Annotated in this window: 196 protein-coding genes, 1 tRNA gene, 1 pseudogene and 2 riboswitches (1 of these 200 cut by a window edge); of the genes and pseudogenes, 90 read left to right on the top strand and 108 right to left on the bottom strand. The window is 67.3% G+C overall.

All coding sequences use genetic code 11. From position 1 onward, the window contains the following. The 5 genes from ACXU4B_RS17415 to ACXU4B_RS17395 form a co-directional block, all read right to left on the bottom strand. On the bottom strand, window positions 1-279 hold the 5' portion of the coding sequence (locus ACXU4B_RS17415) for an alkaline phosphatase family protein (RefSeq protein ID WP_131413129.1). Its footprint begins 1,698 nt before the window's first position; the window shows 279 of its 1,977 coding nt (coding positions 1-279); its start codon is at window positions 277-279; its stop codon lies off the left edge, out of view. Between the two features lie 104 nt (window positions 280-383). Next, window positions 384-1,544 (bottom strand): N-acetylglucosamine-6-phosphate deacetylase, encoded by a 1,161-nt coding sequence (gene nagA / locus ACXU4B_RS17410; RefSeq protein ID WP_131413131.1) that lies wholly within the window; start codon window positions 1,542-1,544, stop codon window positions 384-386. After that, a complete protein-coding gene (locus ACXU4B_RS17405) occupies window positions 1,544-2,578 on the bottom strand; it encodes an SIS domain-containing protein (protein ID WP_131413133.1) in 1,035 nt (344 codons plus the stop codon). The genes nagA and ACXU4B_RS17405 overlap by 1 nt, the downstream gene beginning before the upstream one ends. A gap of 62 nt (window positions 2,579-2,640) precedes the next feature. Next, window positions 2,641-3,693, bottom strand: coding sequence for a LacI family DNA-binding transcriptional regulator (locus ACXU4B_RS17400; protein ID WP_131413135.1), 1,053 nt, complete (start codon window positions 3,691-3,693; stop codon window positions 2,641-2,643). Window positions 3,694-3,786: 93 nt separating this feature from the next. Next, on the bottom strand, window positions 3,787-5,073 hold the full coding sequence (locus ACXU4B_RS17395) for a sugar MFS transporter (RefSeq protein WP_131413137.1): 1,287 nt from the start codon (window positions 5,071-5,073) through the stop codon (window positions 3,787-3,789). 417 nt (window positions 5,074-5,490) lie between these two features. On the opposite strand from ACXU4B_RS17395, the gene glk reads away from it, so the two are divergent. The 9 genes from glk to ACXU4B_RS17350 all read left to right on the top strand — a co-directional run bounded on the left by glk (window position 5,491) and on the right by ACXU4B_RS17350 (window position 16,485). Next, window positions 5,491-6,546, top strand: a complete 1,056-nt coding sequence (gene glk / locus ACXU4B_RS17390) for a glucokinase (protein WP_425481446.1) — start codon at window positions 5,491-5,493, stop codon at window positions 6,544-6,546. 117 nt (window positions 6,547-6,663) lie between these two features. Continuing rightward, the gene (locus ACXU4B_RS17385) at window positions 6,664-9,435 is read left to right on the top strand and encodes a TonB-dependent receptor (RefSeq protein WP_131413141.1); all 2,772 of its coding nucleotides are present in this window, start codon (window positions 6,664-6,666) and stop codon (window positions 9,433-9,435) included. 103 nt (window positions 9,436-9,538) lie between these two features. Then, complete coding sequence (locus ACXU4B_RS17380) at window positions 9,539-10,036, top strand: hypothetical protein (RefSeq protein ID WP_131413143.1); 498 nt, start codon at window positions 9,539-9,541, stop codon at window positions 10,034-10,036. Window positions 10,037-10,066: 30 nt separating this feature from the next. Further along, window positions 10,067-12,370, top strand: a complete 2,304-nt coding sequence (locus ACXU4B_RS17375; protein WP_338069403.1) for a family 20 glycosylhydrolase — start codon at window positions 10,067-10,069, stop codon at window positions 12,368-12,370. Further along, on the top strand, window positions 12,367-13,440 hold the full coding sequence (locus ACXU4B_RS17370) for an acyltransferase family protein (protein WP_205746624.1): 1,074 nt from the start codon (window positions 12,367-12,369) through the stop codon (window positions 13,438-13,440). Before ACXU4B_RS17375 ends, ACXU4B_RS17370 begins: the two co-directional genes overlap by 4 nt. 246 nt (window positions 13,441-13,686) lie before the next feature. Then, complete coding sequence (locus ACXU4B_RS17365) at window positions 13,687-14,619, top strand: DUF6662 family protein (RefSeq protein WP_131413147.1); 933 nt, start codon at window positions 13,687-13,689, stop codon at window positions 14,617-14,619. Window positions 14,620-14,628: 9 nt separating this feature from the next. Continuing rightward, window positions 14,629-15,159, top strand: a complete 531-nt coding sequence (locus ACXU4B_RS17360) for an FMN-binding protein (RefSeq protein ID WP_131413149.1) — start codon at window positions 14,629-14,631, stop codon at window positions 15,157-15,159. Then, window positions 15,134-16,006, top strand: coding sequence for an FAD:protein FMN transferase (locus tag ACXU4B_RS17355; RefSeq protein ID WP_165583261.1), 873 nt, complete (start codon window positions 15,134-15,136; stop codon window positions 16,004-16,006). Before ACXU4B_RS17360 ends, ACXU4B_RS17355 begins: the two co-directional genes overlap by 26 nt. Then, entirely contained in the window at window positions 16,003-16,485 is a 483-nt protein-coding gene (locus ACXU4B_RS17350) for a hypothetical protein (RefSeq protein WP_131413153.1), read from the top strand. The genes ACXU4B_RS17355 and ACXU4B_RS17350 overlap by 4 nt, the downstream gene beginning before the upstream one ends. 49 nt (window positions 16,486-16,534) lie before the next feature. On the opposite strand, the gene ACXU4B_RS17345 is transcribed toward ACXU4B_RS17350, so the two are convergent. After that, window positions 16,535-17,863: an alpha/beta hydrolase family protein gene (locus tag ACXU4B_RS17345; protein ID WP_131413155.1), complete on the bottom strand. Its 1,329-nt coding sequence runs from the start codon at window positions 17,861-17,863 to the stop codon at window positions 16,535-16,537. Window positions 17,864-18,145: 282 nt separating this feature from the next. Between ACXU4B_RS17345 and ACXU4B_RS17340 the strand changes: the two genes are divergently transcribed. The 4 genes from ACXU4B_RS17340 (at window position 18,146) to ACXU4B_RS17325 (ending at window position 22,800) form a co-directional block, all read left to right on the top strand. Then, a complete protein-coding gene (locus ACXU4B_RS17340) occupies window positions 18,146-19,195 on the top strand; it encodes a glycerophosphodiester phosphodiesterase (protein WP_131413157.1) in 1,050 nt (349 codons plus the stop codon). A 92-nt stretch (window positions 19,196-19,287) separates the two neighbouring features. Beyond that, window positions 19,288-20,007 carry a lysoplasmalogenase gene (locus ACXU4B_RS17335; RefSeq protein ID WP_131413159.1) on the top strand — a complete coding sequence of 240 codons (720 nt, stop codon included), beginning with the start codon at window positions 19,288-19,290 and terminating at the stop codon, window positions 20,005-20,007. After that, window positions 20,004-21,272 carry a sterol desaturase family protein gene (locus tag ACXU4B_RS17330; RefSeq protein ID WP_131413161.1) on the top strand — a complete coding sequence of 423 codons (1,269 nt, stop codon included), beginning with the start codon at window positions 20,004-20,006 and terminating at the stop codon, window positions 21,270-21,272. The genes ACXU4B_RS17335 and ACXU4B_RS17330 overlap by 4 nt, the downstream gene beginning before the upstream one ends. Window positions 21,273-21,357: 85 nt before the next feature. Then, on the top strand, window positions 21,358-22,800 hold the full coding sequence (locus ACXU4B_RS17325) for an amino acid permease (RefSeq protein ID WP_131413163.1): 1,443 nt from the start codon (window positions 21,358-21,360) through the stop codon (window positions 22,798-22,800). A gap of 68 nt (window positions 22,801-22,868) precedes the next feature. Here ACXU4B_RS17325 and ACXU4B_RS17320 read toward each other — a convergent pair whose 3' ends face one another. Continuing rightward, on the bottom strand, window positions 22,869-23,453 hold the full coding sequence (locus ACXU4B_RS17320; RefSeq protein WP_165583262.1) for an outer membrane protein: 585 nt from the start codon (window positions 23,451-23,453) through the stop codon (window positions 22,869-22,871). Between the two features lie 258 nt (window positions 23,454-23,711). Between ACXU4B_RS17320 and ACXU4B_RS17315 the strand changes: the two genes are divergently transcribed. The 6 genes from ACXU4B_RS17315 (at window position 23,712) to ACXU4B_RS17290 (ending at window position 28,070) form a co-directional block, all read left to right on the top strand. Continuing rightward, window positions 23,712-25,610: a M61 family metallopeptidase gene (locus ACXU4B_RS17315; protein WP_131413168.1), complete on the top strand. Its 1,899-nt coding sequence runs from the start codon at window positions 23,712-23,714 to the stop codon at window positions 25,608-25,610. A gap of 116 nt (window positions 25,611-25,726) precedes the next feature. Next, window positions 25,727-25,803, top strand: a tRNA-Arg gene (locus ACXU4B_RS17310). A gap of 153 nt (window positions 25,804-25,956) precedes the next feature. Next, a complete protein-coding gene (locus tag ACXU4B_RS17305; protein ID WP_131413170.1) occupies window positions 25,957-26,388 on the top strand; it encodes a YeeE/YedE family protein in 432 nt (143 codons plus the stop codon). Then, entirely contained in the window at window positions 26,385-26,807 is a 423-nt protein-coding gene (locus ACXU4B_RS17300) for a DUF6691 family protein (protein ID WP_131413172.1), read from the top strand. The genes ACXU4B_RS17305 and ACXU4B_RS17300 overlap by 4 nt, the downstream gene beginning before the upstream one ends. Continuing rightward, window positions 26,807-27,679 carry an MBL fold metallo-hydrolase gene (locus ACXU4B_RS17295; protein WP_131413174.1) on the top strand — a complete coding sequence of 291 codons (873 nt, stop codon included), beginning with the start codon at window positions 26,807-26,809 and terminating at the stop codon, window positions 27,677-27,679. The genes ACXU4B_RS17300 and ACXU4B_RS17295 overlap by 1 nt, the downstream gene beginning before the upstream one ends. Window positions 27,680-27,719: 40 nt before the next feature. Beyond that, window positions 27,720-28,070 (top strand): ArsR/SmtB family transcription factor, encoded by a 351-nt coding sequence (locus ACXU4B_RS17290; protein ID WP_240734189.1) that lies wholly within the window; start codon window positions 27,720-27,722, stop codon window positions 28,068-28,070. A gap of 69 nt (window positions 28,071-28,139) precedes the next feature. Here the strand turns inward: ACXU4B_RS17290 and ACXU4B_RS17285 are convergent, their stop codons facing one another. After that, window positions 28,140-28,346: a CsbD family protein gene (locus ACXU4B_RS17285; RefSeq protein ID WP_131413176.1), complete on the bottom strand. Its 207-nt coding sequence runs from the start codon at window positions 28,344-28,346 to the stop codon at window positions 28,140-28,142. 288 nt (window positions 28,347-28,634) lie between these two features. Between ACXU4B_RS17285 and ACXU4B_RS17280 the strand changes: the two genes are divergently transcribed. After that, window positions 28,635-29,186: an HdeD family acid-resistance protein gene (locus ACXU4B_RS17280; RefSeq protein ID WP_131413178.1), complete on the top strand. Its 552-nt coding sequence runs from the start codon at window positions 28,635-28,637 to the stop codon at window positions 29,184-29,186. Window positions 29,187-29,260: 74 nt separating this feature from the next. On the opposite strand, the gene ACXU4B_RS17275 is transcribed toward ACXU4B_RS17280, so the two are convergent. Together ACXU4B_RS17275 and queF are read right to left on the bottom strand one after the other, a co-directional pair. Next, window positions 29,261-29,881, bottom strand: a complete 621-nt coding sequence (locus ACXU4B_RS17275) for a hypothetical protein (protein ID WP_165583263.1) — start codon at window positions 29,879-29,881, stop codon at window positions 29,261-29,263. Between the two features lie 166 nt (window positions 29,882-30,047). Further along, window positions 30,048-30,872: an NADPH-dependent 7-cyano-7-deazaguanine reductase QueF gene (queF, locus tag ACXU4B_RS17270; RefSeq protein ID WP_131413184.1), complete on the bottom strand. Its 825-nt coding sequence runs from the start codon at window positions 30,870-30,872 to the stop codon at window positions 30,048-30,050. A gap of 147 nt (window positions 30,873-31,019) precedes the next feature. Between queF and ACXU4B_RS17265 the strand changes: the two genes are divergently transcribed. Both ACXU4B_RS17265 and ACXU4B_RS17260 read left to right on the top strand, forming a co-directional pair. Continuing rightward, complete coding sequence (locus tag ACXU4B_RS17265; RefSeq protein ID WP_131413186.1) at window positions 31,020-32,987, top strand: M1 family metallopeptidase; 1,968 nt, start codon at window positions 31,020-31,022, stop codon at window positions 32,985-32,987. A gap of 77 nt (window positions 32,988-33,064) precedes the next feature. Beyond that, window positions 33,065-35,278 (top strand): penicillin acylase family protein, encoded by a 2,214-nt coding sequence (locus ACXU4B_RS17260; RefSeq protein ID WP_131413188.1) that lies wholly within the window; start codon window positions 33,065-33,067, stop codon window positions 35,276-35,278. Window positions 35,279-35,296: 18 nt separating this feature from the next. Here the strand turns inward: ACXU4B_RS17260 and ACXU4B_RS17255 are convergent, their stop codons facing one another. Together ACXU4B_RS17255 and ACXU4B_RS17250 are read right to left on the bottom strand one after the other, a co-directional pair. Continuing rightward, the gene (locus ACXU4B_RS17255) at window positions 35,297-36,787 is read right to left on the bottom strand and encodes an alpha/beta hydrolase (protein ID WP_131413191.1); all 1,491 of its coding nucleotides are present in this window, start codon (window positions 36,785-36,787) and stop codon (window positions 35,297-35,299) included. Between the two features lie 463 nt (window positions 36,788-37,250). Beyond that, entirely contained in the window at window positions 37,251-38,243 is a 993-nt protein-coding gene (locus ACXU4B_RS17250) for an aldo/keto reductase (protein WP_131413193.1), read from the bottom strand. 108 nt (window positions 38,244-38,351) lie between these two features. Between ACXU4B_RS17250 and ACXU4B_RS17245 the strand changes: the two genes are divergently transcribed. After that, on the top strand, window positions 38,352-39,251 hold the full coding sequence (locus tag ACXU4B_RS17245) for a LysR family transcriptional regulator (protein ID WP_131413195.1): 900 nt from the start codon (window positions 38,352-38,354) through the stop codon (window positions 39,249-39,251). Between the two features lie 20 nt (window positions 39,252-39,271). Here ACXU4B_RS17245 and ACXU4B_RS17240 read toward each other — a convergent pair whose 3' ends face one another. Together ACXU4B_RS17240 and ACXU4B_RS17235 are read right to left on the bottom strand one after the other, a co-directional pair. Then, window positions 39,272-40,024 (bottom strand): bestrophin-like domain, encoded by a 753-nt coding sequence (locus tag ACXU4B_RS17240; RefSeq protein ID WP_131413197.1) that lies wholly within the window; start codon window positions 40,022-40,024, stop codon window positions 39,272-39,274. 164 nt (window positions 40,025-40,188) lie between these two features. Beyond that, window positions 40,189-42,234, bottom strand: coding sequence for an amidohydrolase family protein (locus ACXU4B_RS17235; protein WP_131413199.1), 2,046 nt, complete (start codon window positions 42,232-42,234; stop codon window positions 40,189-40,191). 303 nt (window positions 42,235-42,537) lie between these two features. Here ACXU4B_RS17235 and ACXU4B_RS17230 point away from each other — a divergent pair, with 303 nt between their 5' ends. The 4 genes from ACXU4B_RS17230 (at window position 42,538) to ACXU4B_RS17215 (ending at window position 46,129) form a co-directional block, all read left to right on the top strand. Next, a complete protein-coding gene (locus ACXU4B_RS17230; protein ID WP_131413200.1) occupies window positions 42,538-42,906 on the top strand; it encodes a hypothetical protein in 369 nt (122 codons plus the stop codon). Between the two features lie 79 nt (window positions 42,907-42,985). After that, a complete protein-coding gene (locus ACXU4B_RS17225; protein ID WP_131413202.1) occupies window positions 42,986-43,351 on the top strand; it encodes an SMR family transporter in 366 nt (121 codons plus the stop codon). Continuing rightward, complete coding sequence (gene mdtI, locus ACXU4B_RS17220; RefSeq protein ID WP_131413204.1) at window positions 43,341-43,673, top strand: multidrug/spermidine efflux SMR transporter subunit MdtI; 333 nt, start codon at window positions 43,341-43,343, stop codon at window positions 43,671-43,673. The genes ACXU4B_RS17225 and mdtI overlap by 11 nt, the downstream gene beginning before the upstream one ends. A gap of 119 nt (window positions 43,674-43,792) precedes the next feature. Further along, window positions 43,793-46,129 carry a S9 family peptidase gene (locus ACXU4B_RS17215; RefSeq protein ID WP_131413206.1) on the top strand — a complete coding sequence of 779 codons (2,337 nt, stop codon included), beginning with the start codon at window positions 43,793-43,795 and terminating at the stop codon, window positions 46,127-46,129. 73 nt (window positions 46,130-46,202) lie between these two features. Here ACXU4B_RS17215 and ACXU4B_RS17210 read toward each other — a convergent pair whose 3' ends face one another. Both ACXU4B_RS17210 and ACXU4B_RS17205 read right to left on the bottom strand, forming a co-directional pair. Beyond that, window positions 46,203-48,266, bottom strand: a complete 2,064-nt coding sequence (locus tag ACXU4B_RS17210) for a M56 family metallopeptidase (RefSeq protein WP_131413208.1) — start codon at window positions 48,264-48,266, stop codon at window positions 46,203-46,205. A gap of 1 nt (window position 48,267) precedes the next feature. Then, window positions 48,268-48,654, bottom strand: coding sequence for a BlaI/MecI/CopY family transcriptional regulator (locus ACXU4B_RS17205; RefSeq protein WP_131413210.1), 387 nt, complete (start codon window positions 48,652-48,654; stop codon window positions 48,268-48,270). A 359-nt stretch (window positions 48,655-49,013) separates the two neighbouring features. On the opposite strand from ACXU4B_RS17205, the gene ACXU4B_RS17200 reads away from it, so the two are divergent. The 3 genes from ACXU4B_RS17200 (at window position 49,014) to ACXU4B_RS17190 (ending at window position 50,719) form a co-directional block, all read left to right on the top strand. Next, window positions 49,014-49,211: a hypothetical protein gene (locus ACXU4B_RS17200; RefSeq protein WP_131413212.1), complete on the top strand. Its 198-nt coding sequence runs from the start codon at window positions 49,014-49,016 to the stop codon at window positions 49,209-49,211. 7 nt (window positions 49,212-49,218) lie between these two features. Continuing rightward, window positions 49,219-50,088 (top strand): prohibitin family protein, encoded by an 870-nt coding sequence (locus tag ACXU4B_RS17195; RefSeq protein WP_131413214.1) that lies wholly within the window; start codon window positions 49,219-49,221, stop codon window positions 50,086-50,088. Window positions 50,089-50,248: 160 nt separating this feature from the next. Continuing rightward, window positions 50,249-50,719 (top strand): bacteriohemerythrin, encoded by a 471-nt coding sequence (locus ACXU4B_RS17190; protein WP_131413216.1) that lies wholly within the window; start codon window positions 50,249-50,251, stop codon window positions 50,717-50,719. A 48-nt stretch (window positions 50,720-50,767) separates the two neighbouring features. Here ACXU4B_RS17190 and ACXU4B_RS17185 read toward each other — a convergent pair whose 3' ends face one another. Next, the gene (locus ACXU4B_RS17185; protein WP_131413218.1) at window positions 50,768-51,793 is read right to left on the bottom strand and encodes a ribonucleotide-diphosphate reductase subunit beta; all 1,026 of its coding nucleotides are present in this window, start codon (window positions 51,791-51,793) and stop codon (window positions 50,768-50,770) included. Window positions 51,794-52,000: 207 nt separating this feature from the next. On the opposite strand from ACXU4B_RS17185, the gene ACXU4B_RS17180 reads away from it, so the two are divergent. Beyond that, a complete protein-coding gene (locus tag ACXU4B_RS17180; RefSeq protein WP_131413220.1) occupies window positions 52,001-52,297 on the top strand; it encodes a GIY-YIG nuclease family protein in 297 nt (98 codons plus the stop codon). An 80-nt stretch (window positions 52,298-52,377) separates the two neighbouring features. On the opposite strand, the gene ACXU4B_RS17175 is transcribed toward ACXU4B_RS17180, so the two are convergent. After that, window positions 52,378-54,870 (bottom strand): ribonucleoside-diphosphate reductase subunit alpha, encoded by a 2,493-nt coding sequence (locus ACXU4B_RS17175; protein WP_425481447.1) that lies wholly within the window; start codon window positions 54,868-54,870, stop codon window positions 52,378-52,380. 150 nt (window positions 54,871-55,020) lie between these two features. Beyond that, window positions 55,021-55,235, bottom strand: a riboswitch (cobalamin riboswitch). A 120-nt stretch (window positions 55,236-55,355) separates the two neighbouring features. Then, window positions 55,356-56,225: a type 1 glutamine amidotransferase domain-containing protein gene (locus ACXU4B_RS17170; RefSeq protein WP_131413222.1), complete on the bottom strand. Its 870-nt coding sequence runs from the start codon at window positions 56,223-56,225 to the stop codon at window positions 55,356-55,358. A 127-nt stretch (window positions 56,226-56,352) separates the two neighbouring features. On the opposite strand from ACXU4B_RS17170, the gene ACXU4B_RS17165 reads away from it, so the two are divergent. Further along, entirely contained in the window at window positions 56,353-57,606 is a 1,254-nt protein-coding gene (locus ACXU4B_RS17165) for a cation:proton antiporter (protein WP_131413224.1), read from the top strand. Between the two features lie 68 nt (window positions 57,607-57,674). Here the strand turns inward: ACXU4B_RS17165 and ACXU4B_RS17160 are convergent, their stop codons facing one another. The 4 genes from ACXU4B_RS17160 to ACXU4B_RS17145 all read right to left on the bottom strand — a co-directional run bounded on the left by ACXU4B_RS17160 (window position 57,675) and on the right by ACXU4B_RS17145 (window position 62,160). Continuing rightward, window positions 57,675-58,490, bottom strand: a complete 816-nt coding sequence (locus ACXU4B_RS17160; RefSeq protein WP_131413226.1) for an energy transducer TonB — start codon at window positions 58,488-58,490, stop codon at window positions 57,675-57,677. A gap of 162 nt (window positions 58,491-58,652) precedes the next feature. After that, window positions 58,653-60,725 (bottom strand): M13 family metallopeptidase, encoded by a 2,073-nt coding sequence (locus tag ACXU4B_RS17155; protein WP_131413228.1) that lies wholly within the window; start codon window positions 60,723-60,725, stop codon window positions 58,653-58,655. Between the two features lie 143 nt (window positions 60,726-60,868). Continuing rightward, window positions 60,869-61,231: a hypothetical protein gene (locus ACXU4B_RS17150; RefSeq protein WP_240734190.1), complete on the bottom strand. Its 363-nt coding sequence runs from the start codon at window positions 61,229-61,231 to the stop codon at window positions 60,869-60,871. A gap of 266 nt (window positions 61,232-61,497) precedes the next feature. Beyond that, window positions 61,498-62,160 (bottom strand): glutathione S-transferase family protein, encoded by a 663-nt coding sequence (locus tag ACXU4B_RS17145; RefSeq protein ID WP_131413230.1) that lies wholly within the window; start codon window positions 62,158-62,160, stop codon window positions 61,498-61,500. Between the two features lie 206 nt (window positions 62,161-62,366). On the opposite strand from ACXU4B_RS17145, the gene ACXU4B_RS17140 reads away from it, so the two are divergent. Continuing rightward, the gene (locus tag ACXU4B_RS17140) at window positions 62,367-62,660 is read left to right on the top strand and encodes a hypothetical protein (protein ID WP_131413511.1); all 294 of its coding nucleotides are present in this window, start codon (window positions 62,367-62,369) and stop codon (window positions 62,658-62,660) included. 76 nt (window positions 62,661-62,736) lie between these two features. Beyond that, the gene (locus ACXU4B_RS17135; protein ID WP_131413232.1) at window positions 62,737-63,435 is read left to right on the top strand and encodes an ArsR/SmtB family transcription factor; all 699 of its coding nucleotides are present in this window, start codon (window positions 62,737-62,739) and stop codon (window positions 63,433-63,435) included. Window positions 63,436-63,441: 6 nt separating this feature from the next. Here the strand turns inward: ACXU4B_RS17135 and ACXU4B_RS17130 are convergent, their stop codons facing one another. From ACXU4B_RS17130 to ACXU4B_RS17095, 8 genes are all read right to left on the bottom strand, one after another. Then, entirely contained in the window at window positions 63,442-65,067 is a 1,626-nt protein-coding gene (locus ACXU4B_RS17130; protein WP_131413234.1) for a hypothetical protein, read from the bottom strand. A gap of 75 nt (window positions 65,068-65,142) precedes the next feature. Then, window positions 65,143-66,042 (bottom strand): DUF2167 domain-containing protein, encoded by a 900-nt coding sequence (locus tag ACXU4B_RS17125; RefSeq protein ID WP_131413236.1) that lies wholly within the window; start codon window positions 66,040-66,042, stop codon window positions 65,143-65,145. A gap of 138 nt (window positions 66,043-66,180) precedes the next feature. Continuing rightward, window positions 66,181-67,560: a M20/M25/M40 family metallo-hydrolase gene (locus ACXU4B_RS17120; protein WP_425481448.1), complete on the bottom strand. Its 1,380-nt coding sequence runs from the start codon at window positions 67,558-67,560 to the stop codon at window positions 66,181-66,183. A 154-nt stretch (window positions 67,561-67,714) separates the two neighbouring features. Beyond that, complete coding sequence (dbpA, locus tag ACXU4B_RS17115; RefSeq protein ID WP_131413240.1) at window positions 67,715-69,091, bottom strand: ATP-dependent RNA helicase DbpA; 1,377 nt, start codon at window positions 69,089-69,091, stop codon at window positions 67,715-67,717. A gap of 98 nt (window positions 69,092-69,189) precedes the next feature. Further along, window positions 69,190-70,614 (bottom strand): sugar porter family MFS transporter, encoded by a 1,425-nt coding sequence (locus tag ACXU4B_RS17110; protein WP_131413243.1) that lies wholly within the window; start codon window positions 70,612-70,614, stop codon window positions 69,190-69,192. Window positions 70,615-71,459: 845 nt separating this feature from the next. Then, the gene (gene rluF / locus ACXU4B_RS17105; RefSeq protein WP_131413245.1) at window positions 71,460-72,179 is read right to left on the bottom strand and encodes a 23S rRNA pseudouridine(2604) synthase RluF; all 720 of its coding nucleotides are present in this window, start codon (window positions 72,177-72,179) and stop codon (window positions 71,460-71,462) included. A 5-nt stretch (window positions 72,180-72,184) separates the two neighbouring features. Then, a complete protein-coding gene (locus tag ACXU4B_RS17100) occupies window positions 72,185-72,958 on the bottom strand; it encodes an ABC transporter permease (protein ID WP_131413247.1) in 774 nt (257 codons plus the stop codon). Next, window positions 72,955-73,914, bottom strand: coding sequence for an ABC transporter ATP-binding protein (locus ACXU4B_RS17095; RefSeq protein ID WP_131413249.1), 960 nt, complete (start codon window positions 73,912-73,914; stop codon window positions 72,955-72,957). Before ACXU4B_RS17095 ends, ACXU4B_RS17100 begins: the two co-directional genes overlap by 4 nt. A gap of 92 nt (window positions 73,915-74,006) precedes the next feature. Here ACXU4B_RS17095 and ACXU4B_RS17090 point away from each other — a divergent pair, with 92 nt between their 5' ends. Continuing rightward, window positions 74,007-74,750, top strand: a complete 744-nt coding sequence (locus ACXU4B_RS17090) for an FAD-binding oxidoreductase (protein ID WP_131413251.1) — start codon at window positions 74,007-74,009, stop codon at window positions 74,748-74,750. A 13-nt stretch (window positions 74,751-74,763) separates the two neighbouring features. Here ACXU4B_RS17090 and ACXU4B_RS17085 read toward each other — a convergent pair whose 3' ends face one another. From ACXU4B_RS17085 to ACXU4B_RS17065, 5 genes are all read right to left on the bottom strand, one after another. Then, entirely contained in the window at window positions 74,764-75,723 is a 960-nt protein-coding gene (locus ACXU4B_RS17085) for a Csu type fimbrial protein (protein ID WP_131413253.1), read from the bottom strand. Between the two features lie 186 nt (window positions 75,724-75,909). Continuing rightward, window positions 75,910-76,905: a Csu type fimbrial protein gene (locus ACXU4B_RS17080; RefSeq protein WP_131413255.1), complete on the bottom strand. Its 996-nt coding sequence runs from the start codon at window positions 76,903-76,905 to the stop codon at window positions 75,910-75,912. Next, window positions 76,902-79,316, bottom strand: a complete 2,415-nt coding sequence (locus ACXU4B_RS17075; RefSeq protein WP_131413257.1) for a fimbria/pilus outer membrane usher protein — start codon at window positions 79,314-79,316, stop codon at window positions 76,902-76,904. The genes ACXU4B_RS17080 and ACXU4B_RS17075 overlap by 4 nt, the downstream gene beginning before the upstream one ends. Continuing rightward, window positions 79,267-80,010, bottom strand: a complete 744-nt coding sequence (locus ACXU4B_RS17070) for a fimbrial biogenesis chaperone (RefSeq protein ID WP_205746625.1) — start codon at window positions 80,008-80,010, stop codon at window positions 79,267-79,269. The genes ACXU4B_RS17075 and ACXU4B_RS17070 overlap by 50 nt, the downstream gene beginning before the upstream one ends. A gap of 12 nt (window positions 80,011-80,022) precedes the next feature. Then, entirely contained in the window at window positions 80,023-80,562 is a 540-nt protein-coding gene (locus tag ACXU4B_RS17065) for a spore coat protein U domain-containing protein (RefSeq protein ID WP_131413261.1), read from the bottom strand. A gap of 343 nt (window positions 80,563-80,905) precedes the next feature. On the opposite strand from ACXU4B_RS17065, the gene ACXU4B_RS17060 reads away from it, so the two are divergent. The 6 genes from ACXU4B_RS17060 to ACXU4B_RS17035 all read left to right on the top strand — a co-directional run bounded on the left by ACXU4B_RS17060 (window position 80,906) and on the right by ACXU4B_RS17035 (window position 87,081). Beyond that, window positions 80,906-81,511 (top strand): hypothetical protein, encoded by a 606-nt coding sequence (locus tag ACXU4B_RS17060; protein WP_131413263.1) that lies wholly within the window; start codon window positions 80,906-80,908, stop codon window positions 81,509-81,511. A 30-nt stretch (window positions 81,512-81,541) separates the two neighbouring features. Further along, window positions 81,542-81,736 carry a helix-turn-helix transcriptional regulator gene (locus ACXU4B_RS17055; protein WP_205746626.1) on the top strand — a complete coding sequence of 65 codons (195 nt, stop codon included), beginning with the start codon at window positions 81,542-81,544 and terminating at the stop codon, window positions 81,734-81,736. 53 nt (window positions 81,737-81,789) lie between these two features. Further along, a complete protein-coding gene (locus tag ACXU4B_RS17050; protein WP_131413265.1) occupies window positions 81,790-83,358 on the top strand; it encodes an alpha/beta hydrolase in 1,569 nt (522 codons plus the stop codon). Further along, the gene (locus ACXU4B_RS17045; protein WP_131413267.1) at window positions 83,355-84,089 is read left to right on the top strand and encodes an ABC transporter ATP-binding protein; all 735 of its coding nucleotides are present in this window, start codon (window positions 83,355-83,357) and stop codon (window positions 84,087-84,089) included. Before ACXU4B_RS17050 ends, ACXU4B_RS17045 begins: the two co-directional genes overlap by 4 nt. Window positions 84,090-84,091: 2 nt before the next feature. After that, entirely contained in the window at window positions 84,092-85,297 is a 1,206-nt protein-coding gene (locus tag ACXU4B_RS17040) for an ABC transporter permease (protein WP_131413269.1), read from the top strand. An 80-nt stretch (window positions 85,298-85,377) separates the two neighbouring features. Next, window positions 85,378-87,081 carry a dipeptidyl-peptidase 3 family protein gene (locus ACXU4B_RS17035; protein WP_131413271.1) on the top strand — a complete coding sequence of 568 codons (1,704 nt, stop codon included), beginning with the start codon at window positions 85,378-85,380 and terminating at the stop codon, window positions 87,079-87,081. Window positions 87,082-87,098: 17 nt separating this feature from the next. On the opposite strand, the gene ACXU4B_RS17030 is transcribed toward ACXU4B_RS17035, so the two are convergent. Beyond that, window positions 87,099-87,974, bottom strand: a complete 876-nt coding sequence (locus tag ACXU4B_RS17030; RefSeq protein WP_131413273.1) for an alpha/beta fold hydrolase — start codon at window positions 87,972-87,974, stop codon at window positions 87,099-87,101. A gap of 11 nt (window positions 87,975-87,985) precedes the next feature. Continuing rightward, window positions 87,986-89,053, bottom strand: a complete 1,068-nt coding sequence (hemH, locus tag ACXU4B_RS17025; RefSeq protein ID WP_131413275.1) for a ferrochelatase — start codon at window positions 89,051-89,053, stop codon at window positions 87,986-87,988. 107 nt (window positions 89,054-89,160) lie between these two features. Between hemH and ACXU4B_RS17020 the strand changes: the two genes are divergently transcribed. The 5 genes from ACXU4B_RS17020 (at window position 89,161) to ACXU4B_RS17000 (ending at window position 91,747) form a co-directional block, all read left to right on the top strand. Beyond that, entirely contained in the window at window positions 89,161-89,850 is a 690-nt protein-coding gene (locus tag ACXU4B_RS17020; RefSeq protein WP_131413277.1) for a lipid-binding SYLF domain-containing protein, read from the top strand. Window positions 89,851-89,916: 66 nt separating this feature from the next. Continuing rightward, the gene (tatA, locus tag ACXU4B_RS17015) at window positions 89,917-90,150 is read left to right on the top strand and encodes a twin-arginine translocase TatA/TatE family subunit (protein ID WP_131413278.1); all 234 of its coding nucleotides are present in this window, start codon (window positions 89,917-89,919) and stop codon (window positions 90,148-90,150) included. A gap of 16 nt (window positions 90,151-90,166) precedes the next feature. Then, window positions 90,167-90,523 (top strand): Sec-independent protein translocase protein TatB, encoded by a 357-nt coding sequence (tatB, locus tag ACXU4B_RS17010; RefSeq protein ID WP_131413280.1) that lies wholly within the window; start codon window positions 90,167-90,169, stop codon window positions 90,521-90,523. Beyond that, window positions 90,510-91,277 carry a twin-arginine translocase subunit TatC gene (tatC, locus tag ACXU4B_RS17005; RefSeq protein ID WP_131413282.1) on the top strand — a complete coding sequence of 256 codons (768 nt, stop codon included), beginning with the start codon at window positions 90,510-90,512 and terminating at the stop codon, window positions 91,275-91,277. The genes tatB and tatC overlap by 14 nt, the downstream gene beginning before the upstream one ends. Beyond that, entirely contained in the window at window positions 91,274-91,747 is a 474-nt protein-coding gene (locus ACXU4B_RS17000) for a cupin domain-containing protein (protein WP_131413284.1), read from the top strand. Before tatC ends, ACXU4B_RS17000 begins: the two co-directional genes overlap by 4 nt. Before the next feature lie 39 nt (window positions 91,748-91,786). On the opposite strand, the gene ACXU4B_RS16995 is transcribed toward ACXU4B_RS17000, so the two are convergent. Together ACXU4B_RS16995 and ACXU4B_RS16990 are read right to left on the bottom strand one after the other, a co-directional pair. Next, window positions 91,787-93,145, bottom strand: a complete 1,359-nt coding sequence (locus ACXU4B_RS16995) for a S41 family peptidase (RefSeq protein WP_131413286.1) — start codon at window positions 93,143-93,145, stop codon at window positions 91,787-91,789. 133 nt (window positions 93,146-93,278) lie between these two features. Beyond that, window positions 93,279-94,478: a murein hydrolase activator EnvC family protein gene (locus tag ACXU4B_RS16990; protein ID WP_131413288.1), complete on the bottom strand. Its 1,200-nt coding sequence runs from the start codon at window positions 94,476-94,478 to the stop codon at window positions 93,279-93,281. A 395-nt stretch (window positions 94,479-94,873) separates the two neighbouring features. Here ACXU4B_RS16990 and gltB point away from each other — a divergent pair, with 395 nt between their 5' ends. The 5 genes from gltB to ACXU4B_RS16965 all read left to right on the top strand — a co-directional run bounded on the left by gltB (window position 94,874) and on the right by ACXU4B_RS16965 (window position 107,039). Next, on the top strand, window positions 94,874-99,316 hold the full coding sequence (gltB, locus tag ACXU4B_RS16985) for a glutamate synthase large subunit (RefSeq protein WP_131413290.1): 4,443 nt from the start codon (window positions 94,874-94,876) through the stop codon (window positions 99,314-99,316). After that, complete coding sequence (locus ACXU4B_RS16980) at window positions 99,313-100,752, top strand: glutamate synthase subunit beta (RefSeq protein WP_131413292.1); 1,440 nt, start codon at window positions 99,313-99,315, stop codon at window positions 100,750-100,752. The genes gltB and ACXU4B_RS16980 overlap by 4 nt, the downstream gene beginning before the upstream one ends. A gap of 1,097 nt (window positions 100,753-101,849) precedes the next feature. Beyond that, a complete protein-coding gene (locus tag ACXU4B_RS16975; protein WP_131413294.1) occupies window positions 101,850-102,719 on the top strand; it encodes a methylglyoxal synthase in 870 nt (289 codons plus the stop codon). A 626-nt stretch (window positions 102,720-103,345) separates the two neighbouring features. After that, a complete protein-coding gene (locus ACXU4B_RS16970) occupies window positions 103,346-106,156 on the top strand; it encodes a TonB-dependent receptor (protein WP_131413296.1) in 2,811 nt (936 codons plus the stop codon). A 109-nt stretch (window positions 106,157-106,265) separates the two neighbouring features. Continuing rightward, on the top strand, window positions 106,266-107,039 hold the full coding sequence (locus ACXU4B_RS16965; protein ID WP_131413298.1) for an NRDE family protein: 774 nt from the start codon (window positions 106,266-106,268) through the stop codon (window positions 107,037-107,039). Here the strand turns inward: ACXU4B_RS16965 and ACXU4B_RS16960 are convergent. From ACXU4B_RS16960 to ACXU4B_RS16850, 23 genes are all read right to left on the bottom strand, one after another. After that, a complete protein-coding gene (locus ACXU4B_RS16960; protein WP_205746627.1) occupies window positions 107,036-107,464 on the bottom strand; it encodes a YchJ family protein in 429 nt (142 codons plus the stop codon). The two genes, ACXU4B_RS16965 and ACXU4B_RS16960, sit on opposite strands and share 4 nt — an antisense overlap. A gap of 105 nt (window positions 107,465-107,569) precedes the next feature. Further along, the gene (locus ACXU4B_RS16955) at window positions 107,570-108,163 is read right to left on the bottom strand and encodes a DUF938 domain-containing protein (protein ID WP_131413300.1); all 594 of its coding nucleotides are present in this window, start codon (window positions 108,161-108,163) and stop codon (window positions 107,570-107,572) included. Between the two features lies 1 nt (window position 108,164). Next, on the bottom strand, window positions 108,165-108,362 hold the full coding sequence (locus tag ACXU4B_RS16950) for a hypothetical protein (RefSeq protein WP_131413302.1): 198 nt from the start codon (window positions 108,360-108,362) through the stop codon (window positions 108,165-108,167). A gap of 69 nt (window positions 108,363-108,431) precedes the next feature. Further along, the gene (locus tag ACXU4B_RS16945; protein WP_131413304.1) at window positions 108,432-109,010 is read right to left on the bottom strand and encodes an NnrU family protein; all 579 of its coding nucleotides are present in this window, start codon (window positions 109,008-109,010) and stop codon (window positions 108,432-108,434) included. A gap of 74 nt (window positions 109,011-109,084) precedes the next feature. Continuing rightward, the gene (locus ACXU4B_RS16940; RefSeq protein ID WP_131413306.1) at window positions 109,085-109,645 is read right to left on the bottom strand and encodes a HutD/Ves family protein; all 561 of its coding nucleotides are present in this window, start codon (window positions 109,643-109,645) and stop codon (window positions 109,085-109,087) included. Beyond that, window positions 109,642-111,744: an ATP-dependent DNA helicase DinG gene (gene dinG, locus ACXU4B_RS16935; protein ID WP_131413308.1), complete on the bottom strand. Its 2,103-nt coding sequence runs from the start codon at window positions 111,742-111,744 to the stop codon at window positions 109,642-109,644. The genes ACXU4B_RS16940 and dinG overlap by 4 nt, the downstream gene beginning before the upstream one ends. Window positions 111,745-111,750: 6 nt before the next feature. After that, window positions 111,751-113,400: an NAD(P)/FAD-dependent oxidoreductase gene (locus tag ACXU4B_RS16930; protein ID WP_131413311.1), complete on the bottom strand. Its 1,650-nt coding sequence runs from the start codon at window positions 113,398-113,400 to the stop codon at window positions 111,751-111,753. A 76-nt stretch (window positions 113,401-113,476) separates the two neighbouring features. After that, a complete protein-coding gene (locus ACXU4B_RS16925) occupies window positions 113,477-114,124 on the bottom strand; it encodes a DsbA family oxidoreductase (protein WP_131413313.1) in 648 nt (215 codons plus the stop codon). A gap of 114 nt (window positions 114,125-114,238) precedes the next feature. After that, on the bottom strand, window positions 114,239-114,745 hold the full coding sequence (locus ACXU4B_RS16920; RefSeq protein ID WP_131413315.1) for a DUF1993 domain-containing protein: 507 nt from the start codon (window positions 114,743-114,745) through the stop codon (window positions 114,239-114,241). After that, the gene (locus ACXU4B_RS16915; protein WP_131413317.1) at window positions 114,742-116,088 is read right to left on the bottom strand and encodes a TCR/Tet family MFS transporter; all 1,347 of its coding nucleotides are present in this window, start codon (window positions 116,086-116,088) and stop codon (window positions 114,742-114,744) included. The genes ACXU4B_RS16920 and ACXU4B_RS16915 overlap by 4 nt, the downstream gene beginning before the upstream one ends. Before the next feature lie 83 nt (window positions 116,089-116,171). Next, a complete protein-coding gene (locus ACXU4B_RS16910) occupies window positions 116,172-116,489 on the bottom strand; it encodes an EF-hand domain-containing protein (protein WP_131413517.1) in 318 nt (105 codons plus the stop codon). A gap of 32 nt (window positions 116,490-116,521) precedes the next feature. Then, window positions 116,522-119,314 (bottom strand): AAA family ATPase, encoded by a 2,793-nt coding sequence (locus ACXU4B_RS16905; RefSeq protein ID WP_131413319.1) that lies wholly within the window; start codon window positions 119,312-119,314, stop codon window positions 116,522-116,524. Next, window positions 119,307-120,023: a hypothetical protein gene (locus tag ACXU4B_RS16900; protein ID WP_131413321.1), complete on the bottom strand. Its 717-nt coding sequence runs from the start codon at window positions 120,021-120,023 to the stop codon at window positions 119,307-119,309. The genes ACXU4B_RS16905 and ACXU4B_RS16900 overlap by 8 nt, the downstream gene beginning before the upstream one ends. Beyond that, complete coding sequence (locus ACXU4B_RS16895; protein ID WP_131413323.1) at window positions 120,016-121,314, bottom strand: hypothetical protein; 1,299 nt, start codon at window positions 121,312-121,314, stop codon at window positions 120,016-120,018. The genes ACXU4B_RS16900 and ACXU4B_RS16895 overlap by 8 nt, the downstream gene beginning before the upstream one ends. A gap of 13 nt (window positions 121,315-121,327) precedes the next feature. Then, a complete protein-coding gene (gene folE / locus ACXU4B_RS16890) occupies window positions 121,328-121,930 on the bottom strand; it encodes a GTP cyclohydrolase I FolE (protein ID WP_131413325.1) in 603 nt (200 codons plus the stop codon). A gap of 165 nt (window positions 121,931-122,095) precedes the next feature. Continuing rightward, complete coding sequence (locus ACXU4B_RS16885; RefSeq protein WP_131413327.1) at window positions 122,096-122,983, bottom strand: class I SAM-dependent methyltransferase; 888 nt, start codon at window positions 122,981-122,983, stop codon at window positions 122,096-122,098. A 22-nt stretch (window positions 122,984-123,005) separates the two neighbouring features. Continuing rightward, window positions 123,006-123,782, bottom strand: a complete 777-nt coding sequence (locus tag ACXU4B_RS16880; RefSeq protein WP_131413329.1) for a hypothetical protein — start codon at window positions 123,780-123,782, stop codon at window positions 123,006-123,008. A gap of 86 nt (window positions 123,783-123,868) precedes the next feature. Beyond that, window positions 123,869-125,317 (bottom strand): DNA recombination protein RmuC, encoded by a 1,449-nt coding sequence (locus ACXU4B_RS16875; protein ID WP_131413331.1) that lies wholly within the window; start codon window positions 125,315-125,317, stop codon window positions 123,869-123,871. 73 nt (window positions 125,318-125,390) lie between these two features. After that, complete coding sequence (locus ACXU4B_RS16870) at window positions 125,391-126,593, bottom strand: DUF2252 domain-containing protein (RefSeq protein WP_131413333.1); 1,203 nt, start codon at window positions 126,591-126,593, stop codon at window positions 125,391-125,393. Between the two features lie 22 nt (window positions 126,594-126,615). Then, complete coding sequence (locus tag ACXU4B_RS16865) at window positions 126,616-127,791, bottom strand: class I SAM-dependent rRNA methyltransferase (protein WP_131413335.1); 1,176 nt, start codon at window positions 127,789-127,791, stop codon at window positions 126,616-126,618. A 60-nt stretch (window positions 127,792-127,851) separates the two neighbouring features. Further along, window positions 127,852-128,289 carry a hypothetical protein gene (locus ACXU4B_RS16860; protein WP_131413337.1) on the bottom strand — a complete coding sequence of 146 codons (438 nt, stop codon included), beginning with the start codon at window positions 128,287-128,289 and terminating at the stop codon, window positions 127,852-127,854. Between the two features lie 106 nt (window positions 128,290-128,395). Next, window positions 128,396-129,340 (bottom strand): serine/threonine protein kinase, encoded by a 945-nt coding sequence (locus ACXU4B_RS16855; protein ID WP_131413339.1) that lies wholly within the window; start codon window positions 129,338-129,340, stop codon window positions 128,396-128,398. Continuing rightward, window positions 129,337-129,777 carry a hotdog fold thioesterase gene (locus ACXU4B_RS16850; protein ID WP_131413341.1) on the bottom strand — a complete coding sequence of 147 codons (441 nt, stop codon included), beginning with the start codon at window positions 129,775-129,777 and terminating at the stop codon, window positions 129,337-129,339. The genes ACXU4B_RS16855 and ACXU4B_RS16850 overlap by 4 nt, the downstream gene beginning before the upstream one ends. Before the next feature lie 77 nt (window positions 129,778-129,854). Between ACXU4B_RS16850 and ACXU4B_RS16845 the strand changes: the two genes are divergently transcribed. After that, window positions 129,855-130,922 carry a 2Fe-2S iron-sulfur cluster-binding protein gene (locus ACXU4B_RS16845; RefSeq protein ID WP_165583264.1) on the top strand — a complete coding sequence of 356 codons (1,068 nt, stop codon included), beginning with the start codon at window positions 129,855-129,857 and terminating at the stop codon, window positions 130,920-130,922. Between the two features lie 16 nt (window positions 130,923-130,938). Here ACXU4B_RS16845 and ACXU4B_RS16840 read toward each other — a convergent pair whose 3' ends face one another. From ACXU4B_RS16840 to ACXU4B_RS16830, 3 genes are all read right to left on the bottom strand, one after another. Further along, window positions 130,939-131,388, bottom strand: coding sequence for a rhodanese-like domain-containing protein (locus ACXU4B_RS16840; protein WP_131413345.1), 450 nt, complete (start codon window positions 131,386-131,388; stop codon window positions 130,939-130,941). A 99-nt stretch (window positions 131,389-131,487) separates the two neighbouring features. After that, on the bottom strand, window positions 131,488-131,901 hold the full coding sequence (locus ACXU4B_RS16835; protein WP_131413347.1) for a hypothetical protein: 414 nt from the start codon (window positions 131,899-131,901) through the stop codon (window positions 131,488-131,490). Window positions 131,902-131,954: 53 nt separating this feature from the next. After that, on the bottom strand, window positions 131,955-132,437 hold the full coding sequence (locus tag ACXU4B_RS16830; protein ID WP_131413349.1) for a YiiD C-terminal domain-containing protein: 483 nt from the start codon (window positions 132,435-132,437) through the stop codon (window positions 131,955-131,957). 23 nt (window positions 132,438-132,460) lie between these two features. Here ACXU4B_RS16830 and ACXU4B_RS16825 point away from each other — a divergent pair, with 23 nt between their 5' ends. The 3 genes from ACXU4B_RS16825 to ACXU4B_RS16815 all read left to right on the top strand — a co-directional run bounded on the left by ACXU4B_RS16825 (window position 132,461) and on the right by ACXU4B_RS16815 (window position 135,772). Further along, window positions 132,461-133,315, top strand: coding sequence for a uroporphyrinogen-III synthase (locus tag ACXU4B_RS16825; protein ID WP_131413351.1), 855 nt, complete (start codon window positions 132,461-132,463; stop codon window positions 133,313-133,315). 100 nt (window positions 133,316-133,415) lie between these two features. After that, window positions 133,416-134,519, top strand: coding sequence for a uroporphyrinogen-III C-methyltransferase (locus ACXU4B_RS16820; RefSeq protein ID WP_131413353.1), 1,104 nt, complete (start codon window positions 133,416-133,418; stop codon window positions 134,517-134,519). Beyond that, entirely contained in the window at window positions 134,516-135,772 is a 1,257-nt protein-coding gene (locus tag ACXU4B_RS16815) for a heme biosynthesis HemY N-terminal domain-containing protein (protein WP_131413355.1), read from the top strand. The genes ACXU4B_RS16820 and ACXU4B_RS16815 overlap by 4 nt, the downstream gene beginning before the upstream one ends. 37 nt (window positions 135,773-135,809) lie before the next feature. On the opposite strand, the gene ACXU4B_RS16810 is transcribed toward ACXU4B_RS16815, so the two are convergent. The 7 genes from ACXU4B_RS16810 to ACXU4B_RS16780 form a co-directional block, all read right to left on the bottom strand. Continuing rightward, window positions 135,810-136,703 carry a hypothetical protein gene (locus ACXU4B_RS16810; RefSeq protein ID WP_131413357.1) on the bottom strand — a complete coding sequence of 298 codons (894 nt, stop codon included), beginning with the start codon at window positions 136,701-136,703 and terminating at the stop codon, window positions 135,810-135,812. A 134-nt stretch (window positions 136,704-136,837) separates the two neighbouring features. After that, on the bottom strand, window positions 136,838-137,179 hold the full coding sequence (locus ACXU4B_RS16805) for a hypothetical protein (protein ID WP_131413359.1): 342 nt from the start codon (window positions 137,177-137,179) through the stop codon (window positions 136,838-136,840). Window positions 137,180-137,228: 49 nt separating this feature from the next. Next, window positions 137,229-139,424: a DNA helicase II gene (gene uvrD, locus ACXU4B_RS16800; protein WP_131413361.1), complete on the bottom strand. Its 2,196-nt coding sequence runs from the start codon at window positions 139,422-139,424 to the stop codon at window positions 137,229-137,231. A gap of 49 nt (window positions 139,425-139,473) precedes the next feature. Next, on the bottom strand, window positions 139,474-141,450 hold the full coding sequence (locus ACXU4B_RS16795) for a serine hydrolase domain-containing protein (RefSeq protein WP_131413363.1): 1,977 nt from the start codon (window positions 141,448-141,450) through the stop codon (window positions 139,474-139,476). 119 nt (window positions 141,451-141,569) lie between these two features. Then, a complete protein-coding gene (locus tag ACXU4B_RS16790) occupies window positions 141,570-142,775 on the bottom strand; it encodes an FAD-dependent oxidoreductase (protein ID WP_131413365.1) in 1,206 nt (401 codons plus the stop codon). Between the two features lie 88 nt (window positions 142,776-142,863). Then, complete coding sequence (locus ACXU4B_RS16785) at window positions 142,864-143,082, bottom strand: hypothetical protein (RefSeq protein ID WP_131413367.1); 219 nt, start codon at window positions 143,080-143,082, stop codon at window positions 142,864-142,866. A 105-nt stretch (window positions 143,083-143,187) separates the two neighbouring features. Continuing rightward, window positions 143,188-144,804, bottom strand: coding sequence for an alpha-glucosidase family protein (locus ACXU4B_RS16780; RefSeq protein WP_131413369.1), 1,617 nt, complete (start codon window positions 144,802-144,804; stop codon window positions 143,188-143,190). Window positions 144,805-145,301: 497 nt separating this feature from the next. Between ACXU4B_RS16780 and ACXU4B_RS16775 the strand changes: the two genes are divergently transcribed. The 6 genes and pseudogenes from ACXU4B_RS16775 (at window position 145,302) to ACXU4B_RS16750 (ending at window position 157,764) form a co-directional block, all read left to right on the top strand. Further along, window positions 145,302-148,205: a TonB-dependent receptor gene (locus tag ACXU4B_RS16775; protein ID WP_131413371.1), complete on the top strand. Its 2,904-nt coding sequence runs from the start codon at window positions 145,302-145,304 to the stop codon at window positions 148,203-148,205. A 180-nt stretch (window positions 148,206-148,385) separates the two neighbouring features. Beyond that, the gene (locus ACXU4B_RS16770; protein WP_131413373.1) at window positions 148,386-150,017 is read left to right on the top strand and encodes an alpha-amylase family glycosyl hydrolase; all 1,632 of its coding nucleotides are present in this window, start codon (window positions 148,386-148,388) and stop codon (window positions 150,015-150,017) included. A 92-nt stretch (window positions 150,018-150,109) separates the two neighbouring features. After that, a complete protein-coding gene (locus ACXU4B_RS16765) occupies window positions 150,110-152,350 on the top strand; it encodes a TIM-barrel domain-containing protein (RefSeq protein ID WP_458910908.1) in 2,241 nt (746 codons plus the stop codon). 26 nt (window positions 152,351-152,376) lie between these two features. Further along, window positions 152,377-154,569, top strand: coding sequence for an alpha-L-rhamnosidase-related protein (locus tag ACXU4B_RS16760; protein WP_165583265.1), 2,193 nt, complete (start codon window positions 152,377-152,379; stop codon window positions 154,567-154,569). Next, on the top strand, window positions 154,566-156,065 hold the full coding sequence (locus ACXU4B_RS16755; protein ID WP_131413377.1) for an MFS transporter: 1,500 nt from the start codon (window positions 154,566-154,568) through the stop codon (window positions 156,063-156,065). The genes ACXU4B_RS16760 and ACXU4B_RS16755 overlap by 4 nt, the downstream gene beginning before the upstream one ends. Window positions 156,066-156,069: 4 nt before the next feature. Then, window positions 156,070-157,764, top strand: a pseudogene (locus tag ACXU4B_RS16750) (alpha-amylase family glycosyl hydrolase). A 20-nt stretch (window positions 157,765-157,784) separates the two neighbouring features. Here ACXU4B_RS16750 and ACXU4B_RS16745 read toward each other — a convergent pair. Together ACXU4B_RS16745 and polA are read right to left on the bottom strand one after the other, a co-directional pair. After that, window positions 157,785-158,813 (bottom strand): LacI family DNA-binding transcriptional regulator, encoded by a 1,029-nt coding sequence (locus ACXU4B_RS16745; protein ID WP_131413521.1) that lies wholly within the window; start codon window positions 158,811-158,813, stop codon window positions 157,785-157,787. A 376-nt stretch (window positions 158,814-159,189) separates the two neighbouring features. Further along, entirely contained in the window at window positions 159,190-161,946 is a 2,757-nt protein-coding gene (gene polA / locus ACXU4B_RS16740; RefSeq protein WP_131413379.1) for a DNA polymerase I, read from the bottom strand. A 169-nt stretch (window positions 161,947-162,115) separates the two neighbouring features. Here polA and ACXU4B_RS16735 point away from each other — a divergent pair, with 169 nt between their 5' ends. Both ACXU4B_RS16735 and ACXU4B_RS16730 read left to right on the top strand, forming a co-directional pair. After that, the gene (locus ACXU4B_RS16735; protein WP_131413381.1) at window positions 162,116-162,604 is read left to right on the top strand and encodes a DUF2782 domain-containing protein; all 489 of its coding nucleotides are present in this window, start codon (window positions 162,116-162,118) and stop codon (window positions 162,602-162,604) included. A gap of 54 nt (window positions 162,605-162,658) precedes the next feature. Beyond that, on the top strand, window positions 162,659-163,090 hold the full coding sequence (locus tag ACXU4B_RS16730) for an EamA family transporter (protein ID WP_131413383.1): 432 nt from the start codon (window positions 162,659-162,661) through the stop codon (window positions 163,088-163,090). 4 nt (window positions 163,091-163,094) lie between these two features. Here the strand turns inward: ACXU4B_RS16730 and ACXU4B_RS16725 are convergent, their stop codons facing one another. Beyond that, window positions 163,095-163,994 carry a LysR family transcriptional regulator gene (locus ACXU4B_RS16725; RefSeq protein ID WP_131413386.1) on the bottom strand — a complete coding sequence of 300 codons (900 nt, stop codon included), beginning with the start codon at window positions 163,992-163,994 and terminating at the stop codon, window positions 163,095-163,097. 95 nt (window positions 163,995-164,089) lie between these two features. Between ACXU4B_RS16725 and ACXU4B_RS16720 the strand changes: the two genes are divergently transcribed. Beyond that, complete coding sequence (locus ACXU4B_RS16720; RefSeq protein ID WP_131413388.1) at window positions 164,090-165,091, top strand: bile acid:sodium symporter family protein; 1,002 nt, start codon at window positions 164,090-164,092, stop codon at window positions 165,089-165,091. Between the two features lie 386 nt (window positions 165,092-165,477). Here ACXU4B_RS16720 and purH read toward each other — a convergent pair whose 3' ends face one another. The 12 genes from purH to ACXU4B_RS16660 form a co-directional block, all read right to left on the bottom strand. Further along, window positions 165,478-167,088 carry a bifunctional phosphoribosylaminoimidazolecarboxamide formyltransferase/IMP cyclohydrolase gene (gene purH, locus ACXU4B_RS16715; protein ID WP_131413390.1) on the bottom strand — a complete coding sequence of 537 codons (1,611 nt, stop codon included), beginning with the start codon at window positions 167,086-167,088 and terminating at the stop codon, window positions 165,478-165,480. Window positions 167,089-167,233: 145 nt separating this feature from the next. Beyond that, window positions 167,234-167,521 (bottom strand): helix-turn-helix domain-containing protein, encoded by a 288-nt coding sequence (locus ACXU4B_RS16710; protein ID WP_131413392.1) that lies wholly within the window; start codon window positions 167,519-167,521, stop codon window positions 167,234-167,236. A gap of 266 nt (window positions 167,522-167,787) precedes the next feature. Further along, the gene (locus tag ACXU4B_RS16705; protein ID WP_131413394.1) at window positions 167,788-168,573 is read right to left on the bottom strand and encodes a zinc-ribbon and DUF3426 domain-containing protein; all 786 of its coding nucleotides are present in this window, start codon (window positions 168,571-168,573) and stop codon (window positions 167,788-167,790) included. An 86-nt stretch (window positions 168,574-168,659) separates the two neighbouring features. Continuing rightward, window positions 168,660-169,598, bottom strand: a complete 939-nt coding sequence (gene prmA, locus ACXU4B_RS16700; protein WP_131413396.1) for a 50S ribosomal protein L11 methyltransferase — start codon at window positions 169,596-169,598, stop codon at window positions 168,660-168,662. A gap of 49 nt (window positions 169,599-169,647) precedes the next feature. After that, complete coding sequence (locus ACXU4B_RS16695) at window positions 169,648-170,010, bottom strand: DUF7716 domain-containing protein (RefSeq protein ID WP_131413398.1); 363 nt, start codon at window positions 170,008-170,010, stop codon at window positions 169,648-169,650. A 47-nt stretch (window positions 170,011-170,057) separates the two neighbouring features. Further along, window positions 170,058-171,425, bottom strand: coding sequence for an acetyl-CoA carboxylase biotin carboxylase subunit (gene accC / locus ACXU4B_RS16690; protein ID WP_131413400.1), 1,368 nt, complete (start codon window positions 171,423-171,425; stop codon window positions 170,058-170,060). A 20-nt stretch (window positions 171,426-171,445) separates the two neighbouring features. After that, entirely contained in the window at window positions 171,446-171,895 is a 450-nt protein-coding gene (gene accB / locus ACXU4B_RS16685; RefSeq protein ID WP_131413402.1) for an acetyl-CoA carboxylase biotin carboxyl carrier protein, read from the bottom strand. Between the two features lie 69 nt (window positions 171,896-171,964). Next, window positions 171,965-172,420 (bottom strand): type II 3-dehydroquinate dehydratase, encoded by a 456-nt coding sequence (gene aroQ, locus ACXU4B_RS16680; protein WP_131413404.1) that lies wholly within the window; start codon window positions 172,418-172,420, stop codon window positions 171,965-171,967. 150 nt (window positions 172,421-172,570) lie between these two features. Then, on the bottom strand, window positions 172,571-173,113 hold the full coding sequence (locus ACXU4B_RS16675; protein ID WP_131413523.1) for a peroxiredoxin family protein: 543 nt from the start codon (window positions 173,111-173,113) through the stop codon (window positions 172,571-172,573). Beyond that, window positions 173,113-175,311 (bottom strand): protein-disulfide reductase DsbD family protein, encoded by a 2,199-nt coding sequence (locus ACXU4B_RS16670; protein ID WP_131413406.1) that lies wholly within the window; start codon window positions 175,309-175,311, stop codon window positions 173,113-173,115. Before ACXU4B_RS16670 ends, ACXU4B_RS16675 begins: the two co-directional genes overlap by 1 nt. A gap of 101 nt (window positions 175,312-175,412) precedes the next feature. Next, a complete protein-coding gene (locus tag ACXU4B_RS16665) occupies window positions 175,413-176,327 on the bottom strand; it encodes a DMT family transporter (protein WP_131413407.1) in 915 nt (304 codons plus the stop codon). Between the two features lie 65 nt (window positions 176,328-176,392). Next, window positions 176,393-177,082 (bottom strand): glutathione S-transferase N-terminal domain-containing protein, encoded by a 690-nt coding sequence (locus ACXU4B_RS16660; RefSeq protein WP_131413409.1) that lies wholly within the window; start codon window positions 177,080-177,082, stop codon window positions 176,393-176,395. A 109-nt stretch (window positions 177,083-177,191) separates the two neighbouring features. Here ACXU4B_RS16660 and pdxR point away from each other — a divergent pair, with 109 nt between their 5' ends. Continuing rightward, the gene (gene pdxR, locus ACXU4B_RS16655) at window positions 177,192-178,667 is read left to right on the top strand and encodes a MocR-like pyridoxine biosynthesis transcription factor PdxR (RefSeq protein WP_131413411.1); all 1,476 of its coding nucleotides are present in this window, start codon (window positions 177,192-177,194) and stop codon (window positions 178,665-178,667) included. On the opposite strand, the gene cutA is transcribed toward pdxR, so the two are convergent. Next, window positions 178,637-178,954 (bottom strand): divalent-cation tolerance protein CutA, encoded by a 318-nt coding sequence (gene cutA, locus ACXU4B_RS16650; protein ID WP_131413413.1) that lies wholly within the window; start codon window positions 178,952-178,954, stop codon window positions 178,637-178,639. The two genes, pdxR and cutA, sit on opposite strands and share 31 nt — an antisense overlap. A gap of 353 nt (window positions 178,955-179,307) precedes the next feature. Here cutA and groES point away from each other — a divergent pair, with 353 nt between their 5' ends. Beyond that, window positions 179,308-179,601 (top strand): co-chaperone GroES, encoded by a 294-nt coding sequence (groES, locus tag ACXU4B_RS16645; RefSeq protein ID WP_049623107.1) that lies wholly within the window; start codon window positions 179,308-179,310, stop codon window positions 179,599-179,601. 95 nt (window positions 179,602-179,696) lie between these two features. Next, window positions 179,697-181,340, top strand: coding sequence for a chaperonin GroEL (gene groL / locus ACXU4B_RS16640; protein ID WP_131413415.1), 1,644 nt, complete (start codon window positions 179,697-179,699; stop codon window positions 181,338-181,340). Between the two features lie 137 nt (window positions 181,341-181,477). On the opposite strand, the gene ACXU4B_RS16635 is transcribed toward groL, so the two are convergent. After that, window positions 181,478-182,965: a DUF2252 domain-containing protein gene (locus tag ACXU4B_RS16635; protein ID WP_240734191.1), complete on the bottom strand. Its 1,488-nt coding sequence runs from the start codon at window positions 182,963-182,965 to the stop codon at window positions 181,478-181,480. 126 nt (window positions 182,966-183,091) lie between these two features. On the opposite strand from ACXU4B_RS16635, the gene ACXU4B_RS16630 reads away from it, so the two are divergent. Further along, window positions 183,092-183,262, top strand: a complete 171-nt coding sequence (locus ACXU4B_RS16630; RefSeq protein WP_458910907.1) for a hypothetical protein — start codon at window positions 183,092-183,094, stop codon at window positions 183,260-183,262. Here the strand turns inward: ACXU4B_RS16630 and ACXU4B_RS16625 are convergent. Continuing rightward, the gene (locus ACXU4B_RS16625; protein ID WP_131413417.1) at window positions 183,259-183,579 is read right to left on the bottom strand and encodes a hypothetical protein; all 321 of its coding nucleotides are present in this window, start codon (window positions 183,577-183,579) and stop codon (window positions 183,259-183,261) included. The two genes, ACXU4B_RS16630 and ACXU4B_RS16625, sit on opposite strands and share 4 nt — an antisense overlap. A 378-nt stretch (window positions 183,580-183,957) precedes the next feature. Here ACXU4B_RS16625 and glnE point away from each other — a divergent pair, with 378 nt between their 5' ends. Beyond that, window positions 183,958-186,798: a bifunctional [glutamate--ammonia ligase]-adenylyl-L-tyrosine phosphorylase/[glutamate--ammonia-ligase] adenylyltransferase gene (gene glnE / locus ACXU4B_RS16620; RefSeq protein WP_131413419.1), complete on the top strand. Its 2,841-nt coding sequence runs from the start codon at window positions 183,958-183,960 to the stop codon at window positions 186,796-186,798. Window positions 186,799-186,825: 27 nt separating this feature from the next. Here glnE and ACXU4B_RS16615 read toward each other — a convergent pair whose 3' ends face one another. Next, on the bottom strand, window positions 186,826-187,800 hold the full coding sequence (locus ACXU4B_RS16615; protein ID WP_131413421.1) for a mitochondrial fission ELM1 family protein: 975 nt from the start codon (window positions 187,798-187,800) through the stop codon (window positions 186,826-186,828). Between the two features lie 116 nt (window positions 187,801-187,916). On the opposite strand from ACXU4B_RS16615, the gene ACXU4B_RS16610 reads away from it, so the two are divergent. Beyond that, a complete protein-coding gene (locus tag ACXU4B_RS16610) occupies window positions 187,917-188,510 on the top strand; it encodes a malonic semialdehyde reductase (RefSeq protein ID WP_131413422.1) in 594 nt (197 codons plus the stop codon). A 57-nt stretch (window positions 188,511-188,567) separates the two neighbouring features. Beyond that, window positions 188,568-189,161 carry a YceI family protein gene (locus tag ACXU4B_RS16605; protein WP_131413424.1) on the top strand — a complete coding sequence of 198 codons (594 nt, stop codon included), beginning with the start codon at window positions 188,568-188,570 and terminating at the stop codon, window positions 189,159-189,161. Window positions 189,162-189,227: 66 nt separating this feature from the next. On the opposite strand, the gene ACXU4B_RS16600 is transcribed toward ACXU4B_RS16605, so the two are convergent. Continuing rightward, a complete protein-coding gene (locus tag ACXU4B_RS16600; RefSeq protein ID WP_131413527.1) occupies window positions 189,228-190,481 on the bottom strand; it encodes a Yip1 family protein in 1,254 nt (417 codons plus the stop codon). 311 nt (window positions 190,482-190,792) lie between these two features. Between ACXU4B_RS16600 and ACXU4B_RS16595 the strand changes: the two genes are divergently transcribed. The 4 genes from ACXU4B_RS16595 (at window position 190,793) to ACXU4B_RS16580 (ending at window position 194,324) form a co-directional block, all read left to right on the top strand. Beyond that, window positions 190,793-190,999: a zinc-finger domain-containing protein gene (locus ACXU4B_RS16595; RefSeq protein ID WP_205746628.1), complete on the top strand. Its 207-nt coding sequence runs from the start codon at window positions 190,793-190,795 to the stop codon at window positions 190,997-190,999. Between the two features lie 97 nt (window positions 191,000-191,096). Then, a complete protein-coding gene (locus ACXU4B_RS16590; protein WP_131413428.1) occupies window positions 191,097-192,221 on the top strand; it encodes a glycosyltransferase in 1,125 nt (374 codons plus the stop codon). Between the two features lie 67 nt (window positions 192,222-192,288). Then, window positions 192,289-193,560, top strand: coding sequence for an O-antigen ligase family protein (locus tag ACXU4B_RS16585; protein ID WP_131413430.1), 1,272 nt, complete (start codon window positions 192,289-192,291; stop codon window positions 193,558-193,560). Further along, complete coding sequence (locus ACXU4B_RS16580; protein WP_131413432.1) at window positions 193,557-194,324, top strand: glycosyltransferase family 2 protein; 768 nt, start codon at window positions 193,557-193,559, stop codon at window positions 194,322-194,324. The genes ACXU4B_RS16585 and ACXU4B_RS16580 overlap by 4 nt, the downstream gene beginning before the upstream one ends. A 12-nt stretch (window positions 194,325-194,336) precedes the next feature. Here ACXU4B_RS16580 and ACXU4B_RS16575 read toward each other — a convergent pair whose 3' ends face one another. Next, entirely contained in the window at window positions 194,337-195,251 is a 915-nt protein-coding gene (locus ACXU4B_RS16575) for a VirK/YbjX family protein (RefSeq protein ID WP_131413434.1), read from the bottom strand. A gap of 69 nt (window positions 195,252-195,320) precedes the next feature. Beyond that, entirely contained in the window at window positions 195,321-196,238 is a 918-nt protein-coding gene (lpxL, locus tag ACXU4B_RS16570) for an LpxL/LpxP family Kdo(2)-lipid IV(A) lauroyl/palmitoleoyl acyltransferase (RefSeq protein WP_240734192.1), read from the bottom strand. A 159-nt stretch (window positions 196,239-196,397) separates the two neighbouring features. On the opposite strand from lpxL, the gene waaA reads away from it, so the two are divergent. Next, window positions 196,398-197,639: a lipid IV(A) 3-deoxy-D-manno-octulosonic acid transferase gene (waaA, locus tag ACXU4B_RS16565; protein WP_458910915.1), complete on the top strand. Its 1,242-nt coding sequence runs from the start codon at window positions 196,398-196,400 to the stop codon at window positions 197,637-197,639. 84 nt (window positions 197,640-197,723) lie between these two features. Here waaA and ACXU4B_RS16560 read toward each other — a convergent pair whose 3' ends face one another. The 3 genes from ACXU4B_RS16560 to ACXU4B_RS16550 all read right to left on the bottom strand — a co-directional run bounded on the left by ACXU4B_RS16560 (window position 197,724) and on the right by ACXU4B_RS16550 (window position 200,242). Next, window positions 197,724-199,055, bottom strand: coding sequence for a TolC family outer membrane protein (locus ACXU4B_RS16560; RefSeq protein ID WP_131413438.1), 1,332 nt, complete (start codon window positions 199,053-199,055; stop codon window positions 197,724-197,726). A gap of 27 nt (window positions 199,056-199,082) precedes the next feature. Beyond that, entirely contained in the window at window positions 199,083-199,742 is a 660-nt protein-coding gene (locus tag ACXU4B_RS16555; RefSeq protein WP_131413440.1) for a protein-L-isoaspartate O-methyltransferase family protein, read from the bottom strand. Between the two features lie 164 nt (window positions 199,743-199,906). After that, entirely contained in the window at window positions 199,907-200,242 is a 336-nt protein-coding gene (locus ACXU4B_RS16550; RefSeq protein ID WP_131413442.1) for a hypothetical protein, read from the bottom strand. 98 nt (window positions 200,243-200,340) lie between these two features. Here ACXU4B_RS16550 and ACXU4B_RS16545 point away from each other — a divergent pair, with 98 nt between their 5' ends. The 4 genes from ACXU4B_RS16545 to ACXU4B_RS16530 all read left to right on the top strand — a co-directional run bounded on the left by ACXU4B_RS16545 (window position 200,341) and on the right by ACXU4B_RS16530 (window position 204,192). Continuing rightward, window positions 200,341-200,991 carry a TetR/AcrR family transcriptional regulator gene (locus tag ACXU4B_RS16545; protein WP_131413444.1) on the top strand — a complete coding sequence of 217 codons (651 nt, stop codon included), beginning with the start codon at window positions 200,341-200,343 and terminating at the stop codon, window positions 200,989-200,991. Window positions 200,992-201,071: 80 nt separating this feature from the next. Next, a riboswitch (TPP riboswitch) is annotated at window positions 201,072-201,166 on the top strand. Window positions 201,167-201,225: 59 nt separating this feature from the next. Next, entirely contained in the window at window positions 201,226-203,103 is a 1,878-nt protein-coding gene (thiC, locus tag ACXU4B_RS16540; RefSeq protein WP_131413446.1) for a phosphomethylpyrimidine synthase ThiC, read from the top strand. Between the two features lie 135 nt (window positions 203,104-203,238). Then, on the top strand, window positions 203,239-203,829 hold the full coding sequence (locus ACXU4B_RS16535; RefSeq protein ID WP_131413448.1) for a ferritin-like domain-containing protein: 591 nt from the start codon (window positions 203,239-203,241) through the stop codon (window positions 203,827-203,829). Window positions 203,830-203,889: 60 nt separating this feature from the next. Continuing rightward, a complete protein-coding gene (locus tag ACXU4B_RS16530; protein WP_131413450.1) occupies window positions 203,890-204,192 on the top strand; it encodes a hypothetical protein in 303 nt (100 codons plus the stop codon). Here ACXU4B_RS16530 and ppa read toward each other — a convergent pair. The 5 genes from ppa to ACXU4B_RS16505 all read right to left on the bottom strand — a co-directional run bounded on the left by ppa (window position 204,168) and on the right by ACXU4B_RS16505 (window position 211,237). Further along, window positions 204,168-204,707 (bottom strand): inorganic diphosphatase, encoded by a 540-nt coding sequence (ppa, locus tag ACXU4B_RS16525; protein ID WP_131413452.1) that lies wholly within the window; start codon window positions 204,705-204,707, stop codon window positions 204,168-204,170. The genes ACXU4B_RS16530 and ppa overlap by 25 nt on opposite strands. A 163-nt stretch (window positions 204,708-204,870) precedes the next feature. Then, a complete protein-coding gene (locus tag ACXU4B_RS16520; RefSeq protein WP_131413455.1) occupies window positions 204,871-205,707 on the bottom strand; it encodes a 2OG-Fe(II) oxygenase in 837 nt (278 codons plus the stop codon). Between the two features lie 60 nt (window positions 205,708-205,767). Continuing rightward, the gene (locus ACXU4B_RS16515) at window positions 205,768-207,876 is read right to left on the bottom strand and encodes a prolyl oligopeptidase family serine peptidase (protein WP_131413457.1); all 2,109 of its coding nucleotides are present in this window, start codon (window positions 207,874-207,876) and stop codon (window positions 205,768-205,770) included. Window positions 207,877-208,547: 671 nt separating this feature from the next. Further along, the gene (locus ACXU4B_RS16510) at window positions 208,548-210,596 is read right to left on the bottom strand and encodes a sodium-translocating pyrophosphatase (RefSeq protein ID WP_131413459.1); all 2,049 of its coding nucleotides are present in this window, start codon (window positions 210,594-210,596) and stop codon (window positions 208,548-208,550) included. Window positions 210,597-210,802: 206 nt separating this feature from the next. Next, the gene (locus tag ACXU4B_RS16505) at window positions 210,803-211,237 is read right to left on the bottom strand and encodes an RcnB family protein (RefSeq protein WP_131413461.1); all 435 of its coding nucleotides are present in this window, start codon (window positions 211,235-211,237) and stop codon (window positions 210,803-210,805) included. A 173-nt stretch (window positions 211,238-211,410) separates the two neighbouring features. On the opposite strand from ACXU4B_RS16505, the gene ACXU4B_RS16500 reads away from it, so the two are divergent. After that, window positions 211,411-212,178 (top strand): alpha/beta hydrolase, encoded by a 768-nt coding sequence (locus ACXU4B_RS16500; protein ID WP_131413463.1) that lies wholly within the window; start codon window positions 211,411-211,413, stop codon window positions 212,176-212,178. Between the two features lie 3 nt (window positions 212,179-212,181). Here the strand turns inward: ACXU4B_RS16500 and ACXU4B_RS16495 are convergent, their stop codons facing one another. Beyond that, window positions 212,182-213,450, bottom strand: a complete 1,269-nt coding sequence (locus tag ACXU4B_RS16495) for a 6-phosphofructokinase (RefSeq protein WP_131413465.1) — start codon at window positions 213,448-213,450, stop codon at window positions 212,182-212,184. Window positions 213,451-213,649: 199 nt separating this feature from the next. Here ACXU4B_RS16495 and ACXU4B_RS16490 point away from each other — a divergent pair, with 199 nt between their 5' ends. The 8 genes from ACXU4B_RS16490 to ACXU4B_RS16455 all read left to right on the top strand — a co-directional run bounded on the left by ACXU4B_RS16490 (window position 213,650) and on the right by ACXU4B_RS16455 (window position 221,894). After that, window positions 213,650-214,234: an adenylate kinase gene (locus ACXU4B_RS16490; RefSeq protein ID WP_131413467.1), complete on the top strand. Its 585-nt coding sequence runs from the start codon at window positions 213,650-213,652 to the stop codon at window positions 214,232-214,234. 86 nt (window positions 214,235-214,320) lie between these two features. Beyond that, a complete protein-coding gene (gene mpl, locus ACXU4B_RS16485) occupies window positions 214,321-215,676 on the top strand; it encodes a UDP-N-acetylmuramate:L-alanyl-gamma-D-glutamyl-meso-diaminopimelate ligase (RefSeq protein ID WP_131413469.1) in 1,356 nt (451 codons plus the stop codon). Window positions 215,677-215,752: 76 nt separating this feature from the next. Continuing rightward, window positions 215,753-216,355, top strand: coding sequence for an LON peptidase substrate-binding domain-containing protein (locus ACXU4B_RS16480; RefSeq protein WP_131413471.1), 603 nt, complete (start codon window positions 215,753-215,755; stop codon window positions 216,353-216,355). Window positions 216,356-216,435: 80 nt separating this feature from the next. Next, window positions 216,436-217,254: an SDR family oxidoreductase gene (locus ACXU4B_RS16475; RefSeq protein ID WP_131413473.1), complete on the top strand. Its 819-nt coding sequence runs from the start codon at window positions 216,436-216,438 to the stop codon at window positions 217,252-217,254. A gap of 5 nt (window positions 217,255-217,259) precedes the next feature. Next, a complete protein-coding gene (locus ACXU4B_RS16470) occupies window positions 217,260-217,715 on the top strand; it encodes an HIT family protein (RefSeq protein WP_131413475.1) in 456 nt (151 codons plus the stop codon). Further along, a complete protein-coding gene (locus tag ACXU4B_RS16465) occupies window positions 217,712-218,131 on the top strand; it encodes a VOC family protein (protein WP_131413477.1) in 420 nt (139 codons plus the stop codon). The genes ACXU4B_RS16470 and ACXU4B_RS16465 overlap by 4 nt, the downstream gene beginning before the upstream one ends. Window positions 218,132-218,447: 316 nt before the next feature. Continuing rightward, entirely contained in the window at window positions 218,448-219,788 is a 1,341-nt protein-coding gene (locus ACXU4B_RS16460; RefSeq protein ID WP_131413479.1) for a sigma-54 dependent transcriptional regulator, read from the top strand. Between the two features lie 870 nt (window positions 219,789-220,658). Beyond that, window positions 220,659-221,894 carry an acetylornithine transaminase gene (locus ACXU4B_RS16455; protein WP_131413481.1) on the top strand — a complete coding sequence of 412 codons (1,236 nt, stop codon included), beginning with the start codon at window positions 220,659-220,661 and terminating at the stop codon, window positions 221,892-221,894. Between the two features lie 51 nt (window positions 221,895-221,945). Here ACXU4B_RS16455 and ACXU4B_RS16450 read toward each other — a convergent pair whose 3' ends face one another. The 3 genes from ACXU4B_RS16450 to thiE form a co-directional block, all read right to left on the bottom strand. Beyond that, the gene (locus ACXU4B_RS16450; protein ID WP_131413531.1) at window positions 221,946-222,830 is read right to left on the bottom strand and encodes an ion transporter; all 885 of its coding nucleotides are present in this window, start codon (window positions 222,828-222,830) and stop codon (window positions 221,946-221,948) included. Window positions 222,831-223,050: 220 nt separating this feature from the next. Further along, a complete protein-coding gene (gene hemL / locus ACXU4B_RS16445; RefSeq protein ID WP_131413483.1) occupies window positions 223,051-224,337 on the bottom strand; it encodes a glutamate-1-semialdehyde 2,1-aminomutase in 1,287 nt (428 codons plus the stop codon). A gap of 10 nt (window positions 224,338-224,347) precedes the next feature. Beyond that, on the bottom strand, window positions 224,348-224,971 hold the full coding sequence (gene thiE / locus ACXU4B_RS16440; protein WP_131413485.1) for a thiamine phosphate synthase: 624 nt from the start codon (window positions 224,969-224,971) through the stop codon (window positions 224,348-224,350). Between the two features lie 93 nt (window positions 224,972-225,064). On the opposite strand from thiE, the gene ACXU4B_RS16435 reads away from it, so the two are divergent. Beyond that, window positions 225,065-225,262: a rubredoxin gene (locus ACXU4B_RS16435; protein WP_131413487.1), complete on the top strand. Its 198-nt coding sequence runs from the start codon at window positions 225,065-225,067 to the stop codon at window positions 225,260-225,262. A 233-nt stretch (window positions 225,263-225,495) separates the two neighbouring features. Here ACXU4B_RS16435 and ACXU4B_RS16430 read toward each other — a convergent pair whose 3' ends face one another. Continuing rightward, on the bottom strand, window positions 225,496-225,945 hold the full coding sequence (locus tag ACXU4B_RS16430; protein WP_205746630.1) for a DUF192 domain-containing protein: 450 nt from the start codon (window positions 225,943-225,945) through the stop codon (window positions 225,496-225,498). Window positions 225,946-226,249 lie beyond the last annotated feature (304 nt).

The raw sequence follows: 226,249 nt of genomic DNA, 5'->3' as shown, positions 1-226,249 counted from the left end.
GAAGCCGATCGGGCCCGGGAACGCACCCGTGGCGAAGCTCGACGCATTGGCCATGGTGAAGGTGGGATAGGTGGCGTGGTTGTCGTCGAACCAGCTGCCGCGGCGGGCGAGGGCAAGCAGGTTGGGCGTGTCCTCGGCGCTCACGGCATCCGGGCGCATGCCATCCCAGACAAACACGATCACGCGATGCGCGGCGGCCGCAGGCTGGGACACGGACAAAGCGGCAAGCATCGCGATGCCCGCGATGCGGCGTAGCGCACGAGGTAGTGGAAGTAGCATGCATGGCCCCTGGTGGACGGCGACAAACCATACATGCTGGTGAAGCGGTGTTGCAGTTTGGTGGCGGCGCCACGTCGCCTCCGCCGGGGGAGGCGACGCTGGGATCAGACGGCGTAGCGCACGCCGCCGATCCAGGTTTCGTGCGCCACCAGTGCATCGTCGAGCACGGCAAAGTCGGCGCGCTGGCCCGCCACCAGGCGGCCATGCGTGCGGTCGAGCCCGAGCCACGCCGCCGGATAGGCGCTGGCCATGCGCGAAGCTTCGGCCAGTGGCAAGCCGACCATGTTCACCAGGTTGCGCACGCCGGTGGCCATGTCCAGCGCCGAACCGGCGAGCACGCCCGCCTCGCTCTGGCAGATGCCGTCGCGCGCGACGATGGTCTGGCCATTGAGCACGTATTCGGGACTGTCCGCGCCCACCGGCGGCATCGCATCGGTCACCAGCACGCTCTTGCCCCTGGCCTTGGCGGCAATGGCCACGCGCAGCGCGACGGGATGCACGTGATGGCCATCGACGATAAGCCCGCACCAGCTGTGCGGATCGTCCAGCGCCGCGCCGACCACGCCCGGCTCGCGACTGCCCAGCGGGGTCATCGCGTTGTACAGATGGGTGAAGCCGGTGACGCCCGCATCGAGCGCTGCACGCGTGGTGTCGTAGGTCGCGGCGGTGTGGCCCGCGACCACGATCACGCCGGCCTCGCTGAGCTGGCGGATGGTATCGAGCGGTACTTCTTCCACCGCGAGCGTGAGCATGACCACGCCACGCCGGTGGCGCGTGATGGCCGCGACGTCGTTCGGATCGGGAAGGCGGAACAGGCTGGCATCGTGGATGCCCTTGCGCGCCGTGGCGAGGAACGGGCCTTCGAGATGGATGCCGAGCACGCCCGGCACGCCCTGCTCGATGGCCGCATCGACCGCGTCGAGCGCCTTGCACATGACCTCGGCCGTGTCGGTGATCAGGGTCGGCAGGAAGCTGGTGGTGCCGAACTTGCGATGCGCGGCGCCGATCGCCGCCAGCGCCTCGACGGTGGGCTCGGCGTTGAACAGCACGCCGCCGCCGCCGTTGACCTGCACGTCGATGAAGCCGGGCAGCAACAGCCGGCCCTTGAGGTCATGCGCCTGCGCGGCCGCGACTCGCGGGTCGCCGGCATGCGTGATGGCTTCAATGCGTTCGCCGCGCACCAGCACCGCCAGGCCGTCCTGCGGACCGTGATCGGTGAGCACGCGACCGTTGGTGAGCGCGATGAGTGCCTGCGGCGTGGTCATTACATGGTCTCCGTCACCTTGCGCAGATGTGGCGGTACATCCGGATCGTAGCCGCGCGACAGTGCCAGTGCGCTGGCGGCGCGGTAGAAACTCTGTACCGTCAGCAGCGGCGTCACGATCGGCGAAATGCCTTCCGGCAGCGACAGCTTGTCCGGATGGCCGTTGCCCGGCGCGGCGACCCACACGCGTGCGCCGCGTGCGCGGAATTCGTCCGCGACTGCCAGCGTATTGTCGAGCGTGCCGTCGTCCTGGGCAAAGAACAGCACCGGGAAGCCATCGCCCACCAGGGCCATCGGCCCGTGCTTCACTTCCGCCGCGCTGAACGCTTCCGCGTGCAGGCCGCAGGTTTCCTTGAGCTTGAGCGCCGCTTCCAGCGCCGCGCCGAAGCCGAAGCCGCGACCGACCACGAACAGGTTGCGCGCATCGCGCAGGCCATCGGTCAGTGCGCTCCAGTCCGCGTCCCAGCCGCGACGAAGGTCGTCGGGCAGGCGTGCCACGGTGGCGTGCAGCTCCGCATCGTCGGTCCAGTGCGCGGTGAGCTGCAGGATGGCCGCGAGCGTGGCCAGGTAGCTCTTGGTCGCCGCCACGCTCAGCTCCGGGCCGGCACGCAGCGGGATCACCGTATCGGCCAGCGCGGCCAGCGGCGAATCCTCCACGTTCACCAGCGCCAGCACCTGTGCGCCGGCGTCCTTGGCAGCCTGCGCGCTGCGCAGGAGGTCCGGGCTCTTGCCGGACTGCGAGATGGCCACGAACAGCGCGCCATCCAGGTGCAGGTCGGCATCGTAGATCGAGGAGATCGACGGCGAAGCCGAGGCCGTGATCAGCCCGAGGCGCGTCTCGAACACGTACTTGGCGTAGGCGGCCGCATGATCGGAGCTGCCGCGCGCGCACGTCGCGATGAAGCGCGGCGGCTTCGCGCGCAATTGCTCACCGAGCGACTTCAGCACCTGGGCGTTCTCGCGCAGCTGGCGCTCGACGACCGCGGCCGACTCCTGGGCTTCGCGGTACATCAGGGTGGAACTGGCTTCTTTCATGGCTTTCTCGATGGCTTGCGTGGACACCGGCCGCGTGGGGAGGGCGCGCTCGCGGCGCGCGCTCAGCCCTTGCGCGGCGCTGGGGTTGGCGGTGGCGCGGTGGAGCCGCGCACCACCAGTTCGGGGATGAAACATTCGTTGGGCGGCATCTCGACGGTACCGCCGGCCTTGTGCTGCAGTTCGGCCATCAGCTGCAGCGCGGCATGCCGACCGATGTCGCTGGTGGACTGCCGTGCCGTGGTCAGTGCGGGCCACGCCTGCTTGGAGAACGGACTGTCCTCGAAGCCGGCGATGGAGAGGTTCCAGGGCACGTCCAGGCCGCTCGACCGCGCCGCCGCCAGCACGCCGGCGGCGATCTCGTCGTTGCTGCCGAAAATGGCCGTGGGCGGATCCTTCAGCGCGAGCAGCTTGCGCGCGCCGCGGAAGCCGTCGTCGAAGGCATAGCGGCCGGGGATCACGAGCTTCTTGTCGAGCGCGATGCCGTAGTCCTTGAGGGCGTCCGCGTAGCCCTGGTACCGCTCGGGACTGGAGCGGTGGTGCGGCTCGCCCCACAGGAAGCCGATGCGCGTGTGGCCGAGCTGGATCAGGTGCTCGGTAATCGCATACGCCGCGCTGCGGTCGTCGATGTAGACGCAAGGGGAGCCGTCGTGCGGATCGTCACGCGAGGAAATGATGCGCACGAAGCCGATGTCGTTATGCATCAGCTTGGCGATCAGCTCCGCCTGCTCGGACATCGGCGGCGCCAGTACGAGGCCGGCCAGCCGGTTGCGTTCGACCAGCGCGCACAGTTCGTCGGCGAGATCGGGCGAGGTCGCATCGCAGGGATGAATCAGCAGGCCGTAGCCGCGTTCGCGACAGGCGGACAGCACGCCGTCCTGCATGCTGATCACGTAGTGCGCGTTGGGATTGTCGTAGACCAGTCCGATCGCATACGCATGCGTGCTGCGCAGGCCGCGGGCGGACAAGTTGGGCTGGTAGCCCAGCGCCTCGATCGCCCGCTCGACCTTTTCGCGCGTGTCGCTGCGCACCGAGGCCTCGCGGTTGATGACGCGCGAGACGGTCTTGAGCGACACGCCCGAACGCTTGGCGACGTCCTTGATGGTGGGGTTGCGCAACGGGGAACTCCGGCAGAACGGAACAGGCATCGTAGCCCAGCGGCTCGCTGCTGGGCGGCGGCGCCACGCCCGGTGCGCCGCCTCGTGTCAGGCTCAGTGGGCGTGCTGGCCCACGCGATGGCCGCGCACGCCGTAGAACAGGATGTACAGGTAGCAGGGCACCATCAGGGCCATGAATACCAGCTGGAAGTTGAAGTGCTGTTTCAGGTGCACGAACAGCTGCGGCACCAGCGCGCCACCGGCGATCGCCATGATCAGCAGCGCCGAACCACGCTCGGTGAGGCGGCCCAGTCCCTTGATGGCCAGCGGGAAGATCGCCGGCCACATCATCGCGTTGGCAAAGCCCAGCGCGGCGACGCAGGTCACCGAGGCATAGCCCTGGGTGAAGTACGCGCCTAGCGTGAACAGCACGCCGAGCACGGCCGACACGGCCAGGTAGCTCTGCTGCGATATCACGCGGGGAATCAGCACCAGGCCGGCCAGGTAGCCCAGCAGCATCGCCACCAGCGTGAACGAGGTGAAGTGCTTGGTCTCGTCCAGCGGCAGGCCGAAACCCTGCCCGTAGGTGCCGATGGCGTCGCCCGCCATCACTTCCACGCCCACGTAGAGGAACAGGCACAGCACGCCCAGCCACAGGTGGGGGAAGCTGAAGATGCCACCCTTGTCGTGGCCGATCTCGGCCTCGCTGTTGGCGCCGGCCGGCTTGATCTCCGGCAGCGGCGAACGGATCACCCAGATCGCCAGCAGCACCAGCAGGCCGGCCATGATCATGTACGGCATGTGGATCTTGGCGGCGAACGCGCTGAGCAGCGCCTCGCGCGCTTCCGGTGTCGGGGCCGCCTTCACCTGCTGGTCGAAGGTGGCGATGCCGGTCAGCACCAGCGCGCCGAACACGAACGGCGCCAGCGCGCCGGCGATCTTGTTGCAGATGCCCATGAAGGCGATGCGCTGCGCGGCGCTGTCGATCGGGCCCAGGATGCTGATGTACGGATTGGACGCCGTCTGCAGGAGGGCGAGGCCCGCGCCGATCACGAACAGGCCCACCAGCGCGGGATAGAACACGCGCATGCTGACGAACTGGCCGAACATCACCGCGCCGATGGCCATGACGAACAGGCCCAGGCCCATGCCCTTCTTCATGCCCGTGCGGCGCAGCACGCTCGACGACGGAATGGCCAGGAAGAAATACGAGAAATAGAACACCAGCGGCACCAGGAACGCGGACACGTCATCCACGTTGAAGGCCAGTTTCACGAAGGTGATCAGCGGGCCGTTGAGCCAGGTGACGAAGCCGAAGATGAAGAACAGCACGCCGATGATCAGCATCGGCACCACGCTGGATGCGCGTGGCTCGCCGGCGGCAAGAGTGGTTGACGACATGTGGTGAGGACTCCCCGCGGGTTTCCGATGACTGACTGCATGGCCGGCGGCCATGACTCCCCCGAATGACCTTTTATCCGCGCTAACTAGCAACGTTGTCAATTGCTGTCGTCCGCCGGTCAGCGGAAAGGCCGCGCGGCCGGCGCCGTCGGGGCTGCCCGCGACGCCGTCATGGCGCGCCGCGTCAAGCCTTTGTCCAGCGCTGTCATGTGGCGATTGGTTGGCTTCAGGCAAGGTCTCAGGCCGTTTTCCAGCATAGCCGGGGAAGGGTCTCGGTGCCGTGATGCTGCGATGCCGCAAACCACCGTGGCGAGCCGGAAATAAGTCCTGTTGACAACGTTGTCATCCGTTACCAGACTCCGGCCAAATTGGAGGCGCTTTTGACAAAGGCGTGACGAACGGATGACGGGAGGGGGCGTGGGGGAACTGGCCAACCACAGCGGTGCGCGCAAGCGGGCGACGCAGGGCGACGTGTTTCTCGCGGCGGACGTCGGCGGCACGCATGCGCGTATCGGGCTGGTCAGCCAGCACCCGGACGGCACGCGCCCGGTCACCGTGCTGCAGTACCACCGCTACGCCTGCGCCGAATGGCCGAGCCTCACGGCCGTGCTCAAGGATTTCGTCGGCCAGCTCGACCGCTCCGTGCACGTCGATCGTTGCGCCGTGGCCAGCGCCGGCTATGTGCTCGGCGACGCCATCGTCAACGACAACCTGCCCTGGCCGGTGTCCATCCGCGATATCCGCGACAGCCTGGGCATCGAGCAGCTCGCCGTCATCAACGATTTCGAGGCGGTGGCCTATGCCACCCAGTTCCTGCAGCAGGCGGACACCACGCCGGTGATCGAGACCAGCGCGCCGCCCGCGACCGGTCCGGTGCTGGTGATGGGCCCGGGTACCGGCCTGGGTTCGGCCGTGCTGTTGCCGGGCCATCCGCACGCCACCGTGCTGGCTACCGAAGCGGGGCAGATCGCGCTGGCGCCGGGCAACGAGCGCGAGATCGAGATCCTGCGCTGGCTCGCCCGCGACCGCGCCTACGTATCCTTCGAGCATGCCCTGTCCGGCCCGGGCCTGCTCAATCTCTATCGGGCGATCTGCGACCTGCGCAAGCAGGCGCCGACGCTGGCCCTGCCCAGCCAGGTGACCCAGGCGGCGCTGGAACGCAGCGACGCGGCGGCCATCGAGGCGCTGGACGTTTTCTGCAGTCTGCTCGGAAGTTTTGTCGGCGACCTGACGCTCCTTTACGGCGCGCGCGGCGGCGTGTTCCTGGCCGGCGGCATCCTGCCGCAGATCCGCGATGTGCTCCTCGCCAGCCAGTTCCGGCAGCGCTTTTTCAACAAGGGCGTGATGCGCGCCTTCTTGCAGCAGGTTCCCGTACGACTGATGGAACACGGCCAGCTCGGTGTGATCGGCGCGGCCGGTCTGTATCTGGACGGGCAACACGTACGGCCAGGGGAGAACGCAGCACCGACGTAACACCGCAGCACCCGTTGCATTGAGTTGCATTGAACCGGGCGCAAGCCCAGACAGCCAAGCCGCAGCCGGACGACCCACATACATCCGCTGCCGATACGCCTTCGAGGGGAGGAAACCATGTCACATCGTAAAACTCTGCTAGCAGCAAGCATCATCGCCGGGCTGTGTCTGTCCGGTTCCGTGTTCGCCGCTGATACCGCGCAGGCGCCGCAGTCCGGCCCGGCCGCAGCTGCCCAGGACAATGCCCAGACCGCGGCCGAGAAGGCCAAGGCCAAGGAGCTCGGCACGGTTACCGTGGTCGGCATCCGCGATTCGGAAGCCGAGTCGCTGAACCTGAAGAAGGCTGCCGACTCGCACGTTGAAGTGATCACCGCCGAAGACATCGGCAAGCTGCCGGCCAAGAACGTGGCCGACACGCTGCAGCGCCTGCCTGGCGTCAACATCAGCTCGTCCAGCGCCAGCGAAGGCGGCTTCGACGAAAACGACCGCGTCAGCCTGCGCGGCACCAACCCGAGCATGACCCAGACCCTGGTCAACGGTCATACCGTGGGTACCGGCGACTGGTTCGTGCTGAGCCAGGTGCAGACCGTGGGCCGCAGCGTGAGCTACAGCCTGCTGCCGGCCGAAGTCGTCAGCGAAGTCGTCGTGCACAAGTCGTCGGAAGCCAAGCTGCAGGAAGGCGGCAGCGCCGGTACGGTCGACATCATCACCCGCAAGCCGCTGGAGTTCGCGCAGCAGTTCACCGCCCAGGGCAGCATCGGCGGCGTCTATTCCGACCTGCCGGGCGACACCAAGCCGCAGTTCAACGGCCTGGTCAACTGGAAGACCGACGACAACAAGTTCGGCGTCATGGTGCAGGCCTTCTACGAGAAGCGCAGCCTGCAGCGCGATGGCCAGGAAATCGTGGGTGGCTACAACCAGATCGGCGCCGGCAGCGCCATCGCCACGGCCCATCCGGACCTGGCGGGCGTGTACTACCCGAACCTGATCGGCCAGACCCTGTTCACCCAGACGCGTACGCGCAAGGGCGGCACGGTTGACCTCGAGTGGAAGCCGCTCGACAACCTGACCCTGAACCTCAACAGCTTCTATTCGGACCTCAAGGCCGACAACTACAACCGCAACTACATGCTGTGGTCCAGCCAGTTCGTCGGTGGTGGTGCGGGCCTGCAGCCGGGTTATGTGGTCAAGAACAATGTGCTGACCAACGCGACGTTCGCGCCGCAGCCGGGCAGCACCACGCCGTACGGCGTGTACGACATGATCTCCCGCCCGGGTGCCTCCTCGTCCTCCAAGTACACCACGCTTGATGCCGAATGGCGCGCCAACGACCACCTGACCTTCACCGGCCAGATCGGTACCACCACCGGCAAGGGCAACAGCGACCACCAGGACGTCAGCGAGTTGGGCTTCGGCGCCGGCGCCGGCGCCAGCTGGAGCATGCGCGGCACCGGTCAGCCGACCAACTGGTCCATCGGCGGCGACAACACCACGCCGTCGGGCATCATTCCGTCGGCCGGCTGGATCTTTGGCGACCAGGACATCCACGTCAAGGACAAGGAAGACTTCTACCAGGCTGACGGCGAGTGGGCCGTCGACAGTTCGCCGATCTTCCTCAACACGCTCGACTTCGGCGTTCGCTATTCCGACCACACGCGCGAGAACAAGACCGACATCGGCCAGGGCCCGACGGGCGACTGGACCAACCCGGCCAACTATCCGAAGAGCTGGTCGAACTACCCGAGCGGCTTCAATGGCGACCTCGGCGTGAACGGCCCGGGCCCGGCGTGGTACTACAGCCCGGGTGCGCTGGCCGCGTTCGACTCCCAGTTCGCCAACCGCAACCCGGTGACGCGCTTCAACTGGCAGAACATCTACAAGGTCAACGAGAAGGACACGGCGGCCTACGTGCAGGCGAACTTCAGCGGCGATCGCTGGAGCGGCAACGTCGGCATGCGCTACGTCTATACCAAGGAAGACATCAACTACAACTCCAGCGCGGTGTCGCAGTACACAACGGCCGGCCCGATCACCGGTTCGGCGTTCGGTGACTACTACGTCAACACGTACAACCACAGCTACGACAAGTTCCTGCCGAGCGTGAACTTCAAGTTCAACCTGACGGATGACCTGCTGGCGCGCTTCAATGCCTCGCAGACCATGACCCGTCCGGACTACTCCGCGCTGGCCGGCTCGTATTCGCTGGATGACTTGACCCACACCGGCAGCGGCGGCAACCCGCAGCTGAAGCCGCTCATCTCGACCAACTTCGAGGGCGCGCTGGAGTGGTACTTCGCACCGCGCGGCCTGGTGTCGGCCGGTGCGTATAGCATGCAGCTCAGCGACTACATCAACTTCGGCAACCAGAACATCCAGTTCAAGGACCAGCAGGCCAGCAACACCGCCGGCCACGATGTGTTCGCGACGTACCAGGTCAGCGTGCCGACCAACGTCGACGGCCACGTGAAGGGCGTCGAGCTGAACTACATCCAGCCGATCGGCGACAACTTCGGCGTGCAGACCAACTACACCTACGCCAGCGGTTCGGCGGAGAACGGCGCGCCGCTGCAGGGCACCTCGAAGAACACCTACAACATCTCGGGCTACTTCGAGAACCAGATGTTCAACGCCCGCGTCAGCTACACCTACCGCTCGTCGTTCTACGCAGGTGTCAGCCGTACCGACACCTTCTACCAGGCGGGCATCGGCAACCTGGCGGCCTCGTTCGGCTACAACATCACCTCGTGGATGTCGCTCACGCTGGACGCGATGAACCTCAACAACCCGAAGCTCAAGTACTACACGGTCAATCCGGCCTACGGCAAGCAGCCGTATGCGTTCTACGTGAACGGCCGCCAGTACTACCTGAACCTCCGTTTCAAGATCTAACTTAAGGCTTCCTCCCCGCCAACGGGCCCGGCACGCTTGCCGGGCCCGATTTTTCATCGGCGGTCTGCAACAGATCCGGGCATGAGGTCGATGGCATGAAGCAATGTCGCCGTCTCGCGGTTGCGCTGGCGTTCGTGGTGAACACGGCCAGCGCCTCGCCACGGGTGACTACGGCCTCCGCCTGTCGCAGCAGAACCTCACCCGTTACTTCCTTACGCAACAGCTTCCGCTGGCGGCCTGGAGCCTGCTGCGCACCTGGCAGGAGCTGCACGCGGAACCCGATCCCAGCTTCCGCGCCAGCCTGCAGGCCTATGCGTGGAAGCCGCTGGACTGGATACTCGGCAGCCATCCGTACCATCGCAGCATGCTGATGGGCAGTGGGCATCGCAACGCGCGGTACATGTGCCTGGAGTCCCATACCTATATCCATGCAGCGGACGCCATCATCAACGGCATCACCAGCGGGCCGTCCCATGAGGACGGCATCGCCTTCGACCTGGGCTACGCGCAGGCGGGCAAGGACGAAGACTGGCGCTGGACCGGGCAATGGCTGCCGCGCGCTGCATGGTATGTGCTTGCCATCAACTTTCCCCATGACTGACGCATTCGCAGCGAGACCTCGATGAGAAAGATGCGCACCGTTGTTTGCCTTGCCCTCGCGGGCTTCGCCGCGCTCGCCCACGGCACGGGCGCCACCGTGGACGTGATCCCGATGCCGGCCCAGGTCACTGTCGCCGGCGATGCGTTCACCGTCAGCGCGCAGACCCCGATCGTGGTGGATGCGGACGACGTGGCCGCACGGCGCACGGCCGACTACCTGGCAGCGCTCACCGCGCGTACGCGCCACCTGTCGTTGCAGGTGACCAATGGACCGGCGCAGGGACCGGCCATCGTGTTGAAGCGGGACGCGCAGGCCCCGGTGTCCCATGCGGAGGGTTATGCGCTCGACGTCACCTCGCAGGGCATCCGCGTGGTGGCGCGTGAGGAGGCTGGCCTGTTTTACGGCGCGATCACCGCCTGGCAACTGCTGAGCCCCGCGCATGGCAGCGGCGACGTGCAGGTGCCGGCCGTGCATATCCGCGACGAGCCGCGCTTTGCCTGGCGCGGATTGATGCTCGATTCCGCGCGCCACTTCCAGACCACCGCCGAAGTGCGCACGATCATCGACCAGATGGCACAGCACAAGCTCAACGTGCTGCATTGGCATCTCACCGACGACCAGGGCTGGCGCATCGAGATCAAGCGCTATCCCGAGCTGACCCGCATCGGTGCCTGGCGCACGCCGCCCGGCGCTGCCGAAGGCGTACCGGCCACGCGCTACGGCGGCTTCTACACGCAGGACGACATCCGCGCCATCGTCGCCTACGCCGCCGACCGCCACATCGTGGTCGTGCCGGAAATCGACATGCCGGGCCATGCGCAGGCGGCCGTGGCGTCGTACCCGGAACTGGGCGTCACCGGCAAGCGTCCGCCGGTGTCTCCCGACTGGGGCGTCAACCCGTATCTCTACAACGTCGACGACGCAACCGTGCATTTCCTGCAGAACGTGCTCGACGAGGTGATGGCGCTGTTTCCCTCCACCTACATCCACGTGGGTGGCGACGAGGCGGTGAAGGACCAGTGGAAGGCTTCGGCCGCGGTGCAGGCGCGCATGCGCGCGCTGGGGCTCAAGAGCGAAAACGCCATGCAAAGCTGGTTCATCGGGCAGATGGGCCAGTACCTCAACGCGCACGGTCGACGCCTGATCGGCTGGGACGAGATCCTCGAGGGCGGCCTGCCGGCCAGCGCGACGGTGATGTCCTGGCGCGGCACGCAGGGCGCCATCGCCGCGGCGAAGCAGGGGCATGACGTGGTGCTGTCGCCGGCGCCGCAGCTGTACCTGGACCAGATGCAGAGCGACCGCGCCGACGAGACCACCGGACGCCTGCCTTCGATGTCGCTGGAAAGCTACTACGCCTTCGAGGCCGTGCCGAAGCAGCTCAGCGCCGCGCAGGCGCAGCACGTGCTGGGCATGCAGGCGAACATGTGGACCGAACACATGCCCACCATCCGCCACGTCGAGCACGCGGTGTTCCCGCGCATGGACGCACTGGCGGAATCCGCCTGGACGCCGGTGGCATCACGCGACTGGCATGGCTTCCTCGACCGCCTGCCCACGCAGCTGGCGCACTACCGCGCACAGGACATCGGCTACGCCGACAGCGCGTTTGCCGCCACCATCGAGGTAGACCGCAATGCGGCGATCGCCAGTGGCCGGGCCAGCGTGACGCTGTCCAACCAGGCGAAGACCGGCAGCCTGCACTACACGACCGACGGCAGCCTGCCGACGGCCAGCTCGCCGCTGTACATCACGCCATTCAGCGTGAGCCTGCCGACCACGGTGAAGGCCGTGGCGCTGGGTCCCGATGGCACGCAACTCGCGGCGCCGCGCGAGCGCGTGCTGGACGTCGCCAGCCTCAACACGCGCAGCACCGGCGAGCTGGAGAATTGCCCCGGCAGTGATTTCCGCCTGCGCGTGCAGCCCACGCCCGATGCCACCACGTTGGCGCCGACCTACCTCATCAACGTGTTCGACAATTGCCGCCTGTACCGCACGGCGAAACTCGACGGCGTGGGCGCCATTCGCGTCGACACCGTCCGTCTTCCGCGCAATTACCAGCTGGCCCACGACCAGAAACTGGTGGTGGCGCACAAGGCGGGCACGCTGCAGGGCGAGCTGGTCGTGCATCTGGATAGCTGCAAGGGCAGGGTGCTCGCCACGCTGCCGCTGCCCAAGGACGGTCCGGCCACGTTTTCGCTGCAGGGCGCGCTGGCCCGGCAAGCGGGCGTGCATGACCTCTGCCTGGTGTTCACCTCGCCCATCAGCGGACCGCTCTACGGCATCGGCGCCGCCGCGTTGCTGCCCGCAGCCGACAGCGCCGGGACGAAGCGATGAGCAACATGCTGCGCCGCCTGGCGTCGGTCGATGCGCTGCGTGGCTGCACTGTCGCCGCGATGTTGCTGGTGAACGATCCCGGCGACTGGGACCATGTCTACTGGCCGCTGGAGCATGCGCAATGGAACGGCTGCACGCCGACGGACCTGGTGTTCCCGTTCTTCCTGTTCGTCGTTGGCGTATCGATCGCCCTGGCGATCACGCCGCGCGTGGAACAGGGCGCGGACAAGGGTGCCCTCACGCGCGCCGCGTTGAAGCGTGCATTGCGCATCCTGCTGCTTGGCGTGGCCATCAATGTGCTGGCGTGGCTGATCATGCCGGACGCGCACCTGCGCTTTCCCGGCGTGCTGCAGCGTATCGGCGTGTGTTTTGCCGGCGCGGCGCTGTTTGCCATCCACACCGGGCCGCGGACGCAATGGGCCGCCATCGTGGCGATCCTGCTCGGCTACTGGGCCCTGCTGGTGGGGGGTGGTTCGCTGGAACCGTTCGTCAATATCGTCAGCCGCACCGACTTCGCCATCTTCGGCCGCTTTGTCTACCTGATCGATCCGGCCACCGGACTGGGCCATGACCCCGAAGGTTTGCCGGGCTGTATCCCGTCACTGGCCACGAGCCTGCTCGGCCTGCGTGCCGGCCAGTGGCTGCGCGAGGAAAAGATGAAGCCGCTGCTGCTGGCGGGTGTGGCCTCGGTGGTGCTTGGCCTGGCGTGGTCGCTGCTGCTTCCGCTCAACAAGAACCTGTGGACCTCGTCCTTCGTGCTGTGGACGGCCGGCTGGGCCGCACTCGCGCTGGTGCTGTTCCATGTGCTGGTCGACCAGCGCGGCTGGCCTGCCATCGGCCGCCGCTTCGGCGTCAACGCGGTCGCCGCCTATGCCGGCTCCGAACTGATGCAGATCCTGTTGCCCGGACTAGGCATCCAGGATCCGCTCTATCAGCACGCGTTCGCCGGCTGGATCACGCCGCTGGCTGGTCCCCGGGTGGCCTCGCTCGCCTTCGCCTTGGTGTTCGTGGCCGTGTGGTGGCTGATCGTCTACGCGATGGACCGACGCCGCCTGTACATCAAGCTCTAGGCCGCCCGGCGGCCTTCAGCGCTTCGCGTCGAAGCCTCCGGAATGCCTGCCCGAGTCCAGGCGCGGGCGGGGCGTTCCTGTCTGGCCCGCCAGGGTCAATCACTGTCCGGCTCTCGCGCACGTAGGGTTTGGCGCATAGAGCGCAGGTCATCGGCCGCAAGGGCTTGACTTGCATCATAAAGTTGCAAATGCGAATCACTATCACTTAATATTCGCGGCGTCGCTTGTGCCTTTCCAGGGAGAGTTATGTCGCACACGTCAGCCCGCCGTCGGAGCGGCATCGTCGCCGCGTTCGCGCTGTTCGCCGCGATGCTTGGCCACGCGCCTGCCGCCATGGCCGAAGAGAGCCAGTTCGGTTACGTCTACACGACCGACCTGTTGCCGCAGGGCGCCAAGGAAGTCGAGCAGTGGGCGACCTGGCGTCACCAGAAAGTCGCCGGCTACTTCGACCAGCTCGATGGCCGCACCGAATTCGAATACGGCCTCACCGACCGGCTGCAGGTGGCGTTCTACGCCAACTACACCTGGGCGCGCGCCTATCACAACGGACCGTTCGCCGAGACGACGCCGCCGGAGCCGCTGTCCTACGACAAGCCCGGCCCCGACGACCATTACAACGCCACGCGCTTCGTGGGCTTCTCGGGTGAGGCGATCTATCGCCTGTGGAGTCCCTACAACGATCCGCTCGGCGTCGCGGTGTATATCGAGCCGACCGTGGGCCCGGCGTTCCGCGAGCTGGAGGCCAAGCTGATCCTGCAGAAGAACTTCCTCGACGATCGCCTGGTGACTGCCTTCAACTTCACCTATGCGCCCGAATGGCGCTACGACACCGTCGAAGGCGACCCCACGCGCAAGGCCTGGGGCTACGAAACCGACGTGAACCTCAATATCGCCGCGTCGTATCGTTTCGCGCCGAACTGGTCGGCTGGCTTCGAGTTCCTCAACGAACACGAATACAACAGCTACAACTTCAGCAAGGAATCGAACGACGGGTACTTCTTTGGTCCCGTCATCCATTACGGCGGCAAGAACTTCTTTGTCACGGCGACTCTTCTCGAGCAGCTGCCGTGGGCCTCGTCGCATTCCGACACGGTGCCCGGCGCCATCGTCGGCGGACGCATCTACGACAACGACTTCGAGAAATACCGCGTACGCATCAAGGCCGGCTGGTACTTCTGAGGTGACTGTATGAAATCGCGATTCCTGCTCATTCCCGCTTACGCACTCGTCATCAGCGCCCCGGTGCAGGCCACGGTCTACATGAGCGTGGAACAGGCACAGGCGGTGATGTTCCCCGGCGCCACCTTCGCGCCCGACTTCCTCACGCTGACGCCGGCGCAGATGAAGGCGATCGAGAAGGCCACCGACGTCAATGTGCTGTCGCCCGACGTGAAGGTGTGGAAGGTTTCCTCCGGTGGCTGGTTCATCGCCGACCAGGTGGTCGGCAAGCACGAATTCATTCCGTTCGCCGTGGCGATCGACGCCCAGGGCGCGGTGAAGTCGGTCGAGATTCTCGAGTACCGCGAAACCTACGGTGACCAGGTGCGCAACGAATCGTGGCGCGCACAATTCACCGGCAAGACCAGGGAGGCACCGCTCAAGATCGGCGATGACATCAAGAACATCTCCGGGGCCACGCTGTCGAGCCGCCACATTACCGACGGCGTCAAGCGCCTGCTTGCGACCTACGCCCTTGTTCTCGCCAATCCGAACCATTGAGCGCGCGCGCCCGCTGCTCGGCACGACGGTAAGCGTCAGTGTCCGGTGTGCGGACGAAGCGCAAGCCCACGAGGCGATCAGCGCTGCGTTCGCGGCGATTGCCCGCGTGCATGCGCTGATGAGCTTCCACGATGCCGGCAGCGATCTTGCGCGATTGCATGCCGCAGCTCCGGGCGAGCGCATTGTCATCGATGCACAGACGGCCGATGTGCTGCGCGAAGCGCTGCGGCTTTCCGAGCTGACCGATGGCGCCTTCGACGTGACCGTCGCAGCGCAACTGGTGGAGCGCGGCTTGCTGCCGACACCCGCCGGTGCCGCCATGGCTGATGCCGCAGCCAGCTGGAGGGACATCGAGCTCGACCGCGATCACGGCGTCCGTCGACGACGTGCGTTGTGGATCGACCTTGGCGGCATCGCCAAGGGGTATGCGGTCGACCGCGCCGTCCAAGCCTTGCGCGCACATGGCATGGTGCACGGCTGCGTCAATGCCGGCGGTGACCTGCGCACGCTGGGCGAGGGACCGCATCGCGTGGCGATTGCCACCGATGAGGCCAGTCCGTCCTACCAGCCCGTGCTTGAACTGGGCGAGGCCGCGGTGGCCACCAGCAGCGGCCGACCCTACGTCCAGGCGGGTTCTGGCCCGCATGTCGACGGGCAGCGGCGCGGCAGCATGGGCCTGGCCCAGGTAGCGACCGTGGTGGCCGCCGATTGCATGCACGCCGATGCACTCACCAAGGTCGTCATGGCCCTCGGCACGCGAAGTGCCGAGTTGCTCCGGCAGTTCGGTGCCGTCGCCCACCTGCAGGATGCGAGCGGGCAGTGGACCCACATCGGGGGTGCCTCGTGAAGACGCACCCGTTGCCGCATGCCGTGGTGGGCCAACACCGCGCGCCGTTGCGGCTGTCGCGCCATCGCCGATACCTGGTGTACGGCATTGGCTGGACGCTATGGCTGAGCGGCGCGCTGTGGCTGGTGTTCCACTATGCGCTGCTGCGCAAGGGCGAGTTCGGCGACGAGCCCCATCCGCTGGAGGCATGGTGGCTGCGGCTGCATGCCGCCATGGCATTTGCCGCGCTGTGGAGCTTCGGCCTGGTCTGGGGCGTGCACATCGTGGCCGGTTGGCGCACGCGCCGCCAGCGGCTGTCCGGCGGCCTGTCGGCCGGCCTGCTGGCCTGGCTGTCGCTGACCGGCTATCTGCTCTACTACCTCACCGACGACCATTGGCGTGGCATCAGCGCCGTGGCCCACTGGGCGATGGGCCTGGCATTGCCCGCCTTGCTCGCGCTCCACATCGTGCAGGGGCGCCGCCGCCAGCAGCACCGTTGAAGCCGATGCTTGGCTTCTTCGCCTTGGCGGTCGCGCCCCCGCGCCATGCTCAGGGTGTGGGTGCCGCGCTGCGTGCCGTACCTGCATCGGCGGGAAAATCCATCTGGCTCGCACCGTAGGGCGCGCGCAGCGCGCCGCGGGCAAAGTCAAGCGTCATGCGCATGTAGCCTTCCGGTTGCCTGGTGGAAAGCCGCGTGCCGTCGGGCGCCAGTTCGAACTCGTACATGCCGTGTTCGGCGTGGGCAAACAGCGCCGTCGTGATGGGCCTGCCCTTGGCCTGCAGCGCGTGCAGGCGGCGCAGCGTTTCCCTGCTGGGTGCATCGATGTCGTCCTCGGCCAGCATCCACAACTGCGGCGTACCGAGTGTTTCGAGCACCGGCATGGCGTCGTAATGCCACGGCGTGCCGAACATGTATGCCTTGCCCTTCTCGCGGATCTCGTCGGCGGTGTAGGGCAGCACGAGATAACTGAAGTCGCCGCGCACGTCCTTGTACCAGGGCTCGTTGCGGTACTTCGCGCGCGCGGCATCGAGCTGGTCGAAGCCTTGCGTTAGATGGCTGGAGAGGATCAGCCCGACCGCATCGGAAAGCTCCCAGGCCTTGTCGATGGTGGCCTGGTCGTAACCCTTCAGCTGCAGCTGAAACGCCACGGCTTCGCGATCCTCCTCCAGCGGCGAAATGGCCAGGCCATAACCCACCATCACGAAATCGACCCTGGTCCGGGTGGCGGCGAGCGGCGCCACCCAGCCGCCCTGGCTGCCGCCGCGATAGCCCACGCGGCCCGCGCGCGGGCCGGCGAGCCGGCGCGCTTCCGCCACCGCCGCCACTGCGTCGTTGGCGAGCACGCTGTAGTCCTGCGTGTACTTGCCTTCCGACTCGCCGGTGCCGCGCTTGTCGTAGACGAACGCGCCCACGCCTTCGGCGGGCAGCTGCCGTTGCATGGCGTCGTCAACGCGGGCGGAGCTGGTTTCCGATCCATGCACGAGTACGACGATGGGTACCTTGCCCTTGCCGGCGGGAAGGATCAGGCGACCGGCCAGCCGGGTGCCGCCTTCGCCCGTGAACACGCCGTCGTGGACCTCGAGCGCGATGCGTTGGCCCTTGACGCCGCCGAAGGTGAGGCTGCCCTTGGCGCAATCGGTAAACACCACGTCCTTGCCGTCGGGGCGATCCGTCCAGCCGGTCGTGCTGGTCCAGGCGTCGTTGGCGCCGCGCGTCAGTTTGCCGGTGGTGCCGTCGATGCGTCGCCAGCGCAGGTCGGCGCCCTTGGCCGGTCCGATGTCGAGCGAGCCGCCATCGGCGAGCCGATACGCACCGACATGGCAATCGGACGCGGGGAGGGCGCTGCCCATGAGGGCGGCAAAAAGCACGGTGAGCATGGTCGACATCCGTTTCTGGGGATCCGCAGCCACGCTAGCACCGGCCCGGGCCCACACCATTGGCCGCAAGTCATGCCTGCCCCATCAGTCATGCCTTGCCGTGGGCAGTCCCGCGGTCCGCGGCATGCGTTGCATGCGGCCGTCGTTCGCCACGATGATGGACAGGGGGCCGTCCACGATGGGTGGATGTCTTGCGCCGCAGCGGCGTGATGGAAGGCGCGACAGGGGTTGGACATGGTTGGTCGGGGTTGGCTCACCGTTTTGGCTACAGGCATCCTGCTGATGGGCATCGAGGCAAATGCAAAAGAGCCGCCGCTGGCGGCCAGGGTGCTGGTGATCGGCCATCGCGGCGCCAGCGCGCAGCGCCCCGAACACACGCTGGCGTCGTACGCCAAGGCGATTGCCGACGGTGCCGACTACATCGAGCCCGACCTGGTCATGACGCGCGATGGCGTGCCGGTCGCGCGGCACGAGAACGAGATAAGCAGCACCACGGATGTGGCCGCGCACGCGGAGTTTGCCTCGCGCAAGACCACCAGGGCCATCGACGGCCACGAGGTGACCGGCTGGTTCACCGAGGATTTCACGCTCGACGAACTCAAGACGCTGCGTGCACGCGAACGGCTGCCGCAGATCCGCAGCATCGCCTACGACGGCAAGTTCCAGGTGCCCACGCTGGACGAAATCATCGACTTCGTGGCGGCCGAATCGGCCACGCGCAACCGCGTGATCGGCATCATCCCCGAGATCAAGCACGGCACGTATTTCCAGAAGATCGGCCTGCCGATGGAAGACCGCGTGCTGGCCATCCTTGCCGCGCACGACTACACGCGCGTCGCGCCGGTGGAGATCCAGTCGTTCGAGATCGCCAACCTGCGCTACCTGCGCGGCAGGCTCGGCAACAACCATCCGAACATCCGCCTGCTCCAGTTGCTCGACAACGCGGGCGCGCAACCTTATGACGTGGTGGCCGCCGGCGGCAGACTGAGCTACGGCGAGATGATGACGCCGGCGGGCTTGCGCGACATCGCTGCCTACGCCAACGCCATTGGCCCGAACATCCGCGCCATCATTCCGCTCGCTGCCGACGGCACGCTCGGCCAGCCTACCTCGCTCGTGCACGACGCGCATGCGGTGAAGCTGGAGCTGCATCCGTACACGTTCCGGCCGGAAAACCAGTTCCAGGCGAAGAACTTCTGGAAGGGCAGCGACCCGGCCACGCTCAACGCCGCCGGCTCGGTGGCCGAGATACGCGCGTATCTCGATGCGGGCATCGATGCGTTCTTCACCGACGATCCGGCGCTGGGCCGCAAGGCGCTGGACGGCCGCTGACGCCGCACGTTCGCCTGTTTGACCTTGCCGGCAACCCCGGCCGGGTCCGGGCGTTCTAAGATCGCGATGCATCGAGGGCAGGGGAATCGCGCATGTCTGTTTCAAACGCCAGGGCGGCCGTGTTGCCGTCGTGGAATCACAACGGCGCAGTCGCGCTCGCCGCCATCGGCGCGATCGTGGGCGCCCTGCTGGCCGCGCCGGGCATGGCCGATGGCTGGCAATGGCTGCACTGGACCTGCAAGCCGCTGGCGACCGTGCTGATCCTGCTGATGGCGTGGCGTACGGCGGTGCCGTTGTCGGCGCGCTACCGGCGCTGGATCACCATCGGCATGCTGTTTTCCCTCGCCGGCGACGTGTTTCTCATGCTGCCCCGCGATGCGTTCGTGCCGGGGCTGGTGGCGTTCCTGCTCGCACACGCCTGCTTCATCCGGGCCTTGCTGGACGACGTGCGGTTCGCGCCGCGGCCGCTGGCCCTGCTGGCCTGCCTCGCGTATGGCGCGCTCAACCTGTGGGCACTCTGGCCCTCGTTGCCGCCGCCGCTCCATACGCCGGTGGTGGTCTACGTCGCGGTGCTCGCGGCCATGGCTGGCCAGGCGCTGTCTCGCGCCTGGTGGCACGCGGCCGGCGACCTGGCGGAGCCGTCGCGGTGGGCGGCGATCGGCGCGTCGATCTTCATGTTCAGCGATACACTCATTGCCTGGAACCGGTTCCGCGTCACCATTCCGCTGGCGGCGATGTGGATCCTGGCAACCTACTACGTGGCGCTGTGGTGTCTGGCGCGCTCGGTCCGTCGGCTGGAAAAACACGCGTGAACATGCAGGAAATCATCATTACCTGGGCGACGCCGGTGTTCTTTGCGCTGATCGCGCTGGAGCTGCTGGTGGCCCGGTTGCGCGGACGCGTCGTGTATCACGGCACCGATGCCATCAACAGCCTCGGCCTGGGCGTGATCTCGCAGATCGTGGCCGTGTTCAGCAAGCTGCTGACGTTCGGCATCTATGCGTGGTGCGCGCAGCACCTTGCCCTGTTCGCCTTGCCTGCAGGCAGCGCCTGGGTATGGGTCAGCGCCTTGCTGTGCTACGACTTCTGCTACTACTGGCTGCACCGCGCGGGCCACGAGGTGAACATCCTCTGGGCGGCGCACGTGGTGCATCACCAGAGCGAGGACTACAACCTGAGCACCGCGCTGCGCCAGACCGGCAGCGGCGTGCTGCTGGGCTGGCTGTTCTATCTGCCGATGGCCGTCGTCGGCTATCCGCTGGAAGTGTTCGTGGTAGTGGCGCTGATCGACCTGTTGTACCAGTTCTGGGTGCATACGGAGCTGGTTGGCCGGCTCGGCTGGTTCGACCGCGTGTTCTGTTCGCCGTCCAACCATCGCGCGCACCACGCCGTGAATGACAAATACCTGGACCGGAACTATGGCGGCATCCTGATCGTGTGGGACCGCCTGTTCGGCAGCTTCGTCGAGGAGGACGACAACGAGCCGCCGGTCTACGGCACGCGCTCGCCGCTGCGCAGCTGGAACCCGCTGTGGGCCAACGCCGAGGTCTACTGGGCCACGCTGCAGGACGCGTGGCATGCGCGACGCTGGCGCGACAAGCTGCTGGTGTGGCTCAAGCCACCGGGCTGGCGGCCGGCCGACGTCGCGGCGCGCTTTCCCAAGCCCGCTTTCGATCTCCGCCGCGAGCGGTTCACGCCGCCGCTGTCGCGTGGGCTCACCGCGTACAGCCTCGTGCAGTTCGCGCTGCTGCTGGCGATGGGCGTGCATTTCCTCGACCTGGCCAAGCACCTGCCGGCCGGCTCGCTGGTGGGCTATGCGGTGTTCCTGCTGCTCAGCCTCTATGCGCTCGGCGTGCTGACCGAAGGCCGGCGCAGCGGCCTGGTCCTGGAAGGGCTGCGCCTGCTGGTGACCGCGTGCATCCCCTTGTTCACGGGCGACTGGTTCGGCGTGACCCATCTGGACGTCCGCGCGATCGCCGCGCTCGTGGCCATTCCCGTGCTCAGTGCCCTGGCGCTGGGCTGGCTCGCGCTCGGCGCACGTGGGCAGGCCGGCAGCGGCAAACCCATTCCCGGTTGAGCGCAGGCAAGGGCTCGCGCAGCTGCAGCATGGCAGTGGCGGGGGCATTCGCTATGATCGCGGCTCGTTTCCCGGGGATGAGCTGATGGGTGTCTTGAACAAGTTGGTGCGCCACAAGCCTGTGGAGCTGTTGCAGGCCGAGGCTGGCAAGCGGGGGGACTTCCGGCGCGTGCTGGGTCTGTGGCAGCTCACGGCCATCGGCATCGGCGGCATCATCGGCGTGGGCGTGTTCGTGCTGGCGGGCCAGCAGGCGGCGATCAATGCCGGCCCGGCCGTGGCGCTGTCGTTCCTCATCGCGGGCATCGCCAGCGCGGCGGCCGCGCTGTGCTACGCCGAGTTCGCCGGCCTGATCCCGGTCACCGGCAGCGCCTATACCTACGGCTATGCGGTGCTCGGCGAGCTGGCTGCCTGGCTGATCGGCTGGGACCTGCTGCTGGAGTACGCGCTGATCGTGGCGGTGGTGGCGATCGGCTGGTCCGGCTATGTGCAGTCGGCCCTGGCCAGCCTGGGCGTGCATCTGCCGGTCTGGGCGCGGGGCGCGATGAATCCCGACAAGCCGGGACAGGTGTTCGACGTCATTGCCGCCGGGATCACCGTGGGCGTCGCCGCGCTGCTGACCATGCGCACCGAGTGGGGTGCGCGCCTGAACACCTTCATCGTCACCATCAAGGTGCTGGCGGTGGCCCTGGTCATCGGCGTCGGCGCGTTCTACGTCAATCCTTCCAACTGGGTGCCGTTTGTTCCCCAGCGCGTGATCGGCGCGGACGGCGTGGGCCACTTCGGCCTGCAGGGCGTGGCGACCGCCGCGGCGGTGGTGTTCTTTGCAGTGTTCGGCTACGACACGCTGACCACGGCAGCCGAGGAATCGAAGAATCCCCAGCGCGACCTGCCGCGTGCGGTGCTGCTGTCGCTGGGCATCTCCATGGCGATGTACCTGGCCGTGTCGCTGGTGCTGACCGGTATCGCGCACTACAGCACGCTCAAGACCGATGCCCCGGTGGCTGACGCGTTCAAGGCGCTGGGCCTGCACTGGGTGGCGCTGACGGTTTCCGTGTCGGCGGTGTTCGGCCTGATCAGCGTGCTGTTCGCCTTCATGCTGGGCGCGGCGCGCATCTGGTTCGCGCTGGCTCGCGACGGGCTGCTGTCGGGCTGGTTCGCCAAGGTGCATCCGCGCTACGGCACGCCTTACCGGCCGACCATCGCGCTGGGCGTGTTCACCGCGCTGGTGGCGGGCTCCACGCCGATCCAGAAGGTGGCCGAACTGGTGAACATCGGCGTGCTGTCGGCCTTCATCGTGATCTGCTCCTCGGTGATCATCCTGCGCCGGCGCAAGCCCGACCTGCCGCGTTCGTTCCGCACGCCATGGGTGCCGCTGATCCCGCTGATCGGCATCGGCTTCTCCATCTGGCTGCTGTCGGAACTGCCGGTGAAGACGTGGGTGGTGTTCCTGATCTGGGTCAGCCTGGGGCTGGTGATCTATTTCAGCTACGGCATGCGCCACAGCAAGCTGGAAAAACTGCCGGGCTGAAGCGTCGGCACCGCAAATAAAAACGGCCGCACTTGCGGCCGTTTTTCTTCCTGCGCTGAACGCAAGGCTCAGAAGCGGTATTCCACCGAAGCGGAGTACGCAGCCACGTTGGTGTTTTCCTGCGGCTCGCTGGCACCGGCACGGCCGTACTTCACGTGGAAGTTGTCGTAGTTGAGCGCGAGGCTGACGTTGTGGGTGACGTCGTAACCCACGCCGGCACCGGCGTACCAGCCGTTGTTCCAGCTCTTCTCCGAGGCCGAGACGTCGCCCACGGTGACCGCGGCGGTGGTGCGCGAACGCAGGTAGCCGCCGTGGCCGGTGACGTACCAGTTGTCGAGGAAATTGTACTTGGCGGTGACGCCCAGCTGCACGGCGCGCGGCTTGGCCGAGGCGCTGGCGAAGTCGTAGTTGTTCTTCACCTTGCCAAGGTAGGCATAGCCGACTTCGGCGCCCACCAGGCCGTTCCAGCGCCAGCCGAAGCGCACGTTCTGGAACACGTCGGTCTTGTCGGAGGCGCCGCCGAGACGGTAGTTGCTCTGGCCGAGGTTGCCGGCGACGAAGAAGTTGTCGAGCTGGTTGCTCTCGTCGGCCTGGGCGGCGAACGGCGAAACAGCAGCGACGGCCAAGGCGGCCGCAATGAAAGTCTTGTTCATGGAATGCTCCATCTTTTCTTGTGATTCCGCCGCGACGTCGAAGGGGGAGTGTCGCAACGGTCCGCGTGGGGATCGCGGTGGGAAAAGGATAAAGGCATTCGCCGCGTGCGTAGCCCTTCGCGGCTACCGCGGGACGGGCGAGGTTCAGTGTGCGCCATGACCTCTGGCAGGGGGTGCCGCGCGCCGTCGCCCACTAGCATCACGGATTCACGTTTCATGCAGTGCCGCTGTCGCATGGACGCTCGTCAGGAGAACCCTTTGAAAGTTTCACGCCTCGCTTCCGCCATCCTCGTTTCGGCTCTTGGACTGGGCAGCTTCGCCGCCCTCGCGGAAGTACCCGCGCCGCAGGACACGCCGTTCAGCGGCACGTTGAAAATCAACGTCGACGCCACGGATATCGCGCGCCGCGTGTTCCGCGTGCACGAGGTGGTGCCGGCGCAGCCGGGTCCGCTGACGCTGCTGTATCCGCAATGGCTGCCGGGCAATCATTCGCCCACCGGCCCGGTCGACAAGCTGGCCGGCCTGGTGGTGAAGGCGAACGGCAAGACGCTGGCGTGGAAGCGCGATCCGCTGAACGTGTTCGCGTTCCACGTTGACGTGCCCGCGGGTGCCAGCCAGGTGGAGGTGGACTTCCAGTTCCTCTCCGCGCAGGACACGCGCCAGGGTCGCGTGGTGATGACGCCGGAGATGCTCAACCTGCAGTGGAATGCCGTGTCGCTGTATCCGGCCGGCTATTTCGCCAGCCGCATCCAGGCCGAGACCAGCGTGACCTTCCCGGCCGGCTGGCAGTACGGCACCGCGCTGGAGATGGCCTCGCGCGACGGCGACACCGTGCGCTTCAAGCCGATCAGGTACAGCGACCTGGTCGATTCGCCGATCTACGCGGGCAAGTACTTCAAGCGCGTCGACCTCGATCCGGGCGCGAAGACGCCGGTGTTCCTCAACATCGTCGCCGATGACGCGAAGTTCCTCGAGATCAAGCCCGAGCAGCTGAAGGTGCACCAGAACCTGGTGCAGCAGATGTACAAGCTCTACGGCGCGCACCACTACGACCACTACGATTTCCTGTTCTCGCTCAGCGACAAGATGTCGGGCAACGGCCTCGAGCACCACCGCTCGAGCGAAAACGGCGTGGGCACCGGCTACTTCACCGAGTGGGACAAGAACACCATCGTGCGCGACCTGCTGTCGCACGAGTTCAACCATTCGTGGGACGGCAAGTACCGTCGCGGCGCCGACCTGGCCACGCCCAGCTTCAACGTGCCCATGCAGGACAGCCTGCTGTGGGTATACGAAGGCCAGACGCAGTTCTGGGGCTATGTGATGGCGGCACGCTCGGGCCTGTGGAAGCAGGACGAGGCGCTCGACATGCTCGCCCTGGTCGCGGCCACCTACGACAAGGGCCGCCCGGGCCTGCAGCAGTGGCGCAATATCCAGGACACCACCAACGACCCGATCATCGCGATGCGCCGCCCGCTGCCGTACCGCAACTACCAGATGAGCGAGGACTACTACTCCGGCGGCCAGATGATCTGGCTGGACGTCGACGGCAAGCTGCGCGACCTCACCGCCGACAAGCACTCCATCGACGATTTCGCCAGGGCGTTCTTCGGCATGGAGAACGGCAAGTGGGACGTCAACCCGTATACGTTCGAGGACGTGGTCAAGACACTCAACGACATCGCGCCGTATGACTGGACCAGCTACCTGCGCGAGCGCCTGGACGGGCATGGCCCGATCATTGGTGGTTTCGAGGCGAACGGCTGGAAGCTCGTCTACAACGACAAGCCGTCGGCCGGGGCGAAGGCGGTGGAAACGCGCCTGGGTGGTGCCAACCTCGCTTACTCGCTCGGCGTGACGATGGGCAAGAGCGGCGATATCACCGACGTGCTGTGGGACGGTCCGGCCTTCAAGGCCGGCCTGTCGCCGGGCATGAAGGTCATCGCGATCAACGGCAAGGAATATTCCAGCGACGCCATCAAGGCGGCGGTGGATGCCTCGGCGAAGGACAAGAACCAGCCGATCGAAGTGCTGGTGAAGAACTTCGACGAGTACAAGACTCTGCGCATCGACTACCACGATGGCCAGAAGTACCCGCACCTGGAGCGCATCGCCGGCAAGCCCGACCGCTTGTCCGAGCTGCTCAAGGCGCGTTGATACGAGGTGACCCTCGCCCCTTCGGGGAGAGGGCGACAAGCAGGGGTCCAACTCCGCTATACTGCGCGTCCGCCGCACACCACGGGCTTCGTCCTGGTGTGCGTGCCGACGCTCATGCGCCCGTAGCTCAGCCGGATAGAGTAGTGGCTTCCGAAGCCATTGGTCGGGGGTTCGAATCCCTCCGGGCGCGCCATCTTCCGGTGTACACCACCGTTCCCCCGCCCATGCAGACCCTCGACGCCTCGTCGAGCGATGCTTGCCGGCATCGCGCGCCCGCTGGCTTTGCAGCGGCCGGCCGGTCGGCATATATTAGATAAATCGAATATATCTCCGGGCGGTGGAAACGATGCATCCCTGGCTGCTTTCCGCCTTCGGCGGGGTCCTGATCGGGCTCGCTGCCGTGCTGCTGATGGCTGCGTTGGGCCGGATCGCCGGCATCAGCGGCATCGCCAGCGGGCTGCTGACGGCCGCCGCTTCCGGCGATCGCGCCTGGCGCCTGGCGTTTCTCGCCGGCCTGGTCGCGGCCCCGCTGCTGCTCGCCGGTCTGCGCGGCGAGAGCGGGATCGGCGCGCCGCAGGTGGCGTGGCCCTGGATGCTGGTGGCCGGCCTGCTGGTGGGGTTTGGCACGCGGCTTGGCAGCGGTTGCACCAGCGGGCACGGCGTCTGTGGTGTCGCGCGGATGTCGCCGCGGTCGTTGCTGGCCACGACGGTGTTCGTGGCCTTCGGGATCGTCACCGTGTTCGTGACGCACCATCTGCTCGGAGGTGCCGGCGCATGAAGTCATGGATCGCCTTGCTGGCGGGGCTGCTGTTCGGCATGGGCCTGAGCGTGGCGGGCATGACCCAGCCGGCGGTCGTGCTCGGCTTCCTTGATCTGTTCGGCGCGTGGAACCCGCGCCTGCTGTTCGTGATGGGCGGCGCCGTGCTGACCACTGCGATCGGCTATCGCTGGATCTGGCGACAGTCCCGCCCGTGGCTGGCCACGTCGTTTCGCGTGCCGACGGCGCGCGACATCGATGCGCGGCTGGTCGTGGGCGCGGCGCTGTTCGGCATCGGCTGGGGCCTGGCCGGCTATTGCCCCGGTCCGGCACTCGCGTCGCTGGCGGGCGGCGTGCCGTCCGTGATCCTGCTGTCCGGCGCCATGGCCGTGGGCTGGTGGCTCGCCGCGCGCTGGCCGTCTGCAAAGGAGAGAACGTGATGGCTGCGCAGCGACCCGAGGTCAAGGCGTTCTTCGACGAGGCAAGCAACACCTTCAGTTACGTGGTGTGGGACCCGGCCACGCGCCAGGCCGCGGTGATCGACAGCGTGCTGGACTATGACGCCGCGTCGGGCCGCACTCGCCACGACTCGGCCGACGCGATGATCGCCTTCGTCCAAGCACAGGCGCTGACCGTGGCGTGGGTGCTCGACACCCACGTGCATGCCGACCATCTTTCGGCGTCGCCGTACGTGCAGTCGCGACTGGGCGGCAAGCTCGCCATCGGCGAGCATATCCGCGCGGTGCAGCAGACCTTCGGCGTGGTGTTCAACACGGGCGATGCCTTTCCGCGCGACGGCAGCCAGTTCAACCATCTGTTCACCGACGGGGAACGCTACCGCCTGGGCGAGATCGAGGCGATGGCTTTGCACACGCCAGGCCACACGCCCGCGTGCATGACCCATGTGATCGGCGATGCCGCCTTTGTCGGCGATACCCTGTTCATGCCGGACTATGGCACCGCCCGCTGCGACTTCCCCGGTGGCGACGCCGGCCAGCTGTATCGCTCCATCCAGCGCATCTTTGCGCTGCCTGGCGACACGCGCGTGTTCCTGTGCCACGACTACAAGGCACCGGGCAGGGATGAATTCGCCCATGAAACCACCATCGGGCAGGAACGACAGTCCAACGTGCACGTGCGCGACGGCGTGTCCGAAGAGGCCTTCGTCACCATGCGCAGGACCCGCGACGCCACGCTGGCCGTGCCCCGGCTGCTGCTGCCCGCCGTGCAGGTGAACATGCGCGCCGGCCACTTGCCGCCCCCGGAAGACAACGGCATCAGTTATCTGAAGATCCCGCTCAATGCGTTATGAGCAGCTGCACCATGCATTTGCCTGAGGGGGCGCCGACGCCATGAGCCATGGCTCGCCCCATGCCACCCGGCGCGCACTGAAGCCGGCGACCAGCCCGGTCGAGGCGATGCGGCATCGCGCGGACGAAGCCGTCGCCGTGCTCAAGGGCCTGGGCAATCGCCATCGCCTGTTGCTGCTTTGCCAGCTGCTCGACGGCGAGCGCTCGGTGAACGAGCTGGCCGACCAGCTGGGTCTTGCCCAAAGCGTGGTGTCGCAGCACCTGTCGCTGCTTCGCGGCGAAGGCATGGTCGCTGGCCGGCGCGAAGGCCAGTCGATCTACTACAGCATTCGCGACGAGCGGGTGCACGCGCTGATGGCGCGGCTGTTCGAGCTGTTCTGCGCGGAATCCTGAGCAAGGCGGCGCGGTCGCTGCCGCGGAGAAGGAGGCCGCCGTGGCGGCCTCCCTCCTTGTGCTGTGCGCCTAGTGATGGCGCAACTGTTTCTCGAAGGCCTTGACCTGCTTGTCGGCCTCGTCGCGGGCCAGGCCGTAGCGTTCCTGCAGCCTGCCCGAAAGGTATTCCGCATTGCCCTCGGCGACTTTCAGGTCGTCGTCGGTCAGCTTGCCCCAGTGCTGCTTGATCTGGCCGCTGAGCTGCTTCCACTGGCCCTGGATGGTGTCTTGATTCATGACTATGCCTCGTTAGGGAAGGGGATGAAGGCAATGCGCATTGCGGGGTGGATTCGAACAGCGAGCGGGTTAAGGATGCGTGCCCCTGATGTTCCCGTCCGCGGCTGCGGTTCATCGGCGTATGCCGGCGACTGATATGACGTTCGCGTCCCGTCGACATCGATGATGCGTCGATGAACGTGCGATGGGCAGGTTCGACGCTGGACGCATGGCCGTCAAGCCATCGACAACGCCGCACTTGCCGCGATGCATGGCCGATCGTCTTTCAACATCACGGAGGTGCGCGCTATGGCTTCGGTATTGCAGCGAGGGTTGGGTCGCACGGGTTGGCTGTTGGTGATCTACGGTGTCATCTCGGTGCTGTTTGGACTGAGTGCGCTGGTCTGGCCGGGCAGCACCGTGGTGGCGCTGGCCTGGGCGTTCGGCATCATGGCGCTGGCCGAAGGCATTGCCAGCGTGTTTGCCTTGTTCCAGCGCAGGGGGGCCATCTCGCGCGGATGGCTGGTGGTCTATGCGCTGGCGTCGATCGCGTTCGGCCTGCTCGCCATCATGCATCCGCTGGCGGTGGTGAACCTGCTGTTGTTGTTCCTTGCCGCATGGCTGATCGTGGCGGGCATCTACCGCATCGTGTTCGCCATCCGCGTGCGCAAGGAAATCCGCGGCGAATGGTTCATCGCGCTGAGCGGCGTGCTGGCTATCCTGCTGGGCATGCTGTTCTTCGCCTATCCGGCGGCCGGCCTGTTGACGGTGGCGATCTGGATCGGTGCGGCCGCGCTGGTCTATGGCGTGCTGCAACTGGTGGCAGGCATCCGCCTGCAGCGCTGGAAGGCGTCGCTCTGACGCCAGGCGCTTCGTCCGGCAAGGAAAAGGCGCCACGCAGGCGCCTTTCCTTCTATCGCCGACCCGCGTCGCGATCAGCCGTTGACTTCGAAGCCCTCACTGGCGACGGCCTTGCCATTGAGCGAGATCACCACCTTGTACTTGCCCACCGGCCACGCGTTCGGGTTCTGCACCTTGAACGTGGTGACGGCAGGGCCATCGGTGGCGATCGATTCGCTGGTGCTGCTGAAGGCGTGTTCATTGCCGTCCAGGTAACTCCAGCGGGCATTGAGGGTGGCGTTGTCGGTGTTGCCCACGGTGGACACGCTGGCGTAGATCGACCTGTCGCCCGGGGCGAAGTGGCGTTGTTCCTTGCTGACCGCATGCGCGGCATCGACCGCGCTGCCGATGGTGATCGCGGCGACCTTGATCTCGCTGGCGGGCCGGATGGCGGCCGCCTTGCCGCTGGTGCCGGACGGTGCCGGCGTGGAGGCCGGTGCTGCCGGTGCGGTCGGCGTGGCGGTCGGAGGCGCCGGCGTGCTGGCGGGCGGTGCCGGCGGCGTGGCGGTGGACGACGGCGCAGGCGCCGGTGTGGTGGCGGCGGGCGCGGCCGGCGGAGGACTGGATTCCTGCTCGCTCTTGCCGCATGCGCCGAGCATCAGCAGGCCGGCAAGGGTCGCGCAGTACAAAGCGGTGTTGCGTGCCTGAACGTTCATATCTGACCCCGTGAATCGTGGCGAAAAGCACGCACCGGACCGCTCATGCCGCAATGTCAGGCGCCTGCATGAGACGAGCCTAATCCCGCGGGACTGAAGCGGCAATTACCGGGCGAACCGTCTCCACGCCACCTTGACGCCCGTGACGAGCGCGTGCACCGGCCGCCTACTGGCGCGCGCCACGCGGGTTGCCCGGCAGTTCCATGCCGGTGCTGCGATAGGGGTTGATGTCCAGTCCGCCGCGGCGGGTGTAGCGCGCATAGACGCTGAGCTGCACGGGGCGGCAGCGCTGCATCACGTCCACGAAAATGCGTTCCACGCACTGCTCGTGGAATTCGTTGTGATTGCGAAACGACACCAGGTAGCGCAACAGCCCCGCCGGGTCGATCGGCGCGCCGCGATAGCGGATCTGCACGCTGCCCCAGTCCGGCTGGCCGGTGACGGGGCAGTTGGAGCGCAGCAGGTTCGACACCAGCGTCTGCTCGACGGCCGGCGCGCCTGCATCGGCGGCCAGGTAGTCGGCTCGGGGCGGCCCGTAGTCGTCGATGTCCAGCGCCTGGTGGTCGATCAGCTCGCCTTCCAGGTCCCGGAACGCGTGGCCACGTGCGCTGGCTTCGCTCAGGATCACCTCGACGGGTGCGCCGGCGGCGGCGGAAAGGTCGCGCGCCAGCGTCGCGGCCAGCACGTCGGCATCGCGCATGCGCTCCTGCGAAAAGCCGTTGAGGTAGAGCTTGAACGACTTCGATTCGATGATGTTGGGCGAGCCGGCCGGCACGCGGAACTCGGCCAGCGCGACCACCGGCTTGCCGCGTGCGTCCAGCCAGGACAGCTCGTAGGCGTTCCAGATATCCGCGCCGTGGAACGGCAGGGGTTCGGACACGCCGATCTCCTCGCGCTTGCCGCTGCGCGGAATCGGAAACAGCAGGCCGGGGTCGTAGCGGTCGGCGTAGGCGGTGGTCTTGCCGAGGGGGGAATGTTCGGGGGTACTCATGGCGCGCATTGTACCGCCGGCCACGCGCGCGGCCCGCGTGCACCGCTCCGGCGGGGCCGGACCATGACCACTGACCCGGTCCGCCAGGGCCATGCCCTGCCTATAGTGTCCGCCTGAGTCTCAGGGTGACCCGAAGGAATTGCCTGCATGAAGAAGCCCCTCCTGGCCGGCCGCATCGCGGCGGGCCTGCTCGTGGCCGGCGCGCTGTGCGGACCGGCCCTGGCCGATGGTCCGGACGGCGGCTTCGACCCGCAGGCGCTGTTTGCGCCGCTCACGCTGCCCGACGCGGCCAATGCGTTCCGCGATGGCGCCGGCAAACCGGGCCCGCTGTTCTGGCAGAACCGCGTCGACTATGCGATCCAGGCCGAGATCGACCCGTCCACGCATGGCCTGCGCGGTGATGAAACCATCACCTACACCAATCGCAGCCCGGACACGCTCGACGTGCTCTGGCTGCAGCTGGACCAGAATGCTTACCGCCGCGATTCGCGCGCCTCGCTCGCATCGCCGCGTCCGCGCACCGAGTTCACCGACGGCTACCAGCTCGATGCGGTGGAGATCGATGGCAAACCCGTGCACTTCCTGGTCGACGACACGCGGCTGCGCGTGGACCTGCCGCAACCGCTGGCCGGCGGCGGCAAGCAGGCCAAGCTGCGCATCCGCTACCACTACACCGTGCCCGGCACCTGGGGCGGACGCACGGCGGTCACGCCGACCCGCAACGGCGACATCTACGAGATCGCGCAGTGGTTTCCGCGCATGGCGGTGTACGACGACCTGCGCGGCTGGGACACGCTCCCCTACCTGGGCTCGGAGTTCTACCTCGAATACGGCAACATCGATTACGCCGTCACCGTGCCGTGGAACTACCTCGTCGCCGGCTCCGGTGCGCTCACCAACGGCAATGAGGTGCTCACCGCCGCGCAGCGGCAGCGCCTGGCGCAGGCTGCGCAGAGCGACGCCACGGTGATGATCCGCGCGCCGGAAGAAGTGAACGACCCGTCCAGCCATCCCAGGTCCAGTGGCATGCAGACCTGGCGTTTCCACATGGAGCACACGCGCGACGTGGCGTTCGCGGCATCGCCGGCCTTCGTGTGGGATGCCGCGCGCATCAACCTGCCCGCAGGCAAGCATGCGCTCGCCATGTCGGTGTATCCGGTGGAAGGCGTGGGCAAGGATGCGTGGAACCGCTCCACCGAATACGTGAAGGGCTCGATCGAGCACTTCTCGTCGAAGTGGTACGCCTACCCGTGGCCGGTAGCCGTGAATCTCGGGGGCCACGGTGCCGGCATGGAATATCCCGGCATCGTGTTCGACGGCTTCGAAGACAAGGCGCCGATGTTGTTCTGGATCACCGCGCACGAAATCGGCCACACTTGGTTTCCCATGGTGGTGGGCTCCAACGAGCGCCGCAACGCGTTCATGGACGAAGGCTTCAACACCTTCATCGACGTGTACGCGTCGGACGCGTTCAACAAGGGCGAATTCGCGCCCAAGCGCGACAGCGAGTACGCCCCCAAAGGTGGCAACCCGGTGGACGAGATCCTGCCGCTGCTGGCCGACCCGCTGGCGCCGACCATGATGGCGCCGGCCGATGCCGTCGCCGAGAAGTACCGCCATCCGGTGAGCTACTTCAAGGGCGCACTCGGGCTGGTGCTGCTGCGCGAGCAGATCCTCGGCCCCGCGCGGTTCGATCCGGCGTTCCGCCAGTACATCGCCACCTGGGCGTATCGCCATCCCACGCCGTCTGACTTCTTCCGCTTCATGAGCAGCGCCGCCGGTGAGGACCTCTCCTGGTGGTGGCGTGGCTGGTACCTCAACAACTGGCAGCTGGACATGGGTGTCACCGCGGCGGCCTATGTGGACAGCGATCCGGCCAAGGGGCTCGTGGTGACGCTGGCCAGCAGGCAGAAGCTGGTGATGCCCGCGACGCTGCGCGTCGACTATGCCGATGGCAGCCACGAGGACGTGCGCGTGCCGGTCGAAACCTGGCGCCAGAGCGCAACGCCGAAGCTGGCGCTGCATACGACGCAACGCGTCGCCAGGCTGACGCTGGATCCGGAACACAAGCTGCCCGACGCGGACCGCGGCAACAACAGCCTGGCCATGCCGTGATGCCATGGCCGCTTCCCGGCGCGCACGAAAGAGCCACCGCCACCGAACCCGACGCCTACCCGAGACACCGTGACCTGATGACCAAGACCGCCATGACACCCTTCCGCGTCACCGCCCTGCGCGCCCTGCCGCTCGCCACCCTGTTGGCCCTGGGCCTCGCCGGTGCCGCGCATGCGGGCACGCCGGACGAGGCGCGCTGGCAGCGCCAGGCCCGCGCCGTCACCGTGACGCGGGACGACTGGGGCATCGCGCATGTGCACGGCAAGACCGATGCCGATGCCGTGTTCGGCATGGCGTACACGCAGGCCGAAGACGACTTCAATCGCGTCGAGACCAACTATCTCAACTCGCTGGGCTGGCTCGCGCAGGCCGAGGGTGAGCAGGCGATCTGGTCCGACCTGCGACAGCGACTGTGGATCGATCCGCCCGAATTGAAGCGGCTTTATGCCACGAGCCCGGGCTGGCTGCAGGCGCTGATGAATGCCTGGGCCGACGGCCTGAACTATTACCTCGCCACCCATCCGGCGGTGCACCCGCGCGTGATCACGCACTTCGAGCCCTGGATGGCGCTCAGCTTCAGCGAAGGCAGCATCGGCGGCGACATCGAGCGCGTTTCGCTCAAGGACTTGCAGGCGTTCTACGGCAAGGCCGATGACAAGGTGGCCTTCGTCGATACCCCCTCGAGCTGGGTCGAGCCGACCGGTTCCAACGGCATCGCCATCGCGCCGAAGCTCACCGCCGACGGCCATGCTCTGCTGCTGATCAATCCGCATACCTCGTTCTTCTTCCGCTCCGAATTGCAGATGACCAGCGACGCCGGCCTCGATGCCTATGGCGCGGTCACCTGGGGCCAGTTCTTCATCTACCAGGGCTTCAACCACCACATCGGCTGGATGCACACCTCGACCACCGCCGACGTGGTCGACGAGTTCGCCGAGACGATCGAGCGGCGCGACGGCCGCCTGTTCTATCGCTACGGCAAGGAGCTGCGGCCAGTCACGACACGCGAGGTCAGCGTTCCCTATCGCGCGAAGGACGGCAGCATGGCCACGCGTACCTTCAGCGTGCATGCGACCCACCACGGCCCCGTCGTGCGCGAGAACGATGGCAAGTGGATCGCCACGGCGCTGATGAACAAGCCGATGGAGGCGCTGGAGCAAAGCTGGCTGCGCACCCGGGCCAGCGATTTCGCCGGTTTCATGAAGATCGCCGCGCTCAAGGCCAATTCGTCGAACAACACCATCTTCGCCGATGACAAGGGCGAGATCGCGTACCTGCACCCGCAGTTCATTCCCCGGCGCGACGACCGCTTCGATTACACCAAACCCGTCGACGGCAGCGATCCGGCCACCGACTGGCAGGGACTGCTGCCGCTGGAGCAGGCGCCGCACGTGCTCAATCCGGCCAACGGCTGGATCATGAACACCAACAACTGGCCGTATTCCGCCGCCGGGGCCAGCAGCCCGAAGCGCGCGGACTACCCGCGCTACATGGACAGCGTCGGCGAGAACCCGCGTGGCATCCACGCCACCATGGTGTTGAGCGACAAGCAGCACTTCACCCAGGCCTCGCTCATCACGGCGGCCTTCGATTCGTACCTGCCGGCGTTCGCGCGACAGATTCCGATCCTGGTCGCCGACTACGACGCGCTGCCGGCGAATGATCCGCTGCGGCCCAAGCTCGCCGGCCAGATCGCGCTGCTGCGCGGCTGGGACTATCGCTGGGGCATTGCATCGATGCCGACGTCGCTGGCGGTGTTCTGGGGCGACATCCTGTGGGACAAGGTCGACAAGTCCGATGCGGCCGAAGGCCTGTCGGTCTACGACATCATGGCCGAGAAGGCCGGGCCGAAGGCGCGCCTCGATGCGCTGGTCGAAGCATCGGATCGGCTCGAGCGGGACTTTGGCCACTGGGGCGTGCCGTGGGGCGAAGTCAATCGCTACCAGCGCATCAACGGCGACATCGAGCAGCCCTTCGACGACGGCAAGCCAAGCATCCCGGTGCCCTTCACCTCGTCACGCTGGGGTTCGCTCGCCTCCTTCGGTGCGCACCGCTGGCCGGGCACCAAGCGCTACTACGGCACGGGCGGCAACAGTTTCGTGGCGGTGGTGGAGTTCGCCGACAAGGTGCGCGCCCGCGCCATCACGGCCGGTGGTGAAAGCGGCCACCCCGAATCGGCGCACTTCAACGACGAGGCCGAGCGCTACACCACCGGCAACCTGCGCACGGTCTATTTCTGGCCGGAGCAACTGCAGGGTCATACGGAGCGTGTCTACCACCCGGGCGAGTGACCTCGCGGGCTTTCCCGCCTAGGGTCGTGCCGGTGCTGCCGCGGGTGTGCGTGACGGCGCCGGCCGGGCGATCTGTTCCTCGATGCGCTCGCTGATATAGGGGAAGAACGGATTGGAGGTAATCCGCAGCAAGGTGTCGAGGTCCAGCACGAGTGCGCCGCGTTCACCGCGCGGCACCGCGGTGCCGAGATGGATGCCGAAGAACTCGCGCTTGTCGGGCTCGGTGCCATACAGCGAATCGTCCGACGGGAACGGCAGCGCCAGATGCGACATCGAGAACACGTTGGGCGGGTAGCGCAGCGCCAGCACGCGCGCATGCGGCGCGGTGGCGCCGGGATCCGTAGTCGTCTCGGTCACCGCATCGTCGGAAGGCCTGTCGTCCAGCACGGTGATGCGGAAGCGTTGCGGCCCCCTGGGCAGCATCTTCTGCAGTGCATCGGACGACACGGGGCGCATCAACACGTCGAAGGCGGGGTCGCGGTTAACGTCGAACAGCACGATCTCGCTGCCGTTTTCCGGCAGCACCGCGAACAGCGAATGCATCACCGCCGGCGCGCTCACCGTGTAGTCGACGACGGACTGGAACGCCAGCACGGGTGCGAGGCCATCCAGTTGGTGATGCTGCGCAAGGCGCCTGAGCTGGCCCTGCAGCACGTCGGTGAGCAGGTAGGCCTGGCGCGCCGCATTGACCGGAAACGAGTTGTACTTGAACGGGTTGTACTCGGGCACGACGTCGAGCCACGCCGCCTGGGCAAACGCCGGCAACACCGCCGGCCAGCCGGCGATGCCGGCGAATCGCGCGAACCGGGTCAGCCCGATCATGGGCGACAGCAGGATGAGGCGGTCGGGTCGTGCGAGCCGAGGGTCCTCGAGCGCATCGAGCGCATATTTCATGGCCAGCGCGCCGCCGTTGGAGTAGCCGACGATGTGCAGCGGTGCGTTCGGGCCCGCCCGCGCACGGGCTTCCCGCACCGCCAGGCGCGTGGCGGCCAGCCAGGTTTCCCACTGCACGTGGCTCAGGCCCGCGGGCACGGTGCCATGGCCGGGTACGCGCAGGGCGACAACGAAGAATCCGTGCTGGCGGTAGATGTCCCCCACGTGGCGAAGGCTGTAGGGCGAGTCGGAGAGGCCGTGCAGCAGCACCACGGCGCCGACCGGCGGGCCGTCCGGGGCCAACTCGTAGGAGCGGTTCCAGTCCTTGGCGAAATGACCTGGATAGATGGGCGCATCGGCGTAGTAGCGGTTGATGGCGACACGGTCCTCCGGTGGCAGGCGCTGCGTCACCTCGCGCTGCACCTCGTCGAAGATCGCGCGCTCCGCGGCGATGTAGCCGTTCCAGTCCGTCGCATCGAGTTGCGCCGCGGTCAGCTCATGCGGCTCGAAAGTGTGCCAGGCGTGCAGCGGCGGACCCCGCCATGCTTCCCAGGCACGCACGCCGACCACGCTGGCCAGCACGACGAGCAACAGCAACGCCAGCCGCTTCACCGTCCTGAGCATCCATCGGACCATCGAACCCCCGATCCACGTTGGCGGCGAGTCGCGCGTGCCGCCGGAGCATATCGCAGCCGCTTGTGCATCCCGTGTGGACGGGCCGGCCGAGGGCACAAAAAAAGGCCCCCTTTCGGGGGCCCGTGGGACGGCGCCAGGGGGGGGTAGCCGACCCGCGTGTCGGGCGGTCCGTGGAAGCCGATCGACACGTCCATGCTGCCGGAGCGCTTGATCGACCGATGTCAGTGAAACACCAGGCGCGCACTCAGATTTGGTGGATCTGCGTGTCGGTCCACTCACCGCGCGGGACCTGGACGACTTCGAGCACTTCACCCGGCGCCTGCGGTTCGACCATGCGAACATCCAGCGCTTCACCACCAACGTGGTGATGGCCCGCGACAAGGTGGGCGCAGCACCGTGCCCGTCTGAAGCTGCCGCGCGACTCCGGCAGGAGACCGCGCGGCGGTTGGCCGGGCAGCGTCGGTCAGATGTTGATCATCTGCATCATTGCGGCGGCGTAACGCGGGCCGGCGGCGACATCGGGCGGAAATACCGCGTCGATCGCCCTCAGCTCGGCGGCACTCAGGTTCACGTCGAGCGCACCGAGGTTGTCGTCGAGACGGTCGCGCCGCCGGGTGCCGGGGATGCCCACGACGTCCGGGCCCTGTGCCAGCACCCAGGCGAGCGCCAGCTGTGCGGGCGTGCAGCCCTTGTCGGCGGCAAGCGCCTGCACCTGCTCGACCAGCTGCAGGTTGCGGGCGAAGTTCTCGCCCTGGAAGCGCGGCGAGTTGCGACGGTAGTCATCGGCGTCGAAATCGTCAGGACTGGCAAAGGCGCCGGTGAGGAAGCCACGACCCAGCGGCGAATACGCCACCAGGCCCACGCCCAGCGCGCGGCAGGCGTCGAGCATGCCGTTCTCCTGCGGATCGCGCGTCCACAGTGAAAACTCCACCTGCAGCGCCGCGATGGGATGCACCTTGAAGGCGCGTGCCAGCGTAGCGCCGGACGCTTCGGAAAGACCCAGGTAACGCACCTTGCCGGCCTGCACCAGCTCGGCCATCGCGCCGACGGTTTCCTCGATCGGCACGCGCGGGTCGACGCGGTGCTGGTAGTAGAGGTCCAGGTGATCGACGCCCAGCCGCCGCAGGCTGGCGTCGCAGGAGGCGCGCACGTAGGCGGGGCTGCCGTCGATACCGCGCTTCGCCGGGTCGCTGGGGTCGCGCACGATGCCGAACTTGGTGGCGATGAAAGCCTGGTCGCGGCGGCCGCGGATGGCCTTGCCGATCAACACCTCGTTGGTGTGCGGGCCGTAGGCGTCGGCGGTGTCGAGCAGGTTGATGCCCCGTTCCAGCGCGTGGTGGACGGTGGCGATGGAGGTGGCGTCGTCGTGCGCGCCGTAGAAATCGCTCATGCCCATGCAGCCGAGGCCGAGGGCGGAGACGGAGGGGCCATTCTTGCCGAGCTGTCGCATGTGCATGGGAAGGTTCCGTGCGGGGGGAGGTGGAAGCGCATTCTTGGACACGCCGGCTTGCCGATAAATGCTCAATAATCACCATGTCTGTTGCCAAAAAGGCCAACAATCGCCATGGACCGTCTGCAAGCCATGCGCGTATTCACGCGCATCGTCGAGCTGGGTAGTTTTACCCGGGCCGCCGACGACCTCAGCCTGCCGCGTGCCACGCTGACCCACACCATCAAGCGGCTGGAAGAGCGGGTCGGCGCCCATCTGCTGCAGCGGACCACCCGACGCGTCCGGCCCACACAGGACGGCGAGGTGTATTACAACCACTGCGTGCGGCTGCTGGCCGACATCGACGCGGTGGAGGCGGATTTCCGCGAGGCGGCGGTGGTGCCCAGGGGCAAGCTGCGCATCGACCTTGCCTCCTCGCTGGCGCGCCACGTGCTGATACCCGCGCTGCCGGCATTCTTCGCGCGCTACCCGCAGATCGAGCTGGACATCGGCACCAGCGACCGCTTCATCGACCTGGTGCAGGAAGGCGTCGACTGCGTGCTGCGTGCGGGCGAGCTGGCGGATTCGACGATGATCGGCCGCCGCGTCGCCACGCTGTCGCAAGCCACCGTGGCCAGCGCCGACTACGTGCGCCGGCGTGGTCTTCCGCAAACGCTGGCTGACCTGCACGAGGGCCACGTCGCGGTGAACTGGGCCTCGCCCACCACGCGCCGGGTATCGGCGCTGGAATTCATGGCGGGACGCAAGCTGCGCGAGGTGATGCTGCCTGCCTGCGTCACGGTCAGCGGCACCGAGGCGTACCTGAGCAGCTGCGAGGCGGGGCTGGGCATGGCGCAGTTCCCGCGCTACCGCATTGCCGGTCAACTGGCGCGCGGCGAGCTGATCGAACTGCTGCCGGCGATGCCGCCACCGGCCCTGCCGGTAACCGCGCTCTATCCGGCGCAACGGCAGTTGCCGTTGCGCCTGCGCGTTTTCATCGACTGGCTGGCCGAGGTGATGGCCACGGTGCCCTGAGCGTGGCGCCTGGCCCGCGACTACAGGCCGAGCTCCGACAGTGCCTCGCGCATCGGCGCCACCGACACCTTCACGATGCCGTTGAGCGGCGTATCCATTTCCAGGATCACGAAGATCGCGCCGGCGGCCGACAGCGCGCACAGCAGGAAGAAGAAAATGACCGTGTGATTATGTGGCGCGAACAGGCCGAAGGTGCCGAAGATGACGCACAGCCACGACGCCAGCACCAGCAACAAGGTCATCGGAATGGCGCCCTTCTTGGTCTGCAGGGCGAGCCAGCGCGCAGCGAACACGTTGTCCGAAATCTCGAGCGCGCGATTCTGCAGCTGGCGCTGCGTGGCCGTGGCGGGTGACAGTTGCGCGAGCTGCTGCTGGAAATCCCTGGTGCCCTTGAGCAGCTGCGGGCTGCCGAGCGAGGCCGCCGGACCGGTGGCGACGATGTCGATCCAGCTGGCGTAGTTGCGCTTGAGCAGCACGCGCAGGTCCTGCGCTTCCGGTCCGTACTGCGCCAGCGTGCGATCCAGCCGCAGGATATTCACCGCATTGCGTTCGAGATCGCTGTTGACCGTATCGAACGAACCCTTGGCCGATGAAATCATCAGGCCCAGCACCAGCGCGGCAATGGTGGCGATCAGGCCGGTGGCGAGCTTGATGGCGTTGCCGGACTCCTCGTCGACGTGATGCCCCGGCAGCCGGGTGCGCACGTACATGCCGATCAGCGCGCAGGCGAACACGCTGGCGAAGATCAGCATCGAAATCAGCAGATGTGTCATGGGCCTTCTCCCCGCGCGGGCCCCTGGAGGCCAGCGGAAGCGCAAGGCCGGGCCATGCGGCCCGGGGTCTGGCGAACATTGCCACTGCGGCGGGGAGCCGTCGAGTGCGAGGCCCGTGGAGGCGCGGGCGCGGGCCGGATCCATGCCGATCCGGCCCGGTTGCTTCAGTCCACGTAAGCCGGCCGCGCGCTGAGGCCGCCTTCGGTGCGCAGCGCAGCGGCATCCATCAGCTTGCCGTCCATCATCACGACCTCGGTATGGCGCAGGTCGCCGATGGTGACCGCCGGATTGCCGTCCACCAGCACGAGGTCCGCCGACTTGCCGACCTGGATCGTGCCGGTGCGCTGGTCGGCGCCGACCAGGCGGGCGGGTGCCGCCGTGGCCGCGGCCAGCGCCTCGGCATTGGTGAAGCCGGCCTGCACGTACAGTTCCAGTTCTCGCACCAGTTCCAGCCCGGAACCGTCGGTGCCGGCGACGATCGGCACGCCCGCCTTGTGCATGGCGCCCACCAGCGCCTGCAGCCTGGCGAAACTGGCGCGGTAGTCGGCACGCGTGAGGTCCTTGGGCACGGCGAAGCCGCCCTGCCGGAAGCCGCGCTCCACGGCCGGCGGCAGCGTGCCCACGAAGGGCGCATAGGCCGGCGACAGATCGCCGTTCTCCGGTACAAACAGGCTCTCGGCCACCACCAGGGTGGGGTCGGAGGCGATCTTGCGTTGCGCCATGGTGGCGATCAGCGACTTCATCGGTTCGCTGTCGAGATGGACGTCCTTCGCATAGCGACCGGGTCCTTCGAAGCGCGCCATGCCGTTGGATACCTTGACCACCGAGTCGGGCATCGCCTGCATCATCACGAAGTAGATGTGGGTGATCTCGTCATAGCCGTCGTCGATGGCTTCGGCCGGCCGCATGCCCGCCGGGAGATGGCCATGCACATGCAGGCCCAGTCGGTGCGCCTCGGTGGCCGTCGCCTGGACCCATGCCGGGTTGAACGTGCCGTAGATCTTGATGGCGGTGAAGCCCTCGGCCTTGGCCTTGCGCACCAGGCTGATTGCCTCCTCCTGTGACGTGGCCACGCTCGCCACCTGAGCCGTGTTGGGCCCCTTGCCGTCGATCAGCGACGACGCATAAACCTTGGGACCCAGCAGTTCGCCCTTGGCGCGGCGCTCCGCGCGCGCGACGGTCAGCGGGTTGATGTTGCCCGGATCGCGCACCGAGGTGATGCCGAGCGAGAGCAGCATCGGCCCACTGGCATCGTCGGCCACGTGCTGGTGTGCATCCCACAGGCCGGGCACCAGCGTCTTGCCCTTGCCATCGATCAGCTGCGCATGCGCCGGCACTTTCACCGAAGCCGCCGGGCCCACCTGGGTGATCACGCCCTGCTCGACCACGACCGTCTGCCCGTCGGCGAAATGCGTGCCGTCGAGGAAGGCGCGCACATTGGTGAAGGCCACGGCACCGGCAGGCATCTTCAGCAACCGGGGCACCAGTTCCTTCGCATGCACCGCCAGCGCATCGGACTGGGCCTTTTCCAGCGCGGGCTGCGCACCTTCATAGCCGACCGGCAGCCAGGAAAGCCCGTTGACGAAAGCGAAGAACTTGCCCGCTGCATCGGTCCACACGGGTACCGGCGTGTTGGACAGGCCGGTGATCGCCCAGGCGGTGACGGTTTTCTTCGCGTTGCCTTCGCCCACCGTCGCCGTGGTGAGCTTTTCCGCCTTGACCTGGCCGCCGGGCAACAGCGCGAGCGACTTGCCGGGCGTTGCCAGCAGTTGCTCGATCATGTCGGCGTTGACGTCGATCGGACCGCCAAAGCTGCTGTACTCGCTGGCACTGCGATAAGGCGCGGAGCCGGCATCCACCGGACTCTTCCACGAGGCCGTGCCGTCCTTGACCGAAAACGTCTCGCCGGCATCGCCTTGCGGGGTGCGGCCGCGAATCACCACCTTGTCGAACATGCCGTCGTGACCCAGGGTGGCGCGGCTGTCCAGTTCGAACACTTGCCCGCGCAGCAACAGGCTTTCACGGCCCATGCGAGCGCCGTCGGGCGTGGTCCAGCGCGCCGACGTGCCGTGCCTGCCGGCGGTCGACAGGATGGTGAACTTCTGTGCATTCGCAGGTGGCTTGGCCAACTGCTCGGTGGGGGTGGGCGTGCCTGCAAGGCAGGGCAGGGCGACGAGACTCAGGGCGAACACGACGAGCGGCGCACGCATGGCAAGGCCTCCGAGGGGGTTCGTCGCGCAGTATCAGCGGGAAGCAGGGCGCGCAGAAGTGCGCGCGAGGGGTGCCTGATGGCATAGGCAAGACCCCTGTCAGGGGCGGGGCGGCCCTCAAGTCGGGTCCGCGCTGGCCGATAACCGGCTAAGCGCGCCATCCGTCCATGGCAGGTCCATGCCCGTCGGGCGCGCGCGCAGGCACGGCCTGCCGGCTTCCCGCACATCGGAGGCAGGTGGGGAACAGTCGGCGGCAGCAGTCGGCGCCGTCGGTAGTGTCTACCCCACCGGATGTTGATCTGCATGACCGCTCACAAGCCACACTCGAAAGCCAACCAGGTGGACTGGAGCGATCCACGCCTGCAGGCCCTGCTGCGCAAGTCGGAGCACTGGAAGCTCGACAATCGCGGCGCCTACGCACCGAAGGACGTGCAGGTGCACATCGGCTGGGGCGCTACGTCCGGCCGGCCCGCCGTGCTGGTGTGGGAGCGCGACCAGGTCATGATGCTGGAGACGCGCTACCCGATCGCGCTGGGCGAACACGTGCGCATCGACGACCCCCTGGGTGAAGGCCTGCGCAGCGTGTGGGGCGTGGTGGCGGAAGGGCGCGAAGGCTTTCGCGCCGAAGACCGCGCCAACGGCGTGCACCTGCACTGGCTGCACCTGCGCTGATGTCCTGAGCCCCTCGCTCCGCCGGCGCCGGGCACGGCGCAAGCGGTTAGCATGGTCGCGCCGCTGCAAGGAGGACCGCATGCGCTACTGGCTTTACATGGTGACGGCCATCGTGACCGAAGTGATCGGCACGCTGGCGATGAAATACGGCAGCCAGAACGCGTCGCATGCCGCCGGCCGCGCGGTGATGTGCGTGATGCTGGTGCTTTCCTACACTTCGCTGGCGCTGGCGGTGAAGCGCATTCCGCTCGCCGTCGCCTACGGCGCTTGGGAAAGCCTGGGCCTGGTCCTGATCACGCTGTGCAGCGCATGGCTGTTCGACGAGGACCTCAAGCCGGTCAAGCTGGTGGCCATTGCACTGATCATCGCGGGCATCGTGCTGCTGGAACGCGGCACCGACGAGGCGCCGGCCACGCCGTCGCGAGGGGGCGACCATGCTGCCTGACTTCGCGCCCGTCCACCTGTTGTACCTGGCCATTGCCATCGCGCTGGAAATCGCCGCCAACGTGCTGATGAAGCACTCGCACGGCTTCGAGCACAAGCGGCCGGCGATCGCGGCCATTGTCTGCGCGCTGGCGGCGTTCACCGCCCTGAGCTACGCCATCCGCGGCATCCAGTTGTCCGTGGCCTACGGTGTGTGGGGCGGCGTCGGCCTGATTGCCACGGCGGTGCTCGGCATCACCCTGTTCGGGGAACACCTGCGCCGTTCCGGCTGGATGGGCCTGGGCCTGATCACGGTCGGGGTATGCCTGATGAAGTTTGCCTAGCGGAGCGCGGGGCGGGACTGATGGCAGGCGCCCGCGCCCGCGGGTACCAGTACGATGCAGCTTCAGACAGGGGCGCCGTGACCGGCGCCGTGGATCGGCGGTCATTCCGGGGAGCAAGTATGGTTTTTAGTTCACGTGGTTCGCGCCTGCTGGGCGCGATGGTGCTGGGCGCGCTGTCGACCGGCGTGGCCGCACAGGGCAGCACGCTGACCAGCGACGATTACGCCAGGGCGGAACGGTTCGTCGGCTACAACACCACGCCGCTGGTCGATCACGCGGTGACCAGCGTGACGTGGCAGGACGCCGGCCACTTCTGGTATCGCGACCATGACGCCGGTGGCGACCACTATCTTCGTTACGACGCCGCCACGGGCAAGGCCACGCCGGCATTCGACCAGGCACGCCTGGCCACCGCGCTCGGCAAGCTGCTGGGCAAGCCGGTAGACGCCGGCAAGCTTGGCGTGACCGACTTCGACGCCGCTGCCGATGGCCGCCTCGACGTCAACCTTCGTGGCAAGCACTACCTGTGCGACCTCAAGGGCGCGGGCGTGTGCAGCGCAGGCCGGGACGAGAGCGCCACCGGCTATGGCCACGAGCCGGGCGTGCTTTCCCCGGACAAGCGCAGCGAGGCCTTCGTGCGGGCCTGGAACCTGTGGGTGCGCGATGTCGCCACCGGCAAGGAAACCCCGCTCACCATGGATGGCGTGGAGAACTACGGCTACGCCACCGACAACGCCGGCTGGAAGCACAGTGATCACGCCATCCTGGTATGGTCGCCCGATTCGAAGCAGATCGCCACCTTCCAGCAGGACCAGCGCAAGACCGGCGAGATGGTGCTGGTCGGCACCAACGTCGGCCATCCGGTGGTGGAGAAGTGGAAGTACCCGCTGGTGGGCGACAAGGACGTCACGATGATCGAGCGCGTGGTCGTCGATGTCGCCGAGCGCAAGGTGCTTCGCCTGAAGATGGCGCCGGACCAGCACCGCTCGACCCTGTGCGACGACGTCAGCTGCGGTCGCGACGGCGGCTGGGACGATGTGCAGTGGGCGCCCGACGCGCAGACGCTGGCCTTCGTGTCGTCGTCACGCGACCACAAGCAGGCCTGGTTCCGCGTGGCCGACGTGCATACCGGCGACGTGCGCACCGTGTTCGACGAAAGCGTGCCCACCTACTACGAAAGCGGCACCGGCAAGGTCAACTGGCAGTACCTGCCGGACAGCCATGAAGTCGTGTGGTTCAGCGAGCGCAACAACTGGGGCAACCTGTACCTCTACGATCTGGACAGCGGCAGGCTCAAGCACGCCATCACGGCTGGCGAGGGCAATGTCACCGAGGTGCTCCGGCTTGACGCGAAAACGCGCACGCTGTGGTTCCGCGGCGTGGGCCGCGAGCCGGGCGTAAACCCGTACTACCAGCAGTTCTACAAGGTGAGCCTCGACGGCGGCAAGCCGGTGCTGCTGGCGCCGGAACCGGCCGACCACACGATCACCCTGTCGCCGGATGGACGTCTGTTCGCCGACGCCTACTCCACGCCGGCCACGCCATCGGTCACGGTGTTGCGCAGTGCGGACGACGGCCATGTGGTGGGCAGCATCGCCCAGGCGGACATTTCGCGCTTGCGTGCCGCGGGCTGGCAGGCGCCCGAGGCGTTCACGGTGAAGGCGCGCGATGGCAAGACCGAGCTTTACGGGCTGATGTTCAAGCCGACGCATTTCGATCCGTCCCGCAAATATCCCGTCGTCGACTACGTCTATCCGGGCCCGCAGACCGGTTCGGTCGGCTCGCGCAGCTTCGCCGCGGCGCGTGTCGATCACCAGGCGCTGGCCGAGCTGGGCTTCATCGTGGTGGCGATCGACGGCATGGGCACGCCGTGGCGCTCGAAGTCCTTCCACGATGCCTACTTCGGCGACATCGGCGACAACACGCTGCCCGACCAGGTGGCCGCGCTGAAGGCACTGGGCAAGCAGCACGCGTGGATCGACCTCGACCGCGTCGGCATCTGGGGCCATTCCGGCGGTGGCAATGCCACCGCCGACGCCATGTTCCGCTATCCGGACTTCTTCAAGGTGGGCATTGCCGAAAGCGGCAACCACGACAACCGCAACTATGAGGACGACTGGGCGGAGAAGTGGCAGGGCCTGCTGACCACCGGCAAGGACGGCAAGACCAACTACGACGACCAGGCCAACCAGAGCCACGCTGCCAACCTGAAGGGCCACCTGTTGCTTGCGCACGGCACCATGGACGACAACGTGCCGCCGTACGCCACGCTGCTGGTGGCCGACGCGCTGATCAAGGCCAACAAGGACTTCGACCTGCTGCTGATCCCCAACGCGCACCATGGTTACGCGAGTGCCGCCAACTACATGATGCGCAAGCGCTGGGACTACTTCGTGCGCAACCTCGCCGGCGACACGCCGCCGAAGGAGTACGCCATGAAGCCACCGAAGGACTGAGGTGCCGTCGCCATCCTCTCCCGCCGGGAGAGGATGGCGTAACGCGGAAGAGCGGGCATCGGTGCGGGCTGCCTCAGCGGCGGCTCACCGGCTGGGCGATCCCCTTGGCGATCGCTTCGTCCAGCAGCTTGTCCATCTGACCGTCAGCCTGCGCGCTGGCCGAATGTTCGCGCAGCTCGAGGGCGTGCTGCTGGCGTTCCAGCTCGCCCTGCTGGCGCTCGATGTCGGCCTGCTGGCGCCGCAGGTCGCTGTCGTCGGCCGGTTTCTGCTGGCGCTCCGCCAGCGACTTGATCTGGTTGTCGATCACGCGGATCTGCGTATCGACCTGCTGCAGGTCGGCGCTGGTCACGCCCGGCCGCGCCTCAAGTTCCGCCCGCCGGGATTCGAGCACGCCGAGTTGCGACTCCAGTTGTCCCTGGTGCGCGGCCAGCGCACCCATGCGGGCGGCAGCCACGCTGTCCCGCGCGGCGAGCCGGGCCTGCGCGCCGGCGAGGCGGGCCTGGGCACCGGCCATGCGGCTCTGGATCGTGGCCAGTTCGTGCATGGGGGCGTACGCCGTGCGGGCACGCTCGATGGTGGCGGCGTCGCGGATCACGTAAGCCTGCTGGCCGCGGCGGAACCAGATCAGCGATTCGTCGTTCTTGCGCTGCAGCCTGGCCGCGCTGATGTCACCCTCGGTGCCATTCATCAGGATCGTGTCACCGCCATGGTCGAACAGTGCGAAGCCATTCCTGGCCTCGGTATTGATGTCGATGTCGACGTGGCGCGCATGCAGGTTGCTGGCAGCCGACGGCAAAGGCGGCAGCGGAGGCAGCGGCGGCGGTGCCGGCGGCAAAGGTGCCACGGCGGCCGGCGGTGACGGTGGCGCGGGCGGCGCGGGCGGTGTCATCGCGGCGGGCGACGTGGCGCTGGCGGGCAGCGGGCGGGAGGCGGCGGCCGCCTGGGTCGCCGGCGCTGTCTTCGCAGCGGGTGCCGCCGCCGCGGCGGGCGTGGCCCGGGTGGCGGCGACGGGCGCCACCGCAGCCTTGGCGGCCGAGCTTGCCGCGGCAGGTGCCGCAGGGTCGGCAGCGGCCTGGGTCACGCGATAGGGCAGCACGCCGGCCATGGCCACCAGCGCCACCACCAGCCAACCGCGTGCGCGCGACATGGGGTTCTGCATATCGTGTTGCAGCATGGTCAGTCGTCTCCTGAGATTGTTGAAGGTGGGCGAAGCGCCGGCGAGGCTGGCGTGCAGCGGGTGCGCCACGCCCAGCCGAAGCAACAGGCGGCCGTAGTCCTGCGGTGCCGCGGCGTGCTGCTGCACGACCTGTGCATCGCACGCGGCCTCGCGATGCAGGGCGTATTCGCGCATCGCCCAGCCCACCAGCGGATGGAAGAAGAACAGTCGCTGCGCCATGGCCGGCACCCAGCCCATCCACAGGTCACCACGACGCAGGTGCGCCAGTTCGTGGGCAAGCGCCAGCGCGGATTCCTGGGCGGAGAGACTCTGACGCGCCGGCAGCAACACGGTGGGGCGCCACAGGCCGGTGACCTGGGGCGAGGCAATGGCATCGCAGACGCGCAACGAGGGGCAGCGGCGCAGGCCCATCGAGCGGGCCTGCAAGGCGCATGCGGCTTGCAGGCCCGGATCATCCAGCGGTTGCGACAGGCGCACCACGGCGCGCGCATCCATCCACTGGCGCGCCGCGAGCAACAACTGCAGCAGCACGCCGGTGAGCCACAACGCCAGCAGCACCAGCGGCCATCGGAGCGGCGATGCGTCCTGCTTCGGCGCCACGGCCGCTGGCGCTGCCGCCGGGGCATCGACAACCGGCGCGGGGAGCGGGTCCGCGGCACGCGTGAAGCCCGTGACGTGATGTTCGGCGGGTGGGCTCACGCTGGCGACGATGGGCACGGACGTGGCTGCCTCCATCGCCGTCGGCGGCGACAGCAGCGGCAGCTGCACCGGCGTCGCCACCACCAGGCCGAGCAGCAGCTGCACGCCCAGCAGCCACCAGAGCAGGCTGCGGCAGCTGGCGGGCAGGCGCGGGCACAGGCGCCCCAGCAGCCACACCACGCCGATCAGCGCCGTCGCCTGCACGGACGTCCAGCCAAGCCGGCTAAGCAATACCTCGGCAAACGCAACGAGGGAGTCCATGTCAGCTCTCCTTGCGCCGCGACTGCAGTTGCGCCACCAGTGCCTCGAGCTCGGCCAGCTCGCTTTCGCTGACCTCGGCACGTTCCGACATCCACGCCACGAACGGCGACACCGAGCCGCTCAGCGTCTTCTCGACGAACTGGCCCACCGCGCTGCGCATGACTTCACCGGGACCGGTCGCCGGGCTGTAGCGGTACATGCCCTGCACCTGGCGACGGCGCAGGTAGGACTTGCTGCGCAGGCGCTCCATCATGGTCAGCACGGTGGAGCGCGCCAGCCCGCGCGGTTCGCCGAAACCGGCGGCCACCTCGCCGACCGATGCGTGGCTGTGTTCGGCGATGTACTGCAGGAGCGCCAGCTCCTGGTCGCCGATGGTTGGCTTGGACATGTTCGCGGCCTCGGTGACTACACGTGTAGTCAAGCTACGTCGTGACTACAGCTGTAGTCAATAGGTCGCTGGTCGGGTGCGCGTGATGCAGCGACATGTTGCGTTGCACAAAAAGCGGAGTAGACTGCGCGCCGTCCTCATCCAGCAGCGCGCATCGGAGTGCGCTTTTATGAAGGCTGCATCCATCCAGGTCGCCATCCCGCCCAGCCGCTTCCGGCCATCGCGTTCGCCCGCGGGTTAGCGTTCCCAACCGTCCATCCTGGCCGTCCGGCGGTGCGGCGCACGCACCGCGCCAGATGACTGTCGTCCGGACGTCCATACCGGCAACCACCACTGACTTCCTGCCCAAGGGGAAAACCATGAAGACGCTTGTCGCCTGGCTGGCGCATCGGCTGTGGCCGTTCGTGCTGTGCCTGCTGGTGTATGTCGGTTTTATCGGGCCCGAGCTGATCTCGGCCAGCAGCACGTCCGCCGTGCTGGTCGGCCTGGTTCTGCTCGCCCTGCTGGTGGCGTGGGGCTATCTGCTGCTGCGCCGCGGTTTCACTCACAAGGAATGATCAAGCCATGAAACGCGTACTGACCGTGCTGTCGATGCTTTCCGTCCTGCTGCTGGCCGCCTGCTCCAAGGTGCCCGCCGGCAATGTCGGCGTGAAGTTCCAGATGTACGGCGATGACAAGGGTTCGCTGCACGAACTTCCGCCGGGCCGTTACTGGGTGGGCTGGGGCTACGAGATGTACACCTTCCCCACCTTTACCCAGACTTACACCTTCACCCGCTCCGCCGCCGAAGGGCGCCCGGTGGACGAGTCGATCAGCTTCCAGACCGCGCAAGGCCTGACGGTGAATGCCGACGTGGGCATCACGTATCACATCGATCCGTCCAAGGTCACGCTGATCTTCCAGAAATACCGCAAGGGCATCGACGAGATCACCGACATCTACCTGCGCAACATGATCCGCGATGCCCTGGTCAAGGAAGCCTCCAGCCTCGACATCGAATCGGTGTACGGCAAGGGCAAGGCCAGCCTGATCGAGTCGGTGCAGAGAGACGTGAGCGAGGAAGTGTCGGCCGTAGGCATCGACGTGGAGAAGATCTACTGGATCGGCGAACTGCGCCTGCCGGAAAACGTCGTGCAGTCGATCAACGCCAAGATCCAGGCCACGCAGATGGCCGAACAGCGCCAGAACGAAGTGGCGCAGGCGCAGGCCGAGGCGCAGAAGGTGGAGGCCGAGGCGCAGGGCCAGGCGCAGGCGCGCATCACCATCGCCGAAGCCGAGGCACGCTCCATTGCACTCAAGGGCGACGCGTTGCGCCAGAACCCGAACGTGCTGCAGATGTCGGCCATCGAGAAGTGGGACGGCCACCTGCCGACCTACAACGGTGGCGGCGCGCTGCCCTTCGTGAACCTGGCCGGCACGGCGCCGGCGAAGTAAGCGCTGGCGGCGGCGGACGGGGTGCAGCCGTCCGCCGCACGCGTGTGTGCGGTGTAGTGTCGCGATCGCGCACGCCTGCCGGGGGGCTTGATGCATGTCATCCGGTTGACCTTCGACATGCCCGCCAATAGGTGCAACGACGCACAACGGAGGGTGCGACATGCCCTATATGGCCTGGCAGGACGACCTCAACACCGGCATCAAGGTCATCGACAACCAGCACCGGCGCATCGTCGAGATGATCAACCATCTGCACGATGCGATGGATCGCCGCGACCGTCAGGAACTCAACGACATCCTCGACGAACTGGTCGACTACACGCTGTCCCACTTCGCCTTCGAAGAATCACTGATGGAGGACGCCGACTACGAGTTCACCCGTGCGCACAAGCGCGTCCACGAGGTGTTCGTCAAGCGGGTCTCGGAATACCGCCTGCGCTTCCGCACCGGTGAGGACATCAGCAACGAGTTGTTGCAGACGCTGTCGCACTGGTTGTTCAACCACATCCGCAACGACGACAAGGCCATCGTCGACGCCGTGCGCCACCACATGCGCGACGTCAGCGCGCAGGCGCACGAGGGCGGTTGGCTGTCGCGCTCGCTCAGGCGGTTCTTCGGCGCCAGGGGCTAGGGGTCCGCCTGAACCGGGGCGCAGCGCAAGGCCGCGCCCCGGCCACGATCAGAACGCCATGTCGAACGCCACTTCGCCCTGCACGCCCACCTGGTAGGCCGAGACGCGACGTTCGAAGAAGTTGGTCACTTCCTGCACGTCCTGCAGGTCCATGAAGTCGAACGGATTCTTCGAGCCGTATTTCTTCGGCAGGTCCAGCTGCACCAGGCGCTGGTCGGCGCAGTACTCCAGGTACTGGCGCATCTCGGTGGCCGAGAGGCCGGCCACGCCACCGGAAAGCACGTCCTCGGCGAACTGGGTTTCGCAGGCGATCGCCTCTTCCAGCATCGCCTCGACCTGCGCGCGCATCTCGTCGTCGAACAGGTCCGGCTCCTCGGAACGTACCGTGCGCACCACGTCGAAGGCGAACGCCATATGGCCCGACTCGTCGCGGAACACCCAGTTGGTGCCCGAGGCCAGGCCATGCAGCAGGCCGCGCGAGCGCAGGAAGTACACGTAGGCAAAGGCCGCGTAGAAGAACAGGCCCTCGATGCAGGCCGCGAAGCAGATCAGGTTGAGCAGGAACTGGCGCCGATGCTCGCGCGTCTGCAGGCGCTGCAGGCCCTGGATGGAGTCGATCCACTTGAAGCAGAACTCGCCCTTCTGGCGGATCGAGGGAATCGTCTCGATGGCGTCAAACGCCTTGTTGCGCTCGGTCGGGTCGGGAATATAGGTGTCGAGCAGGGTGAGGTAGAACTGCACATGCAGCGCTTCCTCGAACAACTGGCGCGACAGGTACATGCGCGCTTCCGGCGCGTTGATGTGCTGGTACAGGTTGAGCACCAGGTTGTTCGACACGATGGTGTCGCCGGTGGCGAAGAAGGCCACCAGCCGATGGATCAGATGGCGATCGGCATCCGACATCTTCGACTTGAGGTCGGTCACGTCCAGCGAGAAATCCACCTCCTCGACGGTCCAGGTGTTCTTGATCGCGTTGCGGTACATCTCGTAGAACTCGGGATAGCGCATCGGGCGCAGGGTGAGTTCGAAGCCGGGATCGAGGATGTGCGGGTTGCGGGTGGTTTCGGCGGACATGAAGTTCCTCGTGGTTGCCGCGCGCCTGAGCGCCGAGCATTTGTCTTTTTGCACGTCATTCCCGCGAAAGCGGGAATCCAGCGGCTTCCCTCAATGCGCCGAAACGTGTCGGAAAGAGTCGCTGGATCCCCGCTTTCGCGGGGATGACGATCGAGTTGGGTTTTGGCCGGGAGCAAGCTCGGGCGTAAGCCATCTGGATCCCGTCCTTTGCGTATTCGTCAACCTTGCGTCTACATTCTGGCCAGCCGTCGAAACGGTAGCTTGTACACCGGCGTGACGTCGAACCTGGTCGCCCGGGTCTGGCAACATCAAAATGGCGTTGTGGAGGGTTTCAGCCATCGCTATCGCGTCCACAGATTGGTCTGGTACGAAGTGCACGAAACCATGGAGTCGGCCATCCGTCGCGAGAAAGCCATCAAGAAGTGGATGCGCGCGTGGAAAATTGAGCTTGTAGAAAGGTCCAATCCTTACTGGAACGATCTTTTCGACGGCATCCACTCTTGACCGTCATTCCTGCGAAAGCAGGAATCCAGTGCCTTCCGGTCACGCAAAAGCCACTGGATCCCCGCGTTCACGGGGACGCCTTACTGACATGCCTCGCAGTACTCCGGATTCTCCAGCGAGCAGAACACCGCCGCGGTCGCCTGTTCCTGATCGGCCGCTGGCGGCGCTGCCTTCGTTGCCGGGGCCGCCGACACCGTGGTCTTGGTGATCTTGGTGGCCGGGCGCGAGCGCAGGTAGTAGGTGGTCTTGATGCCCGACTTCCAGGCGTACATGTACATGGAGCTCAGCTGGCCGATGTTCGGGTTTTCCATGAACAGGTTCAGCGACTGGCTCTGGTCGATATAAGCGCCGCGCGCGGCGCCCAGGTCGATCAAGGCCTTCTGCGGCAGCTCCCACACGGTGCGGTAGACGCTACGCAGGCGTTCGGGAATCGACGCGATGCCCTGGATCGAACCCTCGGCCAGCTTGATGGCGTCGCGAATGTCGCTCGTCCACAGGCCCAGCGTCTTGAGCTCTTCGACCAGGTAGCGATTCACCACCAGGAAGTCGCCCGACAGCGTTTCGCGCTTGAACAGGTTGCTCACCTGCGGCTCGATGCATTCGTAGCAGCCGGCGATCGAGGCGATGGTGGCCGTCGGCGCGATGGCGATCAGCAGCGAGTTGCGCAGGCCCTTGGCTTTGATCGATTCGCGCAGTGCGTCCCAGCGTGCCTGGTCGTTCGGCTTGGCGTTGGACCAGTAGTCGAACTGCAACTCGCCATTGGCGGCGCGGCTTTCGGCGAAGCCCGGATGCGCACCATGCTCCATCGCCAGTTCGCTCGACTGCGACAGCGCGTTGAAATAGACCTCCTCGGCGATGCGCGTGGACAGCGCCAGCGCCTCGGCCGAGTCGAACGGCAGGCGTAGCTTGAAGAACACGTCCTGCAGGCCCATCACGCCCAGGCCGACCGGGCGCCACTTGCTGTTGGCGGTCCTGGCGGTGTCGATCGGGTAGAAGTTGAGGTCGATCACCCGATCGAGCTGACGCACGGCGGTGCGCACCGTGGCGGCGAGCTTGTCGAAGTCGAAGCGGCCGTCCACCACGTGGCGCGACAGGTTCACCGAACCGAGGTTGCACACCGCCGTTTCGTCGGCATTGGTGACTTCCAGGATCTCGGTGCACAGGTTCGACAGGTGGATGACGTTTTCCGCCTTCGCCGTCTGGTTGCTGGTGGCGTTGCTGCGGTCCTTGAAGGTCATCCAGCCGTTGCCGGTCTGCGCCAGCGTGCGCAGCATGCGGGCATACAGCTCGCGCGCCTTCACCTTCCTCACTGCCATGCCGCTGGCTTCTGCCTCGCGATAGGCACGCTCGAACGTCTCGCCCCAGCTGTCGACGAAGTGCGGTACCACCTTGGGATCGAACAGCGACCAGTCGCCGTCGCTCTCCACCCGGCGCATGAATTCGTCGGGGATCCAGTTGGCCAGGTTGAGGTTGTGGGTGCGACGCGCCTCGTCACCGGTGTTGTCGCGCAGCTCGAGGAATTCCTCTATGTCCGCGTGCCAGGGCTCCAGGTACACGCAGGCCGCGCCCTTGCGCTTGCCGCCCTGGTTCACCGCGGCGACCGAGGCGTCGAGCGTCTTCAGCCACGGCACCAGGCCGTTGGAATGGCCGTTGGTGCCCTTGATCAGCGAGCCGCGCGAACGCACGCGCGAGTAGGCCAGGCCGATGCCGCCGGCGAACTTGCTGAGCTTGGCCACGTCACCGTACTTCTCGTAGATCGACTCCAGCGAATCGGCCGGCGAGTCGAGCAGGAAGCACGAGCTGAGCTGTTCGTGCGCGGTGCCGGCGTTGAACAGCGTGGGCGAGCTGGCGATGTATTCCAGCGAGGAGAGCAGGCGATACAGCTCCAGCGTCTCGCCGATCTCGCTGCCGCCCAGCGCGCAGGCAATGCGCATGAAGAAGTGCTGCGGCGTCTCGATCACCTTGCGCAGCTGCGGATGACGCAACAGGTAGCGGTCGTACACCGTGCGCAGGCCGAAGTATTCGAAGCGGCGCGAGGCGTGCGGATCGATCGCGTCGTTGAGCTTGCGCGCATTGGTGGTCACGAAGTCGCGCAGGCGCGCGTTGAGGATGCCCAGCTCGGCGCCACGCGCGATCGACTGCGAGAAGCTCTGGATTTCCTGGCCGCTCACTTCCTTGTCGATGTACGCGCTCAGCAGGCGGGCGGCGAGCTGGCCGTACTCGGGTTCTTCCGCGGTGAGCGCGGCAGAGGTGCGGATGGACAGCTCGTCCAGTTCCTGGGTGGTGGCGCCGTCGTACAGGCCGCCAATGGTCTTCAGCGCCACGCGCAGCGGATCGACGCCGTGCAGGCCTTCGCTGCTGCGGGTCACCGCGCGCACGATCTTGTTGACGTCCACCACTTCCTGGCGGCCGTTGCGCTTGGTCACGCGCATCTGGCCGGGACTGTGTGGCGGGGTGAGCGTGAAGGGCGTATCCATACGGGGGGCTTCGGTCACGGCGGTCTCGGCGGGGAAAGCAGTAGCGTCCGCACGATCGTCATCACGTTCGCGCGAGGTGGTATCGATAGGTTGCATGGCGACTTCGCTCCAAGCGTGGTCATCAACCGCCTGCTCCCGCGCGCAGGGCTGAAACGATGCGGATGCCACGGACGGTCGAGCGGCCGGGCAGTCGCCCGTCGCGTCGACGCGCCTCCCCGCGGAAGCCGTCACCATTCATTGCAGCGTTCTGGCCGCAATGTGTCGGCAGGTCTTCGGACTCGCGGACTTTGGGTCTTGCGACCCGGCCTACTCGCTCCCGCTTCCCAGCCGCTGGGGGCCAGTGCGTTGATGGCTTTCGTTTCCGCTTACCGCTGCGGGGCAGTCCCGGATTCTCACCGGATTCCCTATTGAGCCAGTCCGACCGTGGGTCTGAGAGTGGCACCGACGAGGCACAACATATCGGGCCCCAACGAGCCGGTCAACCCAACAAGTTGTGGATAGGTCGGTGGATAAGCGGTTCTATCCGAGTCCCGGCAGGGACTTGCCGGCCGAGCAGGAAAATTTCTTGGCGGCCCCGGAGCTCAGGCCACCGGCGCCGGTTTGGCCAGCATCCGGGCGAACTCGGCGGCGAAGCGATGCACGTCGCCTGGCCAGCGCGCGGACAGGTAATTGCCGTCGCGCACCACGAAGGCCGGCCTGTCGTCGGCGTCGCTGTCGCGTACCAGGCCGGATGTCTTGCGGCGGTAGTGCGGGGCATCGCGCGGCACGTCGAGGAAATCGGCGGGCCGGGCCAGCGCGCGGGTCACTTCCTGCTGCACCGACATGTAGCCTGCCGGCTGTCCCGCGCCGTCCGGATAGGTGCGGTAGTAGTCGGGATCCCAGAAGCGGGTGACGCGCGTGAGCGACCAGGCGGATCGCTCCAACGCCCAGGTCAGCGCGGTGGTGCGTCGACCATGCAGCACCGAACGGCCGTCAGCGCCACGGCTGCGCGCGGCCAGCACCACGCCGTGGCAGATCGCGGCCACTGGTTTGTCGTCGGCGAAGCAGGCAGCCGTCACGCGCTGCAGCTGTTCGCTTTCCAGGTACGCGCGCACGCCGCGCGCGCAATGCCCGCCCGGCAACAGCAGGCCGTCGAAGCGCCCCGCATCGATCGCCTCCCAGGCGATGGGCGCGTTGAACGCCACATCCTTCACCAGCGCGCCGTGGTCGCGCCGTGCATCGGCATTCGCACGCAGCATCAAGCCGAACAGGCGCAGCTTGCGCAAACCGGGCATGAAGCCCCACGGGTCCAGCCCTTCACCACTCAGCATGATGGGATCGGCGCTCGCCACGCGGCCGTCCGGCGTGGCGAACGTCACGCGATGCCCCGCCTCGAGCAGGATGCGCCACGGCACGGCGACTTCGCTCGGGTCGAAGTCCTGGTGGGGCAGGGGAATCAGTACGTGGGCCATGGCACAGGCGTCCTCCGGTGTGGGCGCATGCTAGCGGATGGCGTCGTCGGCACGTGTTGCAGCTCACCGCGTATACAGGGCAAGCTCGGGCGTGGCCGTCCGGCCGTCCCGATCCATCGAGAAGCCCATGGGCCATCCGCTGCTGCTCGTCCAACTGCTGGTGATCATCGTGGTGTCGCGACTGATCGCCGCGATCGCGCGGCGCGTCGGCCAGCCCGCGGTGGTGGGCGAGATGCTGGCCGGCCTCGCGCTGGGACCGCTCGTGTTTGGCGCGCTCGCGCCCGGCTGGCAGCAGCGGCTGTTCCCGCTGGACAGCCTTGGCAACCTGCAGAGCCTGAGCACCCTGGGCCTGGTGCTGTTCATGGCGGTGGTGGGCGCGGAATTGCGCGTGCCGGCCAAGGCGCACGGTGGCCTGTTGCGTCCCGCGATGTGGATCGGCGGGCTGGCCATGCTGATTCCGGGCGCGCTCGCGCTGGCCATCGCGCCCTGGCTGTATGCGGACTACGCGCCGCCTGGCATCAGCCTGCCGGGCTTTGCGATGTTCTTCGCCACGGCCTGCGCGATCACCGCGTTGCCGGTGATGGCGCGCATCGTGAAGGAGCGCGGCATCACCGACAGCCTGCCTGGTCGCCTTGGCATCGCCGCGGCGGCCGTGGCCGATGTGCTGGCCTGGATCATGCTCGCCTTCGTGGTGGCCTTGATCAGCGCGCACGGTGACTGGGCGCCGTTCCGGCGCACCATGATCGGCCTCGTGCTGCTGCTCGCGCTGACCTGGTTCGTGCTGCGACCGCTAGGCGGCAGGCTGCTGGCGCGCCATGCGCCGGATGGCAACGCGGACGGCGCGGTGCTCGCGTTCCTGCTTGCGGGCGCGTTCGGCTGTGCGGCGATCACCGAGTGGCTCAACCTGCATGCCGTGTTCGGTGCGTTCCTGTTCGGCGCCTGCCTGCCGCGCGACGACCGCCTGCTGGAGAAACTCATCGACCGCGTCGAGCGCGTCACCGTGGCGGCGCTGCTGCCGGTGTTCTTCGTGCTCGCGGGCCTGAGCACCAGTTCGACCCTGCTGACCGGCGGCGCCGGCGTGGCGCTGCTGCTGGTGCTGGCGGTGTCGGTCGCCGGCAAGCTGCTGGGCGGCACCGCCGGCGCCCGCATCGCGGGCCAGGACTGGCGCGACAGCCTCACCATCGGCTCGCTGATGAATGCGCGCGGCATGATGGAGCTGATCGTCATCAAGGTCGGCCTCGATGCCGGCGTCATCAACAGCGCGATGTTCACCATCCTGCTGGTGATGGCGATCGTCACCACCATGATGACGACGCCGATGGTGGCGGCTTTCCATGCGAAGGCGAGCCGCGAGGCCGCCGACCTTCCACGCACGGGTTGAAGCACTGGCGTCGCCGATGAGGAAATCCGGTGGCCCTGGTGCGACCCCGGGCAGCCGGCATCCGTGGCTCAGTTGGGCGACAGCGGCGTGAGGAGCTTGGCGCCTCCGTCGAGCTGGTGGAGGGCACCATCCGGCGTGGCGTCAGGCTCCTCGGCGAGCAGCCGGCGATCCTGCAGCCATGGAATGGTTTCGCGTGGCCCGCGGACATAGATCTCCCACGTACCGTATTTCGAACCGTCGTTTGGGTCCATGTTGTTGACGGAGAACGTGACCGGCACGCGTCCATACCAGGATGGCGCCTGCGCCTGACTGCCGGCCGTGGGCACATGGAAGGTCCATTGCCTGATGGCCTTGAGCGCTGCGTTGGCAAGGTCCTTCCGATAGAGCTCCATCAGTCTTTTGTCGGTGTAACGGCGCAGGTTTACCTGTTCGGCGGCGGCCTCCGTCACTTTGCCGTCGCGGTCCACCAGCACCAGCACGTACACCGTGCCGGACATCCTTCCGTCGAGTGACAACCGGGGATATAGAGGTCTTTTCTGCGAGGCATAGCGGAGAATTTCGTTCTCGGGCTGGGCTCCCTGCTCGAACTGGGCGCTGGCAATGCGCAGGGTCATGTGCGTGCGATCGGCGTCGGTCGCCACGATGCGCAATGACATGTTTTCCTCCACCGGCGCCGCCGGTGGAGTCCTGAACTGGAATTTCCACGCAGGCAATGCCTGCGCGATCAGGCCGACGATAGGTGGCGGCAGCTTTTCTTGCTGCTTGAGCTTGTAGCTGGCGACACTGCCATCCGGATTGATGACGGCCGTACCCTCGACCAGCATGCTCGCTTCGGCCATCGTGTCGGCGGCACCGGCGTGGCCCGGCTGACTGGCAAGCGCCAAGGCCGCGATTGCGGCAAGACACCAAGAACGCATCGACCTTCCCCCTGACTGTTTGGCGGAGTGTAGCGGTGCCCTGGGCGACCCGACAGGACCTGTGCGGCCCGGTCGGGCACCACCGCAACGTTCGGCCCGATGCCGGTTACCCGGCACCGGCATCGCGCGTCACCAGATCCGCACCCGCTGCTCCGGCGCGAGATACAGCTTGTCGCCGGCCTGCACGCCGAAGGCCTGGTACCAGGCATCGATGTTGCGCACCGGTCCGTTGACGCGGAAGCCGCGTGGCGAATGCGGGTCGCTGGTCACCTGGCGACGAATGGCGTCGTCGGTGAGCTTGCCGCGCCATGCCTGCGCCCAGCCCAGGAACACGCGCTGGTCGCCCGTGAGTCCGTCGATCACCGGCGCCGGCTTGCCATGCAGGGAGGCATGGTAGGCATCGAGCGCGAGCGTGAGGCCGCCGAGGTCGGCGATGTTCTCGCCCATGGTGAGGTTGCCGTTGATGTGCACGCCGGGCAGCGGTTCGAAGGCATCGTATTGCGCGCCCAGTTTCCTGGCGCGTTCGTCGAACGCCCTGGCGTCGGCGGCGGTCCACCAGTCGCGCAGCGCGCCGTCGGCGTCGATCTTGCGTCCCTGGTCGTCGAAACCGTGGGTGAGCTCGTGGCCGATCACGCCGCCGATGGCGCCATAGTTGATGGCCGGGTCGGCGTCGGGATCGAAGATCGGCGGCTGCAGGATCGCCGCCGGGAACACGATGTCGCGCAGCGAGCCGTTGTAGGCATCGTTGGTCTGCGGCGTCATGATCCAGTCGCTGCGGTCCACCGCGCCGTTGAGGCGGCCGACGTAGTACGACCAGTCCGCCGCCGCCGCGCGCAGCACGTTGCCGGCCAGGTCGTCGCTGCGAACGCTTACGTTCGCATAGTCGCGCGGGTGATCGGGGTAGCCGACCTTGATGGTGTAGGTGTCGAGCTTGCGCAGGGCCTCCTGGCGCGTCTGCGGACCCATCCAGTCGAGTTTCTCGATGCGCACCCGATACGCGGCTTTCAGGTTGGCGACCAGTTCCTCGATCTTGGCCTTCGAGCTGGCCGGGAAATATTTCGCCGTGTAGAGCTGGCCCACGCCCCAGCCGAGGTTGCCGAAGCAATCGAGGCGTTCGCCGATGCCGCAATCGCCACCGGACACCGCGTGCACGGCGCGCTTCCAGCGCACGGCCTGCTGCTGCTGGCCGGTGAGGGTCTTGTCGTGCATCTCGAAGTACGCGTCCTGGAACGGCTGCGACAGGTAGTACGCCGCATTGTCGGCAATGCGGGCGGCCTGCCACGCCTGGATGGTGGCGACGGGCGTGCGTGCGTAAAGCGCGGCGAGCCTGGGGAAGGCGGTCTTCTCCGCCACCACGATGCGCTGGAGATCGCCCAGCTGTGCCGACTTGAGATAGCCGGCCCAGGCAAAGCCCGGGGTCATCTGCTGCAACTCGGCCACGCTCACCGGGTTGTACATGGCCACCGGATCGCGCTGCTCGACCTTGCTCCAGCTGGCCTGCGCGATGGCTGTTTCGAAGGCGACCACGTCTTTCGCGGCGGCCTCGGCATGCGGCCAGTCCACCAGCGTGAGCAGGCGCGTGACATACGCCTCGTAGGCGGCCTTCTGCCTGGCAAACTCGGGCTTCAGGTAGTAGTCGCGATCGGGCAGGCCGAGCCCGCCCTGGGTGACGTAGACCGCGTAGTGCTTCGTGTCCTTCAGATCGACGTCCATCGCCAGATTGAACAGCGCGCCTTCGAAGTCGACGCTGGTGCGGCCCATCAGCGCGGCCTGCGCCTCGCGCGTGGTGGCCTTGCGCACGGCGTCGAGCTGCGCGGCGATCGGCTTGGCGCCCAGCGCATTGATGCGCGCCTCGTCCATGTACGACTGGTAGAACGCACCGACCTTGCCGTCCAGGCCGGTCGCCGGTGCTGCGGCGTGCGCCGAGGCCTCCATCAGCTCATGCAGGCGCTGCTCGGTGAGGTCGGTCATCGCCAGTCGCAGGCTGACGGCCGGCTTGTCGGCAGGAATGGGCGTGCGGTCCAGCCAGGTGCCGTTGGCGTAGCGGAAGAAGTTGTCGCCGGGCCGGGTGGCCGGATCGGCACCGGCCTGGTCGAAACCCCAGCGACCGTATTGCGGCTTGCTGCCCGCGGGGTCCACGGCATGCGCCGCGCCCGCCAGCAGCGCCCCGAGGCAAGCCACCGCAAGAATCCTGCTGACCATAAGCCCTCCCGCCATGATGTGGTCCGCCGATACTCGCACGCCCGCCACCGGTCACCAGTGCTGGAAGGGGGGAGATGGCACCCCGCACAAGCAAACGGCCCGGCAGGGGCCGGGCCGTTCGTCGTGCGAGGTGGTGCAGTGGATCAGCCGGCGGCGCGCTGCTTGTGGATGCGCTTGCTGTCGTGGTTCAGCGACTTGTTGAGGTTCTTCTGCTCGGCCTTGGTCAGGTGACCGTTGTGCTTGGCCTCATCGCGGCTCTCGCGTGCGGCGATGTTGGCGTCCTGCTTCTCGTCGCGGGCTGCCTGTTTGGCGTTGATCTGGCCATCGGACACGCCGGCCTGGATGCGATCCTGCTGGTTCTCGAGGCGGTTGTTGACCTCGTTCACGCGCGGATGGCCGGGGACGTTGTCCTGCGTGGCGGCCTGCGCCATGGCACCGGCGCTGGCGAGCGCGGCGGCCATGGTGAAACCGATCAGGCTGAAACGCGACATCAACTTGGTCTGCATGGCTTGGATCCTTGTGTGCTGGTGGGCTGTGGCAGGGTGAGCCTGGCCTGGGGAGATGCATCCCCGCGTGCCCGAGCTCGTGGCCCCTGTGGCCACCCGGCTGTGGGTGGCACAGGCCGGAAAACGAAGCCCGTCCTGCCGCGTTGACGCGTCGCAGGGATTTGCCCCGTTTCGTTCAGCCGGCAGTGGGAAAGCCTGCCCGAACAGTCACTTGCACGTCAGTCCCGCGCAAGCAAACGCGCCGCGGCGGCGCCATTTCGTGCGGCTCAGCCGTGGGCCGGCTCCCGCGGCACGAGGTGCAGGTACGGCTGGGCTTCGGCAAGCACGCGTGCAAACGAGGGCCGTTGCATCAGGCGCCGCAGGTAGGCGGCGGTATGCGGGTGGGCGTCGTCCAGCGGCATCACCAGGTTCGCGTAGAACAGCGCGGGCGCCGCCGCACAATCGGCCATGCTGGGTGATTCGCCCACGGCCCAGGTGCGCGTCTTCATGTCCTGCTCCAGCAGGTTGCAGGCGACCCGCAGCTTCTCCCTGGCCTGGGCCACGCCAAAGTGATCGTGCTCGCCCGCAGGGCGCAGGCGATCGGTGATCACCTTCTGCATCATTTCGTGCACGTAGAGATCGAAGAAGCGATCGCGCAGCCGCACCTCGCGCGCCTGGTCGGCATCGGCGGGTATCAGGCGCACGGGGCCCGGGTAGTGCTGCGCGAGGTACTCGATGATGATGCTCGACTCGGGTACCAGGCAGTCGCGCGCCGCGTCGTGCAGCAACGGAAAGCGACCGATCGGCCACAGCTTGTAGAACGCGTCCCGCGCCGCCTCGTCGCCAAGATCGACCAGATGGGGACGGAAGGGCGTGTCGTTCTCGTAAAGCGCCATCAGCGCCTTCTGGCAGAACGAGGCAAGCGGATGCATGTAGAGCGTCAACGACATGAGCGGTTCCCATGGCTGGTTTGAATGGGCGGTTGCTGCGGTCGTGCCGGCGCCGGGCCCGCGCGTGAAGAACCATTCACGGCGCGCCGGCGTCCAGCCGTCTGCCTGGGCGACGAACGGACGCCTGGCATTTCGACATGTCGCCGCCGCCTGTGGCTGGCTGGGGTACGCTTGCCGGCGATGACATCCCGCCGGGAGCACGTGAGATGCGCGCGCCAGTAGGTTCGGTCGTTGGATTGTGCTCCGCCTCGGCCACGTTGTGCGCGGTGGACATGGCGTTCCTCGGCTACTGGGGCCTGCACGAGGCCGGACCATGGCAATGGAACGACCGGCTGGTGGTGGCGCTGGGCTTCATCGGTTTCGCCGTGCTGGCGGCGACGCCGTGGATTGCCACCACGCCCGTCCCGGACGAGAGCGCCGATCGCGTGCCGGTGGCGCGTCGCACGTTCGCCCTGGGCGTCTCGCTGATCTGGCTGGCGGCCATGTTCACCTTGTTCTGATCCGATGCGATCGTGTCCTTCCATGTTTCGACGGCCAGCGAAGGATGCGGGCGTCAGGCATCACTAGACTGCACGCATGAGCGAAGCCCAGTTCCCCGGTCGCTACCAGCTTGCCGAGATCGGCGCCTTGCTTGCCGAGCCGGCACGCGCGGCCATGCTGCTGGCCCTCATCGACGACACGGCGCGGCCGGCGGGTGAGCTGGCCCGCGCCGCCGGCGTCAGCGCCGCCACCGCGAGCGCGCATCTGCGGCGCCTGCTCGATGGTGGACTGCTGGCGGTCCACGTGCAGGGGCGCCATCGTTACTACCGGCTGGCGAATGACGAGGTCGCCGCCCTGCTCGAGGCGCTGGCCTTGCCGCGCGTGCGTCCGCTGACGCCATGGAAGGGCGATCGTTCGCTGCGCCTGGCGCGCACGTGCTATCGCCATCTCGCCGGTCGCCTCGGCGTGGGCCTGTGCGATGCCATGCTGGCCCAGGGCTACCTGCACGCGACGACCGACGGCCTGTGCCTGCTGCCCGCCGGCGCCGATGCGCTTGCGGCAGCGGGTCTGCAGGAAGCCCCCGTGCGTGGCTTGCTCGAACTGGGCGGACGCGGCTGCCTCGACTGGACCGAGCGTCGCCTGCATCTTGGCGGTGCGCTGGGCGTGGCGCTGACCGACACCCTGCTCGAGGCGGGCTGGCTGCACCGACGCGCCGGCAGCCGCGTGCTGCAGCCCGGCGTTGACGGCCTGCGGCGCCTCGCCGCGCTGGGCGTGCGGCTAGAGCCGGAGCACTGAGTCGGCCTATCGGGCCGATGCGAACAGGCTGCGCAAGGCCATGTCACTGCCCGCGCCGGGCAGCGCCAGCAACTGGTCGAGCAGGGCGATCTGCTGCCGGCACAAGGTCGCGTGCGCCTGGCCACCGGCGCGCGCAGGCATGGTGGCCCCGATGCGATCGCGCACCTGCGCCAGCTCGCGCGCGCCCAGCGCCCAGTCGATGCCGACGGCGCGCCCGGGGTCGTTGCCGGTCAACAGATCCACGTAGCTGCGTCCGTTGGCGATGAAAAGGGCGTCGCCCTGGTCGCGCACGTCGACGGCTTCGCCGGCGAGATAGCGTCCGCAGGTGTCGGCGGAGAGGTGCTCGCTGAGGCTCGCGAGCAGCGCGCGCCGGTCTTCGGCGAACTGGCGCACGTGGTCGCTGCCGGCGGTGCGCATGGCGGCGCTGCGCGCCGCGTGCAGCGTGCGCCACAGCTCGACGTTGTAATCGGCAACGCGCCTGTCATGGTCGGCTTCGTCCTTGATGCGCAGGTTGTGCTGGACCCAGGTGTCGTAGATCGAAGGCCATTGGCTGCGGATCAGTGCCAACGCCTCGCCCATGGGCCTGCTGCGGGGCTGCAGGCTATAGGCAAACAGGAACTGCTCCATGCGCCATTGCGCGGCCGTCAGCTCCCGGCCGCCCAGTCGCAGGCCGGTGATGATGTGATTGGCAAACAGCGAATCCGCCTCGGGCGCATAGAAATTGTCGCCCTGCTTGGCAAACGCCAGCCGGATGAAGTCCGCCGATGCACCGCGACTGGCCAGCAGCGACTTGAACTTTTCCTGCGCGTCGCCGAGGTAGGCGCGTGAGGCGTCGGAGTCGATCATCGAGCGCATCTGGTGGAAACCCAGCGTGGCATCGCTGGAGACGATGCGCTGCTCGCCGCCGATAAAGGCCAGCGTGCAGGCGCTGGCGCAAACGTGGTCGACCTCGACCACGATGTCCGGATGCGCGGCAAGGAAGTCGTGCAGGCGCATGCCGTTGTCGACATCGCCACCCACGCTGTCCAGGATCAGCCGGTGAATGGCCGGGTGGGCCGCGAACGCATCGGCGACGCCGTCGGCGTAATCCGTGCCGATGCTGCCCTTCGCCACGATGGCGGCACCCGCAACGTCGGGTGCGATGCTGAAATGGTTGAACCGGCGCTGCTCGGCCGCGCCGCGGGCCAGCGCCTGCAGTTGGCGCACTTCAGTGGCCAGGCCGGCGACGGTGGCAAGGATGGCAATCGCCATCAGGATGTTGACCAGCACGGCCCAGCGGCTGCCGCTGAGCGACGCCGCCCGCAGGATGCCGACCACCTGCCACACGGAGATCGCCAGGCGCGCGGCACCATAAACCGCCGCGACCACCAGCAGGCGCGTCAGCGACGAGTGGCTTTCCTTGATCCACGCCATCAGCACGGATTCGACCACCCGCAACCCGAAACCCAGCAGCACGCCGTTGCACCAGTACGACTGCGCCAGCGACAGCTCGCCTTTCCAGTGCGCGGCGATGTAGCCGGAGCGCTTGGGCGGCAACGGTGGTGGCCGACGGGACACCTCCAGCGGCAACACGCCGTCCCAGGTGGGCGCCACGCGCTCGTGGCGCCGAAGGGGTGACTCGGGATACGTCATCGCACAGCCCCCGCATGAGGATCAGGACACGCGAACACGTCGGCGGCACCGCAAGCGATGCCGCCGCAGGAAAGCTCAGGCCTGCTTGCGCCGGAACAGGCGCGAGAACATGCCGCCGATGGCCGCGATGCCAAGCACGACGAATTTCTTCAGCGCGAGCAGCATCAGGCCGAGCTTGGCGAACAGGCCGGCCTTGGCGGCGATGCCGCCGGCGACCAGCGCGGCGATGCCATAGGCGGCCGCCTTGTCCGTGCCCGGCTGGTAGTCGGCATAGCGCTGGCCGGGGTCGAACTCGGCCATCTCCACCACTTGCGGCATGTCCGCGCGCACTTGCGCCAGCTCCTCGATCGGTGCCACTGCGTTGAGCGAGAGGTAACCCTTGCGGCCGAGCACGCGGATGGCGTAGTTCAGCGTGTGGCCGTCGTCGGTGCCGTCGGCCTTGCTGAACCTCAGGTCGCGCGCCCAGTACACCTTGTGCGCGGCGGCGTCGTAGCGCGGAGGCTCGGCCCAGCCCACCAGTTCGATCGAGGGGTAGCCCTGCTTGAGGCGCTCGGCATTCTCGTCCCGGGCCGCCTCCTGCATGTCCTTCAGCATCGCGTTGTAGTCGATCTTGGCGGCATCCTGGTCGGAGACGTAGCCCTCGTCGACGAAGGTCACCACCACCGCCCAGCGCCTGCCGTCGAGCACGCTGCGCGCGTCGTTGCCGGGCAGGATCATGCCCAGCACCGAGTCGTCGGGCGGGTTGTCCCACAGCTGGGTCAGCACGCGCTGGGCATCGGCCGCCGGCAGGAAGCTGTAGCCATCGGCCAGGTTGAGCGTGGCTTCCGCGCCGGGAATGACGACCTTGCCGGTGAGCGGGTGCAGCGAGGCGACGAATGATTCGGCCTTGGTGCGCCCGGCATCGTCGGCCCGGGCTGGCGTGGCCAGCGCGCAGGCCGCCAGCAGCAGCGCCGGCAACAGCGTGGTGCGAAACATGGATGTCCCCCTGGTATCGTCCGTTGATGCGCACCGGTTCGATGCGGTCGCGGCTCCCCCATGGCGCAGCGGCCGCCCGATCTTACGTCGGGCGGCAGCCGCTGGCGACTGGCCGGGACGTCCGCCCGGGGGTGACCGTCACGGCGACTTGGCGGCCGGCGTACGCTCGAAGCTGCCGGCGTCGCCCGGGAACACCACCGGGCTCTCATGGCCATCGGCGGAGACGGCCGAAACGCCGAAGAACCAGTCGTCGATCACCACGTCCTTGATCGCGGCCTGGTCCACGTCGCCCACGGCGCGGCTGTACTGCCACTGCGGCGCGGTGGTGTCGCGCCAGTGCACCACGTAGCCGGCGGCGCCAGGGACTTTCTTCCAGTGCACGGTGGTGTCGGTGGCGAGCGCGCCTTCGGTGGTCACGCCGGTCGGCGGTGCGGGTGCGCGGCTGAGGGCGGCCATGGTGACGGTGTTGAGCGCGGTGACCCGGGCCAGATAGCGGAAGTCAACGCCTTCGATGGTGTCACCGTAGTGGATGCCGCCTTCCGTGCGCAGGTCCTGGTGCTGGCGCGTGTAGTCCTCGTGGCCTTCGCTGACGCGCACGGCCGGATAGCCGGCCTCGAGGAAGGGCACCTGGTCGCCGCCGCGGCTGTAGCGATCGGTGCGGTAGACCATGCGCACGCGCAGGTCGGGCAGGTAGGTCGAGGCGATCCGTTCCATGTAGCGCGCGATGTTGCGCGAGGGCGAATCCACTTCGCCGCCATGGTAGGCGCGGTACTTGCCCTGTTCGGCCGTCTCGTTGGTCCTGGTGCCTTCGGAGAACACGCGCACGGTGGTGTTGTCGAGCACGCCGTTCTGGCCGTGGCTGTTGCCCACGATGTCGTTGTTGAGGTCGGCCTGGACCTGCCAGCCCTGCGCAACGGCGTAGTCGGCCAGTACCTTGCCGCCGTACAGGCCCTGCTCCTCGCCCGAGAGCGCGGCGAACACCAGGGTGGCGTCGTTGTCCTGCCTGGACAGGATGCGTGCGGCCTCCATCAGCGCTGCCACGCCGGAGGCGTCGTCGTTGGCGCCGGGTGCATCGCTGGTGGCGTTCATGACGTCGGTGACGCGCGAGTCCAGATGGCCGGACATCACGATCACGCGCTTGGGATCGCCCTTGCCGCGCTTGATCGCGACGACATCCATCACCTCGGTCGGCTGCGGCACGCGCTTGCCGGTAAACATCTGCGACGGCGTCACCACTTCGATGCAGCCGCCGCAATCCTTCGAGATCTGCTCAAAGCGCGACTTGACCCAGCGCCGCGCGGCGCCGATGCCACGCTTGTCGGACTTGGTATCGGACAGCGTGTGGCGCGTGCCGAAGCTCACCAGCTTCTGGATGGTCGCGTGCAGTTCCGCTTCGCTCGGTGCGGTGGCCAGTGCCTGCAACGAGGGCTGTTCGCGCGGCACGGCCGGCAGCTCGGCGGCCCGGGCCGCGAACGAAGTGGCCAGCAGCGCGGCAAGGCAGAGGGTTCGACGGGACACGGGCATGATCCGGGTGATGGAGAATGCGGCACCTTACTACGCCGTGCGCGCCATCGAATGGGTCGATGGTTGGGTTGGCCCGCCTGCCGGAAGCCCGGCCCGGACGGGACGGGCGTGCGCAGCGGCGAAGCTGCAGCCGGCCGCGACGGCCGCCTCAGTGCAGCGCCCGTACCCGGAAATTGCGCCCCTTGATCTTGCCGGCGCGCAACCGTTCCAGCGCCTTGTTCGCAAGATCGCGCCGGATGGCGACGTAAGCGCGGGTGGCGAACACGTCGATCTTGCCGATGTCCTTCGCATCAAGCCCGGCATCGCCGGTCAGTGCGCCGAGGATGTCGCCGGGGCGCAGCTTGTCCTGGCGGCCGGCGTCGATCACCACCGTCTTCATCGGCGCGAGGTGCAGCTGCTTGCCCTTCGGCGCGGCGAGCCTGAGCGCTTGCCAGGGCAGCGACTGTCCCAGCTGTTCCTCGATGTTGACGGCCTTGGGCCGCTCGCGTGGCGTGACCAGGGTGATGGCCAGGCCGTCCTCGCCCGCGCGGCCGGTGCGGCCGATGCGGTGCGTATGCGTATCGGGGTCGTGCGCGATGTCGTAACTGACCACCAGCGGCAAGGCCGCGATGTCGAGCCCGCGCGCCGCCACGTCGGTGGCCACCAGGATGGAACAGCTGCGATTGGCGAACTGCACCAGTACTTCGTCGCGGTCGCGCTGCTCCATGTCGCCATGCAGGGCGAGGGCGGAGAAGCCGCGCCGATCCAGCTCGAGCGCCACTGCGTCCACGTCCTTGCGCATGTTGCAGAACACCAGCGCGTGCTGCGACCTGTCCTGGCCGAGCAGCTGCGCCAGCGCGTCCACCTTCTGCGCCGGATCCACTTCGTGGAAGCGCTGCTCGATGGTGGTCTCGTGGTGCGGTGTTTCCACCGTCACCTCGACCGGGTCGCGCTGCACGCGCTTGCTCACCTGGCGGATTTCCTCCGCATAGGTGGCGGAGAACAGCAGGGTCTGGTGGTGCTTGGCGATGCGTCCGACGATGTCGTCGATGGCTTCGCTGAAACCCATGTCGAGCATGCGGTCGGCTTCGTCCAGCACCAGCACCTTGATGCCGCCACCGTGCAGGCTGCCGCGCTTGAGGTGCTCCTGCACGCGGCCGGGCGTGCCCACCACGATGTGCGGATCATGCGTGAGCGAGGCCAGCTGCGGCCCCAGCGGCATGCCGCCGCACAGCGTCAGCAGCTTCACGTTGGGAATATTGGCGGCCAGCTTGCGGATCGCCTTGCTGACCTGGTCGGCCAGTTCGCGCGTGGGGCACAGCACCAGCGCCTGCAGGCGGATGGTGTCCACATCCAGGCTCTGCAGCACGCTCAGGCCAAACGCCGCGGTCTTGCCGCTGCCGGTGCGGGCCTGCGCGATCACGTCGCGACCCTCCAGCATGGGTGGCAGGCTTTGCGCCTGCACCGGGGTCATCTCGGTAAAGCCGAGGGTCTCCACGCTGGCGAGCAGCGCGGGTTTGAGCGGGAGCGTACGGAAATCGGTCATGCGTCATTGTCGCATGCCGCCTCCGACGGGGCGGGAACGGGCCGCGGGGCACAGCAGCGGGGGCGCCGGAGCCGTTGGCCCTGGCGCCCTCGCGGGCCTCAGCCGTGCATGTCTTCCAGCTCGATGCCCTTGGTTTCGCGCACCGACATCAGCACGAATGCCAGCGACAGCAGCGCAAACAGCGCATACAGGCCGTAGGCGAAGCTCAGGCCGATCTCGGACAGGGCCGGGAAGCTGCTGGTGATGGCGAAATTGGCCAGCCACTGCGCCGAAGCCGCCACCGCCAGCGCAATGGCGCGGATGCGGTTGGGGAACATTTCGCCCAGCAACACCCAGACCATCGGGCCCCAGCTCATGCCGAAGAACACCACGTAGGCGTTGGCGGCAACCAGCGCCACGATGTTCCACGGCGCCGGCAGGCTGAGGCTGGCGCCGCTGCCGGTGGCCTGCGAGAAGCACCAGGCCATCAGGCCCAGCGTGATGGCCATGCCGGCCGAGCCGATCACCAGCAGCGGCTTGCGGCCGATGCGGTCGACCAGCGCAATGGCGATGAGCGTCACCAGCACGTTGACGACCGAGGTGGCCACGGTGATGGAGAACGAATCGGCCTCGCTGAAGCCCACCGAATGCCACAGCGTGGACGAGTAGTAGAAGATGACGTTGATGCCCACGAACTGCTGGAACACCGACAGCAGGATGCCGACCCACACCACCGGCAGCAGGCCGAGGCGCGGACCGCGCAGGTCGCGCAGGCGCGGGCGGAATTCCGAACGCAGGCTCAGCTCGATGTCCTGCAGCTTGGCGTCGAGCGCCTGCTCGTTGCGCAGGTTCAGCACCTGGCGCAGCACGTCGCGTGCTTCGGCCAGGCGTCCCTTTGCCACCAGGTGGCGCGGCGACTCGGGCACGCCCAGTACCAGCGAGCCGTAGACCAGTGCCGGCACGACCGCCACCAGGAACATCCAGCGCCACGCCGCCAGGCCCAGCCACAGGGTCTGCGATGCGCCGCCGGCGGTGCCGGCCAGCCACGCGTCGCTGAGCAGCGCCGCGAAGATGCCCAGCACGATGGCCAGCTGCTGCAGCGAACCCAGTCGGCCGCGCACCTGCGCCGGCGAAACTTCCGCGATGTAGGTGGGTGCGATCACCGAGGCGACGCCCACGCCGATACCGCCGATCACGCGCCAGAAGACCAGGCTGCCTACGCCGGTCACGAGGCCCGCTCCCAGCGCGCTGAGCGCCAGGAACAGCGCCGCCACCTGCATGGTGCGCACGCGTCCGAAGCGATCGGCAAGCGGGCCGGCGTACCAGGCACCGAGGGCCGAACCGAGCAGCGAGCACGATACGGCGAAGCCGATCTGTCCCGCGCCCAGCCCGAAGTTGCCGCGCACCGCGTCGACAGCGCCATTGATCACCGCCGTATCGAAACCGAACAGGAAGCCGCCGAGCGCGGCCGCAGCGGCGATCAGCACGACGCGCGCGGTGGCGCGCTCGCCCAGGTCCCCGATGGCATTGGATGTGCTGCTCATGAACTCTCCCCTTTATGAGTCCGGTGATTCTGCGCTGGCAGGCCCGGGTCGTCGGGTTGAATACGTATGCACCAGAGACGCGGTGATGTCGAGTTTTTGCCGCCACCAACGGAATGATGCAAGTGCGTTGGCCCATGATCCCAACAGGCACTTAGGTTCAATGACCCGTGGAGCACTGAGCGTGCTGCTCCGCAGCACGCGATGGCAAGGCTCATCGAAGGGTCCCTTCTCCCTTTGGGAGAAGGTGCCGGCAGGCGGATGAGGGTTCGGGCGAAGCGCGAGACAGAAAGGCCGCGCAAGCCCCGCACCCTCACCCCAACCCCTCTCTCCCACAGGGACTACCTTCGGGTCGCCGAGGGGAGAGGGGCTAAGTGCGGCGGCGCCACGCATCGCTTTAAGTCCTCAGTACATCGCCGAGTCGCGGAGTAGCCGCAATCCCTGAGGTAGCACGTAACGCCAAGCTCCTTGCTCCAGGCCTCGGCGCTTGTATGCCACGCATCGCTGCCAGCTCTCGAGGCCATTCTCTTTGGGTTACTTTTCCCTGACTCCGGGCATCCTGCCCTCCGCCCTTCGGGCCGGCTTCGCCGTTCGCACGCGCTCCTGCGCGTGCGTGGGCCAGCAAAAGAAAAGTGACTCGAGCGGCGGCAGCCGTTCGAAACGCCCGCCGCGCAGGCGGCAAGCTGGCCGAACCGCTACACCACGAGCCGAAGTCACTGGATGACCAGCCTTCGGCTGTTGAAGGGCGCCTCCTGCTTTCGCAGGGACGACGAGCAGAAAGCATGAGCCCAGGTCAGGCGCGCACTCAGTGCGCTTCTACTCCCCACCGATGAGGGGAGAGAGCGCATTCACCACTGCGTGCGATGGGGCAGCAACCCCTTCAGCTCCGCCTCGGTGAGGTTGCGCCACTGTCCCACCTTCAGGTGACCCAGTTTCACGTTGATGATGCGCACGCGGCGCAGCTGGGTCACGCGGTAACCGAACTCCGCCGCCATCAGGCGGATCTGCCGGTTGAGGCCCTGGGTGAGGATGATCCCGAAGCCGAACTTGGCGATCCTGCGCACCTTGCATGGCTTGGTCATCTGGCCATGGATGCGCACGCCGCGCGCCATGCCCTTGAGGAATTCATCGGTGACCGGCTTGTTCACCGCCACCAGGTATTCCTTCTCGTGGTTGTTTTCGGTGCGCAGGATCTCGTTGACGATGTCGCCGTTGCTGGTCAGCAGGATCAGCCCTTCCGAATCCTTGTCGAGGCGACCGATCGGGAAGATGCGTTCCTTGTGGTCGACGAAATCGACGATGTTGTCCTTCACCGTCTGGTCGGTGGTACAGGTGATGCCCACCGGCTTGTTCAGTGCGATATAGACGCCACGCTTGGCCGCCGCCGACGGCGCCAGGATGCGCGCCCGGACGATCTCGCCGTCCACGCGCACCTCATCGCCTTCCAGCGCCTTGGCGCCGGTGGTGACCACCTCGCCATTGATGGTGACGCGGCCGGCCAGCAGCAGCTCGTCCGCCTCGCGGCGCGAGCAGATGCCGGCCTCGCTGATGTATTTGTTGACGCGCATGGCTGTTACGAACGCAGGCCAACGCCACGCTTGAGCAGCTGCAGTGCCACGATCGACAGGCCGGCCACGAACACCAGCATCACCGCGAAGGCCACGCCGATCTGCACGTCGCTCACGCCGAGCACGCCGAAGCGGAACGCGTTGACCATGTACAGGATCGGGTTGACCATCGAGATGCTGCGCCACGGCTCGCCCAGCAGGTCCACCGAATAGAACACGCCGCCGAGGTAGGTGAGCGGGGTCAGCACGAAGGTCGGCACCAGCGCGATGTCGTCGAACTTCTTGGCGAACACCGCGTTGACGAAGCCGGCCAGCGAGAACACCGTGGCGCCCAGCAGCACCGACAGGAAGGTGATCAGCGGGTGCGCCACGTGCAGGTCGGTGAAGAACAGCGCGATCACCAGCACCAGCCCGCCCACGATCAGGCCGCGCGTCACCGCGCCGGTGACATAGCCCAGCAGGATGACCCAGTTGGGCATCGGCGACACCAGCATCTCTTCCACCGCGCGACTGAACTTGGCGCCGAAGAACGAACTGGAGATGTTGCCGTAGCTGTTGGTGATGATGCTCATCATCACCAGGCCCGGCACGATGTACTGCATGTAGGTGAAGCCGTGCATCTGGCCGATGCGGCTGCCGATCAGCTTGCCGAAGATCACGAAGTACAGCGTCATCGTGATCGCGGGCGGGATCAGCGTCTGCGTCCAGATGCGCATGATGCGCACGAATTCGCGACGGACGATGGTGTTGAGTGCAACGAGGTTGCCGGCGCTGTTCATGCCACCTTCTCCTGGTTTTCCTTGGTGGCCCTGCCGTTCTCGACAAGTCGCACGAACAGTTCTTCCAGGCGGTTGGTCTTGTTGCGCATCGAGGTGACGGTCATGCCACGCTCGGACAGCGCCGCGAACAGCGAGTTGAGGTCGTGCGAGCGGGACATTTCCGCTTCCATGGTGTGCTCGTCGAGGCGCCGCAGCGTGATGCCGGGGATGACCGGCAGGTCGGCGGGCACCTGGTTGACGTCCAGCACGAAGGTTTCCACGTCCAGCGAAGCCAGCAGCCGCTTCATCGAGGTGTTCTCCACGATGGTGCCGTGGTCGATGATCGCGATGTTGCGGCACAGCTGTTCGGCTTCCTCCAGGTAATGCGTGGTGAGGATCACCGTGGTGCCGGCGGCGTTGATGCCGCTGACGAACTGCCACATCGAGCGACGGATCTCGATGTCGACGCCCGCGGTGGGCTCGTCGAGGATCAGCAGCTTGGGCTCGTTCATCATCGCGCGGGCGATCATCAGGCGGCGCTTCATGCCGCCGGAGAGCATGCGCGCCTGGTGCTGCGCCTTGTCCCACAGGCGCAGTTCCTTGAGGTACTTCTCGGCACGTTCGGCGGCGATCCGCCTTGGAATGCCGTAAAACCCCGCCTCGTTCACGCAGATGTCGAACGGCTTCTCGAACTGGTTGAAGTTGATTTCCTGCGGCACCAGGCCGATCAGCTGCATGGCCTTGCCGCGCTGACGGTTGACCGAGACGCCGAATACCTGCGCGTCGCCGCTGCTGGCATTGACCAGCGAGGACAGGATGCCGATCAGGGTGGACTTGCCGGCGCCATTGGGGCCGAGCAGGGCGAAAAAGTCGCCGGGCTGGACGGTGAGACTGATGCCTTTGAGGGCTTCGACGCCATTGCTGTAGGTCTTGCGCAGGTTATCGACAACGAGCGCGGGAACGGATGTGGGGGACATGGGCTGCACCGGAGGGGCTAGCCTTCTATTATACGTGGCTTGCCCCGGCCGTCCGGCACGGCCCGCAGACCCTGTTTTCTCTGGAATTTTTCATGGCAGACCACTTTCAGCTCCGTCTCGTCGACAGCACCATGCTGGCGCCCACCGTGCGCCACATGGCCTTCGAGCGGGCCGACGGCCAGCCGCTGGCCTTCGTGCCGGGCCAGTTCCTGCAGGTCCATTTCCACTACGAGGACGGCACGGCGACCAAGCGCAGTTATTCGGTGGGCACCGTGGGTGACGGTTCGTCGCCGGTGCAGCGCATCGAGATCGCGGTGAGCTACGTCGAGGGCGGTGCCGCCACCAAACTGCTGGGCGAACTGCCGCATGGCGGCGTCATCGATGCCAGTGGCCCCTACGGTCGCTTCTGCCTGCAGGCCGGCGACAGCAACGGCCGCTATCTGTTGCTGGCCACCGGCACCGGCGTGACGCCGTACCGCGCGATGCTGCCGCAGATCGCCGAACTGGTGAAGCAGGGCCGCGAAGTGGTGCTGCTGTATGGCGCCCGCAACGAAGTGGAACTGCTCTACGGCGAGGAATTCGAAGCCTTCGCGCAGGCCCATCCCGGCTTTACCTTCCACGGCTGCCTCAGTCGCCAGCCGCGCGAGGTGCCGCGCCCGAACGATCGCGCGGGTCACGTGCAGACCGTGCTCGCCGAACTGGCGCCGGAGGCCGGCCGTGACATCGCCTATCTCTGCGGCAACCCGAACATGGTCGACGCCGCCTTCACCGCGTTGAAGGAATTCGGCCTGCCGGTGGCGCAGATCCGCCGCGAGAAATACATCTCCTCGCGCTGAGCGGCGCGCCCGCTCAGTAATTGACCGACACCGTGACGACGTCGGTATAGGTGTCGGCGGTGACGTCGGCGCTGAATGTGGCGGCGTACACATTGATGGTCTGCACATTCCCCGTGCCGACGCCGGCCACGCCGTTGCCCGCACTGGTGGAGGTGGCCGTATTGCCCCAGATGGGCCCGGTCGCACTGCCCGAGTGCAACTGGTAGGACACCGTGTCGGTGTTGGTGCCGGTGCCTCTCATCACGCCGGCACCGGTGGTGCTGTTGTTGGACGGGCGCAGGCCAACGTAATACGACGTGTTGGTCGGGCAGGTCACCTGGAGAGTGGTGGTGCCGCTGAGGTTGGTGGCGGTGGCAGGCACGGTGCCGAGGCTGAGCGTGGGGCTGGCGCTGACCACGCAGGCGCTGACCACATTGGCCTGCACCGTCAACGTGAAATCCAGCCCCGAGACAATGCCGTTGTTGGGCACCGCCAGGCAGGTGCCGCCCACGAGTTGCCCCAGCACGGTGTTGAAAAACGAGGCGTTATAGACGCCGGCAGGGGCGCTCTGGTTGCTCGACAGGCTGCCGTACACGGGAATCGTCCCGGATATCGGCGTGCCTATGCCTCCGCCGACAGTAACGGGCGTCGTCAGCGGATTGGCCGTCGTCCATACCTGGGTATTGGACGGATTGGTGTACAGGTTGAAGGCGAGCGTGGCGCCGTTGCCCTGCATGAGGGGCTGGGCCGGCGTGCCCGGATAACTGGGTGTGCCGATGCCCGCGCACAGCGTGAACGAGACCGGGCTGGTCGTGTAATTGGTGCAGATGTATCCGATCGAGCCCTGCGCCGTGCTCGAAGAGCCGAAGTTGACCGTCGGCGTGCCGTTCGTGCTGCAGACAACGTTGGCTGCGTGCGCCGTGCCCGGACCGAGCATGCCGGCGGCAAACAGCAGCAACAGCAGCAGACAAAGGCGCGGAATGGTCGTTGCCACGGGGCATGCTCCCTCGTTCCATGGCGACGAGCGTGAACTGCCCCGCGTATGCCCGGAGTCAACAGGCAGCGATGGCGATGGCGGCCGTGGGCCGGCGTGGCATGGCCCACCGGGCAGGGGTGGCACCGACCGATCGAAGCCGGCGGGCGACCGCCCGGCCTGCCGGTCCCGCCAGGCGCATCCCGCTCAATAGTTGACGTTGACCGTCACGACGTCGGTATAGGTATCGGGCGTGACGTCGGTGGACGTCGTCCTGGCGTACACCGTCAGGGTCTGCGACAGGCCATTGCCCGAACCGGCAACGCCGTTGCCGACCGTGGTCGAGGTGGCCGTGTTGCCCCACACCGTGGTCAGGCCGGAGTTCGAGTAGAGCGTGTAGGGTACCGAATCCGTATTGCCGGTCGCCGTGGCCTTCATGACGCCCTGTCCGCCGGTGTTGTTGTTCGATGGTTTGAGGCCGACGAAGAACGGCGTGGAGTTGGAGCAGCTCACGCTGAGCGTGTTGCTGCCCGATGTCGAGGCCGCGCCGGCCGCGACCGTGCCCAGGTCGAGCACGGGGTTCGCGGTGACGGTGCAGGTCTTGGAAACCGTGGCGGTCACGTTGAACGGGAAGAAGTTGGTGTTGTCCTGGCTGCCGCAGGCGCCGGGTGCGGTGCTTCCCGCGACGCTGTTGACGCTCACCGCCGTGTCGGCGTTGAGATAGTTGTCCGCGTAGCTGCCGGGCACGGCGCCGGTCTGTCCATCGAGGACCTGGCCGTACAGCGTCACCTTGACCGCGCCCGTGGTGGCGCGATTGCCCAGGGTCAGGTTCACCTTCAGCGGCGTCGGACTGCCGAAGAACTGGCTGCCCCAGACGATGGTGTGCGCCGGATCCTGCCACAGCTGGAACTGCAGCTTGTTGGTGCCGCTGCTCATCAGTCGCGGATTGGTCTGCGCACCGCCGGGCTCGCCGATGCTGAAGCACACCGTGGCCGACTGCGTGCTGTTGCTGGAGTTGGTGCACGTGTAGGTCAGCGTCGACGTGGCCACGGTCGCGCTTGCAAGCGGGTTCACCGTGCCAAAGCTGAGGGGCGTCATCGACGTTGCGCTGCAGGTGATCGCCGCGCGCGCGGGCGTCGCATGGAAAACACCGCATCCAAGCAGCAACAGAACCAGGACGTAACGCATCAGGCCAGTGCTCATGGCGATACCTCGGGGCAGGTCAACGGTCCGATCTGCGGAATGCTGCCGTTGTCGGTCTGGGGATAATCGAAGCTGGCGTGGCAGGTGGCGCCCGAGGGCGTGGTCACGTCAAGCGCGTTGTGGATGTCCAGCGTGTCGAGGTAGACGCTGCCGTCGAAGCCGACCATGGCCGGCTCGCCGCCGTGACCATGCACCTGTGCCTGGGCGCCCACCGGCAAGGGCTTGCCGCCGGCGTCGACCAGGGTGATCACGGCCGCGCGGATGGGCGTGATGCCGAAGCGCACCAGCGTGCCCGCGCGATCGGTCGGCGTGGCCGCCGCCGTGACGCTGCCGACGCGCATGTTGGCCGGCAGGTTCATCGGATCGATGCTGACCTTGTTGGCCTGGTAGGCGTTGAGCGGCGTCACCAGCAGCACGCCGTGGCTGTCGGTGACGCCGATGGGGTTGTTCTGCAGGTTGACCGGCACGCCGGGGACGCCATCGGTCGAGACGACGGCGAAGCCATCGGTGATCTGGCGCGCGGCAAACAGGTTGCCGCCCATCAGCACCACCGATCCGGTGTCGCCCGCGTAGGCATAGCGCGTGCCGCCGACGTCATACACGCCGGCCTGCAGCTGGCCATAGCGACCCAGGTAATCCAGCTCGCCCTGGCCGCCGTTCTGGTTGTTGCCCTGGCTCAGCGCGGCGCGCCAGCCCAGGCCGCCTTCGCTCGGCAGCGACTGCATGGCGTTCACGCCAAAGCCCGTGTGGCCGCCGTTGCGCTGGATGTCTGCGCCGAGCGTGATGTTGCGATCCAGCGACCAGGTGGCGGTGAAGAAGAACACGCGGTCGCGGCTGTTGTTCAGGTCCTGGTTGTAGCTGAGGTTGAACGACAGCGCGCGTCCGACCGACTTGAACCACGAGGCCGTGGCAAAGCGCGTCGATGGCTGTTGCGGATAACGAAGTTGCAGGTAGCTGGTGGTGATGCTGCCCAAACGGTCGAAGTTGTAGCTGATGAAGGCCTGCGCGGTGATGCTCGGCGCCGGCGAGCCGTAGAGCGTCGCCACATCGCGGTACGTGCCCACCGTGTGCGTGCCGTTGACGCCCAGGTTGAGGTGATTGCTGTTCCAGCTGTAGCCCAGGCCATATTGTTCGCCGCTCTGGCCCGAGTTCTGGCTATGGGCGGCGGAGCCCGAAATGACGCCGCCGGCGGTGCCCAGCAACCAGTTGCCGCCGACGCCTGCATTGGTCAGCCCGCGGGTGATCTCGGCGTGCGCTTCGGCGGTGAAACCGTTGGTGATGCCGTAGCGCCAGGTGCCGGTGCCCACCGCGTCATGACCGTAGTCGAACGAGGTCAGGCCGTAGTTCTCGCGCACGAAGCCGATTTCGCCGGACCATTCGGACAGGCCTTGCTGCAGCAGCTGGTGCTCGGCATACAGCGAGAAGTTCAGCGTCGTCGTCTGGCCCAGCGCATTGGTCAGCACGACCTGCGCGTTGCCGGCGCCGCTGATGTTGGGCAGCGTATTGAGCTGGAACGGGCCCGCGGGAACCTGGCCGCTGTACTGGCGCAGGCCATTCACGTAAAGCTGGATGTCCGAAGGCAGCGTGGCCGAGCCGATGAAAGACGGCAGCGGTGCCGTCACCAGGTAAGGCTGCAGCGCGAAGTTGGTGCCGAACTGGATGCCGCCGATGCGGGTCGAACGCGACCACGACAAGGCGTCGGTCAGCGTGTCGCCGATGCGCAGGGTCAGCAGGCTGTCGGGAAACGAGGTGCTCCAGCTGGTATCCAGCCGGACGGACTGGTTGCGCCGCTGGTTTTCCTGGTCCTCGGTGCTCTGCATCAGCTGCGTCGAGCTGAACACGCCCCACGAATTGAAGGCGCGCAGCTCGGTGAACGCGCTGAGGCTGTTGCTGCCGTGCTCGCCGTAAGTGCCGTAGAGGTTGTAGTTGAGCAACAGGCCCGGCGACACCGTCGCCGCGGGTCGCGTATTGCTCGCCGTGCTCAGCACGGTGGTGTTGAGCTTGAGCAGGCTGAGCGGCGCGACCATGGTCACGGTCTGGTGCCCCGCGTCGTACTCGGCCTGCAGCCCGGGCAGGCCCTGCAGGCGCACCGGGTCGGGCGTGTTGTCCGGAAGATTGAAACCGAGCTGCCGCAGGCTGGCCAGGCTCGCCCACAGCTGCCCGTCGCGGAAGCCGAAATGGGCCAGGCCAAGGTGCTGGCCGTTGAGCATCACATCGAGATAGAGATCGGTACCGCCGAGGTTGCCTGCCTGGTCGGCAGCGTCGGCAAGAAGGGCAGGGTTGGCGAGGGCCTCGTCCGCTCCTGCCTTGGCGCCCGTGGCGTGAAGTGCCTGGATCAGTGCGGCCTGCAGCAGTACGGCATTAAGGAGAGTGGCCGGCCAGCGACAGATTTTCCGTTGTCTTCTGACCATTGACCATGACCTCTAGGGTGCCGCCCTTCGCAAAAACGTTGGCAGGTGGTTTCAGTGCCCAGTGCATGGTCGAACCGGGCAGGACATAGCCCAGCAAGCCCGGAACCAGTTCCGTCCGTTGACCGGCGGCATCGACAAAGCTCAGGGCGGCCAGTTGCCCGTGGCCATTGCCCTTGTTGGTGACTTTCAATGAAACCAGCTGCCCTGATTGCTCCAGCTCGTACTTCAGCTGGGGCGAGGTATCGGCGGCGCCGGCAGGCTCGATGAAGATCGGCAACGAGTAGTGCACGACGAAGCGGAGTCCGGCCCCGCTCTTGGCATCGACGGGAAGTTCGTCGATGGCAAGGCGATAAGCGTCTTCCACGGCGCCTGGTCCGTTCGGCGGAGCGCCGGTCCGGATGACCCGGATCAGCTGTTCTCCGCCAGCGGGGATCTGCACCATCGGAGGGCTGATAACCAGCCCCGGGGACGGGGTCAGTTGATCACCGGACCCGTCCTGTCTCCAGTGATACACGCGAACCTGCGCATGTATCACGTCGTCGCCCGTGTTGCTAAGGGTCAGGCCATCAGCGTTTTGCGAAGCCCGCAGGCTCAAGGTAGTCGGTGCTACCTGCAAGCCGGTGGCGTTGGCCCATCCGCAGACTGCTGCCAGACAGGCAAACAGGGTAGAGCGCCAACCGCCTCGCATTGCCATGGCCATCAACCATTAGAAGTTCACGTTGATGGTAACGGTATCCTTATAGGTATCCGGCTGCACGTCCGTGCTGCCCGTGGCCTTCGCGTAGACCGTCTGCGTGATCGCGTTGCCCGCGCTCATGCCCTTGCCCGTGCCGCTCACGCCGTTACCGGCGGTGGTGGAGGTGGCCGTGTTGCCCCAGGCATTGGTGAAAGCCGCATCCTGGTACAGGCCGTAAGCGATGGTCTGGGCATTGCCGGAGGTCTGGCCTGCCAGGGCGCCCAGACCGGTGGTGGCGCCATTGCTCGGTGCCAGGCCGATGAAGAACGGGGTCTTGTTGGAGCAGTTCACGCTGAACGTGCCGCTCGAGCCGGTCGACGTGCCGGAGGCATCCGTCGCACCGAGCGTGATGTTGGACGCACCGGAGGTGGCAACCGTGCAGGTCTTGTTGACGACCAGCTGGACAGTGAACTGTGCCGTAGCGGGGCTCGTGGCGGCCGCGGCGGTGGTGGCGATACCAGCGAAAGCAGCCAGGGCGGCAGCGGCAATCAGGGTCTTCTTGGCAAACATGGTGAGTCTCCGGGGTAAGTGAAATTTCGTTTTCGAATGTGTCTAAGCAACTGGCGTGCCAGCCCCCTGCGCGGCCCTCAAAAAGGGTCACGTCGGGATGCAAATCAGGGGGTGTTACGGCACCGAAAGACTTGCGAAAGCCCCAACAGGTCACTTCTGACCCGCCCCTGGAGGGCTCAATGTGCAAATTCTGTCACATTTTTGGAGAATTCCTATTGCATGCGACCTTAAGTTCCATGTCAGGAAGCCGATAATCATTCGCGGTGTAAAGTGTGCTTGACACGGAATGAGGATGTGCCTAACTTGGTGTCAAGTGTGCTTGACACGAGGCTGGAGGTAGTCCGTGGCACGTCTTTCTTACAGGCAGTACCAGCAGCGCACCCTGGTCGCGATGGCGGCCTATACCGCCTTCATGCTGCTGGTGTGGCCGGCCGTTCGTTCCGCGCCCAGCCTGCCGCTGAAAGTGCTGCTCGCCCTCGCCCCGCTGGTTCCCATGTTCTATGTGCTGGCGCTGCTGGCGCGGCGCATCCGCGACAGTGACGAGCTGGAACAGCGCACCCACCTGATCGCCCTCAGCGTGGCCACCGGGATCACCGCCGCGTTGAGCCTGCTGGGCGGCTTCCTGTGTATCGCGGGCGTGGTGCCGATCGATGGTTCGGTGCTGATCTGGGTGTTCCCGTTGATGATGTTCAGCTATGGCGGCACCCGCTGGTATGTGTCGCGCGCTTACGGTGGCGACGCCGGTTGCGCGGACGAAGGCGGCATGACCCGCGCGGCCCGCGCTCTCTGGCTGGGCCTGATCACCGCGGTGGCGGCGCTGTATGGCTGGCGGCAGGGCTGGGACAGCTTTCGCGTGGGGCTGCTGGCGGGCATGGCGGCCGCGTTCCTGCTGGGCGGCGTGCTCGCGGCAGTCGTGCGTTGGCGGACGCGTGCCCGGGTCCATGGATAAGCTCGTGCAGGACACGCAGGTGCTGGCGCCATGAACAACCGCATCCGCGAACTTCGCAGCGACCACGGCTGGTCGCAGGCCGACCTCGCCGAACGACTGGACGTGTCGCGCCAGACCGTCAACGCCATCGAGACGGGCAAGTACGATCCCAGCCTGCCGCTGGCCTTCCGCATCGCGCGGCTGTTCAGGCTTTCCATCGAGTCGATCTTTGAACCGGAGCCGTAGCGCATCGCGGCCACGGACGAGTACAACCCAGACGGAGTGAGGGCAAGTCAGACATGGCAATCAACGGACGCACGGTCCTGCGCATCGGCGTCGTGGCCATCGGCCTCGCCGCGCTGGGCTGGAACCACTTTCACCAGCGCGCGACGCCGCCGCGCGATGCCGCTCCCGCCGCGAGCGCCGGGTCGGTCACGCCAGCCAGACCGCCGACCTGGCGGCTGGGCTCGCTCACCCTGACGCCCTGCCAGCTGGGTCAGCCCAATAGCGGGCTTTCCACCTCCGCCTGGTGCGCGCCGTTCGAGGTGCCGGAGAATCGCGCCGACCCGCGCAGCCGCAAGATCGGCCTCAAGCTGGCGGTGATCCGCAGCAGCGCCCAGGTCGCCAGCAAGGACATGCTGGTGTTGCTGGCGGGCGGCCCGGGGCAGGCGGCCACCGAGTCGTGGCCCGGCGTGTCGGGCGCGCTGCAGCCGCTGACCGCGCATCGTCACGTGTTGCTGCTCGACCAGCGCGGCACCGGCGGCTCCAACCCGCTCACCTGCAAGGGCGCGGGCGACGCTGGCGGCGAGACTGCCGGCGATGCCGACGCCAGTCCGCAGAAGCAGCGTGAGGAAATCGCGCAATGCCTCGGGCAGATCGCCGACAAGGCCGATCCGCGCTACTACACCACGACCATCGCCGTGCAGGACCTGGAAGACGTGCGCCATGCGCTGGGCGCGCCGTCCTTGGACCTGGTGGGCGTCTCCTACGGCACGCGCATGGCGCAGCAGTACGCCATGCGTCACCCCGACGCCGTGCGCAGCCTGGTGCTGGACGGCGTAGTGCCGAACACGCTGGTGCTGGGCGAGGACTTCGCACGCAACCTCGACGATGCGCTCAAGGCGCAGTTCGCCCGCTGCACGGCGGACGAGGCCTGCCGCAAGCGTTTCAATGATCCCTACCAGACGCTCTATCAGTTGCGCGACGCGTTGCGGGCCAATCCGCACACCGTGAGCTTCCGCGACCCGCAAACCTACCAGAGCGTGAAGCGCGTGCTGAGCGAATACTCGCTGGCCAGCGTGGTGCGCATGTTCGCCTATTCCCCGCTCACCGCGGCCTTGCTGCCGGTATCGATCGACGCGGCGGCCCATGGCGACGTCGGCCCGCTGCTGGGGCAGGCCAAGCTGCTGTCGGGCGACCTCTCGGACACCATGAACGGCGGCATGCAGATGTCGGTGATCTGCAGCGAGGATGCCGACCTGCTTTCCGCGCGTCCGCAGGATGCGCACACCATGCTCGGCACGCGCATGATCGATTCCCTGCAGACCGTGTGCTCGGTGTGGCCCCGGGGCACGCGCCCGGACGATTTCCACCAGCCGTTGCGCACGGACAAGCCAGCCCTGCTGCTTTCCGGCGAATACGACCCGGTGACGCCGCCGCGCTACGGCGACGAAGTGGCCCGGTGGCTGGCGCAGTCGCGACACCTGGTGTTGCGCGGCCAGGGCCACAACGTGATCAACGCCGGTTGCGCGCCGCGGGTGGTCAAGCACTTCATCGAGGACCTGGATCCGAAGGCGCTGGAGGTGAAGTGCCTCGATCGCCTGCAGCCGACGCCGATGTTCATCGACTTCAACGGAGCCACGCCATGATCGAAGTAAAGGACCTGCACAAGGCGTTCGGCACGGTGAAGGCCGTGGATGGGGTCAGCTTCGTTGCGCGCGACGGCCAGATCACCGGCCTGCTCGGACCCAACGGCGCGGGCAAGACCACCACGCTGCGCATGCTCTACACCCTGATGAAGCCGGACCACGGCCAGGTGCTGGTGGACGGCATCGACGCCGCGCAGGACGCGCTGGCCGTACGGCGCCAGCTCGGCGTGCTGCCCGACGCGCGCGGCCTGTACAAGCGCCTCACCGCGCGGGAGAACATCGAGTACTTCGCACGCCTGCACGGACTCCCCGACGACGTCATCGCCAGCCGGCGCGAGGCCCTGATCGGCGCACTCGACATGGAAGACATCGCCGACCGGCGCACCGAGGGCTTCTCGCAGGGGCAGCGCGTGAAGACGGCGATCGCCCGCGCGCTGATCCACGACCCGCGCAACGTGATCCTCGACGAGCCGGCCAACGGGCTGGACGTGATGGCCACGCGCGCCTTGCGCCAGTTCATGCAGCGGCTCAAGGCGGAGGGGCGTTGCGTGCTGTTTTCCAGCCACATCATGCAGGAGGTCGCGGCGCTGTGTGACCGCATCGTGGTGATCGCGCACGGTCGCGTGGTGGCCGACGAATCGCCGCAGACGCTGCGCGCGCTGACCGGCGAGGCCAACCTGGAGGATGCGTTCGTCAAGATCATCGGCAGCGACGAGGGCCTCGCGGCATGAACATGAATACCGTGACCTCCGCGATGGGCCGCAGCCGCACCTTCCTCACCGTTTTCCTCAAGGAGGTGAAGGAGAACCTGCGCGATCGCCGCACGCTGACCAGCGCGTTCCTTACCGGCCCGCTGCTGGGCCCGATCATGCTGGTGATGTTGCTCAACATCACGCTCAACCGCGAGTTCGAGAAGGCGGAGAAGCCGCTGCCGGTGCCGGTCATCGGCGCGCAGTACGCGCCCAACCTGATCAATGCGCTGAAGGCCAACGGCATCGTGCCCACCGGCGCGGTCGCCAACCCGGAGTCGGTCGTACGCAAGCAGGACGCCGACGTGGTGCTGCGCATCGCGCCCGATTACGCCACGGCCTGGCGCAAGGGCGAACCGGTACAGGTGGAGTTGATCTACGACTCCTCGCAGCGCGACGCGAACTCGGCGGTGGAACGGGTCTCCCAGCTGGTGGAGAACTACGCGCGCCAGCAGGGCGCGATGCGGCTGGTGGCGCGCGGGCTTTCGCCCGGCACGGCGTGGCCGGTGATGGCCGCCCGGCGCGACCAGGCCACGGCGCAGGCGCGCGGCGCGCTGATGTTCTCCATCCTGCCGTACTTCTTCGTGCTCACCATCTTCATGGGCGGCATGTACCTGGCCATCGACCTGACCGCCGGCGAGCGCGAGCGTCAGTCGCTGGAGCCGCTGTTCGCCAACCCGGTGGCGCGCTGGAAGATCCTCGCCGGCAAGCTCGCGGCGATCTGCGCGTTCTCGGCGGCCAGCCTGCTGATCAGCCTGGTCGCCTTCGGCGTGGTGGGGCGCTTCATTCCTACCGAGAAGCTGGGCATGGAGCTGGACCTGGGCCTGCGTTTCAGCGGCCAGGTGCTCGTGCTGATGGCGCCGCTGATCGTGCTGCTGGCGGCGCTGCAGTCGATGGTGGCGGCCTTCGCCAAGAGTTACCGCGAGGCGCAGACCTACCTGTCGCTGCTGATGTTCGTGCCGATCATCCCAAGCATCCTGCTCTCGACGATGCCGATCAAATCGCAGGGCTGGATGTATGCCGTGCCCTTGCTCGGCCAACACCTGGGCATCATGCAGTTGCTGCGCGGCGACGGCGTCAGTACGCAGCAACTGGGGCTGTGCCTCGCCGGCAGCCTGCTGGCAGCGGCACTGGGCGTGCTGGCGACGGCGCACCTGTACCAGTCCGAGCGGCTGGCCATTTCCAGCTGAGCCGGCGCCTCCTTGCCCTCCGGGGCGAGGAGGCCAGGCGGTCGCGCTACGATGTCGCCGTCCCTTCACCGAGAACGCCCATGCGCCGTCATCTGCCCGCCCTGAGCCTGGTCGCTGCCCTGGCCGCCTGCAGTTCCCACCACGATGCGGGCACGCCGTCGGTGCCAGCCCCGGTGGCCGCGTCCACCGCGCCCGCGACGCCGGCGCCGGCGTCCACCGACGCCGAGAACGCGCAGCAACGCCTGGCCAATTACGCCCCGGTGAAACTGACCGCCGACCTGTCGGGTTTCGACGATCGGCAGAAGAAGATGATCGCGCTGCTGATCGAAGCGGCGGATGTCACCAACGACATCTACTGGCAACAGTCGTGGGGCGACAAGGCCGCGCTGATGGCCCGCATTCCGGACGAGGTCACCCGCCGCTTCGCCGAGATCAACTACGGCCCGTGGGATCGCCTCGACAACGACCGGCCGTTCATCGCCGGCGTCGGTCCGCGTCCGCCCGGCGCGCAGTTCTACCCGGCCGACATGAGCAAGGACGAATTCGAACAGGCGGCCCTCACCGACAAGGCCGGCCTCTACACGCTGCTGCGCCGCGATGCGCAGGGCAAGCTGGCCGTGGTGCCTTATCGCGATGCCTACAAGGCGGACCTCACCCGCGCGGCGGGGTTGCTGCGCCAGGCGGCCGAACTGTCGGCCGACAAGGAGTTTGCCGGCTATCTGCGCCAGCGCGCCGATGCGCTGCTCAGCGACGACTATCGTCCCAGCGATTTCGCCTGGATGTCGATGAAGAACAACCCGGTCGATATCTTGATCGGCCCGATCGAGACCTACGAGGACCAGCTGTTCGGCTACAAGGCCAGCTATGAAAGCTATGTGCTGGTGAAGGACCAGGCGTGGAGCGCCCGGCTCGCGCGCTTCGCCAAATACTTGCCTGAGCTGCAGCGCGAGCTGCCGGTGGATGCGAAGTACAAGGCCGAACAGCCCGGCTCCGATGCCGACCTCAACGCCTATTTCGCCGTGTACTACGCCGGTGATGCGAATGTCGGCGCCAAGACCATCGCCATCAACCTGCCCAACGACGAGGAAGTGCAGCTGAAGAAGGGCACGCGCCGCCTGCAGCTGGAAAACGTGATGCAGGCGAAGTTCGACAAGATCATGCTGCCCATCGCCAGGGAGCTGGTCGCCGCCGACCAGCAGTCGCACCTGACCTTCGATGCGTTCTTCGAGAACACCATGTTCCACGAAGTGGCGCATGGCCTCGGCATCAAGAACACCATCAACAACAAGGGCCTCGTGCGCTCCGCGCTGAAAGACCAGGCCTCCAGCTTCGAGGAAGGCAAGGCGGACATCCTCGGCCTGTACATGGTCACCAAGCTGGCCGACCGGGGCGAGCTGGACAAGAGCAAGCTGATGGACAACTACGTCACCTTCCTTGCCGGCATCCTGCGCTCGGTGCGCTTCGGCGCCAGCGATGCGCACGCCAAGGCGAACATGGTGCGCTTCAACTTCTTCCAGCAGCAGGGCGCCTTCACCCGCGACGCCGCCAGCGGCCGCTACCGGGTCGACTTCGACAAGATGACCGCGGCGATGAACGCGCTGTCGGCCAGGCTGCTGACCATCCAGGGCGACGGCGACTACGCCGCCGCCCGGCAACTCACCGACAGCATGGGCCAGGTGGACGCCAGGCTCGCCGGTGACCTCAAGCGGCTGGACCAGGCGAAGATCCCGGTGGACGTCAGCTTCGAACAGGGCCTGGACGTGCTCGGCCTCGCCAAGCCCTGAGCCGGCTGCAGGGTCCGTCAGTCAGTCGGCTTTTCCAGATGGCTGGCGGCCCATGCCGCGACTGCGTCGGGATGTTCCAGCTGCAGGTGGTGACCGCCGTCCATGTGGCTCACCTCGATGTCGTCCACGCAGTCGGCGCGTGCCTGCATCCTCGCGGCGGGCAGGTAGGGCGCTTCCGGTTGCGCCAGCAACAGCGCCGTGGGCGATTCGATGCCGCGCAGCAGCGCGTGCACCTGCTGCTCGGCCACGCGCAGGGGTGACAGCTGGTTGAGGCGCTGGTCGCTGCGCCAATGCCAGCCGTCACCGGCCTGGCGCAATCCACGTTCCACGATCGGCCGCGCCTGTTCGGGCGGCAGGCCGCTGGCCAGGGTCCGCGCGCTGACGGCGAGTTCGATCGAGGGAAACACGCGCAACGGCCGTGCGGACGACGCCGATCCCTCCAGCGCCTCGCGAAAGCGGTGCAGCGTTTGCCGGCCGTCGTCGCCGATCGGCCCGAGGCCTTCGATCAGCAGCAGGTGGTCGATGCGATCGGGCGTGGCCGCGGCGACCAGCGCCGCGATGCCGGCGCCCAGCGAATGGCCGAGCAGCTGGTAGCGCTGCAGGCCCAGCACGTCGGCGGCGGCGAGCACGCAGCGCACGTATTCGATGAACTGGTAGTGCACGCCAGGCGGGAGATGGTCCGAATGGCCATGGCCGGGCAGGTCGAGCGCGATCACCTGCCAGCGGTCGGCCAGCCGTGGCGCCAGGTAGGCGAAGCTGCCGGCGTTGTCGAGCCAGCCGTGCAAGGCGAGCAGCGGCGGCTTGTCGGCCGTGCCCCAGACCTTGGCGCGCAGGCGCAGGTGCAGTTGCGGAAGGGTGATGTCGCGTTCGACGGCCATGTCGGGGACCTTCATCGCAAGGGTTCCTAGGGTTGGCCAGGCGCACTGCCGGCGTCGAACTCCGCCCAGCCGCCGCCGTGGCGCAGCACCAGCCTGGCCAGGCTGTCGACCTGTGCGGGCGTGTCGTTGAGGGCGGGGATGTAGCGCAGCGCATCGCCGCCGGCCTCGCGGAAGAAGTCGTGGTTCTGCATCGCGATCTCCTCCAGCGTTTCCAGGCAGTCCACTGAAAAGCCGGGGCAGGCGACGTCGAGCCTCTTCACGCCGCTGGCGGCCAGCGCGCGCACGGTGGTGTCGGTGTACGGCTGCAACCAGCGCTCGCGACCCACGCGGGACTGGAAGCTCACCAGCAGACTGGACTCATCCAGCTGCAGGCGTTCGCGCAAGGCGCGGGCGGTGGCGTGGCACTGGTCTGCGTAGGGGTCGCCGGCCGCCGCATAGCGTTCGGGAATGCCGTGGAACGACAGCAGCAAGCGCTCGCCGCGTCCGTGCGTGGCCCACCAGCGCTCGATGCTGGCAGCCAGCGCTTCGATGTGGGCGGCATCGGCGTGATAGTCGTTGACGATGCGCAGCTCGGGCGGCCAGCGCAGCGATTTCATGGCGTCGGCTACCGCGTCGATCACCGAGCCGGTGGAGGTGGCCGAATACTGCGGATACAGCGGCAGCACGAGCAGGCGACGGATGCCCTCGCGCTGCAGGCGCTCGATCTGCTGCGGCACCGACGGCTGGCCATAGCGCATGGCCAGCGCGACGCGCACCGGCCGGGGACACCGCCGCGACAGCTCTTCCTGCAGGCGTCCGGCCAGTGCCTCGCTGCCCACCCGCAACGGCGAACCTTGCGCGGTCCAGATGCGCTGATAGGCATGCGCCGAGCGGGCGGGTCGTACGCGCAGGATCACCCCATGCAGGACCAGCCACCACAGCCAGCGCGGATAGTCGATGACCCGTGCGTCGCCAAGGAATTCGGCGAGGTACGGGCGCACCGCCTGCGCCGTGGGCGCGTCCGGTGTGCCGAGGTTCACCAATAGCACCGCAGCCTGAACAGGCGGGTCATCGGAATCGCCGGCAGGGCCGGTATAGTCGTGGCTGCGTGGCATCTTGGCGCTGACGGTGAAATCGCCGCAGAGTCTGCCACAAGCCGATCCAGGCGCCGCGTGCATGCTTGCCGCAGGTCGCCTGACCCTACCAAGCCCGGGAGTTGTCCATGTCCAAAGCACCGCTGCACCGCCTGTTGCTCGCCCTGATGGTCCTGCTGCTGCCGGCGGTGGCCGCGCATGCCGAGGACCCGCCGCTGGTGCGCGCCCAGAATTCCGTGCGGGTGCTGAAGGAAATCATGGAGGCGCCCGACAAGTCGATTCCCACCGACCTGCTCAAGGAAGCCAAGGCCATCGCGGTGATTCCCGACCTGCTGAAGGTGGGCTTCGTGTTCGGCGGCCGTCGTGGCGAGGGCCTGATCTCGGTGAAGAGCCCGGACGGCACCTGGTCCAACCCCAGCTTCATCACCATGACCGGTGGCAGCATCGGCTTCCAGGCCGGCGCCTCGTCGACCGACGTGATCCTGGTGTTCCGTACCCAGCGTGGCGTGGACAGCATCGTCAATGGCAAATTCACCCTCGGTGCCGATGCGGCCGCGGCGGCCGGCCCGGTCGGCCGCACCGCCACGGCGTCGACCGACAGCCAGTTCAAGGCGGAGATCTATTCCTACTCGCGCTCCCGCGGCCTGTTCGCCGGCGTGGCCCTGGACGGCTCGGCCCTGCGCATCGACTACGACGCCAACGAGGCCATTTATGGCGGCGGCATCACCCCGCGGCGCATCTTCGAGGGCGGCGTCGCCAACGTGCCGGGGCCGGTCGTCGACTTCAGGGACCGCCTGGAGGAGTACACTCAGCGTTGATGTGGAGCGGCGGCGCGGCAGCGTGACAGCTGGTTCCGCCGCTTTTACGTCCTTGAGGCCTGATTCATGAGCATCACCCATCTCATCATTCTTCTCGTCGTGGTCGTGCTGATCTTCGGCACCAAGAAGCTGCGCAATATTGGCGCCGATCTTGGCGGCGCCGTGCGCGACTTCAAGAAGGGCCTGGACGGCAACGATGCCAAGCCGGAAGAGCCGTCGCCGGACGAGCGCCTGCGGGCCGATCCGCCGCCGGCCGGAACTCCGAACCCGAGCCAGCGCGACACCACCGAGCCGAAGTAACCCAGGTTAGCGGCTTATGATCGAGATCAGCTTCGGCAAGCTGGTATTGCTCGCGCTTGTCGCGCTGATCGTGCTCGGCCCCGAAAAACTGCCTCACGCCGCCCGCACGGCCGGCGCCCTGCTGCGGCGCGTGCGCACCGGCTGGGACAGCGTGCGGGCCGAGGTCGAGCGCGAGCTGCAGGTGGAGGAAATCCGTCGCCAGGCCCGCGAGACGGCGGCACGTGCCGAGGCGGCGCAGGCCGAGCTCGATGCGACGCTGCGACAGATGCAGCCGAGCGGCGGCGCAGCCGTGACGCCGGCACCCGCCGCCGAACCTGCGGTTCCCGCCACCGGCGACACGCCATCCAAGGAAGCTCCGCATGGCGGCGCCTGAACATCCGATACCGGAAGAAGCCGACGAGCTGGAGCAGGGCCTGTTCTCGCACCTGATCGAACTGCGTTCGCGCCTGCTGCGCGCCGTGGTGGCCCTGCTGGTGGTGCTGGCGGCGCTCGTTCCGTTCGCCAACCGGCTGTACACCGAACTGGCCGCGCCGCTGGTGGCGCGCCTGCCGCAGGGCGCGCACCTGATCGCCACCGAAGTGGCCAGCCCGTTCGTGACGCCGCTGAAGCTGGCGTTCTACGCCGCGCTGTTCATCAGCATGCCGGTGATCGTCTACCAGCTGTGGGCCTTCGTCAGCCCCGGCCTGTACCGCAACGAGAAGCGGCTGGCCCGGCCGCTGCTGGTGGCGGCGCTGTTCCTGTTCTACCTGGGCTGCGCCTTTGCCTATTTCCTGGTGCTGCCCGCGGCATTCCGTTTCCTGACGGCGGTGACGCCGCAGGGCGTGGAAATGATGACGGACATTACGCATTACCTCGATTTCGTGATGCTGATGTTTTTCGCCTTCGGGCTGTGCTTCGAGGTGCCGGTGGCAGTGGTGATCCTGGCGGCGATCGGCGTGGTCAGCCTGGACCAGCTGCGCAACGGGCGCCGCTATGCCATCGTGGGCGCCTTCACCATCGCCGCCTTCATCACGCCTCCGGACATCACCTCGATGATCATGCTGGCCATCCCGATGTGCCTGCTCTATGAACTGGGCATGCTGGCGGTGCGCTGGCTGCTGAAGCCGGGCCGCGCGGAGGCCGCATGAGCGACGCCGACACCCGCATCGACGAACTGAGGGAAGCGCTGCAGCTGCAGCCGCACGTGGAAGGCGGCCACTACCGCCGCATTTATCCGCCCAAGGGCAGCGGCGCTGGCGCAAGACATGCGCTGAGCGCCATCCAGTACCTGCTGAGGGCCGGCGAGTTCAGCAACTGGCATCGCGTGGATGCGGAGGAAGCCTGGCACTTCGTCGAGGGCGAGCCGCTGGAACTGCTGATCTACGACTCGGCGCGCAACAGCCTGGAACGCTGCTGCCTGGGCCCGCTGGCCTCCGGCGGCAAGGCGATGGCGGTGGTGCCGGCGCGGGCATGGCAGGCGGCGCGTCCGCTGGGCCGCTATGCGCTGGTCACCTGCCTGGTGGCGCCGGCCTTCGAGTACGACGGCTTCGAGATGCTCGCCGAGGATGATCCGCTGGCCGGCCACCTGGCCGGACTGGCGCCGGAAATCGGCTTCTGAAGTCTGCGCCCTCGCCCGGTCGGGCGAGGGCGCACAAGCTCAGTGCTTGCTGGCGCTGGCGGGCACCGCCGGTGTGGCGCGGTTGAGCGCCAGGCCCTTCAACACGTTCAGTGCCTGCGACAGCGCGTAGTCCTGCGTGGCCAGCTTGGCGTTCTCGGCGCTGCCGTCGTTGTCGATATCCCGGGTGCCCTTCGAATTCTCGTTGGCGAGGTGGTTGGGCAGGTCGGCTTCGGAGCTCACCAGCAAGGCGTTGTTGTCGGTCTTGTTGACCGACAGGTCGGCCAGGGCGATGTCCGGCTTGATGCCTTCCGCCTGGATCGAGGTGCCACTGGGCGTGTAGTAGCGCGCGGTGGTGATTTTCACCGCGTGCTCCGGATCCAGCGGCAGCACGGTCTGCACCACGCCCTTGCCGAAGGTGCGCCGGCCCACGATCAGCGCGCGGCGGTTGTCCTTGAGGGCGCCCGAAACGATCTCGGCCGCGGAGGCGGTGCCGTTGTCCACCAGCACCACCATCGGCACGCCCCGCAGCAGGTCGCCCGGATGGGCCTCGAAACTCAGGTTGGCGTCCTGCAGGCGGCCACGGGTGGTGACGATGGTGCCGCTGTCGAGGAAGTCGTCGCTCACGCCCACGGCCGCGGTCAGCAGGCCGCCCGGGTTGGAACGCAGGTCGAGCACGGCGCCTTTCTGCGGGCCGTTCTTCTTGATCAGCTCGCCCAGCTTCTTTTCCAGGTCCGGCGTGGTGTCGTCCTGGAACTGGCTGATGCGCACATAGGCATAGCCGGGCTCGATCTCGCGGACCTTCACGCTGGTCACCGAAATGCGCTCGCGCACCAGCGGCATGTCGACGGGCTTGTCGCCCTTCTCGTGCAGCACGGTGAGGGTGATCTTGGTGCCGGGATCGCCGCGCAGCTCCTTGAACATCTCGTCGATGTTCTCCGCCTCGACCAGCTTGCCGTTGACCTTCACGATGGTGTCGCCCGGCTTGATGCCGGCGCGGGCGGCGGGCGTATCGTCGATCGGCGCGACGATGCGCAGCGTGCCATCGACCTGCAGCACCTCGATGCCGAGGCCGCCGTACTGGCCGGTGGTGTCCTCGTTGAGTTCGGCCAGGCCTTCCTTGTCCAGGTACTCGCTGTGCGGATCCAGGCCGCTGAGCATGCCGCTGATGGCGGCCTTCATCAGCGTCTTGTTGTCCACCGGCTCCACATAAGCCTGGCGGACGATCTCGTAGACGCGGCTGAAGTTGCGGATGTCGTCGAGGTCGACACGGTCCGGCGCCGTCGATGCGACGGCGGGCGCGGCATGCTTGGTGTCCTTGGCGGACGCGGGCGCGGTCTGTGCCTGCGCCAGTGGCGCCGCCAGCAGCAGGACGGCCAGGCTCAAGGGGGAAAACCGCATGGTATGGGGGACTCCGGTAGAACGGTGGGGACGCGACGCGCGGTTCCTGGCGCGTGGCCGCTTGGACCGCCAGACAGCGTGGAAATTCAATGCCATGGCATGCAGGTTAGCCTGCGACCGTGCGTAGCCGGCGTCAACGCTGGTGGCCGAGCCAGCTGCGCGGGTCCACCGGCTTGTTGTTCTGGCGCAGCTCGAAATAGACGCCGGTATTCACGCCGGTCGGTGCGGTGGCGGTGCCCACCACCTCGCCGGCGGTGACCTGGTCGCCCACGCCATGCATCAGCGTCTCATTGTTGCCGTACATGCTGAGCCAGCCGTTGCCGTGGTTGAGGATGACCAGCATGCCGTAGCCGCGCAGGAAGGCGGCGTACACCACGCGGCCGCTGGCCACGGCGCGCACCTCGCTACCGCCGGCCGCCTTGATCAGCACGCCGTTGCCGTAGGTGTTGACCGCGCCATTGGCCGGCCACGGCAGGTTGCCGCGGATGTTGACCAGGCCCTTGCCTGGCGGCGGCACCGTCACGCTGGGATTGGCGCGGGCCGCACGCTCGGCCTCGCGGGCGGCCTCGTCGATGGCCTTCTGCAGCTTGTCGACCAGCTGGTTGAGCGACTGTTCGTTCTGCTTGAGGGCGGCCAGCCTGGCGGCCTGGTCCTTGTACTGGGCATCGGTGTCGGCAACCAGCCTGGCCTGGGTGGCGCGTTGCTCCTCCAGTGCCTTGGCCTGCGTCTCGCGTTGGGCGCGACTGGCCTGCAGCGCCTGCTGCTCGGCGGTGATCTGGCTTTCCAGGTCCTGCAGCCTGGCCAGGTCGCCCATCAGCTTCTGCACGCGCTGGACGCGGTCTTCCTGGAAGTACTTGGAATAGGCCAGCGCCTGGGCGATGCGCGAGACATCCTCGTCGCCCATCAGCAGGCGCAGGTCCGAGCCGCGCCCCAGCGCGTAGGTGGCGCGCAGCAGGTCGGCGATGGCGGCACGCTGGCCTTCGAGGTTCTTCTGCAACTCCGTGCGTTGCTGCTGCAGCTGCTCCAGGTCCTTCTGCTTGGCGGCCAGCTGGGTGTCGGTCTCGCGCACGGCCTTGGCGGCGCCGGCCACGGCATTGGCCTGCTTGGCCAGCTCGGCCGTGGCGCTGTCGCGACGCGCGGCGGTCTCGGCCTGTTCCCTGGCCAGCGCTTCCATCTTGCTGCGCACATCCGACAGTTTCTTCTGCGCCTCGGCCTGTTCGGCCTTGGTCTTGCCTTCCTGCAACGCCGCGGCGGGCATGCTGACCAGGGAGAGGACCAGTGCGCCAAGCAAGGCGCGGGCGATGGGGCGGGCACGTCGAAGTGGTATTGGCATGGGTCGATTATCACAGAGCGCGATGACACTGCGCGAGACGGGCAGGCGGGCAGCGTCGGCCCGCGGCCATCCCGCGTCTCTGCTGGCGATGGCGACGACGCCAAGTCCGCCGGCGTGCGCGCTCGCCGCGCGAGGTAGCGGCGCCATGCATCGGCATGCCGGGCGATACCACTTGCGCGCGTCGAGTGTGCACGCATGCGCGATTGCGTCTGCACGCGGCGCTTGTCCGCAAGGACAAAAAAACACTTGCGACTGAAACTTTCATTTAGCCGTATAGATTGCTTTGACGCGTCGCAGCAATTGTGTTTAAGTCGAGGCCACACTCGGATATGTGGCAGCGGCGCCGTGGGCACCGTTGGGACCATGTGTCTGCATCCTTCCGCCGGGGAGGCGAGATGGCCAAGGCAGTTCCAGCGACGCTTTACGACGCTGCGTTCGAGCACGACAGCTGTGGCTTTGGCCTGGTCGCACAGATCGACGGCCGCGCGAGCGCATGGGTGGTGGACACGGCCTTCTCGGCGCTGGCCAAACTTTCCCATCGCGGCGGCGTGAATGCCGACGGCGTGAGCGGCGACGGCTGCGGCGTGCTGTTCCATCGTCCGCTGGACTGGTTGAAGGCGCTGGCCGCGGAAGCCGGCCTGGCCGTGGGCGCACGCTTCGCGGCCGGCGTGGTGTTCCTCGATCCGGCAGGCGGCGAGGCGGCGGCAACCACGCTGGAACATCACCTGCGCGAAGAAGGCCTGCACGTGGCGGGCTGGCGCGACGTGGCGGTCAATGCACAGGCTTGTGGGCCGCTGGCGGCCGCTGCGCGTCCGCGGGTACGTCAGGTCTTCGTCGAGCCGCTGGCATCGATGGACGACGCCAGCTTCGATCGCGCGCTGTTCCGCGCCCGCCGGCGCGCCGAAGCCACACTCGCCGACGACCCGCACTTCTACGTGGTGACGCTGTCGGCCCAGGTGGTCGGCTACAAGGCGATGGCTGCACCGGGTCGACTGCGCGAGGTCTTTGCCGACCTCACGCATCCGGCGCTGCGTGCCGATGCGGTGGTGTTCCACCAGCGCTTCTCCACCAACACCACGCCGCAGTGGCGGCTGGCGCAGCCGTTCCGCCTGCTCGCGCACAACGGCGAGATCAACACGATCCGCGCCAATCGCCGCTGGATGCAGGCACGCGAATCCATCCTGCACTCGCCGCTGGTGAAGCTGTCCGACATCGGCCCGCTGGTGCGCCAGACCGGTTCCGATTCGGAAAGCCTCGACAACGCGCTGGAAGTGCTGCTGGCCGGCGGCCTCGACCTGATCGCCGCGATGCGCGTGCTGGTGCCGCCGGCGTTCGCCGCGCGCGAGGGCATCGATGAAGACCTCGCCGCGTTCTACGAGTATTACGCGCTGCACAGCGAGCCGTGGGACGGCCCGGCCGGCCTGGTGATGTGCGATGGCCGCTACGCTGCATGCACGCTCGACCGCAATGGCCTGCGTCCGGCGCGCTGGGCACTGTCGGCGGACAATCACCTGATCGTCGCTTCCGAAGCGGGCCTGTGGGACGTGCCTTCCGCGCAGGTCGTCGCCAAGGGACGCCTCGCGCCGGGTGAAATGATTGCGGTGGACCTGCTGCAGCATCGCCTGCTGCGCGATGCCGACATCGACGACATCAACCGCAAGCGTGCGCCGTATCGCGATTGGCTGCGCGCGGGCGTGAGCTACCTCGAGTCCGACCTGATCGACCCCTCGCTCGCCGCCGAGCCCTTGCCGGCCGACGAGCTGCGCCGTTACCAGAAGCTCTATGGCCTCTCGCGCGAGGAGCGCGAGACGGTGCTCAAGGCGATGGTGGAGCTGGAGCAGGAAGCGACTGGCTCGATGGGCGACGACACCCCGGTAGCGGCCATGTCGCGCCAGGTGCGTCCGCTGTTCGATCGTTTCCGCCAGGGCTTTGCGCAGGTCACCAATCCGCCGATCGATCCGCTGCGCGAAAAACTGGTGATGTCGCTGGTCACCCAGATCGGGCCCGAGAGCAACGTGTTTGACCTGACGCCCGAGAATGCAAAGCAGATCCTGATCAATTCGCCGATCCTGTCGCAGCGCAAGTTGCGCCAGTTGCTGGCGCTGCCGCAATTCACCGGCACGCCGCGCTTTGACCTCATGTATGCACCGGAGGAAGGCCTCGAGGCAGCCCTGCGCCGTCTGTGCAGCGAGGTGGAACAAGCCGTGCGCGGAGGCTGCCAGCTGGTCTTCCTCAGCGATCGCTATCCCGGACGGGAGCTGTTGCCGATCCACTCGCTGCTGGCCGTGGGCGCGGTGCACGCGCACCTGATCGACCAGGCCCTGCGCTGCCAGTGCAACATCGTGGTCGAGACGGCGACGCCGCGCGACCCGCACCAGTTCGCCTGCCTGATCGGCTTCGGCGCCACCGCCATCTACCCGTGGCTTGCCTACCAGAGCCTGTTCGAGCTCGGTCGCGAAGGCCACATCGCCAGCGACCGCTTCGAGGTGGGCCGCAGCTATCGCCGCGGCATCCGCAAGGGCCTGCTGAAGATCCTCTCCAAGATGGGCATCTCCACCGTGGCGGGCTATCGCGGTGCGCAGCTGTTCGAGATCGTGGGGCTTGCACCCGAGGTGGTGTCGTTGTGCTTCCCCGGCACGCCCTCGCGCATCGGTGGTGCCGGCTTCGCCGAGCTGGAGCAAGACCAGCGGCTACTCGCCGCCGAGGCCTGGACCGATGCGTTGCCGCTGCGCGCGGGCGGCCTCTACAAGTTCGTGTACGGCGGCGAATACCACATGTACAACCCGGACGTGATCGGCAGCCTGCAGAAGGCCGTGCGCACGGGCAGCATCGCCGACTATCGCACCTACGCGGATTTCGTCGACCATCGGCCGCCGTCGGCGCTGCGCGACCTGCTGTCGCCGCGCGCACTGGGCGAGCCGCTGCCGCTGGAGGAAGTGGAGCCGGTGCAGAGCATCCTGCGCCGGTTCGATTCGGCCGGCATGTCGCTGGGCGCCTTGTCGCCGGAAGCGCACGAAGCGCTGGCGATCGCCATGAACCGGCTCGGTGCGCGCAGCAATTCCGGCGAAGGCGGTGAAGACCCGGCGCGCTACGGCACCGAGAAGACCTCCAAGATCAAGCAGGTCGCCTCCGGCCGCTTCGGCGTCACACCGGCCTACCTGGTCAATGCCGAAGTGCTGCAGATCAAGATTGCCCAGGGCGCCAAGCCCGGCGAAGGCGGCCAGCTTCCCGGGCACAAGGTCGACGCCACCATCGCGCGCCTGCGCTACGCCAAGCCCGGCATCGGCCTGATCTCACCGCCGCCGCACCACGACATCTATTCCATCGAGGACCTGGCCGAGCTGATCCACGACCTCAAGGAAGTGAATCCCGACGCGCTGGTCTCGGTGAAACTGGTAAGCCATGCCGGCGTCGGCACGGTGGCCGCCGGCGTGGTGAAGGCGGGCGCCGACCTCATCACCGTGAGCGGGCACGACGGCGGCACCGGCGCCAGTCCGCTCACCTCGATCAAGTACGCCGGCACGCCGTGGGAGCTGGGCCTGGCCGAGACGCAGCAGACGTTGCGTCGCAATGACCTGCGTGGTCGCGTGCGCCTGCAGACGGACGGCGGCCTGAAGACCGGCCTGGACGTCGTCAAGGCGGCACTGCTCGGCGCGGAGAGTTTCGGCTTCGGTACCGGCCCGATGGTGGCCCTGGGCTGCAAGTACCTGCGCATCTGCCACCTCAACAATTGCGCCACCGGCGTGGCCACGCAGCATCCCGTGTTGCGCAAGGAACACTTCGTCGGCCTGCCGGAAATGGTGATGAACTATTTCGGCTTCATCGCCGAGGACGTGCGCGTGCACCTGGCCAGGCTCGGTGCGCGCAGCCTGGACCAGATCATCGGCCGCGCCGACCTGCTCGAACAGCTCGACGGCACCACGCCGGTGCAGCATCGGCTGGATCTGGCCCCCTTGCTCGGTGGCGCGCTGGGCGCAGACGTGGACGCCGCCTGCACGCTGCCGCGCAATCCGATGCGAGACGACGCCGCGCTGGCCATGCGCATCGAAGCTGCGACGCGCGATGCGGTGGCCCAGCGCCGCGGCGGCGAGTTTGCCTTCGGGATCGCCAATGTCGACCGTGCCATCGGCGCGCGCCTGTCCGGTGAGGTGGCGCGCCGGCATGGCGACCACGGCATGGACGGCCAGCCCATCGTGCTCAGGCTCACCGGCGCGGCCGGACAGAGCCTGGGCGCGTGGAACGCCGGTGGCGTGCATATCGACCTCACCGGCGAAGCCAACGACGGCGTCGGCAAGGGCATGGCGGGCGGTCGCATCGTGGTGCGCCCGCCGGCGGATTCGCCGTTCGCCAGCCAGGACGCCGCCATCATCGGCAACACCTGCCTGTACGGCGCCACCGATGGCGAACTGTATGCCGCCGGCCGCGCAGGCGAACGCTTCGCCGTGCGCAACTCCGGCGCGCTGGCCGTGGTGGAGGGCGCCGGCGACCACTGCTGCGAATACATGACCGGCGGCGTGGTGGCCGTGCTGGGCAGGGTCGGCCTCAACTTCGGCGCGGGCATGACCGGCGGCTTCGCCTATGTGCTCGACGTCGAGCGCACCTTCGTCGACTGCTACAACCACGAGCTGGTGGACATCCTGCGCATCTCGCCGGAGGGCATGGAGCACTACATGCAACATCTGCGCGGCCTGGTGACGCGCCATGTCGAATTCACCGGCAGCGAATGGGGGCGCCACATCCTGCGCGACTTCCGCGGGCTGCAGTACAAGTTCTGGCTGGTCAAGCCCAAGGCCGCAAGCCTGGCGGCGCTGGCCGAGGAACTGAGGAGTGCGGCATGAGCGGCAAGGACTTCCAGTTCCTCAACGTGCGACGCCAGGCGCCGCGCACGGTGCCGGTGTCGATCCGCGTGCTCGGCTACGGGGAGATCTCGGGCGATTTCGGCGCGCCGCAGGCCGGAACGCAGGCCGAGCGCTGCATCGATTGCGGCAATCCGTATTGCGAGCACGCGTGCCCGGTGCACAACTACATTCCGGACTGGCTGAAGCTGGTGCAGGAGGGCCGCCTGATGGAGGCGGCCACGCTGATGCACGAGACCAATCCGTTGCCGGAGATCTGCGGGCGCGTGTGTCCGCAGGACCGTCTTTGCGAGGGTGCCTGCACGCTGGAACAGACCGCGTTCGGCGCGGTGACCATCGGCAGCATCGAACGCTGGGTTACGGACGAAGCCTTGCGCCAGGGATGGCGCCCTGATCTTTCCGCCGTGCGCGAGACCGGCAGGCGCGTGGCCATCGTCGGTGCCGGCCCCGCCGGGTTGTCCTGCGCCGATCGCCTGCGCCGCGCCGGCATCGCCGCGGACGTCTACGACCGCCAGGACGAGATCGGCGGCCTGCTGACCTTCGGCATTCCGCCGTTCAAGCTGGACAAGGGCGTGGTGCGCACGCGCCGCGAGCTGCTCGAAGGCATGGGCGTGAAGTTCCTGCTCGGTCGCGACGTCGGGCGCGACCTCGGGTTCGACCAGCTGCTGGACGACTACGACGCCGTGTTCGTCGGCACCGGCGCCTATACCCACGTCGATGCGAAGCTGCCGGGCCGCGAGTTGCGCGGAGTACACGATGCACTGCCGTTCCTGATTGCCAACACCGAGCGCCTGCTGCGCGACGAAGGCGTGCCTGCGTCGTTCGATTTTCGCGGTAAGCACGTGGTGGTGCTCGGCGGCGGCGACACCGGCATGGACTGCAACCGCACCGCCATCCGCCTGGGCGCGGCCAGCGTCACTTGCGTGTATCGCCGCGACGAGGCCAACATGCCGGGCTCCGCGCGCGAGGTGAACTACAGCCGCGAGGAAGGCGTCACCTTCCTGTTCCAGCGCCAGCCGCTGGAGATCCTCGGCGGCGCGCGGGGCAACGTGCGCGGCGTGCGCGTGGTGGAGACGGCGCTGGTCGACGACGGTTCCGGCCGCCTCAGTCCGCAGAACGTGCCAGGCACCGAATACGTGATCGATGCCGACGTGGTGATCCAGTCGTTCGGCTTCCTGCCGAGCCCGCCGGACTGGTTGCGTGCGCACGGCGTGGCCCTGGATCGCAGCGGTCGCGTGATCACCGGCGCCAACGGCACGCTGCCGCACCAGACCAGCCATCGCCGGATCTTCGCCGGTGGCGACAACGTGCGTGGCGCCGACCTGGTGGTGCGCGCGGTGTACGACGGCCGCGAGGCGGCGGCATCGATCGTGCGGATGCTGCAGGACGTGGATGCGCCCGCGCTGGCGCATGCGTGACGATCTTGCTTCCTCTCCCCGGAGGGCGACCCGAAGGTAGTCCCTGTGGGGGAGAGGGTTGGGGTGAGCCCCCAAAAGGGGGGGCAAGGGCGGGTGCTCGCGGTGGCGCGGATCGTGCGCGATCGTGTGCGCTTTTCTTGCTTCGTTCCCAGGCGCTTTCGCCAGCTTGCCGCTTGCGCAGCGGGCGTTTCGACCTCCTGCCGGAGGCCGAGTCACTTTTCTTTGCTGGCCCAAAGAAAAGTAACCCAAAGAAATGGCCTGAAAGGCTCATAGCATTGCGTGAGATAGAAGCCAGGAAAGGTTCCGGGGCCCGGATTGCGACCGTCTTCGCCTCTACATAGCCGCTTCACTGCAACGCGCCACGGCGTAGAGGACTTAAAGCCGGGCGCTGCGCGCCTTGGCTCCCTCTCCCCTCCGGGGAGAGGGTTGGGGTGAGGGGCGGGTGCTTGCGGTGGCGTGGATCAGGCTCGATCGGGTTGTCGTTTTCTTTGCTTCGTTCCCAAGCGCTGTCGCCAGCTTGCCGCCTACGCAGCGGGCGTTTCGACCTCCTGCCGGAGGCCGAGTCACTTTTCTTTGCTGGCCCACGCACGCGCAGGAGCGCGTGCGAACGGCGAAGCCGGCCCGAAGGGCGGAGGGCAGGATGCCCGGAGTCAGAGAAAAGTAACCCAAACAAATGGCCTGAAAGGCTCATAGCATTGCGTGAGATAGAAGCCAGGAAAGGTTCCGGGGCCCGGATTGCGACCGTCTTCGCCTCTACATAGCCGCTTCACTGCAACGCGCCATGGCGTCGAGGACTTAAAGCCGGGCGCTGCGCGCCTTGGCTCCCTCTCCCCTCCGGGGAGAGGGTTGGGGTGAGGGGCCAATCTTGCGACAAGGCATGAGCAAGGCCGGCACTGTAGATATCTCAGCGCAAGCACCCGCTCTTTACCCCCTTTTGGGGCTCACCTCAGTCCTCTCTCCCACAGGGACTAACTTCGGGTCGTACGGAGGGGAGAGGAAGAAATGCGCGTTCCGCTGGGTGTATGGGTTCGCGTAACCCAAGCCCTCACGCTCAGGTTACGCTCGCCTCTTTGACCGGCCCATCCCGGAGTCAACCCATGCGTCTTGGCCTTGCCGCCAACCAGCTTCATCACGCCCATGCCGAGGCGGCCTTGTTTCGATGGCTGCGCGCCTGCGAGGCCGGCATCCGCGAGCTCGGGCTTGGCTTGCATGCGGTGGGGCGCACCTACGATGCGATCGAGCGCAGCGGCATGCTGGCCGACTATGCGCCGTTGCGCCGCTATCCCTACGGGCGCGAAGGCGGCCTGATGAAGCTGGTCGCCGAGGTCGTGGGCCTGGGGGACGATCGCGTGCTCGATGGTGCGATCTACCTGATCGATCCGGTCGATCCGTCGTCGATCTTTCCCGAAGCGGTGGCACTGAAGCGCCAGTGCGTCATCCAGGGCAAGCCATTTATTTCCACTGTAGCGTCAGCGCGGGACTGGATCGAACTCGAGCGCGTGCATGCCGGGCTTGCACGAGATCCCGGCGCGGACATCTTCCATGCGCTGGAAACACAGACCGTGGCCCTGATCGCCCACGATGCGATGAAGTCGTCGATGCTTGCATATGCGGCGGAGCATTTCGACGTGTTGTCGCGCTTCGCCCGTCGGGTCGCAACGGGCACCACGGGCCAGCGCCTCAACGAGCTGGCCTGGAGCCGGGGTTGGCCCGCAGACACGCCGTGGGTGGAGCGTTACCAGAGCGGACCGCTGGGCGGCGATGCGCAGATCGCGGACCTGGTGCTGGAGCGGCGCTGCCAGCGCGCCATCTTCTTCGAAGATCCGCACGTGGCCCGCCAGCATGAGGCCGACATCCAGCTGCTGGAGCGCGCGGTCACCACGCGCACCGACGAGGCCGTGTGCATCACCTCACCCGCGGTGGCCGAACGTTGGACCACGGCGGTGCGCATGCGCGCGGCAAGCTGAACAGGTACAGGCAAACGGGGGCGCGTCGGTTCTATAATCCGCTGGTGCAGTCCGGGCTGGGTCCGGGTTGGTGCAGTACCCGCAACGTCGCCAGGCCAGCGGCCAGCGTCGACGGGGGAAACCAGGGCGGCGCGCCGAGTCATCGGCGCGCCGTTTTTTTGCACGGGATTCGTGCGTGCGATGGCCAGCTGTGCCGTGTCGCGGCAGGCTCGCCAGCGGGCTCTTGCATGCCCTTTCGGGCGTTTCAGCGCGTTCGGCGCGATTCGTTGCGACGCAGCAGCGAAAAAACGGGCAGCCGGGCCCCCGATCGTTGCGCCTCGTCAACCTGTTTGGACGTCCAGACGTCGCGATGATGCATGGCAAACATGCGCCCATCGGCAGGAATCTGTGGCCTACGTCAGGCATCCTCAGATGTCCGACGTCTTCACGCGAAATTCGCGCAAGTACTTGCGCAACCTTCTTCTGTGCCTATTACGTTATGTACTTGTTAGAAACTTGCGCTAGTGGAATAGTCGGGCTGCGCTCCGCCGGCAAATAGCTGGTTCTGCTCTTCTTTACTGTCCCGATGCATTGCCGGGACGAGCGCCCACGGGTCCATCCCCAGGCCCAACAAAGAGGATATCGCCATGAAGCGAAATGAGCTCGCCTTGTCTTTGGCCGGACTCCTTTTGGCATCGACGTCCGGCATCGCGCTCGCACAAGACACCACCCCCGCACCCCAGGGGCAAGCACAATCCGCCAAGCAGTTGCAGACCATCACGGTCACCGGCTCGGCGGTACCGCGCATCGACGTGGAGACACCGTCGCCTGTCACCGTGATCACCGCCGAACAGATCGAACGCAGCGGCCTGAAGACCGTCAGCGATGTGGTTCGCGCGATTTCCGCCGATAACAGCGGATCCATCCCCACGGCATTTACCGCAGGCTTCGCCGCCGGTTCGGCCGGCGTCGCGCTGCGTGGCCTCACTGTCAATTCGACCCTCGTGCTCATCGACGGACGGCGCAGCGCAAGTTACGCGCTGGCCGACGATGGCCAGCGCTCGTTCGTCGACCTCAACACCATTCCCGTCGTTGCGATCGAACGCATCGACGTGCTGAAGGATGGCGCATCATCGCTCTACGGCGCCGATGCGATCGCCGGCGTGGTGAACATCATCCTCAAGCCCAGCTACAAGGGCGGCGAGGCGACCGCGGAAATCGGCACGTCCCAGCATGGCGGCGGCACCACCAAGCGTTTCACCGGATTGCTTGGTGGCGGTGACATGGAGAAGGACGGCCACAACGCCTACATCAGCGTCGAATACCAGAAGGACAACCCGATCCGCACCAAGGACCGCGACTTTCCGTTCAACACGGCCGACCTGTCCAGGATCGGTGGCAACAACCTGATCCAGGGCCAGCCCAGCCTCAACCTGGGCTCGACCTACGGCACCGTCACGCCGGCCATGCTGAGCCGACCGGGCGACCTCAACTCTGGCGTGCCGCTTGACGGCGCGGTGGCACAGCCGTTGCGGCCATGCGGATCGGACTCCACCCTAGTGACCAATGATCCCTTCAACCCCGGCAGTTACTGCGCGCAGAACCAGAGTGGCGAGTTCACCGAGATCGCGCCGGAACAGGAGCGCCTCGGCCTGTATGGACGCTTCACGATCAAGTTGAACGATAGCGCGACGGTCTATCTGGCCGCCAGCTACTACCAGAATGAAGTGCAGGCCACCGCGGTGCCGACGCAGATCCAGGCCAGCACGCCCAACAACACCAACAGCATCACGCTGCCGCCCACGCTGGCCAATGGCGCGCTGAACCCGAACAACCCGTTCGCGGCGCAAGGGCAGTACGCGCTGATCAACTATGCGTTTCCCGAACTGCAGTTCGGCGCCATCGACAACACCAACCACAACCTGCGTGTCGCCGCCGGCGTGAAGGGCCGAGCATGGGACTGGGACTACGACTCGGCGGTGGTGATCAACCACACCTGGCTGGACATCAGCAACTTCGGCTTCCTCAACTACAACCAGTTGCTCAGCGATATCAACAACGGCACCTACAGCTTCATCAACCCGGCGGCCAATTCCAAGGCCACCATCAATGCGCTGGCGCCGACGTTGGACAAGACCTCGACCACCGACATGGATTCGATTGATTTCCGCGCTTCACGCGAACTGTGGGACCTGGACGGCGGACCGATGGGGCTGGGCCTTGGCACGGACTTCCGCCACGAGAAGCAGCACGACCCGGACCTCAATCCCGACCTGGCGGCCCAGGGCCTGGGCATTGCGCACACCATCGGCAAGCGCAATGTGTACGGTGCCTACGCGGAGCTCGACATGCCGCTGCTGCAGTCGCTGGAACTGGATTTGTCCGCGCGCTTCGACCACTACTCGGATTTCGGCAACAACACCTCGCCGAAGGCCGGCTTCAAGTGGAAGCCGTTCGACATGCTGGCCGTCCGCGGCACCTACTCGAAGGGCTTCCGCGCGCCGAGCTTTGCCGAGAACGGTTCGAGCGCGGCCGAGGGCTTCACTACGTTCACGCCACCGCCGGACTTCCAGGCCGCGCACGGCGGCAACGGCTATGTGCAGCCTTATCCGCTGGGTTTCCTGACCGAAGCCAATCACGCCATCAAGCCGGAAAAATCGCAGAGCTACACGTTCGGCATCGTGCTGCAGCCGTGGCAGCCGATCAGCCTGTCGCTGGACTACTACGACATCAAGAAGGAAGGCGTGATCGTGCCGGCCGATTCCAGTGCAGTGCTGGACGCGTACTTCGCCGGCCAGCCCTTGCCGCCGAACACGGGCATTGTGCTGGACAACCCCGACCCGCAGTTCCCGAACGCGCTGCCGCGGCCGATCGTGGTCGAGGCGCTCTACGTCAACGAGAACCGGCTGGAGACCACCGGCATGGACGTCGATTTGCGCGGTGACTTCAAGTTCAACGGCAACTGGCGCTGGATCAGTGAACTCAACGCTACGCAGATCTTCGAATGGAACCTGTTCCTGCAGGATGGTTCGGAGCAGCGCTTCGTGGGCACGCACGGCCCGTATGCACTGTCGTCGGGTGCCGGCACGCCGCGCACGCGTGCGTCCTGGGCGAACTCGGTGATCTGGGGTGCGCTGACGGTGACCGGCACGGCGTACTACACCAGCGGGATCTCGCTGGAAGTGCCCGATATCGCCAGTGGTTGCTTCTCGACCAACACGGTCACGGGCGCGAACTTCCCGGCCAGTTGCCACATGTCGTCGATCACCACGTTCGATCTGACCGGCAGTTACGACTTCAACGAGCACGTGTCGATCTTCGGTTCGATCCTCAATGCGTTCGACCGCAAGCCGCCGCTTGATCCGATCAACTATGCGGCGCTCAACTACAACCCGACCTACGGCTACTCCGGCATCGTCGGGCGCTTCTTCAACATCGGCGTGAAGGTGAAGATGTAGCCGATCCTTGCCGTGAACCACGCGGCGGCGCGCCACCGGGGCGGCGCGCCGCCCACCCGGGCCGCCCCGGTGCTGGCGCGCGCAGCTGCCGTTGCCCACAATGGTTGCCATGTGCCTGATCGCCTTTGCCTGGAACGTGCATCCACGCTGGCGCCTGCTGCTGGCAGGCAACCGCGACGAGTTCCATGCGCGACCGAGCCTGCCGCTGATGCGATGGGAGCAGCCGCCGATCATTGCCGGCAAGGACCTCGAAGGCGGCGGCACCTGGCTGGGCGCCACCGACGGCGGCCGTTGCAGCGTGGTCACCAACGTCCGCGATCCGCGGGATCCGCAGCTGGGCCGCTCGCGCGGCCTGCTCTCGCTGGACTACCTCGATGGCAGCGCCGATGCCGTGGCCCATGCCGACGGCTTGCTGGCCTCGGCGCGGGACTATCGGCCGTTCAACCTGCTGACCTTCGACACGCGCGCCGCGTTCTACCTGGGCAATCGCCCCGAACCGCGCGCGCAGGCCATCACGCCAGGCGTGCATGGATTGTCCAATGCGGACTTCAACACGCCGTGGCCGAAGACGCGCGCGCTGATGGGGCAGCTGCAGGCATGGCTCGATGCCGGCACGGACGACGATTTCGCACCGCTGTTCGCGGCCCTGGCCGATCCGCGCGGCTATCCGGACCAGGAACTGCCCGATACCGGCGTGGGGCTGGAGCGCGAGCGCTGGCTGTCGTCCGCTTTCATTCGTGGCGAGCACTACGGCACGCGCGCCAGTACGGTGGTGGCCATCGGCCATGACGGGCGAGGGCTGGTGGCCGAACGGCGCTTTGGCCCGTTTGGTCGCGAGGAAGGTGAGACGGTGGTGCCGCTGGTGGCGCCGCGTCCGGCCTAATCGTCGGAAGCCCTTGCCGCGGGAAACTCGCCGTCGACATAGAACCAGCGGCCGTCCTCGCGCACGAAGTGGCTGATCTCGTGCATGCGCTGCGCCTTGCCGCCGCCGTAGCGCAGGCGCGCCACGAACTCCACCGTGGCCTGGTCGCCGGCGCTCTCATGCCGCGTCACGGCAAGCCCCAGCCAGGTGGGCGACGGCTGCTGCGAGGCGAGCTTGAGCGTGGCCGGGCGCGTGCTGGCATGCCAGGTCGCGAGCAGGTAATCCTCGCGCTTGAGCACGTAAGCACTGTAACGCGAACGCATCAGTTGCTCGGCGCTGGCAGCCTGCCCGCCGTCGTGCAACGGCTTGCAGCACTGGGCATAGCCGGCGGCATTGCCACAGGGGCAGGGAGTGAGCGTATCGATCGCTTGCACGTAAGGTCGCATGGCGGATGCCGGGCGCGGCGGTTGGCGCCCCATGGCGCGCATCGTGACGCGTCCGGCTTGAAATGCCAATGGCCGGGACGTGGTATGGCCGTCCAGACGGCGTTGCTAGCCCGTGCGCTGCCACACGCGGCAGCGGTTGTTGGCGGGCATGGCGATGTCATCGATCAGCGCAAAGCCGGCGGCCAGGGCCAGTGCATCCACGGCTTCGGCGTCCCGGATGCGCATGTGCGCACCGCGGGCCTGCAGCCACTGGTCGAAGGACGCATTGCTGTCGCTGGTGTAGCGGCCGCCGTAGTTGAACGGGCCGTAGATGACCAGCCTGGCGTCGTCGGTGGTGACGTCGGGGAGATGATCGAACAGATGCTCGACCTCGTCCCAGCCCATGATGTGCAGCGTGTTCGCACTGAATACGGCGTCGTGGCGCTGCGCCGGCCAGCTGCCTGCCACGTCCAGTTCCAGCGGCGCGGGCGTATTCGGCAGGCCGGCTTCGTCCAGCCACAGGCGGATGCCGGGAAGGTTCTCCACGCGGTCCGTGCATTGCCAGCAAAGCTGCGGCAGGGCGGCGGCGAAATGCACGGCGTGCTGACCGGTGCCGCTGCCGATCTCAAGGACGTGGCGACGATCGGCGAAGTGCACCGCGAGCACATCGAGGATCGGGTCGCGGTTCCGTTCGCAGGACGGTGCGTTGGGTTTATCCACGTCAAGCGGGGCGGCCGCGCAGCACGCGCGCCGGCAGCATCAGCAACGCGCCGAGGAAGGCGAACACCGCGCCCACCGTGATGCCGACCAGTCGCAGCGGCAGGCTCAGCAGCCACACGATGGGATACAGCACGAGGGCCAGCAGGGCGAGCGGCCAGCAGAACATCAGCAGCAACAGCCAGAGCAGGAAGGCGACCATGGGGACATCCTTGCAGCCGAAACACAGCCACTCTAGCGCAGGGCGGATGCCCCGCGTAGATGACTGGTTTCACCCCATCGGGTTCACGCCGATCAGCCATCCATGCAGCCACCAGGCGAACACGGCCCAGCTGGCGACGCCGGCCACGACGGTGACGAGGTCACCCCTGGCCGTACCGGCGGGATAGGTCACGCCGGCTGTGCGATCGCGTCGCCGCGCACCGACGAAAGCCGCGATGGCCCACAGCAGGAAGGCGCCGAACAGCAGCAGGTCATGCAGCATGCCGGTGGCGAGCAGATGGCCGAACGCCCAGCACTTCACGCCGGCCAGCATGGGATGGCCAAGGTTCGCCTTGAGGTGGTTGCGGGGCACGTATGCGGCGGCGACCAGCACGAAGGCCAGCACCGTGAATAACGCATTGAGATGGCGCAGCCACAGCGGCGGCACATACAGCGGCACCGCATGCTGCCGGGCGATGCCGAAGCCCCAGACGATCAGCACGAAGCCAATGACGGACACCAGCGCATACAGTGCCTTCCAGCGCTTTTCGCCCAGCCGCGCGAGTTGCCGGCTGCGCCAGTCGCTCGCGACCAGGCGGATGGAATGCACGCCAAGAAACATCACCAGACCAAGGATCAGCAGCAGCATGGGATCACCGTGGGTGTGTCGGGCTGCAGCGATTGTAGGGCAGTGGCGCGCCCCGACGCTGACGGCGCGCTTGCCTAGCCGACGCGACGGGTGATCTGGATGGCCAGGGCCACGGCGCCGTCATGCAGCTGGAGCTCACCGGTGCCAGGTCGCCAGGCGTCGCCGGCCTCCAGCAGGCCATCGGGCGTCGTCGCGGTGCCGGCGGCGAGGTAGACCAGCACGCAGGACGGCGCCAGCCGCTGTGCGCCGGCCGTGCGCAGCACCTGCACCTGGCCTTCGGCCGATGCGCGCCGCACCATCAGGTTGAAGTCGCGCGTGGCGCCGCCCGCCATGGCCACGTCGACACTCGCCTCGCCCGGAAACGCGAACGGTTCCAGCGGGGTGAGCAAGGCGTGCGTGCGCTGCCCGTCCAGCGTCATGGTGAAGCCGGCGCCGTCCAGCAGGGCGATGTGCCGGTCGATGCCGGGGAAGCTGGAGAAGGGCGCGGCGCTGTTCACCTCGGCCACGCTCACGCGCCACAGGAAATCGTCGTTGCCGGCGTGCGCGGGAAAGCGGGCAATTTCCCGCGTGGTGCCCATGCCGTTCTTCCACGGCTGCGGGAGGCAGGCGGCTGCGCGGATGATGCGCTGGGTCATGTGGTCCTCTCGATGACGCGGGTGAACGGCGGCAGTGACTTCAACATGCGTTCGCCGTAGCGCTTGATCACCACGCGCCGGTCGAGCAGCACGATGCGGCCGCGATCGGTTTCGGTGCGGATCAGGCGGCCGCAGTACTGCGTGAGCAGTCGCGTCGCCTCGGGCACGGCGACTTCGATGAAGGGATTGCGGCCGCGCGACTCCAGCCATTCCGCATAGGTCGCCCCGACCGGATCGGTGGGCACGGCGAACGGCAGCTGGGTGATCACGACCGTCTCGCACAGCTTGCCGGGCAGGTCGAGACCCTCGCCGAACGAAGCCAGCCCGAACAGCGTGCTGCCCTTACCCGCCTCGACATCGGCGATGTGCTCGGTGACCAGCTGCGCCTTGCCCAGCGAGCCCTGCGCACGCACTTTGCGCACGAATTCGATGGGCAACTTCTGCAGCACGCGGTCGAGCTTGGCGCGCGAGGTGAACAGCACCAGGTTGCCGGCGCCCCAGTCGAGGTGGGCGGCCAGCCAGTCGCAGATTTCCTGCGTGTGTTCCTCGCGGGCATCGGGCAGCGCGCGCATGGCCGGCACCTCCAGCCGCGCCTGCGCGGCGAGGTCGAACGGCGACGGCAGGCTGAGGGTCACCGAGTCGTCGGGCAGGCCCACGGCGTCGGCGAAGCCGCGGAAGTTGCCGCCGGCGCTGAGCGTGGCCGAGGTCATCACTACGGCGCTGGCATTGCCCCAGAGCACGCTGCGCAACAGGCCGCCGGCAGAGACCGCCGAGGCATGGCAGACCAGCTGCTGGTCCGCGCCGAGGGTGACCCAGCGCGCCAGCGGCGGCGCATTCTCGCCATCGCTGGCCGACCATGCGCGCCAGGTGCGCAGCTGGCGGTCGATGCGTTCCAATGCGATGCCAAGCTCGCGCGAGAGGGCTTCGTGGGTCGGGCCGCTCTCGGTCATCTCCAGCACGGCACGCCGTACGGCGCCGACCCAGCGCTCCACTTCGCCGGTGAACACGTAAAGCACGCGCGCATGCTCCACCCAGGCATCGGGCAGCTGGCCGAGCGAGCCGCGATACATCGGCTCGTTGTCGTCTGGCGAGGGCAGCCAGGCGAGGCGGATTTCCTTCTCCAGTTCTTCCAGTGCGTCGCTGAGTTCCTGCAGCTTCTGGTCACCGGCATCGAGCGAAAGCTTGCCGATCACTTCCTTGTCGGTGAGTGAATAGGCCGCGTGGATCTGCCTGCCAAGCCGGCTGAGCTGGCGCACCGCCACGCTCATGTAGACCTCGGCGGCACCGCGATCGATCGCCTTCGACGGCACATGGTGGCCTTCGTCGAAGATGTACAGCGTCTCGTCCGGCTTGGGCAGGATCACGCCACCGAAGCCTTCCTCCTCGCGCGGCATGGTCAGGTCGGCCAGCACCAGGTCCTGGTTGGCCACGATGATGTCGGCATCGCCGACCGCGCGACGTGCGGCGAAAAACGGGCAGCTCATGAACTGGCCGCACTTGCGGCCGGTGCAGCCGCCGGCGCTGGTCGTGATCATCGGCCGCAGCACGTCGCTGATCGGCTCGGGCGCGGCATCGATGTCGCCGTCCCACTCGCCGCGGTCGAATTGACCGGCGAGCTTGGAGAGCGCCTTCTTGTCGCGCTCCTGCGGCGGCTTCGTCCACAGCGCCAGGTCGGCGTCGAAGCCCAGGCCCAGCTGCGCCGTCTCGCCGAGACTGTTGCTGGCCATCGCCAGGTTGCGCGGGCACAGGTAGCGCCCACGTCCCTTGGCCAGCGCCACCTTCGCCTCGGTGCCGTTGAGCTTCAGGTACAAAGGGATATCGCGCTGCACCAGCTGCTCTTGCAGAGCGACGGTGGCGGTGGCGATCAGCAGCTTCTTCTTCTGCGCCCGCGCCACCTCGACACCGGCGATGAGATAGGCCATCGACTTGCCGGTGCCGGTAGGCGCCTCGATCACCGCCGCGCCGCCCTCCTGCGCCAGCGCCTTGGCCACCTCGGCGATCATCTTGCCCTGCGACGCGCGCACCCGGAAGCCGGGCAGGCCGTCCTTGAGGCGCGTATAGGCAGCACGGATCGCGTCTTTGGTGGTGTCGGTGAGCATGCGCCGTCAGCGGCCCGCGTTGATGGCGAGCGCCACGGCTTCGGCGACGCGAATACCGTCGACGGCGGCGGAGAGGATGCCGCCGGCGTAGCCGGCGCCTTCACCGGCGGGATACAGGCCGTGCGTGTTGAGGCTCTGGTAGTCGTCGCCGCGACGGATGCGCACCGGCGACGAGGTGCGCGTCTCCACGCCGGTGAGTACGGCGTCGTGCATGGCGAAGCCCTTGATCTGGCGGTCGAAGGCCGGCAGTGCTTCGCGGATGGCTTCGATGGCGTAGTCAGGCAGTACCGAGGCCAGATCGGTCAGGCGCACGCCGGGCTTGTACGAGGGCTGTACTTCGCCGAACGCGGTCGATGCGTTGCCGGCAATGAAGTCACCCACCAGTTGCCCGGGCGCGCTGTAGTCGCTGCCGCCCAGTTCATAGGCACGCGATTCCAGAGCGCGCTGCAGGGCGATGCCGGCCAGCGGGCTGCCGCTGTCGTCGAACGGCGCGAAGTCTTTCGGGTCGATGCCGACCACGATCGCGGCATTGGCGTTGCGTTCGTTGCGCGAGTACTGGCTCATGCCGTTGGTGACCACGCGGCCAGGCTCGGAGGTCGCGGCCACCACGGTGCCGCCGGGGCACATGCAGAAACTGTAGACCGAGCGTCCCTGGCCTTTATGGCTACCTTTGCAGTGGTGCACCAGCTTGTAGTCGGCCGCGCCAAGGATCGGATGGCCAGCCTGCGGGCCGAAGCGGGCGCGGTCGATGATCGATTGCGGATGCTCGACGCGAAAGCCAATGGAGAACGGCTTGGCTTCCAGGTACACGCCACGCTCGTGCAGCATGGCGAAGGTGTCGCGCGCGCTGTGGCCGATGGCCAGCACGACGTGGTCGCTGCGCAGCTGCTCGCCGCCGGCCAGCACCACGCCGCGCACCTGGCGCGTGCCGTCGGCGCGCGTTTCCACCAGCAGGTCGTCCACGCGCTGCTGGAAGCGGATCTCGCCGCCCAGCGACTCGATGGTCGCGCGCATGTTCTCCACCATCGTCACCAGGCGGAAGGTGCCGATGTGTGGCTTGCTGACGTAGAGGATTTCGTCCGGCGCGCCGGCCTTGACGAATTCGGTGAGCACCTTGCGGCCGTGGTGGTGCGGGTCGGAGATCTGGCTGTGCAGCTTGCCGTCGGAGAACGTGCCGGCGCCGCCTTCGCCGTATTGCACGTTGGACTCCGGGTCGAGGTTGCGCTTGCGCCACAGGCCCCAGGTGTCCACGGTGCGTTCGCGCACGGCCTTGCCGCGGTCGAGGATGATCGGCCGGTAGCCCATCTGCGCCAGCAGCAGGCCGGCGAACAGGCCGCAGGGGCCGGTGCCGATCACGACGGGGCGATGCGCCAGGTCCGCCGGCGCCTGCGCCACGAAGTGGTAGCTGGTGTCCGGCGTCGGCTGCACGTGCTTGTCGCCGGCGTAGCGCCCGAGTACGCCATCCTCGTCGGCCACGTCGACGTCGAGGGTGTAGATCAGCTGGATGGCGCCGCGCTTGCGGGCATCGTAGCCGCGGCGGAACACGGCGTAGCTCCGCAAGGCGTCCTGGCCCAGGCCCAGCCGGGCACGGATGGCGGCCTCGATGGCGCCTTCGGCGTGGTCCAGCGGCAGCTTGATGTCGGTGAGTCGCAACATGCGGAATCCGGGCGTGGGGTCGGGCAGCCGCGCATTTTCGCATGCCGGCGGGTCCGGTACCCGCCGGCGCCCCGGATCAGCCCTCGGCCGCGATCCGGCGCAGGGTCTGCTCGAACACTTCCGGCGGCTGTCCGCCCTGGATCAGGTAGCGGTCGTTGACGATCACCGACGGCACCGCCTGGATGCCCTGCGACTGGTAGAACTGCTCCTGCGCCCGCACGTCCTGGGCATAGCGGTCCTCGGCCAGCACGTGGCGCGCCGCCACCGGGTCCAGACCGACGCGGGCCGCCAGCTCAACCAGCACCTCGTGCGAGCTGACGTCGAGGCCGTCGGTGAAATAGGCCGCCAGCAGTGCCTGCTTCAGTTCGGCCTGCCGCCCTTCCAGCGCTGCCCAGTGCAGCAGGCGGTGCGCATCGAAGGTATTGAAGATGCGGCGGCGCTTGTCCATGTTGAAAGTGAACCCCAGCGCCGCCCCGCGCTCGCGGATGGCTTCCTGGTTCTGTGCCAGCTGGTCGGGCGTGCTGCCGTACTTGCGGGCCAGGTGTTCGCCCACGTCTTCGCCTTCGGGCGCCATCTGCGGGTTGAGTTCAAACGGCTGGAAACGCAGGTCGACGGCGACCTGGCTGCCCAGCCGTCGCAGGGCCTGTTCCAGCGATTTGAGCCCGACCGCGCACCAGGGGCAGACCACGTCGGAGACGAAGTCGATCTTCAGGGGCGTTGTCATGCGGGATCCTCGGGGGGTGTTGATCCCGCCAAGATGGGGGCGGCATGCCCCTGATCAACGCCTGCCCCGAGGCCGACCCTCGCCCGCGAGCGGGGGAGGGTGGCCTGCACCGGCTTACGGCTTGCCGATGAAATCCATCTTGCCCAGCTCCACGCCGGCCTGGCGCAGGACGGCGTAGGTGGTGGTGCAGTGGAAGAACAGGTTCGGAATCACGAAGTGCAGCAGGTAGCCCTGGCCTTCGAACTGCTGCTCGCCGGTGCGGGTCTTGATGGTGACCTCGCGCGTCTCGCTGCCGTCGATCTGCTCGGCCTTGAAGCTCTTGATGTAGTCGATGGCGCGCTCGATGCGCGCATGCAGTTCGGCGAACGTGGTTTCGGTGTCCTCGAATTTCATGGGGTCCACGCCGGCAAGGCGGGCGCAGCCGTTCTTGGCCATGTCGGTGGCGATCTGCACCTGGCGCGTCAGCGGCAGCATGTCGGGCGACAGCCGTGCCTGCAGCAGCAATTCGGGATCGAACTTGCGGGCCTGGGCATGCGCCTCGCCCTTGCGCAGCACATGCTGCAGATTGGTCAGCGCGCGCAGGAACACGGGAGCGGAGGCCTGGTACATCGATAGCGTCATGGGGATTGCTCCGGACTTTCAGTGGGGGGGGTGGTTGGAATCGGTACGATCGACGAGAGCTCGGCGGGCAGCGTCGCGTCGACGGGCTCGTCGGGCCTGGCCAGGTCGTGCGCATGGCGGGTGACGCGCAGCGCGATGACCGTGCCGGCGGCCAGCAACACGGCGGAAAGCACGAAGGCCAGGCCGGGCAGGTGGATGGGCGACGCCGGCGAAATGGAGAGCGAGAACACCTGGGCAAACAGGAACGGCCCGAAGATGCCCGCAAAACTCGACAGGCTGGTGATGGCGCCCTGCAGGCGACCCTGTTCGCCCGGGTCCACCTGGTGCGTCATGAGCGACTGGATCGGCGGCCCGGACAGGCCCCACAAGGCCATCAGTGGAATGCCCAGCAGGAACACCGCGCCCTGGTCGGCCAGGCCCATCACCAGGAAGGCCGCGATACCGCACACCATGCCCACCAGCATCAGGCGCCGCTCGCCGAGGCGAGGAGCCAACCGGCGCGTAAGCACCGCCTGCACCAGGCCGTCGCAGGCGCCGACCAGCATCAGCACGGGGCCGACGATGGCGATGCCCCAGTGGTAGCGGTAGTCGGCATACAACACGAAGGTGGTCTGCAGCACGTAGTGCGCGAGGTAGACCAGGAACATCACCAGCGCCAGTCCGAGCACGAGCGGATAGCGCCGCAGCAGCGCGAGTGAGCCGAGCGGATGCGCGCTGTGCAGTTCGAATCGCGGCGTGCGGCGTTCCTTTGGCAACGACTCGGGCAGCACGAACAGTCCGTACAGGAAATTGCAGGCCGCCAGCGCGGCCGCGACCCAGAACGGCAGGCGCAGGTGCATGCTGCCGAGGAAGCTGCCCACGCCGGGGCCGATGATGAAGCCCAGCCCGAACGCGCTGCCGAGGATGCCGTAGGCAGCGGCCCGTTTCTCCTTGGGCGTAATATCGGCGATGTACGCGTTCGCCGTGCTGAAGCTGGCGGCGGTCATGCCCAGCAGCACGCGCGCCGCGAACAGCAGCCACAGCGTCGGCGCCAGCGCCAGCAACACGAAATTCAGCGCCAGGCCGGCATTGGAAATGAGGATGACGGGGCGGCGTCCGAAACGATCCGAGAGTGCGCCCTGCACCGGCGAGAAGGCGAACTGCACGGCGGCGAATACCGTGCCGAACACGCCGACCCACCATGCCGCATTGGAAGTGCCGCCGCCAGCCAGCTGCTGCACCAGGTGCGGCAGCACCGGAATGATGATGCCGAACGCCAGCATGTCCAGCACCACGGTGACGTAGATCAGCGCCAGGGCGGCGTGGCGGCGTGAATGGAGCTCGGTGGCGGCTGGCTGGTCCATGGGACGTGGCTGGCAGTGAGGCCTGCACGATAGCCGATTGCATGTGACGCGGTGTGTGCAGTGCAGTAAAGCCGCGATCGGCGTCACCCTTGCGGCGGCTGCGTAAGCTCATGCGCGTCGAGATAGCCGTCATGGTTGCGGTCCAGCTTGTGGAACTCCCGCCGCAGGTTGTCCTGGAATGCCTTGAGCGTGACCGGCTTGCCATGGCCGCCGGGCAGTTCTTCGCCATCCAGCACGCCGTCGCCGTTGAGGTCCAGGCGGCGGAAGCCTTCGCTCATATGCGCAACATATTCCGCCTCGCTGACCCGGCCGTCGCCGTTGGCGTCGAAGCTGCGCAGGTATTCCTCGGGCGTGCTTTGTGCCCACGCGCAGGAAGGCAACAGGCACAGGCCGGCCAGCATCGCGCCACGCAGCGGATGCGGCCGGGGCACCTTCACGCCGCCTCGGTACGCCGGCGCAGCACGGCCAGCGGTTGCGCCCAGGTCGCGCCGGGACGCCGTTTGCTGGTGACCAGGGTGAGGTCGCTGGGCTGGAACACGTTGATGTTGTGCGTGGCCGGGGTGGTGAGAATGTACTGGGCGCGGGTCGACTTGAGAAAGGCGCCGACCTTGTCGATGTTGAAGATGTCCAGGTGCGCGAATGGTTCGTCGATGAAGACGAAACCACCGGGGCGGTCCTCGTCGCGCATCAGCGCCACCAGCAGCAGCAGCGATTTCATCACCTGCTGGCCGCCGGACGCTTCGCCATCGTCCATGCCGATCCAGCCCTTCTTGTCGAACTCGAAGCGCACGGTGAGACCGGCCTGCGCCAGCGCCAGGTCCTCGTTGGACAGCTCGGGCAGGTCCACGTCCACGCCGATGCCGGCCAGCTCGGCCAGCAGCTTCAGGTTGCGGGCATAACGCTTGACCGTATTGCGCAGCACGTTGAGGTAGGCTGCGCGCGCCTCGCCGGTGATGCGGCTCGCGCGCTCGAGGTGCACGCGTCGACGCTGCAGGTCCTGCTTCAGGCCATCGTGATCGTTGGCGTACTTGTCGCGCAGCGGCAGGCAGCCTTGGTCGGTTTCCCAATGGCCTTCGTTGAGGCGGCGCTCGATGCGGTCGATCTCGCGGCGAACCGCCGCCGGCGACTCGTAGCGCTCGCGCAGACCGGCCATGGCGCGACGACTGCGATGCACGGGACGCACGTGGCTGCGCTTGTGGCGGAATGCCTTCAGGCGATCGACCTGCTCGTGGCGGAACTGGCTGAACTGACGCGCGCTGTCGGCCAGCTGTTGCTGCGCCTGCTTGTGCTCGCGCGCTTCGTTGTCGCGCTGGCGGGAATTCTGCTGGCGCTTTTCGCGCACGCCCTCGTAGTGCGACTCGGCGGCGGCATAGCTGTCGGCGCAACGCTGCACGTCGTCCTGCAGGGCCGCCTGCGCCGCGTGCGCCAGCGCAAACTCGTCGGCACGGTCGGCCAGCTGGTTGCTGGCGTTCGCGCCGCGCAGCAGGCTCTCGGCGTCGCTGGCCTGTTCCTGCCATTGCTTGCGCTGGTCCGCGAGGCCGCGCAGTTGCTGCTCGATCGCCTGCAGCCGCGCCTCGCCTTCGCGCAACTGGCGCTCGCGCGCGGCGCTGCCGAAATAGACGTCGTCCACGCCGAGATGGCGGCCGCCGCGACGTTCGCGGAAATAGCCTTGCGGCGTGATCCAGTCCTGCTCCTTTCCCAGCTTCGCGCCGTCGGCCACATCCTCGACGCGACGAATGCGGTCGAGCTGGCGCAGCAACCATTCCGGCGCCGGCGCGGTGAAGTCCACCACCTCGAGCAACGAGCCGCGCGTGGCTGCCGTGGTCGGCGCGCGCTCGGCCACCACGAAATGCTTGTAGCGGTGCTGCTCGCCGAGGCGCCACGCCGCCTCGCGGTCGCGCGGATGATCGAGCAGCACAACGTGGCGGTAGCCGGCGAGCACGGCTTCGACGGCCGCCTGCCAGCGCGGCTCGCTGATTTCCACGATCTCGCTGAGCATGCTGTGGCCGATGCCTTCGTCATCCAGTGCGCGGCGGAAGGCCTGCTCGAACTCGGGCGTGTAGCGCTGGCCGCGGCGCCACGCGCCCAGCTGTGCGGTGAGCGTGGTGAGCTGCTCGCGCAGCCGCGTTTCATCCGCCTGCAGACGACCGAGCTGGCTGCGGGCCTCGACCAGCAGCTTGCCCTGCTGCTCGTGATCGGCGCCATCCTGTTCGGCCACGAGTTTGCGCAGGTGCTGTTCCTGCTTGAGCAGGGTGGCGTTCTCGGTCTCGGCGCGGCGCGCCTCGTCCAGTTGTTGCTTGGCCTGTTGGCGTACCTGGTCGGCGACGTGCTGTTCGCCGCGCAGCGCCTCTTCGTTGGCGTCGAGCAACTGCAGGCGCAGCTGCAGCTCCACGTCGCGCGCGGAGAGATCGCGGCATCGACGCTTGAGCCCAAGCAGCTGCGGTCGTGCGCCGCGAATGGCCGCGTGCAGTTCGGCCAGTTCCGTGCGCGGCAGCGTCTCGGCCACCAGGTCGGCGTGCTCGCGCTTGAGCGCGTCCCACTCCTGCCACGAACGCACGCGGCCTTCGGCCTCCTGCAGGCTCACGCCGATCAGCGAAAGCTGATGTTCGAGCCCATGCAGTTCGCGGTCGGCCTCGCCCTGTTCGTTGCGGGCGCGCTGGTAGTCCTCCAGCACCGCCTTGTCGCCGAACACATCGAACACGAGGTCCAGCAAGGCCTTGGGCGCCATCTGGCACAGCTTGTCGGTGGCGCCCTGTTCCAGCGTCAGCACGCGGCGGATCGCCTGCGACAGGCCGGCGCCCTCCAGTCTTACGCGGTACTCGCGCAGGCCCAGCCAGTCACCGCGTGCCTCGATCTCGTCCACGCTTACGTCGCCGCCCATCACGGCGTACTGGCGCTGCCATTCGCCGCCCTTCTTCTGGATGCGCACGGCCAGCGTCACTTCGCTGTCCATGATCGGGAAGAACGGCCGTTCGCCGCGCGGCCCCGGCACGTTGCCCACGCGGGCGCGCAGCCAGGCGAACGGCTTGCCGTTGTGGCGCAGGTAGCTCTTGTAGTCGCGGTTGCCGGCGCAGTCGATGGTGAGCAGCGTGCGCAGCGCATCGAGCAGGGTGGTCTTGCCCGAGCCGTTGGGACCCACGACGGTGACGATATTGGTATCCAGCGGCAGGCTGAAGCGCTTCCAGTAGTCCCAGTGGATGACTTCGAGGCTGCGGAAATCAAACATCGCTGGTCACTTCGCTGTCTTCAAGGTCATCGGCTTCGTCGCCGGCCGGCTCGTCGTGGTCGCTGCGCTCGTCGCGCGGCGTCAGGCCGGCCAGCAGGTCGCCCAGCGCACCGTCGAGGATGCGTCGCGCGGTACGTTCGTAATCGAACACCAGGTCGAGCAGCGGGCCCTCCGCCAGGTCGCCCTTGCGCCGCACGATGAAACCGTGGCGGCTGAGCACGCCAAGATTGAAATTCACGCGCGTCTTGCCGCCCAGGCGGTCACCGAAGTCGGCCAGCAAGGTGCGTTCGGCCAGCACCGGAGACAGCGAGGGATCGCGCGAGATCGGCTTGGCTTCGGCGAACATCAGGCTCTGCGAGGCATCGGCCTCGGCCTGCTGGCGCTCGACCTGGCGCTGGCGCTTGGGCAGCACGATCAGCGCCCACAGCACCACCAGCAGTGCCACGGCGTCGCGGTCCAGCTGCAGCGTGTTGGAGATCCAGCTGTCGCTGCCGCCGAACACATGCTTTTCGTTGGCGCGCGCCACGGCCACGCCGATATAAGCGGAATAGGGGTGCTCGCGCAGTTCCAGGCCGACGGCGTCGAGCCGGCGGTCCAGTTCCTCGCGGAAGCCCTCGTCGAGCAAGGCCTTGCGCGCCTGCGTGTCGTCGCGTGGCAACCAGCGCTGCGACAGCAGGCGGGCGACCAGCGCCGCGGTTTCGTCATGCATGCTTCTTGTCCTTGCGTGGATGCAGGCGGCCCGCGCTCACCAGCGCGATCGCCGCCAGGCCCGGGTCGACCAGGCGTGGTTCGATTTCCAGCTGCAGCGGCAGCCGCGCGAGATCGGCGGTGGGGCCCTGCAACGCGGAAGATTCGGGATCGCCGAGCAGGCCCAGCAGCGACAGCCGGTAGGCGCTCAGCGCATAGTCGTCGCCGCGCAGCGCGTCGCTCAGTTCCAGCGAACCGCTGACCGCAGCGAGTTCGCCGTGCCATGCGAGCAGGGGCGAGAGGTCTTCTTCGTCGATCGGCAGGTCGTGCGCGGTCGGCGTGCTTTCCATCGAAGGCAGGGCGGTGCTTTCCGCCTCGGCGCGTTCGCGCTCGAGCAGTTCGAACTCGGCCACGTCCAGCGCGATCTGGTCCTGCAGGAAGGGCGGCTGCAGCGGCAGCAGGTGGGCCTCGTCCGCCAGCTGCGCCAGCGCAGCCGCGCCCTGCGAGCGCAGCCACGCCACCAGATCCGAGGAGGACAACCCGGTGCGGCCCAGGTGCACGCGATGCTGGTCGATCTTGTTGAGCTCGCGCTGGAACACGCCGGCCTGGCGCAACAGCGCGCTCTGGGCACGGCCGACGGCCTGGGCGAGACGGTGCGTGGCGGGGTCCAGCTCTTCGCTGTCGGCAATGGCGCGCACGACATCGGTGCCTTTCTCCACCCAGCTCCACACCGATTCCAGCCGCAGGGCCGCGCGGCGGATGCGATGCTCGGAGCCCGACAGCACCGCACGGTCGAAGTCTTCCTTCAGCTCCGACAGTCGCGACAGCAGGTGGCCCAGTTCGTCCGCCGTCAGGCGTCCAACCGCCTGTCCGGCCGCGAGCTGCGCGGTGAGATAGCCCAGGCCGTCTTCGTCGTCGCGCTCGAACTCCAGCAAGGTCGCCACGGCCGCCAGCGCCTTGCGGCCGAGCGGGCTGATCCGGTAGCGCAGCGTTTCGCTGTCCCAGGTGAGCAGCTCGTGTTCCTTCAGGCGCTGCACCACGGTGTCCAGCTTTACCGCATCGACAAAGGCAAGCTGGTCGCGGATTTCCGCCGGCGTCCATTCCGGCGCGTGCGCGCGTGCGCCCAGCGTGCGCAACACCAGCAGGCGCAGCAGCACTTGTGCTTCGCCGCCGTGGAACAGCGCGCTGAAGGCGCGCAGCAGCGCGCGGCCGCGCAGCAACGGGAACACCGCCGGAAGATCCTCGGCGGTGATGCCTTCACGCAATACATCCTGCAGACGCTCGCCGGCGTCTGCGCCATCGACCAGGGACATCAGGCGAACGTGCTCAGCGACCGGCGCCGTGGATGCCGATGAATTGCAGGAACTCCGAGCGCGTGCGCGCGTCGTCGCGGAACGCGCCGAGCATCTGGCTGGTGATCATCGACACGCCGCGCTTGTGCACGCCGCGCGTGGTCATGCATTCGTGGCTGGCGTCGATTACCACGGCCACGCCTGCCGGCTGCAGGTTTTCCTGGATGCACTGGGCGATCTGCGCGGTGAGCTTTTCCTGCACCTGGAAGCGGCGCGCGTAGGCGTCGACGACGCGGGCCAGCTTGCTGATGCCCACCACGCGGTTGGTCGGCAGGTAGCCCACGTGGGCGCGGCCGATGATCGGCGCCATGTGGTGCTCGCAATGGCTTTCGAACTCGATGTCGCGCAGCACGACCATTTCGTCGTAGCCGTGGACTTCCTTGAAGGTGCGGCGCAGGTACTCGCCCGGATCGATCTCGTAGCCCGAGAACCAGTCGCGATACGCCTTCACCACGCGCTTGGGGGTGTCGAGCAGGCCCTCGCGGCTGGGATCCTCGCCCGACCAGCGCAGCAGGACGCGCACGGCCTCCTCGGCCTGTTCGCGGGTGACGTCGGTCGGTTCGTGGCGGTCGCTCATGCGGGTTCCTTCGGCTACAGCACAGACTCGCCAGTGTAACGCCCCCGTCAAGTCCCGGCGCCGTCCGGCGGCGCGAGGTGAACCGGATCAAGGGTTTGCGTCTGCCTCGGCGGGGGCGGCGCCGGCAGCCGTCGTGGAGGGCCGGGGGCGCCGGCAGCCCGGGCCCTAGCGTGACCGGAACAGGGCAATGCGGTGGACCTCGGGCGTGCCGACCGGAGCCAGCCACGGTTCGATGGCGATGCTCGCCGTGCACGGGCCCAGCGTGGCGATGCGTATGTCGCGCTGGCCGGCCTGAAGCTTCAGCTTGTCCAACACCTGGCGCAGGATGCTGCCCGCGAAAGGTGTGTAGAGATAGAACACCGTGCCCTGCGACAGGTCGGCCTCGCGGGCATCCCCGGCCACGAAGCTCACCCGGCCCAGCTGCAGTGCCCGGACGCAGCGACGGGCACTTTCGACATAGAGCCGCTCGCGTTCGATGCCGATGCAGCGCGCGCCGGTGCAGATCGACAGCAGCAGCGGCACATGGCCAAGCCCCGAGCCGATGTCGATCACGACATCCTCGGCGGTGATGCCGGCGCGCTCGCCCAGCTCGAAGACATGGCGGGCCGGGGTGGGTTGGTAGAACACCATCTCCTCGTCCAGCTCGGCGATCCCGGCGCCGGGTTCGTCGAACGACAGCACCTCGCTGACCAGGGCGTCGAGATGGTCGTAGCCCTGCGGGTCCTGCGGATGAGCACTCGGCTGCAACCACGCTCGCAGCGCCTGCGCGCCGTCGCCCCGCATGATCGCCTCGCGGATGTCCAGGGCCAGTTCGCGCTGGGTGTTGGCCAGACGCGCATGCAGCGCTTGTGCACGCGATAACAGTGAGGTCGCCATGGCCGGCTCGCCCTGCGCGGCGAACAGCAGGTCTTCCAGCCGATCCATCGCCAGCACGCGCTCGCGCAGCCGCGTCGGCAGCAGCAGCGAGGCGTCCTGTTCCCACCTCGGGATCAGGGTGTGCAGCTTGTCCATCATGCAGGTGGGTTGTTCGGTGTGCGCGACATGGCAGGCCATGCTGCCACGTCGCGCGTCATCGTCAACGCGGGTCGGGCACGAAATGGCCCGGGAACGGATCGGGCAGCTCGCTCTGCGGCGAGCGGGGCGAGGGGATCACGCCCTGCGCTAGCAGGCTCTCGCGCGTGTCGTAGTACAGCGTCACCACCTCGTCCGGCGTGGACGAGGCGCGCGTGAAGTCGGTGTAGGTCACCGGCGATGCCTCACGCGGACCGTGGCCGGTACCGAGCGGACCGCCCGATTCGGCGGCCTTCGCCTTCGGTGCGGGCGCGGACCTGGCGAGGCCGCCGAGCATGGCATCCTGGGCCGGCTCGGCGACCTGCGGGGCGATCGGCAGCACGCGGCGCGGCAGCGGTCGCTGGCGAAATACGGCCATGCCGATGACGCCGACGTTGTCCGGCCGCCCCGTGCGTGACGCATAACTTTGCGACGCGTCGGCGAACACGAAGTCCGCCACCTCTGACAGGCTCTTGCGCCAGCCGCGGATCTCGGTGGCCGCATAGGCGTCGAGCACATAACCCGTCTGCGACCAGTCGGCGGTATCGCCCGACAACACGTTGACGCCATCCACCGAAAGCACGCCCAGCACGCGTTCGCACTCGCGGCTGCGCAACTGGAGCTGGTAGCGGTGGCCGGGTTGCCCGGCGATGTAATAGCGACCCTCGTGACGGTAGACCGGCAACTCCTGTTGCGTGGTGCGATCGACCACGCGCAAGTCCACCAGCCGGCCCATCGCGGTGGCCTGCGTGCTCGCGCCCAGCGCGGCGACCAGGGCAAGGGCAATCAGGATGGATTTCATGTGACGACTCCGGCACGCATCGCCAGCCGATGCATGGGATGGAACGTCGACCGCGGCAAAACGGGGTTGCGCAGGCGAGACGCCGCTCAGGCCTCGACGTCGTCCTCGCTGGCGTCCTCGATGGCGGGCAGGGCGTCACCCAGCAGGCGGGTGGCGTCGTCGCCGGAAAGCGACTCGACGCCGCGCAGCCGGCGCTCGATGGTGCGAGTTTTCTTGCCCGCATCGCCAATGCTCTTGCTCACCGTGCTGAGCTGGCGTTCGGCTTTTTCGAGGATGGTGGCGAACTTGCCGAACTCGCTCTTCACCGCGCCGAGCAACTGCCACACTTCGCTCGAACGCTGCTGGATGGCCAGCGTGCGGAAGCCCATCTGCAGGCTGTTGAGCAGGGCGCTGAGCGTGGTGGGGCCGGCCACGGTGACGCGATAGTCGTGCTGCAGTGCCTCGAACAGGCCCGGCCTGCGCAGCACTTCAGCGTAGAGGCCTTCGGTCGGCAGGAACAGGATCGCGAAGTCGGTGGTATGGGGCGGCGCGACGTACTTGCTGCGGATGGTCTTGGCTTCCTCGCGCACGCGGCGCTCCAGCGCGGCCGCGGCCAGCGCGGCGGCATCGGCATCGGCGCGCTCCTGCGCATCGAGCAGGCGCTCGTAGTCCTCGCGCGGGAACTTCGCGTCAACCGGCAGCCACACCGGATGGTCGCGATCGGCACCCGGCAGGCGGATGGCAAATTCGACGCGATCGCCCGAGCCCGGCATGGTGGCCACGTTCGATTCGTACTGGTCGGGCGTGAGCATCTGTTCCAGCAGCGCGCCCAGCTGGACTTCGCCCAGGATGCCGCGCGTCTTCACGTTGGTCAGCACGCGCTTGAGGTCGCCCACGCCGGTGGCCAGGTTCTGCATTTCGCCCAGGCCGCGCTGCACGGCTTCTAGTCGTTCGGACACCAGCTTGAACGACTGGCCCAGGCGAGTTTCCAGCGTAGACTGCAGCTTTTCATCGACGGTGGCGCGCATCTGCTCCAGCTTGGCCGCGTTGTCCTGCTGGATGGCGCCGAGCTTGGTTTCCAGGGTCTCGCGCACTTCAATGAGGCGCTTCTCGTTGTCGGCGGTGAGCGCCGCCAGGCGCTGCTGCTGCTGTTCGCCGAAGCGGTTGAGCGCGAGCATGAGTTCCTCGCGGCTGCGGCGCGCGTCTTCGGTCAGGCGCTGGGCCAGCGATTGCAGGCCGGTGTCGGTGCGCTCGGTCAGCACGTCCAGCCGCTGGCCGAAGTGCCCGATGCGTTCGTGCTGCTGCGCGCTCATGCCGCCGAGCTGTTCCTGCACCAGGCCGCGGAACTGGCCCAGGGTCTGGGTGATTTCCCCGCGGCCAGCGCGCTGTTCCTGCGTCAGGGCATCGCGCAGATGACGATTGTCGTCCTTCAGCGCGTCCAGTCGGGCGGTGAGGCCGGCGTCGCCGCGACTGCGCTGCAGTAGCAGCAGCTGCAACACCAGCAGGGCCACGACGGCAACGATAAGGACAAGCAACAGCAGGTCGGTAAGAGGCATGGTCGGATCCAGGCGGGATTCGACCATTCTACGGGCTAGCGTCGCAGGGTTTCAGATCGCCGGGCTGCGCGGGTCATGTCTTGAATGCGCCCTGGTCGTAAGCCTTGCAGTAGGCTTTCCAGTCGCGGCGCACCTGTTTCGTGCAATCGCGGGCCAGTTCCTGCAGTTGCGCAGGCCAGCGACGCTTCTCAGCAAAGGCGATCAGCTGGTCGGCGCTGGCCGCACCCTGGCGGCCGCTGCTGCGCAACTGGGCCCAGGCGACCAGCTTGCCCATGGTTTCCAGCACGCCTTCGAGACGTTCGAGCTTGCCGTCCCAGTCGGTCAGGGCAACCCGGTCCTCGGTCGGTTGCAGGCCGCGCAGCACGTACGACTTGCGTCCCATGCTGACCGCGCGGAAGAACGCCGGCGAAATGGCCTGCATGCGCTGCTGCACGGCCACCACGCGCTCGGCTTCGGAGCCCCAGTCCGGCTGGCGGATCTTGAGGCGGCAGGCCAGCGAGGACGGCAAGGCCTGCTTGAGATCGAGGAAGTAGTTGCCATCGGGCGAGCCCTTGCCCTCGATCAGGATGGCGTAGCGGTCGAGGCCCAGGCTGCCGGTGCCGGCCACGCGCCGCGCCACGTCCAGCACGCGGTAGAACTCGGGGCGGTCTTCGCGTTCGCCGATGCGCTTGATCAGGGCGGTGACCTTGTCGCGCTGCTTGTCGGTGGCGGGCAGCGCGCGACGGCCGTCGACGCGCAACGTGCGATGCTTGCCCTTGCACTCCGTGCGGCTGTCGAGGAAATGCGGGCGCAGGCGACCGCGCAGCCCATGCAGCAGGTCGCCCACCATGCCGGTGGCGGTGTCGCGCTCGATCCAGCGCGCCTTGCCCAGGCGCAACGACGACGTGTACGCGTCGAGGAACAGGCCGCACAGGTGGCTGGCCTGGGCGGCCGTCAGCTGCAGGCTCGCCGCGGCGACATGGATGCTGGAGAGCAGGCGCACCAGTTCCCAGGTACAGGGAGCGAGCGCGCCTTCATCGAAGTCGTTGAGGTCGAAATAGACCAGGCGGTTGTCGCCCTTGTAGCTGCCCATGTTCTCCAGGTGCAGGTCGCCGCACACCCAGGCGGGCGGCGCCCGCTCCAGCAGCTTGTCCGCCGGCAGTTGCGCATAGAACAGGTGGCAGGTGCCGCGCAGGAAGGTGAACGGGTCGTGGCGCATGGCCACGTGCTTGCGCTGCAATCGCTCCGGGTCGCGCTTGGCGTTGTAAGTGCGGATGGCCTCGACGACATCGATCATGGCCCGCCCTCCCTCGAGAGGTTTACATCACGCGGCAGAACACCGCCTTCAGGTAACGCCCTTCCGGTACGTCGCTGCGGAACGGGTGGTCGGCACCGGCACCGGCCACGTGCAGCACCTGGATCTCGCGCCCGGCATTGAGTGCCACGCGGCGCAGCATTTCCAGGAAATCCCCTTCGCTGACCAGGCCCGTGCACGAGCAGCTCAGCAACAGCCCGCCGGGCGGAATCACGTCCAGCGCCAGGCGGTTCATCGCGAAGTATTTCTTCAGCGCGTCCATCACCTTGCTGCGGTCGCGGGTGAGCTTGGCGGGATCCAGGATCACCGCATCGTACTGCTCGCCACGGGCGACGGCCTGGCGCAGCCAGTCGAAGATGTCGCCCTGCTCGAACACCACCGGCGCGTCGTTGGCGGCGGCATTGGCGCGGGCGATCTCCAGGATGCCCGGATCCATGTCCACGCCGGTGGCCGACTGCGCACCGGCGGCCAGCGCGTGGACGGCGAAACCACCGGCATTGCAGCACAGGTCGAGCACGCGCCGGCCTTTGGCCAGCCGCGCGAAGTGATGGCGATTCTCGCGCTGGTCGGCGAAGAAGCCGGTCTTGTGGCCGTAGCCCGGCGCGGCGTGGAAACGCAGGCCGTGCTCGTGCACCTCCACCGGCTCCGGTGCCTCGGCAGCGCGGCAGTCGAACGATTCCTGCTTCTGCACATGGCTCTCGGCGAACCAGTACAGGCGCGCGCCGGGGAAGTGGCGCAGCAGCGCGGCATGGATGGCTTCGCGGAAGCGCCACATGCCGGCGGCGAAGTATTCGATCACCAGGATGTCGGCGTAGCGATCCACCACCAGGCCCGAGAGCCCGTCGCCTTCGCTGTGCACCACGCGCCAGGCGTCACTGACGCGGTCCAGTTGCAGCAGTTCCTGGCGAAGCGACACGGCGCGGTCGATGCGGGCGGCGATCCAGCTCGCGTCGATGGCTTCGGTCGGGTCGGTGGTGAGCAGGCGCAGTGCGATGCGCGCGTGGCCATTCCAGAAGCCGCGCCCGGCGAAACGGCCCTTGGCGTCCTCCACGTCGACCACGCTGCCGGGCGGCAGGCGGGTTTCAGGCTTGTGCACCTGCGCGGACCATACCCAGGGATGGCCGGGCGCGCGGTCGGTCTTGAGGCGGATGACGGGGAGGGGGGGATCGGGGCTATTCATCCACCCATGATAACTGGTGTCGGCGTGAAGCCCGGGACAGCGGCATCCCGGGCCAGCCCGTCAACGCAGGCGCAACGTCAGCCAGGAGAGCAGCGCCAGCAGGTTGATGCCCAGCCGCGACAGGCCCGGCCCGGCCACGGCCAGCACGAAGCCCTCGCTGCCGAAGTGCCAGTCCAGCCCCAGCCGCATAGGCAGGTGCAAGGTGGCGTAGACATTGACGAAGGCGCCACAATGCAGCGCATAGCTGAGGATCGGCGTGGCGATCAGCGGCAGCTGCAGCAGCTGCGCCCAGCCCGACAGCGACACCCCGCGTTCGCTGCCTTCCAGCAGCAGCACGCCGGCAATCATCACGAACGCGTACAGCACCAGTCCGATCACGGCGACCAGCGACTCGTGCGCAGGGCCCAGCGGCAGCAGCCGGCGCAGCATGGTCACCATGCCATAGAAGCCACCGGCCACTTCAAGAATGCCGATCAGTCGGAAGAGGAAATTGCGCACGTGCATGCCTCGAGTCGAAAGTCGCGAGCTTAGCGGATCGGCGGGCGCGTTTAGCCATGCGCGGTTGGCATTTCATCGTGCCTCCGCACGGGCTCGCCGGCGACCGCTACAAGTCGTCGGCCAGCTCGTGCAGGTCGGCGATGTGCTGTTCCCACCAGCGTGCCTCGGCCGCGAACGGGAACGCGGCGGGGAAGGCGGGGTCGTGCCAGCGCGCGGCGATCCAGCCGGCGTAGTGCAGCTGGCGCATGGCGCGCAGGGCAGGCACCAGGGCCAGTTCGGTGAAGTCGAAGTCGCGCATCTGCTGGTAGCCGTCAAGCAGCGCCTGCATCGCCGGCGCGTCGTTGGCGAGCATCCACAGGTCCTGCACGGCGGGGCCCATGCACGCATCGTCGAGATCGACGAAGTGCGGGCCGGCGTCGGTCCAGAGCACATTGCCGGGATGGCAGTCGCCATGCAGGCGCAGCTGGCGCACCGGCCCGACGGCTTCCAGGCGCGCGGCGACTGCCTCGTCCACGCGTTGCGCGGCGGCGCCATAGGCGTCATGCAGGGACGGTGGCAACAGCGAGGATTCAAGTACGGCGCGCATCGGCAGCCCGATCAGCGTCATGCGGTCGAGACGGCCGCGATGCACGAACGGCTGCCGCGCGCCCACTGCGTGGATGCGCGCGATCAGGCGGCCCAGCCATTCCAGCTGCTCGGTGGATTCCAGCGACGGCGCGCGGCCGCCGCGCCGCGGCGTCAGCGCGTAGCGAAAGCCATCGTGATGCTGCAGGGTGCGGCCGCCGAACACCAGCGGCGCCACCACCGGCAGTTCGTCCGCCGCCAGTTCCAGCGCGAAGGCGTGTTCTTCGAGAATGGCCGCATCGCTCCAGCGATACGGGCGATAGAACTTGGCGATGACCGGCGAGGCGTCGTCCAGGCCCACCTGCCACACGCGGTTTTCGTAGCTGTTGAGGGCCAGCAGGCGTCCATCGGGCCACAGGCCGCAGGCGGTGACCGCATCGAGCACGCGGTCCGGGTCGAGCGTGGCGTAGGGTGCTTCGTGGTTCAACGCGGCTGTACTACGCGCGCGGCGATCACGGCCATGGTGATGCGCGAGATGCACACCAGCTCGCCGGCCTCGTTCTCGATGCGGATTTCCCACACCTGCGTGGTGCGCCCGATGTGCAGCATGCGCGCGGTGCCGGTGACGATGCCGCTGCGCACGCCGCGCACGTGGTTGGCATTGATGTCCAGCCCCACTGCCAGCTCCTGCGCGGGATCGAGGGTGAGCATCGCCGCCGTGCTGCCCAGCGTCTCGGCCAGCACCACCGAGGCGCCGCCGTGCAGCAGCCCGTACGGCTGGTGCGTGCGGTGGTCCACCGGCATGGTGCCGCGCAGCCAGTCGTCACCGATCTCGGTGATGCGGATGCCCAGCGTCTCCATCATGGTGTTGGGGCTCCAGCCGTTGATGCGCTCGAGCGAGGGTTCCTGCTTCCAGATGGCCATGGGGTGATTCTCCGGGCAAAAAACTTGTGAATGGGCGTGGGGACCCTCATTGTCGGCTGACTGCTGTCGCCGCGACAATGCGCCTCGTGTACACCGTCACCATCCAATCCACCGGCCGCCACTTCCCGGTGGCACCCGGCGAAACCGTGCTGGAAGCCGCGCAGCGGGCCGGCATCGCGTTGCCGTATTCGTGCCGCGCGGGCGTCTGCGGCAGCTGCAAGGCCACCCTGCTGGCCGGCCACTGCAGCTATCCGCGCAATCCGCCCGTGGCGCTGAGCGGCACCAATCCCGCGCAGCACGCGATCCTGCTGTGCCAGGCCGTGCCCACGGGAGACCTGGTGATCGAGGCGCGCGAGGTCACCTCGGTGGAGGACATCGCGCGCCGCCAGCTCGAGGTCGAGGTGTCGCGCAAATGGATGCTGGCTCCCGACGTGGTGGGCCTGCACCTGCGGCCCGTCGACAGCCAGTCACGCCTCAACTGGCTGCCGGGCCAGTACCTGGACGTGCTGCTCGACGGCGGACGGCGGCGGCCGTTCTCCATCGCCAACCACCCGCAGGCCGATGGCTCGATCGAGTTGCACGTGCGCCATGTGGCGGGCGGCGGCTTCACCTCGTGGGTCAGCGACGCGCTGAAAGTGGGCGATGCGCTTCGCATCGAAGGACCGCTCGGCACCTTCGTGCCGCGCGAGGATTCGGAGCGGCCGATGATCTTCATGGCCGGCGGCACCGGCTTTGCGCCGGTCAAGGCCATCGTCGAGCACTTCCTCGCCCTCGGCACGCGCCGCGCCATGCGCGTGTACTGGGGCGCGCGCAGCGACACTGATCTCTACCTGAGGAATCTGGCCGAGGGCTGGACGCGCCAGGCGCATGACCTGCGCTTCCAGGCCGTGCTGTCCGATCCGGAGCAGGCGGCGGCGAGCGGCCTGCGCATGGGCCTGGTGCACGAAGCGGTGCTGGAGGACCAGCCCGACCTATCCGACGTCGACGTCTACATGAGCGGACCGCCGGCGATGATCGACGCCGGCCGCAAGCTGTTCGTGGATGCCGGGCTGCCCGAAGGGCGGCTCTACTACGACTCGTTCGACTACGCGCCCGACGTGCTGGCGCAGATCCTGGGCGGTCGCGCCGGCATCGTGGGCTGGTAAGGCGCGTCCGCGCGCCTCAGGGGTTCTTGCCCTTGGCCACCGGCAGCTGGGCCTGCTGCCAGGCGAGCACGCCACCGCCGAGGGTGTTGACCTTGGTGAAGCCCGCCTTGACCAGGCGTTGCGCAGCCTTGGCGCTGGCGCCGCGGCCGTCCTTGTCGATCAGCACGACGGGAAGTTCGCGCGCCTTGGCCAGGTCCTTGTGCTCCGGGTCGAACTGGCTCATCGCCACGTGGCGGGAGCCTGGCACGTGCGCTTTTTCGTAATCGGCATAGGCGGACAGGTCCACCAGCAGCGGGCTTTCGCGGTTGATCAGCAGGGTCAGGCCGCCCGGCGTCAGTTCCTTGTACTGGCGGAACAGCGTGAGGATTTCCATCACGATGATGGCCAGCAGCAGGACCACGAACAGCGCCACCAGCGCGAGGTGGTTGCCGATGAACCCGGGCAGCTTGTGAAGAACATCGTTCATTCGAAGGTTTCCGCAGGCGCGGAGGACCGCGCGGGGTGAACAGGGCCGCTGATTATACGGCCTGCCACGACCGATCCGTCGCCGGCGCGTGCCGGGGGCTTACTGGCGGCTGATGTCCGGCAGGCCGGTGACCAGCCACCAGTGCTTGCCTTCGGCGTCGTAGCGCCAGGTCTGGTGGTCGGTGACGGTACGCTCGGATTGCGTGTTCACGTTGACCAGGTTGATCTGCACGACCTGGGTGACTTCTTCCTTGCCCTGGGGCCTGGGGCCTTTGTCGTCGTCGTAGCCGCTGACCTTGTATTGCTGGTAGCGCGCCATCTCCAGCGACGACACCGGATGCTCCTCGCGCACCTTCGGATCGACGAACTGCAGTGCGGTGGGGAAATCGCCCCAGCGCATCGCGCTGGCGTAGGCATTGAGCGTGGTGGTGAGCGTGTCCTTGCGCTGGTCGGTGGCGCAGCCGCCAAGCAGCGGCACGGTGAACATGGCGAGCAGGGCCAGCATGCGACGCATAAGGTGTTCCCCCTGGGCAGTGCCGCCATTGTGCCGCATCGGCGCGCGCGTTTTCATACGGCGCCCGCCGGCCGGCGCTTGGCCACGAAGCGGGCCTCGAGCGTGGCGGCCGGCTTCTCGCCGCTGCCCGGAACCTGGCAGGTGACTTCGACGCGGGCGCGGCCGCGCGTGGCCAGGGTGTCGAAGAAGGTGGTCCAGTCGGCGCCGTCGGCCAGCCGCGCCTCGCTGTGGAAGTCGCTCCACACCGGTTCGAGGTAGCGCACGGTCGATTCGCCCACGAACACGTCGCAATCCAGCCCGCGCATGCGCAGCTCGAGCTCCACCAGGCCCCAGCCGGTCAGCGTCATCGCGCTCACTAGGCTGCCGCCGAACGCGCAGCCCTTGTCGTTGACGTTGGGTCCCAGCGGCGCGGCGATGGACAGGACCTGTTCGTCGGACGCCTGCAGGCGCAGGTCCATGCTCTGCGCCAGCGGGATCTCGTCGCGCATGAAGGTGACCAGTTTGCGCGCCAGGGTTTGCCGTTCAGTTGTGCTCATCGGGGTCGGGAGATGCCAGGGGAATGCGTAGTGTACGCACCCGGGCCCGCTACAACCCGGTTGTCCGTGGCCGCTACACTGGCCGTGATTTCCAGGGAGGCCGCCACAGCGTGGGACATTCGACGACATCGGCGGAACTGGCGCTGCGCGGGCGCACGGTGGTGATCACCCGTCCCGCGGGTACCGGATCGGCCATGGCGCGCCAGGTGCGCCAGCGTGGCGGCATCGCCCTGCTGCTGCCCGGCCTGTCCTTGCGCGCTGCCGACGACGTGGCCGGGGCAACGGCGGCGCTCGCCGCGTCACTGGCGGACGACGTGATGGTGTTCACCAGCCCCGCTGCCGTCCGCTATGCGGCGCGACTCACGCCGCTGCGCACGCGTGCCATGGTGCTGGCGGTGGGACAGGGCACGGCGCGCGCGCTGCACCGCCACGGCGTCAACGCGGTGCAGGCACCGCAGCTGCGGCAGGACAGCGAAGGGCTGCTCGGGCATCCCGCGCTGGATGGGTTGGCTGGCAAGCGTGTGGCGCTGGTCGGGGCGCCGGGCGGTCGTGGCCTGCTCCGCAGCGAGCTGAGCGCGCGCGGCGCGCAGCTGCGGGAAGTGCATGTGTATCGACGGCTGGCGCCACGCTGGCATCGCCGGCAACTGGACGCCGCCTTGCAGCTGCCGCCTGACGCGCGCGTGCTGCTGTCGAGCGCCGAGGCGCTGGCCTGCCTCCAGGACGGACTCCCGGCCGAGGCGTTCACCCGCTTGCGCCATGCGGTGGCCGTCGCCAGCAGCGATCGGCTGGCCGAGGCCGCGCGCAGCGCGGGCTTTGCGCATGTCGAGGTGGCCGCCTCGGCGCTGGCGGCCGATCTGCTGGCTGCCGCTGCACGCTGACGAAAGCGCTGCTGCTTCACGCGCCCAGGCAACGCAGCACGCCTGCTCTTCACGAACACTTGATGCGGGCCACCTGCCACAGGCTGTTAGCATGGCGCGCATGAGCCAAGACGACTCCTCCTTCCCCAGCAGCGCGGCCTCGGGCCAGGGCGCCGACTCCTCAACCATCCGTTCCGCGCGAACGCACGCGCCGACCCCGCCACGCCACGGCAGCGGCACGCTGGCGGTTGCCCTGCTGCTCTCGCTGGTGGCGATCGGCGGCGCCGGCTACGTCGGCTGGCGCCAGTGGCAGCAGGAGCAGGGCAATGTGGTGCTGACCGCGCTGAAGCAGCGCGTCGACAGCCTCGAGAGCGCCTTCACCGCCAGCAGCAGCGATCGCAGCCTGCTGCGCCAGCGCCTCGCCGATGCCGACCAGGTCAACCGTTCGTTGCGCGAAGAACTGCTGGGCCAGGCCGAACGCACGCGCAACCTCGAGGACGCGGTGGCCAAGCTGTCCGAAAAGACCCTGTCCGGCCACGACGCGATGTTGCTCGACGACACCGAGTCGCTGCTGCGCATGGGCAAGGCACGCTACGACCTGTTCCATGACGCGCAAGGCGCAGCCGCTGCATATGGGTTGGCCGACCAGACGCTCGCCGCGGTCAACGACGGTGCCTTCGCCGGCTTGCGCCAGAGCATCGGCGCCGAGCGCGAGGCGCTCGCCAAAAGCCAGCCGGCCGGGCTGGACGCCGCGCTGGCAAGCTTGAGCGCGCTGCGCGCAACGGTGATGACGCTGCCGCTCAACTCGCCCGGCGCATCGGCGTCGGATGCCACGGCCGGCAACTGGTCGCGCGTGGTCGGCGCCCTGGGCAACGTGGTGAAAGTGCAGCGGGCCAATGGTGCCCCGCTGTCGGTGGCCGATGCGCGTTTCGCGCGCGAGCTCACCGCGATCGATCTCGCCCAGGCGCAGGCAGCGCTGCTGGCTGCCGATCACGAGGCCTGCGTGGCTGCGCTGCGTCGCGCCGACGCGGCCGTGGCGGCGCAGTTCGATGCGAATGCCGACGCGGTGAAGCAGGCCCGTGCCCAGCTTGCCGCGCTGATGGCGCAGCAGCCGGCGACGCCGGTGCAACTGGGCGCGGCCTTGAGCGAGCTGCGCAACCTGCGCGCGGTGCATGCGCTCAAGCCCGCCGGCAACGCCAGCGTACCGGCCGGGGCCAGGCCATGAAGCTGTGGCGATGGATCCTGCTGCTGGTGATGCTGGCGGCACTGGCCGCGTTCGGCTGGCATTGGGTGGCCGAGGACCCGGGTTACCTGTTGGTGCAGATGCGTGGCTGGCAGGCGGAGACCACCGTCGTTGCCGCGGTGGTGATCCTGCTGCTGGCATGGGCGCTGCTGGGCGCGGGCTGGTTCCTGCTGCGCTGGCCGTTCGGCGCCTTCTCGCGCCGGCATCGCCGCGTCAGTCGCCAGCGCCTGCGCGAGGGCTTGATCGCGCTGATGGAAGGTCGCCATGGCGACGCCGAGCGCGACCTGCACCGCGCGTCCCGCCTCGATACGCTGCGCGGTCCCGCGCTGCTGGCGGCCGCGGAAGCCGCTTCGCGGCGTGGCGAGAACGGCCGTGCGCTGGCCGCACTGGATGAGGCAGGCCAGGTGTCGCCGCGTGCGGCGCGCGTGTTGCGCGCCCGCGTGCTGCGTCGCGAAGGCAAGTCCGTCGAGGCGCTGAACCTGTTGGCGCCCGAGGCCGAGACGGGAAGTCTTACGCCGGGTGGCTGGCGTGAACTCGCGCTGGCGGCGCTGGCCAACGGCGATATGCGCCGGGCCCGACAGGCGCTTGAGCCGCTGCAAAAGAGTGGTGCGCTGGGTGCGCGCGGGTTTGCCGCGCTCGAGGCGCAGGTACTGACCGCTTCGCTGAGCGCCGCGCCGGACGCCGCCGCGCTCAACTCCCAGTGGTCACAGCTGCCCAAGGCGCAGCGCCGCGTGCCCGCCGCGATCGACGCCTATGCGCGTCGCGCCGCTGCCTTCGGCATGGTGCTGCCGGCGATGGATGAGGTCGAATCGGCCTTGCGCCGCGAATGGTCGCCACTGCTGATCGAGACCTACGGCGCACTCGGCGGCGAGGACATCGAGGCGCGCCTGCGTCGCGCCGAGTCCTGGCTCGATGCCCATCCCAACGATGCTGCCCTGTTGCTCACGCTGGGCCGCATGTGCGCGCGCCTGCAGCTGTGGGGCAAGGCGACGCAGTACCTGGAGCGTTCGCTCGCACTGACGCCGATGAGCGCCGCCTGGGAGGCCCTGGGCGATGTCTACGCGGGCCAGCACGACGCCGTGCTGGCACAACGCTGTTACCGCAACGCGCTGGCCCTGGCCCGTGGCGAGGCAACCGAGGCGCTGCCGCAGGGCGCGCGCTCGGCGCGCCTGGATACGCGACCCATTGCGGTGGAAGAACGCAGCGAACACGGTGTGCCGCGCTTGCCCGAATAAGCCGGGGAGCTTCCCCGGTTCGCACCACCGCCGTGGATCAGGACAGGCTACGGGCGCGGGCGAGTTTTCGGTAGGCCGCTGGCGAGGGCGCGCTGGCGAATGCTTCGGCGATCGCCTTGTCGCGCTCGGGCAAGGCCTCGAAGGCCAGCTTCCAGGCGTTCAATGCGGCGGCTTCGCAGCGCAGCGACAGGTAGCGCGGGTAGCGCTCCAGCATGCGCTGCATGTCAGGCCAGCGCACGGCGACGCCGGACGAGACGTCCGTTGCCTTGAGGTCCCCGCGATGAAGCAGGGGTGCGTCGAGGATGCGCTCGAGCAGATCGATGCCACCCTGCGCGCGCGATGCTTCCCGCCACGCGGTCTCCTCGGCATCGGCATCGCGGATCCACTGTCCACGCGAGCCCAGTCCGGTCAGATGCTCGATATCCGACCATGGGAATTGTTCGTGTGCCGCGCGGAACAGCGCGAGGCGCTGGTGCAGCCGGGACGACGCCAGCGCATCGACCACCATCAGCTCGAACATGGCGGTGGACTGCCGGTGTCCGTTGCGCAGGTTCAGCAGCTGCTCGCGCAACGCCACCTTGGCCGGTTGCCCGCCTTGCAGGCGCTCGGCCAGCAAGGCCAGCGAGCGCGAGGCGGTCGGGGCGGACGTCTCGGCGACCGCCACATCGGCGCCCGCCGCGGCCGCACGGGATGGCCCGGCGGGCCGGTCGGCGCGGGTCGCCACCGCGACCGCGGCGGTGTCAGCGACGGGAGCCGCCTGCCTTGCCCGCCAGTCCAGTGCGGACCGGTAGGCTTCGTACAGGCGCATGAAACCCCTGGCATCGGTGGCCCGGTCAATCTGCCCCAGGCGCTGCGCATACGCGCGCTTGATGCTCGCGGCATCCGCTTCCGGTGTCAGCTCCAGATACTGCAGAAACCATGGTGTTTGCATGCGTACCCGTGAGAAGAAGCCGGTGAATGGTGCCGTGCCAGGTCGTGTGTCCGGACTGTCCGGGCGCCGCTGCCGGGTGAGGCAGGCGCCAGGTGCGGCAGATCATGGCGTGCGTCCGGCGCGCTGTCACCTGGCTAGGCGGCCGATATGGCCCAGGTAATGAAACCCGCGTTGATCGCGGTAAACACCAGGGCCACCAGGAAGATCACGTCGGCGGCGCGCTCCAGCCGGTGGTTGCGCCGGATGCTGCGCGTGCGCAGCGCCCAGTACGACAGCAGGCAGGAGGCCAGGTACAGCAACGCGTTGATGGCGAGCAGGTCATCTCCGATGAGATCCTCGCGGCGCAGCGAGATCACCACGCGCAGGATGCCGATGACGGTCAGGCACACGCCGACCATGGCGGCCGAGGCGGTGAAGATGTGCACGCAGATGTCGTCGTCCAGCCGGCTGCGGCGGTCTGACGGTTCCTCGTTCATGACTGGCCCCGTGTGAGCGGACGGGGCCGATCATACGGCAGGCTGGCGGCTAGAGCGGCGTGAGGTTGGCGTAGGCCGCCACCAGCCACTTGCTGCCGGCGTTCTCGAAGTTCACCTGCAGGCGGGTATGCGCGCCGCTGCCCTCGGCACTGACCACCACGCCTTCGCCAAAGCTCGGGTGGCTGACGCGCTGGCCCAGCTTCACCGGGCGGTTTTCTTCCAGCACCGGTGCCGACTCGGCGTAGCGACCCGCATACATGGGCCGGCTCACCTGCACGCGCGGGCGTACTTCGTCGACCAGTTCGGGCGGTATCTCGGACAGGAAGCGCGAGGGCCGCGCCAGCATTTCCACGCCGTGCATGCGCCGCGATTCGGCGAAAGTGATGAACAGCCGTTCGCGCGCGCGGGTGATGCCGACATAGGCGAGGCGGCGTTCTTCTTCCAGGCGGCCTTCGTCCTCGACCGAACGCTGGCTGGGGAACAAGCCTTCTTCCATGCCGACCAGGAACACCACCGGGAATTCCAGGCCCTTGGCCGAGTGCAGCGTCATCAGCTGCACGCAGTCGTCCCAGGCCTCGCCCTGGCCCTCGCCGGCTTCCAGCGCCGCATGCGAGAGGAAGGCGGACAGTTCGCTGAGGCCGGCATCGACATCGTCCTGGGTCAGCTCGAAGCGGCTGGCCACGTTGACCAGTTCGTCCAGGTTCTCCACCCGCGATTCGGCATTGCCGCGGCTGTCCTTCTCGTAGAAGTCGCGCAGTCCGGTGTGGGTGATGGCGTGGTCGATCTGCTCGGCCAGTGCCAGCGCATCGCCGACGCCGGCGCCCGCGAACGCGCGCGCCATGTCGTCGATCAGCAGCAGGAACGCCTTCACCGCATTCTTCGCGCGGCCGGCCAGTTCCCCGCCGCCGCCGAGTTCGTTGAGCGTGGCCTCCCACATCGAACAGTTTTCAGCCCGCGCGCGCCGACGCAGCACGTCCAGCGTGCGGTCGCCGATGCCGCGGGGCGGCGTGTTCACCGCGCGCTCGAAGGCGGCATCGTCATGGCGGTTGGAAGACAGCCGCAGATAGGCCAGCGCGTCCTTGATTTCCGCGCGGTCGAAGAAACGCTGGCCGCCATACACGCGGAAGCGGACGTCGCGCTGCATCAGCTGTTCTTCGAAATTGCGCGACTGGGCGTTGGAGCGGTACAGGATCGCGCAGTCGCGCGCATTGCCGTTCTCGGCGATGTATTCGCGGATGCGCTCGATCACGAAGCGCGCCTCGTCCTGCTCGTTGTAGGCGGCATACAGCGCAATGCGCTCGCCATCGCCGCCGTCGGTCCACAACTGCTTGCCGAGGCGCCCACCGTTGCGCGCGATCACGCTGTTGGCCGCCTTGAGGATGGTCGAGGTGGAGCGGTAGTTCTGCTCCAGCTTGATGGTCCTGGCGCCGGGGAAATCGCGCAGGAACTGCTGCACGTTCTCCACCTTCGCGCCGCGCCAGCCATAGATGGCCTGGTCGTCGTCGCCCACCACGAACACCTGGCCGGCCTGGCCGGCCAGCACGCGGATCCACGCGTATTGCAGCGTGTTGGTGTCCTGGAACTCGTCGATCAGCAGGTAACGCCAGCGATCGCGATAATGCTCGAGCACCTGTGGGTTGTGCAGCCACAGTTCGTGCGCGCGCAGCAGCAGTTCGGCGAAATCGACCAGGCCGGCGCGGCGGCAGGCATCCTCGTAGGCCTGGTAGATCTGCACCATCGTGCGCGTCACCGGGTGGTCGCGGTGCTCGATGCTGTCGGGGCGACGGCCCTCGTCCTTCCAGCTGTTGATCTGCCAGGTGGCCTGCCGCGGGGGGAAGCGCGCCTCGTCCAGTCCGAGCCCGGTGACCACGCGTTTGACGATGCGCTGCTGGTCATCCGCATCGAGGATCTGGAAACCTTCGGGCAGGCCGGCCTCGCGCCAGTGGCGGCGCAGCAGGCGATGGGCGATGCCGTGGAAGGTACCCACGGTGAGGCCCTGGGTGCCGCCGGGGATCAGTTGCTCCAGGCGCGCGCGCATCTCGCCGGCGGCCTTGTTGGTGAAGGTCACGGCGAGGATGGCCCACGCCGGCACGTGTTCCACCTGGGTGAGCCAGCCGATGCGGTGGGTGAGCACGCGCGTCTTGCCGGAGCCCGCGCCTGCGAGCACGAGGTAGTTGCCGGGCGGGGCGCACACGGCTTCGCGCTGCGCGTCGTTGAGCTTGTCGATCAGGTGCGAGACATCCATCCCGCACATTGTAGCGGGCCCGCTGCCGTCCGGCCCCCGGCGCTCGCGCTCAATAGTCGAGGCGCAGGCTCAACAGGTGCTGCGACCCGACGTACCAGAGCGTGACGAAGCCGGCCAGCAACAGCACGACGCTGTTCAACCGGCGCCACCAGCCTGTGGGCTGGCGCCATGCAAACCACGCGTTCACGGCGATGGCGATGGTGCCGGCCACCGCGAGCAGGCCCACCAGTTGCAGCAGGCGCAGGCGCAGGTCGAGCTGCGAGGTGCCGCCATCCAGCCGCGGCAGCATCAGCCACCAGCCCGCGGCGAACAGCAGCTGCAGCACCGCCGTGACGCGGCTCAGTCGATACCAGCGCAAGGCGGCATCGCCCAGCGCCAGCGGCCTGCCGCGCAAGCGCCGCACCAGCGCGGCGAGCGGCCAGGACAGCGCCGCCAGCAGGAATACGCCGAAGGTCGCGCCCAGCACGCGCAGGTTCCATGCGGTGGATTGCCAGCGGGGCACGGGCAGCCACAGCTGCGAGGCGGCCAGGGCATCGGTCGACAACCATTGCACGCGACCGTCCTGCATCGCCGCGCCCAGGTGGTCGCCGCTGGCGTCGTCCAGCCACAGGAACGGTTTCACCTCGCGCCAGCGCGCCGGTCGCTGCAGCGGATCGAGGCCGGGCGTTTGCAACGTGCCATCGGGCGCCATGCTCACGCTGGTCTGCACGAACAGGTCGCGCAGCCCGCGGAAATTGCTGGCCGACCGGCGACTGGGCAGATAGCGCCCCACCAGCAACGCGCCGTGTTCGCGCGCCGTGGCCAGCGTCGGCGGCACGATCTGCGGCGGTGCAGGGAAATAGCGGTCCGTGAAGCCATCGAGCAGCTCGCGCAGCAAGGCGCCGTCGGCCGCGCCATCCAGCGCCACGAACAGGCCCGTGTGTTGCTGCGGCAGCAGGGCCAGTTCGCTGCGGAAAAACCGCGTCGCGCCGCGCTGGCCGATGATGTCCTGGCCGTTGCGGTCCAGGTGCATGAAACCGAGCCCGCCGGGCCGCAGGCCAGGCACGCTGGCGCGCCGGAACGCATGCATGAGCTGCATGGTCGGCGCGGTCATCAGCTGCGTGTCGCCGACACCGCCGCCTTGCAGCTGCGCGATCATGAAGCGCCCCATGTCATCGCCACTGATCGACAGCGCGCCTGCCGGCGCAGCGGCGATCCGCTCGAACGCGTGCGGCGCCGCGGAGGCCGGTGCGTAACCGGGCGCCATGTCGGCCTGCAGCGCCGCGGGCAACGGCTGCCTGAACGTGGCGTGTTGCATGCCCAGTCGCCGGAAGATGTGTTGCTCGACGTAGTCGTCGAACGGCTGGCCGGCTGCGCGCTGCACGATGTAGCCGGCCAGCGCCGCGCCGTAGTTGGAATAGGCGACCACCTCGCCGGCCGGAAAGATGCGCGCGGGCACCCAACGCTTCAGCCAGGCCTCGTTGCTCATCGGCGGGGCGGCGTGGGGCAGGTACAGGTCCTTCACCGCGTCTTCGAAGCCTGCGCTATGCGTCATCAGCTCGCGCAGCGTCACCGGCTTGCCGTCGTGCGGCGGAATGGTGAAGTCCAGATAGCGGTTGATGTCGGCGTCCAGGTCGAGCTTGCCCTGCTCGACCAGCTGCATCACCGCGGTCCAGGTGAACAGCGTCGAGGTCGAGCCGACGCGAAACAGCGTGGTGGCCGGGTCAACGGGCTTTTTCGACGCCTGGTCGGCGTAGCCGTAGCCCCTCGAAAAAAGCACGTTGTTGTCCTTCACCACCACGATCACGGCGGCGGCCACCGGGTTCCGGGACATGGCCTGTGCCATCGCGCCGTCCGCCCAGTCCTGCACGTCGCCCGCGGCCAGTTCGTGCGCGCCGAGCTGCCTCACGGTGGCGGGTTTCTGTTCCGGCAGCGGGATGATCTGGATTTGCGCCGTGGCGGCGACCGCAAAGGCAGCCGCGACGGCGACCAGCATCCGCTGCCATGGACGCAAGGTTCGCCTGGACGCTGGCGCGACTGCGTTCATCGTGTGACTCCCATGACGCCCCGCACGGCGAGGTGGAGCACAAGTATGACGTGAAGGAACGGCCCTTCGCGTCTGCGCGGCGTCAATGCGTCAGCGCGTTTTCAGCTCCGTGCGCGGCGTCAACTTCGGTGCATGTGCGTCATGATGTCGGCGAGCTGCCGCACGGCCGCTTCCGACGCGGCGCGGTCGGGCGTGGTGTCGGTGTTGTTGAAGTTGCCGCTGTCGCCGAGCACCTGCACCAGCAGGCCATCGCTGCGTGGCACCACGCTGAGGTTGTGCGTGCTCAGCCCGTAAGTCACTTCCGGTTGCGGAATGAGTCGGGCCGTCTGCCCGCGTACCGGTATCACCGACTCGTCCTTGAACAGTGCCCGCGAGCCATAGCCCGTGGCGTTGACCAGGGTGTGTTCGGGCAGTGCCAGCAATTCACCCGGATGGTTGAACTCGCGCACTTCGATCTTGCCGCCCGCCGCCAGGAAGTCGGACATCAGCATGCGTGCATACGTGCTGATGTTGAACATCATCGTCGTGTAGCGTCGCACATGGTCCTGGGGGAAGGGATGACTGCCGACCGGCAATTCCACCGAGCGCGGCGTGAGGTCGCGCACCTGGTCGCGGAAGTCGCCGTATTCGGGCTCGTCGGACACTTCGTCGCGGGATGACCCGAACGGCGTGTCGGACAGGTAATAGCCCTCGATCCATTCGATCGGCTTGCCGGGCAGGCCCAGCATGCCCTGGTACATCGCATGGGAGGTGCGCGTCATTTCCTCCCAGCGCGCGGCAAACGCGGGCGCGTGCTGCGCATCGCAGATGCGCGAATCGGGCGTCCACAGGCCCGAGGCACGCATCGAGTAGACATCCGGTGGCAAGGCCTTGGCATAAATGCGCACGGCCAGTCCCGCGCGCTGCGCCAGCAGGGCGGAGGTGAGGCCCAGCGCGCCGCAGCCGATCACGCCCACCTCGCGCACGCCGGTGGCCTGCACCATGCGCAAGGCCAGCGTGCTCGAGCCCCACGACAGCGACCAGCCGCTGCCGCCGTGGCCGTAGTTGTGCACGATGGTCTTGTGGCCCAGTCGTTCCGCCTCGATGCGTGGGCCGGCCGCGCGAAACGGGCGCGTGCAGACGTAGACGCCGGTGATGCGGTCCACGTTGGCCTTGATCGGGGCGAGCTCCACGGAGTCCGGTCGCATGCGTGTCGCCGGTGGCAGCGTTCCGGCGTCGAGCGCTTGCGGTGATGCACTCGGGGCGCCGGCGCAGGCGGCCAGCCCGGCCGTCGAGGCGACCGCCAGGGTGGCGCCGGCCTGGCGCAGGAATTGACGTCGTTGCATGGACTGACTTCCTTGGCGGGCAGGCAGGAAACTGGCTACATCGCAGCGCCGGGACGCGGGGCGATGCGGGCGCGACCAGCGGCAGCGGTCAGCTCTTCCTGAGGAATCCGCCGATGGCCAGCACGCCGCCGACGACGATGCCGGCGATGCCCACCCATGCGGGAATCGCCTTGTCGTGGGTGGCGGTAATCTTGGCGGTGCCGACCTGCAGCAGCGTGTCGGTCTGCTGATAGCTGCCGTTGCCGAGGATGATCCAGATGCCGGCGGCGACCAGGATGATGCCGATGATGATCAACACTGCGCGCATGGACGACTCCCGATGACTGATGAGCCGATCATAGGCGGGAGTGGCGCGGGCTAAAAGTCGACGGCGGCACGGGGCATGCCGCCGCCGTCGGGGAAAGCGGTGGCTTCAGCCCAGGCGGGCGAACAGCGCGCCGTGGCCGGGCAGTTCGAGCCGGCCGTCGACCAGGGTGCCCTGCGCCAGGCCATGACCGTTCACCGGCGTGACGCTGCCATGCGCGGGCCAGGCCATCGACACCGCTTCACCGGACAGGTTGAAGGCGGCAAGCATGGTCTCGTCACCATGGCGCCGTGTAAACGCCAGCACGGGTTCGGGCGTGTCAAAGAAGAAGATGTCGCCCCAGCGCAAGGCCGGTTGCGACTTGCGCCAGGCCATGAAGGCGCGGAAACCGTGCAGGGCGGACGCGGGTTCGGCTTCCTGCGCGGTGACGGCGCGCGCGCGGTGTTCGGCGGGCACCGGCAGCCACGGATCGCCCACGCTGAAGCCGGCGTTGAGGCCGGCGTTCCACGGCATCGGCGTGCGGCAGCCGTCGCGGCCCTTGAAGGTGGGCCAGAACGCGATGCCGTAAGGATCCTGCAGCGCCTCGAACGGCACCTCGGCTTCAGTCAGGCCCAGCTCTTCGCCCTGGTAGACGCACACCGAGCCCCGCAGCGAGCAGAGCATGGCGGTGAGCAGGTTGGCCAGTCGCACGGACGCATCGCCATGGCCCCAGCGACTGAGCACGCGCTCCACGTCGTGATTGGAAATGGCCCAGCACGGCCAGCCTTCCAGCATCTGCGCTTCGAGGTTGCGCACGGTGCTGCGGATGTAGGACGCGCTGAAATCGTTGGTCAGCAGTTCGAAGCTGTAGCCCATGTGCAGGCGTCGGCCGCTGGTGTACTCGGCCGTGGTGGCCAGCGAATCCTCTGAAGAGATCTCGCCCAGCGCGGCCACGTCGTCGTACTGGTCCATCAAGGCGCGCAGCTCTTCCAGGAACGCGAGGTTCTCCGGCCGCGTGTTGTTGTAGTAGTGGTACTGGAATGCGTACGGGTTGTCCGGGCTGAAGCCGCGACCCACGCGCTTGTCGGCCGGCTTGGGCGGGTTGTCGCGCAGCTCGCGGTCGTGGAAGCAGAAATTGATGGCGTCCAGGCGCAGGCCGTCGACGCCCTTGTCCAGCCAGAACTTCACTTCGTCCAGCACCGCGCGCTGCACGGCCGGGTTGTGGAAGTTCAGGTCCGGCTGCGCGGTCAGGAAGTTGTGCAGGTAGTACTGGCCGCGTCGCGGCTCCCACTGCCAGGCGCAACCGCCGAACAGCGACAGCCAGTTGTTCGGCGGCGTGCCGTCGTCCTTCGCGTCGGCCCACACATACCAGTCCGCCCGGGGATTGTCGCGGCTCTGGCGACTCTCGCGGAACCAGGCGTGCTCGACCGAAGTGTGGCTGAGCACCTGGTCGATCATCACTTTCAGGCCCAGGCTATGCGCCTTGGCCAGCAGCCGGTCGAAGTCGGCCAGCGTGCCGAACAGCGGGTCGACGTCGCGGTAGTCGGCAATGTCATAGCCGAAGTCCGCCATCGGCGAGCGGAAGAACGGGGCGATCCAGATCGCGTCCACGCCAAGGCCGGCAACGTATTCGAGCTTGTCGATGATGCCCGGCAGGTCACCCACGCCATCGCCGTTGGTGTCCATGAAGCTACGTGGATAGATCTGGTAGGTGACTGCTCCGCGCCACCAGGGTGCATCAATCATGTCGCATGTCCCGAGGTTCCCGCCCAATGCGCACGCCGCTGCAGGGGCCAGGCCCGGGCGAAGCGCGGGGGCAGCTTAAACGCAGAGTGCGAAAGCCATGCCTCGACTGCATACGTATTCAAAAAACCCCGATATTGCGATGCAGCAGGCGTCCGCCGGCGTACAAAAAAACCGTGCATCGAGACGTGTGCCTGCGCGCGCAAACCCGCATGGGCAGGGCATGTCGCCGCTGCCGCGGCGCTTGCCGCGCGCCTGCGTCGCCGGCTGCGGCGAGACGTGCCGCCATTAGAATTTTGTCAAAGGTGCACAAAAAAACGCGGTCATGAATACGTATGCATAGACCTGTTCGCCTTTTGGCGCAGCCCTACCATGGCCGCCACGCGACGGGGCCCTCCGGATGATCGGCATGCACTGGCGCGTAGCCCGCGGCAGTCTGTGGGGACTGCCGCGGCAACTACAAAACCAATAGATGTGCAAACCCGTGGGAGGGGAAGACGGTGATACTGAAACGTAATGTGCTGGCCCTGGCGCTGGCGTCCGGCCTGTGTTTGACCGCCGGCATCCAGGCGGCGCCGGCCGATGCGGCCACGAAGGCCGACGGCAGCATGGCCGGCAGCGGTGCGACCGGCGATCAGGCCGCGGCAACCTCCGCGCAGCAGGCTGGCCCGGGCACCGGCAAGGACGACAAGTCCAAGCAGACGCAGGACCAGCAGCTGGCCAAGAGCCTGTCCGCCATCACCGTGACTGGTTACAACCAGGACATGGAGAAGTCGATCGACTATCAGCGCTACTCCGATACGATCACCAACGTCATCACTTCCGCCGATATCGGCGGCCTCCCGGACCAGTCCATCGCCGACGCGCTGACGCGCCTGCCGGGCGTGTCTGCCGAGCGCATCGCCGGCCAGGCCTCGCAGGTGAACATCCGCGGCCTCTCGGGCAACTTCATCCAGACCACGCTCAACGGTCGCGAGCAGCCGTCCACCAGCGGCAGCAACTACATCCAGTTCGACCAGTACCCGTCCGAACTGATCAACATGGCCACGGTGTACAAGTCCTCGCAGGCTTCGCTGATCACCGGCGGCGTGGGCGGCACCATCGCGCTGCAGACGGCCAACCCGCTGGAAGCGCCGAAGGAGCAGAACCTCAACGTCGACGCGCGTGGCAGCTACAACAGCCAGGCGGGCGACGTGGCCGGCGCCAATTCCACCGGCTATCGCCTGAGCGCGGCCTACCAGGGCAAGTTCCTCGACAACACCCTGGGCGTTGGCCTGGGCGTGGCGCAGATGTACCAGCCGCACGTGGCCGAGCAGTTCGTGGGCGAAGCTTCCGATGGCCAGCTCTACACGCTGCCGAGCGGGCAGAAGGCTTACCTGACCCAGGGTCTGCAGCTGCAGCAGAACGGCGGCACCGAGCGTCGCACCGGCGAAGTCGCCACCGTCGTGTGGAAGCCGACCGACGAGCTGCAGGTGTCGGGTGACGCGTTCTACTCGAAGTTCAAGAACACTTCGTTCGGCTATGGCTTCCGCACGCAGAACATCTACGGCGGCAACCAGGGCCTGATCTCGAACGCGGTGCTCGGTCCCTTCGGCACCATGACCGGTGGCACCGTGACCAGCACCGGCGGCGGCAATTTCTCCAACGAAACCACGGCCGACAACTACACCACGGACACCAGCGTGTTCTCCGGTGGCCTGAACGCCAGGTGGGACCACGGCAACTGGCACGTCAACACGGACCTGTCGCTGTCGCGCGCCTCCAGCAACGAGATCAACGTGGACACCACGGCTGATCCGTACAACGGTCTTGGCACGGCGACGCCGACGCTGATGGGCCAGTCCACCACGTATCAGCTGGCGGGTCGCAAGATCGGCACGGTGTCGTTCGCCAATCCGGGCATCTACACCAACCTCAACGACATGGGCCTGTCGCGTTACGGCGTGTATCCGTACATCTACCACGACAAGATGAAGGCGTTCCGTACCGACGTTAAGTACGACATGCCCAACAGCTCGTGGCTGGCGGCACTCGAAGCCGGCGTGTACCTGAACAACCACGACTACAACGCGGACCGCGAGGTCTACGTGTATGGCAACGAGTGGGGCGGTCCCGGCACCACGCCGCTGACCATTCCGGCCAGCGCCGCCAAGGTCACCTGCTGGAGCGGCAAGTTCGCGAACTTCCCCTGCTTCCTGCAGCTCAATGGCCCGGCCATCCTCGCTGCGCACGGCATCGTCGCCAACCCGGTCAAGGACATCCACAACAACAGCTGGTCTGAAATCCAGAGCGGCTCGGTGGCGGAGCAGACCCGCGACCTGTACTTCCAGGGCGACCTCGACGCGCAGGTGTTCGGCCATCAGCTGACCGGCAACTTCGGCATGCGTTACTCGCACCAGAACCAGACCAGCAATGGCCTGCAGCAGGTGGGCAACAATGCCGGCATCCCGATCACCGACGGCAACGGCTATACCAGCCTCGACTACGCGCCGCTCACCGTGGGCAAGAAGTACTCCGACTGGCTGCCGTCGCTGAACCTGGTCTATCACGTTTCCGATGACGACCAGGCGCGCTTCTCGGCTGCCAAGGTACTGTCGCGTCCGCCGATCAACCAGATGATGGCCGGCTCGGGTTCGTGGGTGTCCACCGCCGGTGGCCAGAACTACTACAACGTGTGGGGCGGCACGAGCCCGCTGCTCGACCCGCTGCGCGCCACCCAGTACGACCTGACCTTCGAACACTACTTTGATGACTCCACCGGCCTGCTCAGTGCCGGCGTGTACTACAAGGACATCAAGTCGTTCATCCAGGCCGTTACCTACAACAACTTCGACTTCGCCGGCGCCGGCATCACCGTGCCGATCGATCCGGCCACAGGCAAGCCGTTCCTCAATGGCGACTACCAGACGGCGTACAACGCCAAGGGTGGCCAGGTGAAGGGCCTGGAGCTGGCCGCTTCCAAGACCGGCTTCCTGCCGGGCATCTGGAAGGGGCTGGGTGTGCAGGCCAACTTTGCGCTGACCGACAGCAACGTCCGCAACCCGACCACGCTGGGTGGCCCGACCTCGTACATCGGCCTGCCGGGCCTGTCCAAGCGCGTCGCCAGCGCCGCGGTGTTCTACGACTACGGTCCGTTCTCGGCCCGCGTGTCCGGCAACTACCGTTCGAAGTTCGCCTCCGACACGCAGATGTCGGTGACGAACCAGATGGTCACCTTCGCTGCGGAAACCGTGTACGACTTCCAGGCCTCGTACGACATCACCCAGCAGTGGGGCGTGGTGTTCCAGCTGCTGAACCTCACCAACCAGCCGACGCGCACCTACTTCGGCAGCGACCCGTCGCAGACCGGCACGATCCAGTACTTCGGTCGTACCAGCTACCTCGGCGTCAACTTCAAGCTGTAAGTCACGCTCGCGCCGGCGCCCCGCAAGGAGCGCCGGCGCGATGCCATCTGGAGCTGCGTTCACGTGAGTGGCGCAGCAACCACACACCGCGAGGCCCGGCGTAGCGGTCACCGGTCCGTAGCGTGAAGTATCCGGTGTACTGTTCCGACGAAGGCGCGCGTTCTTGGAATGGAGCACGGCATGTCGCGGAACCGCTTGTTCAGCCCCTTGGCTTTCCTGCTTGCCCTGGCACTCGGGCCGGGCATCTCCCCTCAAGTCAACGCCGACGCAGCAGCAGCGGCCCCGGCGACCGCCGCACCGTCCGGCGTCTACTACGAAATCTTCGTGCGCGCCTGGTACGACACCAATGGCGATGGCATCGGCGACCTCAACGGCGTCACCGCCAAGCTCGACTACCTCAAGTCACTGGGCATCAGCGGCATCTGGCTGATGCCGATCAACACGGCGCCCAGCTACCACGGCTACGACGTCACCGACTACTACGGCATCAACCCGCAGTACGGCAACGAAGCCGACCTGCAGCGGCTGCTGGACGAAGCGCACAAGCGCGGCATCGCAGTGACCATGGACATGGTGATCAACCACACCAGCCAGGTGCATCCGTGGTTCATCGCGGCACGCGATGCGGCCGACCCGCACCATGACTGGTACACCTGGGCGGGCCCGCAGGCGGACCTCGGTGCGCTGAGCACGGCCTCGGACAGCCGGATCTGGCATCCACTGGGCAAGGCCCACTACCTGGGCGACTTCGGCGGCGGCATGCCGGACCTCAACTACGACAACCCCGCCGTGCGCGCGGAGATGATCAAGGTTGGGCGCTACTGGATCGCCAAGGGCGTGGACGGCTTTCGCCTGGATGCCGCCAAGCACATCTACGACGACTTCAAGGCACGCCAGCACGATCCCGAGATCGTGGCGAAGAACGTCGCGTGGTGGACCGAGTTCCACGACGCCATCGCCGCGGTGAACCCGCACGTGACCCTGGTGGGCGAAGTGATGGCCGAGTCGCCCGCGCAGCTGGCGCCTTACCTGCGGCCGCTGGGCTCGATCTTCGACTTCCCGCTCGCCGAGCAGCTGATTGTCAGCGCGAAGGACGAGCGCGTCGGCAAACTCGACGCCCTGCTCAAGGACACCTACGACGCGTATCGCAGCGCGGTCGAGGCACAGGGAGCGGCCGCTGCCCCCTTCATCGATTCCACCTTCCTGTCCAACCACGACCAGGAACGCGTGATGAGCCGCCTCGGCGGCAACCTCGAGCACATGCGCATGGCCGCGGCGATGCTGCTGACCCTGCCCGGCCGCCCGTATATCTACTACGGCGAGGAACTGGGCATGGAAGGTCGCAAGCCCGATCCGAACCTGCGCGAGCCGATGCGCTGGCAGCGCCAGCCGGCGACATCGGCGAACAGCCGGGCGCAGGATGCGCCGGCGGGGTACGGCCAATCGCGCTGGAAACCGTCGAGCGTCCACCAGGGCGAGGCCGTGTCGGTGCAGGCGGAACAGGACGATCCGTCGTCCCTGCTCAACACCTATCGCACGCTGATCGGCTGGCGCGCCCAGGTCGCCGCGCTGCGCGACGGCGACCTGCAGCTGCTGGCCACCGGCAACCCGAGCCTGCTGGCGTACTGGCGCCGTGCCGGTGCGCAGCGCGTGCTGGTCGTGCATAACCTGTCCGGCCAGCCGCTCAGCTGGAAGGCGGATGGCCAGGTGTTGCCGCCCCATGCTTCCGTGCTGCTGAAGAGCAAGCCCGGCGTGACGCTGGACGGCGATCGCCTCAGCCTGCCGGCCTACAGCACGGCGGTGCTGCAGTGATGCGCCTGCGCCTGTTGGCCGCGGCACTTGCCGCTGCGATCGTAGGTGGTCCGGTGGCTGCCGCCGAAAGCGCGGCCCAGCCGGTGGGCCCGATGTCTCTGGCAGTGCCCCATGGCACGCTCGAGTTGCGCGTGCTCGCGCCGGGCATCGTGCAACTGCGGGTGGCCGGTACCAGCGAGCCGGCCACACCGGTGATCGACCCGGAGGCCAGCTTCACGCCGGTGGCGACCCGCCTCGAACAGCAGGGCGACCAGCAGGTATGGCGCTCTGAACAACTCACGTTGCGCTGGGATCCGCGCAACGCCGTGTTGCGCATGGAGGACCGCAGCGGCCAGTTGCTGCTCAGCGCTGACCTCACGCGCGCCGCCGAAGGGCGCTGGTCGCTGCAGCACGCCAAGGGCGACCCCCAGTACGGCATCGGCGGCCTGAACGCCTTCGACGCGGCCAGCGGCCACCTGCAGCGCGAGGGCAGGCAGCTGGCGACCGCCGGCCGACAGGGCCATGCCGGCGCGCCGTTCGTATGGAGCACCGCCGGCTATGGCGTGCTGGCCGATGCGGAGCCGGCGCGCTTCGACCTGTCGGGCAGCGGCATCGCCATCCGCGCCGAGCAGCAACGCGTCCGCACGATCTACCTGCTGGCGGGATCGCCGGCCGAGCTGTTCGCCGAGTTGCGCCAGCTGAGCGGCGCGGCGCCGCTGTTCCCGAAATGGGCGATGGGCTTCACCAACAGCCAGTGGGGCATCGACCAGCAGGAAGTGCAGACGCTGGTGGAAACCTACCGGGCCAGGCACATCCCCATCGACAACTTCACCTTCGACTTCGACTGGAAGGCGTGGGGCGAGGACATGGGCGAATTCCGCTGGAACACCGACAAGTTTCCCGACGGCCCCGACGGCAGGCTCAAGCAGTGGATGGATGCGCGCGGCATGCACATGAGCGGCATCATGAAGCCGCGCCTGCACGTCGACACGGTGGAAGGGCGCGAGGCCACGGCGCGCGGCTACTGGCTGGCGCAGTCGAAGGAAGCGCCCGACTATTTCTCGCACAAGCCGGTGCGCGACGTGGATTTCGACCAGGCCGCGGTGCGTGAGTGGTTCTTCAACGATGCGCTGAAGCATGCCTTCGACACCGGCATCGTGGGCTGGTGGAACGACGAGGCCGACGACAGCGGCGTCGACACGCAATTCCTCAACATGCAGCGCGCGCTCTATGACGGGCAGCGCGCGCATGGCAAGCAGCGTGTGTGGTCGGTCAACCGCAATTTCTACCTGGGCGCGCAACGCTATGCCTATGGCGTGTGGTCGGGCGATATCCAGAGCGGCTTCGCCAGCATGGCGGCGCAGCGCCAGCGCATGCTGGCGGCGTTCAACGTCGGGGCCATGCACTGGGGCATGGATGGCGGCGGCTTCAAGGCGCCGCGCCCGACCGATGAAAACTACGCGCGCTGGATCCAGTTTGGCGCGTTCACGCCGGTGTTTCGCGTGCATGCCGACTTCGGCCAGAAGCGGCAGCCGTGGGTGTATGGCCCGATCGCGGAGGAGGCGGCCACCGAGGCGATCCGCCTGCGCTACTCGCTGCTGCCGTACATCTACAGCTACGAGTACCACGCGCACGCCGATGGCGTGGGCCTGGTGCGCCCGCTGCAGTTCGTCTATCCGCAGGATGCCGCGCAGCGCGATCGCATCGATGCCTGGATGTTCGGCGACTACCTGCTGGTCGCGCCCGTGGTGGAGCAGGGGCAGGCGGTGAAACGGCTGCAGCTGCCGCACGGCCGCTGGATCAACTGGTTCGACGGCAAGGCGTACGAAGGCGACCGCGAGATCACGCTCGACGTCGATGCCACGAACTGGAGCGATATTCCGTTGTTCGTCCGCGAAGGCGCGATCATTCCGCAGCAGCCCGTGATGGACTACGTGGGCCAGCGGCCGGTGACGTCGCTTGATGTCCAGGTGTTCCCGTCCGATGCCGAAACGCGCTTCGACGTCTACGACGACGATGGCGAAACCTATGGCTACGAGCAGGGCGCGTACTTCATGCAGACGTTGTCCGTGCGTCGCGAAGGCAAGGTGGTGAACTTCCGTGCGGCGGCACCGACCGGGACCTTCCACCCGGCGTTGAAGGACTATGTGGTAGCCGTCCACGTGCCTTCGCCCAAGGCGGTCGCCGTCGACGGCAAGCCGCTGGCCAGGGTGGCCGACATCGAGGCGCTGCGCGCCGCGCAAGGCGAGGGTTGGGCGCAGGGTCATGACCGGTTTGGCGAGGTGACGTACGTGAAGATCGAGGCAGGCACGGCGAAGCACCTCCAGCTCACCACGCAGGCGGTGCAGCCGTGAGCGGAGCGAACAGGCGTCGCAACCGCATGGCGCTGTCGTGTGCAGCCTGGGTGATCGCAGGCGCCGTGCAGGCCCAGGCGATCACGCCCGCAGGCGACGTGAGCTGGCAGGGCAAGACCGCCAGCATGAGCGCACAAGCCGATGGCAGCTTCGTCCTGCACGCCCCGACCGGCGATCGCAGCATTGCGGCGCAGAAGCTGGCCGTTCACACGGCCAGTCCGCTGTTCGACGGCCTGTTCGCGATGGCGCAGGACGATCTCGGCCACGATGCAGTGTCGGCCATCAAGGATGGCGCCTACGACCACGGCAAGGAGATCCCGTGCCACTGTTTCGCCACCGGCGAAAAGTGGCCTTACGTATGGACGCGCGACCTGTCGTACTCCATCGACCTCGCCCTGTGGCGCATCGATGCGGATCGTGCGCGCGAGTCGCTGCGCTTCAAGCTGTCCGACGTGCGCGAGCCGTCGGCCACGCAAGGCCTGTACGTGATGCAGGACACCGGCTCCGGTGGCAGCTGGCCGATCAGCACCGACCGCGTGGTGTGGTTCCTCGGTGCGAAGCACCTGCTGGACGACAAGGCCTTCGCCGACGACACCTGGCGCGCATTGAAAGACACGCTGGCGCAGGACCGGCTCTACGTGTTCGACGGCCGGCTCGGCCTGTATCGCGGTGAGACTTCGTTCCTCGACTGGCGCGAACAGACTTATCCCGCGTGGACGGAGAAGGACGTGCGCTTTATCGGCGAGTCCTTCGCACTGTCCACCAACGTGCTGCACTACCAGGCGCTGCAGCTGGCGGTGCAGCAGGCCGAGCAGCGGCATGACGCCGCCGCGAAGGACTATCGCGCGCAGGCCGAGGCGTTGAAGCAGGCGATCAATGCGCACTTCTGGCGCGCCGATCGCGGCATGTACATGAGCTACTTCGGTCCCGGGGCGATGCCGGTCGACAGCTACGATCTGCTCGGGATCGCGCTCGCCGTGACCAGTGGCGTGGCAGACCCCGAGAAGGCAAGGCAGGCGCTCGCGAACTATCCCGCCTGGCCGGCCGGCAGCCCCGTCATCTGGCCCGAGCGCAATGACCAGCCCGTCTATCACAACCGAGCGATCTGGCCCTTCGTGAGCGCCTATGCGCTGCGCGCGGCGCGCGTGGTGAACGATGCGCCGCGCATCGCGCACGAGATGGATTCGATCCTGCGCGGCGCCGCACTGGCCTCGTCCAACATGGAAAACTACGAGCTGGTCACGCAGGCCGTGCACGTGGACGAAGGCAAGCTCAGCGGTCCGGTGGTGAATTCGCCGCGCCAGCTGTGGTCGGTGGCGGGTTACCTCGACATGGTCATCAACGGCGTGTTCGGCGTGGGCGACGAGGGCCGCATCGATCCCAGGCTGCCAGCCTCGTGGGTGGCGCCACTGTTTGGCGACCAGCCGGGCATCACGCTCGACCTGGCGGGCCAGCGGGTAACCCTGGTTCGCCCGGCCAGGCTCGATGGCGACTTGCTGGTGGCGCAGTCGCAACGGCGCACGGGCAACGAGACCATCGTGCAGCTGAAGCCCATGCATTCCGGCGCGAAACCCTTGCGCACCGACGCACCATTGTTCGGGCCCGCGATGCCGGACCCTCCCGTCGTCACCGCGTCGGCGCAGGGCTGGCAGGTCGGTTCCCAGGGCAAGGGCGTGCTGTATCTGGACGGCCGTCGCGTGGGGCCGATCGACGGCAGCCTATCCGAGCCGAAGGGCGAGTCGCGCCAGTGCTTCCAGCTCACGCGCGTGGGCGAGGGCGGGCTCGAGTCGCTGCCCGGCGCGGCCACCTGCAAGGGCGACGAAGCGCGTCTCGCCGGTGCCGGCCCGTGGGAGTGGAAGGCGACCAGCGGCGGCGACATCAGCGTGTCATTCGACTACGTGAACGACCACGGCCCGATCAACACCGGCATAACGGCCGCGGTGAAGCTGTTGGACGTGTCGTGCGATGCTGCAGCGCCACAGCGCATTCCGGTGGTGATGCCGCATAGTGTGGGCACCCAGCGTTCCACCACGGCCACGTTCACGGCACGGGCGGGCGCGCATTGCCGCTTCCGTCTGGACCAGGGGTTCAACATGAGTGACCTGCGCCACAACGCGCACTACACCGGCGAACAGGGCGGCGCGAGCGGCCCGGTGAACGATGCCAGGGTCGAGGCGATGCTGGTGTCGCCGTCGCCGCAGGGAACCGCAAAGCCATGACGCGCAAACCCGAACTGTCGTTCTGGCAGATCTGGAACATGTGCTTCGGCTTCCTGGGCATCCAGTTCGGTTTTGCGCTGCAGAACGCGAACGTCAGCCGCATCTTCCAGACGCTCGGCGCGGACGTCGGGGACATCCCCGCGTTGTGGATCGCCGCGCCGTTCTCGGGGCTGCTGGTGCAGCCGGTGATCGGTTATCTGTCGGATCGCACGTGGACGCGGCTGGGCCGACGCCGGCCGTACTTCCTGATCGGCGCCGTGCTCACCACGTTGGCCCTGTTGTGCATGCCCAACTCGCCCGTGCTGTGGGTGGCGGCGGGCCTGCTGTGGATCATGGATGCGTCCATCAATATTTCGATGGAGCCGTTCCGGGCCTTCGTCGGCGACCAGTTGCCGCCGCGCCAGCGACCGCTCGGTTATGCCATGCAGAGCTTCTTCATCGGCGTGGGCTCGGTGGTGGCTTCGCTGCTGCCGTGGCTGCTCGCCAGGCTTGGCGTCAGCAATGTCGCGGGCGCGGGCAGCATGCCGGACACGGTGAAATACGCCTTCTATCTCGGCGGCGCCGTGTTGCTGGTCTCGGTGCTGTGGACGGTGCTGTCGAGCAGGGAGTATCCGCCGGAGCAACTGGAGTCCTTTGCAGACAACGTGGTGGAAGCCACCGTGACGGATGCATCGGGTGCGTGGCGTGTTGGCGTGGTGCTGCTTGGCGCAGGCGCGCTGCTGCTGGCGGCGATCGGTCATTTCGCACTGGAGAAGGAGCTCTACCTGCTGGCGGGCGGCCTGCTGGTGTTTGGCGCGCTGTTCACGTGGCTGTCGGTGGCGCGCGGCCAAGGCATGCTGCGGCAGGTGATGGGCGACCTGTACGGCATGCCCGGGCCGATGCGGCGCCTGGCCTGGGTGCAGTTCTTTTCCTGGTTCGCCCTGTTCGCGCTGTGGATCTACACGACGGCGGCGGTGACCTCGGTGCACTACGGGACCACCGATACGCATACGGCGGCCTACAACGAAGGTGCGAACTGGGTGGGTGTGCTGTTCGCCGCCTACAACGCGTTTGCCGCAGTGGCGGCCATCGCCATTCCCGGGATGGTGCGGCGTTGGGGGCTGCGCATGAGCCACCTGGTCAACCTCTGGCTGGGCGGTGCGGGGCTGCTGTCGTTCCTGCTGATCCGCGACCCGCACTGGCTGCTGCTGTCGATGGTGGGCGTCGGCTTCGCCTGGGCATCGATCCTGTCGCTGCCGTATGCGCTGCTGTCGGACAACCTGCCGGCAGCGAAGATGGGCGTGTACATGGGCATCTTCAATTTCTTCATCGTGATCCCGCAGTTGCTGGCGGCCAGTGTGCTGGGCCTGCTGCTGCGGCTGTTCTTCCATGGGCAGCCGATCTGGGCGCTGGCCATGGGTGGCGCCAGTCTGGTCATTGCCGGCCTGTGCACGCTGCGCGTGAGCGAACCTGCCATCGAACTTTCCACCGCGCCCGCCGGCGCCGGACGCCACTGACCCCATGCGCCTTCGTACATCGCTTGCTGCTGCCATCCTCGGTCTGTCGCTGACCGCGCCTGCCGGCCAAGGCGCCATTGCCGCCGAACCCGGCCAGGCGTTCTACGGCACCGACCAGCCCATGGCCGCCAACGCGATCTACTTCGTGATGACCGACCGCTTCGTCAACGGCGATCCGTCCAACGACCATCGCGACCAGGGCGGCGCGCACCGCACCTTCGACATCCCCGTGCCGGGGCCCAATGGCGAGACCGACAACATCGGTTACCTCGGTGGCGACTTCAAGGGCGTGCTGGACAATGCGCGCTACATCCGCGGCATGGGCTTTGGCGCGGTGTGGATCACGCCCATCGTCGACAACCCGGACGAAGCGTTCACCGGCGGCGACCCGGTGAGCTGGGGCGCGTTCATGGCCGATCGCGGCAAGTCGGGCTATCACGGCTACTGGGGCGTCAATTTCTACCGGCTCGACGAGCACCTGCCGAGCAAGGGCCTCGACTTCGCGCAGTTCACGCAAAAGATGCGCGCATAAGGCCTGAAGACCGTGCTCGACATCGTCGCCAACCACGGCTCGCCGGCCTTCAGCATGCCGGTGGCGCAACCGATGTTCGGCCAGATCTACGACCGCGATGGCAGGCTCATCGCCGACCACCAGAACCTGGATCCGTCCGAGCTGGACCCGGTGCGCAACCCGCTGCACCGCTTCTACCACGCCTACGACGACCTCGCGCAGCTGTCCAACAACGATGACGAGAGCCCGGCGGTGCTCGACTACTTCGCCGGTGCCTATGAGCAGTGGGCCGACCAGGGTGCCGATGCCTTCCGCATCGATACCATCAGCCACATGTCGACGAATTTCTGGCGGCAGTTCGCGGCGCGCATTCGCGCGAAGCATCCGGGCTTCTTCATGTTCGGCGAAGCGTTCGACTACAACCCCGACGACATCGGCCAGTACACCTGGGCGCGCAACGGCGGCATCAGCGTGCTGGACTTCCCGCTGCGCCAGCGCATCGCCGAGGCTTTCGAGCACCCGCACAGCGACTATGCGCGCGTTGCCCAGCGCCTGTACCTGCGCAACGGGCCCTATGCCAATCCGTACGAGCTGGTGACGTTCTACGACAACCACGACATGGCGCGCCTCAACGCCACTGACGATGGCTTCATCGATGCGCACAACTGGCTGTTCACCGCGCGCGGCATTCCGGCGGTGTATTACGGCTCGGAGGTCGGCTTCATGCGCGGTCGCGCCGAGCACCAGGGCAACCGCAACTACTTCGGCCAGGAACGCATCGACGCGGCGCCGAAGAGTCGCATCTACCGGGAACTCGCGCGCATCGCGACGCTACGCGCGGCTACGCCGGCGCTGCAGAAGGGGCTGATGCTGCCAGTGCATTTCGGCGGCGACCAGGCGTCGTTCTATCGCGTCTACCAGAAGGGCGACGTGCACCAGATCGCGCTGGTGCTGCTCAACAAGGGCGATGCGCCGGCCGCTTTCGAAGTCACCGATTACCTGCAGTCAGGAACCTGGCGGGCGGCGTTCGGCGGCGGCAAGGTCACCGTGGCCGAGGGTGGCGCGCTGCACGCCACGGTGGCTGCGCATGACGTGCAGGTGTACCTGCTGGACGCCACCGCGACGCGCCCCGACCTGGTGGCGCAGCTCGTGCGTCTGATGAACGAAAAAGGCCATCCGGGCGGTTGATGCCGCGCGGCGGCCGCGCCTCAGCGTGGTCGCAGGCTCGATTTGCGCACGATCAGCCGTGCCGGCAGCGTCGCGCTCTCGGCCGCTTCGCCACGGATCAGCTGCAGCAGGTTGTCGACCAGGATCTCGCCCGCCAGCTTCGTGTCCTGCAGGACCGTGGTCAGCGGAGGATTGACGAAACTGGCCACCGGAATGTCATCGAAGCCGGCCAGGGCGATGTCGTCGGGCACTTTCAGGCCGTGGTCGGCCAGCGCGCGCATGGCGCCGATGGCGATCAGGTCGCTGGCGGCGAACACGGCATCGAAACTCACGCCGCGCGATAGCAACGTTTCCAGCGCGTCATAGCCGGAGTGCTCGGTGCTCTCGGCGTTGACCTGCAGCAAGGGCTCGGGATCGAGCCCGGCCTCGAGCAAGGCCTGCGCATGGCCACGATAGCGGTCGAAGAATTCCGGGTAGTGGCTGGAAGCGTCGCCGAGGAAGGCGATGCGGCGGCATCCCTGTTCGATCAGGTGCGTGGTCACGGCGTGGCCGCCGCTGAGGTTGTCGCAACCGACCGATACATCCGGCTGGTCCGGCAGCACGGCGCCCCAGCGCACGCAGCAGGTGCCCTGGTCCACCAGCTTCTGCAGCTTGTCGCGCGTGGCGAGGTAGTCGCCGTAACCCAGCAGGATGATGCCGTCGGCTTTCTTGCTGTCGGCGTAGTCGGCATGCCAGTCGCGCGAGAACTGCTGGAACGAGATCAGCAGGTCGTAGCCTCGCTGCGCGCTGGCGCGCGTGATCGAGCCGAGCATCGACAGGAAGAACGGGTTGATGTGCGAATCGTCGGCGGTCGGGTCCTCGAACAGCAGCAGGGCCAGCGTGCCGGTGTGGCGCGCGCGCAGGCTGGAGGCGTTCTTGTCGACCTTGTAGTTCAGCTCGTCGACCGCCGCCTGGATGCGCCGGCGGGTTTCTTCGTTGACCAGCGGGCTGCCGCGCAGCGCGCGCGACACCGTCGACTGGGAGACCCCGGCCAGGTGGGCAATATCGAACGAGGTGACTTTTCCCTTGATCTGCACGCGGCCGCTCTCAGGTCATGCCGGCCGCGTTCCTTGTGGCCAGTCGGATTCGTGGCCGAATCCTAGCTGCTTTGCGTGCGTGCGTCCCCCGCCCGGCGAGCGGGCAGAAAAAAGCCCCGAGGATTAGGGGGGAATCCTCGGGGCCGGGGTGGAAGCGAAACCCAGGGGAGAGGTTCGCTCGCCGTGGCTCACCCAGGGAGGTGGTTGAGCCGGTGGATGCCGTTGCGTGCATCCGGATACTAAGAACGCGCCACGCAGCAAAAGTTGCACTGCTCGGGTCAGTTTTAGTCAGCGACGATTCATTTGACGAAAATCAAACACTTCGCGCCGTGCATCGTCCCAGCGCGCGCTGGGACGATGACTGCGGCGCTCAGTGCGCTTCGTCCCAGTTGGCGCCGACGCCGGCTTCCACCAGCAGCGGCACCGACAGCGTGGCCGCGCCGGACATGCGTTCGATCACGCCGGCGCGCACCGCTTCGACCGCGTCCTTGCGCACTTCGAACACCAGTTCGTCGTGCACCTGCATGAGCATGTGGGCATCGTCACGCGGCTTGAGCCAGTCGTGCACTTCGATCATGGCGCGCTTGATGATGTCGGCGGCGGTGCCCTGCATGGGTGCGTTGACGGCGGCACGCTCGGCGCCGGCGCGCAGGGCCTGGTTGCGCGAGCTGAGGTTCTCCAGGTACAGCCGGCGACCGAACAGGGTTTCCACGTAGCCATCGCGGTGCGCCTGCGCCCGGGTGGCTTCCATGAAGGCATGCACGCCCGGATAGCGCGCAAAGTAGCGCGCCATGTAGTCGCTGGCTTCGCCGCGATCCACGCCGAGCTGGCGGGCCAGGCCGAACGCGCTCATGCCGTACATCAGGCCAAAGTTGATCGCCTTGGCCGCGCGGCGCTGGTTGGCGCTGACCTGTTCGGGCGCGAGGCCGAACACTTCCGCGGCGGTGGCGCGATGGACGTCGCCGCCCTCGTGGAAGGCCTTGAGCAGGCCCTCGTCGCCGGACAGGTGGGCCATGATGCGCAGCTCGATCTGCGAGTAGTCCGCCGCCAGCACCACCCAGCCTTCCGGCGCCACGAAAGCCTGGCGGATGCGCCGGCCTTCCTCGGTGCGCACGGGGATGTTCTGCAGGTTGGGGTCGGACGAGGACACGCGCCCGGTCGCCACGGCGCCCTGGTGGTAGCTGGTGTGCACGCGCCCGGTGCGCGGGTTGACCATCTCGGCAAGCTTGTCGGTATAGGTCGAGCGCAGCTTGGCCAGGCCGCGGTAATCCAGGATCAGGCGCGGCAGCGCGTGATCGTCGGCAATCGCCTCCAGGGCCTCTTCGTTGGTCGACGGCTGGCCGGTCGGCGTCTTGAGCTTGGCAGGCAGGCCCAGTTCGTCGAACAGGATGGCCTGCAGCTGCTTGGGCGAATCGAGGTTGAACTCGCGGCCCGCGCTCTGCCACGCGGTCTGCTGCAGCTCGAGCATGCGCTTGCCCAGCTGCTGGCTCTGCTTGCGCAGTTCGTTGACGTCGATCAGCACGCCACGCTGTTCCATCGCGGCCAGCACGGGCACCAGCGGAATCTCGATGTTTTCGTAGACCGCGCGCAGCGTGGGCAGGCTTTCCAGCCTGGGCCACAGCGCGTGATGCAGGCGCAGGGTGACGTCCGCGTCCTCGGCGGCGTAACGGCAGGCGGTGTCCAGGTCCACCTGGGAGAAGGGAATCTGCCTGGCGCCCTTGCCGGCCACGTCCTCGTATTTGACGGTGTCGTAGCCGAGGTATTTCCTCGCCAGCGAATCCATGTCGTGGCGCGTGGCGGTGGCATTCCACACATAGGACTCGAGCATCGAGTCGTGCCTGAGGCCCTGCACCTCGATGCCGTAGTGCGACAGGATGTTGATGTCGTACTTGGCGTGCTGGCCCAGCTTGGGCCGGCTGGCGTCCTCGAAGAGCGGCTTGAGAGCTGCCAGCACCTTGTCCCGCGGCAGCTGCGCAGGTGCGCCCGGATAGTCGTGGCTCAGCGGCACGTAGCAGGCGTAGCCGGGTTCCACCGACAGGCTGAGGCCGACGATGTCGGCCTGCATTGAATCGATCGAGGTGGTTTCGGTGTCGAACGCCACCAGTGGCGCGGTGGCGATGCGGTCGAGCCAACGATCGAACTGCGCCGGCGTGGTGACCAGCTCGTACACGCCCGCCATCCCCAGCGAGGCATCTTCCGGCGGCAGCAGCGCGCCCTGTGCGCCCTGCGCCGGCGCAGATGCGACGCGGTCCGCCGCGTCTTCCGGCGTGCCCGCCGCGGTGGCTCCCTGGTCGAGCTCCTTCAGCGCCGCCTTGAACTCGTAGCGGGTGAACAGCGCGCGCAACGGTTCCAGCTGGCGTTCGCGCAGCGCGAGCGCGCTGACGGCCAGCTCCAGCGGCACGTCGGTCTTGATCGTCACCAGTTCGCGCGACAACGGCAGCTGCGGCAAGGCCGCGCGCAGGCTCTCGCCGATCTTGCCGGTGATTTTTTCGGCCGCGGCCATCACGCCATCCAGCGAGCCATATTCGGCCAGCCATTTGGCCGCAGTCTTCGGTCCGCATTTGGGTACGCCGGGCACGTTGTCGACGGTGTCGCCGGTGAGCGCGAGGAAATCCACGATCTGCGATGGCTGCACGCCGAATTTTTCGACCACGCCGGCGGTGTCGGTGGTGGTGTTGGTCATGGTGTTGACCAGGTGGATGCCAGGCCGCACGAGCTGGGCCAGGTCCTTGTCGCCGGTGGAGATCTCCACCTCGATGCCCTGCGCGTGGGCCTGCTCGGCCAGCGTGCCGATCACGTCGTCCGCCTCCACGCCACCGATGCGCAGGATCGGGAAGCCCAGCGCGCCGACGATTTCCAGCATGGGTTCCACCTGCGCGCGCAGGTCGTCGGGCATCGGCGGGCGGTTGGCCTTGTATTGGTCGTACAGGGCGTTGCGGAAGGTCGGCCCCGGCGCATCGCTCACGAAGGCCACGTAGTCGGGCCGGGCCTTCAGCGTGGCGCGCAACATGTTGACCACGCCGAACAGCGCACCCGTGGGCTCGCCTTGCGCATTGCTCAGTGGCGGCAAGGCGTGGAAGGCACGATACAGGTAGGACGAACCGTCGATGAGTATGAGCTTGGCCATGCCGCATTCTCGCACGCGTGTGCGCGGGAGCGAGGGCGCCCGGCCTGCGGCCATGCGGTGCACGGGGCGCCCGGGCCGTGCGTTGTCGTGGGCAGCAGGGCCTGGCGCTGCTTCACAAGCGGTGCGGTTTGGCGCTGCTATGCTTTGGTTTCATCAGGAGGCCGTCATCATGAAACCCGTCGCGTTGCTTGTTGTTCTTGGTGTTGCGGCCGCATCGAATGCGTTGGCCCAGTCCGGTGGCTTTCCGCCGGCGCCGCCGCCGCCGGGCATGAATGATCCGGGCGCGAAGGCCCGTCCGCAGCCCGCGCCCACGCCGGCACCGCCGGCCAAGGCTTCGGCGGCGCCGACTGCCGACACTGCTGCCCCGATGAGCCAGGCCGCCACGTCGTCGTCGCAGCCACGCGATGCCAGGGGCGATGCACCGCCGCAGGTGACCGTGCGCAAGCAGGGCGACGACACCATCCAGGAATTCCGTCGCAGCGGCCAGCTCTACATGGTGGTGGTGACGCCCAAGGGCGGCATTGCGCAGACCTACATGGTCGACCAGAAGGGCGCCTGGACCAACCAGGCCGGCGAGCCGGTGAAGCCGGTGATGTACAAGGTCATGGAGTGGGGCAACAGCAAGTCCGCCGAAGAGCAGGACAACGGCGGCAAGTAGGCCGCCCGACCCTCCCATGAGGATGACCGTCATGCGCCCGTCGACGGAGCGGTCGTGAACCCGCGCGAAAGCTGGTTGCTGTTCGCGCTGGGTTCGGCGTTCTTCGCCGCGCTCACCGCGTTGTTCGGCAAGCTGGGCGTGGCGGGCATCAACTCCAACCTCGCCACCTTCATCCGCACCATCGTGATCCTGCTGGTCACCGCCGGCATCCTCAGCCTGCGCCAGGAATGGGCGCGGCCCTCCGGCCTGCCGACCAGCAGCTGGGTCTTCCTGGTGCTCTCGGGCGTGGCCACCGGCCTGTCGTGGCTGTGCTACTACCGCGCCTTGCAGCTGGGCCCGGTCAGCCGGGTGGCGCCGATCGACAAGCTCAGCGTGGCCATCGCCATCCTGCTTGGCGTGCTGCTGCTGGGCGAATCGCTGAGCTGGCCGCTGGTGATCGGCGGCGGCCTGATCGTGGCCGGCGCCATCGTGATCGCAGTGTTCTGAATCCTCAGCCGGTACCGCCCGCGGGCCACTCCGCGGCGAGTGCGCGCAGGCGTTCCCACACCAGCGCAGCCAGCGGCGACAGCGAGCGCTGGCGCCGCTTCAGCAACACGATGTTGCGATGCTCCACCGGAGTGAGCGGGCGCGCCACCAGCGTGGACGGAGGCGGCGACAGCGCGGGGCTGACACTGATGCCCAGGCCCGCCTCGACCATGCGGAACGCCGTCAGCGTGTGACCGGTCTGCTGCACGATGTCGACCTCGATGCCGCGTCTGGCGAGGGCTTCATCGATCAGGCGGCGGCTGCCCGAGGAATAGTCCAGCAGCACGAGGCGCTGGCCGTGCAGCTTGCGCCATGGCACCCGCCCGAGCCGGGCCAGCGGGTGGTCGGGACGGCACACCACCACGAAGGGGTCGCGCAGGATCACTTCGCTGTCGAATTCGCCCGCCGTCATCGGATCGATGGCCAGGCCGAAATCCACTTCGCCACCACGCACGCTGTCCAGCACGAGCGTCTGCGACTGATCGTGCAGCTGGATGGTCAGCTCCGCGTAGCGTTTCGCGCAATCGGCGATGCACTGCGGCATCAGTCCGGCGGAGAGCGTGGGCACCGAGGCCACGTGCACCTTGCCGCGCCGCCGCTCGCTCTCCGAATGGACGTGGGCCAGCACGCCTTCCAGTTCGTCCAGCACGCGGCCAATGGCGCTTTCGAGGTAACGGCCCGCCTCGGTGGGCACGACCTCGCGCGTGTTGCGGTCGAACAGCTTCAGGCCCAGCTCCGCCTCCAGCTCGGCAATATGCCGGCTCACCGCGGGCTGGCTCAGATGCAGGCTCTCGGACGCGCGCCGGAAATGCTGCTGGCGGGCCACGGCAAGAAAGGCGCGGAGCTGGCGCAGGCTGACATTCATGACCAAATCATATCAATGAATCCGATAATACGATTTGATTAATCAATGGACCGGCAGTCCAATAAGCACTTCCGATGCCTCTGTGTCCGCCGGTCATGTCCCTGAGCCGCTTCCTCCCCGACCGCTTCACCTGCGCCCTGGTGGTCACCGTGGTGCTGGCCAGCCTGCTGCCTTGCCGCGGCACCACGGCGGGCGTGTTCGAGGTGCTGACCGACCTGGCGATTGCGCTGCTGTTCTTCCTGCATGGCGCCAAGCTGTCGCGCGAGGCGGTGGTGGCCGGCATGACCCACTGGCGACTGCACCTGACCGTGCTCGCCAGTACCTTCGTGCTGTTCCCCGTGCTGGGCCTGCTGCTGCGTCCGTTGCTGTCGCCCCTGGTGACCCCGGCGCTGTACATGGGCGTGCTGTTCCTGTGCACCTTGCCGTCGACGGTGCAGTCGTCCATTGCCTTCACCTCGATGGCACGCGGCAATATCCCGGCGGCCATCTGCGCGGCGTCCGCGTCGAGCCTGCTGGGCATCTTCGTCACGCCGCTGCTGGTGGGCGTGATGCTGGAGTCGCACGGGCAGGGGGGCATGTCGTGGAGTGCGGTCGGCGGCATCGTCATGCAGTTGCTGGTGCCGTTCGTGGCCGGCCAGGTGGCGCAGCGCTGGATCGGCTCCTGGGTGAATCGCCATCGGCCCCTGCTGGCCTTCGTGGACCAGGGTTCGATCCTGCTCGTGGTGTACACCGCCTTCAGTGCGGCCGTACTGCAGGGCTTGTGGAAGCAGATACCGCTGTCGGTGCTGGGCGGCCTGCTGGTGGTCAATGCCGTGCTGCTGGCCATTGCACTGCTGGTGACGCGCTATGGTGCGCGTGCACTGGGCTTCAACCGCGCCGACGAGATCACCATCGTGTTCTGCGGTTCGAAGAAGAGCCTCGCCAGCGGCGTGCCCATGGCCAAGGTGCTGTTCGCGGGACATCCGCTCGGCGCGATCGTGCTGCCGATCATGCTGTTCCACCAGATCCAGCTGATGACCTGTGCGGTGCTGGCGCGGCGTTATGCGGCGCGGCAAGCGGAGGCGGCGCTGAAGGTTGAGCCGGTGGTGGTGTCGTAGCCGGGGTCGGCCGGGACTTCCTGGCTGTTTCTTGGTGGCGCTCCATGGATCGGCGTCGTCGCCAGCTTGCCACCTGGCGCTACGTGCTATCTCAGGGACCGCGGCTACTTCGCGACGCGGCGAAGTACCGAGGACTTAAGGCAACGCGTGGCGCCGCCGCACTGAGCCCCTCTCCCCTCGGGAGAGGGGTTGGGGTGAGGGTGCGGGGCTTGCGTAGCCTTTCCATCTTGCGCTCCGCCCGAACCCTCATCCGCCTGCCGGCACCTTCTCCCAATGGGAGAAGGGTTCCTTCGATGGAGCCTGCTTTAGCCCCTCTCCCTTCGGGAGAGGGGTTGGGGTGAGGGTGCGGGGCTTGCGCGGCCTTCCTGTCGCGCCCTCCGCCCGCCTCAATGCCGGAAGTGGCGGATACCCGTGAACACCATCGCCATGCCGTGCTCGTCGGCTGCGGCGATCACCTCGGCGTCGCGCATCGAGCCGCCCGGCTGGATCACGGCCTGGATGCCTGCCGCTGCGGCGGCGTCGATGCCGTCGCGGAACGGGAAGAAGGCGTCGGAGGCCATCACCGAGCCGCGCACTTCCAGCTTCTCGTCCGCCGCCTTGATGCCGGCGATCTTCGCGCTGTACACGCGGCTCATCTGACCCGCGCCCACACCGATGGTCTGGCGGTTCCTGGCGTAGACGATCGCATTGCTCTTGACGTACTTGGCCACCTTCCACGCGAAGATCAGGTCGTCGATTTCGGTCGGCGTCGGCGCACGCTTGGTGACGATCTTCAGATCCTCGGCCTTGACCATCGCGCGGTCGGCGGTCTGGATCAGCAGGCCCGAGCCCACGCGGCGCACGTCGTTGCCCGGCTGCGCCTTGGTCAGGTCGCCATCGGCCGGCGGCGGAATTTCCAGCACGCGCACGTTGCTCTTCTTGGCAAACGCCTTCAGCGCGTCGTCGGCATAGCCCGGTGCCAGCACCACTTCCACGAACTGGCGCTCCACGATGGCCTTGGCCGTGGCCGCATCGACCACGCGGTTGAAGGCGATGATGCCGCCGAAGGCCGAGGTGGGATCAGTCTGGTAGGCCAGGTCGTAGGCGCGGCCGATGCCGTCCAGGCTCACCGCGACGCCGCACGGGTTGGCGTGCTTGACGATCACGCAGGCCGGCTTGGTGAAGCTGCGTACGCATTCCCACGCGGCATCGGAGTCGGCGATGTTGTTGAATGACAGTTCCTTGCCCTGCAACTGGCGGAACGTCGCGAGCGTGCCCGGGTGCGGATACAGGTCGCGATAGAACGCCGCCTGCTGGTGCGGGTTCTCGCCGTAGCGCAGGTCCATCATCTTCACGAAGCGGCCGTTGGCCTGCGCGGGGAACGCGTCATGGCCGGCAATGGCGTCGTGGCTGTCGTTGAGTTGCAGCGCGGAGAGGTAGTCGCTGATCGCGCCGTCGTAGTTCGACACGCGATTGAACGCGGCCACGGCGAGCTTGAAGCGCGTGGCGCGCGTGAGGCCTCCCTGCGTTTCGATTTCGGCGAGTGCCTCGTCGTACTGGTCCGGCGAGGTCAGCACGCCCACGTCGTTCCAGTTCTTGGCGGCGGATCGCAGCATCGCCGGACCGCCGATGTCGATGTTCTCGATGGCTTCTTCCAGCGTGCAATCAGCACGCGCCACGGTCTGCTCGAACGGATACAGGTTGAGCACCAGCAGGTCGATCGGGGCGATGGCCAGGTCGCCCATCACGGCATCGTCGGTGCCGCGGCGGCCAAGCAGGCCGCCATGCACCTTCGGGTGCAGCGTCTTGACGCGACCATCCATGATTTCGGGAAAGCCGGTGAGCTCGCTTACGTCCGTCACCGCAATGCCTGCCTCGCGCAAGGCCTTGGCACTGCCGCCGGTGGACAGCAGCGCCACGCCGGCCTTGCTCAACCGCTGGCCCAGCGCAATCAGCCCGGTCTTGTCAGACACGCTGAGCAGCGCGCGGCGGATGGGGGTAACGGTAGGGGCTGACATGGCGGTTTCCAGAGCGGGAAAGCCGCACATTATAGCGGGCTGCAGCCGACCCGTCGGTAAGCGCGGGCGCAGCGGCGATGGATGGCTAAACGCGGGAGATCAGGGGTGGCCGCGGGCCTGAACGGGCCACGGCGCGGGGCCTGCGTTACAGCAGGCCGTGCGCGGCGAGTTTCTTGCGCAGGGTGGCGCGGTTGATGCCCAGTGCGGCGGCGGCGCGGCTCTGGTTGCCGTCATGCCAGGCCAGCACTTCGCGCAGGAGCGGCCCTTCGACTTCGCGAATGACGAGCGCGTGGAGGCCTTCGCCACATTCGGTATCGCCGATGTCGGCAAGATAGCGACGGACGGTGCGACTGACGCATTCGCTCAATGCGCTCTGCGACGAGGTCTCCTTGGGAGACTCGTTGGCAGGCAGTCTGACGGCGTTCACGGACATTTCCCCTCACGTTCAGAGACAGCGACTACGTAGGACGCTGTCATTTGTTTATGGCAATACCGCGGGCGGCGGCTCGCATGGAACGCCGGGTGCAGCACAAGACGAAGGCGCGAGTGTACCCTCGCGTGCCGATTTTTTTAAGTCCCTACGCACGGTTGATTGCCTGCCTACACCCCGTGGGGAATTGTCCTATGGACAAAACCATACGGGAGTGGCACGCGCCATGCGTGGTCCCGGCCGGCCGGGGCGGGCGGCGGAATGGACGGCTATTCGAAACCGAACTCGAACGCAACCGCCTTGCCGGCGGGGTCTTCCACTTCCAGCATGAGCGCGGCGCTGCCACCCGGCGGCAAGCCACGCTGCAGCGTGCCGATGTCGCCCAGGTATTCACCCGCCCGCAGGCGGCGCATCGCCAGGCGCTTGCCGTTGGCGTCGGACAGGGTGATCACCACCACCGGATAGGGTTGGGCGAACGATGCGTCGTTGCGCAGGCTTGCCGTGATCAACAAGGCGCCCGGGACCGACGGATGTGCCTGGACGTCGCGCGCCAGCAGGCTCAGTTGCCGGGTGTCCTGCACCAGCGGCAAGCGGCAACCGAGGCTGTCGCAAGCCTGGCGCAGCATGGGGCCGACCGTGGCGTCGCTGACCAGTGCGTCACGCTTGGCCCATGCCAGCTGCCCACCGAGGGCCAGCAGCAACACCAGGCACGCCGTGATCCATGGCCAGCGGCGTCCCTCGCGCTGCTTGCTGCGCGCAAAGCGCGGCGTCACGACCAGATGGCTGAATTCGTCGAGCGCGTCGCGATGCGCGGGTTCGGCAATGGCCGGGGCGTCGGGCGCCGGGCGGTAAATCGCCAGGTCCAGGCGCGGCGGCGCCTCGATGGTGCGTGGTGGCAGTTGCTGGAACGGTTCCGGCGGCAACTGGTCACTGAGGCTTGCCAGGGCGTCGAATTCGGCATGGCAATGACCGCACACGACCTGCCCGCGCGCTTGCGCAAGCGTTTCCGTGCTCAGGGAGAACACGGTCAGGCAGTCGGGGCATTGGGCGTACATGCTGTCCGCGGTTATCGGGTTGGGGCAAGCCTAGTGGAGAGGCCGACACAAATCATCCGGGCGGCATCAGGATCGCGAACCGGCTCTCAACGACGGCGCCGGCCACTGATGCGCACCCAGTCTTCCTGCGTATCGACGCGCAGTTCGTCGAACCATTCGGCGTAGCGCTGCAGGAGTTCTTCCTCCTGGCCCTTGAGGATGCCGGAGATGGCGAACGGCGCGCCCGGGCCCGCGGCAGCGGCGAAGGTCGGGGCCAGCTCGCCGAGCGGACCGGCGAGGATGTTGGCGATGAAGACGTCGGCTGGCGGCGCGCTCGGTTGCGCCGCTGCCGCGGAGGCAGCAGCCTCGATCATGAGGTCTTCGGGCAGGAACAGCGCCAGGCGCTCGGCCACTTCGTTGCGTTCGGCATTGTCGGCCGAGGCGATCAGTGCCTGCGGGTCGTTGTCCACGCCGATCGCGCTGGCAGCGCCGAGCTTGAGCGCGGCAATGGCGAGGATGCCCGAGCCGCAGCCGTAGTCGATGACGGTCTTGCCACGCAGGTCGAGGCTGTCGAGCCAGGCCAGGCACAGTGCGGTGGTGGGATGCGTGCCGCTGCCGAAGGCCAGGCCGGGATCCAGACGCACCACCACGCTGTCGTCGTCGCCCGGCGGCTCGATGTTCCACGGATAGATCCACAGCCGGCGACCGAACTGCATCGGCTTGAACTGGTCCATCCAGGCGCGCTCCCAGTCCTGGTCGGCCACATCGCGAAATTGCATGTGGTCCGGCTCCAGCCAGGGCAACAGTTCGCCCAGTGCCTCGCTCAGGCCGCGCCGGTCGGAGTCCGCGTCGAACAGGGCATTGAGGGTGATGGTGGGCCACAGCGGCAATTCGCCCACGCCGGGCTCGAAGATGGCCTGCTCGTCCGGCGTTTCCGCATCGGCGTCCTGCAGCGTGATCGAGAGCGCGCCCAGATCGTCCAGCGCTTCCTCCACGCGGGGCTGCTGTTCGGCACGGACGGTGAGCGAGAGTTCAAGCCAGGGCATGGCGGGGGAGTCCTGCGGAAAGCGCCTATTGTCGCCGAAGAGGGCGGCTTCAGTCTGTGGACGGCACGCCAAGGAAGGCGTCGTGGCGATGGTAGTAGTCGAGTGCGCGGGCGAAATCGCTCACGTTGGAACCGGCGTCGCGACGCCGCTGCACGAACAGCACCTCGGCGAAATCGGCCGCCTCGATGAAGTGGCGCAGGTGGTGCCTGGCCGCCACGGGCGGCAGCGCCTCGCCGTGGTCGTCGATCAGCGCATCGTCCTCGTTCGCCACGTGCGAGAGATAAAGTCGGCACGCTGGATCGGTGATGTCGCCGCGGATATAGACCCACGCGTAGCGGTCCCAGCCGTCGCCCTCGTCGAAGGCGTCGGTGATGGCCTTGATGGCCTGCGCGAGGGTCAGCAGTTCGGACATGTCGAAAGCGAACCGGCGAGCCGCGGTGGCGGCTCGCCGGTGCTGGCTCAGCCGGGGTGGCCGGCCTTTTCCTTCTGTTCGGCCATGCGCTTTTCCAGGTAGTGGATGTTCTGTCCACCGTGCTGGAAACCGGCGTCGGCCATGATGCGTTGCTGCAACGGGATGTTGCACTTCACGCCTTCGATCACCGTCTCGGCCAGCGCCAGGCGCATGCGCGCGATGGCGGTCTCGCGATCCGGGCCGTGCACGATCAGCTTGCCGATCATCGAGTCGTAGTTCGGCGGAATGCGGTAGCCGTCGTACAAGTGCGTATCCACGCGCACGCCCGGGCCGCCCGGTGCTTCGAAGCGCTTCACCGTACCCGGCGAGGGCAGGAACGAATCGGGGTCTTCCGCGTTGATGCGGCACTCGATCGCATGGCCGTGGATCTTGATGTCTTCCTGGCGGATCGACAGCTTCTCGCCGCCGGCGATCAGCAACTGCTCGCGCACCAGGTCGATGCCGGTGATCAGCTCGGTCACCGGGTGTTCGACCTGGATGCGGGTGTTCATCTCGATGAAGTAGAAGCGGCCGTCCTCGAACAGGAACTCAAACGTGCCGGCACCGCGATAGCCGATGCGGATGCAGGCATCCACGCAGACCTTGCCGATCTGCTCGCGCAGTTCCGGCGTGATGCCCGGCGCGGGCGCTTCTTCCACCACCTTCTGGTGGCGGCGCTGCATGGAGCAGTCGCGTTCACCCAGGTGGATGGCGTTGCCCTGGCCGTCGGCCAGCACCTGGATTTCCACGTGGCGCGGATTCTCCAGGAACTTCTCCATGTACACCTGATCGTTGCCGAAGGCCGCCTTGGCTTCCTGCTTGGTCATGGTGATGGCGTTGCCCAGGTGCGCTTCGGTGCGCACCACGCGCATGCCGCGGCCACCGCCGCCACCGGCCGCCTTGATGATCACGGGATAACCGATCTCGCGGGCGATGCGTACGTTTTCCTCGACGTTGTCGCCGAGCGGGCCGCCCGAGCCGGGCACGCACGGCACGCCGGCGGCCTTCATGGCGCGGATCGCTTCCACCTTGTCGCCCATCAGGCGGATCACGTCCGCGGTCGGGCCGATGAAGATGAAGCCCGACTGCTCCACCTGCTCGGCGAAGTCGGCGCGCTCGGACAGGAAGCCGTAACCCGGGTGGATGGCCTGGGCGTCGGTGATCTCGGCCGCGGCGATGATGCGCGGGATGTTGAGGTAGCTGTCGACCGACGGCGCCGGGCCGATGCAGATCGACTCGTCGGCCAGGCCGACGTGCTTGAGGTTGCGGTCTGCGGTGGAGTGCACCGCCACGGTCTTGATGCCAAGACTGTGGCAGGCGCGCAACACGCGCAGGGCGATTTCGCCGCGATTGGCGATGACGACTTTCTCTAGCATGGGCATAGGTGTCAGGCCGCTCAGGCGATGACGAACATCGGCTGGTCGAATTCCACCGGCTGTCCGTTCTCGACCAGGATGGCCTGCACGGTGCCGGCCACGTCTGCCTCGATCTGGTTGAACATCTTCATCGCTTCGATGATGCCCAGCGTCTCGCCGGCCTTGACCTGCTGGCCGACCTTCACGAACGCCGCGGCGCCCGGGCTGGAGGAGGCGTAGAAAGTGCCGACCATCGGCGCCTTCACCACATGGCCGGCCGGCAGGGCCGGTGCGGCCGGTGCGGCTTCGGCCACCGGGGCGGCGGCTACCGGGGCGGCCACCGGAGCCGGCGCCGCCATCGGCGCCACGGTGACGGTGCCCTTGGGTACCCGCGACAGGCGGACGACTTCTTCGCCTTCCTTGATCTCGAGTTCTGCGAGGTTGGATTCCTCAAGCAGGTCAATGAGCTTCTTGATCTTGCGCAGGTCCATCGTTCAAACCTTTTCGTTGGTGCCGCGGTGGCGGCCGGAAGTGGAATGGGGTCGGCCCAGGGCCGGGAATCAGGAAGTGGCGCCGGAGCGGCCGAGGCGGTGCAGGGCGGCATCCAGTGCCAGCCGGTAGCTGTCCGCGCCCAAGCCGCAGATCACGCCCACGGCGAGGTCCGAGAGGTAGGAGTGGCGGCGGAACGGCTCGCGCGCATGCACGTTGGACAGGTGCAGCTCGATGAACGGGATCGCCACCCCGGCCAGCGCATCGCGCAGGGCGATGCTGGTATGGGTGAAGGCGCCCGGATTGATCAGGATGATCGCGGTGCCGTCGAGGCGGGCCTGGTGGACGCGGTCGACCAGCGCGTGCTCGGCGTTGGACTGGAACGCCTCCAGCCCGTGGCCCGCAGCCTGGGCCTGCGATAGCAGCAGCGCGTCGATATCGGCCAGCGTCTCGCGACCGTAGATTTCCGGTTCGCGCACACCCAGCAGATTGAGATTGGGTCCATGCAGGACCAGGATCTTCGCCACGCCTTGACCTTCGGTTGAACCGGCAGGGCCGGCTTCCGGCGCGGAGTGTGCGCGCCCCGGCGGATGTTGTCCAGTTCGGCGTAGTTCGGCGATGTTTGAAGGAGAAGTTAACGTTAAACCGTGCGCCGACGTATGGCGGCCGAAATCGCGTCAGGGCGCCGTCGGCGCCAGCCATTGCTGCAGGTCGCGGGCGTCCAGCGCGCCACGCCGGGTCGCCAGCACGCGGCCGTTTTCGTCAAGAAGCACGCTGTAGGGCAGCAGTTCGCCGACGTTTCCCAGCCGCAGCGAGGTGCTGGGGCTGTCGAGGCGGCCCAGCAGCACCGGATAGTTCAACGGATGGCTGGCCAGGAAGGCGCGCACATGGTCGGCATCGTCCATGGCAATGCCGACGACAATGGCTCCCTTTTCGCCGACGTTCGCTTGCGCCTTCACCAGGGCCGGCATTTCCTGCAGGCAGGGTCCGCACCAGGTGGCCCAGAAGTTGAGCAGCACGCGGCGGCCGCGGTAATCGGACAGGCGATGTTCCTTGCCGTCGAGCCCGGCCAGGGCGAGATCGGGTGCCGTCTCGCCTGTTGCGGCCACCTGCACGCCAGCCGGGACGCGGGCACGCTGGCTGGCGTGCTGCAGCCAGCCGCCGCCGATGGCGACGAGCACGGCCAGGCCCAAGATGGTCCAGTTGCTGCGGCTGAGCATCATCGGGTGCTGACCACCGGGGTACCCGCGGCCTTGGCCAGCGCCTCTTCCACCAGCGACGAGGTGAGTACCGTCGGCAGCATCCTGCCCTCGCCACCGTCTTTGGGGAACACTACGTAAAGCGGTACGCCTGGCGAGTGGTACTGCTGCAGGAACGCGGTGATGGCGGGATCCTCATTGGTCCAGTCGCCCTTCATGTAGACCGCGCCGGTGCGCTTGAGCAACTCGCGAAACGCGTCGGTTTCGAGCACGGCGTGCTCATTGGCCTTGCAGGTGATGCACCAGTCGGCCGTCATGTCGACGAACACCGGCGTACCCGCCTTGCGCAGCTCGGCCAGCCTGGCCGGCGTGAACGCGACCTGGCCCTCCGCAGCCACGCCTGCCACGGGGCTGGTGGCAGGCAGGCGCACCAGCGCGTAGAGCGGAACGGCCGTGAGCACGGCCAGCACGGCGACCAGCGCGCGGCTACGCACGCTGCGCCAGCGGCTGCGCTCGAACCACCACAGCGTCATCGACAGCAACACCGCCGCGACCAGCAGCAGACCCACCGCGTCCGCGCCGCGCTGGTGCGCAAGCACCCAGGCCAGCCAGACGGCCGCCAGGTACATGGGGAAGGCCAGCACCTGCTTCAGCGTCTCCATCCAGGCACCCGGCCGCGGCAGCAGTCGCGCCAGCGCCGGCACGAAACCGACGGCGAGGAACGGCAACGACAGGCCGATGCCGAGGGCGACGAAGACCAGCAGTGCCTGCGCGGGCGGCGCGGCCAGTGCAAAAGCCAGCGCGCTGCCCATGAACGGACCGGTGCAGGGGCTGGCCACCACCACCGCCAGTACGCCGGTGAAGAAATCGCCGCGCAGGCCCTGCCTGGCCGCCAGCGAGCTGCCGACATTGCCCAGCGAGGTCCCGAACTGCACCACGCCGGACATCGACAGGCCCACCGCCAGCATCACCAGCGACAGCGCCGCCACCAGCAGCGGGTTCTGCAATTGCACGCCCCAGGCTGCCTTCAGCGCGAGGATGGACAGACCCAGCAGGACGAAGCTGACCAGCACGCCGGCCGTGTACATCAGGGCATGGCTACGCCGGCGCGCTGCGTTTTCGCCGCTTTCGATCAGTGACACGGCCTTGATCGACAGCACCGGCAGCACGCACGGCATCAGGTTGAGCACCAGGCCACCGCCCAACGCCAGCAGCAGCGCGGACCACAGGCTCACGTCCAGTGCGCCGCCGGTGGCGCCGGCAGGCGGCATTTCAGGCGCGGGTGCGCTGGCGCTGCCGCTGGTCGGCGTGCTGCTGCCCAGGTCGATGCTGAGCGCGCGCGTCATCAGCGGGTAGCACAGCCCGCCGTCCTGGCAGCCCTGGAAGCTCGCCTCCAGCGCCAGCTGCGCATGCCCGGTCGTATCGCCCTCGACGGTCACCGGCAGTTCGACCTGATCGAAGAACACCGTGGTTTCGCCGAAATTCGGGTCCTTGTGGGTGATCCCTGCGGGCCACGCGGGCTGGCCCAGGCGGAGGCCGCCGGCATCCTTCAGATGCAGGGCGGTCTGGTCGCGGTAGAGGTAGTAGCCCTTGGGCATGGTCCAGCGCAGCAGCAGGTGCTGGCGGTCTTTGGCGAGCGCCTCGAAGCGGAACGCCTGTTCGGCCGGCAAGGGCGAGTTGCCCGTGCCGGCGGCGCCCTTGCTGCCGGCGCCCAGCTGGTCCAGCGCGGTGCCCAGGGACGCGCCCGCCGCAGCCGCTCCACCCGGCAGGGGCAGATCCAGCTGCTCGGTATGCGGCGGATAGCAGATCTTGGGCGCGACTTCGTGGCAGCCCTGGTACTGCACGCTCAGCCTGAGCCGGGTGGCGCCCGCGGCCAGCGTGTAGGGCACGCTGGCGTCGATGGCGTGGTGGTAGGTCTCCACGTCACCGAGGTATTCGTCGTGATGCTTCTCGCCGTCGGGCAGCTGCGCATCGCCCAGGCTGACACCGTCGCCGGCCTTGAATTTCATGCGGCCGCGATAGAGGTAGTAGTCCGGCGCGATGGTCCAGTGCAGCTTCACCACGCCGGGCGCGGAGGTGTCAGCGCTGAGCTTGTACGCCTCGGTCACCGGCAGCAGGCCGTCGAGGTCGTCCTGCGCGAGCGCCGGCAGCACCGGCGACCACAGGCACAGCAAGGCGGCAAGGCGGGCGGCCAGGCGGCCGGGATGGATCAGGCGCATTTCGACTCCTGCTAGGGAGAGACCCGCGCCGTCGCGCGGAAGACCCGGGATTATGGCTCACCTTCGCAGACGGAGCCGGCTTCAGGATGGACCACGGCGATTCAGGCGTGTTCCGTGATCCCTTCGCTCGAGCGGGTCTCGCGGTTACCAGGACGCAGCAAGCCGGTGGTCAAGGCCACCCCCAGCAGGATCACCACGCAGCCGCCGGCCATGGCGACGGTGACCGGCTCATGCAGGAACAGCAGGCCCCAGATCACGCCGAACACCGGGATCAGGAACAGCACCACCATGCTGCGGGCCGCGCCGACCCGAGCCATCAACCGGTAGAACAGCACATAGGCGAGCGAGGTGCAGACCGCGGCCAGGCCGAACATCGCCACCCACGCGGTCACGCCGGGCATGCGTGCCGGCCACATCCACACGGTGAGCGGCAGCAACACGGCGGCCGCCACCAGCTGGCTGCCGGTGGCCACGCTCAATGGCGTCACGCCGCGCAGGGTCCGGTGGCTGACATGGGCGCCCACGGTGTAGCAGATGTTGGCGCCCACGCAGGCCGCCATCGCCCAGCCCGACGCGCCGGCGCCATGGCTGAAGCCGACCGTGCCGGCCACCAGCCACACCACGCCGGTAAAACCGATCACCAGGCCGCTGGCCTGGGTGGCATTGAGCCTCTCGCTGAACAACATCCAGCCCGACAGCGCCACCAGCAGCGGGGCGATGGCATCGGAAATGGCGGACACGCCGGCCGGCAGGCTTTGCGCGGCATAGGAGAACAGCACGAACGGCACCGCCGAGTTGGCCAGGCCCACGATGACGATGGGGCGCCAGTGGGTGGCCATTTCCCGCAGTCGCTGGCGTGACAGCAGCAGCGGCGCCGAACAGATCGCCGCGCCGATGGCGCGCATGCCGGCCAGCGCCATGCCGCCGAACTCGTCCGCACCCATGCGCATGAACAGGAAGGAGGCGCCCCAGATGGCTCCGAGCGACAGCAAGGCGAGGTAATCGGACTTCTTCATGGCGAGGCCTAGGGGTTTATGCGGCCAAAGTAATCCAGGGTAGTGCCAGAACCTGTCAGCAGTGTTCAGCGCTTGTCCTGCCCGAACAGCACGCGGCGCTCGTCCTCCGACAGCGCCTGCTTCGGCGCATAGGCGTTTTCCACGCCCTCATAGGTGCGCTGCGTGGCCGGGCGGGCCGACATGGCCAGGAACCAGCGCTCCAGGTTCGGAAAATCCGCCAGCGTCTGGCCGTGCGCCTCGTGCGGCACGATCCACGGATAGCAGGCGATATCGGCGATGGAAAACGCCCCGGCGATGAACTCGCGATCGGCCAGGCGGCGGTCCAGCACGCCGTAGAGGCGGGCGGTCTCCCGCGTATAGCGGTCGATCGCATAGGGCACCGGCTCCGGCGCATAGACATTGAAGTGGCCGATCTGGCCGGCCATCGGCCCCAGGCCTGCCATCTGCCAGAACAGCCACTGCAGCACCTGGGTGCGGCCGTGGGGGTCCGTCGGGATCAGGCGCCCGGCCTTCTCCGCCAGGTAAAGCATGATCGCGCCCGATTCGAACAGGGTAACGGGGGCCCCGCCGCCGGCGGGCGCGTGGTCCACGATCGCCGGGATCTTGTTGTTCGGTGAAATGGCCAGGAAGGCCGGCTGGAACTGCTCGCCCTTGCCCAGGCTGACCGGGGTGATGAAGTAGGGCAGGCCGATTTCCTCGAGGAACAGCTTGACCTTCAGGCCGTTCGGCGTGGCGGCGAAGTACAGCTCGATCATGGAACGTGCTCCGGCAGTGGCGATGGGCCCAGTGTCGCGGTTCAACTGGTCTTGAAAAAGAACCAGATCAGGTGAATTCTTTAGGTCCAGTCAAGCGGGGCACCTGCTCATGGACCAGCCGCTGGCCTTCGCCATCGAGCTTCCTTCACGCGGCCGCCTCGAGGCGCTGCACGGCCAACTGCGCGCCGCCATCCTGGATGGGCGGCTGGCCGGCGGCCAGGGCCTGCCGTCGACCCGCGGGCTGGCCGCTTCGCTGGGTCTCTCGCGCAACACCGTGGTGGCTGCCTACGACCGGCTGCTCAGCGAGGGCTACGTGTCCGCGCGGCAAGGCGCGGGTTACCTGGTGAGCTCAGGGCTCGCCCGCCAGGAGGCGAGGGTGGTCCGCGGTGCCGACGGCGACCGGCGGCTGGCCCCGCCGTGGCGGCATGCGGTGATGCCGGTGCGCACCAGCGCGCCGGCCTCTTTCCGCCACGACCTGCGGGTGGGTTTCCCGGATGCCTCGCGTTTTCCCTTCGACGTCTGGCGCCGGCTGGCGGCGCGCGCCCTGCGCAACCTGTCGCGCAAGGCGGCCGGCTATCCCGCGCCGGCCGGTCGGCGCGCGCTGCGCGAGGCCATCGCCGGGCATGTGTCCTTTGCGCGCGCGGTGACCTGCGGCGCCGACGATGTGGTGGTTTGCAACGGCGCGCAGCAGGCCTTCGATCTGCTGGCGCGGATCCTGGTCACGCCGGGGCGCACGGTCGTCGCGGTGGAGGACCCCGGCTATCCGCCGCTGCGCGCCGCCTTCGCGGCGGCCGGGGCCCGCGTGGTGCCGGTGCCGGTGGACGGGGAAGGCCTGGTGGTCGAGCGTCTTCCCGCCACTGCCCGCGTGATCTACGTGACGCCCTCGCACCAGTTTCCGCTGGGCATGGTGATGTCGCCGGCGCGGCGCATGGCCCTGCTCGACTTCGCGCGTCGCCACGGAGCGGTGATCATCGAGGACGACTACGACGGCGAGTTCCGCTACGGCGACCGCCCGCTGGATGCGCTGCAGACGCTGGATCGCGATGGCCTCGTGTTCTACGTGGGTACCTTCTCCAAGAGCCTGTTTCCTGCGCTCCGGCTGGGCTACGCGGTGGCGCCGCCGTGGGCGTTGGCGGCGCTGGTGCAGGCGCGGCAGGTCTGCGACTGGCACGCCGACGTGCTGGCGCAGGACACGCTGGCCTCGTTCATCGCCGAAGGCCACCTTGCCCGCCATGTGCGCAAGATGCGGCGTATCTATGCCGAGCGCCGCGAGGCCCTCATCGATGGCCTGGTTCGACATGCGGGCGAATGGCTGGCGCTGCAGGGTTCCGATGCCGGCTTGCACGTGGCTGCGCTGCTGCCACCCGAACTGGATGCCGGCGCCCTGGTGCAACGCGCGCTGGCGCAGGACATGCGCATCGAGGCGCTGTCCGGCTATGCGATCGGCGCGACCGCCCCCAACGGGCTGGTGTTCGGCCTGGGCACGCTGCCGGCCGCGCGCATGGACGAGGCCACGCAGGCGCTTGGACGCCTGTTGAGGACGCCGGTACCGGCTCAGCCTTCGCCGCGCACCCAGTCCAGGTAGGCCTCGTGGCCCTGCGCCACGGGCACCGCGATCAGTTCCGGCAGGTCGTACGGATGCAGGGCCAGCACCCGCTCCCGCAGCGCGTCGAAACGGCCCGCAGTGGTCTTGATCAGCAGCAAGTCCTCGCTGTCGCAGGTCACCTCGCCCTGCCAGCGATAGGTGGAGCGGATCCCCGGCAGGTGGTTGACGCAGGCGGCCAGCCCTTCGCCGACCAGGGCTTGGGCCAGGGCCTGCGCGCTGGCGGCATCGGGGCAGGTGCAATAGCAGAGCAGGACGGTGTCGGGCATGGGCGGCAGACTAGCCCGACTGCCGGGCTGGCAAAACCCGGGCCGGCAGGTCGCGCCATGTCCAGCCTCTGGCGGAGGCCCGGCCCGCCGGCCTTCGCCGGGGTGGCCGCCCATGCGGGTTTCCCGGGTGGTCGTCGGGTCCCCGGACCGCCGATTTCACGGGCCCGACCCTTGAAAGCCCCCGGCGCTTCCCCCATTGCAGGACTCAGCCATCGGACCGGCGCCTCTTGCAGGGGGGCTTTGCGTCGTTAGAATTGGCACTCACCTCCGGGGAGTGCTAACAAGCGCCAGCACAGGCGTCGCTCCGGGGTCCCACTTTCGTTCAACCCATTCAACCAAGCTGGAGCCCACCCATGAGCAAACTGCGTCCGCTGCACGATCGCGTCATCGTCAAGCGTCTCGAAGAAGAGCGCGTCTCCGCTGGCGGCATCGTCATTCCCGACAGCGCCACCGAAAAGCCGACCCGCGGCAAGGTCATCGCTGCCGGCACCGGCCGCATCCTGGAAGACGGCAATGTGCGCCCGATGTCGCTGAAGGAAGGCGACGTGGTGCTGTTTGGCAAGTACGCCGGCCAGGAAATCAAGATCGACGGCGAAGAGCTGGTCTTCCTGAAGGAAGACGACATCGTTGCGGTTATCGAAGGCTGATTGGCTTGACGGGGTCTAGCGCGAGATCCGCGCTTTGTAGAAGCCCTGTCGCCAGCGTCCCCATTCCTATTCAATTTTTTTGAGGCAAAAAAATTATGGCAGCTAAAGAAGTCCGCTTCGGCGAAGACGTACGCGCACGCATGCTCAAGGGTGTCAACACCCTGGCCAATGCGGTCAAGGTCACCCTGGGTCCGAAGGGCCGCAACGTAGTGATCGAGAAGAGCTTCGGCGCCCCGACGGTGACCAAGGACGGCGTGTCCGTCGCCAAGGAAATCGAACTGGCCGACAAGTACGAGAACATCGGCGCCCAGATCGTCAAGGAAGCCGCGTCCAAGACTTCCGACGTCGCCGGCGACGGCACCACCACGGCGACCGTGCTGGCCCAGGCGTTCATCCAGGAAGGCCTCAAAGCCGTGGCCGCCGGCATGAACCCGATGGACCTCAAGCGCGGCATCGACCTGGCCGTGTCCACCGCCGTGGGCGAGCTGAAGAAGCTCTCCAACCCGACCGCTGACGACAAGGCGATTGCCCAGGTCGGCACGATCTCGGCCAACTCCGACGCCAACATCGGCGACATCATCGCCACCGCGATGAAGAAGGTCGGCAAGGAAGGCGTGATCACGGTCGAGGAAGGTTCGGGTCTCGAGAACGAACTCGACGTCGTCGAAGGCATGCAGTTCGACCGCGGCTACCTGTCGCCGTACTTCATCAACAACCAGCAGTCGCAGCAGGTTGAACTGGACGACCCGTTCATCCTCATCCACGACAAGAAGGTCTCCAACGTCCGCGAGCTGCTGCCGGTGCTGGAAGCCGTCGCCAAGGCCGGCAAGCCGCTGCTGATCGTCGCCGAGGAAGTGGAAGGCGAAGCGCTGGCCACCCTCGTGGTCAACACCATCCGTGGCATCGTCAAGGTTGCCGCCGTGAAGGCGCCGGGCTTCGGCGACCGCCGCAAGGCCATCCTGGAAGACATCGCCATCCTCACCAATGGCGTGGTGATCTCCGAGGAAGTGGGCCTGGCCCTTGAGAAGGCCACCATCACCGACCTGGGCCGCGCCAAGCGCGTGGTGATCACCAAGGAAAACACCACCATCATCGACGGTGCCGGTGAAGCCGAGCGCATCCAGTCGCGCATCGGCCAGATCAAGGCGCAGATCGAAGAGACCTCTTCGGACTATGACCGCGAGAAGCTGCAGGAGCGCGTGGCCAAGCTGGCTGGCGGCGTGGCCGTCATCAAGGTCGGTGCCGCTACCGAAGTCGAGATGAAGGAAAAGAAGGCCCGCGTCGAAGACGCCCTGCACGCCACCCGTGCGGCCGTTGAAGAAGGCGTGGTACCGGGCGGTGGCGTGGCGCTGATCCGTTCGCTGAAGGCGCTGGAAGGCCTGAAGGGTCAGAACACCGACCAGGACCTGGGCATCGCCATCACTCGTCGTGCGCTGGAAGCCCCGCTGCGCGCCATCGTGGCCAACGCCGGCGACGAGCCGTCCGTCATCCTCAACAAGGTGAAGGAAGGCAACGGCAACTTCGGTTACAACGCGGCCACCGGCGAGTTCGGCGACATGATCGCCTTCGGCATCCTGGACCCGACCAAGGTGACCCGTTCGGCCCTGCAGTTCGCTGCCTCGGTGGCTGGCTCGATCATCACGACCGAAGCGGCCGTGACCGAAGTGCCGAAGAAGGACGAAGGCCATTCGCACGGTGCGCCGGGCGGCATGGGTGGCATGGGCGGCATGGACTTCTAAGTCCGGCTCTCCCAGCCTCGCTACGAAGAAAACCCCGCCTCGCGCGGGGTTTTCTTTTGCCCGTCCGCGCATGGTGCCGGCGTGGGCACGGCCAGCGCGCTGCCGCGTCGGTCAGGCCCGGCAACGCAGCTGCGCGCTCATTGAATCGACGCCGCGTCGATGCGTCCCGCCCTTGCCGCCGCCACCAGCGCCGCGTGATCGCGTTCGTTCTGCCTGGCATAGGCCACCGAGAAAGTGGCGATGGCATCGGCGAAGGCGTCGCTCTTGCCCAGGTAGGCCGCGAGCAGCACGGCGTCGCCGGATCGCGCATGGGCGCGCGCCAGCGTGTGGGCGCACAGGCTCCCGTAGCGCCGGAGGTTCGACGGAGTCATCAGCTCGACCTGGGGCGACACCTTGGCATCGCGCAGTTGCCGCACATAGAAGTGGCGCTTCGGTCCCTGCGTCCAGCCCAGGAACATGTCGCTGGCGGCCTGCATCAGGCGCTGCCCGACCACCACGCGCTCACCCTGGTGCGAAAACCTGGTCTTGCCGACGAAGGGGGCAATGACGGAAGCCCGTGCTTCCTTGAACTGCAGGAACAGCGGATCGCCGCTGCCCGATACGAGCAGAATGATGCCGCAGTAGGTGCCGACGCTGCCGACGCCGACGACCTTGACGGCCGAGTCCATGGGAACGAAGCGATCGAGCAGCACCCTTCGCTCTGGCGCCAGCGATTCGCGATAGTCCGCGAAGGCCTTGAGCCGTTCTTCCGGGGAAACCTCGGACCCAACCTTGAGGTCGTGATAGATCAGCGGCGGCTCGTCCTGGATGCGCGGCGGCGAACCGCCGGCCACCGTCAACTTGACGAACTCTTTGGTGTGCGCCGTGTATTCCATCGCCTTCCTGACGCTCTTGGTGGCAAGCTTTTTCATCTGCTTGTCTTCCATGCGGTCGATGACGTCCTGCAGGTTGATGTGGTCGTACCAGGCCTCGAGCAGCGGCATCGAGGCGTACTCCTCCATGTGGTCCCGGTAGGCCGAAGCGGCGCTCCATGCGGCGTCGCGTGCATCATCGTCGGAGAAGCCGTTTGCCTGCGCGGCCACCACGAGGCTGGCGCACAGTCGCTTCACGTCCCACTCCCATGGCCCGATCGTGGTTTCGTCGAAGTCGTTGATGTCGAACACCAGCTTGCGCTCGGGCGTGGCGAAACCGCCGTAATTCACCAGGTGGGCATCGCCGCAGATCTGCACGTCGATGCCTGTGCGTGGCGTGGTGTGCAGGTCGCCGGCCATGATGGCCGCCGCCCCGCGGTAGAAGGCGAACGGCGACTGCATCATGCGGCCATAGCGAATCGGCACCAGCGACTCGATGCGACCTTTGGATGTTTCGACCAGGATGTCGATCGGGTCGGTGCGTCCCTTGCCGGACTTCCAGTTCGCCTGGTCCTTGCGCGAGCACTTTTCCCGGATCACCTTGGCCATCGCCTGCCGGTCTTCGACGATCAGGTGCAGCGACTCCTGCGACAGCAGATCGTTCGTGCCCTCGACCGCGGCGTGCTTGCCGCCATTACCGCGGTGGCGCGGGCCGCCACGGCCTGCGCGAGGCGCCTTGGCGGCGGAAGTCTGCTGCTCTGATGCCGTGGACATGGTGGCCTCCGATCGGGGCAAGGCGTTGCCGATGGCGTGGTGGCCGGATGGCCGGAACTCAATTTGACGCCTGTAGGCCGCAAAGCGGAACCGTAAAATTACTAGGCCGGCGCGCTGGCGCCTGACGTGAAGAACCGGCCTGCACACCGGCTGATGGCCGGCGTCTTCAACGAAACCTTCGTGCCTGTCCGCACGCGCCGCAGCGACCTGCTTTCCGGCAACCGCGATTTCCGAAGCACCAACAAAAAAGCCCCGGGTTTCCCCGGGGCCTTGTTGCGCAAGTCGAGTACCGCTTAGCCGCCGGTCTGTGCGCCAGCTTCGACCTTGGTATCGGCCTTGACCTTGGCCTTGTGCGTGGTGGCCTTGTGAGCCGCGTGCGTGGTGCCGGTGGTCGCCTTGGCGGCGGTCTTCTCGGTGGTGCCGACGGCCGAATCGGCCGCCTTGCTGCTCATGGCAGCCGTCTGGTCGACGGTCTTGCCGGCGGCGTCCTGAGCCGCCGCGGTGTTCGCACTGGCCGAGACCTTGGCCGCTGCGGCAGCGTCCTGCGCAAAGGCAGGCACAGTCAGGACGGAAGCGGCGGTGACGATGAGGGCGGCAAGCAGGGTCTTACGCATGTGGCCAATCTCCAGTGGGGGTATGCCGCGAAGGCGTTGCTTCGTGGCTGGGATCAACGCTAGACGTGCTCGGCCATACCGAAGCTGAACCAATCCGGCCTGCTTTAGCCGGCAGACAGCACGCTGAATTTTCGCTGCGCGGCCAGCAGAAAACGTGTTCCAGCCCACTTGCTTTCCGTGGCGTGCGGCAGCCTTTCTCGATTTGTTTGGACGTCCATCCGGTCCATGGGTCGGCGTGGCTGCCCGCAGCGTCCCTGTAGTGCTGGTCTCTCCGGCAGGTCGCCGTGGCGCGCCGGACCGCGCGCCCCGGGGTGGCGGCGAGGCGTGGAGCGCGGGGCCGGCTCGGCATTCGTGGTCGTGGTGCGGCACAATGGGACGATGCCTGCCATGGAATCCCCGGCGCTGCGTGCGCTGATCGACGACCGCTACGGCGAACTGGTTGCCCGCTGCCGCATCGCCGGCGTGCCCCTGCACGACGATGCGGGCGTGGCCGAGCGCATCCGCAGCACCTTGCTCGCCAGTGATTTCGCCTTTGACACCTGGTTCCGCCAGCCCGGCTGGCTGGCGCCCCAGGGGCTCGAGCGCCTGCGCTCGGGCAGCGATGCCAGTGCGCGCATCGATGCGCTGCGCTTGGCCGACGACGAGGAGTCGTGCCTGACCGAGCTGCGCCGGTTTCGTCATGCAGAGGCGTTGCGGCTGGTGTTCCGCGACGTCAATGGCCTCGATGAATTGCCCGAGACGCTGTCGGCCACCAGCGTGCTGTACGAAGCGCTGCTTGGCGCCGCGCTGGCCTGGTCCGAGCGCGCCATGGCCAGGCGTTACGGCCACAGCCGCAGCCACGACGGCGTGCTGCAGCGCATGCTGGTGGTCGGGTTTGGCAAGCTGGGCGGCAGCGAGCTGAACTTCTCCTCCGACATCGACCTGGTGCTGGCTTACCCGCATGGCGGCCAGAGCGACGGTGCGCGCTCGCTCGACAACAGCGAATATTTCGTGCGACTGGCGCGCCAGCTGGTGCGCCTGCTCAACGAACCCACGGTCGACGGCATCTGCGCGCGCGTCGACCTGCGCCTGCGTCCGTTCGGCAATGCCGGCCGGCTGGCCTTGCCGTTTTCGGCGATGGAGCAGTACTACCAGAGCGAAGGCCGCGACTGGGAGCGCTACGCCTGGATCAAGGCGCGCGCGGTGGCGGGCGACCGCCATGCCGGCAAGCAGCTGCAGGAACTGCTGCGGCCGTTCGTGTACCGCAAGTATCTCGACTACACCGCATTCGCCGGCCTGCGCGAGATGAAAGCGCTGATCGATGCCGAAGTGGCGCGCAAGGATCTTGCCGACAACCTCAAGCTGGGCCCGGGTGGCATCCGCGAGATCGAGTTCGTCGTGCAACTCATGCAGCTGATCCGCGGCGGACGCGAACCGAGCCTGCGCGTGCGCGGCCTGTTGCCGGCGCTTACCGCCTGCGAGGCGCGCGGGCATATCAGCGCGGCTCGGGCCAAGGCGTTGCGCGAGGCCTACGTGTTCCTGCGCCGCGTGGAGAACCGGGTGCAGATGCTGCGCGATGCGCAGACGCACGACATTCCCGGCGACGCGCTCAGCCGCGAGCGCATCGCGCTTGGGCTCGGCCATGCGTCGTGGGACGAACTGGCGGCCGAGCTGGCCAAGCATCGCGCGAACGTCAGCGAGGAATTCGCGGAAGTCCTGATGCCCCAGGGCGGTCGCACGGCATCGGCGCCGCTGGCGGACGTGGCGCTGTGGCGGCACGCCTGCGTCGAAACGCTCGACGCCGGCCTGATGACCGCCTCGGGTTTCGCGCCTGGCCTGGAAGCCGCCGAAGCGCTGCAGAAGCTGACCCAGGCGGCCGCGGTGCGCGCCATGCCACAGCGTTCGCGCGAGCAGCTGGATCGCCTGATGCCGCAGTTGCTGGCGGTCGCGCGCAACAGCGCCGCGCCGGTGGCCTGCCTGCTGCGCCTGTGCCGGCTGGTGCAGGCGGTGGCCCGGCGTTCGTCGTATCTGGCTTTGCTGGAGGAACAGCCCGCCGCGCGCCTGCGGCTGGCGCGACTGTTCGCGGAGAGCGCCTTCCTCGCCGAGCGCGTGATCGCGCAGCCGCTGCTGCTGGACGACGTGCTCGACCCGCGCATCGATCAGCTGCCGCTCAAGCGCGCCGACATCAGTGCCGAGATCGCCCGCGTGCTGGCGACGCTGGATGAGCGCGAGGCCGAGGCGGAGCTGGAGCGCATCAACGAGTTCAAGGCCAGCGTGGCGTTCCGCCTGGGCCTGGCCTTCAACGATGGTCGCGCCGATGCCGTCGCCACCGCGCGGCGACTGGCGGTGCTGGCCGAGTCCATCGTGGTTGCGGTGACTGCGCTGGCGGAGCGTGAGCTGGTCGCGCAACACGGCCGCCTGCCGGGCGAAGGCACCGGCTTTGCGGTGCTGGGCTATGGCAGCCTGGGTGGCGAAGAGCTGGGTTTTGCCTCCGACCTCGACCTGGTGTTCGTCTATGACGGCAGGCGCGCGCACGCGATGAGTGACGGGGCGCGGCCGCTGGAAGGTTCGCGCTGGTACCAGCGGCTGGCCCAGCGCGTGATGAACTGGCTCACCGTGCTGACGCGCGCAGGCCGCCTCTACGAGGTGGATACGCGGCTGCGTCCGGACGGTTCGAAGGGCCTGCTGGTAAGCAGCCTGGAGTCGTTCGACGCCTATCAGAAGAGCCGCGCCTGGACCTGGGAGCACCAGGCGCTGTTGCGCGCGCGACCCGTGGCCGGCGATGCGGCGCTGCACGCCGAACTGGCGACCGTGCGCCGCGACGTGCTGGCGGTGGCGCGTGACCGCGCGGCGGTGCTGCAGGAAGTGGGCAGCATGCGCCAGCGCTGGCGCGCCGAACGGGATCGCTCCGATGCCGGCCAGTTCGACCTCAAGCAGGGGGCGGGCGGGCTGCTCGACATCGAATTTGCGTTGCAGGGACTGGTGCTTGCGCACGCCGCCGAACATCCGGCCTTGCTCGGGATCACCGCCAACGCCGGCCTGATCGAAGCCTGCCGCAACGCCGGCCTGCTCGATGGCGGCCAGGCGGGCGCCTTTGCCGAAGCCCATGCCGAACTGCTGCATCGTGCGTTGGCCTGCACGCTGGACCTGCGCTCGCGCATCGCGCCGCGCGATGCCGAGCTGGACCGGCTGTGCGCCAGCGTGCAGAGCGTCACGCAGCGACTCGGCTTCGTGTTCTGAGCTAGGCCAAGCCTGCAGCCCGGCCGGCTAGCCAGCCTGCCGGGCGGCGATGCGTTCGCGCAATGCCGCGGCGATGGCCGTCGTTTCACGCAAGGGCGCGGCGGGCGCGGCGGGCACCGCATCGAGTGCATGCAGTCGACCTGCCTCACGCAGCGCACGATGGAAACGTTCGAGCTTGTCGGGCAACGGCGCGGTGACGAGTGTCTGCACCGGGCAGCCGACCGCGCAGGCTTCGGAGAGCATGTTCACCGAGTCCGGCGTCACCACCAGTCGATCGGCCCAGCCCAGCACGGCCGGATAGGGATTGCCACCGTCGTTGTCGCCGGACCAGACCAGGCCGGGAATGCCTGCAAGCCGGCGGCGCATGCGCTCGACCAGCGGCCCGGGCGTACGCCGGGAAGCCAGCGCCAGCATGCTGCCTCCGTCGGCCTGTTGCTGCGCCAGCAGCCGGTCCGTCAGCGCATCGATGTAGCTGGCATCGAAGGCCACGCCTTTGCGCGGGCCACCCAGCAACACGCCGACGCGCGGGCGCGGCAAGGTGGCCAGCGCGGGATCGGCGTCGCGGCCATCCTGCAGCCAGGCGTCGTCCACCGGATTGAGCGACCCCAGCAGTTGCAGCACGTTGGGGCCCTTGAGCAGGTCATGCAGCGGGGCGATGACCGCATCCCAATGGCGGGGATCGATGCGCGGATCAAGAATCTGCACGGTATAGCAGCGCCCATGACTGAGGGGCCGCAGCAGCCGTGTGTAAAGCGCCGACCGCCGGCCGCAGCCGATCGCCACCGCGGGCCACGGCGGCTCGAACTGCCGCCTCTGCGCGCCGGCAAGCGCCAGGCGTGCGCCCAGGGTCAGGCGCGGGGCCAGCCATGACCAGGGGACGCGCGGTTCGGGCTGCAGGTGACGGATGGGCAGGCCCATCTTTTCGGCCAGGGCCAGCGCCTGCCGTTGGTTGCCGGCCGCGCCATCGGTGATGACCCAGCAGTCGCCATGCAGCCTGGTCATGGGGGCGTCGGCGGCATTGTTTCTCGAAACAGCACAGTTCGTTCCATTTGCCTGGGTCCTGTTTGCCCGCGCCCACGCTTACACTGTAGGACTGTTGCTCCACCCAAAGGATACCCATGAGCGAGATGCTTTCCGAGGCCGCCCTCGACCAGTTGTTCCGCAGCGCCCGTACGTTCAACGCGTGGTTGCCGAAAGAGGTCACCGACGCCCAGTTGCACGAGCTCTACGAACTGGCCAAGTTCGGTCCGACCAGCGCGAACTCCTCGCCGATGCGCCTGGTGTTCCTGAAGTCGAAGGCGGCCAAGGAGAAGTTGTCGCCGTTCCTTTCCGACAACAACCGCGCCAAGACCATGGCCGCGCCGGTCACTGCCATCGTGGCCACCGATTTCGAGTTCTACGAAAAGCTGCCGACCTTGTTCCCGCATGCCGATGCGCGCAGCTGGTTCGCCGGCAACCAGCCGTTGATCGATGCCACCGCATTCCGCAATGGTTCGTTGCAGGGCGCCTACGTGATCATGGCGGCGCGCGCGATCGGGCTCGACTGTGGCCCGATGTCCGGCTTCGATGCCGCCGGCGTGGACGCCGCCTTCTTTGCCGGCACCACCTTCAAGGCCAATTTCCTCATCAACCTCGGCTATGGCGACGCCAGCCGTGACCTGTTCCCGCGCAGTCCCCGCCTCTCGTTCGACGAGGCCTGCCGGATCGCCTGAAATGACGGCATTCGCCGTCGACTAATGCAGTCCCCACCCCTTCTGGAGATAAAACGCATGCGTGCTATCCGCTTTCTCGTTCTCGCCGGCCTGATCGGCGCGGCCGCCACCGCCCAGGCGGCCCCGGTTACCTACAAGATGGACCCGGGCCATACCCAGGTGCTGTTCAGCTGGAACCACTTTGGCTTCTCCAACCCCAGCGCCAACCTCGGCCTGGGCGATGGCACCCTGGTGTTCGACGACAAGGACCCGACCAAGTCGTCGGTCGACGTGACCCTGCCGCTGGCCGACCTCGACACCCACGTGAGCAAGCTCGACGAACACCTGAAGAAGCCGGACTTCCTCGACGCCGACAAGTACCCGGCCGTCACCTTCAAGAGCACCAAGGTGCAGCCCGTGGGCGGCAACAAGTTCAAGGTGACCGGCGACCTGACCGTGCACGGCGTGACCAAGCCGGTGGTGCTCGATGCCACGCTCAACAAGAGCGGCGAGCATCCGATGATGAAGGTGGCGACGGTGGGCTTTGACGCCACCACCACCCTGAAGCGTTCGGATTTCGGCGTCGGCGCCTACGTGCCGAACGTCAGCGACGAGATCAAGGTGCGCATCACCACCGAGGCTTCGGTGCCGAAGGTCGAAGCCACCAAGTAAGTCGGCTGGCTGCAAAAAGAAGCCCGCATCATCGCGATGCGGGCTTTTTCTTGTCCGCTGGGGAATTCAGTGGCTGGTGACGCCTTCGTTCTTGAGGGACTCGAGCTTGTCCAGGTCGACGCTGCCGACCGCCTGCTTCAGCTGGTCGATGCTGTCCGCGTTGCCGGACGCCTTGACCGAGAAACGCTGGGCCACGATCACGCCGTATTCGCCGCGCCTGGCGCTGGTGTCCCACTCCTCGTGGGCCAGGCGGCCGTTGTTCGTATAGGTCTTTTCGTAGCCGTGGTCGGTCTGCTGCTCGGACTCCGGCGCCATCGCGCTGGCCATGGCCATCATGCCGCGCATGCTGCCCGTATCGGACACCTCCAGCTGCACGTTGTGGCCCTGGTCATCGCTGTAGGTCGCATGGGCCGTGGTGAGCTGCACGCCCATCGCGGTGTTGCGCGAGGCGGACCATTCGCCCCGCTTCATGCTGCCGAGGCTGTCGGGCAGCATGGCCTTGATGGTGTCGGGCGGCAGCGACTGCACGCGGCCGTCCGCGCCCGCCATCTTGCCCATCGCGGCCTGTTGCGCAGCGGTATCGCCGGACTTCTGTGCCGCGGCCAGTTCCTTGCTGGCCTGCTGCGCCTGCTCGCCCATCGCGGCCAGCTTGCCCAGCGAGCTGTTGGCGTCCAGCGTGACCTGCGTGCCATCGCTGCCGGTGATGTGCATGGTGCCCATCGAGGTGCCGGTGAGGGCGGCCGTGCCGACGATGCCACCCACGATCAGGGCGGCGATCCAGCTGAGCACGATGGTGATGATGATGGCCACGGCCGTATAGCCGCCGGCCTTGTCGGGCGGGCAGCGCATGGTGTGCGGCAGGCCGAGGTAAAACAGGTAGATGCCGTAGATGACGCCGGCAAGCGTCACCAGCCAGCCGAGCCAGGGAAGGATCACGGCAATGCCGGCGATCCAGCCGGCGGTCCAGGCGTAGGCCACCGTCTTGAGCGCCTGCACGGGGTCCTTCTGCCCGCCGAAGGTCGGCGCCAGTGCGTTGACGATCAGCGCCACCACATAGGCCACCAGCAGCGCCAGCAGGTAGTGCACCACCATGCCGACCAGGCCCATGCCGACCGGCGAGTGCAAGTGCATGCCCCAGCCGCTGTAACCGATCAGGCTGCCCTTGATGAAATGGGCAATGACCGGCAGCGCCGCCACGATGGCGATGTATCCGCGGAAGAGGCCGCTGACGGTGTCCGGTTCCGCGGCGATCACCGGCCACTCGGTTTTCGGCGTGAGCAGGATGGCCTTGATGCGGGCGAGGATTTTTCCGAAGTCCATGTCGATCCTTGTGTAGCGCGTGTCGGGCGGACGCAGTCCGGGGATCGGCAGCCGTTCCATCCGCGGTTGCTGGCGCGGTCCGTGGCGCGGACGGGGTGCTGGTCGTGGCCATCGATGCACACAGGCGCAAGGCGGCGAGGGTGTCGGGCTCCCCGCCCCGGGCTGGCTGCGTGCGGATTCTCAACCTAGCGTTGGACGTCCGCCCATCGGTCTCACGGGCTATGACGTACGGCAAGGGCGGCGCCGGCCGTTCCCGGGCCGGGCCGTCCTGCTAACATGGCTGGTCCGGTGTCCTGATGGAGTTTTCCCCCATGTCGCATTCCCCTGCGGCCACCCCGTTGATCCCGGCGAATGCCGAAAATCGTTATGAAGTGACGCGCGCGGACCTTCCGCTGTCCTGCCCGATGCCCGGCATGGCGCTGTGGAACTCCCATCCGAAGGTCTATCTGCCCATCGTGGACGACGGTGGCGAGTCCACATGTCCTTATTGTGGCGCGCATTACGTCCTTCGCGACTGAGCCCAGGCCCCCCGGATGCATGTGGAATGCCCGCCACGGCGGGTTTAGGCACGATTGCTGCTTGCCTCTAGGGATGAAGGCACCTTTCGAACAAATCATGTCAGCAGTCGCGACCCCAGCCAGATCACTGACCGTAGTTCAGCTGATCCCCGGCCTGCACTCGGGCGGCGCGGAGCGTTCCGCGCTGGAGATCGCGCGCGCGCTGGTCAAGGCGGGTCACCAGTCCATCGTGATCTCCGCCGGTGGCCGCATGGTGCCGCAGCTGGAAGCGGAAGGCAGTCGCCACATCACCCTGGATATCGGCCGCAAGTCGCTGCGTACGCTCATGCGCGTGGGCGAGTTGCGGCGGCTGTTGCGCGAACTCAAGCCGGACATCGTCCACGCCCGCTCGCGCCTGCCGGCGTGGCTGGGCTGGTGGGCCATCAAGGGCCTCAAGCCGGCGCCGCACTTCGTGACCACCGTGCACGGGCTCAATTCGCCTGGCCGCTACAGCGCGATCCTGCTGCGCGGCGAGCGGGTCATCGCCGTGTCGCAGACACTGCGAGATTTCATGCTCAGCCACTACCCGTGGCTGGAGCCGGCCCGCGTGCGCGTGATCCCTCGCGGCATCGATCCTGATGCGTTTCCCTACGGGCATCGCCCCGACGATGGCTGGAGCAAGGCTTTTTTCGCCGAGTTCCCCAGCCTGGCCGGCGCGCCCTTGCTGACCTTGCCCGGCCGCGGCACGCGGCTGAAGGGTCACCATGACGCCATCGAGCTGGTGGCCGAACTCAAGCGGCGCGGCATCGACGTGCGCCTGATCCTGCTCGGCGTGATCGAGCCGGGCCGCGAGGCGTACGTGTCAGAGCTGCGCGCACTGATCCGCGAGCGGGGGGTCGAGTCGCAGGTCGTGCTGACGCCACCCCGTGGCGATGTGCGCGACATTTACGCGATCTCGTCCCTGGTCCTGCAGCTGTCGAACAAGCCCGAATCGTTCGGTCGCACGGTGATCGAGGCCTTGTCGCTGTGCCGCCCGGTCCTGGGCTATGCGCATGGCGGCGTCGGCGAACTGCTGGCCGAGCTGTATCCGGCCGGGCGCGTGCCGCCCGCCGATCGCGAGCGCCTGGTCGAGCGTGCCGCGGAGCTGCTGCGCGTGGCGCCGCCCATTCCGATGCTGCAGAGCTATCGGCTGACCGACATGCAGCAGGCTACCCTGGCCCTCTACGACGAGCTGACGGCCTGAGCCTGCGCGCCCGGAACGGCAGGTGGCTCACCTACAATGCGTGGGCCGCCCGCCAAAGCCTGTCTGCATGCGTTCAATCGCCGATGCCCTGAAGTCCGCCCTGCGTTCGCCCGTGCTGCCGTTCTGGCTGGTGATCGCCTTGCTGCCATTCGGGCGCAGCTCGGAACTGGGAACCTTCCTGTGCCTGCTCGGCGTGGTGCTGCTGTTTGCACGCCACCCGGCGGCGTTGCGCGAACATCCCGGTGCGCGCCTGCTGTTGTGGCTGCTGGCCGCCTACGTGGGCGCGGCGCTGCTGTCGGCGATCGACTCGCTGGCGCCGGGCACCAGCTGGTCCACCGTGGCCGGGCTGCTGCGCTATGTCCCGCTGGGTCTCTACGCCTGCTTTGCGATCCGGCGCGAACAAAGGCTCGATGCGCTGTATCTCGCCGTCGCCGTGGTGCTGGTCGCCTGGGCGCTCGACGCCTGGGTGCAGGCGCTGACCGGCTGGAGCCTGGGCGGGCACGCCGAACCTGAGCGCATCTCGGGGATTTTCGGTGCGGGCAATCTCAAGCTCGGCCCGACGCTGTCCGTGCTGTCGCCGTTCGTGCTGTGGACGGCGCACCGTCGCTGGGGCGGCAAGGGCCTGCTGCTGGCGTTCGTGCTGCTGCTGGGACCGGTGCTGCTGTCGGGCTCGCGCGCATCGTGGCTGTGCTACGCGCTCGCCGCGCTGGGTGTCGCGTGGCGGGTCTCGCCGTCCACCGGGCGCTTCGTGGCCGCCAGCGGCTTTGGCCTAGTGCTGCTGGCGCTGGCCGGTGGCGTGGCCTGGAAGACGTCCGAGCGCTTTCACCTGCGCATGGAACGCACGCTGCAGGCCTTGCCGGGCTCCGGCCAGTCGCTCGACACCGCGCTCACCGGGCGACTGGACATCTGGCGCACCAGCATCGCCATGTTCAAGGCACACCCGGTCAATGGCGTCGGTGTGCGGGCGTATCGGCATGCTTACCCGGCGTTCGCGCCCGCCAACGACCACTTCATGACCGACGAGCCCTGCGGCGTGGGCCAGGGCGCATGCCATGCCCACCAATGGGTGCTCGAAGTGCTCACCGAAACCGGCACGCTCGGGCTGCTGCTCTGGCTCGCGGCCATCGGCCTGGCCATCGCCGCGTGGCGGCGTGCCGACGCAGCGGTGCGCGCACGCGCGTTCCCGGTGACGCTGGCGCTGGGCGTCATGCTGTTCCCGCTCAACACGCACCTGGCCTTCTATTCGGCCTGGTGGGGCCTGTTGTTCGCCTGGTTGCTCGGGCTGTGGTGCGCGGCGTTGTTCGTGCTGCCGACCGCGCAAGACGGGGAGACGCCATGACGCGCGAGCCGCTGTCGGTGGTGCTGATCACCTACAACAATGCCGACACGCTCGACGCGTGCCTGAGCGAAGTCGACTGGGCGGAGGAAATCGTCGTGCTCGATTCGGGTTCCACCGACGACACCGTGGCCATCGCCAGGCGGCATGGCGCACGCGTGGCGGTACACCCGTTCGACGACTACGGCCCGCAGAAACAGCGCGCCTGCGACATGGCCAGCCACGACTGGATCCTCAACCTCGACGCTGACGAGATCCTCTCGCCGGGAACGCGCGGCATCATCGAGCGCGTGCTGGTGCAGCCCCGCCATGCCGGCTTCCGCCTGCCCCGGCGCGAGCGGATGTTCTGGACCGTGCAGCACCGCCTGAGCTGGCGCAACGGTCACCTGCGACTGTTCGACCGGCGGCGCGGCGGCATGAACGATGTCGACGTGCATGCCGCGGTCGAAGTGCGTGGCCCCGTCAGGACTTTGTGGCGCGCGGATTTCGTCAACAACGGCGACGGCGACATCGCCACCCGCGTGGAGAAGATCAACCGCTACACCACCGGCATGGTGGCCTACAAGCTGCGCAAGCGGCAGCGCTTCACAGGTTTGCGCATGGTGTTCTACCCGCCGTTGTTCTTCCTGCGCCAGTACATCGGCAAGCGCTATTTCCTCAACGGCTGGGCCGGCTTCATCGCCAGCGTGACCGGTGCGTTCTACGCCTTCCTCAAGTACGCCAAGCTGCACGAGGCCCGCGAGCAGCAACGACGCGCGGGCCGCTGAGGCGCCGGCGGCTCAGGCTGCCTGCGGCCACGCGGGTGGCGGCGCCTGCAGTGCCGCAAGCAGGTGCTCGCAGGCCTCGCGGCGCAGCGACTCACGGCGACGGAAGGCGGAGCGGTGCTTGCTTTCCACCTGGGCCTCGTCGCGCTCCGGCTCGACGCTCGGCAGCGCATAGAACCCGTCGGACTGCAGCACGCCCTGGCACTCCTCCCAGAAGCTGTCGTAGTCCGCCTTGATCTTGTCGGCTTCACCGGCGAACGGATGCGCCAGGTTGCTGACGCCGCGGATCTGGCGGGTTCCTGCGAAGGAACCGAACGCCAGCAGCAGCGAGAACAGAAGGTTCTTGGGCCGCAGGCCGTAGCATTGCTTGGTGAGGTCGCGGACGGCATCGCGTCCCAGTTCGGCGGCCGCGCCCTGGATGCAGCCGATGAGCAGCGTGCGACCCTCGTCGGTGACGCTGAAGGTGGCCGATGACAGCAACTGCCCCACCGCATTGGCGAGGCACAACGCCAGTTCGCCTTCGCGGCTGCGGCCGGTCGGGCGGCGCAGCTCGAGCATCAGCTCGCTGCCGTCCTTGAGGGCCAGCACGCCAAGCGGAAAGCGGCCATCGAGATAGACCGCGTCGACCATCGAGGCGGGCAACTGGCCGAACACGAAGCGATAGTGGCTGCGGATGACCGTCATCCGTTGCGCACGACCTAGCCGGCGGTTGATGTAGTGGTGGTGCCAGCGCTCGTGCAGTCGCGGATCGCGGACGAGCACCTGCTGCAGCCGGGGCGATCCGTACAGGTCTTGCAGCCACGCCGACTGGCGCCGCGCCATGCCGATGCTTCGTGCAACATACTTGAGGCCGGCGGCGAGTCGCTTGGGAGGCGAGCCTCGCCAGTCACGGCGTTTGCGCAGGGAGCGCAGGAACAGCCTGAGGGACATGGTTGATACGTGTCGGGGAAAACGCCGACGCGTTTTTACATGAGCTATCTGTCGCTGGCCTGTCGCACGTCAATAGACGGGCGGGCTGCCTTCCGGGCGCGTCTTGAAGCGCTTGTGCACCCACAGGTATTGCTCGGGCGCGGCGCGTGCCATGTCCTCGATGCTCGCGTTGACGCGGGCCGTGTCGTCCAGCGGATCGGCGCCGGGGAAATGTTCCAGCGCCGCGCCCAGCCGTAGCGCATAGCCGGCGTTGCCCGGCAGGCGGCGATGGTAGAAGGGAATCACCAGCGCGCCGGACAGGCGTGCAAGATGATGGGTCGCGGTGATCGTGGCCGCCGGTATGCCGAAGAACGGCACGAACACGCTGTCCTTGCTGCGCATGTCCTGGTCGGGCGCATACCAGAGCGTGCCGCCGTTGCGCAGGTATTTCACCGTGCCGCGGATATCGTCCTTCTCGAACATGGCATCGGCGTAGTCCAGTCGCGCACGCAGCACGGTCCACTCGAACACGGCCGAATCCATCCGGCGGTACATGCCCGAGATGCGGATGCGCTGCGACACCAGCCGCGCGCACAGTTCCAGGTGCGAAAAATGGCCGCCGACCAGCAGCACGCCCTTGCCTTGCGCACGCGCCGCCTCGAGGTGCTCGAGGCCTTCGACGGTGACCGGCACGCGTGCAATCGCACGCTCGCTGCCCATCCAGCCGAGCGCGAACTCGACCAGCATCAGCCCGATGTCGCGCAGGTGTGCATCCACCAGCGCGGCCTGTTGGGCCTTGCCGAGCGAGGGAAAGCACAGGGCGATGTTGACCTCGGCGATGTGCCGGCGTGGCGAAGGCACGCGTTGAATCAGTGCCCCCAGCAGGCGCCCCAGGCCCATCAGGAGCGGGCGGGGCAGGCGCGCAATCAGCCAGATCACCCCTGCGCCGAGCCAGGCCGGCCAGTGCAGCGGTGAGAGCAGGGAGCGTGTGAAAGAGGGGCGCGGCATGCCTGGCATTGCGCGCATTGTAGGGAACAAGCCAGGGTGAGGCGAGCAAGCGGCGCCATGCCATGCGCCGGCCGCGTCGGCGGCGGACCTCGTGGCCGCCCGATATACTGGCGCACCGCATTCCAGGGCCAGCCGTTGCGCTTCCTCTACACCTTTGCCATGTACCTGGTGACGCCGCTCATCGTGCTGCGTCTGCTGGCGCGTGGCGTGCGTTATCGCAATTACCACAAGCGCTGGCGCGAACGCTTCGGTTTCTTCGACGGCCCCGGCGTCAATGGCAGCCTGTGGGTGCACGCGGTCTCGGTGGGCGAGGTGAATGCCGCCGAGCCGCTGGTGAAGGCGCTGCGCGAGTACTACCCGAACGCTCCGCTGGTGGTCACCACGGTCACGCCGACGGGCTCCGAGCGCGTGCGCCAGCTGTTCGGTGACAGCGTGTTCCACGTCTACCTGCCGTATGACCTGCCGTTCGCCGTGAAGCGATTCCTGCGGCGCGTGCGGCCGCGCCTGGCGGTCATCGTGGAAACCGAGATCTGGCCCAACCTCTACTTCGCCTGCCGCCGCCACGGCATTCCCCTGATGATCGCCAACGCGCGCCTGTCGGAGCGCTCGCTGCGTGGCTACCGGCCGCTGGGCAGCCTGGTGCGCCGGGCGCTGGGTTGCGTGCGCCGCATCGCGGCGCAGTCGCGCACCGATGCGGCGCGCTATCGCCTGCTGGGCGCCAGCGCGGAAAAGATCGTGGTGGCGGGCAACCTCAAGTTCGACATGCCGGTGCCGTGGGACGCCGAGGCCAAGGGGCGCGAGCTGCGCCAGCAGTGGGGCCGCTTGCGGCCGGTGTGGATCGCCGGCAGCACGCACGAGGGCGAGGAGTTGCCGGTGCTGGAAGCGCACCTCGAGGTGCTGTCGCGCTGGCCCGATGCGCTGCTGCTGATCGCCCCGCGCCACCCCGAGCGTTTCCGGCTGGTGGAACATTCCGCGCGCAGCCTCGGCTTCAGCGTCGGGTCGCGCAGCACCGACCGCGTGCCTTCGGCGGCGCATCAGGTCTTCGTGATCGACGCCATGGGCGAGCTGATGCCGTTCTACGCCGCGGCCGACCTTGCCTTTGTCGGCGGCAGCCTGGTGCCGATCGGTGGCCACAACGTGCTCGAGCCGGCGGCCCTGTCGACGCCGGTGCTGGTCGGTCCGCACACCTTCAACTTCGAGGAAATCACCCTCACCCTGATCCAGGAAGGTGGCGCCGCGCGGGTCAATGGTGCCGAGGAGCTCGGCGCCGAAGTGCAGCAACTGCTGCGCGACCTGCCGCGACGCGAGCGCATGGGCAAGGTGGCGCGCATCGTCTTCGACAGCGAGCGCGGCGCGGTCGAGCGCGTGATGGGCATGATCGACAACCTGCTGCAGGAATAGACGTCCAGCCGCCGCTTTCCTGAAACGACGAGGCCGGGACATGCCCGGCCTCGTCGTTTCCAGCAGTGGTGATGACCTGATGCCTTACTGCAGCATCGCGTTGACCAACTCCATGTCCTTGATGTCGATCGAGCCGGCGGACTGCTTGAGCGACAGTTGGTCGAGCACCAGCGCGTGGCGCGACTGCGAGTAGCTGTTCTCGGCCTGGGTCAGGGTCTGGATCGCGTTGAGCACATTGAGCATGGTCTGCGTGCCGACGTCGAAGCCGGCGCGCGTGGCTTCCAGTGCCTTCTGTCCCGATTCCACCGACGCCTTGTTGGCTTCGACCTGGCTGATGCCGGCGATCACCGAGCGATAGAAGTTGAGCGTGTCGCGAACCACGGCGCGACGCTGCGATTCCAGCGCATCCTGGGCCTCGTCGCGCTGGTAGATCGACTGCCGCACGCGCGACTGGGTGGCGCCGCCCGAGAAGATCGGCACGGTCACGGTCAGGCCCACGGTGGTGCCGTAATTGCCGTTGCCGGCGATGTTGCCGAAGCTGCCGTTCTCCAGCCAGGACGTGGTCTTGCCACGCGATACGGACGCATTGAGCGTCGGCAGGTGACCGGCGCGGGCGGCGTTGATGCTGTGCTCGGCCGCCTGGACGCCGAACTGCTGGGCCTGGATGGTGGAGTTCGACTTCAGCGCCTGCTGCACCCAGACGTCCGGATCGGACGGTGACGGCGGGTTGAACGGCAGGTCTTCGCGGAGCTTCTTCAGTTCGCCGACCGGCTTGCCGGTGATCTGCGTGAGCGCTTCGCGGGCGTCGTTGAGCGTGTTCTGGGCGGCAATCGTCTGCGCCTTGGCCAGCTCGTAGTTCGACTTCGCCTGGTAGACGTCAGTGACCGCCGAGAGGCCGACCTTGAACCGCTGGTCCGCCTGCTCGAAGGCCTCCTTGAAGGCGTCCTCGTTGGCCTTGGCGAAGATCAGCGCGTCCTGGCTCGTCAGCACGCCGAAGTAGGCCGTGGTGACGCGCACGTACAGTTCCTGCAGCGCCGCTTCGTAGGTTGCGTCCTGGGCCGAGGCCTGCGAGTGCGCGGCGTGCAGGTTGGCCCACTGGCTCAGGTCGATGATCGACTGATTGAGCGTGGCGGAGATCTCGCGCGAGCGGGTATGGCCGGCGCCGGCGGCAAGTCCGCTCGACAGCTGTGAGCCGGTCGACTGCTGGCTCACGCCAAAACTGCCATTGAGCTGGGGCAGCATGACCGCACGCGCCTGGGTTACGCCTTCACCGACGGCCAGGCGCGTGGCATCAGCCTGCGACAGCACCGGGTCATTGGCGCGTGCTTCTCGGTATGCATCCAGCAAGTCCTCGCTGTAGCCGGCCAGCGGAAACGCCGACAAGGCCAGGGCGAGGGTCAGAAGCTTCAAGCGCATGGGTTGCCTCATGTTTGGGGAATGGGGTCAGAGAACGAAGCGGCGCGGCGGCTCGGCGTGCTTCAGGTAGGGCAGGTCGGTCTCGAACAGCACTTCCTCGCGGTAGCGACCGTTGCCTTCGTGGGTGAGCAGCAGCGCCTGCTGCACGGGCGACTCGCCGCGCACCACCAGCAGGCGGCCGCCGGGCTTGAGCCAGCCCAGGAAACGTTGCGGAATCTGGTAGACGGCGCCGGTGACCACCAGCGCGTCGAACACGCCGGCCGGCTGCCATCCGGCGATCGCCTCGCCCACTTCCAGCTTGACGTTGGCGATGCCCGCACGGGCCAGGCGCTCGCCGGCCGCCGTGATGAAGTCGGCATGGATGTCCAGGCTGGTGACGCCGGCGCAGAGCCGGGCCATGCAGGCGGTGAGGAAGCCCGAGCCGGTGCCGATCTCCAGCACGGTATCGGTGGGCGTCAGCTCCAGCGCCTGCAGCACGCGGCCTTCGACGACCGGCTTCATCATGACCTCGCCATGGCCCAGCGGCAGGCTCAGGTCAGCGAAGGCCAGCTGGCGATGCTCCACGGCGACGAAATCCTCGCGGCGCACGCTGCCAAGCACATCCAGCACGCGTCCATCGAGCACCTCCCAGGGGCGCACCTGGTTTTCCACCATGTTCTGTCGCGCCTGATCGAAGTTCATGGCCATCTTGCTTACATCCTGTTCGGATCGGAAAAAAGGCTAAAAAGCATAAGCGCTTAGCCATCTTCCGACAATGTGCAAAGCCTGCGGCCTGGCCCGGATGGCACGAAGTGCCGGAAGTCACCGCACTTGGCTGACGGAAGTCATGCGTGGCGCGGTGTCCGCGGACACTATGCACTTCGGCGATGGATTCTCGCTGGCGCCGCGAGCACGCCCGCGGGCAGGCGTGCCAAGGCATCTTCCATGGCCTGATGCAAGGTTGCGTCAAGGCGCTGGATGCGCCCTTCCGGAAGCGTCTCCCCGCGACTGCGGGCGGCCACCGACAGCCAGGCCAGCCAGCGGGCCAGGCGGCCGCGTTCGGTGGGGTCGAGGCCGGCCAAGGCTGTACGCAGGCCAAACGCGCCCTGGCGTGCGCCGGCAGGGCCGCGCTCCAGCCATGCCGCCATGGCGCGCTGCGCCTGCCGATACGCCTTGCTGAGGGAAAGTTCTGCGATAGTGGTGGACATGGGATAAGCCGTGTATCGTGGCCATGGAAAATAACTAAACCGTCGCGTATACTAAACCTGCGTTATCCATTTGTGAAGCCATTTGTGAAGGTGTTGCCATGAGTACGATCCCGCTGACCAAGCCTCAGGGACCCGGCCGTCCCAAGGACATGGAGAAGCGTGCGGCGATCCTTGAGGCTGCCAAGGCGTTGTTCGTCCGCAACGCCTTTGCCGGCACCAGCATGGATGCCGTCGCTGCCGAAGCCGGCGTGTCCAAGCTCACCGTCTACAGTCACTTTGGCGACAAGGACAACCTGTTCAGGGAAGTGATCCGCGCGCAGATCCAGGATCTGATGCCGGAGGACACCTATCAGTACGATCCGGACGTGGAAATCCGCGCCACGCTCGAGCGCATCGCCCTGCACCACGTGAAGCTGGACTGCGACGTGCAGAACGTGGGCACCTTCCGCGCCATCCTCAGCGACTGCCGCCAGGGCAACCCGCGCTACGGCAAGCTGCTGTGGGAGGAGGGCCCGGACCGTACGCATGGTCTGATGAAACGGCTCCTGCAGCAGGCGGTTGACGCCGGCCAGCTGGATATCCCCAATACCGCCCGCGCCGCCGGGCAGTTCATCTCGCTGATCAAGGGCGAGATGCTGTTGCGCCGCATGTTCGGCTGCGAGGAATGCGCCCAGTCGTATGCCGCCGAGCTGGAGCAGACGGCCCGCGACGGCGTGGACATGTTCCTGCGCGCCTATTCGCCGCGCTGATCACCTGCCTTTCACGACCGTTCGCCGGTCGTTGCCGGGTGCCGCACTCGCGGCACCCGCCGCTTCGTGGTCAAATAGCCGCTTGGAAGCGGGGGTGCCGGCGGTGGTCGGCTGAGAGAGTCCCTTCGAACCTGATGCGGCTAGTACCGCTGTAGGGAGCTTCGCCGCATAGTCGTCAGGGTATGCGTCAAGCACCGTCGCTTCGTTCCCCCGCCTCTCGAAGGACGAATGCCGATGAATGCCCTCCCCACCGACCTCGCGCGCGCTGCGCAGGAACTCTCCGAAGCCGTGACGCGCCCGATTCCGGGTTCGCGCAAGATCCATGTGCAGGGCAGTCGCCCGGACCTGAAGGTGCCGCTGCGCGAGATCTGCCAGGCGCAGACGCCGACCCTGTTCGGTGGCGAGGAAAACCCGCCGATCACCGTGTATGACACCTCCGGCCCGTATACCGACCCGGATTACCAGGTGGATCTGGCCGCCGGCCTGCCGCCGCTGCGCGCGGCCTGGATCGCCGAGCGCGGCGACACCGAGCAGCTCGCGGACCTGAGCTCCGCCTTCGGCCGCCAGCGCGCCACCGACGCCAGGCTCGATGCCTTCCGCTTTACCGCCACCCACGCGCCGCGTCGGGCCAAGGCGGGCGCCAATGTCAGCCAGATGCATTACGCGCGCCAGGGCATCATCACGCCCGAGATGGAATACATCGCCATCCGCGAGAACCAGCGCATCGAGGCGCTGCGTGACAGCGCGCTGCTCAACCAGCACCCGGGCCAGTCGTTCGGCGCGGCCCTGCCCAGGCTGATCACGCCCGAATTCGTGCGCGACGAAGTCGCCCGCGGCCGCGCCATCATCCCGGCCAACATCAACCATCCGGAAGCGGAGCCGATGATCATCGGCCGCAACTTCCTCACCAAGATCAACGCGAACATCGGCAACAGTGCGGTGAGCTCGGGCATCGCCGAGGAAGTGGAGAAGCTGGTGTGGTCGATCCGCTGGGGCGGCGACACCGTGATGGACCTTTCCACCGGCAAGCACATCCACGAGACGCGCGAGTGGATCATCCGCAACTCGCCGGTGCCGATCGGCACGGTGCCGATCTACCAGGCGCTGGAAAAGGTCAATGGCGTGGCAGAGGACCTCACCTGGGAGATCTTCCGCGACACCCTGATCGAGCAGGCCGAGCAGGGCGTGGACTACTTCACCATCCACGCCGGCGTGCTGCTGCGTTTCGTGCCGCTCACCGCCAAGCGCGTCACCGGCATCGTCTCGCGTGGCGGTTCGATCATGGCCAAGTGGTGCCTGGCGCACCACAAGGAAAACTTTCTCTACACGCACTTCGAAGACATCTGCGAGATCATGAAGGCGTACGACGTGTCCTTCAGCCTCGGCGATGGCCTGCGCCCGGGCTGCATCGCGGATGCCAACGACGCCGCGCAGTTCGGCGAGCTCGACACGCTGGGCGAGCTGACCCAGATCGCCTGGAAGCACGACGTGCAGGTGATGATCGAAGGCCCCGGCCACGTGCCCATGCATCTCATCAAGGAGAACATGGAGCGCCAGCTGGAGAAGTGCCACGAAGCGCCGTTCTACACGCTGGGGCCGCTGACCACCGACATCGCGCCGGGCTACGACCACATCACCTCCGCCATCGGCGCGGCGATGATCGGCTGGTTCGGCACGGCGATGCTCTGCTACGTGACGCCGAAAGAGCACCTGGGCCTGCCCAACAAGCAGGACGTGCGTGACGGCATCATCGCGTACAAGATCGCGGCCCATGCGGCGGACCTGGCCAAGGGCCATCCGGGTGCGCAGGTGCGCGACAACGCGCTGTCCAAGGCCCGTTTCGAATTCCGCTGGGACGACCAGTTCAACCTCGGCCTGGATCCGGAAAAGGCCAAGGAATTCCACGACGAGACGCTGCCCAAGGACGCGCACAAGAGCGCGCACTTCTGTTCGATGTGCGGCCCGAAGTTCTGCTCGATGAAGATCACCCAGGACGTGCGTGATTACGCCGCCGAGCACGGCACCGGTGAAATCGAAGCGTTGGAAGAGGGCATGGCCGAGAAGGCCGCCGAATTCCGCGAGCAGGGCGCCGAGGTTTACCACAAGGCCTGAGCTCCGCGCGTCATTCCGGCTCGTGCCGGAATGACGCCTGCGGCGTGCACAGGTTCGCGACGCGTTCACCTGCGTTTCGCATGCCTCGCCCTACGGTTCCGGGCATTGCCCAGCCAGCCCAGCCGGAGGCACGCCATGGCACCCAAGTCCTTCGTCAGCGACATCGAGACCATCCGCAAGCGCGCCCGCGAACATATCGACCAGGGCGCGATCACCGCCGGCTACACCGCCGATCGCAAGACCGTCATCAAGCTGCTCAACGATGCGCTCGCCACCGAGATCGTGTGCGTGCTGCGCTACAAGTATCACTACTTCATGGCCAAGGGCATCCACGCCAAGAGCGTGGCGGCCGAATTCCTCGAACACGCCAATGAAGAGCAGGGGCATGCGGACCTGATCGCGCAGCGCATCACCCAGCTCGACGGCGCGCCTAATTTCTCGCCCGAAGGACTGCTCAGTCGCAGTCATGCCGATTACGTGGAAGGCGACGACCTGGTCGACATGATCAAGGAAGACCTGGTCGCCGAGCGCATCGCCATCGACAGCTACCGCGAGATCATCCAGTACCTTGGCGCCGCCGATCCGACCACCCGCCGCATGATGGAACACATCCTGGCCATGGAAGAGGAGCACGCGGAGGATCTTGCGACGCTGCTCGATGAACTCGGCAAGAAGGGCGAGCCGGCCAAGCCGCGCGCGGAAAAGAAAAAGCCCGCCAGGGGCTGAGTCAGCGGGACGCCGCTTGCGGCGTTATCAGGCAGACAAGTCGTCCAGAGGAGAGGCATCATGCCGATGTCGAACCATGCGGCCCGCAAGGACCATGTGATCCTGCGCACCGTACTGATTGCACTGTCCATCATCGTGCTGCTGGTGTGCGTACTGATGTGGTGGGTCACGGCATTCGACAGCGTGCAGCAGATGGCGGCTGCATCGCGGCCCTCCGTCCATCACGCATCCACGCCGGAAGGCCATCTGTGCGGGCCGGCCGAGCGATCGTCGCTGGCCCGAGCGGGCATAAAAAAGCGCGCCGCCCCGCGGGGACGGCGCGCCCTGAAGATCAGCGATCAGGCCTTCTTGTCGGCCTGGTAGCGCTCGATGCCGGAGAGGATTTCGGCCTTGGCCTCGTCCGCGCCCACCCAGCCTTCGATCTTGACCCACTTGCCCTTCTCGAGATCCTTGTAGTGCTCGAAGAAGTGGCCGATGCGCTCCAGCCAGTGGCCGGAAACCGACTTGATGTCCTTGATGTGCGCGTAGCCGGCGAAGATCTTCTCGACCGGAACCACCACCAGCTTCTCGTCGCTGCCGGCCTCGTCGGTCATCTTGAGCATGCCCACCGGATGGCAGCGGATCACCGCGCCAGGCACCAGCGGCAGCGGCAGGATCACCAGCGCATCCAGCGGATCGCCGTCGCCGCCCAGCGTGCCCGGCACGTAGCCGTAGTTGCACGGGTAGCGCATCGGGGTGGACAGGATGCGATCGACGAAGATCGCGCCGCTTTCCTTCTCCACCTCGTACTTGACGGGCTCGGCATCCTTGGGGATTTCGATGATGACGTTGATTTCGTCCGGAACCTTGCGGCCGGCGGAGACGAGGTGCAGACCCATGGGCGTGTCCTTGAGGCGTTGATCAAAAGCAAAGACCCGCAAGCATACGGCAAAAGGTGGTGCATCGCAGCAGTCGCGGCCCGGTCGGGTGGCTGCAGTTCAGCGTCTGGCCCGCCGTCGCGGCCCTGGCGCCGGCCGCGATGACGGGCAGCACGGGCCTCGACTAGACCTGGAACGGCCGCTCCCGCAGCCATTTGGTCGCGATCCACTTCTCGCCGCGCACGACCGGCAGGCCGGCATGCAGCGAATCCAGGTCGCCGCCTTCATAGGCGAAATAGACGGCCGAGCCGCGCAGGGCGGTCACCGTCAGGCCCAGCGCCGGGAAGCGGGTGCCGCCGCCTTCTTCAGGGGTGTTGAGATACATCACCACGCTGGCGATGCGCTGGCCGCCCCGCGCGGTGACTGCGGCAAAGCCCGGCTGGGTGGGGTCGAACCAGTCATAGTGCGGCTCGTACTCCTGGCCGGGCAGGTATTGAAGGATCTGCAGCCCTTCGCCGTGGCTGACCGGGATCTGCAGCAGCTCGGCGATGCGCTGCTCGATGCGCTCCACCAGCGGCGTCTCGCCGATGCGGAAGAACATGCCCAGGCTGGTGCGCCGCTGATCGGTCTGATGCTGGCCATCCTCGGCCACGGTCAGAGACCGCTGCAGGCGCGGCCGGGCCTGTCCCATCAGCTCGTCGCATTCCTGCGTGGTCAGCAGGCCTTCCAGCACGCGAATGGCCGGTGCGTCCACGCTGAGCGCCACGCGCAGGCTGTGGCCGCCCACGCTCAGCAGCGGCGCCGCGGGATGGCGCGTGCGCATGCCTGTCACGGGCTTGTCGATGTCGGCGTTGAGCGCGGCCAGCGGCATGTTCAGCACTTGCGCCACGATGCGCCGGCTCAGCGGGAGCGCATAGCCGGCGTTCTTCATGAGGCGCATCACCTCGTTCGGACCATGCCCGGCTCGGGTCGTGGCGAGAATCCACTCGCGCAGTTCGGGACGAATCTTGGGGTCGTTCATGCGAAATCAGCAGGACGCCGGCACCGGCCGGCGCCCTACATGCTACGCGAGAGGCGGGCGCTACTTCACGTGGTCCCACAGATAGGTGTAGCCCAGTGCATTCATGAAGGCGGACTGCTTGTTGTCCGCCGCCGCACCGTGGCCGCCCTCGATGTTTTCGTAGAAGCTGGCGTCGTAACCCAGCGCCTGCAGCTTCGCGTACATCTTGCGCGCATGCACCGGACCCACGCGGTCATCGCGGGTGGAGGTGGTGAACAGCACCGGCGGATATGGCTGGCCGGCCCTGGCGTTGTTGTACGGCGAGAACGTCCGGATCCACGACCACTCGGCCGGCTTGTCCGGGTCGCCGTACTCCGCCATCCACGAGGCCCCCGCGGACAGGTGCGTATAGCGCTGCATGTCGAGCAGGGCGACCTGGCTCACGATGGCGCCGTAGAGCTGCGGATACAGCGTGAGCATGTTGCCGGTCAGCAGGCCGCCGTTGCTGCCGCCCATCGCGCCCAGATGCCGGGGCGAGGTGATCTTGCGCGCGAACAGGTCCTGCGACACGGCGGCAAAGTCTTCATAGGCACGCAGGCGGTTGGCCTTCAGTGCCGCCTTGTGCCAGCGCGGGCCGTACTCGCCGCCACCGCGGATGTTGGCGATGACGTACACACCGCCCTTTTCCAGCCAGGCGCGACCCACGCTGCCGCTGTAGCTCGGCTGCAGCGAGATTTCGAAGCCGCCATAGCCGTATTGCAGCGTGGGATGGTTGCCGTCGGCCACCAGGTTCCTGGGCGCGATCTCGAAGTAGGGCACGCGGGTGCCGTCCCTGGAGGTGGCGAAATGCTGGCTCACGGTGTACTTCGACGCATCGAAGAAGTCCGGGCTGTGCTTGATGGCCTGCGCCTCGCCCTTGCCCAGGGTGCCGTAGTAGAGCGTGGTCGGCTGCAGGAACCCGGTGACGGTGAGGAAATAGTCGTCGCTGGTGTCGTCGTCGACGCCGCCAGCGGCAATGCTGGACAGCGCCGGCGCACCGCCAAGGCTCTCGCGCTTCCATGGCCCCGCTTGCGGCGTCAGCACCTCCAGCTTGTTGACCACGTTGTCCATCACATTGAGGATCAGCTGGTGGCGCGTCCACGAATAGCCGTCCAGGGCGGTGCTCTCGGTGGGCTCGAACAGCACGGTGAGCTCGCGCCGGCCCGCCATGTAGTCGTCGAACTTCGCCGCCAGCAGCGAGCCGGAGCGGTAGGTCTTGCCGCCCACCGTCCAGTCGCTGCGCGGTTCGACCAGCAGCCACTCCCGGTGCACGTCGATGTTGGCATCGCTCGGCACGTCGATCCTGGCCAGCTTGCCGTCCTTGCCGCGCAGGAAGGATTCGGTGTCGTAGAACGCGATCTGCCGAGTCACGAAATCGCGTTCGTAACCGGGCGTCTGGTCGCGCATGGCCGACACGGTCATGTCGTCGTGGTTTACCTCATGGACCACGCTGGCGCTGGACAGCGGCGTGCCGCGCCGCCATACCTTCACGATGCGCGGGTAGCTGGACGTGGTCATCGAGCCCGGGCCGAAGTCGGTCGCAACGTAGAGATGATCCCGGTCCTTCCAGGCGACGTTGCTCTTGGCCTCGGGCAGTTCGAAACCGCCCTCGACGAACCGCTTGCCGGGCAGGTCGAATTCGCGCACGACGCTGGCGTCCGCGCCGCCACGCGACAGCGATACCAGGCAGCGCTGGTAGTCCGGCTTGAGGCATTGCGCGCCATGCCATACCCAGTTCTCGTGCTCCGCCGTAGCCAGCGCGTCGAGGTCGATCACCGTTTCCCAGACGGGCTTGTCCTTGCGGTATTCGTCCAGCGTGGTGCGTCGCCAGAGGCCCCGGGGGTGGTCCTTGTCGCGCCAGAAATTATAGAAATGCTCCCCGATCTTGCTGACCATCGGGATGCGCTCGTTCGAATCGAGCACTTCGAGGAGACGCTGGTCGAGCTGGCGGAACTCGGCGCTGTCGGCGTACTTCCTGACGGTTTCGGCGTTCTGCTGCCTCACCCAGTCGAGCTGCTTCGGGCCATCGATGTTCTCGAGCCAGAGATTCGGGCCGGTGGCGGTGGGTGCGATGTGGTCGGTGGCGTGCGTCATGCCGCCTAGTGTGAGGCCCAGTGCCAGTGCCAGCCAGAGTGAGGGCTTGGATGTCATGGAAGTTCCCTCCTGGTGATGTGTGCCTCAGCACTGCTCCCTCTCCCCGGCGGGGAGAGGGCCGGGGTGGGGGCCGGGCTTGCGCAACTTGCCTGTCTCGCTCCGGCCGAACCCTCATCCGCCTGCCGGCACCTTCTCCCACAGGGAGAAGGGTGGCTTCGATTGACGTCGCCATAGCCCCTCGTCCGTGGGAGAGGGTTGGGGTGAGGGGCCAGTCTTGCCGCAGTCGTAAAAATAACCATAGCCAGCGGCAGGCGCCTCCTCGCTAAGCGGCCAGCGCGACATTACTTCGCGATGCGCCTTAAGCCCTCTACGCTGTGCCGCGTTGCAGTGAAGCGGCTACGTGTCGGCGAAGACGGTCGCAATCCGGGCTCCACAACCTTCTCTGGCTTCTATCTCACGCAATGCTATGAGCCTTTCAGGCCATTCTCTTTGGGTTACTTTTCTCTGACTCCGGGCATCCTGCCCTCCGCCCTTCGGGCCGGCTTCGCCGTTCGCACGCGCTCCTGCGCGTGCGTGGGCCAGCAAGAGAAAAGTGACTCGGCCTCCGGCAGGAGGTCGAAACGCCCGCTGCGTAAGCGGCAAGCTGGCGACAGTGCTTGGGAGCGAAGCAAGAACAAGGGCCAAACGATCGCGCCCGATCACCATGCCGGTGACCGGGCGCGCCGCGGTCAGAGCAGAGGAATCAGCAACAGCGCCACGATGTTGATTATCTTGATCAGCGGATTCACCGCCGGGCCCGCCGTGTCCTTGTACGGATCGCCCACCGTATCGCCGGTCACCGCGGCCTTGTGGGCGTCGGAACCCTTGCCACCGAAGTGATCGTCCTCGATGTATTTCTTGGCGTTGTCCCAGGCGCCACCGCCCGTGGTCATCGAGATGGCCACGAACAGGCCGGTGACGATGGTGCCGATCAGCACGCCGCCCAGCGCCTGGGCGCCGGCTTCGGCGCCACCCAGCCATTTGAAGCCGAACACCACCACCACCGGCACCAGCACCGGCAGCAGCGACGGCACCAGCATTTCCTTGATCGCCGACTTGGTCAGCATGTCCACCGCACGCGAGTAGTCCGGCTTGGCCGTGCCCTGCATGATGCCGGGGATCTCGCGGAACTGGCGGCGCACTTCTTCCACCACCGCGCCGGCGGCGCGACCCACGGCCTCCATCGCCATGGCGCCGAACAGGTACGGGATCAGGCCGCCGATCAGCAGGCCGATGATCACGTACGGGTTGGACAGGTCGAAGCGGAAGTCGGTGATGTTCAGGTGCTGGGTGAGGTTGTGGGTGTAGTCGGCAAACAGCACCAGTGCGGCCAGGCCGGCCGAACCGATGGCGTAGCCCTTGGTCACGGCCTTGGTGGTGTTGCCCACCGCGTCGAGCGGATCGGTGACACCGCGCACTTCCGGCGGCAACTCCGCCATCTCGGCGATGCCGCCGGCGTTGTCGGTGATCGGGCCATAGGCATCCAGCGCCACGATCATGCCGGTCATGCTGAGCATGGCAGTGGCGGCGATCGCGATGCCGTAAAGGCCGGCCAGCTGATAGGCACTCCAGATCGCGGCGCACACGGCGAGCACCGGCAGCGCGGTCGATTTCATCGACACGCCGATGCCGGCGATGATGTTGGTGGCGTGACCGGTGGTCGACGCGCGGGCCACGTGCTGCACGGGGGCATACTCGGTGGCCGTGTAGTACTCGGTGATCACCACCATGGCGCCAGTGAGCACCAGGCCGATCAGCGCGCAGCCGTAGATGTGGCCGACACCGTAGGACGAGTCGGACATCAGGTGGTTGGTGATGGGCCAGAAGGCAATCGCGGCCAGCACCGCCGACACCGCGACGCCCGCGTAAAGGGCATTCATGATCTTCGGACCGCGCGCCTTCACGAAGAAGGTGCCGATGACCGAGGCCACGATGGATGCGCCGCCCAGCACCAGCGGGAACAGCACGCCATTGCTACCGGTCTGCTCAGCCATGACGCCGCCCAGCAGCATGGTGGCAATCAGCGTCACGGCATAGGTTTCGAACAGGTCGGCCGCCATGCCGGCGCAATCGCCCACGTTGTCGCCCACGTTGTCGGCGATCACGGCGGGGTTGCGCGGGTCGTCTTCCGGGATACCCGCTTCGACCTTGCCCACCAGGTCCGCGCCCACATCGGCGCCCTTGGTGAAGATGCCGCCGCCCAGGCGCGCGAAGATCGAGATCAGCGATGAGCCGAAGGCCAGGCCCACCAGCGCATGCAGGGCATGCATGGTCTCGTAGCCCATGTGGCTGAGCACCATGTAGTAACCGGTGACGCCCAGCAGGGCCAGCCCCACCACCAGCATGCCGGTGATGGCACCACCGCGGAAGGCCACATTGAGCGCGGCGGCCAGGCCATGGCGTGCGGCCTCGGCGGTGCGCACATTGGCGCGCACCGACACGTTCATGCCGATATAGCCGGTCGCGCCCGACAGGATCGCACCCACCGCAAAACCGATGGCCGTGGCCCAGTCCAGCGCGAACCCGATGATGAGGAAGAGCACGACTCCGACGCCGCCGATGGTGGTGTACTGGCGGTTCAGATACGCCTGCGCACCCTGCTGGATCGCCGCTGCGATCTCCTGCATGCGCTCGTTGCCCGGTGATTTCGCCAAGATCCAGCGCACCGACAGCGCGCCATACAGAACTGCCAAGACCGCACAAGCCAGCACGATCCACAAGCCAAACTGCTGCAGCATCGGAGCCTCCCCATGAGTGGAAACACGTAGGTCGGGACCGCCACCGGCACCCCGACACGGCGGCCGCCCTTTGCGGGCGGTCCTGGCGAGTATAGGCAGAGGTTGACGACAGTCGTGTTGTGCGACGCAACGCGCTGCGGCTTCAGGTCACAAAAAAGGGCGGCGCCTCGCGGCGCCGCCCTGGGCCAGGCCCGGATTCCAGCTGGTCAGCGAATGACCATGTCCATGATCATGTTGTCGCCGATCGACACCAGCAGGTAGCTGCTGTCGTCGCGCACCCAGCGGTAACCGTACGGCGGCGGTGCCAGCTGGTAACCCCGGTAATCGTTCACGATGTACATGGGGCCGTCGTAGCGATAGCCACGCTCCCAGCGGTGCGGGTGGCCGTAGTAGCCGCGGTCGCTGTAATAACGACGCTCCCAGTGCTCGCGATCGTCGTGGTCACGCCAGCCGTCGCGACGCCAGCCGTCGCGGTCGTATCCGCGGCCGTGGTCGCGATCATCATGGCCGCGCCCCCGGTCGTGGTCGCGATCGTCATGGCCACGTCCCTGGTCGTCGTGGTCGTGCCACGGGCCGGCCGAAACCGCGCCGCTGCCGGCAAGCAGTGCCAGTGCCACGAACACGCTGGAAAGGGTTTTCATCGCATCCTCCTCGGTGGCCTGCCGGCGCCACGGGCGCCAGGTTGATCAGGCAAGTCCATCGTAGGAATCCGGATCTGAACGCCGAGCGTGCTTTTTTGAAGGCATCGTGCAAGCTTTCAGCATTGGCTTATCCATCTGAACCGCGTACATCAAGACCGCCAGGGGGCACGTGCATGTTCTTGCGAGTAATGCTGGTGCTGGTCGCGCTTGCGGTGGTGCTGTATGGCGGGATCTGCGCGGCCATGTACCTGGGGCAGCGGCAGCAGATCTATCACCCCGAGGCCAGCTGGCGCGTCGAGCAGCCGCCGGATTTCGAGCTGGCCAGCCACGGCATCCGGCTTCGTGGATGGGTAGTCAACCCGGGGCAAGAGAAGGCGCTGGTCTATTTTGGTGGCAATGGCGAACGCATCGAGGATGCCCGTACCGACCTGGGGCGCTGGTTCCCCGATCGCACGATCTACCTGCTGCCGTATCGCGGCTATGCCGCCAGCGAAGGGGAACCCAGCGAACGCGCCCTGGTCGACGATGCCGAGGCGCTGTTCGACCAGGTCGCGCGCAAGCACAGCGCGATTGCCGTGATCGGGCGAAGCCTGGGCAGCGGCGTGGCCGTGCAACTGGCGGCGAACCGACCGGTAGAGCGCCTCGTGCTGGTCACGCCTTTCGACAGCCTGGTGCGCGTGGCGGCGGGCTACTACTCGTGGCTGCCGGTGAATGCGCTGATGCGCGATCGCTTTGAATCGTGGCGCTATGTCAACGCGATTCGTTGCCCCGTGCTGGTGATCCGGGCGGAACAGGACGAAGTCATTCCCGCCGCACGCACGCTGGCCTTGCTGGGCGCGTTCCGACGCGCGCCCATGGTGCAGGTGGTGGCCGACGCCGGGCACAACACGCTCCAGGACCACTCGGACTACCGTGTGAGCCTGGAACGCTTCCTGCGCTGAGGCTCAGTCCCCGAACGGCTCGAGCCTTTGCGCAACCGCGGTGTTCTTCAGCGTCACGTATTGCGGCAAGCCATTCCGGCCGTACGGCGGCGGTGCTTCGCCCTGGATGAGCGGGCCGAGGTACCGGCGCGCTGCGGCGGTGATGCCAAAACCATCGCGCGTAAGAAAACCCGCGGGCATCTTCTTCTCGCGGTTGGCGATCTTCGATAGCGGTGCGGCCTCGATCTTCCAGCGATAGGGAGTGTCGCTGCTGCGCACGATCACCGGCATGACCGCATTCATGCCGGCCAGCGCGTAATCGACGGCCGCCTTGCCGACCGCGTAAGCCTGGTCGGCATCGGTCTTCGAGGCGGCGTGCCGTGCGGAACGCTGCAGGTAGTCGGGCAAGGCCCAGTGGTACTTGTAGCCGAGCTTCTCCTTCACCAGCGAGGCGAGCACCGGCGCCACTCCGCCGAGCTGGCTGTGGCCGAACGCGTCGCGCGTGCCGGCTTCGGCGAGGAACTGGCCCTGCTCGTTGCGGATGCCTTCGGAGGCGACCACCGTGCACCAGCCCACGCGCTCCACCGTGGCCTTGACCTTGGCCAGGAAGGCCGCCTCGTCGAACACCCGCTCGGGAAACAGGATGATATGTGGCGCCGCATCCGCACCTTCGCCGGCCAGGCCGGCGGCAGCGGCGATCCAGCCGGCATGCCGGCCCATCACTTCGAGAATGAACACCTTGGTCGAGGTATCAGCCATCGAGGCAACATCGAGGCTCGCTTCCAGCGTCGAAAGCGCGGTGTATTTCGCCACCGAACCGAAGCCCGGGCAGCAATCGGTGACGGCCAGGTCGTTGTCCACCGTCTTGGGCACGCCAATGCAGCGGATGTCGTAGCCCATGGCCTTGCCGAGCTGCGAGATCTTCAGTGCCGTGTCGGCCGAATCGTTGCCGCCGTTGTAGAGGAACCAGCGGATGTCGTGCGCGCGGAACACCTCGATCAGGCGCTCGTACTCGGCCCGGTTGGCCTCCAGCGACTTGAGCTTGTAGCGACAGGAACCGAACGCGCCCCCCGGCGTATGGCGCAGCGCTGTCACGGCGGCCTTGGACTCCTTCGAGGTGTCGATCAGCTCCTCGCGCAGCACGCCCAGGATGCCGTTGCGCGCGGCGTATACCTGCACGCCCCGGGCGCGCGCCGCTTCGATTACGCCCGCGGCGGTGGCATTGATCACGGCGGTCACGCCGCCGGACTGGGCGTAGAGCAGACGGCCTGCGAGGCGGGTTTGGGGCTTCATGGGCACTCTCCGGGCGGTTGGGTGTCCCGTGTGACCATCCAGCGTCAACCCGGGAAGTCTTTTGGAACAATGACTTGGCGCCGGAAGGCGGCCGCGCTGGTTTGACGGCACCCCCCGCAGAAGCTACTTTGAACGCCAATTTTCTTGCTTTCGACGGGCCGCCGCAGCGTGCGGTGGCTCGCCGATACCATGGAGCATTATGCGACTCGTCCTACTTGGTCCGCCCGGCTCGGGCAAAGGCACCCAGGCCGCCCGTCTGAAGGCGGAGCTCGGCGTACCGCACATCTCGACCGGCGACATGCTTCGTGCTGCCGTGGCGGCCGGTACGCCGCAGGGTCTCAAGGCCAAGGAAGTGATGAATGCCGGCAAGCTGGTGTCCGACGACATCCTGCTGGGCATGCTGGAAGAACGCCTGGCCCAGGACGACGTCAGGAACGGCTTCATCCTCGACGGCTACCCGCGCAACCTGGCGCAGGCCGACGCGCTCGACCACCTGCTGGCCAAGATCGGCCAGCCGCTGGATGCAGTGGTGAAGCTCGATGTCCCGAACGAGGTGATCATTGCGCGTTGCGAGATCCGCTTCGCGGCCGAGCATCGCCATGACGACGACCCGGAAGTCGTGCGCGACCGCCTCAAGGTCTATGCCGAGCAGACCGCACCGGTGGCCGACTTCTTTGCCCGTCGCGGCAAGCTGCAGGTCGTCAATGGCGTGGGCGAGCTCGACGAAGTCACTGCGCGGGTCAAGCGCGTGCTGACCAACGAATCGGCCGCCGCCAACGGCTGATGCTCCGGGCCGCCGCAGGGCGGCCCGATGTTTTTGCGGGGCGGCACCGATGGCGCCGCACCCAGCTTCCAGCAAACGGGTTACCCATGCGTCTGCATATCCTCGGCATCTGCGGCACCTTCATGGGCGGCGTCGCCGCCCTGGCGCGCGAGCTTGGACTCACCGTCGAAGGCTCCGACGCCAACGTCTACCCACCCATGAGCACCCAGCTGGAGTCGCTCGGCATCCGCCTGATGGACGGCTACCGGGCCGACTACCTCAAGCCGGCGCCTGACCTGGTCGTGGTGGGCAATGCCATGACGCGCGGCAATCCGGCCGTGGAATACATGCTCGATGCGCAGCTGCGTTACATCTCCGGCCCGCAATGGCTGGGCGATACGCTGCTGCCGGGTCGCGAAGTGCTGGCAGTAGCCGGCACGCATGGCAAGACCACCACCACCAGCCTGCTGGCGCACCTGCTGGAAAGCGCGGGCCTCGCGCCGGGTTTCCTGATCGGTGGCGTGCCGGGCAACTTCGATGCCTCCGCCCGCGTCGGCAGCGGCAAGCCGTTCGTGATCGAGGCGGACGAGTACGACAGCGCGTTCTTCGACAAGCGCTCCAAGTTCGTGCACTACCGTCCACGCATCGCCATCCTCAACAACCTCGAATACGACCACGCCGATATCTTTCCCGACGTGGCGGCGATCCAGCGCCAGTTCCATCATCTCGTGCGCACGGTGCCGGGCAATGGCCGCCTGATCGTCAACGCGCACGACGCGCACCTGGCCGAGGTGCTGGCCATGGGCTGCTGGACGCCGGTGGAAACCTTCGGCATCGGCATGGGCGATTGGCAGGCGCAACTGCTTGCCGCCGATGGCTCGGCCTTTGCCGTGCGCCATGGCGGCGAGCTGGTGGGCGAGGTGCATTGGTCGCTGCTGGGCAATCACAGCGTGATGAATGCGCTGGCGGCGCTGGCGGCGGCGACGGCGGCGGGTGCCGATCCGCGCGCCCTGTTGCCAGCCTTTGCAAGCTTCGAGAGCGTCAAGCGCCGCATGGAAATCGTGGGCGACGTGGGCGGTGTGCGTGTCTACGACGATTTCGCCCATCATCCGACCGCCATCGCCACCACGCTGGCCGGCCTGCGCGCGAAGGTGGGCGGCTCGCGCATCCTCGTGGCGCTCGAGCCCCGCTCCAATTCCATGCGCTTGGGCGCGCACGCGGAGGCGCTGGCGCCGTCGCTGGCGGACGCCGACGCCGTGGTGTTCCTGCAGCGTCCGGAATTGCCGTGGGACGCGGGCCGCGTGACGGGCGCACTGGATGGCCGCGGCAGCACCGCATCGACGGTCGACGCCCTGATTGCCGCGCTGCGCAGCCAGGCCCGTGCCGGCGACCACGTGGTGTTCATGTCCAATGGTGGCTTCGAGGGCGCGCCACGTCGGTTCGTGGCCGCGTTGCAGGCATGACGGCGCGTATTCCCTGGCCGGCCGCACGCCGTTGCCCGGCGGGACCGGGCCGGGGAAACGGCTAGACTTGTCGTCCATGGCGGCCCAGTTACCTTCCACCGACTTGCCCCTGTTCCCGCTCGGCACCGTGCTGTATCCCGGTGGCCAGTTGCCACTGCGCATTTTCGAGCCGCGCTATCTGGACATGGTGCGCGAATGCGCGCGCAAGGGCGCCCCGTTCGGCGTGTGCCTGATCCTCGAAGGCGGCGAAGTGGGCGCGCCGGCGTTGCCGGCGGCGGTGGGCACGTTGGCGCACATCACGGATTTCCACAATCGCGAAGATGGCCTGCTGGGCATTCTCATCGAGGGCGGCCAGCGCTTCCGCGTCGCGCGTACGCGCGTGCGCTCGGACGGGCTCGTGCGCGGCGATGTCGAACTCTGGCCGGAGGAGCAGGCGCAGACGGTGCCGGTGGAACTGAGCCTGCTCGCCTCGATCCTGGAGCGACTGATCGAGAACATGGCGCCGCAGTGGCGCCATGCGCCCCGACAGCTCTATGACGATGCCGGCTGGGTGGGTTTCCGCCTGGCCGAATTGCTGCCGCTGCAGATCGACGAGCGGCAACGCATGCTGGAGCTCACCGACCCGTTGCAACGCCTGTCCGAGCTGCGCGATATCCTGCCGCGCTTCCAGCGCGCCTGAGCGGCGGCGCGGCTACACGCGCTTTTCGCGCGCGCGGTGCGCTCCTACACTGATGATCCTTTGATGGAGGTGGAACACCCATGGGCAGTCTGTCGGGCAAGACCTTGTTCATCACCGGCGCCTCGCGCGGCATCGGCCTGGCCATTGCACTGCGCGCCGCGCGCGATGGCGCCAACATCGCCATCGCGGCCAAGAGCAGCGTGCCCAATCCCAAGCTGCCGGGCACCATCCATACCGCCGCAGCGGAGATTGAAGCGGTCGGCGGCAAGGCCCTGGCCATCCGCTGCGATATCCGCGAGGAAGACGACGTGCACGCTGCCGTCGCGGCGACGGTCGAAGCCTTCGGTGGCATCGACATCCTGGTGAACAACGCCAGCGCCATCTGGCTGGCCGGCGCGCTCGATACACCGATGAAGCGCTTCGACCTGATGCAGCAGGTCAATGCGCGGGGCAGCTTTGTGTGTGCACAGGCCTGTCTCCCGCATCTGCTGAAGTCCTCGAACCCGCACATCCTCACGCTGGCGCCGCCACCGTCGCTCGATCCGAAGTGGTGGGCGCCGCATACCGGCTACACGCTGGCGAAAATGGGCATGAGCTTCGTCACGCTGGGGCTCGCGGGAGAATTCGGCCCGCGGGGCGTGGCGGTGAATGCCTTGTGGCCACGCACCATCATCGCCACCGACGCGCTCAACATGATCCCCGGCGTGCCGCTTGAGCGTTGCCGCAAGCCGGCCATCGTGGCCGATGCCGCGCATGCCGTGCTCACGCGCCCGTCGGTGGGTTTCGCCGGCCAGTTCCTGATCGACGAGGACGTGTTGCGCGACGCCGGCATCACGGATCTTGCGCCGTATGCGATGCAGCCGGGCCAGAAGCTGCTGCCCGACCTGTTCCTGGATTGATCGCGGTGACGTGCCCGTTCTGCGCCATCGTGGCGGGCGAGCTGGAAGCCAGCGTGGTGGCGCAGACGGACGCCGCGGTGGCCTTTCTCGATCAGCGCCAGGCCGTGCCGGGGCATGTGCTGGTGGTGCCACGCCTGCATGTCGAGCACATCGACGCCATCGACCCCGTGCTGGCAGGCGAGGTGATGCAGCTGGGCGTCCGCGTCGCGCAGGCCCTGCGCGTCGCCTTCGACCCGCCAGGCCTCAACCTCTGGCAGTCCAACGGTGCTGCCGGCGGGCAGGAGGTCGCGCACTTTCATCTGCACGTGCAGCCGCGTCGCGTGGGCGACGGCTTGTTGCGCGTCTATCCGCACGCACTTCCGGCGCCCGCATCGCGCGAGGTGCTGGACGATCTGGCCGCTCGCCTTCGTCTTTCCCTGCCGCCTGACGGCGCCAGCCCGGCGCCACGGAGCCAGCCATGAAATACCTGCACAGCATGATCCGCATCCGCGACATCGACGCCAGCCTGCGTTTTTTCTGCGAGGGCCTGGGCCTGGTCGAAAACCGGCGCATGGAGCATGCGGCCGGCAAGTTCACCCTGATCCTCCTCTCGGCGCCGGAGTCGCCGGAGGCCGAGGTCGAGCTCACCTACAATTGGGGCTCGACCGAGGACTATGGCAGCGCCCGTAACTTCGGCCACCTGGCGTTTCGCGTCGATGACATCTATGCCACCTGCGCGCGCCTGCAATCGATGGGCTACACCATCAACCGCCCGCCACGCGATGGTCACATGGCTTTTGTACGCTCGCCTGACCTTATTTCGGTCGAACTGCTGCAAGACGGCCAGCTGCCGGCGCAGGAGCCGTGGTCGTCGATGCCCAATACCGGCGTCTGGTGATGCAGCGGGTGGCGGTCCATGCCATGCGGCCGGCGGACGGCTTGCTGTCATCGGGCTTGCTGGTCGCCGGAAGCGCGTGGGGCCCGTAGGCCATAGGTCCTAGCCCATCGCCCGACACTGGGCTTCCGTTCGACGGTTTTGCGCCATTTGTCGGGTGACTGTCGCGCTAAGAGTTGTATATTGTGTGACGCATATCACATTTCTGCAGCGGTCGCGGCGTAGGTTTGCGCGACGGGCGTGGTAACCGGGGGGTAGCCAGCAGTGGGCTGCGCCCGGCCGAAACCTGTGACCCTTATCAGGGGAAGGGGAGGGAGCCATGGCTGTTTTGAGGGAGGAAGCCAGACGTTGTGTAGTCTGGTTTGGGGAACCTGCCAGCGAGGAGCGGGCGGGGCTGGCCAAGGCGGGGTGGTTGGTCCGCGTGGCTGATGCCAACACGCAAAGCGGTGTGGGCATGCGCAACAACGACACGGTGGTGGCCCTTGCGGACCTGCGCCAAGGCGACCCCACGTCGGCCGACGCCATGGCCCTGCTGATGGCGGACCATCCCTGGCTCCCCTGGGTCGCGCTGCTGTCGCCGGAAATGCCGGCGCATGAGCCGCTGATCGACCGCATCCTCGAAGCGAGCATCGAGTACTTCACGACGCCGGTGGACGTCGACCGCCTGGTCGAGACCCTGGCGCGCATCGGTGGCGGCCAGCCACCGGCTCCGGAACCCGGCGACATCGGCGTGACCGGCCGCAGCGAGGCCATTCGCGCCGTCGTGGCCAGCATCCGCAAATATGCGCCGGTGGAATTGCCGGTGCTGATCACCGGCGAAACCGGCACCGGCAAGGAAGTCGCCGCGCGCGCGCTGCATGGCCTCTCGGCCCGTGCGGAGCGCCCGTTCGCGGCCATCAATTGCGGCGCGCTGCCGCCCAACCTGGTGCAGTCCGAACTGTTTGGCCATGAGCGCGGCGCGTTCACCGGCGCCAATGCTCGCCGCATCGGCCATTTCGAGACCGCCGCCGGCGGCACGGTCTTCCTTGACGAGGTGGGTGACCTGCCGCTCGATGCGCAGACCAGCCTGTTGCGATTCCTGCAGGAAGGCACGCTGGAACGCGTGGGCAGCAGCCAGCTGATCAAGCTCGACGTGCGCGTGCTGGCCGCCACCCACGTGGACCTGGAAAAGGCCGTCGAGCAGGGGCGCTTCCGTGAGGACCTCTACTACCGCCTCAATGTGCTGCGCCTGCGCATGCCGGCCTTGCGCGAGCGCGAGGACGACGTGGTGACGCTGGCGCAGCGCTTCCTGGACGCGTTCCGCGAGCAGCACAGCAGCCACGCCCGGGCCTTCAGCGCCAGCGCGCGCCGCGCCATGCTCGATTTTGCGTGGCCGGGCAATGTGCGTGAGTTGCTCAACCGCGTGCAGCGCGCCGCGGTCGTCGCGGAGGATGCCTTGATCAGCATGGACGACCTGGACCTGGCGGACGTGCTGACCAAGCAGACGGCACGCTCCAGCCTCGGCAATACGCGGGTGGCGGCGGAGCGCGATGCGGTGATCGCCTGCCTGCGCGAGAGCCGCTTCAACGTCAGCGAGTGCGCCCGCCGTCTCAAGGTGTCGCGGGTGACCATCTACCGCCTGTGCAAGAAGCACCAGCTCGCCCTCGACGAGCTGCGCTGAACTCACGTCCATGGGTCGCGTGCCTGCGCGCATCGGCGCTTGGGCTGCTGCGTGTCGCCCTGCCGCGGCCGTGTCCGGGCTGAGCGGCGGATGCTCGCCAAGGCGTGGCTGGTTGGGCGCCTACCCGGCCACGTAGCTGCAAGCACCCGCCGCTCAGCCCGACGCCGAGGGTCGCGATGCGCCTTCACTGCCGTCAGGGTCTTTGAAAGGAAGACCCCCGGCCCGCAGGGGTCGGGCCGGGGGGTTCCATTGGTGCCCCGGCCACAGGGGTTGCCGGGTTACCGCCCTCGTTGCCGCCTTGCGGCGGAATTCATGCTCGAACGACCGCCACTCGCACGCGGAAGTTGTCAGCGGAAGCAGGTTCGGATAGCCGTCGCCAGCTGCGATGTTCGCATCGACCTTGCCCTGGGCCCCCCAGAGGTTTCGCCAATCCGCCGCCGCGGATGTCCCTGCCGCGGTGTTCGGTGCGTTGTCGCAGCTGGCCCTTCCCCCTTCCCGCCTGTACAGCTCAAACAGAGCAATCGGCGTGCCAACGTCGACGGATGGCTCTGCAGCGCGCCCTTGCGCGCATCGGCATGGCTCTTGCTGCCCGCGCGGCGTGTTGTGCGCGTTACAGCGGCGCTGGCCTGGCGCCTGTGCAATGGTCGCCAGACCGCGCGGTTGAGCCATTTCCGCCCGTTTGTAACGCGCCCGACACATCGCACAGCCCGAGTTGACACATTGCGCACGCTGGCCGGCGGTGCCGGCGTCGCCGTGCAAACGCATGGCACAGGGCTTACGATGCGTGCTGCGTCGCACCAGGCCTGCGGCGTCCCCGTTTCCCCATCCCCTGACAAGGCGCCGCCGCTCCGGTTGCGCCCGGAGTACGACATGCACGCGCAAGACCCGTCCGCCCAGTCCCTCATCGATCTCGGCAAGCGCTACTGGCTGCCGGTGTATCGACCGCGCGACGTGGTACTCGATCACGGCAAGGGCGCGCGCGTGTGGGATACGGAAGGGCGCGATTACGTGGATTTTGGCGCCGGCATCGCGGTGAACGCTTTGGGCCACCAGGATCCGGACCTGCTCGATGCGCTCACCACGCAGGCCCACAAGCTGTGGCACACCAGCAATGTGTTCTACAGCGAGCCGCCGCTGCATCTGGCCGAGGAACTGGTCGAGGCGTCCGGCTTTGCCGAGCGCGTGTTCCTGTGCAACTCCGGCACCGAGGCCAACGAGGCGGCGATCAAGCTCGTGCGCAAGTGGGCATCGTCGCAGGGGCGCGAAGCGGCCAGGCGCGTGATCGTGACGTTCCGCGGCTCGTTCCATGGCCGCACGCTCGCCGCCGTCACCGCGACCGCCCAGCCCAAGTATCAGGAAGGCTACGAGCCCTTGCCCGGCGGTTTCCGCTATCTCGATTTCAACGATGTCGCGCAGCTGGAGGCCGCCTTTGCCCACGGCGACGTGGCGGCGGTGATGCTGGAGCCGGTGCAGGGCGAGGGTGGCGTGCTGCCGGCTGCGCCCGGCTTCATCAAGCGTGTGCGTGAACTGTGTGACCAGCACCAAGCCTTGCTGGTGCTGGACGAGATCCAGTGCGGCATGGGGCGCACCGGCAGCTTGTTCGCACATGTCCAGGACGAGGTGACGCCGGACATCGTGACACTGGCCAAGGCGCTGGGCTGCGGCTTTCCGATCGGTGCGATGCTGGTCGGTCCGAAAGTGGCCGAGACCATGCAGTTCGGCGCGCACGGCACCACCTTTGGCGGCAATCCGCTCGCTGCGGCGGTGGCTCGCGTGGCGCTGCGCAAGCTGTCGTCGCCGGAACTGCTGGCCAACGTGGCGCGCCAGTCGCAGGCCTTGCGTGATGGCCTGGCGCGCATCAACGCGTCGCTGGCGCTGTTCGACGAAGTGCGCGGCCGCGGCCTGATGCTGGGCGCGGTGCTCAAGGACGCGCACAAGGGCAAGGCCGGGACCATCCTCGACTTCGCCGCGGCGCACGGCTTGCTGGTGCTGCAGGCGGGCCCGGACGTGCTGCGTTTCGTGCCGCCGCTCAACCTCGCCGACGAAGATCTCGCCGAAGGCCTCAAGCGCCTTGAGGCGGCGCTGCGCGCCTACGTTGCCGCCTGACGCGCGTCCGATGATCGTCCTCGCCGCAAGGACGAGTCGCCTGGCGTTTGCTCAAGGGGCGGGAGTCTCCTCGTCGCTGCCGCCTTGCTGCAAGGGCGCCCCGCAGCCCCGGCAATAGCGTGCATCGGGCTGGTGGTCGGGCAGCTGGCAGTGGGGGCAGGTCTGCTGCTGCGCCTTGCGGATGCCGGTGGCCAGCTCCGCCGCGAAGATCCCCGTCGGAACGGCGATGATGCTGTAGCCCAGCAGCATGATCAGCGAAGTGACGATCCGCCCCAGCGTCGTGTGTGGCGTGATGTCACCGAAGCCCACCGTGGTCATTGTCACCACCGCCCAGTACATCGAGAGCGGGATGTTGGCGTAGCCATTCTCCGGCCCCTCGATCAGGTACATCAGCGAGCCGAAGATCAGCACCAGGGTGAGGATGGTGCTGAAGAACACCAGGATCTTGGGCCGCGCGCGCAGGAAGGTGGTCCACAGCATGTCCGCCTCGCCCACGTAACGGGTCATCTTGAGCACGCGGAATACGCGCAGGATGCGCAGCGCACGGATCACCATCAGGTGCGGGCCGCCGGCGGCCAGCAAGGTCAGGTAGGTCGGCAGCACGGCCATCAGGTCCACGATGCCGTAGAAGCTGAGCGCATAACGACGCGGGTGCGAAATCACCAGCAGCCGCACCACGTATTCCAGCGTGAAGGCGATGGTGAACAGCCACTCCAGTGCGTAGAACACGCTCCCCAGGGGGGCGTGCAGGTCCTCGACCGTATCCAGCACCGCGACCAGGATGCTCAGCAGGATGGCCACCATCAGCACCAGGTCGAACAGGCGCCCGGGTGCGGTGTCGTGGCGGAAAATCACGTGGAACCAGCGCGCCCGCCAACCATCCGGGGTCGCCGGTTCGATAGCGCTGTCGGACGGAAACCGCTTCTGCACGCTCATCGGTGTGGGCTCTACGTACGATGGCATCAGCATAACGCCGGGGTGGCCTCCGGCGGCGTCAAGGGCGGGGCGCGATCAGGGCAAGCCGAACCCCGCAGGCGTGTCCTGCATCGCGCGCGGCATGCTGCCGATAGGCTGGGCCCGTTGGCCGACGCGGATCGTTCGATCGCAGTCGGCCATTACATCGTCCAGGTGGAGCAGCATGCCGCGGAGCATGGGCTTATCCCGCGCGTGCAGCCTTCATCGCACCACGGGCTGCGTCGAGCGTATCGGCCAGGTCCTGCTCGCCGTGGGCGCTGGAGACAAAGCCTGCCTCGAACGCGGAAGGCGCAAGATATACGCCACGCTCCAGCATGCCGTGGAAGAAGCGGTTGAACATGGCGGTATCCGCGGCCGTGGCCTGCGCGAACGACTCCACCTTCTCGCTGGTGAAGAACAGGCCGAACATGCCGCCCACGCGGTTCGTGCTGAAAGGAAGGCCTTCACCATCGGCGATGGCCTGCAGGCCGTCGGTGAGCAGGCGCGTGCGTGCCGACAGCTGCTCGTAGAAGCCCGGTGCCTGGATCAGTTCCAGCATCGCCAGGCCCGCCGCCATCGCTACCGGATTGCCCGACAGCGTGCCGGCCTGGTAGATCGGGCCGGACGGCGCGATCTGCTGCATGAGGTCGCGACGACCGCCATAGGCACCCACCGGCATGCCGCCGCCGATGATCTTGCCGAACGTGGTGAGGTCGGGCGTGACCCCGTAATAGGCCTGTGCGCCGCCCAGCGCAACGCGGAAGCCGGTCATGACTTCATCGAAGATCAACAGCGCACCGTGCATCGTGCACAGCTCGCGCAATCCCTGCAGATAGCCTTGTTTCGGCGGAATGCAGTTCATGTTGCCCGCCACCGGCTCGATGATCAGGCCCGCGATGTCGCTGCCGTGTTCGTCAAACAGCCGCGTGGCGGCGGCAAGATCGTTGTACGGCAGCGTCAGCGTCAGGTCCGCATTGGCCTTGGGCACGCCCGGCGAGGTCGGCACGCCAAACGTCAGCGCGCCCGAACCCGCCTTCACCAGGAAGCTGTCACCATGGCCGTGATAGCAGCCCTCGAACTTCACGATGTAATTGCGTCCGGTGGCGCCGCGGGCGAGCCGGATGGCCGACATGGTCGCCTCGGTGCCGGAATTGACCATGCGCACCATGTCCATCGACGGGATCAGCGAGGTGATCGCCTCCGCCATGGTGACTTCCGCCGGGCAGGGCGTGCCGTAGGAAAGGCCATTCCTTACCGCACGCTCCACCGCCTCGCGCACATGCGGATGGTTGTGGCCCACGATCATCGGGCCCCACGAGCCGACGTAGTCGATGTAGCGCTTGCCTTCCACGTCCCACAGACAGGCGCCATCCGCACGCGCCGTGAAGAACGGTTCGCCGCCCACCGACTTGAAGGCGCGCACGGGCGAGTTCACGCCACCGGGCATCAGCTGCTGCGCGCGTTGGAAGAGGTCGTGGTTGGTGGTCATGGTGGAAGTCTCAATGCGTAGTGAAGAGTTGGGTGAAGCGCCCGGCGGCGGCGCGTACGTCCGGATCGCCGAAAACGGCCGAGATCACGGCCAGGTAGTCCGCGCCGGCATCGACGAGGGACCCGCCATTTTCCGGCGTGATGCCGCCGATCGCCACCCGCGGCAAGCCGAGCGCGGCGGTCTGTCGCAGCAGGTCGAACGAGGCGCGGCGTGCGTGGGGCTTGGTCGGCGAGGGGAAAAATGCCCCGAAAGCCAGGTAATCGGCGCCGTCGGCGGCAACCTGGCGGGCGCGTTCCAGCGAGTCGTAGCAGGACACGCCGATGATGGCGTCCGGCCCCAGCGCCAGTCGCGCGGAGGCGATGTCGCCGTCGTCCTCGCCCAGATGGACGCCGGCCGCGCCCGCCGCCTGGGCCAGCGCGACATCGTCATTGATGATCAGGGGCACCCCGCGCGCCGCGCATAAAGCCCGCAGCGCGCGGGCCTCGGTCAGCCGGCGGGCCTGGTCGGTGGTCTTGTCCCGGTACTGCAGCAGCTTTGCACCACCGGCCAGGGCCAGTGCCACTGCTTCCAGCAGATTGGCGCGCGGACCATCGGTGATCACGTACAGGCCGCGGCCCTTGAGTCTATGGTGCATGAATCTGTCCTGAAAATGGGCCCCATACGCTTTCGCATCGTCGGGGGAGTTGCGAGAATGCGCCTCTTATTCTCCATAACAAGCAGTCCAGCGATGAATCAGAGCACCAACGAAACCGGCACCCTGCGCAAATGGATGTGTGTCGTTTGCGGCTTCATCTATGACGAAGCCCTGGGTGTGCCCGAGGAAGGCATCGAGCCGGGTACGCGCTGGGCTGACGTGCCCGATACCTGGACCTGCCCTGATTGCGGGGCGACCAAGGACGACTTCGAGATGATCGAAATCGACTGATTTCGCTCACCGCGTCGCCCGCAAACGGCCCGATTCCGTCATCGTGCGGACCGGGCCGTTTGCTTAGATGCTCCTACGCGCCACCAGCACGGCGCGAGTCCCCGCAGGAGTGGCACCATGCAGCAATTCATCCCCTTTGAAGACGAGTGGGACGCACTGGACAATCTGCGCCCCGAAATGCTCGTTCCGTATCACGTCGGCGTTCCCTGCCGGCACGACCTGGCAGGCGGCGCTCACTCGACCGCGCCGACGTTCCCCTCGATGGTCAGTTCGTCGCCCACCATGGCGCCAATGCGCCCGGCGGTTCCCGCGGGCAGTTCCAACACATAGCGGGCGGGCAGGTCACTGGGATAGCTGGGGCAGGGATCAGCCTTGCACGGGGGCACGTTCGCCTGCACCGACACCAGCTTCCGGTTGCCGTCGAAATACAGGATGTCCAGCGGGATAAGCGTGTTCTTCATCCAGAACCAGCGCTGGTCGTCCTGCGCAAACACGAACAGCATGCTGTGATCGGCGGCCAGCTGCGTACGCATCATCAGGCCGTGCTCGCGGCTCGCATCGGTAGTGGCGAACTCCGTACTGAAGCGCTGGCCGTGCAGGCGCACGGCGGGAGCGTCGTGCTGGGGCGCGGCCAGGGCAGTGGCGGCAACGGCAAAAAGCAGCGGCGCGAGCAGTGGTTTCATGGATGTGCAGGCTCGGTTTGAGGGTGTGCGCCGGAGTGTAGCGGCGTGCAGGTTTGTCATCGCGATGAAAAAAATTCGTGTGTACCCCTTCCCAGGCCTGCGGATGGGCGCTATTATTTTCCTCCCCCGTCGAGACGCTCTCCGGCGAGGGGTTCCACGACAACCCGGCAGCAAAAAATATTTCGCTGAAGGTGTTGACGGATACGGAAAACGATGTAAGATGAGCGGCTCACTCGGAACGAAATGTTCCGGCGCGAAAACGGCAACGGTTCGCAAGTGATTGAGATCTTTGACAGTGTGCGCA

It is taken from the genome of Dyella soli (assembly GCF_054482295.1).
The sequence above is the reverse complement of the archived record's forward strand: the minus strand, read 5'-3'. Positions and strand labels throughout refer to the sequence as shown.

What these genes read in the sequence shown, in the direction of transcription:
- thiE (WP_131413485.1), bottom strand. Translation starts at nt 224,971, where the DNA reads ATGCACCATAGACTCAAGGGCCGCGGCCTGTACGTGATCACCGATGGT.
- ACXU4B_RS17140 (WP_131413511.1), top strand. Translation starts at nt 62,367, where the DNA reads ATGCGCGCGCCAGTAGGTTCGGTCGTTGGATTGTGCTCCGCCTCGGCC.
- ACXU4B_RS16840 (WP_131413345.1), bottom strand. Translation starts at nt 131,388, where the DNA reads ATGAACGATGTTCTTCACAAGCTGCCCGGGTTCATCGGCAACCACCTC.
- ACXU4B_RS17080 (WP_131413255.1), bottom strand. Translation starts at nt 76,905, where the DNA reads ATGAGCACTGGCCTGATGCGTTACGTCCTGGTTCTGTTGCTGCTTGGA.
- ACXU4B_RS16805 (WP_131413359.1), bottom strand. Translation starts at nt 137,179, where the DNA reads ATGAACGAGGAACCGTCAGACCGCCGCAGCCGGCTGGACGACGACATC.
- ACXU4B_RS16585 (WP_131413430.1), top strand. Translation starts at nt 192,289, where the DNA reads ATGCGTTCAATCGCCGATGCCCTGAAGTCCGCCCTGCGTTCGCCCGTG.
- ACXU4B_RS16925 (WP_131413313.1), bottom strand. Translation starts at nt 114,124, where the DNA reads ATGACAACGCCCCTGAAGATCGACTTCGTCTCCGACGTGGTCTGCCCC.
- ACXU4B_RS16515 (WP_131413457.1), bottom strand. Translation starts at nt 207,876, where the DNA reads ATGACATCCAAGCCCTCACTCTGGCTGGCACTGGCACTGGGCCTCACA.
- ACXU4B_RS16705 (WP_131413394.1), bottom strand. Translation starts at nt 168,573, where the DNA reads ATGTACGCCCAATGCCCCGACTGCCTGACCGTGTTCTCCCTGAGCACG.
- ACXU4B_RS17135 (WP_131413232.1), top strand. Translation starts at nt 62,737, where the DNA reads ATGAGCGAAGCCCAGTTCCCCGGTCGCTACCAGCTTGCCGAGATCGGC.
- ACXU4B_RS16910 (WP_131413517.1), bottom strand. Translation starts at nt 116,489, where the DNA reads ATGCTGGCCGGCCTGTGCCTGTTGCCTTCCTGCGCGTGGGCACAAAGC.
- ACXU4B_RS16865 (WP_131413335.1), bottom strand. Translation starts at nt 127,791, where the DNA reads ATGAATAGCCCCGATCCCCCCCTCCCCGTCATCCGCCTCAAGACCGAC.
- ACXU4B_RS17065 (WP_131413261.1), bottom strand. Translation starts at nt 80,562, where the DNA reads ATGTTTGCCAAGAAGACCCTGATTGCCGCTGCCGCCCTGGCTGCTTTC.
- ACXU4B_RS16505 (WP_131413461.1), bottom strand. Translation starts at nt 211,237, where the DNA reads ATGAAAACCCTTTCCAGCGTGTTCGTGGCACTGGCACTGCTTGCCGGC.
- ACXU4B_RS17230 (WP_131413200.1), top strand. Translation starts at nt 42,538, where the DNA reads ATGACCGCTCACAAGCCACACTCGAAAGCCAACCAGGTGGACTGGAGC.
- ACXU4B_RS16535 (WP_131413448.1), top strand. Translation starts at nt 203,239, where the DNA reads ATGGCACCCAAGTCCTTCGTCAGCGACATCGAGACCATCCGCAAGCGC.
- ACXU4B_RS17320 (WP_165583262.1), bottom strand. Translation starts at nt 23,453, where the DNA reads ATGAACAAGACTTTCATTGCGGCCGCCTTGGCCGTCGCTGCTGTTTCG.
- ACXU4B_RS17170 (WP_131413222.1), bottom strand. Translation starts at nt 56,225, where the DNA reads ATGGCCCACGTACTGATTCCCCTGCCCCACCAGGACTTCGACCCGAGC.
- ACXU4B_RS17385 (WP_131413141.1), top strand. Translation starts at nt 6,664, where the DNA reads ATGTCACATCGTAAAACTCTGCTAGCAGCAAGCATCATCGCCGGGCTG.
- ACXU4B_RS16475 (WP_131413473.1), top strand. Translation starts at nt 216,436, where the DNA reads ATGGGCAGTCTGTCGGGCAAGACCTTGTTCATCACCGGCGCCTCGCGC.
- ACXU4B_RS16625 (WP_131413417.1), bottom strand. Translation starts at nt 183,579, where the DNA reads ATGCGTAAGACCCTGCTTGCCGCCCTCATCGTCACCGCCGCTTCCGTC.
- ACXU4B_RS17360 (WP_131413149.1), top strand. Translation starts at nt 14,629, where the DNA reads ATGAAATCGCGATTCCTGCTCATTCCCGCTTACGCACTCGTCATCAGC.
- ACXU4B_RS16765 (WP_458910908.1), top strand. Translation starts at nt 150,110, where the DNA reads ATGTCTCTGGCAGTGCCCCATGGCACGCTCGAGTTGCGCGTGCTCGCG.
- ACXU4B_RS17125 (WP_131413236.1), bottom strand. Translation starts at nt 66,042, where the DNA reads ATGTTTCGCACCACGCTGTTGCCGGCGCTGCTGCTGGCGGCCTGCGCG.
- ACXU4B_RS17225 (WP_131413202.1), top strand. Translation starts at nt 42,986, where the DNA reads ATGCGCTACTGGCTTTACATGGTGACGGCCATCGTGACCGAAGTGATC.
- ACXU4B_RS16970 (WP_131413296.1), top strand. Translation starts at nt 103,346, where the DNA reads ATGAAGCGAAATGAGCTCGCCTTGTCTTTGGCCGGACTCCTTTTGGCA.
- ACXU4B_RS16560 (WP_131413438.1), bottom strand. Translation starts at nt 199,055, where the DNA reads ATGCGCTTGAAGCTTCTGACCCTCGCCCTGGCCTTGTCGGCGTTTCCG.
- queF (WP_131413184.1), bottom strand. Translation starts at nt 30,872, where the DNA reads ATGAGTACCCCCGAACATTCCCCCCTCGGCAAGACCACCGCCTACGCC.
- groES (WP_049623107.1), top strand. Translation starts at nt 179,308, where the DNA reads ATGAGCAAACTGCGTCCGCTGCACGATCGCGTCATCGTCAAGCGTCTC.
- groL (WP_131413415.1), top strand. Translation starts at nt 179,697, where the DNA reads ATGGCAGCTAAAGAAGTCCGCTTCGGCGAAGACGTACGCGCACGCATG.
- ACXU4B_RS16915 (WP_131413317.1), bottom strand. Translation starts at nt 116,088, where the DNA reads ATGGACCAGCCAGCCGCCACCGAGCTCCATTCACGCCGCCACGCCGCC.
- ACXU4B_RS16500 (WP_131413463.1), top strand. Translation starts at nt 211,411, where the DNA reads ATGTTCTTGCGAGTAATGCTGGTGCTGGTCGCGCTTGCGGTGGTGCTG.
- ACXU4B_RS17345 (WP_131413155.1), bottom strand. Translation starts at nt 17,863, where the DNA reads ATGCTCACCGTGCTTTTTGCCGCCCTCATGGGCAGCGCCCTCCCCGCG.
- hemH (WP_131413275.1), bottom strand. Translation starts at nt 89,053, where the DNA reads ATGCCACGCAGCCACGACTATACCGGCCCTGCCGGCGATTCCGATGAC.
- ACXU4B_RS17300 (WP_131413172.1), top strand. Translation starts at nt 26,385, where the DNA reads ATGAAGTCATGGATCGCCTTGCTGGCGGGGCTGCTGTTCGGCATGGGC.
- tatA (WP_131413278.1), top strand. Translation starts at nt 89,917, where the DNA reads ATGAGCATCACCCATCTCATCATTCTTCTCGTCGTGGTCGTGCTGATC.
- ACXU4B_RS16830 (WP_131413349.1), bottom strand. Translation starts at nt 132,437, where the DNA reads ATGAGCACAACTGAACGGCAAACCCTGGCGCGCAAACTGGTCACCTTC.
- ACXU4B_RS17110 (WP_131413243.1), bottom strand. Translation starts at nt 70,614, where the DNA reads ATGAGCAGCACATCCAATGCCATCGGGGACCTGGGCGAGCGCGCCACC.
- ACXU4B_RS17255 (WP_131413191.1), bottom strand. Translation starts at nt 36,787, where the DNA reads ATGGTCCGATGGATGCTCAGGACGGTGAAGCGGCTGGCGTTGCTGTTG.
- ACXU4B_RS16480 (WP_131413471.1), top strand. Translation starts at nt 215,753, where the DNA reads ATGGCGGCCCAGTTACCTTCCACCGACTTGCCCCTGTTCCCGCTCGGC.
- ACXU4B_RS16555 (WP_131413440.1), bottom strand. Translation starts at nt 199,742, where the DNA reads ATGGCCATGAACTTCGATCAGGCGCGACAGAACATGGTGGAAAACCAG.
- ACXU4B_RS16930 (WP_131413311.1), bottom strand. Translation starts at nt 113,400, where the DNA reads ATGTTGCGACTCACCGACATCAAGCTGCCGCTGGACCACGCCGAAGGC.
- ACXU4B_RS17090 (WP_131413251.1), top strand. Translation starts at nt 74,007, where the DNA reads ATGGCAGACCACTTTCAGCTCCGTCTCGTCGACAGCACCATGCTGGCG.
- ACXU4B_RS17185 (WP_131413218.1), bottom strand. Translation starts at nt 51,793, where the DNA reads ATGTCCGCCGAAACCACCCGCAACCCGCACATCCTCGATCCCGGCTTC.
- purH (WP_131413390.1), bottom strand. Translation starts at nt 167,088, where the DNA reads ATGTCAGCCCCTACCGTTACCCCCATCCGCCGCGCGCTGCTCAGCGTG.
- ACXU4B_RS17375 (WP_338069403.1), top strand. Translation starts at nt 10,067, where the DNA reads ATGCGCACCGTTGTTTGCCTTGCCCTCGCGGGCTTCGCCGCGCTCGCC.
- ACXU4B_RS16675 (WP_131413523.1), bottom strand. Translation starts at nt 173,113, where the DNA reads ATGCTCAGCCGCAGCAACTGGACCATCTTGGGCCTGGCCGTGCTCGTC.
- ACXU4B_RS17190 (WP_131413216.1), top strand. Translation starts at nt 50,249, where the DNA reads ATGCCCTATATGGCCTGGCAGGACGACCTCAACACCGGCATCAAGGTC.
- ACXU4B_RS17235 (WP_131413199.1), bottom strand. Translation starts at nt 42,234, where the DNA reads ATGCGTGCGCCGCTCGTCGTGTTCGCCCTGAGTCTCGTCGCCCTGCCC.
- ACXU4B_RS16670 (WP_131413406.1), bottom strand. Translation starts at nt 175,311, where the DNA reads ATGCGCCTGATCCATCCCGGCCGCCTGGCCGCCCGCCTTGCCGCCTTG.
- ACXU4B_RS17100 (WP_131413247.1), bottom strand. Translation starts at nt 72,958, where the DNA reads ATGAACAGCGCCGGCAACCTCGTTGCACTCAACACCATCGTCCGTCGC.
- lpxL (WP_240734192.1), bottom strand. Translation starts at nt 196,238, where the DNA reads ATGCCGCGCCCCTCTTTCACACGCTCCCTGCTCTCACCGCTGCACTGG.
- gltB (WP_131413290.1), top strand. Translation starts at nt 94,874, where the DNA reads ATGGCCAAGGCAGTTCCAGCGACGCTTTACGACGCTGCGTTCGAGCAC.
- ACXU4B_RS17200 (WP_131413212.1), top strand. Translation starts at nt 49,014, where the DNA reads ATGAAGACGCTTGTCGCCTGGCTGGCGCATCGGCTGTGGCCGTTCGTG.
- ACXU4B_RS16755 (WP_131413377.1), top strand. Translation starts at nt 154,566, where the DNA reads ATGACGCGCAAACCCGAACTGTCGTTCTGGCAGATCTGGAACATGTGC.
- ACXU4B_RS16965 (WP_131413298.1), top strand. Translation starts at nt 106,266, where the DNA reads ATGTGCCTGATCGCCTTTGCCTGGAACGTGCATCCACGCTGGCGCCTG.
- ACXU4B_RS17205 (WP_131413210.1), bottom strand. Translation starts at nt 48,654, where the DNA reads ATGTCCAAGCCAACCATCGGCGACCAGGAGCTGGCGCTCCTGCAGTAC.
- ACXU4B_RS16995 (WP_131413286.1), bottom strand. Translation starts at nt 93,145, where the DNA reads ATGCGGTTTTCCCCCTTGAGCCTGGCCGTCCTGCTGCTGGCGGCGCCA.
- ACXU4B_RS16520 (WP_131413455.1), bottom strand. Translation starts at nt 205,707, where the DNA reads ATGAACGACCCCAAGATTCGTCCCGAACTGCGCGAGTGGATTCTCGCC.
- ACXU4B_RS17075 (WP_131413257.1), bottom strand. Translation starts at nt 79,316, where the DNA reads ATGGTCAGAAGACAACGGAAAATCTGTCGCTGGCCGGCCACTCTCCTT.
- ACXU4B_RS16795 (WP_131413363.1), bottom strand. Translation starts at nt 141,450, where the DNA reads ATGAACGCAGTCGCGCCAGCGTCCAGGCGAACCTTGCGTCCATGGCAG.
- ACXU4B_RS17055 (WP_205746626.1), top strand. Translation starts at nt 81,542, where the DNA reads ATGAACAACCGCATCCGCGAACTTCGCAGCGACCACGGCTGGTCGCAG.
- tatC (WP_131413282.1), top strand. Translation starts at nt 90,510, where the DNA reads ATGGCGGCGCCTGAACATCCGATACCGGAAGAAGCCGACGAGCTGGAG.
- polA (WP_131413379.1), bottom strand. Translation starts at nt 161,946, where the DNA reads ATGGCCAAGCTCATACTCATCGACGGTTCGTCCTACCTGTATCGTGCC.
- ACXU4B_RS17280 (WP_131413178.1), top strand. Translation starts at nt 28,635, where the DNA reads ATGGCTTCGGTATTGCAGCGAGGGTTGGGTCGCACGGGTTGGCTGTTG.
- ACXU4B_RS16550 (WP_131413442.1), bottom strand. Translation starts at nt 200,242, where the DNA reads ATGTCCACCACTATCGCAGAACTTTCCCTCAGCAAGGCGTATCGGCAG.
- ACXU4B_RS17050 (WP_131413265.1), top strand. Translation starts at nt 81,790, where the DNA reads ATGGCAATCAACGGACGCACGGTCCTGCGCATCGGCGTCGTGGCCATC.
- ACXU4B_RS16960 (WP_205746627.1), bottom strand. Translation starts at nt 107,464, where the DNA reads ATGCGACCTTACGTGCAAGCGATCGATACGCTCACTCCCTGCCCCTGT.
- ACXU4B_RS17150 (WP_240734190.1), bottom strand. Translation starts at nt 61,231, where the DNA reads ATGCAGACCAAGTTGATGTCGCGTTTCAGCCTGATCGGTTTCACCATG.
- ACXU4B_RS16920 (WP_131413315.1), bottom strand. Translation starts at nt 114,745, where the DNA reads ATGACGCTATCGATGTACCAGGCCTCCGCTCCCGTGTTCCTGCGCGCG.
- ACXU4B_RS16635 (WP_240734191.1), bottom strand. Translation starts at nt 182,965, where the DNA reads ATGTCCACGGCATCAGAGCAGCAGACTTCCGCCGCCAAGGCGCCTCGC.
- ACXU4B_RS17340 (WP_131413157.1), top strand. Translation starts at nt 18,146, where the DNA reads ATGGGCATCGAGGCAAATGCAAAAGAGCCGCCGCTGGCGGCCAGGGTG.
- ACXU4B_RS16660 (WP_131413409.1), bottom strand. Translation starts at nt 177,082, where the DNA reads ATGATCGAGCTGTACTTCGCCGCCACGCCGAACGGCCTGAAGGTCAAG.
- ACXU4B_RS17030 (WP_131413273.1), bottom strand. Translation starts at nt 87,974, where the DNA reads ATGAAGGTCCCCGACATGGCCGTCGAACGCGACATCACCCTTCCGCAA.
- ACXU4B_RS17070 (WP_205746625.1), bottom strand. Translation starts at nt 80,010, where the DNA reads ATGGCAATGCGAGGCGGTTGGCGCTCTACCCTGTTTGCCTGTCTGGCA.
- ACXU4B_RS16870 (WP_131413333.1), bottom strand. Translation starts at nt 126,593, where the DNA reads ATGATCGATGTCGTCGAGGCCATCCGCACTTACAACGCCAAGCGCGAC.
- ACXU4B_RS17295 (WP_131413174.1), top strand. Translation starts at nt 26,807, where the DNA reads ATGGCTGCGCAGCGACCCGAGGTCAAGGCGTTCTTCGACGAGGCAAGC.
- ACXU4B_RS17335 (WP_131413159.1), top strand. Translation starts at nt 19,288, where the DNA reads ATGTCTGTTTCAAACGCCAGGGCGGCCGTGTTGCCGTCGTGGAATCAC.
- ACXU4B_RS16735 (WP_131413381.1), top strand. Translation starts at nt 162,116, where the DNA reads ATGAAACCCGTCGCGTTGCTTGTTGTTCTTGGTGTTGCGGCCGCATCG.
- ACXU4B_RS16895 (WP_131413323.1), bottom strand. Translation starts at nt 121,314, where the DNA reads ATGTCCCTGGTCGATGGCGCAGACGCCGGCGAGCGTCTGCAGGATGTA.
- ACXU4B_RS17275 (WP_165583263.1), bottom strand. Translation starts at nt 29,881, where the DNA reads ATGAACGTTCAGGCACGCAACACCGCTTTGTACTGCGCGACCCTTGCC.
- ACXU4B_RS16495 (WP_131413465.1), bottom strand. Translation starts at nt 213,450, where the DNA reads ATGAAGCCCCAAACCCGCCTCGCAGGCCGTCTGCTCTACGCCCAGTCC.
- ACXU4B_RS16785 (WP_131413367.1), bottom strand. Translation starts at nt 143,082, where the DNA reads ATGCGCGCAGTGTTGATCATCATCGGCATCATCCTGGTCGCCGCCGGC.
- waaA (WP_458910915.1), top strand. Translation starts at nt 196,398, where the DNA reads ATGTACCTGGTGACGCCGCTCATCGTGCTGCGTCTGCTGGCGCGTGGC.
- nagA (WP_131413131.1), bottom strand. Translation starts at nt 1,544, where the DNA reads ATGACCACGCCGCAGGCACTCATCGCGCTCACCAACGGTCGCGTGCTC.
- ACXU4B_RS17290 (WP_240734189.1), top strand. Translation starts at nt 27,720, where the DNA reads ATGAGCCATGGCTCGCCCCATGCCACCCGGCGCGCACTGAAGCCGGCG.
- ACXU4B_RS17040 (WP_131413269.1), top strand. Translation starts at nt 84,092, where the DNA reads ATGAATACCGTGACCTCCGCGATGGGCCGCAGCCGCACCTTCCTCACC.
- ACXU4B_RS17380 (WP_131413143.1), top strand. Translation starts at nt 9,539, where the DNA reads ATGTCGCCGTCTCGCGGTTGCGCTGGCGTTCGTGGTGAACACGGCCAG.
- ACXU4B_RS17365 (WP_131413147.1), top strand. Translation starts at nt 13,687, where the DNA reads ATGTCGCACACGTCAGCCCGCCGTCGGAGCGGCATCGTCGCCGCGTTC.
- ACXU4B_RS16580 (WP_131413432.1), top strand. Translation starts at nt 193,557, where the DNA reads ATGACGCGCGAGCCGCTGTCGGTGGTGCTGATCACCTACAACAATGCC.
- ACXU4B_RS17285 (WP_131413176.1), bottom strand. Translation starts at nt 28,346, where the DNA reads ATGAATCAAGACACCATCCAGGGCCAGTGGAAGCAGCTCAGCGGCCAG.
- ACXU4B_RS16760 (WP_165583265.1), top strand. Translation starts at nt 152,377, where the DNA reads ATGGCGCTGTCGTGTGCAGCCTGGGTGATCGCAGGCGCCGTGCAGGCC.
- ACXU4B_RS17000 (WP_131413284.1), top strand. Translation starts at nt 91,274, where the DNA reads ATGAGCGACGCCGACACCCGCATCGACGAACTGAGGGAAGCGCTGCAG.
- ACXU4B_RS16490 (WP_131413467.1), top strand. Translation starts at nt 213,650, where the DNA reads ATGCGACTCGTCCTACTTGGTCCGCCCGGCTCGGGCAAAGGCACCCAG.
- ACXU4B_RS16835 (WP_131413347.1), bottom strand. Translation starts at nt 131,901, where the DNA reads ATGCGTCGCATGCTGGCCCTGCTCGCCATGTTCACCGTGCCGCTGCTT.
- ACXU4B_RS16900 (WP_131413321.1), bottom strand. Translation starts at nt 120,023, where the DNA reads ATGCATGACGAAACCGCGGCGCTGGTCGCCCGCCTGCTGTCGCAGCGC.
- ACXU4B_RS16710 (WP_131413392.1), bottom strand. Translation starts at nt 167,521, where the DNA reads ATGTCCGTGAACGCCGTCAGACTGCCTGCCAACGAGTCTCCCAAGGAG.
- ACXU4B_RS16615 (WP_131413421.1), bottom strand. Translation starts at nt 187,800, where the DNA reads ATGACCAGGCTGCATGGCGACTGCTGGGTCATCACCGATGGCGCGGCC.
- ACXU4B_RS17155 (WP_131413228.1), bottom strand. Translation starts at nt 60,725, where the DNA reads ATGGTCAGCAGGATTCTTGCGGTGGCTTGCCTCGGGGCGCTGCTGGCG.
- ACXU4B_RS17145 (WP_131413230.1), bottom strand. Translation starts at nt 62,160, where the DNA reads ATGTCGTTGACGCTCTACATGCATCCGCTTGCCTCGTTCTGCCAGAAG.
- ACXU4B_RS16885 (WP_131413327.1), bottom strand. Translation starts at nt 122,983, where the DNA reads ATGGCCTGCCATGTCGCGCACACCGAACAACCCACCTGCATGATGGAC.
- ACXU4B_RS17325 (WP_131413163.1), top strand. Translation starts at nt 21,358, where the DNA reads ATGGGTGTCTTGAACAAGTTGGTGCGCCACAAGCCTGTGGAGCTGTTG.
- ACXU4B_RS16905 (WP_131413319.1), bottom strand. Translation starts at nt 119,314, where the DNA reads ATGTTTGATTTCCGCAGCCTCGAAGTCATCCACTGGGACTACTGGAAG.
- ACXU4B_RS17370 (WP_205746624.1), top strand. Translation starts at nt 12,367, where the DNA reads ATGAGCAACATGCTGCGCCGCCTGGCGTCGGTCGATGCGCTGCGTGGC.
- ACXU4B_RS16575 (WP_131413434.1), bottom strand. Translation starts at nt 195,251, where the DNA reads ATGTCCCTCAGGCTGTTCCTGCGCTCCCTGCGCAAACGCCGTGACTGG.
- ACXU4B_RS16600 (WP_131413527.1), bottom strand. Translation starts at nt 190,481, where the DNA reads ATGGACTTCGGAAAAATCCTCGCCCGCATCAAGGCCATCCTGCTCACG.
- ACXU4B_RS16790 (WP_131413365.1), bottom strand. Translation starts at nt 142,775, where the DNA reads ATGCAACGACGTCAATTCCTGCGCCAGGCCGGCGCCACCCTGGCGGTC.
- ACXU4B_RS16455 (WP_131413481.1), top strand. Translation starts at nt 220,659, where the DNA reads ATGCACGCGCAAGACCCGTCCGCCCAGTCCCTCATCGATCTCGGCAAG.
- ACXU4B_RS16610 (WP_131413422.1), top strand. Translation starts at nt 187,917, where the DNA reads ATGAGCGAGATGCTTTCCGAGGCCGCCCTCGACCAGTTGTTCCGCAGC.
- ACXU4B_RS17250 (WP_131413193.1), bottom strand. Translation starts at nt 38,243, where the DNA reads ATGCACATGCGACAGCTCGGCAAGAATGGCCCCTCCGTCTCCGCCCTC.
- ACXU4B_RS16430 (WP_205746630.1), bottom strand. Translation starts at nt 225,945, where the DNA reads ATGAAACCACTGCTCGCGCCGCTGCTTTTTGCCGTTGCCGCCACTGCC.
- ACXU4B_RS17020 (WP_131413277.1), top strand. Translation starts at nt 89,161, where the DNA reads ATGTCCAAAGCACCGCTGCACCGCCTGTTGCTCGCCCTGATGGTCCTG.
- rluF (WP_131413245.1), bottom strand. Translation starts at nt 72,179, where the DNA reads ATGCGCGTCAACAAATACATCAGCGAGGCCGGCATCTGCTCGCGCCGC.
- tatB (WP_131413280.1), top strand. Translation starts at nt 90,167, where the DNA reads ATGATCGAGATCAGCTTCGGCAAGCTGGTATTGCTCGCGCTTGTCGCG.
- ACXU4B_RS16695 (WP_131413398.1), bottom strand. Translation starts at nt 170,010, where the DNA reads ATGTCCGAACTGCTGACCCTCGCGCAGGCCATCAAGGCCATCACCGAC.
- accC (WP_131413400.1), bottom strand. Translation starts at nt 171,425, where the DNA reads ATGCTAGAGAAAGTCGTCATCGCCAATCGCGGCGAAATCGCCCTGCGC.
- ACXU4B_RS16770 (WP_131413373.1), top strand. Translation starts at nt 148,386, where the DNA reads ATGTCGCGGAACCGCTTGTTCAGCCCCTTGGCTTTCCTGCTTGCCCTG.
- ACXU4B_RS16720 (WP_131413388.1), top strand. Translation starts at nt 164,090, where the DNA reads ATGTCCCTGAGCCGCTTCCTCCCCGACCGCTTCACCTGCGCCCTGGTG.
- ACXU4B_RS17195 (WP_131413214.1), top strand. Translation starts at nt 49,219, where the DNA reads ATGAAACGCGTACTGACCGTGCTGTCGATGCTTTCCGTCCTGCTGCTG.
- ACXU4B_RS16605 (WP_131413424.1), top strand. Translation starts at nt 188,568, where the DNA reads ATGCGTGCTATCCGCTTTCTCGTTCTCGCCGGCCTGATCGGCGCGGCC.
- ACXU4B_RS17130 (WP_131413234.1), bottom strand. Translation starts at nt 65,067, where the DNA reads ATGACGTATCCCGAGTCACCCCTTCGGCGCCACGAGCGCGTGGCGCCC.
- ACXU4B_RS16465 (WP_131413477.1), top strand. Translation starts at nt 217,712, where the DNA reads ATGAAATACCTGCACAGCATGATCCGCATCCGCGACATCGACGCCAGC.
- ACXU4B_RS16950 (WP_131413302.1), bottom strand. Translation starts at nt 108,362, where the DNA reads ATGGTCGCCTTCCTGCTCTGGCTGTTGCTGCTGATGTTCTGCTGGCCG.
- ACXU4B_RS16975 (WP_131413294.1), top strand. Translation starts at nt 101,850, where the DNA reads ATGCGTCTTGGCCTTGCCGCCAACCAGCTTCATCACGCCCATGCCGAG.
- ACXU4B_RS17305 (WP_131413170.1), top strand. Translation starts at nt 25,957, where the DNA reads ATGCATCCCTGGCTGCTTTCCGCCTTCGGCGGGGTCCTGATCGGGCTC.
- ACXU4B_RS17245 (WP_131413195.1), top strand. Translation starts at nt 38,352, where the DNA reads ATGGACCGTCTGCAAGCCATGCGCGTATTCACGCGCATCGTCGAGCTG.
- ACXU4B_RS17095 (WP_131413249.1), bottom strand. Translation starts at nt 73,914, where the DNA reads ATGTCCCCCACATCCGTTCCCGCGCTCGTTGTCGATAACCTGCGCAAG.
- ACXU4B_RS16450 (WP_131413531.1), bottom strand. Translation starts at nt 222,830, where the DNA reads ATGAGCGTGCAGAAGCGGTTTCCGTCCGACAGCGCTATCGAACCGGCG.
- accB (WP_131413402.1), bottom strand. Translation starts at nt 171,895, where the DNA reads ATGGACCTGCGCAAGATCAAGAAGCTCATTGACCTGCTTGAGGAATCC.
- ACXU4B_RS17165 (WP_131413224.1), top strand. Translation starts at nt 56,353, where the DNA reads ATGGGCCATCCGCTGCTGCTCGTCCAACTGCTGGTGATCATCGTGGTG.
- ACXU4B_RS16665 (WP_131413407.1), bottom strand. Translation starts at nt 176,327, where the DNA reads ATGAAGAAGTCCGATTACCTCGCCTTGCTGTCGCTCGGAGCCATCTGG.
- ppa (WP_131413452.1), bottom strand. Translation starts at nt 204,707, where the DNA reads ATGGGTCTGCACCTCGTCTCCGCCGGCCGCAAGGTTCCGGACGAAATC.
- ACXU4B_RS17210 (WP_131413208.1), bottom strand. Translation starts at nt 48,266, where the DNA reads ATGGACTCCCTCGTTGCGTTTGCCGAGGTATTGCTTAGCCGGCTTGGC.
- folE (WP_131413325.1), bottom strand. Translation starts at nt 121,930, where the DNA reads ATGAGCGACCGCCACGAACCGACCGACGTCACCCGCGAACAGGCCGAG.
- thiC (WP_131413446.1), top strand. Translation starts at nt 201,226, where the DNA reads ATGAATGCCCTCCCCACCGACCTCGCGCGCGCTGCGCAGGAACTCTCC.
- dbpA (WP_131413240.1), bottom strand. Translation starts at nt 69,091, where the DNA reads ATGACCGATTTCCGTACGCTCCCGCTCAAACCCGCGCTGCTCGCCAGC.
- ACXU4B_RS16980 (WP_131413292.1), top strand. Translation starts at nt 99,313, where the DNA reads ATGAGCGGCAAGGACTTCCAGTTCCTCAACGTGCGACGCCAGGCGCCG.
- ACXU4B_RS16880 (WP_131413329.1), bottom strand. Translation starts at nt 123,782, where the DNA reads ATGAAATCCATCCTGATTGCCCTTGCCCTGGTCGCCGCGCTGGGCGCG.
- prmA (WP_131413396.1), bottom strand. Translation starts at nt 169,598, where the DNA reads ATGCCCTGGCTTGAACTCTCGCTCACCGTCCGTGCCGAACAGCAGCCC.
- ACXU4B_RS17405 (WP_131413133.1), bottom strand. Translation starts at nt 2,578, where the DNA reads ATGAAAGAAGCCAGTTCCACCCTGATGTACCGCGAAGCCCAGGAGTCG.
- ACXU4B_RS17265 (WP_131413186.1), top strand. Translation starts at nt 31,020, where the DNA reads ATGAAGAAGCCCCTCCTGGCCGGCCGCATCGCGGCGGGCCTGCTCGTG.
- ACXU4B_RS16725 (WP_131413386.1), bottom strand. Translation starts at nt 163,994, where the DNA reads ATGAATGTCAGCCTGCGCCAGCTCCGCGCCTTTCTTGCCGTGGCCCGC.
- ACXU4B_RS16530 (WP_131413450.1), top strand. Translation starts at nt 203,890, where the DNA reads ATGCCGATGTCGAACCATGCGGCCCGCAAGGACCATGTGATCCTGCGC.
- ACXU4B_RS16940 (WP_131413306.1), bottom strand. Translation starts at nt 109,645, where the DNA reads ATGACCCAGCGCATCATCCGCGCAGCCGCCTGCCTCCCGCAGCCGTGG.
- ACXU4B_RS16850 (WP_131413341.1), bottom strand. Translation starts at nt 129,777, where the DNA reads ATGGCCATCTGGAAGCAGGAACCCTCGCTCGAGCGCATCAACGGCTGG.
- ACXU4B_RS16595 (WP_205746628.1), top strand. Translation starts at nt 190,793, where the DNA reads ATGTCGCATTCCCCTGCGGCCACCCCGTTGATCCCGGCGAATGCCGAA.
- ACXU4B_RS17175 (WP_425481447.1), bottom strand. Translation starts at nt 54,870, where the DNA reads ATGCAACCTATCGATACCACCTCGCGCGAACGTGATGACGATCGTGCG.
- ACXU4B_RS17240 (WP_131413197.1), bottom strand. Translation starts at nt 40,024, where the DNA reads ATGACACATCTGCTGATTTCGATGCTGATCTTCGCCAGCGTGTTCGCC.
- hemL (WP_131413483.1), bottom strand. Translation starts at nt 224,337, where the DNA reads ATGACCACCAACCACGACCTCTTCCAACGCGCGCAGCAGCTGATGCCC.
- ACXU4B_RS16945 (WP_131413304.1), bottom strand. Translation starts at nt 109,010, where the DNA reads ATGCTGCTGCTGATCCTTGGTCTGGTGATGTTTCTTGGCGTGCATTCC.
- uvrD (WP_131413361.1), bottom strand. Translation starts at nt 139,424, where the DNA reads ATGGATGTCTCGCACCTGATCGACAAGCTCAACGACGCGCAGCGCGAA.
- pdxR (WP_131413411.1), top strand. Translation starts at nt 177,192, where the DNA reads ATGGACCAGCCGCTGGCCTTCGCCATCGAGCTTCCTTCACGCGGCCGC.
- ACXU4B_RS16820 (WP_131413353.1), top strand. Translation starts at nt 133,416, where the DNA reads ATGAGCCAAGACGACTCCTCCTTCCCCAGCAGCGCGGCCTCGGGCCAG.
- ACXU4B_RS17215 (WP_131413206.1), top strand. Translation starts at nt 43,793, where the DNA reads ATGGTTTTTAGTTCACGTGGTTCGCGCCTGCTGGGCGCGATGGTGCTG.
- ACXU4B_RS16845 (WP_165583264.1), top strand. Translation starts at nt 129,855, where the DNA reads ATGCGCCTCGTGTACACCGTCACCATCCAATCCACCGGCCGCCACTTC.
- ACXU4B_RS16780 (WP_131413369.1), bottom strand. Translation starts at nt 144,804, where the DNA reads ATGATTGATGCACCCTGGTGGCGCGGAGCAGTCACCTACCAGATCTAT.
- dinG (WP_131413308.1), bottom strand. Translation starts at nt 111,744, where the DNA reads ATGCTCACCGACACCACCAAAGACGCGATCCGTGCTGCCTATACGCGC.
- ACXU4B_RS17045 (WP_131413267.1), top strand. Translation starts at nt 83,355, where the DNA reads ATGATCGAAGTAAAGGACCTGCACAAGGCGTTCGGCACGGTGAAGGCC.
- ACXU4B_RS16545 (WP_131413444.1), top strand. Translation starts at nt 200,341, where the DNA reads ATGAGTACGATCCCGCTGACCAAGCCTCAGGGACCCGGCCGTCCCAAG.
- ACXU4B_RS17260 (WP_131413188.1), top strand. Translation starts at nt 33,065, where the DNA reads ATGACCAAGACCGCCATGACACCCTTCCGCGTCACCGCCCTGCGCGCC.
- ACXU4B_RS16990 (WP_131413288.1), bottom strand. Translation starts at nt 94,478, where the DNA reads ATGCCAATACCACTTCGACGTGCCCGCCCCATCGCCCGCGCCTTGCTT.
- ACXU4B_RS17035 (WP_131413271.1), top strand. Translation starts at nt 85,378, where the DNA reads ATGCGCCGTCATCTGCCCGCCCTGAGCCTGGTCGCTGCCCTGGCCGCC.
- ACXU4B_RS16590 (WP_131413428.1), top strand. Translation starts at nt 191,097, where the DNA reads ATGTCAGCAGTCGCGACCCCAGCCAGATCACTGACCGTAGTTCAGCTG.
- ACXU4B_RS16875 (WP_131413331.1), bottom strand. Translation starts at nt 125,317, where the DNA reads ATGCCTCTTACCGACCTGCTGTTGCTTGTCCTTATCGTTGCCGTCGTG.
- ACXU4B_RS16810 (WP_131413357.1), bottom strand. Translation starts at nt 136,703, where the DNA reads ATGCAAACACCATGGTTTCTGCAGTATCTGGAGCTGACACCGGAAGCG.
- mdtI (WP_131413204.1), top strand. Translation starts at nt 43,341, where the DNA reads ATGCTGCCTGACTTCGCGCCCGTCCACCTGTTGTACCTGGCCATTGCC.
- mpl (WP_131413469.1), top strand. Translation starts at nt 214,321, where the DNA reads ATGCGTCTGCATATCCTCGGCATCTGCGGCACCTTCATGGGCGGCGTC.
- ACXU4B_RS16510 (WP_131413459.1), bottom strand. Translation starts at nt 210,596, where the DNA reads ATGCTGCAGCAGTTTGGCTTGTGGATCGTGCTGGCTTGTGCGGTCTTG.
- ACXU4B_RS16460 (WP_131413479.1), top strand. Translation starts at nt 218,448, where the DNA reads ATGGCTGTTTTGAGGGAGGAAGCCAGACGTTGTGTAGTCTGGTTTGGG.
- ACXU4B_RS17395 (WP_131413137.1), bottom strand. Translation starts at nt 5,073, where the DNA reads ATGTCGTCAACCACTCTTGCCGCCGGCGAGCCACGCGCATCCAGCGTG.
- ACXU4B_RS16435 (WP_131413487.1), top strand. Translation starts at nt 225,065, where the DNA reads ATGAATCAGAGCACCAACGAAACCGGCACCCTGCGCAAATGGATGTGT.
- ACXU4B_RS16815 (WP_131413355.1), top strand. Translation starts at nt 134,516, where the DNA reads ATGAAGCTGTGGCGATGGATCCTGCTGCTGGTGATGCTGGCGGCACTG.
- glnE (WP_131413419.1), top strand. Translation starts at nt 183,958, where the DNA reads ATGCCTGCCATGGAATCCCCGGCGCTGCGTGCGCTGATCGACGACCGC.
- ACXU4B_RS16825 (WP_131413351.1), top strand. Translation starts at nt 132,461, where the DNA reads ATGCGTAGTGTACGCACCCGGGCCCGCTACAACCCGGTTGTCCGTGGC.
- cutA (WP_131413413.1), bottom strand. Translation starts at nt 178,954, where the DNA reads ATGCCCGACACCGTCCTGCTCTGCTATTGCACCTGCCCCGATGCCGCC.